Origin of the sequence: Bradyrhizobium arachidis (genome assembly GCF_024758505.1) — a bacterium.
Classification (GTDB): Bacteria; Pseudomonadota; Alphaproteobacteria; order Rhizobiales; family Xanthobacteraceae; genus Bradyrhizobium; species Bradyrhizobium manausense_C.
On record NZ_CP077970.1, the window covers coordinates 7,101,622 to 7,326,702 of the forward strand.

A 225,081-nucleotide genomic window follows, 5' to 3' on the forward strand; every position below is an offset into this window, starting at 1 on the left:
AGCGGCGCATGGCGCCGCAGGAATTCTTTATGGCACGGCAAGCGCGCTTTGACTGGTTTGGCCACGGCGCCTGGTGAACAGTGACGCGCTCTGCCAGATGCTCGCCTGAGACTCGATAGAGAGGGGCCGCCCCTCACTCGCCTCTAGCGGTCCTCATCATGGCCTCGGGCCGCACATTGTCTTCGTTGCGGATGTCTCTCGCCTCCTCCAGCGCCAGCAATCGTGTGAGCATGCGCCGCCGCTCCTCCGTGATGTCCGGATCGGCAAGCCGCCTTCTGAAGATGATGAGAGTCTCATCGCGGATGAACGCCTTCAGCGCTTCCATGAGTTTCCTCCCCGCTGCCTGAAGGTCATGCTAGACCTCTCGCACCTGCACGGTAATTGTCCCAACGGACAGAGCTCGTCGCCCGTAACCTGGGCCGTGCCCGGGAAGCACACGCGGCAAAAGCCTTCGTGAAATCTTCAACTGGTGTGATAATTCTGGACGCATGCGCCTCCTCTGCAGCCTGATATCCGCCGCGCTTGCGCTCAGTCTCGCCTCGCCCGCCCTTGCGCAAAGCTCTGCGCCGGTCGAGCTGCGCATCCTCGCGATCAACGATTTTCACGGCAATCTGCGGCCGCCGCCGGGCGGCATCCGGATCGGCGATCCCGAGGACCAAGCCAAGAAGGTGACCGTCGCGGCCGGCGGCGCCGAATACATGGCGACGCTGGTGAAGCAGTTGCGCGAGGGTCACAAGAACACGATCTTCGTCGCGGCCGGCGACCTGATCGGGGCGAGCCCGTTCTTGTCGGCGATGTTTCACGACGAGCCGTCGGTCGAAGCCTTGTCGATGATGGGACTTGCCATCACCTCCGCCGGCAATCACGAATTCGACGAGGGCAAGGCCGAGCTGTTGCGCATGCAGAACGGCGGCTGCCACCCGGTCGACGGCTGCCAGGGACCGCATCCCTTCACCGGCGCCAAATTCCACTACCTCGCCGCCTCCACCATCGAGACTGCGACCGGCAAGAGCCTGCTGCCGCCCTACGAGATCAGGGAGTTCGACGGCGTCCCCATAGCCTTCATCGGACTGACGCTGAAGGGCACCGCCGGCATCGTCTCGCCCGCTGGCATCGCCGGGCTCGAATTCCGCGATGAGGCGGAGACGGTGAACGCGCTGGTCCCGCAATTGAAGGCGCGCGGGGTCGAAGCCATCGTGGTGCTGATCCACGAAGGCGGCGAGCCGACCGGGGATTACAACGAGTGTCCCGGCATCTCCGGGCCGATCGTCGACATCGTGAAGAAGTTCGACCGCGCGGTCGACGTCGTCGTCAGCGGCCACACGCATCGGGCCTATGTCTGCAACGTCGACGGCAGGCTGGTGACGAGCGGCGACAAATACGGCACGCTGGTCACCGCTGTTGACCTCAAGCTCGATCCGGCGAGCCGCGACATCATCAGCGCGAAGGCCGAGAACGTCATCGTCGCGAACGCCTCGCTGGCGAAGGATCCCGAGCAGACCGCGCTGATCGAGGCCTATGACAGGCTCGCCGCGCCGATCGCGGGTCGCCCCGCAGGCACGATCACGCAGACGCTGTCGCGCGTCCCGAACCAAGCCGGCGAAAGCGCGCTCGGCGACATCATCGCCGACGCGCAACTTGCCGCAACAAAGGAGGCCAAGAACGGCGGTGCCGTCATTGCGCTCACCAATCCCGGCGGCATCCGCACCGACATCACGTTCAAGGATGATGGCAAGGTCACATTCGGCGACGTCTTTGCGAGCCAGCCGTTCCGCAACCTACTGGTGACGCAGGCGCTCACGGGCGCGCAGCTCAAGGACATGCTGGAACAGCAATGGCTCGATCCGAAGCGGCCGCGGATCCTCCAGGTGTCCAGGGGTTTTGGCTACGCCTGGGACGCCTCAAAGCCGTTCGGCGAGCGTGTGCTGGCCGATCGCATGACGCTCGACGGCAAGCCCATCGACCCCGCGGCGAGCTACCGGGTCACGGTCAATGACTACCTCGCGAGCGGCGGCGACGGATTTACCGTCGCCAAAGAGGGTACCGCGCGCCAGGTCAGCATCTATGACGCCGATGCACTGTTTGCGTATTTCAAGGCTGCAAGCCCGGTTTCCCCGCTCGCGTCAATGCGCATCATGCGGTTGAATTGATCTCGATCAAAATCGAACCGGCTAGCCACCCTTTCCCATCGTCCGGCAAAATCCTACATTGCGTTTTGGCGCCGGATGGGCCAAGCGACGTCAATGTGGGATCCTCTGTGAGCACGAGCTGATGAGCACGCTTCTTCTGAGCCACAAGGCTTGCCTCGACCATGTCACGCCGCCGGGCCATCCCGAGCGCCCGGATCGCCTGCGCGCGGTGGAGGAAGCCCTGTCGCATGAGCGCTTCCAGTTCCTGGTGCGGGACCAGGCGCCCGAGGGCAATCTCGACCTCGTCACGCTCTGCCACAACGAGCATTACGTCACCGAGCTGCGCCACATCGCGCCGGCCAGTGGCCAAGTCTATATCGACGGCGACACCTCGATGTCGCCGGGCACCTGGGAAGCGGTGATGCGCGGCGTCGGCGGTGCGGTGGCGGCGACCGAGGCGGTGATGGCGGGCGAGCACCGCAACGCCTTCGTCGCGGTGCGACCGCCCGGGCACCACGCCGAGATCGCAAAGCCGATGGGTTTTTGCTTCTTCGACAATGTCGCGATCGCCGCGCGCCACGCGCAGCGCAAATACGGCATCAAGCGCGCCGCCATCGTCGATTTCGACGTGCACCACGGCAACGGCACGCAGGACATCTTCTGGTCGGATCCGACGGTGATGTACTGCTCGACCCATCAGATGCCGCTGTTTCCGGGCACCGGCGCGCGCAGCGAACGCGGCGATCACGACACCATCGTCAACGCGCCGCTCGCCTCCGAAGACGGCGGGGTGGAATTCCGCGCCGCGTTCGAGAACCTGATCCTGCCGCAGCTCACGAAGTTCAGCCCGGAGCTGCTCATCATCTCTGCGGGCTTCGATGCGCATTACCGCGATCCCCTCGCCTCGCTGAACTTGCGCGGCGAGGACTATGCCTGGGTGACGCGGAAACTGATGGACCTCGCGGACAAGTCCGCAGGCGGGCGAATTGTTTCGGTGCTCGAGGGCGGCTATGATCTGCAAGGGCTGAAAGAATCTGTTACGGCCCATGTCGGTGCCTTGATGGGTGCCTAACGCCTCTCGCCACATTGCGCCCGCAAAATCTTGCTTCCTGTGGTGCACGAAGCGGGCGGGCAATCGGAAACGGAAATGGCCGAAAACACCCAAATCGACGTAACCAGGCTTTCGTTCGAACGCGCGATCGAGGAGTTGGAGACGATCGTCAAGCGGCTCGAAGACGGCAAGGTGCCGCTGGAAGAGTCGGTTGCGATCTATGAGCGCGGCGAAGCCCTCAAGCGCCGTTGCGAGGAACTGCTGCGCCAGGCCGAGGCGCGCGTCGACAAGATCACCACGGATGCCAGCGGCCAAGCCGCGGGCACTGTGCCACTCGACGTGCAGTAGGCCCCCAAAAGGCCCCTAAGGCTCTCCTCAGCGCCTCTAAGCCATTCAGACTATTGCGGGAATGCGCCCGAACGCCGCCGCCCCGGGTTGCAAATAGCTCTTGGCCTGTCCGAAGGCCTGCTATAGTCCCGGAGACGGGAGACGAAATGGGTACGGTCCGGGCTCCGGGCCTGGGCGGAACGTCAGCGGTTTGCGTCGAAAAGCGCGTCAATGAGGGAGAAAGGCCCCATTCCGGCTCATGTGAGCCGTGAGGCTGGGTCGCGGGGATTACGGTTTTCCAGTGCGCGTTCAGAACCGCCATATCATCTATGTGCAGGGCTACGATCCGCGCGGATTGGCGCAGTATTACCGCATGTTCCGGACCGAGCTGCGCAAGTTCGGCCGGCTCTACCATCTCGCCGCCAGCATGGGCCGCCCGCAAAACGTGAGCGATGGCGAGATCGCGTCCTGGAGCATCGAGACCAAGGCGGACGACTGGCAGACCCGCACGACCTACGACTTCCTGCGGTTTGAGGATTACATCCAGCGCGACCTGGCGCAGCCGATCTGGGACACGGTTTACCACGCCGTTCTCATTTACTGGACGATGATGTTCAACGGCACCATCGCCCGCTTCGGCAAGGCTAACTGGCGGTTCGCGACCTTCGTTACCTATCCGCATCTGGTGCTGCTTGCGCACGCGCTTTGGGTGGGTGCCTTTGCGTGGGTGTTCCAGAGAGGACTGGACGCAGTCGGCATCCCTACTCTCTTCAGCGTGGTTGCAGCAGTCGCGCTGTTCGTCGCCGTGTTCGGCATGGCGCTCCGATACACGGAGGAGAAGACCTACGCGCTCTATCTCCTTCGCGACCACATCTGGACTTGGGAATTCGCGCATCGCCGCGAACCGCTGTGGGACGAGCGTATCGACCGTTTCGCCGCGCACCTCTGCAAGGTCGTTGCCTCGAGCAACGCAGAGGAGATCGTGCTGGTCGGTCATTCCTCGGGCTCGTTCCTCGCGACGGAGATCCTGGCGCGCGCGCTCAAGCTCGATCCTGACCTTGGCCGCCGCGGACGGCGCGTCGTGTTGCTGACGCTCGGCGCCAATACGCCGGTCGCCGGCTATCATGCGGCCGCGCAACATCTGCGGGATCACATGCGCGATCTCGCAATCGAGCCGTCGATCGACTGGATCGACTGCCAGGCGCGCAAGGACGTGATGAACTTCTTCCATTTCGATCCGATCGAGGGCCACGGCATCGACGTCGGAGACAAGAAGCGCAATCCGACCATCGTGCCGGTGCGCTTCCGCGAGATTATCTCGCCGGAGCACTACAATCTGTTCCGCTGGCAATTCTTCCGGGTCCACTTCCAGTTCGTGATGGCCAACGAACGGCCCCATGCCTACGACTTCTTCATGATCGTGTGCGGGCCGGTTCCCTTGCGGGAACGGGTGGCGGCGCCCGATGCGGCGCTCGCGGTCGCGACCGGCGACGCGGCCGCAAGGGAATTCGGCTGGCGAAGCCTAGAAAATGCCGCACCGCGCGACCAGATAGCTGCCCAGGAACTGACCGACCAGGAACTATCTGCCCGGAGCCGTGGTTAACCACCTTGGCCTGCCGGGTGCGACTGCATACCCCCAAACGGGCCTGCGGGTTGGCTTTGGCGCCTGCTTTGGTGTAAAGCTGCCCGACTGTGGCTTTTTGTGAGCTTTTCGTCAGCAGTGTGTTGCTGGCGCCAAATGCTTCAAATCGCTAATGAAATTGGCTGGGACGGGTGCAGCCGAGCAGGGTGACAGAGATCACTGAGACTGAACCGGAGCGCTACTAGGCTCACTTAGCTTTGAAGGCCGGATTTGTCCCGTGCAAGTGGACGCCGACGGGCTCCGACACTCTAAGGGCTCGCGCTGCGCCGATATTGTGCAAACCCATCTCGCACCGGGATGACCTCCCGGGGCTGAAAAATTGGAAATCGCTGTGAACGAATATAGCAAAACGCCGCTTCTCGACACGATCCGGACTCCGGATGACCTGCGCAAGTTGAAGATCGAACAGGTCCGCCAGGTTGCCGACGAGCTGCGGCAGGAGACCATCGACGCCGTTTCCGTGACCGGCGGCCATTTCGGCGCGGGCCTCGGCGTGGTCGAGCTCACCACCGCGATCCATTACATCTTCGACACGCCGCGTGACCGGCTGATCTGGGACGTCGGCCACCAGGCCTATCCGCACAAGATCCTCACCGGACGGCGCGACCGCATCCGCACCCTGCGCACCGGCGGCGGCCTCTCCGGCTTCACCAAGCGCAGCGAGAGCGACTACGATCCGTTCGGCGCCGCGCACTCCTCGACCTCGATCTCGGCGGGCCTCGGCATGGCCGTGGCGCGCGACCTCTCGGGCGGCAAGAACAACGTGATCGCCGTGATCGGCGACGGCGCAATGAGCGCCGGCATGGCCTATGAGGCCATGAACAACGCCGGTGCGATGAACTCGCGCCTGATCGTCATCCTCAACGACAACGACATGTCGATTGCGCCTCCGGTCGGCGCGATGAGCGCGTATCTGTCGCGGCTCTATTCGGGCAAGACCTATCGCACGCTGCGCGATGCGGCCAAGCAGATCAACAAGCGCCTGCCCAAGATCATCGCCAACCGCGCCAACCGCGTCGAGGAATACTCGCGCGGCTTCATGATGGACGGCGGCACGCTGTTCGAGGAGCTCGGCTTTTATTACGTCGGCCCGATCGACGGCCATAACCTCGACCACCTGCTGCCCGTGCTGAAGAACGTCCGCGACATGGAGACCGGCCCGATCCTGGTCCACGTCGTGACCCAGAAGGGCAAGGGCTACGGTCCCGCGGAAGCCTCCGCCGACAAGTATCACGCCGTCGTCAAGTTCGACGTCGCGACCGGTACCCAGGCCAAGGCCAAGCCGAACGCGCCGGCCTACCAGAACGTGTTCGGCCAGAGCCTCGTCAAGGAAGCCCAGAAGGACGAGAGGATCGTCGCCATCACCGCGGCGATGCCGTCCGGCACCGGCGTCGACATCTTCAACAAGGCGTTCCCGGACCGCACCTTCGACGTCGGCATCGCCGAGCAGCATGCGGTGACCTTCGCAGCCGGCCTTGCCAGCGAAGGCTACAAGCCGTTCTGCGCGATCTACTCGACCTTCCTGCAGCGCGGCTACGACCAGATCGTGCATGACGTCGCGATCCAGAACCTGCCCGTGCGCTTTGCCATCGACCGCGCCGGCCTCGTCGGCGCCGACGGCGCGACGCATGCCGGCTCGTTCGACAACGCCTATCTCGGCTGTCTGCCCAACATGGTGATCATGGCGGCAAGCGACGAAGCCGAACTCGTGCACATGGTGGCGACTCAGGTTGCGATCAACGACCGCCCGAGCTCGCTGCGCTATCCGCGCGGCGAAGGCCGCGGCATCGACATGCCCGACGTCGGCATTCCCCTCGAAATCGGCAAGGGCCGCGTCGTCCGCCAGGGCAACAAGATTGCGCTGCTCTCCTTCGGCACCCGTCTGGCCGAATGCGAGAAGGCCGCCGACGAGCTCGCCGCGCATGGTCTGTCGACCACGATCGCGGATGCGCGCTTCATGAAGCCGCTGGATACCGAGCTGGTGCTCAAGCTCGCCCGCGACCACGAGATCCTGATCACGATCGAGGAAGGCTCGGTCGGCGGTTTCGGCTCGCATGTCGCCCAGTTCCTGACCGACCAGGGCGTGCTCGACAGCGGCGCGGTCCGCTTCCGCTCCATGGTGCTGCCCGACGTGTTCCAGGATCACGACACGCCGAACGCGATGTATGGCCGCGCCGGTCTCGACGCCAAGGGCATCGTCGCCAAGGTGTTCGAAGCGCTCGGCAAGGACGTCAAGGCCGAGACCGTCAAGCTCGCCTGATTGTCGGCTGGGCGCTGAACGCACCTCTCCCACAGGGAGAGGTGTTGCACCGCGATTCGGTTTCAGCAGGTTGCTTCATGAAAATCTATCTGGCAGGTCCCGATGTGTTCCTGCCGGACGCGGTGGGGATCGGCGAGCGCAAGCGCGCGATCTGTGCTGCGCACGGGCTCACCGGCCTCTATCCCCTCGACAATGTGATCGATCTCGCGGCGAACGACGCCTCGCGGCAGATCTTTGCCGGCAACGAGGCCATGATGGACGCGGCCGACGCCATCATCGCCAATCTCACGCCATTTCGCGGACCCGGCGCCGACGCCGGCACCGCCTATGAGCTCGGCTACATGGCCGGCCGCGGCAAGCTGTGCCTTGCCTATTGCAACGATCCCGCAATCTATGCCGACCGCGTGCGACGCTTCGGCGACGTCGCCAGCAACGATGGACGCCTGGTCGATGCGCACGGCCTGACGGTCGAGGATTTTGGCCTCACCGACAATCTCATGATGATCCATGCGCTGGAGCTGCATGGCTGTCCGCTGGTGATGCCGACTGAGACGCCCGCCGATATCTGGCGCGATCTTGCCGCGTTCGAGACCTGCGTCCGGATGGCGGCCGCGCGATAGGCGCGTATATAAAGTGCTGGAGCGGGACGAATTCCTCGCGCTCCAGTTTTTTGTTTGAGCATGATCTATTCGGAAAACCGCTGCACACTTTTCCGGATCATGCTCTAGGATCGTTTCCGGAGCGATGCATGTCCCCTGCCCGCAAGCGCGCGGATGTTTTGCTGGTCGAGCGCGGCCTGTTCGAGAGCCGGGCGCGGGCGCGCGCGGCGATCGAGGCCGGCCTCGTCATGGCCGATGACAAACCGGTCGTAAAACCCTCTGAGACGATTGCGGAAGACGCTGTGCTGCAGGCCGAGCCGGCGCATCCCTACGTCTCGCGCGGCGGCGTCAAGCTCGCAGGTGCGCTCGAGCGCTATCCGATCGAGATCGAGGACCATGTCTGCCTCGACGTCGGCGCCTCCACCGGCGGATTCACCGAGGTTCTCCTGGCAAACGGCGCGAGCCTCGTCTTCGCCATCGACGTCGGCACCGGTCAATTGCATCCTTCGCTGCAGGGGCATCCGAAGATCGTTTCGATGGAAGAGACCGACATCCGCGCTTTCGAAGGCAAGCGCCTGCCGGCCCGGCCCGATGTCGTCGTCATCGACGTCAGCTTCATCTCGCTGAAGACGGTGCTGCCGGTGGCGCTGTCGCTGGCGGCGGCACCGATGAGCCTGCTGGCGCTGATCAAGCCGCAATTCGAGGCCGAGCGAAAGCACAACAAGCGCGGCATCATCCGCGACGCCGCCGTGCATCAGGCGATCTGCGACGACATCGCGGCGTTCGCCGCCTCGCTCGGCTGCACCGACATCGCGGTGTTCCCCTCATCGATCGCCGGCGGCGACGGCAATATCGAATTCTTCCTGGGCGCGCGACGTGGTTGAGAAGCTTACGATCGATCACGTCGGCCATCGCGGCGACGGCGTTTCGCTGGACGCGCGCGAGGCGATCTACGTGCCGTATACGCTTGGCGGCGAGACGGTGGAGGTCGACCATGTCGCGGGGCATCATCCCGACCGGCGCAAGCTGATTACGGTTGACGTCGCGAGCCCCGAGCGCATCACGCCGTTCTGTCCGCATTTCGGTGTCTGCGGCGGCTGCGCGATCCAGCACTGGCGAGAGGAGTTCTATCGAGCCTGGAAGCGCAACATCGTCGTGGAGACGCTGGCGCAGGCGGGCCTTGCCTGCGAGGTCGCGCCGCTGGTGGATGCGCATGGCGCGGGCCGGCGACGGATCACGCTGCACGGCAGGTTCGGCACGCATGAGATCCTCAAGGTCGGCTTCGCGGCCGCAAGCTCGCACGACGTCATCCCGATCCATCGCTGCCCGATTCTCGATCCCGCGCTCGACGGCGCGCTCGATGCCGCCTGGGCGATCGCGGAACCATTGACTCAAAAAATGGCGGTGACGAAACCGCTCGACATCCAGGTCACCGCGACCGCAAACGGTCTCGACATCGACGTGCGCGGCTCCGGTCCGCTGCCGGCCGCGCTGGTCGGCGCGCTGTCGCGCGTCGCCGAGCAGCATCGCCTGGCGCGACTGACGCGGCATGGCGAACTGGTGCTGCAACGGCTGCCGCCATCAGTCAAAATGGGCCGCGCCGAGGTGACGCTGCCGCCGGGCTCGTTCCTGCAAGCCACGGTCGCCGGCGAGGACACGCTCGCCGCGCTCGTTATCGAGCGTATCGGCAAGGCGAAGGAGATCGCCGATCTCTTTTGCGGCGTCGGCCCCTTTGCGTTGCGGCTTGCGGAGAAGGCACGCATCGCGGCCTATGACAGCGACGCCGGCGCGATCGCCGCGCTTCAGAAGGCCGCACGCTCGCCGGGGCTGAAACCGATCAAAGCCGAAGCCCGAGACCTGTTCCGCCGCCCGCTGGTGCCGCAGGAGCTGCGCGATTTCGATGCCGTCGTGTTCGACCCGCCGCGCCAGGGCGCGCAGGCGCAGGCACTGAAGCTCGCCGCCGCCAAGGTGCCGGTCGTCATCGCCGTGTCCTGCAACGTCGCAACCTTCGCCCGCGATGCACGGCTCCTGATCGATGGCGGCTACAAGCTCGACACGGTAGTACCGCTCGATCAGTTCCGGCACACGCCGCATGTGGAGCTGGTAGCGCGGTTTACGCGCTAAGATCAAGGCGCGGGCCGCCGCGCGACGTAGCCGATGCGCAAGCCCGGCTCGAACCCGCAGGCTTCGTAGAACCGGTGAACCCGCGGATCGCTACGGCCGCTCTGCATCAGCACGTGGTGACAATCCCTGCGCCAGGCCTCCGCCAGTGCGGCCGCGACGACCGCACGGCCATGGCCGCGGCCCTGAAACTCGGGATGGGTGACGACGTTTTCGAGAAAGCCGTGCTGTCGTCCACTGCGCAGCAGATTGGGCGCTGTTATGAGCATGCAGGTGGCGACGATTTTGTCGCCGGCTGTCGACACAAGCACCGCGATATCCTCGCGCGCCAGGGTCTGTTGCCAGATCGCCTCAATCCTCGCCTGCGGCTCGGCAGCGACGCTCACCTCCGATACCCGAAACAGATCGAGCAGCCCGGCAAGATCAGACAGTGCGGCAAGCCTGGCAGTCGGCATTCGGCGATCCCCTGTGCGTCCCCGCAGTTAAGCTGATTCCTGCCGGAACAAGCGACAGCGAAGTCGCGGAGCCGCCTGGATCTAGTGCCGCGGTGCGCCGGTGTTGTCGTCCGTGTCCAGCGACTGGGTCTGGAAGCGAACGAACAGCGCGACGATCTCCGCCGCATTGCCGAAGCAGAGGAACAGCGCACCGTCGCCGTGGGTACGGTTGTCGCTGGCGAACTGTCCGCTATTGCCCTGCATCATGTGGATGTCGTGAATGCCGCGTTCGGGGCGGAAGTGAAAATACTTGTCGGTCTGGCCGGGGTCCTCGAAATACTCGCCGAACGCGACCACCATGGCAATCTGGTCCGCCGTCGCGCGCTTGATGTTGGCGTCGAGCAAGTTCTTGAGCGAGACGCCACCGCCGGTCGCGGGAATCGGCCGCATCGCATCGACCGGGAAGATGTTATCTCTGACATAGTCGAGCCCGCCTGCCCCGGATGGCCCGGTCTCGAGCCGCCGAAAGCCGGGATCGCCGTTGAGATAGGGCTTCAGGTCGAGGGTTCCCGCCTTCGCGAACTCGGCGTCGAAATAGGCCAGCACCTCGCTGTCGTCGACCGACTGGACATTGACGGCGATCCGGTAGTCGCGGTCGCCGCCCTTGACATGAATCTCGTAATGCGGCGAGGACCCATCCGAGCTCTGGAAGCCCTCCACGACCAAGCCCACGAGAACGCCGTAGTGGCGGATTGCATTCGGGGGTCGTCTGCGATGAGCCATGGCAGCGCTCCTGTCGTGTCGGATGCGGATCGCGCGCAGTTTGCACGATCATCCTGCAACCAGGATGACAGCGACAGGAAATACCCCTTTGGTGGCTTCAATCGTGATTTAAACCACAGATTGAGTGATATTTTGCGGCACAGGTCGGTGGCCCGCCTTTTTGATCTGCCTTTTCAGTCCGCCTTGGTGGCGCCCATGCCGAAGGTCAGTTGGTTGCCATCGGGATCGAGGACGTCGAAATCGCGCATGCCATAGTAGTAAGTCTGCGGCTGGTTGGGAGGCTTGGCGCCGCGCGCGACGAGCTCGGCGTAGACGGCATCAACATCCCGCACGAACACGCATAGGCCGCCATTGCCCGGTAATCGCTTGCTGTTGGAGGATGCGATCAGGTGCAGATCGACCTCGTCCCGGCACAGGCACGCATAGTAGGTCGGCTCGCCATATTGGAACGTGACGTCGAAGCTGAGGACGTCGCGATAATACGCGACGCTGCCCGCGAAGTTCGAGACGACGAATACGGTCGCGGCACCGACCATCATCGGACGTTCGTCGGTCATGGCGGAACTCCCAGCGCGGCAACTGCTCACCGCCGGCGAATGTAACAGCTCTCATCGCACGCGCACATCTCGAGGGCGCAACCGCACCTGCTTTTGCTGCCGCGCACAACAGCAAGTCCGTGCGTGAGGTGGCAAGCGCCTTGACAGACGAAACGCTTCGCGCGCACATTCTTACACTAAGTAAGAATGACGACAGGGATGGAAATGTCGGAGCAGCCGAGAAGTCGGCGGCAGACGCGTGCGGCCATTCTGGGGCATCTGCTCCAGTCGGGCGGCATGTTTCGGCCGCCTCTGGCGAAGGCCGTGCGGCTGTCCGAGGCCAGCCTGTCGCGCATCCTGTTCGACCTGAAGGCGGAAGGCCTGATCGAGGAAGTGAGGCGGCCGGTGCCGTACGTCGGCGGCCCCTCAGCGCTGGTGTCTCTCGATGGCTCCGTAGCCGTGGCAGCCTTCGAGCTCACCGCTCAGCGGCTGAGCGTCGGCGTCGGCGGACTTTCGGGTGAGTTGCATTTTGTCGAACGCCTGCCGCTGCCGAAGAGGCCGACCGTCGCATCCGTTGGCCGGGGGTTTCGCGATGCGCTGGAATTGCTGCAGGACTGGACACGGCGGCGCCGCATCCGGCTCTCGCAGATCGGCGTTTCCGTCCCCGGCCTCGGGCGGCTGAGCGAGCTCGGCAACCCCATCATTCCCTGTGATACCGGGCTCGTGCGCGGCATGATCAGCGAGACGTTCGCGGACGTGCCGGTCGAGATCACCAACTCGGTGGTCGCGCATACAACGTTTCATCGCTCCCGCACCGAAGACTATCCGTTTGCGGGCGCGCATCTGTTCGTCTTCGTCGGCCAGGGCGTTGCCGGCACATGGGTGGACGGTCCGGTCGAGGCCGATGCCCTGCAGCCGGTCGAGCTCGGCCACATGGTGTTCGGCGACGGCGGACCGCGTTGCCGCTGCGGCCATCATGGCTGCGTCGAAGCCTATACGTCGCTTCCGGCGCTAGCCGATCTTATCGGCGTGCCCGAAGCGGAACTGCAGGACGGCGCCGGATGGGTGAACGCCATCCCGATCCCGTCGCGCGTGCGCCAGGAGTTGCGGCGCCGGCTGTTCCGGCTTGGCCTTGCGATCGGCAATACGCTGAACGTGAAGCCTTGTCCCGGCGTGGCCGTCAGCGGCTGGCCGTCCCTGCTCGCCGAGGAGGATCGCAAGGCCGTGGTCGACGGCATCGATACGTCTCTGCTGGGCGGACGCAAACACGCCCAGGTGTCGGTCGCCTTCGTGCCACCGTCGACCGGCAATGATCCGAATGCGGCGCTCGCCTTCGCCGCCTGGTGCCTGGCGTGCCGCGGCGGTATGCCGGCCGCGTCCGTGGAGGCTGCCTGAGATGACCTGAACCACGCGACTTGCTCGCGCAAAAACGAAGTTCACACCCGGGAGGAACTTGCCATGCCGATCACAACAACAAGGCGTCGTCTGCTCGCTGGAGCTGCTGCCACGCTCGCGCTGCCGGCATTCGTCCGCGCGCAAGGCGCCAAGCCGCGCCTGACAGCCATTTCGCAATGGTCCGCAGGCAGCGATGGCGCGGCCATCACCGCGCTCGGCAAGAAATTCGAGGAGAAGGGCGGGATCTGGCAGCACTCGCCCGTCCCCGGGTTCACCACCGAGATGATGAACAAGCTACGTGCTCAGATCATCGCCGGCGATCCGCCGGCCTGCTCGCAGCTCAAGGGCCCCGAGATCGCGGCCTGGTCGAAGATCGCCCCGACCGTCAATCTCGATGCCGTTGTCGCTGCCGCTGGCTACGAAAAGGTCGTCGCTCCGGACCTCGCGAAATTGCACAAGCCGGGCGGCAAGTGGATCGCGCTGCCGTTGCAGATCTACAGCACCAACATGCTGTTCCTCTCCAAGCGCGCGATGGACAAGGCCAAGGCCGACAAGGTCCCCGTCACCTGGGCCGACTTCAACGACCTAGCCGAAAAGATGAAATCAGGCGGCGTTACATATCCGATCGCCAACGGCGGTACCCGCCCCGATGACGGACAGAAATTCGAGGCCTCTCTCGCCGGCATCAGCCCCGCTGTCTATCGCGCAGCCATCATGAATCTCGACAAGAAGGCCCTGGAGGGCCCCGAGATCAAGGCAGCCTTCGCACAGGTGCGCAAGATCTCCGACTGGATGGACCCCAATGTCGGCGCCCAACCCTTTGCCACCAATTTGAAGCGCTTCGTCGAAGGCGACATGGGCATGATGATCCAGGGCGGGTGGGCGCAGGGCGTGTTGCGTAACGCCGGCTTCAAGCTCGACGACTTCATGATCACCCCGGGCCCCAGCGACAACAGCAAGCCAGTCTTCCTGTTGAACGCCGACGCCTTCATCTTCTGGGAGCGCAAGGAACCCGATCTGCAGGCCGGTCAGGCGCTCATGGCCCAGCTCGTCATGGATCCGGCGATCCAGACCATGTACTCGCAGATCACGGGATCGATCCCCGTTCGCACCGATGTCGACCTCACCGGTGAAGGTTGGTCGGACGGTCAACGGCGCACCGCAGCCGCGCTCAAGGACGCTGTCGCCAACAACCAGGCCGTGCTGAGCCTTGCGCACAACATGGCACAGGAAAACGGCCTGACCGCGGCGATGATCGACGTGCTCACCGAATACGTGAAGAACAAGACGATCAAGCCGGAGCAGGCGGCCACCCGCCTCGCCGAGGCCGTCGAGGGGGCGCGGTGACCGACACCGTCGCCACGGCACCGCGAACAGGGCGGTCGGCAACACCCAGCGTGGTGGGCCGGCTGCCCGAATATCTGACGATCTGGGTGCCGCTGCTGTTGTCGGCCGCGCATCTCATTTCGTTTTCGCTGTGGACGATCTGGATTTCGTTCACACCGTCGACACTTGTCCCGGTCTCGGGCTGGGTGGGTTTGCGCCACTACAATGCGGTCCTGGCGTCGCGGAACTGGAACATCGCCTTCGACAATCTGCTGCTGTTCGGTAGCGCTTTCGTGCTGCTGAGCCTGGTGACCGGCCTCATGCTTGCGATCCTGCTCGACCAGCGCATTCGCGGCGAGAACACGCTGCGGTCCATCTTCCTCTATCCGCTGGCGGTGTCGTTCGTCGTCACCGGCACGGTCTGGAGCTGGCTGCTCAATCCGGGCCTCGGAATCCAGAAGCTGGTCCAGGATTTCGGCTGGACCTCCTTCCGGTTCGACTGGCTGGTCGATCGCGACATGGCGATCTGGACGATCGTCATCGCCGCGATCTGGCAATCCTCGGGTTTTGCCATGGCACTCTTCCTCGCCGGCCTCCGCTCCGTCGATAGCGACCTCGTCAAGGCCGCGCAGATTGACGGCGCAGGACCAATCCGAATGTACCGGCGCGTCATCCTGCCGACGCTGTGGCCGATCACCATCACCGTCATCGTCATCCAGCTGCAGTTCGCGATCTCGACCTTCGACCTCGTCCGCGCGCTGACCAATGGCGGGCCTGGGATCGCGACCCAGTTGCCGGCTCTCGTCGTCTACGACCTGATGTTCCAGCGCGGCCTGCTCGGTCGCGGCGCGGCGGCGGCCGTGCTGATGCTGCTGATTCTTCTCGCAGTGCTGCTGCCATATGCAGCGTGGCGACATCTCCAGCGACGGCGGGCCAACCATGCGTGACCGGACCTTCACGCCGAGCCGCATGCTCATCTATCTCTTCGTCGTGCTGGTCGCGGTCGCCTGGCTCGTGCCACTGATCGTCGTCATCCTGAACTCGTTGCGCAGCAACGAGGAGATCGCACAGACCTCGATGATCGGCTGGCCGCTGCGGTGGGCCTTCGGCAACTACCTCACGGCCTGGTCCGACTTCTGCGTTGCGCAGACCTGCGCCGGCATCCGTCCCTACATGCTGAACTCGGCGCTCGTGACCATTCCCGCAACGATCTTTTCCACCCTGCTCGGTGCGGTTGCCGGTTACGCGGTTTCGCTCTGGCGCTTTCGCGGCGACCAGTGGATCTACGGCATCGTCACGCTCGGCATTTTCCTTCCGCAGCAGATGCGTTTGCTGCCCTGGACGATCGTGCTGCGTGACACGGGTCTGATGAACACGCTGACCGGCCTGGTGGTGATCCACACCATCCAGGGGCTCTCCTTTACCGTGTTGTTCTGCCGAAACTACTACGTGTCGATCCCACAGGAGCTGATCAGGGCAGCGCGCATCGATGGCGCCGGGTTCTTCCGTATTTTCTGGCGCATCATCCTGCCGCTCTCGCCGCCCATCCTGGTCGTCACCGTGATCTGGCAGTTCACCCATATCTGGAACGAGTTCCTCTATGGCGTGACATTCACGACCGGCCAGCAGCAGCCGGTCACTGCCGCGCTGATCGCGCTCTCGGCCGCGGTTGCCGACATCCCGCAGCATGGCGTGCAAAGCGCCGCGGTGATGATCGCGGCCCTGCCGACGCTGCTGATCTATCTGATCGGCGGAAAATACTTCGTACGCGGGCTTACCGCCGGCGCCGTGAAATGAAGGGGAAGTCATGGCAGCGTTGAGCATTCGTACTCTGTCGAAGCGTTACGCCAATCTGGAGGTGCTGAAGGGGATCAACCTCGAGATCGAGAGCGGCGAGTTTACCGTGCTGGTCGGACCGTCCGGTTGCGGCAAGTCCACCCTGCTCAACATCGTCGCCGGGCTCGATCGTCCGAGCTCCGGGACCATCGAGATCGGCGGACGCGTCGTCAACGACGTCGAGCCGAAGGACCGCGACATCGCCATGGTGTTCCAGTCCTACGCACTCTATCCGTCGATGACCGTGCGCCAGAACATCACCTTCGGAATGGAATGCCGTCATGTGCCGAGGGCGGAACAGGACGCGGCGCTGGCGAATGTGGCGCGCCTGCTCCAGATCGAGCCGCTGCTCGGCCGCAAGCCGTCGCAGCTCTCCGGCGGCCAGCGACAGCGCGTGGCGATGGGGCGTGCGCTGGTGCGCGATCCCCTGCTCTTTCTGTTCGACGAGCCGCTCTCAAATCTCGACGCAAAACTGCGGGTCGAGATGCGGATGGAAATCAAGCGGTTGCACCAGCGCATCGGCGCCACCATCGTCTACGTCACGCACGACCAGATCGAGGCAATGACCATGGCGACGCGGATCGCCGTGATGCATCAGGGCGCCGTGCAGCAGTTCGCCGACCCTGATACGGTGTACCGCTATCCGGCCAATCTGTTCGTCGCGCGGTTCATGGGCTCGCCGCCGATGAACACGATGCCAGCGCGGCTGATGGCGGACGGCGGCGCAGCGGCGGTGGTCATCGGCGCGGGACGGCCGGATGAAGTGCGGCTGCCCCTCAACGGCTACGATGCTGCGGCGTCCTATGTCGACCGCGACGTGGTGCTGGGTATCCGGCCGGAATGCATTGCCGAGGGCGGCCGGATGTTTTCATCCGCGTCGGGCGCGCCGATCGTCGTCGATGCGCCGGTGGAGATGGTCGAGCCCACGGGGGCCGAGACCATCGTGCTCTTGCGGCTCGGCGGCGAGACCGCACAGGCGCGCATCTCGCCCGACGTACGACCGGTGCCGGGGGAGCGCGCGTCCTTTGCGCTCGACACGCGCCGCATTTGCCTGTTCGACCCGGAGACGGAGCGCCTGATCGCATGACTGAATCGAGCTATTCCGGCCTTGCCGGTCGTGTCGTCCTGATCACCGGCGGCGCCAGCGGCATCGGCGCGGCCTTCGTGCGAGCGTTTGCCGCGCAGAAGGCACGCGTCGCCTTCCTCGACATCGACGCTGATGCCGGCGAGGCGCTGGTGCGCGAGGTGACCGATACGTCCGGCTCTGCGCCGCTGTTCGTGCCGTGCGACCTGCTCGACATCGAGGCGTTGCGTGCGGCGATAGATCGCGTTCATGGGGGGCTTGGGGACGCCGCCGTACTCGTCAACAACGCCGCCAACGACCAGCGGCAGGTGCTGGCCGAGGTCACGCCCGAACAATTCGACTGGACGATCGGCGTAAATCTCAAGCACGTCTTCTTCGCGGCGCAAGCGGTGGTGCCGCAGATGCGCTCGCGCGGCGGCGGCTCGATCATCAACATGTCGTCGATCGCATGGATGCGCGGCGCCCCCGCGCTGCCGGCCTATGCCGCGGCGAAGGCTGCGATCGTCGGCTTCACCAATTCGCTGGCCCGGATCGTCGGACCCGACCGCATCCGCGTCAACGCGATCGCCCCTGGCATGGTCATCACCGAGCGCCAGCGACGGCTGTGGTATCCGGACGAGCGCCAAATCGCCGAGTTTCGTACCCGTCAGGCCGTCCCCGATGCGGTGACGCCCGAGGACATCGCACAGCTCGCGCTGTTCCTGGCGTCGGACGACAGCCAGCGCATCACGCGCCAGTGTATCCAGGTCGACGGCGGCCTGTGAAGGAGAGCATGGGCGTAGAGCTCCCTTGTTTCGCCCGCTCCGCGACGTAAGCTTGACGCTGATCACCATGCCGGCGGAAACGACGACTTGCCGCCGCTGCCGGTGCTCGCCAAGTAACGCCAACCAGGGATCCATCGATGAGCGCGGAAAAGACAACCGACATCGTCAGCTACGAACTCGTCGGCAACGTCGCGCGCATCACGCTGGCCCGGCCACCGGTCAACGCGCTGAGCCTGGAGGTGATCCGCAGCGTGGTCGCGGGCTTCCGCCGCGCCGCCGCCGATCCCGGCGCGCGGGTCGTCGTGCTCGCGAGCGCGCTCGCCAAACGGTTCTCGGCCGGGCTCGACCTCGACATCCTCATGGGCAAGTCCGGCGCGCATGTCCGCGAATTTTTGCAGGCGCTCTACATCGACCTGTTTGACGCTCAGTATCATCTCGGGAAGCCGTCGATCGCAGCGGTGGGCGGTGCTGCGCGCGGCGGCGGCATGACCATGGCGGTGTCCTGCGACGTGGTGCTTGCAAGCGACAGCGCGACCTTCGGCTATCCGGAGATCGAGGTCGGCGTCATCCCCTCGATCCACTATGCGCATCTGCCGCGCATCGTCGGGCGGCACCGCGCCTTCGAGCTCTTGTTCACCGGCCGCGCCTTCAGCGCAGCGGAAGCCTGCGAGATCGGCATTGTGAACCGCGTCGTTCCCGACGCCGAGCTGGAGGCCGAGGTGGTGGGGCTCGCGGCGCAATTCGCGGCGAAGTCGGAAACCGTGGTGCGGATGGGCCGCGCCGCCTTCATGCGCCAGATCGACCTCGACTACCGGCGCAGCATCGCCAGCGCGGTGGAGGATTTTTGCAACGTCGCGGCCACCGACGAGGCGCAGGAGGGATTGCGGGCGTTTGTCGAGAAGCGGCCGCCGAAATGGTGAGCGACTCTAATCTTGACGCGTTTTCTTGACGCGAACCGGTATCCACTTCGCTCGAAAACGCTCTACCTGCCCCAGCGGTCCTGCCAGATCTTCTCACCGATCAGGCAGTTCACGCGCGGCTCCTTGTCGGCGACGCGCACCACCGGACGGTCGGGCGTGCGGCCGGCGACTTCCAGCAGGAGTTTCGTGCGGATCGCTTCCTTGAACTTGTCGCGGTCCTTGATCGAGACCACGAAGGAGCCAGGACCGCCGATCACGCAGTCCTCGTAATAATAGTCGAGGTTGTCGATATCCATGGTCGAGTAGGACGGCTCCTTGACCATGATCGGCAGGCCGTTGATGACGATGCCCTTCTCCAACGCCGCATCGCGCGACACCGTGACCGGGCCGCCATTGTTGTTGGGTCCATCGCCGGAAATGTCGATGACGCGGCGCAGGCCCCGATAAGGATCCTCGTCGAACAGCGGCATCGCAAAGTTGATCGCACCGGAGATCGAGGTGCGCGAGGCGCGGCGGATCGGTGTCTTCATGATTTCGGCCGCGACCGCGTCCGCGGTCTCGGGGCCGTCGATCAGCCGCCAGGGGATGATGATCTTCTGGTCGGTCGAGGCCGCCCATTCGAAATAGGTCACGGCGATCCGGCCGTTCGGGCCCGCTTTCAGCGCCTGCAAGAACTCCTTCGACTGGATCGCCTGCGCATAGCCTTCGCGCTGGATCGCGAGCTCGTCCATGTCCATGGAGTAGGAGACGTCGACCGCGAGGATCAACTCGACGTCGACGGTCTGCGCGTCCTTCTCGGCCGCCTGTCGCTGTGGCTGGTATTTCGGCCCGGGTGCAGCAACGCCCGCGACGTCACTCCCGGCAAGCATGCCGGCCACCAGCACAGCCCCGATCGAGAACAACAAGCGCATCGCGCCCTCCCGTCGAATGTCGCGATGGTGACATGCAATCGCGCGTCCGCAAAGGGCGAAGATGAGTTCAGCTTCACATTCGAGTTAGCCCGCGCACAACGTCTGCGCAGTCGGAACAGCCGCGCGGCCGCAGCGCGGCGACAAAGCGTTGAAAGCGGGGCGCACGAGCCGGCCGCCCTATTGTGCGGCGCGATTTCCATGCTAGGCTTGCGACACAGATGGGGATGGAGTCCCCCGACAACCGCCCGGCGATGTACTCGATCGTATTGGGCTGATGACTCCTGCTTGAGGTGAGGCAATTTGGAGCCTCTGCCTTTGGCGGGAGCATGGACAGGCCCGCCGCTGGCGGGTTTTTTGTTGCCTGAATGCGCAGAAGGCTTCGAAAGGCAAGACTTCGAAAAGCAAGGCTTCGAAAGGCAAGACGTGACGACGACCGAGCCAAATCCATCCCGCGCCCGGATCCCGAGGGGGGTCTGGGTGCTCGGCTTCGTTTCGATGCTGATGGATATCTCCTCCGAGATGATCCACGCCCTACTCCCGGTCTATCTCGTCACCGTGCTCGGCACCTCCACGCTCACCGTCGGCTTCATCGAAGGCATTGCGGAGGCGACGGCTTCGATCACAAAAATCTTCTCGGGGGCACTGTCGGACTGGCTCGGGAAACGCAAGGTGCTGGCGGCCTTGGGCTATGGCCTGGCGGCGCTGACAAAACCGCTGTTTCCGCTCGCACCCAGCGCCGGCTGGCTGGTCGCGGCGCGCTTCATCGACCGTGTCGGCAAGGGTATCCGCGGCGCGCCGCGCGACGCGCTGATCGCCGACATCGCACCCGCGGGACTGCGCGGCGCAAGCTTCGGGCTGCGCCAGTCGCTCGATACGATCGGCGCCTTCGTCGGACCGCTGCTTGCCATCCTCCTGATGTGGTGGACCGCGGACAATTTCACGGCCGTGTTCTGGGTCGCGGTGCTGCCGGCGTTCCTGTCCTTTGCCCTGATCACGTTTGCGGTCAGCGAGCCCGAGCCCGAGGCCAGGCAGGAGGCGACGGGAAACCCGCTCAACACGCAAGCGATGCGGCAGCTCGGCGCGGTTTATTGGCGCATCGTGGCCGTCGGCACCGTCTTCACGCTGGCGCGCTTCAGCGAAGCCTTTCTCATCCTGCGGGCGCAGAGCATCGGGCTCAACGCGATGTGGGTGCCGGCCGTGCTGGTGCTGATGAACATCGTCTACGCCTTGTCGGCCTATCCGGCCGGCGTGCTCTCCGACCGGATCAACCGGACCGGGCTGCTCGCCCTGGGCCTCGTGTTCCTCGCGGGTGCTGATCTCGCGCTGGCGCTGTTACCGAGCCTTGCCGGCCTTGCGCTCGGGGTCGTGCTGTGGGGCCTGCATATGGGACTGACACAGGGCCTGTTCGCCGCACTCGTTGCCGACAGCGCGCCGCCGAGCTTGCGCGGCACCGCGTTCGGCTACTTCAATCTGCTCACGGGGATCACGATGCTCGCGGCGAGCATCATTGCCGGCGCACTGTGGGACAATTTTGGCCCGGCCGTCACCTTCCTCGCGGGCCTCGGCTTTGCACTGGCCTCGCTGGTCGGACTGCTTGCGATCGGCAACGGAATCACGCAAGCCGCCAACGCGGCGGAGAAGCCATGATGGGAGATCCCGAGACGTGTTGAGCGGATTGATCGCGATCGTTGTTGGCAGCGTGCTCGGCGGATGTGCGCGCTACTTCGTCTCCGGCGCGATCGCGCGCCGGATGGGCGAGACCTTTCCCTGGGGAACGCTGACCATCAACGTCACCGGGGCCTTCCTGATCGGCATCTTCGGCGCGCTCGCCACGCATCCCGGCTCGCTGTTCGCCTCGCCCAATCCATGGCTGTTCGCGGTGACCGGATTCCTCGGCTGCTACACCACCGTGTCCTCGTTCAGCCTGCAAACGCTGACATTGGCGCGCAGCGGCGAGCAGCTTCACGCGCTCGGCAACATCGCAGCCTCGGTCGGACTGTGCCTGACTGCGGTCAGTTGCGGCTTCCTGCTTGCCGACAGCTTTGGAGGCTAGCGCGCGATGACCGCCCTCTCCTCCAGCGACCGTTGGCGCAGCGCGGTGCTCTACACCTGGGTGGCGGCCGGCAGCATCGTCGGCGGGCTGGCGCGCTACCTCACCGGGCTCGCGCTCGACACCGGGCCCGGCTTCCCCTGGAACACGCTGTTCATCAACGCGTTCGGCTCGCTGATCATCGGCTTCTACGCCACGCTGACCGGCCCGGACGGGCGCGTGCTGGCGCGGCCCGAGCACCGGCAGTTCGTCATGACCGGCTTTTGCGGCGGCTACACCACCTTCTCGACCTTCAGCCTGGAAACCTTCCGCCTGTTTCACACCGGCATGAAGTATACTGCGCTCGCCTATATCGGCGCGTCGCTGATCTGTTGGCTGGTGTCGGTGTGGCTTGGCCACATGATGGCCGGACGGCTCAACCGCTTGAAGAGGAGCTGACCATGCAGATCCCCAATCAGGCCGTGTCGCTGCGCATCTTCATCGGCGAGAACGACCATGTCGAGGGCAAGCCGCTCTATGAAGCGATCGTGATCAAGGCGCGCGAGCGGCATCTTGCCGGCGCCACCGTGCTGCGCGGGCCCATGGGCTTCGGCAAGTCGAGCCGGCTGCACACCTCAAAAATCCTGCGGCTGTCGGAGGATCTTCCGCTGCTGATCGAGATCGTCGACAGCGAGGACAGCATCAACGCATTCCTGCCCATCCTGGACGGCATGATGTCGAGCGGGCTGATCACCTTGGAGAAGGTCCAGGTCCTGCAATATGGTGCGAAGGCCGCGGGCTGAGCGCCCGCTGGAACCCGCTTGTGTTTCAGGAGGCGGAATGAGCGAGACCGTCACCAAGCCTAAAACCAGGACGAAGACCAAGGTCGAGCGGCCAAAACTGCACAAGGTCATCCTGATCAACGATGACTACACGCCGCGCGATTTCGTCACCATGGTGCTGAAGGCCGAGTTCCGCATGACCCAAGACCAGGCTTACAAGGTGATGATCACAGCGCATAAGCTCGGCGCCTGCGTGGTTGCCGTCTTCACCAAGGACGTCGCCGAGACCAAGGCGACGCGCGCCAGCGACGCCGGCCGCGCCAAGGGGTATCCGCTTTTGTTTACCACCGAGCCGGAGGAATAGCGCCGCGGCGGCAATACAGGCGCGCCTGCGCGCAATTTTAGCGATCACCGCTACCTCTGGTTCAATCTCGTATGGCACGACCGTGCGATGACAATCGCACTGCGCAAGCAACTCGAGCTCCAGCCCACCCGCCACGAGACCTCGTTCGGCCCCTTCAAGCTGCTGCACGCCCTGCCGTGGCTGATCCTGGCCGCGGCCATGCGGGTGATCGCCTTCGGCGGCGGCGGGGTGGCGCTGCCGGCGATCATCATTGCCGACATCTCGGTGCTGCTGGCGTTCTTTGCGACCGCGCAGCGGTCGATCGAGGCCGCCGGCGGTCAGTCCTCACTCGGCGAACTGACCATGGGCGAGCAGTTCAAGCTTTCCTTTGCGATCTTCTGGCGGATTGCGCTTCTGATGATCGCTGTGACGGTCGCCACCACGTTGGCCGGCCAGACCACCTCCGCGCGGCACCTGATGTCCGGGCTCGACGGCATGGCCTTCGACCAGTTCACGCATCTCGGCCGGTTCTGGAGCGCGTGGATCGCGGCGTTGGTGCTGCTCATGATCGTCCGCGCCGAACGCAATGACGGCCGGATCGCGCTGTTCGCGGCCATCGCGGAGTTCGCCCGGCGCGGCCTCTGGCTCGGCGGCGCCGTGATCGTGCTCGGCCTGCTCAACATCGCGCTGGGTTTCGGACAGGAGTTCGTTCGCAGCGCGATCTGGAGCTTCTGGCAGACCTCCGCCGCAAGCCAGTTCACCAAGAACCTGATCTATTTCTGCTTCATCTTCTCCTTTGCGATGCTGCGGCTGTGGCTCACCCTGACGATTTTGACGCTCGGCCTGAGGCAGTCCTACGTCCGCGCCGACTAGCGCAATGCTGGAATAGCCACCCGACATTTTCGCGCTTTGCATTCGGCTGCGGGATCACCGAGAATGCAGCCAAGCCGGCATCAGCCGGGAGGCAAAAAAACGCGGGAAACGGCGGGATGGGCGCAACAGGGAATAGCCTCGCGAGGTGGGGCCGGCTGGCCTTCGCGATGGCCTTGGCTTTGGCAACACTGATGTCTCCGGCAGGCGGCGCGCAAGCCGCCGACAAGGTGCGCATCGGGCTGTTGAAGCTTTCATCGGCCGCGCCGCTGTATCTGGCGAAGGACCGCGGCTATTTCGAGCAGGAAGGCATCGACGTCGACTTCAAATTCTTCGACGCGGCGGTGCCGATCGCGGTGGCCGCGGTCTCCGGCGATATCGACATCGGCTTCACCGGCTTTACAGCCGCTTTCTACAATCTCGCCGGCAAGGGCGGGCTGAAGGTGATCGCGGGCACGGCGCGCGAGGCGCCGGGCTTCCAGAACACGGCCTATGTCGCCTCCAAGCGCGCCTATGAGGCCGGCCTGAAGACGCTGAAGGACCTGCCGGGACATTCCGTCGGCATCACGCAGGTCGGCTCGACCTTCCACTATTCGCTCGGCCTGATCGCCGACAAGCTGAAATTCGATATCGGCTCGGTCAAGATCGTGCCGTTGCAATCGCTGCCCAATGTCGCCGCCGCCATCAAGGGCGGCCAGCTCGATGCGGCACTGACCGCCACGACGACGATCAGCCCGGTGATCGCCTCCGGCGACGCCTTCGTGCTTGGCTTCGTCGGCGACGAGACGCCCTGGATGCTCGGCTGTGTCGTCGCCTCGATCGCGGGAATCGAGAAGAACCGCAAGCTGATCGAGAAGGTGCTGGCGGTCTACCGGCGCGGCGCCGAAGAGTATGCGCGCGTGCTGCTGAAGCGCGACGCGGACGGCAAGTTCGTCCGCAGCGACGAGGGCGATGCGATCCTCGCGATCGTCTCCAAATACACCGAGTAGAGGATCGACACGTTGCGGCTTGGCCTTGCCGTGGTCGATCCCGCGCTTGATAGCGCCGACATCGCGCGGCAGATCGCCTGGTTCAAGGCGCAGAAGATGGTCGATGCCGAGGTCGACGCGGAGAAGATCATCGACAAGTCATTCGTGCCGGACAGGCCGACCAATCCGAAATGAAAATCAAAACAATGCGGAGCCGCCCATGAGCGCGAGCGAAGTCACGGCCGGCACAAAGATCGTCCGGCGCAGCCCAAACCCGCAGCCGTCGCGCGTCACTGCCGACATCTGCGTGGTCGGCTCGGGCGCGGCCGGCATGTCGGCCGCGATCGAAGGTGCACGCGCGGGACGCAAAGTGGTACTGGTCGACAGCCTGCCCGCGCTCGGCGGCCAGGCCGTCAACTCCATCATCGCGACCTTCTGCGGCCTGTTCTCCAATGGCAGCGACGGCTACCAGTTCACCCACGGCATCGCCGACGACATCTTGCGCGATCTCGGTGCGCAGGAGAACGCGCTGTTCTATCGCCGCGGGCCGCACACCACAGTCGTCTATTACGACGAGGTCGCGCTCGGACGCTGGGTCGAGAAGGCGATGCTTGCCGCCGGCGTTACCGTCATCGTCGGCGCCGTCATGCGCAATGTCCGCGTTCAGGGCCGGCGCGTTACCGGCATCGATCTTTCCACACGCTATGGCGACGTCGAGGTCGAGGCCAACGGATTTGTCGATGCCTCCGGCGACGCCGCGCTGGTGTGGCAGGCGGGCTTCGCGTGCCGCGAGCCGGACGATGGTCCGATCTACGGCACGCAGATGCTGATCGTCGAGAACATCGACGAGACCAAGGTGCCGAGCCGCGAGGAACTGCCGGCGCGGATGCGCGAAAAGGCCGGCGACTATGGCCTGCTCCGCCGCGAGGGCCTGTCCTTCGTCATTCCCGGACGCGGCGTCGCCGCCATGAACATGACCCATGTCGAGACGCCGCTGGAGCCGCTCGCGGCGAGCCGCAAGGGCATCGAGGGCAAGGAGCAGGCCGACCGCGCCTTCGCGTTCCTGCAAGCCGAATTCCCCGACTGCTTCGGCAAGGCGCGCATCCGTTCCTATGGCTTTCCAGGGATACGCCAGACCCGCTGGATCGTCGGGCGCCAGCAGCTCTCCGTCGACGACGTGCGCGCCGGCAAAAAGTTCGACGACGCCATCGGCCGCACGGCGTGGCCGATCGAACTGCACGACCATGGTTCCGGGCATCACTGGCACGTCTTCGACAAGGACCACGTGCACTATGTGCCGTTCGGCAGCCTGGCGCCCGCGGAGGCCGACAACATCGTCGCCGCCGGCCGCTGCATCGACGCCGACAAGGCGGCGCTCTCCAGCGTGCGCGTGATGGGCCCGTGCATGGCGATGGGCGCGGCTGCCGCTCACGCGCTCGATCTCGCCGGCAGCGGCAGCGTGCACCAGATCGACATCGATGCGCTCAAGCATCGCGTCAAAGACAATCTGGAGCGGACGGATTAGACCGGCGGCGGATTGCGATCGCTGAAGGTCACCCGCTGGTGCCAGTACGGATAGGGCAAGGTCACCTTACTGGCCTCGTCCAGCCTGCCGATCTGATCCTTGGTCAGTGACCAGCCGACCGCGCCGAGATTTTCACGCAGCTGCGCTTCGTTGCGCGCGCCGATGATCAGCGTTGACACCGTCGGGCGCTGCAACAGCCAGTTCAACGCGATCTGCGATACGCTCTTGCCCGTCTCCTTCGCGACTTCGTCGATCGCATCAACGACGCGATAGACGTGTTCATCGGACACGGGCGGCCCGAACTCGGCGGTCTTGGGCAGGCGGCTGACCTCCGGTCGCGGTTGGCCGCGACGGATCTTTCCGGTGAGACGTCCCCAGCCGAGAGGCGACCACACGACCGCACCAAGCCCCTGATCCAGGCCGAGCGGCATCAGCTCCCATTCGTAGTCGCGTCCGATCAGCGAATAATAGGTCTGGTTGGCAACGTAGCGCGGATAGCCGTACTTGTCGGCAACGCTGAGCGACTTCATGAGGTGCCAGCCCGAAAAATTCGAAACGCCCACATAGCGGATCTTGCCGGCGCGCACGAGACCGTCGAGGGTCGCGAGCACCTCCTCGGGTGGCGTCATCGCATCGAAGCCGTGGAGCTGGAAGAGGTCGATATAATCGGTGCCGAGCCTATGAAGCGAGCCGTCGACGGCCGCGAGCAGATTCTGCCGTGACGAGCCGATGTCATTGGGCCCGTCGCCGAAGCGGAAGGTCGCCTTGGTCGAAACCAACACCTTGTCGCGCCGTCCCTTGATGGCTTCGCCGAGCACTCGCTCGGACTCGCCGAGCGAATAGACGTTGGCGGTGTCGAACATCGACACGCCGGCATCGAGACAGATATCGAGGAGGCGCCGTGCCTCAACCGCATCGGTCGTGCCCCAGGCAGAGAGGCGGCCAACACCGCCAAACGTGCCCGTTCCGAGACTCAAGGCCGGCACGGAAAGCCCTGACGAACCCAAGCGTCGATATTCCATGTTTCACTCCTCGACCAGCCGTCATTCGACCCGAGCGGCTCTGCTGCCGGATGGTAACGCAAGCCCGCGCGCCGTGCCATTACGCGTGCACATGAAGGCCATACGCCAGACGATCCCTTCCGGTCGCCTGCACATAGCCTCAGCTGTCCCCTGCGACATCAGCCGGTCAATCTGGGAGTCCCGCCTTGCGGAGGCCGTCGATATACACCTGAAGCTTCAGCATGTCGCCGCGTGCGACCCGTTCCGAAATACGAAAATCAGGGTCGAGTTCGAGCAGACGGGCCACAGCCTCTTCCGCCTCTGCATCGTGCCCCAGATGAGCCAGGGCCGACGCAAGGCAGCGATAGGAGAAAGGAAAAAGCGGGTTCTGGCGGATGGCCTTCCTGGCCGTCGCGACTGCATCGTCGAAACGACCAAGACAGTTGAACGCGACGCTCATCCCAGTGTTCGTCGCAAAAAGCAACGGGTCGAATGGACTCAATCGAATGCGGCGCTCAAAGCTCCGGATTGCCTCTTCGGGCTGCCCCGCAGTCACATAGGTCCAACCTCGCTCTTCCCAGGCGCGGAATGAGTTGGGGTTTAGGCTGACCGCACGGTCGACCATCTCCTTTGCAGTCTCGAAATCACCAGAGAACGAAGCGGTGGCGCGGCCAAGCATACTCAATGCCAAAGTAGCGTTGCCGTCGAGAGTGAGCGCCAGCCGGAGAAGCCGAAATCCTTCGGCGATTTCCGCCTTCTGATCGGGCTCCCATCGGTGGCGTGCATTTCGGAAGTGGCACTCGCCTGCGAGGGTCGCGGCAAAACCGCACCGAGGGTCGATCTCCAGGGCGCGAGAGACGAGCCGAAGACTCTCTGCCGATCCTTCCCGCGTCCACGACTGGACGTGCTGTGCGCGAAGACAAAGGTCGTGGGCGCTGAGGTTGTTCGGGCGACGTGACGCGATATCCATTTCCGTCTGAAGCAATCTTGGCTGAATGACGGAAACGACATTCACCGTGACCTCGTCCTGCAGCGCGAAGACGTCGCTGAGGTCACCTTCAAATCGATCGGCCCAAAGGTGCGCGCCGGTCGTGGCATCAATCAATTGGCCCGCAATGCGCACTTTCCCCCCTGCCTTGCGCACACTTCCTTCCAGGACGTAGCGAACACCGAGCTCACGGCCGACCTGCTTGATGTCGACCGCCCTCCCTTTGTAGGTAAAGCTGGAATTGCGCGCGATCACGAAGAGCGATTTGAACCGCGAAAGGGCGGTGGTGATTTCGTCCACCATGCCATCCGCGAAATAGTCCTGCTCAGGATCACCGCTGAGATTGGTGAAGGGGAGAACCGCGATCGAAGGCTTGTTGGGGAGCGCGAGCGCCGGCTTCGGCTGCTCGATCGCGTTGTCGACGGTTGCCATGTTCGCAGGCCCCCGCTCTTCCACAACTGGCGCAACGAAACGAAACCCCTTGCGCGGCAATGTCTTGATGAGGCGCTGTTCCTCGCCTGTATCGCCGATGACGTTCCGGGCGACATTTAGCCGGGTCGTCAGCGCTGCATCGGACACGGTCCGCCCGTTCCAGATGGCGGCGATGAGGTCGTCCTTGCTGACGACGCGTTCCCGGTTACGGATCAGATAGTCGAGCAGGTCGAACACCTGTGGCGCGACGGAGATGACGTCGGCCCCGCGATGCAACTCGCGCCGGACTGTATCGAATGCATACCCCTCGAAGAGATAACGCAAGCTGCGGATCCCTCAAGTGGCCTCCGACCATCGGGAGGCGCGTGAGCGCGAAGAAAACCACTGGATTCTACCAAGAGGCAAGCGCGTCCGGTAGACCGCATTCGCAACGCGCAGGGCGCCCGAGCGTCTTCCTGCTCCGCCTTCGAGCAGGCGCCGGTCCCCAACGACGCGCGCCTCAGGCCATCACGACAGGCATCTCCTCGGCCAGCCCATAGACGCGCTGGGCTTCCGAAAAGCCCGCGATCGGGAATTCACCCAGTTCGGTCCAACCGGCGTTGCAGACGCCGACAAAGCTTTCGGACGCCACGACGGTGCGGCCGAGCCGGCCCGTGATCTTCTCCAGCCGTGCCGCGAGGTTCACGGCGCGGCCGATGCAGGTGAAGTCGAGCCGGTTGCCGCCGCCGATATTGCCATAGAGGATGTGGCCGACATGCAGCGCGACGCCGAAGCGGAAGCGCTCGATCACCTCGCCTACGGGAATGCTGAGCGCTTCCACGCTCGCGCGAGATTCCCGTGCGGCTTCCAGCACGCGCGAACAAACCTGGCTCGCATCACCCACATATTCGTCGATCGGGAACACGGCGAGCAGTCCGTCGCCCATGAATTTCAAGACCTCGCCGCCATGCGCCCGGATCGCGGCGACCTGGCAGTCGAAGTATTGATTGAGGATCTGGACGACCGTCTCGGCCGGCAACCGATCCGACAGCGCGGTGAAGCCACGCAAATCGGACAGCCAGATCACGGCCTGCATGGTCTCGGCGTGGCCGCGGCGGATCTGTCCGCCCATGATGCGCTCGCCGGCGCGGTTGCCGACATAGGTGTCGAGCAGCATCGAGGCGGTGCGGCGGAGCGTGATGATCTCGGTGATACGCGTCAGCGGCTTCGCCATCGAACGCAGCACCGCGACCTGTTCGTCGGTGAAGCCGCCCGGCTGACGTGTGGTCAATGTCATCGCGTGGAAGGTATTGTCGAGGAAATGCAGCGGCAGCGCGAGATAGTCGGTCGCGCCTTCATTGCGCAGATCGACCAAGAATGGAAAGCGCTCCGCTTCGGGACCGTTGGGATCGCCCCTCACCTCCAGGCCTTCGCTGAAGACGAGGCTCAACGGGCTCCTCTTGAACCCCGGCGTCTCCTGGATCTCGAAGTCGACGGTACCGACCTCGACCTCGGCCGCGCCCTGTTTCCAGATGAAATTGCGGCCAAAGATTTCTGGATGCAGAGTGCGGATGAAGACACCGACGCGCCACAGCGGCAGGCCGGCCGCGACCATTCGCTCGCAACTTTCGGCCATCATCAGGCTTGGCGAGGCTGCCGAGCGCGCGCCGTCGATCAGCCAGTCCGTGATGGCGTTGAGTTCAACTGCATTCATGGCGCCGCAATTTGCGGGCGAAGGTCCCTGCCCGTCAAGCTGACCAGATGTCAGAACAGCTAGCGCCCGACCTGCCCGCGGTCGCGCAGGAAGTGATCGGCCAGCACGCAGGCCATCATGGCCTCGCCTACGGGAACCGCGCGGATACCGACGCAGGGGTCGTGGCGGCCCTTGGTCATGATCTCGGTGTCGGCGCCCTTGCGATCGACGGTCAGGCGCGGCTGGAGGATCGACGAGGTCGGCTTCACCGCAAAGCGCACCACCACCGGCTGCCCTGTGGAGATGCCGCCCAGCACGCCACCGGCATGGTTGGACAGGAAGCGCGTGCCGTCGTTGCCGGTGCGCATCTCGTCCGCATTCTCCTCGCCCGTGAGCTCGGCTGCGCCAAAGCCGGCGCCGATCTCGACGCCCTTCACCGCGTTGATGGTCATCATCGCGCCGGCGAGATCAGAATCGAGCTTTGCATAGATCGGCGCGCCCAAACCTGCGGGCACGCCTTCCGCCACCACCTCGATGACAGCGCCGATCGACGAACCGCTCTTGCGGATGCCGTCGAGATAGGTTTCGAAGAACGCGGCCTTGTCCTTGTCCGGACAGAAGAACGGATTCTTCGCAATCTCGTCCCAGTCCCATTTGTCGCGATCGATCTTGTGCGGACCGATCTGCACCAGCGCGCCGCGCACCTTGACGTCGGGCATCACTTTTCGCGCGATGGCACCGGCCGCAACCCGCATCGCGGTCTCGCGCGCCGATGAACGCCCGCCGCCGCGATAGTCGCGCAGGCCGTACTTCGCCTCGTAGGTGAAGTCGGCGTGGCCGGGACGAAACTTGTCCTTGATCTCGGAATAGTCCTTCGAGCGCTGGTCGGTGTTCTCGATCAACAGCCCGATCGGCGTGCCCGTCGTGACCTGCACGCCGGTCTCCGGATGCGCCATCACCCCGGAGAGGATTTTGACCTGGTCCGGCTCCTGGCGCTGGGTCGTGAAGCGCGACTGGCCGGGACGGCGGCGATCGAGGTCGCGCTGGATGTCGGCCTCGGTGAGCGGGATCAGAGGCGGACAGCCGTCGACCACGCAGCCGATCGCCACCCCATGGCTCTCGCCAAAGGTGGTGACGCGGAACATATGGCCGAAGGTGTTGAAGGACATGCCGAACTGTCGCCTCGTGTTGATCTTCAACGTTTATGTTGAATGTCAACGTCGTAGCCCCGAGGGGCACCAGGTTCAACCCCCGTTCCCGTCATTCCGGGGCGATGCGAAGCATCGAACCCGGAATCTCGAGATTCCGGGTTCGCCCTGCGGGCGCCCCGGAATGACGATGTGCATATTAACTATACTTCGCCAACCGCCCGTCGCGGAACACGTAAACGGTCCCCTGCTCGATATAGAGCTCGGCGGCGCTGGCCGCCGTTTCCAGGCCGAGCGAGACCATCAGGGCCCGCGCGGTGCCGCCATGGGCGACCGCGACCGTGTCCCCTTCAAGCGAATTGTACCAGTCGCGCATGCGGACCTGCACGTCCGCATAGGTCTCGCCGCCCTTCGGCGCCACGGTCCATTTGTCGACCAGGCGCCGGGCGTAAACTTGCGGATCAGCCGCGTCGCTCTCGGCCAGCGTCAGCCCCTCCCACGCGCCATAGCCGATCTCGCGCAGGCGATCGTCGAGCGCGTAATCGGCGACCGGCAGTTCGAGCTTGCTGCGCACGATCTCCATGGTCTGGCGTGCGCGACCGAGCGGGCTCGACACATAAGGCAGTGAGGTCTTGCCGCGGCCGTCGCGCGCGAAGAGATCGGCGAGGATGCCTGCGGCCTGAACCGCCTGCGAGCGGCCGCGCGCATTCAACGCGATGTCCCTGGTGCCCTGGAGCCGGCCGAGCGCATTCCACTCGGTTTCGCCGTGGCGAAGATAATAGATCGTTGGCGCGGGCATTTTCGGCGCTGAAGATCAGTCTTTCCCGCCGAGCGAGATATCGGGCGCCTCCGGCCGCTTCATACCGAGCACGTGATAGCCGGAATCGACGTGATGCACCTCGCCGGTGACGCCGCGCGACAGGTCGGACAGGAAATACAGCGCGCTGCCGCCGACGTCCTCGGTCGACACGTTGCGCCGCAGCGGCGCGTTGTATTCGTTCCACTTCAGGATATAGCGGAAGTCGCCGATGCCGGAGGCCGCGAGCGTCTTGATCGGGCCCGCCGAGATCGCGTTGACGCGGATGTTCTTCTCGCCGAGATCGGCGGCGAGATAGCGCACGCTGGCTTCCAGCGCCGCCTTTGCCACGCCCATGATGTTGTAATGCGGCATCCACTTTTCGGCGCCGTAATAAGAGAGCGTGATGAGAGAGCCGCCATCGGTCATCAGCTTCTCGGCGCGCTGCGCCACCGCGGTGAACGAATAGCAGGAGATCAGCATCGACTTGGTGAAGTTTTCCTGCGTGGTGTCGACATAGCGGCCCTCGAGCTGTTCGCCATAGGCGATCGCGTGCACCAGGAAGTCGATCTTGCCCCACTTCTCCTTCAACACCGCGAACGCAGCGTCGATCGTCGCAGCATCGGTGACGTCGCAATGGCCGAGCACGAGGCCGCCGATCTCGGCGGCGAGCGGCTCGACGCGCTTCTTCAGCGCATCGCCCTGGTAGGTGAACGCGAGCTCGGCGCCGGCCGCGTGGCATGCCTTGGCGATGCCCCAGGCGATCGAGCGGTTGTTGGCAACGCCGAGGACGACCCCGCGCTTGCCTTGCATCAGACCGGAATTCTGCGCCATCTCTTTATCCAATCCAGCTGGATTTTTCAGTTCTGGAGGTACACCAGCCCTCCATTGCGGTACAGTCCTAATCCGCGGCGTTAACGCTGTTTCCAGCGCCGGAATAGCCGTTCCAGTCAGGGGTTATGATGGGTAAGGCGCTCGCGCCGGACCAGTCGAATCGAGGCGGCATGAGTGCCTTTCGCCAGAGTGTGGAAGCCATGATCCCGGCGTTGCGCCGCTATGCGCGTGCGCTGGCGCGCGACAGCGACGTGGCCGACGATCTGGTGCAGGACACGCTGGTGCGCGCGTTGCGCTCCGAACGGTTGTTTCTCGGCGGGGACGTCAGGAGCTGGCTCTACACAATCCTGACCAACCTCAACAAGAACCGTCGCCGGTCGCTGGCGCGACGGCCGCAATTCATACCGCTGTCGGAGAACAATCCCGACGCCAGCGGCACCGAGGCGGAAGGACGCGACATCGAGAAGGCGCTCGCAACGCTGGTCGAGGAGCAGCGCTCGGTGCTGCTGCTCGTGATGCTGGAGGGGCTGAGCTATCGCGAAGTCGCCGACATCCAGGGCGTGCCGATCGGCACCGTGATGTCGCGGCTCGCGCGCGCCCGGGCTCATATCAAGGCGGCGCTCGAAGGGACGCGCCCGGCGCTGAGACGGGTGAAATGATGGCAGGGTTCATGCAACGGATGGTGCAGGTCCTGCGCACCGACAAGGGACCAACGGATTTGAACCGCAGACGAGAATTTGGGCCGACGAGCCAGAGACGACCGCGATGACCGAGGACCGCAAGATTTCAGTCACCGAAGACGAATTGCACGCCTATGTCGACGGCGAACTGCCGGCTGAGCGCCGCGCCGATGTCGAGGCCTGGCTGACCGCCCACCCTGAAGAGGCCGAGCGGGTGCAGTCCTGGCGGACCATGGCCGAGTTGCTACATGCCCGCTACGACGCAGTCGCGCATGAGCCGGTGCCGAAGCGGCTGGAGATCGAGCGGCTGATGCGCCGGCCGCGGCAGTGGATCTACGGCGCGGCGGCGGCCGCCCTGGTCGCCTTCGTCGCCGGCGGCGCGACCGGCTGGGTGGCGCATGGCGCCGCCAGCAAGCCGTCGGTCTTCCGGGCCTTTACCGTCGATGCGCTCGACGCCCATCGCCTCTACGTCGTCGAGGTCCGGCATCCCGTCGAGGTGCCCGGCAATGAGCGCGCCCATCTCCAGGCCTGGCTGACCAAGCGCTGCGGCTGGACCGTGTTCGCACCCGATCTGGAGGCGAGCGGGCTAAAACTCGTCGGCGGCCGGCTGTTGCCGGGGCCGAACGGGCCGGCGTCTTTCCTGATGTATGAGGGCGCCTCGGGCGAGCGCTTCACGATCTACACCGCCAAGACCGAAAGCGGCGAGACGCAGATGCGCTACGCGACGATGGACAAGGACAGTGCACTGTTCTGGGCCGACCGCGGCGTCGGCTATGTCGTGAGCGGCGGCGGAGATCGCGACCGGCTCACCAAGGTGGCACGGGCCGTCTACGACCAGGCGGAGAAAAACGGCATCTAGACAACCGCGCAAACGCGCCGCCCAGATTCGGTCATCGAAAATTTGGAATCACGACATGGACGCGTCTCATTATCGTACCGCATGATCACGCGAAAATGAGCAGCGTTCGATCCGCCGATCGACGCGGGCGGCCTCGATTGGGGTTTTTGGTACCGCGCTGGTCCCCCTCTCGAGGCCGCACCTTATCGGCGGCTGCCAAGCCGATCTGGCCGTGCAGCCGGCACGCCGGACACGATAGCGTCGAAGCGCCATCGCGCTCCAGGCGTTCGTTTGAGCATCAACCTGTTGGGAAATGCTCTGAGGCAGCGGCAGCTCATGCCTAGCCGAGCCCGCTGCGCGGATTGTAGGGGTGTTGGTCCCGCCACTTCTCCATCAATGCCTCAAGCTCGGCATCGTTCCCGTCCGGTAGCATAATCCGGGTAGTGACGAAGAGGTCGCCGGTACCGCCGGTCTTCGGCAGGCCCTTGCCCTTGAGGCGGAAGGTTCGGCCCGACGAGGTGTTTTTCGGAATCGTCAACTCCACCGCGTTGCCCAGCGTCGGAACGCGGACCTTGCCGCCGAGCACGGCCTCATAGAGCGTGATCGGCAGATCGACCCGCAAGTCGGCGCCGTCGACCTTGAAGAAGGCATGCGGGGCGACCGTGATCGTGATCAGGAGATCGCCGGGCGGATGGCCGGGCGCGGTCTCGCCCTGCCCCTTCAGCCGGATCTGCTGGCCACTGGTGACGCCGGCCGGAATCTTGACGTTGAGCTCCTTGCCGGTCGGCAGCCGGACGCGCTTCTCGCCGCCCTGAACCGCCTCTTCCAGCGAGACCGTCATGGCGACGTTCAGGTCGAGATCGACCCCGATCCCGCCAGTGTCGAACTCGAATTGGGTGCCGCCGGCGCCCGCGCGGCCGCCGCGCGCTCCGCCGCCGAACATGCTGTTGAGGATGTCCTCGAACGCGCCGCCGCCACCCGGACCGGCGCCGCCGGACCGGAATGTGTAGCTTTCGAACCCGCCCGGGCCTGCTCGTCCACGCGCACCGCCGCCGCCCGGAAAACCCTGGAAGCGCGGCTTGCCGTCAGCATCGATCTCGCCCCGGTCGAACTGCTTGCGCTTGTCCTCGTCGCCGAGGATTTCGTTGGCCGTGTTGAGCTCGGCAAAACGCTCGGCCGCCTTCGGGTCGTTCTTGTTGCTGTCGGGATGATGCTTCTTGGCGAGCTTGCGATAGGCGCTCTTGATCGCGGCAGCGTTGGCGCTCCGCGGCACCCCCAAGACCTCATAGGGGTCGCGCATCCGTCACGTCTCCTTCAGGGAAATCGATTGTTCCAAAGGGCTCCCCGCCCCACCTGACGTTCATCTGGGGTGCCCGTGGCATTTTTGCAACTCACACAGCAGCCTATTCCGGCAGTGGGGCTAAATTAGCTCCGCCATGGCTTTAGCGTATGAATCTCCCAGCGGCCATGGCCGGCCTGGCAGCCGGCGCCCTGAAGCCAGCTTTCGGTGCGGCCGTTGACATAGCTCGCCAGAAAATCCCGGCACTTGCGGCCATCCTCTGCGGCGTAGGACTGCGCGATCGGGGTCACCGAGCCGCGCGCCCCGGTCTCCGGATTCTCCCAGTGCTGGCTGGAATCCTTGTCGCCCTTGCTCAGGACGTCGGAGGCGGCGTTGCGGGCAAAGGCCAGATCGCTGTCGGTCGGGGGCGCCTCTTTTTCCGGGATGGAGGCGGTGACGTCGCTGTCGTCCATCTTGGCCAACGGCCCCTTCTCAAGTCCTTTGGCGAGCTGCGCGCCGTCGTTGCGCGAGAAGCTGCAACCGCCGGTGCCGAGCCCGATCAGAATCATCGTCATGACGAGGCCGGAGGGCCGGATCGCCGATAGGCCAACGCGTCCCCATGCCCTATATAGGGCGATAGTGGACAACAGCGCGCTTTGGGCCGCGGTACGCAACTCGGACTCCAGACATGACCGACACGACCTCGATGAAACACCAGACACCCTTAACATCCGGTGATTTCACCGCCGCCGAGGAACCCTTTGCGCTGTTCGAGGCCTGGTTGAACGAGGCGATCAAGAGCGAACCGAACGATCCGAACGCCATGGCGCTCGCCACCGTCGACGCGGACGGGCTGCCGGACGTGCGTATGGTGCTGATGAAAGGCTTCGATTCCGACGGTTTCGTCTTCTACAGCCACATCGCCAGCCAAAAGGGCCGCGAGCTCGCCGCAAATCCTAAGGCCGCGTTACTTTTTCACTGGAAGTCGCTGCGCCGGCAGGTGCGCATCCGCGGCAACGTGTCGCCTGTCACCGATGCCGAGGCCGATGCCTATTTTGCCACCCGCCCCAAGCAGGCGCAGATCGGTGCCTGGGCAAGCAAGCAGTCGCAGGCCCTGGAGAGCCGCTTCGCCTTCGAGCAGGCGATCGCCAAGGTCGCCGCCAAATACATCATCGGCGAAGTGCCGCGACCGCCCGGCTGGAGCGGTTGGCGCATCACGCCTGTGCGTATCGAGTTCTGGCATGACCGCCCGTTCCGCTTGCACGACCGCATCGAATTTCGCCGTGACGCGGCCGGCCAGCCGTGGTCCAAGACGCGGATGTATCCTTAAGAGTTGCGACTGAAAGAGTTCAATGCCGCATTCGTCCAACGTACCCCGACGTACGCTGCTCCTGACCGGGGCCAGCCGCGGCATCGGCCATGCCACCGTGATCCGCTTCTCCTCCGCGGGCTGGCGCGTCATCACCTGCTCGCGGCATGCGTTTCCGGAGGACTGCCCGTGGGACGCAGGCCCTGAGGACCACATCCAGGTCGACCTCGCCGACCCCGAGGACACCGCGCGCGCAATCACGGAGATCCGTAACCGGCTCGAGGGCGGCGCGCTGCATGCGCTGGTCAACAACGCCGCGATCTCACCAAAGGGACCCGGAGGCTCGCGGCTCGGCTCCGTCGACACCGACCTCGACACCTGGACCCATGTGTTTCACGTCAACTTCTTCGCGCCGATCATGATCGCGCGCGGCCTGATCGAGGAATTGAAGGCCGCCAAGGGTTCGGTGGTGAACGTCACCTCGATCGCCGGCTCGCGCGTGCATCCCTTTGCAGGCGCTGCCTACGCCACTTCGAAAGCCGCGCTCGCAGCGCTGACGCGCGAGATGGCCTCGGACTTCGGCCGCGTCGGCGTGCGCGTCAATGCGATCGCGCCGGGCGAGATCGACACCTCGATCCTGTCGCCCGGCACCGAGAAGATCGTCGACCAGCAGATCCCGATGCACCGGCTCGGCACGCCGGACGAGGTCGCCAAGATCATCTACGTGCTGTGCACGGAAACGTCGTCCTACGTGAACGGCGCCGAGATCCACATCAACGGCGGGCAGCACGTCTAGGGCGTCGTCGTCATTCCGGGATGGTCCGTCAGGACCGGACCCAGAGTCTCGAGATTCCACATTGCGCAATTGCGCAATGGAGTTCGGCTCTGCGAGCCGCCCCGGAATGACCAACAAGCGCATCAAAGAAATTCGCCGAGACTACTGCGCGAATACGGACGCAAGGCAATCCAGACAAGGCCGCCGCAAGACCTGGATTGCCTTGACCCTTCCGTTTCTCAATCGGCGCGAATCCGGCGCGACGGCTCACGCAGCCGCGGCGCGGCCACATTGAACGCAGTCGAGCAGTCATCGTCGTTCTCGCCGTCGAGCAGCGGTGCACCACAGTGCCGGCACAACCGCGCCGACAACGACGGCGCCTTGCTGCTCGCCACGGCCTGACGATAGCTTGCCAGATCGATGACGATGCGGGGCGACGTTATGTGTTTTTCAACCATGGCTGTTCCTCGCGGCTACACCCTGCTTATCGCAGACAAGTTTCGCCCAAACGTTCAGCCCACCGCTCAAATTTTACCGGAGGAATTGGGGCGACGATGACGCGTCACCGCGCGGCCAGAATCCCGATCTATTCTGCGACACCAACCGCTGTCTCTCTGCGACCGGCGTAAGGTCTCGGTCACTATCTTTGTCCGAGCATCATTTCCGCGTAAGCGCGTTCCGCGTTCGTCACGAGAAGACCGCGGCACATTTTGCGCTAGCGCGGGCCTCCGGGTCCGGATCATGATTCTACAGCCACTTCTTCCACTTGAAGATCCAGTACGGCACGATCGCCGCGATCAGCATCATCACCAGCGCCATCGGATAGCCGTGGACCCATTCGAGTTCCGGCATCATCTTGAAGTTCATGCCGTAGATCGAGGCGATCAGCGTCGGCGGCATCAGGACAACAGCCATGACCGAGAACAGCTTGATGATGTTGTTCTGCTCGAGATTGACCACGCCGAGCATGGCGTCGAGCACGAAGGTGATCTTGTTGGAGAGGTAGGAGGCGTGATCGGTCAGTGAGCTCACGTCGCGCTGCATGGTCTTGAGCTGCTCGCGCATGTCCTTGGACCACTTCACGCCCTCCACGATCGCCGAGAGAAAGGCAACGAGGCGGCCTATCGACACCAGACTTTCGCGGACCTTGGAGGTCAGGTCGCCCTTGCGGCCGATCGCGATCAGGATCTGGGAGTACTGCTTGGCGTGACCGTGGCGCTCGCTTTCCGGCTCGAAGATATCATGCGAGACCTGGTCGATCTCGGCGCCGCAGCGCTCGAGAATGTCGGCGCAGCGGTCGATTACCGCGTCCAGGAGTTCCATCAGTACCATCTCGCCCGTGATAACGGGCGTGCAGGACCGGCCGAGCTTGGCTTCGACCAGCGAGAACGGCTTGGGCTGGTCGTAGCGGACCGTCACCAGGCGGTGGTCGCCGAGGATGAAGGTCACGGCCGTGGTCCGGGGCATGTCGGTGTCGGACTGGCACATCAGCGTCGCGGTCATGTAGCGCGCGCCATTCTCGATATAGAGACGGCTGGAGATCTCGATCTCCTGCATGTCTTCCCGGGTCGGGATGGCGATGCCCGCGAGCCGTTCCACCGCCTTGTCCTCCGCGGCGGTCGGACTGACCAGGTCGATCCACACCGCATTCTCCGGCAGCGCCGCCAGATCGTCGACGACCACCTTCTTCAGGGAGGACTCGGAGGGAACAAACACCGAAAACATGAACAACTCCAACCAGGGTCGCGCGCGATGACCAAGAGCCCTTAGCCCGATTCTGACAAGTCCAAGATGACAGCCACATTAACGGAGCATTCGCATTTGTGGCGGCCAGGCGGCACAAGCGTGGCACGGATACGACAGTCGGGCAGCCCTTGAGCAAAAAACCGCCCGATGTCGAAAAACTTGCGACAAAAAAGCCACAGCTGGCGTCTTGCAGCGCGGGAAAAGGCCCTAAAGTCTGGAATTGTGGCAGATTTCGACGATAATGCGGGGGATTAATGGAGTCGTGGAACTTGGGTGCGAAACTCAGGTTTTGCGAGCGACTTGTTGCGATTGGAACCAAACCATGTCGTCGTTGAAAGTTACGTTTGGGATTTTGGCCACCGGCCTGATGCTGTCGGGCTGCATGCAGGCCACGACCTACGAGGCAACCAACACGCAGAATTTCAAGCCGCGTGACAAGGATTTGCTCTCCAAGGTGAGCTATGTGAAGACGCCGGTTGCGGAACCGTTCCGCCGCGCCATCGTCGAGTATCACCGCAAGGAGTCGCCCGGTTCGATCGTGGTCGATTCCGACAACCATTACCTCTACTGGGTGATGGATGGCGGCAAGGCGATCCGCTACGGCATCACCGTCGGCGAAGAAGCCATGGCCTGGTCGGGCATTGCCAAGATCGGCAGCATGACCGAGTGGCCGGCTTGGCATCCGACCCCGAGCGAGATCTCGCGCCTGGGCGTGCCGACCTTCGTGGCCCCGGGTCCGGACAATCCGATGGGCTCCCGCGCGATGTATCTCTACTCGGGCGGCAAGGACACGCTGTTCCGCATTCACGGCACCAACCAGCCTGAATATATCGGCGCCTCGATCTCCTCTGGCTGCATCCGCATGACCAACGAGGATGCGATCGACCTCTACAACCGCGTCAAGGTTGGCACCATCGTGGTCGTGCTCGAGCCGAAGCATGGCGACTCCCCCTACAACTCGCGGCTCGCGCTGCAGGGTGGCAGCAACAGCTCCTTCTAGCTGGACGCGTGCTGAAGATTTATCAAAAGCGCCGGTTTTCACCGGCGCTTTTTTGTTGCCGGCTTGCGTGACGGCTCGAGCTCGGCCGCGGGTGTCTCCTTCGGCTCAGCGCCCGGCTTGGCCGCCGGCGCATCGGCGCCGTCCTTCGCCCCGTCCGCCTTGGCTGCGATCTCGCGCGGCGGGGCCTCTTCCGGCCGCTCGGCCGGCATCAGCGGCGCGACATGCGGTAGCGGATCCCAGACGTTCCACTGACAGATGCGGTAGTCGTTGCGCCGCTGCATGAGGTCGAGATGGATGTGGTCCTCGTGATACCAATCCGATCCTGGCCCCAGCACGGTCGAAAAGCGCGAGCAGACCGAATGCAGCACGCGCTCACGCACGTCCCGCGGCACGGCGCGATCGGTCAGGTTGATCGACTGTCCGTTGGCGAGCTTGAACGCGCGGACGTCGAGCGCGTTGGCGCGGCCGTGCTCCGAAAGCATCGCACCGACGACGCGGTTGCGGCCGCGGCACTCGAAGGAATCGAAATTGTCGAGATCGCTGATGGCGGAGCCCAGGCTCGCCGCAAGCGGCGCCATGTCGGACCGCACCCAATCGGCGATCGCCGAGGCCATGGTGCAGCGAAGGACCGCCGCGGGCTTCACCGACACCTTCCGCTTGTCCGGCAGCACGATGGCTTCCAGCCGCACCAAATCCTCGCCACCGCAGCCGCCGGGGCCCTTGATATCGGGGATGGAGGGCGCGACGGCGATGTCCTCGGTGAGCGCTTGCCGGCAGGCAGAAGCTTGCCGCTCCGCGGGCCGAGCTGGTTCCGACGGCTTCTCAGCCGCGGGCTTCTCTTCTTCAGCGGGAGCCTCTGGAACGGCCTTCGGTGCCTCCGCCGGGCGCGGGCGCGGCAGGGGAATCTTCGCGGTGTGAACGGTCCCGCGCGGCCTTGACGTGCTCTTGGGCGTGCCGAAGCCGAACAGGTCGAGCGGCGGGGCATATTTCCGCGCCTGCACCGGCCCTGTCAGCACCAGCGCCGCACCCAGTGCAACGGTAACCATTGCCGCGCCGGTGGACATAAAGCCGCGACAAGACCATTTGCGGCGATGGTTCCGCAGGCTAAAATTCATGACAATTCTTTGGCCTGCGCTGAGGGCGATAACAAGTCCAGCGAATACTCGGAGGAACGTCGGAATGCTTGGTTTGATGCAAGATTGGCCCCTGCTTTGCCACCGGATCATCGAACACGCCGCAAAAGTTCATGGCAAGCAGGAGGTCGTGACCCGCTCGGTCGAGGGACCGATCCATCGCACCAACTATGCCGAAATCCACGCTCGCGCGCTCAAGGTCTCGCAAATGCTCGAGCGCGACGGCATCAAGCTCGGCGACCGTGTCGCCACCATCGCGTGGAATACCTGGCGCCATCTCGAGGTCTGGTACGGCATCATGGGGATTGGTGCCATCTGCCACACCGTCAATCCCAGACTTTTCCCTGAGCAAATCGCCTGGATCATCAACCATGCGCAAGACCGCATCGTGATGACCGACATCACCTTCGTCCCCGTCCTGGAGAAGCTTGCGGACAAGCTGCCGAGCGTCGAGCGCTACGTCGTCCTCACCGACAAGGCGCACATGCCCGAGACCAAGCTGAAGAACGCGGTCGCCTATGAGGACTGGATCGCGCAAGCCGACGGCAATTTCACCTGGAAGGACTTTGACGAAAACACCGCAGCCGCGATGTGCTACACCTCCGGCACGACGGGCGACCCCAAGGGCGTGTTGTATTCGCATCGCTCCAACGTGCTGCACGCACTGATGGCCAACAACGTCGACGCACTGGGCACCAGTGCTTCGGAGACAATGCTGCCGGTGGTGCCGCTGTTCCATGCCAACAGCTGGGGCATCGCCTTCTCTGCGCCCTCGCAGGGCACCAAGCTCGTGATGCCCGGCGCCAAGCTCGACGGCGCCTCGGTCTACGAGTTGCTCTCGACCGAGAAGGTGACGCATACCGCCGGCGTGCCGACGGTGTGGCTGATGCTGCTCCAGCACATGGCCGCCAACAATCTGAAGCTGCCTGACCTCAAGATGGTGATCTGCGGCGGCTCGGCGATGCCGCGCTCGATGATCAAGTCCTTCGTCGACATGGGCGCAGGCGTGCGCCACGCCTGGGGCATGACCGAGATGAGCCCGATCGGCACGGTGGCCGCGCTGAAGCCGCCCTTTGCCGGGACGACCGGCGACGCGCGGCTCGACGTACTCCAAACCCAGGGCTATCCGCCCTTCGGCGTGGAGATGAAGATCACCGACGATGCCGGCAAGGATCTGCCGTGGGACGGCAAGACTTTTGGCCGCCTCAAAGTCTCCGGTCCCGCGGTCGCCAAGGCCTATTACCGCCTCGATAACAACATCCTCGACGGCGACGGCTTCTTCGACACCGGCGACGTCTCGATGATCGACCAGGACGGCTACATGCGGATCACCGACCGCTCCAAGGACGTGATCAAGTCCGGCGGCGAGTGGATCTCCTCGATCGATCTGGAGAACCTGGCGGTCGGCCACCCCGCCGTAGCGGAAGCGGCCGTGATCGGCGTCTACCACCCCAAATGGGACGAGCGCCCGCTCCTGATCGTGCAGCTCAAGCAAGGCCAGCAGGCCACGCGCGAGGACATCCTGAAGTTCATGGACGGCAAGATCGCGAAATGGTGGATGCCCGACGACGTCGCCTTCGTCGAGGGCATCCCGCACACCGCGACCGGCAAGATCCTGAAGACGGCGCTGCGCGACCAGTTCAAGGACTACCGCTTCCCGAATGCGGCGGCGTAGCACAGTGCCACCCTCCCCTGGAGGGGGAGGGTCGGCTCACATTTGAGCGCAGCGAAATTGTGAGACGGGGTGGGGTGACAGTCTCGCCTCGGCTGTGCTGTTCCGTGTGGAGAGATCACCCCACCCCGCTCGCGCTTCGCGCGATCGACCCTCCCCCTCCAGGGGAGGGTGAACGACCCTTGAATTTGCCGTCCGGGCATGGTCTCAACAGGCCAGATGGCCGCCCCAGAGATTTCGTGCGGCAGCGACCTAACCCCCCGGCAGAGCTCAACCCCGATGGCCCGCAGGTTTTCCGCTCCCTACCAGTCGGAGCCCGTGTCCAGCCTCGCTACCTGGGCGCGAAATCTGGCCGTGTTCGCGGTGGTGGCGGTGGTGGTCTCCATCCTCATCGTCCGTTTCGGCTTCCTTGAGATCAAGCCGGCGCTCGCGACCTTCTTCGGCGGGCTGGCGATCGCCGCACTCTCCATCCTGCTCGGCCTCGCGGGCTTTGCCGCGATCTGGCAGAACGGCTCGCGCGGCATGGCGCGGATCCTGTTCGCCTTTCTGATCAACGGGCTGATCCTCGCCTATCCCGCCTACCTTGCCCTGCAATACCGCAAGCTGCCGGCGATCCACGACATCACCACCGATCCGATCGACCCGCCGCGGTTCGAGGCGCTGGCGCGCCTGCGCACCGGCGAAGGCGCCAACCCGGCCGTCTATGCCGGCCTCTACTCGGCCGAGCAGCAGCGCCACTTCTATCCCGAGATCGAGCCGGTCGAGCTCGAGATCTCCGCCGACCGCGCCTATGCGATCGCGCTCCAGCTCGTCAACAAGCGCAAATGGCTCGTCATCGACGAGCGCGCGCCGCAGCCGCCGCGCCGTGTCGGCCGCATCGAGGCGGTGGCGCGATCACCGATCATGGGTTTTCGCGAAGACGTCTCGATCCGGGTCGTGGCCGACGGCGAGGACTCCCGCGTCGATATCCGCTCCGCCTCGCGCTATTTCGAGAGCGACCTCGGCAGCAATGCCGCGCGCGTCAGCAAGTTCATCGACGATCTCAACACCGCCGCCGATGCCGATGCGCTCAAGCCGGTCAAGAAGACGCCGGTGGCGCCGGCCAAGCCGGCCGCAAAGACGGTGAAGAAGTGACGCGATAGCGTCATTCCGGGGCGATGCGAAGCATCGAACCCGGAATCCCGAAGTTGTGGCGCGAGATTCCCCAATGCGCGCTTGCGCATTGGGGTTCGCGCTACGCGCGCCCCGGAATGACGATCAGGCGTCACGCCATCCGGTACGTCCCGCCGATCACGGGATCGCCGTCCGTCGCCACAACGCCGCGGGCGACGAGGTCCTCCAGATGCGCCAGCACGGAATAGCCGGCCGCGGTGGTGAGCCTGGGATCGATGCCGATATAGATCGCGCGCACCATGGTCGGGATGTCGGTCTCGCCCTTGGCGAGGCGATGCAGGATCGAGGCTTCTCGTGCCTTGCGGTGGCGGATCAGGAAGCGCACGAAGCGTTGGCCGTCCGGGATCTCCGGGCCGTGACCTGAGAAATACAAATCCTCTTCGCGCGCGGCGAGCCGATCGAGCGAGTCCATGTAGTCGATCATCGAGCCGTCGGGCGGCGCCACGATCGAGGTCGACCAGCCCATCACGTGATCGCCGACGAAATTGAATTTTCGCTCGGGCCAGGCGAAGGCGAGATGATTGGCAGTATGGCCGGGCGTCGCCACCGCCTCCAGTCGCCAGCCGGCACCTTCGATGACGTCGCCATGCGCCACCTTCACATCGGGCGCGAAGTCGCGATCGGAGCCCGACTCCGGATTATGCTTCTCGCTCTCGAAGCGCGGGCGCGAGGCGCGATGCGGGCCTTCGGCATAGACCGTGGCGCCCGTCGCCTGCTTGATCCGCCCCGTGTTGGGCGAGTGGTCGCGATGGGTGTGGGTGACCAGAATGTGGGTGACGGTCTCGCCCTTGACCGCATCGAGCAGCGCCGCCGCGTGGGCCGCATCATCCGGGCCGGGATCGATGATCGCGACCTTGCCGGTACCTACGATGTAACTGACCGTGCCCGTGAACGTGAACGGGCTCGGATTATTGCAGAGGACGCGCCGCACCCCGGGACGCACCTCTTCGACGATTCCAGGCTTGAGCGGGAAGTTGCGGTTGAACGGGACGTCGTCGTTGTCGGACATGGCTTCTTCTTTGTTCTTGGACGTCATTCCGGGATGACCCGTCAGGGTCAGACCCGGAATCTCGATGAACAGAATAATGCGGCCCGAGATTCCGGGTTCGATGCTTCGCATCGCCCCGGAATGACGGATGACCAGATCAGAAAAACGCCTGAATGCCCGTGATCGCGCGGCCCAGGATCAGGGCGTGGACGTCGTGTGTGCCCTCGTAGGTGTTGACCGTCTCGAGGTTATGGACGTGGCGCATCACATGGTACTCGATCGAGATGCCGTTGCCGCCGTGCATGTCGCGCGCGACGCGGGCGATGTCGAGCGCCTTGCCGCAATTGTTGCGCTTGACGATCGAGATCATCTCGGGCGCGAACTTGCCTTCGTCCATCAGCCGGCCGACGCGCAAGGAGGCCTGCAGGCCGAGCGCGATCTCGGTCTCCATGTCGGCGAGCTTCTTCTGCACGAGCTGGGTCGCGGCGAGCGGCTTGCCGAACTGCTTGCGATCGAGCGTGTATTGCCGGGCGCGGTGCATGCAGTCTTCTGCAGCCCCGAGCGCCCCCCAGGAGATACCGTAGCGAGCGCGGTTGAGGCAGCCGAACGGGCCCTTGAGGCCGGAGACGTTGGGCAGCAGCGCGTCCTCGGGAACCACGACGCCGTCCATCACGACCTCGCCGGTGATGGACGCACGAAGCGAAAGCTTGCCGCCGATCTTCGGCGCCGACAGGCCCTTCATGCCCTTCTCCAGCACGAAGCCGCGGATCTGGTTGTCGTGCGCGGCCGACTTGGCCCAGACAACGAACACGTCGGCGATCGGCGCGTTCGAGATCCACATCTTGCTGCCGGTGAGGCGATAGCCGTCCGATACCTTCTCGGCGCGGGTCTTCATGCCGGCCGGATCGGAGCCGGCGTCCGGCTCGGTCAGGCCGAAGCAGCCGACCCATTCGCCGCTCGCGAGCTTCGGCAGATACTTCTTGCGCTGGTTCTCGTCGCCATAGGCGTAGATCGGATACATCACCAGCGAGGACTGCACCGAGTTCATCGAGCGATAACCCGAGTCGACCCGCTCGATCTCGCGCGCGACCAGGCCATAGGCGACGTAGCTGGCATTGGCGCAGCCGTACTCCTCGGGCAGCGTGATGCCGATCAGGCCGAGCTCGCCCATCTCGTTGAAAATCTCGCGATCGGTCTTCTCTTCCAAGTAGGCCTTGGAGACACGCGGCAGGAGCTTGTCCTGGGCGTAGGCGCGCGCGGTGTCGCGCACCATGCGCTCGTCTTCGGTGAGCTGCTCATCGAGCAGGAACGGATCATCCCACTGGAAAGAAGCCGCAGCCGGCTTGTCCTTGGCCTGGGGGCGCACGCTCATGAAACGTCCTTTCGTCTGGTTCCGTCGAAAAATTGGCCGATAAGGTAGAGCGCCGCGGCGCCAAGTGCAATTGCGTCCTGGTTTCGGTCATTCCGGAACGCGACGTATCGGTGGCCTCTCAACTCTCGAGTTGCTCGTTCGAGACGATCTCGATGCCAAAACCCGACAGGCCCTTGTAGTCGTGCACCGAGGAGGTGAGATGGCGGATCGAGGTCACGCCGAGATCACGCAGGATCTGCGCGCCGACGCCGATCTCGCGCCACTGTCGGTTACGGTCGGCCTCCGCCGACGACTCGTTCGGCAAGGGCTCGACCGGCACACCAGCGGCACCGTCGCGCAAGTAGATCAGGACGCCGCGTCCTTCCTTCTTGAACTGTTCGAGCACGGCCTGAATGCGCTTCGGACCGGTAAAAATCTCCTTGACGATGTTCGGCTTGTGGAAGCGCGTCAGCACCTTCTTGCCGTCGCCGACGCCGTTATAGACGAAGGCGACGTGGGCGATGGAATCGAAGGGCGAGCGGTAGGCATAGCCCTGGAGCGGCCCGATCGGGCTTTCGGTGACGAAGGTCGAGACCCGCTCGATCAGCTTCTCGCGCGCCTGGCGATAAGCGATCATGTCCGCAATCGTGACGTGCTTGAGCTTGTGCTGGGCGGCGAAGCGGGCGACCTGCTCGCCTTTCATCACGCTGCCGTCGTCGTTCATCAATTCGCTGATCACGCCCACCGGCGGCAGGCCCGAGAGCTTGCAGAGGTCGACCGCGGCTTCGGTGTGGCCGGAGCGCAGGAGCACGCCGCCGTCCTTGGCGATCAGCGGGAAGATGTGGCCGGGGCGGGCAAAATCGTTGGCGCCGACATTGGGGTTGGCGAGCGCGCGGCAGCAGGAGGCGCGCTCTTCCGCCGAGATGCCGGTGCCGCCGTCGGCCTTGTAGTCGATCGAGACCGTGAAGGCCGTGGTGTGGGCGGAATCGTTATGGGCGACCATCGGGTCGAGCCGCAGGCGCCGGGCGTCTTCGGTCGTGATCGGCGCGCAGACGATGCCCGAGGTGTGGCGGATGATGAAGGCCATCTTCTCGGCGGTGCAGAGCGAGGCTGCAACGATGAGATCGCCCTCACCTTCCCGGTCCTCGTCGTCGGTCACGACAACGAGTTCGCCCTTGGCGAAGGCCTGCAAAACTTCCTGAACGGTATCGGGCATTTCCCAGTCTCTGGCTGTTATGGGCCGGAGGCTTAGCCGGACTTAAGCCCCGGCGCTAGTGTCCCGGACGCAACCGCTCATGCCGCCACATGGCATGGATCGGGCGCGCGCCAAGGCTTGAACCAAGGCTTGCACCGAACATACCAGCCATATAGGCCCCGGTCCGGGCCTGCGGAAGATGCCAAACGTCCTACGGCAGCACTTCGCGGCGTTCGCTGAGCCGCGAGTCCAGCTCGGCCCGCTTATCCTCCAGGAGGCCGGCCTGGGCCGCCTCCAGCACCGTGAACAGCTCGTGCGCATCGCTGAGCCGGGTCACCGTGACGTAGCTCGCGCCCGCTCCATAGAGCTCGCCGACGTCGGACAGGAGGTCGGCGGTGGCGACGATCAGCGCGTCCGGGTTCAGCGTGCGGACGTGACGGACCAGCTTCTCGTTGGTGGCGCCCTTCAGCAGCGCGTCAGGCACGCTCAAAATGATCATCTCGGACTTGGCGACGCCAGCATGGACCAGCGTGTCGACATTGCTGATGTCGCCATAGACGACGTGCAGGCCCCGCGCCAGCAGGGTCTGGTACACATTGGGGTTGAAATCGATCACCGTGATCTGCTCAAGCAGCAGCGGGTTCTGCCGCTCGATCTCCGCGAGCAGCGCGCTCGCCGCGCGGAAAAAGCCGAGGATGACGATGCGCCGGGCCTCGCCATGGCCGCCCTCGTGCCCCTCCTCGCCATGCGCGTGGTCACCGTCGAGATCGCGCAGGCCGATCCGCTTCAACGGACCGATCGCCCAGCGCGTGATCTCGTCGCTGCGCGTCATGACGAAGGTGGAGAGCACGGCCAGCACCACGAAGGCGAAGGAGGCCGCGTTCGCGGATTGTGTCGAGATGTGATTGTCGGTGACGCCGGTCTGGATCACCACGAGCGAGAACTCGCTGATCTGCGCCAGATTGATCGCGGGCAGCAGGCTCGCGCGCAGGCCCTGCTTCATCAGATAGAGCGGCAAAAACGTCGTGACCACGCGGCTGACCACCGTGAAGGCGGCGATCATCAAGGCAAGCCCGATCACGGACATGTTCGGGATCGGAATGGTCATACCGAGTGCGACGAAGAACAGCGTGATGAAGAAGTCCCGCAGTGTCGTGACCTTGGCGGTGACGTCCAGCGCATACGGGAAGGTCGAGAGCGAGACGCCGGCAATCAGCGCCCCCATCTCGCGGGACAGCGACAGCCGCTCGGCCGTCTCGGCGACCAGAAAACACCAGGCGAGCGCGCCGAGCAGGATCAGCTCAGGACGGCGGGCGATCTGGTGGAATAGGCGCGGCAGCACATAGCGGCTGATCAGAAGCGCGGCCGCCACCAGCACCGCGACGCGGACGACCGAGAGCAGGATGACCGTCACTTGCAAGTTGGCAAGGCTCGGCTGCACCGCCAGGAACAGGATCGCGAAGATGTCCTGGAGCACGAGGACGCCGAGCGTGATGCGTCCGGGCAGCGTGTCGAGCTCCCGCTTCTCGTAGAGTACCTTGACGATGATGACGGTGCTGGAGAGCGCGCAGGCGACGCAGAGATAGACCGCATCGAAATGGCCGCCGCCGAGCGACAGGCCCATGCCGATGAAGAACAGGATGCCAAGCACGCAGCCGCCGATGAGCTGGCCGCCGGCCGCAAACAGGATCACCCGTCCGGCCCGCACGATCTTCTTCAGGTCGATCTCGAGCCCGATCATGAACAGCATGAAGATCAGGCCGAGCTCGGAGATGACCGTGATCGATTCCTGCGACTTGACCCAGCCGGCACCGAATGGACCTATGCAAAAGCCGGCGATAAGGTAGGCCAGGATCAGCGGTTGTCGGGAAAAGTGGGCTAAAAGCCCCAGCATCCAGGCGAACAGGATACAAAGAGTGATGTCGCGAATGAGCTCGTGCATGTCCAATCAGTCTGTTTTGTCGCACCCTAGAGGCCGCCCCCGGCGCTGCAAGCCAGCAATTCGTCACATGCGAATCGTGCTCGCGTTGATAGCGGGCCTGTCATGTCCGCTGGTAGCAGCATTGCCGGCGGCGGCCCAGTCCAAGGTCAATATCGAGCAGGGCTTTGCCGATTCCCTCACCGCGATGCCGAAGGAGGAGCTGAGCGTCTCCGGCGGCTTCTACGTGCCGGCCTATTCCAGCGTCGCGATGAGCCAGGGCAAGCTGCGCGTCGATTTCTCGGTGACGCTGAGCGTGCACAACACCTCCGAGACGCAGCCGCTGATCGTCAAGCGGATCGCCTATTTCGACACTGCCGGCAAGATGGTCGAGAGCTATCTGAAGGCGCCGGTCGCCTTGAAGCCGCTGGCCACCGTCTCCGTCTTCATTCCGACCGACGACATCCGCGGCGGAACTGGCGCCAATTTCATCGTCGACTGGGCGGCTAGCGGCGAGATCGCCGAGCCCGCGGTCGAGGCCTTGATGGTTGGCGGCGTCGCCAATGCGCACTACGCTTTCGTCAGCCAGGGCCGTCCGACCCGGACGGTCGGCAAGAAGTAACAGGCGGCCGGTGCAACGCCGGCCGCTCAACAAGAACACAATGAGGAAATGCCCATGTCGTCCAGCTTCGATTTTGCGCCCCTGTTCCCGCCGGGGCTGCCGGCTCCCTCTGCGCGCTGGACGGGGCTTGCCAAATACAGTTTTGTCGGCGGCAACAACGATTCCGAACAGGTGCCGGTGGACGAGCTGATCGCGGCGGTCGACAGCGCCTTGCGGCGCGAGGGCCGGATGCTCGCGACCTACGGCCTGGCGCATGGCCCGCAGGGCTACCTGCCGCTGCGCGAATTTTTGACCGCCAAGCTGAAGCGCGATGCCGGCATCGCCTGCACGGTCGATGATCTCCTGATCGTATCGGGCTCTCTGCAGGCGCTCGATCTCGTCAACCATACGCTGCTCGCGCGCGGCGACACCGTCATCGTCGAGCAGGAGACCTATCAGGGTTCGCTCAACCGGCTGACGCGGCTCGGCGTCAACACTGTCGGCATTCCGCTTGATGACGACGGCATGCGGATGGATGTGCTGGCCTCGACGCTGGCCGACCTCAGGGGTCGCGGCATCAAACCAAAATACATCTACACTATTCCGACCGTGCAGAACCCGACCGGGTCCATCATGCCGGAGAGTCGCCGCGCCGAGCTGTTGAAGCTCTCCGCCGAATACGGCGTGCCGGTCTTCGAGGACGACTGCTATGCCGACCTCGTGTGGTCGGGCGAGCGGCCGCCGGCGATCTATGCGATGGCTCCCAAGGGTGGCGTCATCCATATCGGCTCGTTCTCGAAATCGATCGCGCCGGCGCTGCGGGTCGGCTTCATCGTCGCGCCCTGGGATGTGATGTCGCGCATGCTGGCGCTGAAGACCGACGCCGGCTCAGGTGCGCTGGAGCAGATGGTGCTCGCGGAATATTGCAAGCCGCATTTTTCGACCCATGTGCCGGCACTGACCAAGGTGCTACGCACCAAGCTCGACACGCTGATGGAGGCGCTGAACGAGCAGTTCGGCACATCAGCGGAATTCGAGGAGCCCAAAGGCGGCATCTTCCTCTGGGTGAAGCTGCCCGACAATGTCGACACGCTGAAGCTCTATCAGGCCGCGCTCGCCGCCGGCGTCTCGATCAATCCGGGCCCGGAATGGTCGACCAGCAAGGGCCATTCCGGCTCGCGCCTGCGGCTGTGCTTTGCCAGCCCCACGCACCAGCAGATCCGCGACGGTGTCGCCGTGTTGGCCGAGGTCTGCCGCAGGGAGTTTGGTGTGCCGGCGCGAAGCGCCAATGTGGAGAAGGCGCAGGCGTGAACATTCCGGAGTTTCACGCCTCGACGTGAAACTCCACGTTCACCTGGCCGCTGCCGGACGACGGAAAATAGTCGCAGAGCTGCTCGGCGCCGCCGCGATAGTCGTACCAGCCGAGCGCTGCGAACAGCATGATGGTGTCGGCCATGCCGCCCTCGCCGTTGCATTTGGTGGCGTAGTCCGGAAGCATGTCGAGGAATTCGCGGTAGCGGCCGCTCTGCCAGAGCTCGAGCACGCGCAGATCGACCTGGCGGTTGAACTCGCTCGCCACGCTGATCCACGCCTCCGGTCCGAGCTTCTTGTTCGGCCAGAGCCGGTGTGACAGCGAGCCGGAGGCAAGGATCGCCACCCGCTCGCGGGAGGCCGTAATCGCGCGGCGGGTCGCCGCGCCCAGGATCCTGCTCTCCTCGAGTGAGGTGAACAGCGGCGAGGCAACCGAGACCACTTTTGCCCAGCCATCTGCATTCATGTAGTGCATCGGCACGATCGTGCCGTATTCCAGCCCGAGGCTCGCGACCTCATGCGCGATGACATTGAGGTCGGCATCCGCGGCGCTGCCCGCGATCGCCTTGGCCAGCGCAGCGTCACCCGGCAGATCGTAGCGGAGATCTTGGATCATGTGCGGCGCCTCGTGGCTCGTGAACGAGCCGCGATGCCGCGCATTGGCGTTGACGTGGTAGCCGAAATTGGAGAGCCAGTGGGTATCGAACACCACGAAGGTGGTGACGCCACGCTCCCTGGCTCGCCGGCCGAGTTCGCGCAGCGAACTGACCGCCTGTTCGCGCGCGGCGCTCAACGGGCTTCCCGGCACCTCCGACAGCATCAGCGACGGGACGTGGGTGACCTTGGCCGCCAGAACGAGCTGTCCCATCGCGGACTCCCCGAGAGAGCCTCAGGCGGCCTGCGGCTGGCTACGGTGGATCGCCGAGGCCAGGCGCAGCAACAGCACGACCGAGACGTTGCCCTTGCCGCCCTCGATCTGGGCGATGTAGCGCTCGGATATTCCCGATCTTCGCGCAAGCTCCCGGCGCGACAGGTCGCATCGCATGCGCGAGGAGCGCACCCGCTCGCCGAGCTCGGCCAAAAATTCGGTCTCGGAATAAGGGGGAACGGCGCTTGCGCCGGGCAGCGCCTCGCCTGCGAAATCGACGACTTCTTCCAGCATTGATCTATCCACGATCGCCTCCCGAACCCGACACTATGGACAGGTTTCGGGCGGCTTCATTGACGCGGATCAAATAGCGGAATGATAGTCGGACCGGTGGACGACAGAGAGGGGGATGCTAGACTTGAGCCTCGTTGGGCTGGGGCTTTCAAAAGACATGACTTACGGTTTGGGCCGCTTTGCGACAGCTGCGCTTCTTTGGGCTGCGCTGATGCCCGCCGCCAACGCCGAAACGCTATCGGCGACGGTGATCCGATGGGGCCTGCTCGGCTCCTGGGCGATCGACTGTGCGTTGCGGCCCGATCGCGACAGCGGCGCGGTTCTGACCTACGAGATCAAGCAGGAAGGTCGGGTGATGTACCGGCGCAATTTTGGCGACGCCAAAGACGAGAACGAGGTCGTGGCGGCATCGACCGATACCGACGGCATGCTCAACATCATGGTGTTCTTCCCGTCACTGCATCAGACGCGTGAATTCGGCCTGAGGCTTCAGAAGGACGGCAGCCTGCGCGCGATCTACAACCGCGATCAGCGTGGCAGCTACTCCATCAGGGACGGCAAGTTCGTGCGGACGGGTGAGCCGACTCCTGCACAGCGCCGCTGCGGCAACAGCACCTGACGCGGTTGAGACTCTAGCTGAACAACCGTTCAGAATTCTCCTGCAGTTCCTCCGGAACGTTCGCACGCACGCGAAGTTCTCATCTGCATTCAATTGGAGGAGGACATCATGAAGAAGCTTGGCTATGTCGTCGCGGCCCTCGGTGCGTTCGCGATCGTCGCGCCGTCAATGGCGAACGCCGAAACGGTGGTGATCAAGAAGGGCTATCATCACGGCCCGTACGGCGCGCGCGCCGAATTCCGCGAGCATCGTGATCGCGGCTGGCATCGCGGCTGGCGTCATCACGGCGACAGGGTCGTCGTGATCAAGCGCAGCCACCGTCATCACTACGACTAACCCTGGCATATGGAAATGGCCCCTCACCGGGGGCCATTTCTTTGCATGCTGCGATGGAGCGATGGGCAATCAATCCCAATCCGGCGCAAAGCCGGGATTGACGCAGCGCTTGTCCTTCGGCAGTGCCGCGATCTTCTTGCGGTCCCCTTCATCCAGCGTGATCTTCAGCGCATCGAGATTGGCCTGTTGGCTCTCGGGCCGCGACGCCTTCGGGATCGCGGCGATGCCCGGCTGGTCGAGCAGCCATTTCAGCGCCACCTGCGCTGCCGTCGCATCGTGCTTCTTGCCGATTTCGGTCAGGACCGGATCGGCGGCAACGCGGCCTTGCGCCAGCGGACAATAGGCAACCAGCGGAATCGATTTGGCAGCGAGACAGTTCAGGACCTTCGACTGGTCGAGCATCACGTGATACTCGATCTGGTTGCAGGCGATCGGTGCCCCGATGTCCTCGACTGCGGTCTTGAGCAGAGCCGTCGTGAAGTTGGCGACGCCGATGGCGCGGACGCGCTTCGCCTCCTTCAGCCTCATCAGCGTCTCGAACACCGCACCCCAGTTCGCGCTACGCGACGGCCAATGCACGAGATAGAGATCGATCTGGTCGAGGCGGAGCTTCGTCAGGCTGGCATCGAAGGCGCGGCGGATCGCGTCCGGCGCCAGATTCTCGTGCCAGACTTTTGTCGTGACATGGAGCTCGCTGCGCGGCACGCGCGATGCTTCAAGAGCAGCACCGATCGGCTCTTCGTTGGCATACATCTCGGCCGTGTCGATGTGGCGATAGCCGAGCGCAAGCGCGCTCTCGACCGCAGCGCGGCAGGCATCGCCCTGCATGCGGAAGGTGCCGAGGCCGAGCTTGGGCATGCTGATGCCCTGAGTTCTTAGATTGTCCATAAGTAAGCTCCTGACGAATTCCAGCCCGCCGGACGCGCAGGCGGCGACGCCGCTTGGGCAGACGTTTCGATGACGGAAAAGGGGTGGCGGGAGCGTGTACCCTAGCGCGCCGCCCCAAACGAGGCCAATCAAGATCAGGTTAGCGGAATAGCCGGCAGGCATCGCCGTGACAGCCAAACGGCATTTCAGATGATCGCCCTCTCCTGTCAGCATCCAACCATCGCGGCCATTCCGGCCGCACGCGACAAGGAGACGATCATGAAGACGATTTTGACGATAGCGATCCTGGCGACCGCTCTCGCCGGCATCGTGCCGGCGCAGGCCGACGGTTTTGCCTATACGGGGTCACCCAAGCAGGGGGAATTCTACGTCCGGCAGACCACCATGCCGCAGGTGCCGGCATGGATGAACGCACGTGCGGAAGCCCCACAGCCCGCGGCCCGGCCCGTGCGCGGCGGCATCGGTCTGCGCTCCCCTTAGGAGTGCTGCGCCACCACGGCCGGGCGCATTTGCGGTTGCGGCAGGATATCGACCGACCAGAGGTCACGATTGTCGACGTCCTTGAGTGTCACGGTCATCACTTCGCTCCGGCCATCGATATCGACCCGACCGAAAAACTGGAGCCCGAAGCAAGGCGCGAGGTTTTCGCCCTGCTCCGCGCTACAGCCATTCTGATACATCGCCACAGGGCCAAAAGTGTTGTCGAGCTCGCCCGGCCCCCAGGTGCCGGCATGCAGGGGACCCGAGACGAACTCCCAAAACGGCTCGAAATCGGAAAACACCGCGCGGTTGGGATCGTAATAGTGCGCGGCGGTGTAGTGCATGTCGGCGGTGAGCCAGACGATGTTGCGCACGCCGGCGCGCTTGACGAAGGACAGGAGGTCGGCGATCTCGTGCTCGCGCCGGTCGGGCGGGCCGTCGCCGAGCGCCACCGCATCCAGGCTGATTAGGCCGATCGGCAGGTCCGCTGCGATCACCTTCCAGGTCGCGCGCGAAGCAGCCAACTCGCGCTTCAGCCAGCCGAGCTGATCTGGTCCGAGAATCCAGCCGTCGCGGTCCTCGCCCTTGTTCCAGTTGGAATCGCGATAGCTGCGCATGTCGATCATGAAGACGTCGAGCAGCGGTCCATAGCCGATGCGGCGATAGATGCGCCCCTCGCGCGCAGGCATTTCGCGGATCGGCATGAATTCGAGGAAGGCGCGGCGGGCGCGCGCGACCAGGCGCGAGGTGCCGTCCTCGTCATGGCCGGTCTCGTCGACGCTGCCGGAGGGCGACCAATCGTTAGTCACCTCGTGGTCGTCCCATTGCGCGAACATCGGCACTTGCGCGTGGAAGGCGCGGAAGTTTTCGTCGAGGTGATTGTATTTGTAGTTGCCGCGAAACTGCGCGAGCGTGTGCGCGACCTCGGACTTCTCTTCGGTCACGAGATTGCGCCACACCTCGCCGCCGGGCAGCTTCTGCTCGGATGGAATGGTGCAATCAGCGTAAATATGGTCGCCGGAGTGAATGAAGAAATCTGGACGGTTGCCGAGCATGGTGCGGTAAGTGCGATATCCGCCGCGCGAGGTGTCGATGCCCCAACCCTGCCCGGCTGTATCGCCGGACCACACGAAGGAGATGGATTTTCCAGCCTCAGGCGCGGTGCGGAAGTGTCCGATCCGCGTTTCGCCGGCAAGGCCGGTCGCGTGATCGTCGAAGCGCACGCGGTAGAAGACGTCCTGTCCGGGCGGCAGTCCCTGCAGCAGCATTTTTGAGGTGAGGTCGGCGTCGGGAATCGCGTCGGCGGATGCGTGCCGAGGATCGTCCTAAAACTTTCGACCGTGGAGTATTCGACTTGCATGCGCGCTGGACGGTCGGCGCGGGCCCAGACCACCGCGGAGCCATCGGAGACGTCGCCCGACTGGATGCCGCCCGCGAAGAGCGGCCGGTCGGCGGCGCGGCTTAGACAGGGTTTTGCGATTGTGCCTAGGCCGGCGAGCGCGAGCGAGGACGTAGAGCGGACCAGAAACTGCCGTCGGGTCCATGCGCGCGAGGCGCGGAGCGTTGCCATTCAGGAAACCTTCGTCGAATCGCGACGGAAGGTGCCTGCGCCGTTTGACTCCAGCCTTACGGTTTCTTGACTCTGCGCCTACGGTTTTGCGACGGAGGGATGACGGCTAGCGCTTCCAGCTGCAGATGCCGCCCGACTTGCACGGCCAGGTCTGAATGCGCGTGTCCGTGGCCTGCGCGTCCAGCGGATTGCCATGGCGATGTGCGAGCTTTGCGCGAGCAGCGCCACGCGGCTGCGTGTTAGCAATTTTGCCTGCCGGCGCGCGAACGCGCTCGGTCGCGACCTTCTTCGGCACGTCACCGGTCACGGCACGCGCCTGCGCGTCACTCTTCATGTCGCTCTTGGCTTCGACGGCCACGGGCGCGAATTCGGTCGGCGGACCCAGGCGCTTCGGCGATAAAACGGCCTTGGACAGATCCATGCCGAGGAAGTCGCCGGCACGATAATCGTCGGCCAAAGCTGCGCCACCCCATGCGAGCACGAGGGCGGTGACGAAGCCGAAGGAAAAGCCTTTCAGGACCACTGACGCCTCCAATAAGGGGCAATTTACCCTCATTTAGGAAGGCGGACGGCGGATTTCCAGCGGCCGATTGTCATCAGGGTTACCGGCTGCCGAAAAACAATAGGGGAATCAGGGCGTTTCAGGATCCACCGGCGAGCACCTTGACCAGACGGTAGAGGTATTCCTGCCCATTATAGAAGGACGCGATCGGAACCCGCTCGTCCTTGCCGTGGATGCGGCCCTCGCCGACGTCGATCGCCATGCCGGAATGGCCGTAGGTCGGGATACCCGCGTTACGCAAATAGGAACCGTCGGTCGCGCCGGAACTCATGACCGGCATCACCACCGCGCCAGGGAAGAATTCGCCCGTGAGCTTTTCGATCGCACCCATGATTTCTTCGTGCAGCGCGGACGGCGCGCTCAGAACCGGCGTATCGATCTGCGTCAGCTTGATCTGATCGTCGGCCAGCACACGCTCCAGCGTCGCCTTGACCTCCTCGACCGGTTCGCCCGGCATCATCCGGCAATTGACCTTGGCAATGGCCGACTGCGGCAGAGCGTTGATGGCGTGGCCGCCCTGCAACTGGGTCGCGACGCAGGTGGTGCGGAGCTGCGCGTTGAAGACCGGATTAGCGGCAAGCCGCACGAACGACATCGCCGAGAGATCGGGCTTGTCCGACATGACCGTGCGCATGTCGGAAGCGGTCTGCTCGTTCTCGAATTGCGCGGACTTCTCGAAATAGCCGCGCGTGGTGTCGTTGAGCCTGATCGGGAAGTTGAACTTGGACAGCCGCACGAGACCTTCGGCGAGCCTGTAGATCGCGTTGCTCTGGCGCGGCACCGAGCTGTGGCCGCCGGCATCGGTCACCTCCAACTGGAAGCTGACTGGAACCTTTTCGCTGGTCTGCACGCTGTTGCGGATCGGCTTGCCGCCCTTGAGGCCAACGCCGCCACCTTCATTGAGCGCGAATTCGGCGTCGATAAGGTCCTTGTGGTTCTTGATCAGCCAATTGATGCCGAGACCGTCGCGGTCAAAAATCTCTTCGTCCGTCTCCAGCGCGACGATGATGTCGCGGTCGGGCTTGTAGCCTTCCTGCTTGTAGCGGATGAGCGCTGCAATGAAGGCTGTCGCCATGTGCTTGTCGTCGGCGGTGCCGCGGCCATAGTAGTGGCCGTCCTGCTCGGTGAGCTTGAACGGATCGACGCTCCAGTCCTCGCGCAACGCCGGCACCACGTCGAGATGCGCGACCAGAAGGATCGGCTTGCGGGCGCCGCTGCCACGCAGGCGGGCAACGAGGTTGCCCTTGCGCGGTGCGGGCGAGAAGACCTGGACGTCGGCCGCAGGAATGCCCGCCGCCTTCAGCCGCGCGGCCAACGCCTCGGCTGCCTTGGCGGTGTCGCCGGTTGCCGTCGTGGTATCGATCTCAACGAGCTCCTTGTAGACGTCGTAGGAGAGCTGCTGTTGCGGCGTGAGCCCGGCGGCAGTGGCGACGCTGCCGCCGAGAACCAGTGCTGCGATGGCGGTCGCGAAATTGTTCGTGATTTTCATGCTGTGCTCCCTCGCCGCTCATTTCGCGTCCTTGACGGCAATCACCTCAATCTCCACCAGGAAGCCCGGATTGGCGAGCGAGGCGACGCCGACCACGGAGCGTGCCGGCAGATTGGGCTGGCTGCCACCGAAGAACTGCGTGTAGCCCTCCATGAAGGCCTTGAAGTCCATTGGCGTCGCCGCGTTGTGCACCAGGAAGACCTGCATCTTCACGACGTCGCCCATGGTGAGGCCGAGGCCGTCCAAAATGGTCTTGATGCGATTTAGCACGCCGACGGTCTGGGTCTTGGTGTCGCCATAGGCCTGCAGGCTCTGGGGGTCGGCATCCTTGTTCGCGACCGGCGGCACCTGGCCGCTGACATAGTAGGTTGTCGCGTTGCCGGTGACCTGCACGGACTGTGCGATCGGAAAGGTCGAGTTCGGGATCGGATGCCTGACAATCTCGGCCTGCGCGATACCCGCCTGCATCGCCCCGAGCAGTCCGCCGATCACGGCCATGGTCCTGAAGTTCATTCGTCGCCCCTGTTGCTGGTGTTTAGCGGCGCGCATCCCGCACTTCGCCCGCCGTCACCGCGTCCTGATAGTTGTTGTCGAAATGCGTGCGCAGGTAGTTCACGACCGCAGCGATTTGCGCGTCCGTCATCATCTCGCCGAACGGCGGCATCGCGCGGCGGCCATTGATGACGAGATAGACGGGATAGCCCCGCGCCTCCAAATTCTTGTCGGCGACGAGCGAGGGATAGGCGCCCGCCCCCGCCGCGCCGCCGCCGTCGGGCATGTGGCATCCCTGGCAGATGTTGGCGAACAGCTCTTCGCCCGTGGTCTCGGCGAAACTGAAGCCGGAGGAGAAGATGCGCGTTTGCGGACCGTCATGCGCGAGCGCCATCGGCGACAGCAGTGCGACCACGGCGAAAGCGGACCGGGAGAGAATTCGCCATTGCCAGGGGCGTTTCGTCATCACGTCCTCACAACGCGGTCGTGCAACCTCGTGATCGCATCGAGTGCCGACAGGATGGCACCCTCCTGCCAGGCCGGCAAGGCGGAGGCGTGCTCGCCGGCGAGCACGATGCGGCCGTCGATCTGGCACAGGTTCTTGTAGTGCGCGTCGCGCGTCGCGTCGGTCCAGTCTCCGCTGCAGCCGAGCACGAAGGGCACCCTGTGCCAGGCGACCGCCACGCCGGTCTCGAACTCGGCCTTGTATTGCGGATGGATGACAGCGCCGAATTCGACCGCGCGCGCGACGCGCTCGGCAGGCGACATCGCCGTGAACTCGTAGGCATTGGGTCCCTCGAACAGATAGGCGCCGAGCAGCACGCCGCGCCCGGCGCGGTTATAGCCGTAATTGGGATAGGCGATCTGGCGGATCGGCAAATCCGTGTAGCTGATGCCGCCATAGATCTGCTCGTCCTCCTCCCAGAACCGGCGCTTGAACTGCAGGCCGATCTTGACGGAGGCAGCATAGGGCACGGCATCGATCGCCGACTTCATGGCGGCGCTGACGCCGATCGGTAACTGGCTGAGGATCGAGAGCGGGATCGTGCAGACGCACCAGTCGGCCTGCACCTGCTGCATGGCGCCCGGCTTGCCTGCATCGAGATAGCTGACGGTCACGCCGCGATCGTCCTGCTTGATTTCAGTGACCTTGGCGTTGAAGCGGATGAGATCGCCGACCTCTTTTGCAAAGGCCTTGCCTATCATGTCCATGCCACCGACCGGCTGGAACATCGTGGTCTGGAAATTGTAGTGCGCAAAACCGCGCAGATAGCGCCAGAGCCGCGACTTCAGGATCTCGGACAGGCCGACCGGCTCGCTTGCCTCCGGCATCGCCGTCAACCCGCCGCCGGGATCCCTGGCGTAGCCGCGAAATTCAGCCGAGATCAAATTGGCCTTGTAGCCATAGCCGTTGTCGAGCGCGCCCCAGGAGCGCAGCGCCTGCAACAGGATCTCCTGATCCTCCTTGGAGACGGTTTCGTCGAGCTTGCCCTGCTGCGTCACCTTGGCGAGCAGCTCGGCGATCTGTCCCTGGAAATCCGCCTTCACCGCGCGGATGCGCTGCGGCTTGCCGCCGAAGGCGCGCACGGAATGGAGATAAGCGGCGTGATTGAGCTGGTTGAACGGCTCGAGCGCAACGTTCAGCCGCTTGCAGTAGTCCAGCAGCGCGCGGTGGTGATGGGGAATGCGCCACGGTCCCGGATTGATATAGAGCCCGTCCTCGAATTCGCAGGTCTGCTTGAAGCCGCCGAGCTCGGTAAAACTGTCGCCGCCGCGGATCGTCCAGTTGCGGCCGCCGGCGCGGCTGTTGAATTCGAGAATCTGGACCTTGTACCCCGCCTTGCGCAACTCCAGCGCCGCGGTCATGCCCGCAAGGCCCGCGCCGAGAACGAGGACGGAGGCGCCTTTTGGATCGCCTTCGAGGCGAATGGGCCCCTTGTAGCGGGACTCCGACGCAAGACCGAGGCTGGTCATCGCGTGATACATCGCCGCGCTGCCGGCGACCGTGCCGATCAGCGCAAGCAGGTCTCGTCGCCTGATGGTCGGAAGTTCGCTCTGCATGGAAGATGACTCGCAGCCCTTGCGGTTAAGGAAACAGCAGGCGTCGGGGTCAGGCAAGACACGCGTTGTTGATCGCGGTCGCGCACAACAAGACGGGGACCGCGCTTGCTACGCGATCCCCGTCGATTGCGTCATACGTCGAATGCAGAATCAGGCGACCTTGCGCGCGGCCGCCTTGCCGTCGAGGAAGCCCATCAGGCGGCTGCGGATGATCTCGTCCGCTTCCGTCATGATGCGGTCGACCAGCTCCTCGCAGGAGGGAATGTCTCGGATGAGGCCCGCGACCATGCCGCAGCTCCAGGCGCCGGCATCCATCTCGCCTTCGAGCATGATTTTTGGATAGACGCCCGCGACCTGGTCGTGGATATCGTCGATCTTGAGCTTGTCGCCTTTCTCATGCTCGATCTCGAGCAGACGATCGACATTGGCGTTCTTCAGCACGCGCTCGGTATTGCGCAACGCACGCATGATCAGGCGGGTGTCGAGCTCGCTCGCCGCGACCAGTGCGTTCTTCACGTTCTGATGCACCGGCGCTTCCTTGGTCGCAATGAAGCGCGTTCCCATGTTCATGCCGGCTGCGCCCAGCGAGAGCGCTGCGACGAGGCTGCGGCCATCGGCCATGCCGCCGGAGGCAACGAAGGGAATCTTCAATTCCTCCGCCGCGCGCGGCAGCAGGATCATGTTGGGAATGTCGTCCTCGCCGGGATGGCCACCGCACTCAAATCCGTCGACGCTGACGGCATCGCAGCCGATCCGCTCGGCCTTCAAGGAGTGACGCACCGAGGTGCATTTGTGGATCACCTTGATGCCGGCTACCTTCATCGCCGGCATGTATTGCTCGGGGCTGCGGCCCGCGGTCTCCACGATCTTCACCCCGCCCTCGACGATCGCGGCGATGTATTCGGGATAAGGCGGCGCGGCGAAGGTCGGCAGGAAGGTGAGGTTCACGCCGAACGGCTTGTCGGTCATGTCGCGGCAGCGTGCGATCTCCTTGGCGAGCAATTCCGGGGTGCGCTGCGTCAGCCCGGTGATGATACCGAGCCCGCCGGCATTGGAGACGGCAGATGCGAGCTCGGCAAAGCCGACGAAATGCATGCCACCCTGGATGATCGGATGCTCGATGCCGAACAATTCGGTGATCGCGGTCTTCACGTAAATTCCCTCCCGGATACGGTTGTATGGTGTGAGTTTAGCCGCAGTTTTGTGCCGCGGTCACCATTTCTCTCCGAACGGGCGAATCTCCATCTCGAATGTCCAGGCGCTCTTCGGCTGCTGGTAGAGCTGCCAATAGGCATCCGCGACGGCCGACGGCGGCATCAACAGATCAGGATTGTCGAGTGCGTTCGGTCCGAGCGCCTCGAGCCGGCGCTGCCGCACCCATTCGGTGTCGACACCGGAATCGATGATGAGATGCGCGACATGGATGTTCTTCGGGCCCAATTCGCGCGCCATCGCTTGCGCGACCGCGCGCAGGCCGAATTTTGCGCTGGCAAAGGCGGCGAAGCCGCTGCCGCCGCGCAAGGATGCGGTAGCGCCGGTGAAGAAGATGTTGCCGCTGCCCCGCGGCAGCATCAGGCGCGCGGCTTCGCGACCGGCGAGAAAGCCGGAATAGCAGGCCATCTCCCATACCTTGCGAAACACGCGCTCGGTGGTATCGAGGATCGGGAAGTTGACGTTGGCGCCGACATTGAAGATGCAGACCTCCAGCGGCGCGTGCTTGTCGGCGTCGTTGAGGAAGGAGATGATCTCCTCCTCCTTGCGCGCATCGAGCGAGCGCGCGTGGATCTCGCCGCCGGCAGCCTCGACGTCTTTGACCAGCGGTGCCAGCTTGTCGCCGTTGCGACGGCCCGCGAAGACGGTGAAGCCTTCGGCAGCGAATTTCTTGGCAATCTCGGAGCCGATGAAATCGCCCGCTCCAATGATGGCGGCTGTCGCATTTCGCTTGGGCAAGGTCGCCTCCTCCGGTGTGGGCCCCGCCTGTCCAGAGACGGCTGTCGGCCTTTGACTATGTGTTGAGGTCGACCATAAAGTTCTAAAAAAGAACTGTCAAACGGCAGCTCGTTCTCCTGGCTTTAATTAGAAGACGCTTCTGAATTTCCTATAAGTTCCTTTTCCAGACTTACCAAAGGACTGAAGGATTTCATTCCCCAGCAGCAGCAACGTGAGGCAAACGCATGCGTACATGCGAATGGCCGGGCACGGGCCCGGCCATTGCAGTGTCGAGAGCCTCAGCGCGCTCAATGCGTCTTGCTCTTGTGCCACTTCTCGAGATCGAGCTTGGGGTCGTCGGAGCGCTGCTCCTTCTCCGGATTGCTTTTCCAGGGCTTGTCCGTCTGCGCATGCGATCCCCAGTCGTTCTGGTTGCGGGGATCGTCGGTTGGCTTCTCCTTGCTCATCGGGAGGCTCCTTGAATTGGCGCCTCAGGCGAACGGCACCCCATAATAGGCGTTCACCGCGCGCACCTTGGCGTCATCGCCCCAATTCCATTCGGCCTGCGCGCCATAGTGCGGCGCATTCTGCAATTCCTTCTCGGTGATGCCGGTGACATAGCCGCCAAGCGCGGTGTCATACTTCAGGGATTGCCAGGGCAATGGATAGTGGTCGTTGCCGAGCCCGAGGAACCCGCCGAAACCCAGCACGGCGTAGGATACCCGGCCGCTCTTCTTGTCGATCATCACGCGCTCGATCGAACCGATCTTGTTCCGGTCGATGCCGTAGACCGAAGTTCCCTCGACCTTGTCACTGCCGATCAGCGCGCCCGTTTCGCTCTCATCCATCATCTCAAATCTCCCTCGCTTGCAATAGCTTGGACCAACCTTGGTGCGGTGCGATCGTTCCGGCGCGGATTGCCGCGTGCACGCTTGGCTGCTTTGGAACAACCGCAGAATGCGGCGGTTCACCTCGATCACTCCGAGAGCAGTTTCAGGACGGGCCAGGAATGAGGTGAGCCATGAGCGACTTCAGGGACATCCAGCATGGCGTCAACGATCCCGTCGACGGCGTCGACGTGAAGTGGCGCATCAACGCCAACCAGACGCCGCATGAGCGCGCGCAGCGTCACGCGGATGTACGCGCGATGCCGACGGCGCAGCCGGGCGAGCCGTTCCTGCCTGAGAGATTGCGGCGACCGCCGACCGATCCGCTCAACCCGCGCACCGGCCGCAATCCGACCGATTAGCGTAAGAGGCGCGAAACGGAACATTCCTCCGCGCCGGGCTTTGCAAAACTGTCCCGGAGGAATGTTGGCCACTGAACCGCGATGGCGCTCGTGACTGTCAAACCAACCCGAGTAGACGTCGCAGTCGCAGACGAGATTTCGGCCCATGTGAGCCCCGGCGTGGAGCACGCGGCACAAACGCTCACCTGGGGCGCGGACGAGCACCTTCTTCTCGCAGTCTCGATCGCGGGTTGGCTCTATGCGCACAGCCGGCGGCCCCAGGCCAAACCAATCGCCAACCATTTGCTGGCCGTATCGGTTGTCACCACCGTCCTCCCGCACATTCTCAAATCGGTGTTCGACCAGACCAGGCCTGACCGGCTAACGGTGCGGGGACACTTGCGAGGTATCCCGAGATCGGGACGAGCGCGCGATGCATTTCCCTCCGGCCACGCCACGCATATGGGCGCCCTCGCCTCCGCAGCCGGCATGCTGCCGTCCGGCCGGCGGCACCTCGCACGCGGCCTTGCGGTTGGATTGTCGCTGACCAGGATCGCACTGCTCGCACATTGGACCAGCGACGTGCTGGCCGGCTTTGCGCTCGGTGTCACCGTGGAACGATTGCTGCGTCCATTGACACTGAGGCGGCCACGCAGGGATCGAAGATTACAATGACCGAGTATGTCATCCGCTTCATTGCCGGCGGCCTTCTCGTATCCGCGTTTGCGACCTTGAGCGACATGCTTCGGCCCAAGAGCTTTGCCGGTCTGCTCGGCGCTGCGCCGTCGGTGGCACTGGCGACACTCGGCATTGCGATCGTCCAGCATGGTGCGCAATACGCCGCAGCCGAAAGCTGGACAATGATGTATGGCGCGGTCGCGCTGGCCTGCTACGGCCTCGTTGTCTGCCAGTTGCTGATGCGCAGCCGCATCAACGCGCTTCCGGCGACGACCGTTTCGCTTGCGGTGTGGCTCGTCATCGCCTTTGGCTTACTCACTGCCTTCGGAGGCGCGAACTGATGCTCATCAAGCTGTCGCTCTCCTCCCTCAAGGCCACCCACTGGCATGAATTTGCCGTTCGGTTTGTACTCGGCGGGGCCGCGACCGTTCTGACAGGCATCATTGGCGCGCGCTTCGGGACGGCTGTCGGCGGGCTGTTCCTCGCCCTGCCCGCCATCTTCTGCGCCAGCGCGACGCTGGTCGAGCGGCATGAGCGGCGTGCCAAGCAGAAGAAGGGACTGCGTGGCGACAGGCGGGGTCAGCATGCTGCGGCACTGGATGCGGCGGGTGCCGGATTGGGAAGCGCAGGCCTCGTGGCGTTCGCGGCGCTGTTCTTCATCGTGGTCCCAACCAGCGTCCTCGGCGCATTCATCGTCGCGCTGATCGCCTGGGGCAGCGTGGCGGTGTCGATGTGGTGGTTGCGCCGAAATCTCCGCATCACGCATCACCGCAGCGCCGTCAAGCGCGCACCTTCAGCGCACGGTCACAGCCGCTTCTCGTAGCTTCAAGAAGTCATACATCTCGGCCGCGGTCTGAAGCTGCTCGATGCGGGCGACGATGCCGTCGCGCTTGTCGCGCGGCGCACGGGCAAGCTCGCGCTCGAGCCGAAGCCGTTGCGCTTCGAGGCGCTGTTCGAATGTGTGGGGTTCAGAGCGCCTACGCATCTGCTGCCCTCGGCGGTTGCAGGCCCGGGCTGTTGGCCCAGCGGTCGAGCTGTTCGATGACTTGCTGGTGGCTTGGCCGCCGCGGCTCGGGCGCTTTCGGCTCCTCGGATAGCTTGCGGGGCAGTCGGACTTCTTCCGTCATGGCCTCTCTCCATCCCCGCCTTGCTAGATGGAAGAATGCGCCGTTCTTAACGCTAGCGCAAGCGCTAAATCATTGATTTTACTTGATAATTTAACTCATTCAGTGACTCTATCGACTCCTGCGGAACTCTTCCCAAGTTGGTTTGTTGAGTAAACAACTCAACTTGCTAATTGTGTGTGATCTCATGAATGATCTCCGCGCTGAGCGCCTTCAGGTCATGTTGTCACCTGAAGAGTTGGCCTTGATTGACGATTTCAGATTCAAGCACCGCATGCCGACACGGGCGGCGGCCGTCCGCGAACTGCTCAAGCTTGGACTTGCGAGCATCGGCCTCGACGCTTCTGCCGGAACCAAGTCGAGCGACTTTGGCGTGTTCGGTCGCGGACCCGACGGCCACATCCAGTCGGACGCAAACGGAAATTCCGAGGATTAACCGACGCCAAACGCAAACGGCCCCGGCACGGGGAGTGCCGAGACCGTCCTTGGAGATTGCGTCCAGCCCACCGGGGGAATGAAACTGGAAGCAGTTGGTTGACTCGTGGGGTGAGAATTCGTTCCTGCAGGACTCACCCGGTCGGCGGCGTGCCGGAATCATCCGGCGTCATGCCCGAGCCGGGCGTCTTGCCGGCGTCGTTGAGCTTCGGATCCCGCGTCGCCTCGCGCGACGGTGACCCTTTCTGCTCCGCCTTGTGCACGGTTTGCGCGCGACGCTTGTCGCGCGGCTGATCCTCCGCGCGCTTGTCCTTGATGATGCCGTGGTCGGAATGCGCCATGACGTTTCCTCTCGCTCTCTGTTCTAGGCGGCTACGCACCGGAAGGGCAAATGTTCCGGAGCGCACGGGTTCGAAGAGATCGCGTAAGGACGTCAGGCCCTAGATATGACTCGAGAGGTGCGTCGCGTGTTGCGCAGGCGACGCAGCCAAATGAACCTGCCTGACCGTCGTCACCGTCGCGAACGCAACCGACACGCCGAAGGCCAAGATGAGCGTTAAAAGAACCAGACGCGGAGCCATTGCAGTCCTCCTTCTGGAATCAAAAGACGTAACCGGCGACCTGCAGTTTCCGATCATTGCAAGTTGGTCGCGCCTGTTCCGTGAGCGGTCTCACACGAGGACTCACGAAACCGAGAGCGACTAGGCGGCCGACCGCCTTTGCGGCTTGCGCGAGCCGACCGGCGGAATTTCGCCATCGAGCCAGTCCTGCTCCTCCGCAAGGGCCGTCCAAGCTTCCGCCATCCGCTGATAACGCTTGAAGGCCGGTTGGCCTTCGGCGCGCTCCGCGAGATGCAGGCAGTTCTCGGCGTTATCCCTGAAAATGTCCGATTGCTTCATGGAGAAAAGGTGGGACGGAAAAACCCGATCCGCAACCATTCTTACGGGATCGTAACGTCGCAGCGGCCTCGCCCGAGACGGATGAAGGTGGTTAACGCGACAGGGGGCCTCCCGGTTCCCAGGCGAAACTTCATTCTTGGGCCGATTCTCCCGCGACACATGGAACTTCCCCACCACGAACTCGTTATTTGCGCCGGGCTGAGCGCGGCGGGTTCCATTTCTTCGATACTCCCAGGTTACCGCTTGATCTGGGGTATCTCCGACGCTCTATTTGCAAATCTGCTTGCTGATTCAGCGGCATCTGCGGGGGGAATGAGATGAGCGACCTTGATCCCGGAACGGCTTCGCAGTCCGGTCGTCGCGCTCCCAAACGGAAAGTCAACGGCACCGACGAGCCGGATTCCCGGCAGGAGCTGCTGCTCGCGCTGCAGGCGATGCGCAGCGGCGATTTCTCGGTGCGCATGAGCGGCGAATATCTCGGCATCGACGGCAAGATCGCGGACACCCTGAACGAGATCATCGCCGCCAACCAGCGCATGGCGCAGCAGCTCGAGCTGGTCGGCGAGGTCGTCGGCCGCGAGGGCCGGACCAAGCAGCGCGTGAGGTTCGGCCTTGCCTCCGGCTCCTGGGCCGACATGGAAGGCTCCGTCAACACGCTGATCGACGACCTTTTGTGGCCGACGCGCGAGGTGACGCGCGCAGTTGCGGCCGTGGCACAAGGCGACCTGCTGCAAACCGTCAAGCTCGACGTCGATGGCCGCCCCCTGCGCGGCGAATTCTTGCAGTCGGCGACGATCGTCAACACCATGATCAAGCAGCTCGGCGTGTTCACTTCCGAGGTGACGCGCGTCGCGCGCGAGGTCGGCACCGAAGGCAAGCTCGGCGGCCAGGCCCAGGTGCCTGAAGTCACCGGCGTGTGGAAGGATTTGACCGAGAGCGTCAACTCGATGGCGAACAACCTGACCAACCAGGTTCGCAACATCGCAGAGGTAACGATCGCAGTCGCCAACGGCGACCTCTCCAAGAAGATCACTGTCGACGTCCGCGGCGAGATTTTGCAGCTCAAGGAAGCCATCAACACGATGGTGGACCAGCTCCGCTCCTTCGCTTCCGAAGTGACGCGCGTCGCGCGCGAGGTCGGCACCGACGGCAAGCTGGGCGGACAAGCGATCGTGCCTGGCGTCGCCGGCACCTGGAAGGACCTCACCGACTCCGTCAACGCGATGTGCGGCAATCTGACTGCACAGGTGCGCAACATCGCCAATGTGACGACCGCGGTTGCCCGCGGCGACCTCTCGCGCAAGATTACCGTCGATGTGCGCGGCGAAATTCTGGAGTTGAAGGACACCATCAACACCATGGTGGACCAGCTCAACTCCTTCGCGTCGGAAGTGACGCGCGTCGCGCGCGAAGTCGGCACCGAAGGCAAGCTCGGCGGCCAGGCGCAGGTGCCCGGCGTCGCCGGCACCTGGAAGGACCTCACCGACAACGTCAACTTCATGGCGTCGAACCTCACCGCCCAGGTCCGCAACATCGCCGACGTCGCCACCGCGATCGCGAGCGGCGACCTCTCCAAGAAGATCACGGTGAACGTCTCGGGCGAGATCCTTCAGTTGAAGGAAACGCTCAACACCATGGTCGACCAGCTCAATGCGTTCGCCGGCGAAGTCACGCGCGTCGCGCGCGAGGTCGGCACCGACGGCCGGCTCGGCGGCCAGGCCAATGTGCTCGGCGTCGCCGGCACCTGGAAGGACCTCACCGAAAGCGTCAACTCGATGGCGTCGAACCTGACTGCGCAGGTTCGCAACATCGCCGAGGTGACGACGGCGGTCGCGGGCGGCGACTTGTCGAAGAAGATCACCGTGGACGTGCGCGGTGAAATCCTGGAGCTGAAGGACACCATCAACACCATGGTGGACCAGCTCAACGCCTTCGCCGGCGAAGTGACGCGCGTCGCGCGCGAGGTCGGCACCGAAGGCAAGCTCGGCGGACAAGCGGTCGTGCGCGGCGTCGGCGGCACGTGGAAGGACCTCACCGACAGCGTCAACTCGATGGCGTCGAACCTCACCGGCCAAGTCCGCAACATCGCCGAAGTCGCAACAGCCGTCGCCAAGGGCGACCTGTCGAAGAAGATCACCGTCAACGTGTCGGGCGAAATCCTTCAGTTGAAGGAAACGCTCAACACCATGGTGGACCAGCTCAACGCGTTCGCCGGCGAAGTGACGCGCGTCGCACGCGAGGTTGGCACCGACGGCAAGCTCGGCGGCCAGGCCGACGTGCCCGGCGTCGCCGGCACCTGGAAGGATCTCACCGATAGCGTCAACTCGATGGCAGGCAACCTCACCGCCCAGGTCCGCAATATCGCCGAGGTCGCGACCGCGATCGCCGGCGGCGACCTGTCGCGCAAGATCACGGTGGACGTGCGCGGCGAGATCCTTCAGCTCAAGGACACGCTGAACACCATGGTCGACCAGCTCAACCGCTTCGCGGGTGAGGTCACGCGCGTGGCGCGCGAGGTCGGCACCGAAGGGCGCCTCGGCGGCCAGGCCAACGTGCCCGGTGTGGCCGGCACCTGGAAAGACCTTACCGACAGCGTCAACTCGATGGCGGGCAACCTCACCGCGCAGGTTCGCAATATCGCCGAGGTGACGACGGCCGTGGCGCGGGGCGACTTGTCGCGCAAGATTACCGTGGACGTGAAGGGCGAAATCCTCGAGCTGAAGAACACCATCAACACCATGGTGGACCAGCTCAACGCCTTCGCCTCCGAAGTCACGCGCGTCGCGCGCGAAGTCGGCACCGAAGGCAAGCTCGGCGGTCAGGCCGAAGTGCCCGAAGTGGCCGGCACCTGGAAGGACCTCACCGACAACGTCAACTTCATGGCGTCGAACCTGACGGCGCAGGTCCGCAACATCGCCGAGGTCGCAACCGCGATCGCTGGCGGCGACCTCTCCAAGAAGATCACGGTGGACGTGCGCGGCGAAATTTTGCTGCTCAAGGACACCCTGAACACGATGGTCGAGCAGCTCCGCTCCTTTGCCGCCGAAGTGACGCGCGTGGCACGCGAGGTCGGCACCGAAGGCCGGCTCGGCGGTCAGGCCGTGGTGCCCGGCGTCGGCGGCACCTGGAAGGACCTCACCGACAACGTCAACCTCCTGGCCGCGAACCTCACCACGCAGGTCCGCAACATCGCCGAAGTCACCACCGCCGTGGCGCGCGGCGATCTGTCCCGCAAGATCACGGTGGACGTGAAGGGCGAAATCCTCGAGCTGAAGAACACCATCAACACCATGGTGGACCAGCTCAACGCCTTCGCCGGCGAAGTGACGCGCGTGGCGCGCGAGGTCGGCACCGAGGGCAAGCTCGGCGGCCAGGCCCAGGTGCCCGGCGTCGCCGGCACCTGGAAGGACCTCACCGACACCGTCAACTTCATGGCGGCGAACCTCACCGAGCAGGTCCGCGGCATCGTCAAGGTCGTGACCGCGGTCGCCAATGGCGATTTGAAGCAGAACCTCACGGTGAAGTCGAAGGGCGAGGTGGCGGCGCTCGCCGACACCATCAACAACATGACCGAGACGCTCGCGACCTTCGCCGAACAGGTGACGTCGGTGGCGCGCGAAGTCGGCGTCGAAGGCCGCCTCGGCGGTCAGGCCAACGTGCCCGGCGCCGCCGGCACCTGGAAGGACCTCACCGGCAACGTCAACCTCCTGGCGGCGAACTTGACCTCGCAGGTCCGCGCGATCGCGGAAGTTGCGACCGCCGTGACCAAGGGCGACCTTACCCGCTCGATCCAGGTCGACGCTCGCGGCGAAGTCGCCGAGCTCAAGGACAACATCAACACGATGATCACGAACCTCCGTCTCACGACGGACGTGAACACCGAGCAGGACTGGCTGAAGACGAACCTCGCGAAATTCACCAACATGCTGCAGGGCCAGCGCGACCTCACGACGGTCGGCCGCCTCCTGCTCTCCGAGCTGTCGCCGCTGGTGAACGCGCATACCGGCGTGATCTACCAGGTCGAGAACGAGGACAATCCGCATCTCCTGCTGCTCGCCTCCTATGCCGGCGACGGCGTCTATCCCTATCGGCGGATGCTCGAGTTCGGCGAAGGCCTGATCGGGCAATGCGCACTCGACAAGCGGCCGCGCGTGGTCGCGGAGATTCCGACAGATGTCGTGCCGATCAACTCGGCGATGTTCCGCGTCGTGCCGAAGAACCTTGTCGTGCTGCCGGTGCTTTTCGAGAACCAGGTCAAGGCCGTCATCGAGCTTGCCTCGTTGACCTCGTTCACGACTTCCCAGATGACCTTCCTCGAACAGCTCACCGACTCCATCGGCATCGTGCTGAACTCGATCGAGGCGACGATGCAGACCGAAGGCCTGCTCAAGCAATCGCAGCAGCTCGCCGGCGAGCTCCAGACCCAGCAGCGCGAATTGCAGCAGACCAACGATCAACTCGAGCAGAAGGCGCAGCAGCTCGCCGAGCGCAACGTGGAAGTCGAGCGCAAGAACCAGGAAATCGAGCAGGCCCGCCGCGCGCTCGAGGAAAAGGCGACCGAGCTCGCGCTGACCTCGAAGTACAAGTCGGAGTTCCTGGCCAACATGAGCCACGAGCTGCGCACGCCGCTGAACTCGATCCTCATCCTGGGACAACAGCTCACCGACAACCCCGACGGCAACCTCTCGGCCAAGCAGGTCGAGTTCGCCCGTACCATCCACGGCGCCGGCACCGACCTCCTCAACCTCATCAGCGACATCCTCGACCTGTCCAAGATCGAGTCCGGAACGGTGACGGTCGACGCCGAGGAGATCCTGACCTCTAACCTGCTCGAAACGGTGGGGCGGCCGTTCCGGCACGAGGCCGAAAACCGGAATTTGTCGTTCAACATCGACGTCGATCCGAACCTCGCGCGCAGCATCGTCACCGACTCCAAGCGCCTCCAGCAAGTCCTGAAGAACCTCTTGTCGAACGCCTTCAAGTTCACCGCCGAGGGCGGCGTCAAGCTGAAGGTCGAAGCCGCACTGGGCGGCTGGAGCCCCGATCACCCCGTGCTCAACAGCGCACCGGCCGTGATCGCATTCGAGGTCTCCGATACCGGCATCGGCATTCCCCTGGAAAAGCAGAAGCTGATCTTCGAGGCCTTCCAGCAGGCCGACGCCGGCACCAGCCGCAAATATGGCGGCACCGGCCTCGGCCTTGCAATCAGTCGCGAGCTTGCGAGCCTGCTCGGCGGCGAAATCCATCTGCGCAGCTCACCGGGCAAGGGCTCGGCCTTCACGCTCTATCTGCCGCTGAAATATTCCGGACCGACGCTCGCACCGCGGACCCCGGCGCCGACGCCCGGCCAGCCGCCCGCGCTCCAGGCGCAGGCGGCGACACCGGAACGCGTCATCGAGCAGCTGCCCGACGACCGGCTCGATCTCGAACCCGGCGACACCATCCTGCTGATCGTCGAGGACGATCCGCACTATGCGCGCATTCTCATCGACCTCGCCCGCGACAAGGGCTTCAAGGTCCTGGTCGCGGCGCGCGGCGCCGAGGCGCTGGAGCTTGCCAAGCAATATCAGCCGAGCGCGGTGTCGCTCGACGTGTTCCTGCCGGATATGCTGGGCTGGACGGTGCTGAGCCAGCTCAAGCACAATCCGCTGACACGCCATATCCCGGTACAGATCATCACGCTCGACGAGGACCGCCAGCACGCGCTGGCGCGCGGCGCATTCTCCTTCGTCAACAAGCCGACAACGACCGAAGGCGTTTCAGCCGCGCTATCGCAGATCAAGGAATATGCAAGGCCACGCCGCAAGCGGCTCCTCATCGTCGAGGACAACGAGGCCGAGCAGCTCTCGATCCGCGAATTGCTGCATCACGACGATATCGAGATCGTGGCAACCGACACCGGTGCGGGCGCGCTCACGACGCTACGCGAGGCGCCCTACGATTGCGTGGTACTCGATCTCCGCCTGCCCGACATGACCGGCTTCGAGGTGCTCGACGAAATCCGCAACGACGAACTGCTGTCGAACATTCCGGTCGTCGTCTTCACGGGACGGGAGCTGTCGGCGGAGGAAGACGCAGAACTCCACACCATGGCACGCAGCATCGTGGTGAAGGGCGTCGAATCGCCGGAGCGCCTGCTCGACGAGACCGCGCTGTTCCTGCATCGCGTGATCACGGAACTCCCCGTGGAGAAGCAGCGCATGCTGGAGAAGCTGAACAGTTCCGACGAGGATCTGATCGGCAAGACCGCCCTGCTCGTCGACGACGACGCCCGCAACATCTTCGCGCTGTCGAGCGTGCTGGAACGCCGCGGCATGAAGGTGCTGACGGCGACGACAGGCAGCGAAGCGGTGACGCTCGTCGAATCCAATCCGGAAATCGCGATCGTGCTCATGGACATCATGATGCCGCAGATGGACGGCTATCAGACCATCGGCGTCATCCGGCAGGACCCGGCCTTCGCCCGTCTGCCGATCATCGCGCTGACCGCAAAGGCGATGAAGGGTGACCGCGAGAAGTGCCTGGAGGCCGGCGCGTCCGACTATCTCGCCAAACCCGTCAATACCGATCAATTGCTGCTTGCCATCCGCATGTGGCTGCATCGCTGAGTGGGGTCCTTGTCTCATGGACCATGAAAAGGTCAACATCCTCCTCGTAGACGATCAGCCCGCAAAGCTGCTCGCCTACGAGGTGATCCTGAAAGAGCTTGGCGAAAACCTGGTGATCGCGTCATCGGGCCGTGAGGCGCTCGAGATTCTCTTGAAGACCGAAATCGCTGTCATCCTCGTCGACGTCTGCATGCCGGAGCTCGACGGCTTCGAGCTGGCGGCCATGATCCGCGAGCACCCGCGCTTCCAGAAGATCGCGATGATCTTCATCTCGGCGATCCAGGTCAGCGATATCGACCGGCTGCGCGGCTATGAGATGGGCGCGGTCGACTACGTTCCGGTGCCGGTCGTGCCGGAAGTGCTGCGCGCCAAGATCAAGGTGTTCGCCGAACTCTACCGCAAGACCCGCGAGCTCGAGCGGCTGAACCAGGAGCTGGAGGACCGCGTGCGGGCTCGCACCGCGGAGCTGGAAAAGTCCACGGCAAAACTGCTCGAGAGCGAACAGCGGCGCAGCATGGCGATTGCGGCCGGGAAGATGGGATCCTGGGACTGGGACTGGATCAATGGCGACTGGATGTGGGACGAGGGCCAGTATCGCATCTTCGGCGTCGCGCCCGAGACCTTCAATGTCACCTCTGCCAACGTCCAGGCGCTGCTGCATCCCGACGACGTCGACCAGTTCCGCCTGGCGATCGCCGCGTTCAACAAGGGTGCCGACGCCTATGAAGCGGAATTCCGCATCAACCGGCCTGACGGCGACGTGCGCTGGTGCGTCGGTACGGCGGCGGCGACGCTCGACGGCAACGGTCGCGTGGTGCGTGTGAGCGGCGTCACCGTCGACATTACCGAGCGCAAGCGCGCGGAGGCGCGGCAAAACCTGCTCGCACGCGAGGTCGATCACCGCGCCAAGAACGCGCTGGCGTTGGCGCAGTCGATCGTCCGCCTCACCCGCGCCGACGACGTCAAGACCTATGTCGACGCCGTCGAAGGACGCATCAACGCGCTGGCGCGCGTACACACGATCCTCTCGCTGTCGAGCTGGCAGGGCGCCGAACTGCGCAAGCTGATCGATGAGGAATTGGCGCCCCACGCGCTCGGCGGACAGGTCCGACTGACCGGACCGGAGGTGCAGCTCGCGCCGGTTACCGCGCAGACGCTGACGCTTGCGCTGCACGAACTCTTCACCAATTCGGCGAAATACGGCGCGCTGTCGACGCGGTCGGGTCGGCTATCCATCTCTTGGGAGGCGGACGACACGATGCTCGCGCTCACCTGGGACGAAGCCGGCGGTCCGCGGGTGAGGCCGCCGAAGGTGCGCGGATTCGGTACCAAGAGCCTGCTCGCCAGCGTCGAGTCTCAGCTCGGCGGCCAGGCCGCGTTCGATTGGCGCAGCGAAGGCCTGCTCTGCCGTCTCGAGGTTCCGCTGACGCGGAAGACGTCGCTGCTGACACCCGAGAAGTTCGAAGGCGTTGCGATCGGTGCGCTACAGCGCGCCTCAGGCTAAAGCGCGATGGCTTTGGATTGCCTGGTCATCGCGCGTGAGCTCTCGGTTTGCGCACGATCCTGTCGGAAAACCGCCACGCACTTTTCCGGATCATGCTCTAGCGTCGCGCGCGTACCCTCAGCTCTTGCATCGCTGGCGGCGCATCCGTGAGGCGCCCCTCCAGCCAGGCTTCGGTTTGCGCCAGCTCGCGCAACGCTCTCGCATAGCGGCGAGCCGCACGTCGCTCCGACCCGCGCGGCAGCGTGCGCGCCTTGCGCAGCATCTCGGCTGCGGCATTCCGATAGGCGAGCGATCGATAGAGATAGACGACCTGTCCCATGATCAGGCTTTCCTATGGTTATCGGCCTTGAGTATTTCAGCTCGCGCATGAACGTCGGATGAAGGCGCTACGCTATTGCATCTGAAAAGTTCCCGCACATTTGGAACCAGACACCGTGCCAAACGTTTTGAGACTTAATTTGGCGGTGACTCAATGCGTACGAAGAAGTCATCCGGACTGGTCTCGACCGCAGGCGCGATCAAGCTGATTACACACGCGATGATGGGGGCGGCATTGGGCCTCGTGTTCGGCCTTGCGCTGGTCCTGATCAATCCGCTCGTTGCCGCCCTTCTCCAACATGGCGGAAGTCCGGCGACCTTCGTCTTCGTCATTTCGCTGGTCACCACATTTGCGATCGGCGCCACGCTGACCGGCGCAGTGTTCATCCTCACTGAAGATAACGAGACCTAGAGCAATCGCGACGCGCGCGCGGACGGCTGGTCCGGAACCGGGGCGCGCCAGCGGCTGTTGTGCCCCCTGCGTCAATTCAACTCAGGGAGCCCTGCTCAGCCCTGCTTATGAAGAAGACCCAGCTCGCGCTTGCCATGCTTGTGGCAAGCGGCCTCGCCGCCGCACCGTTCGCCGCCGAGGCAAGGTCGCACAAGAGGCATCAATCGTCGACGACCTCGTCGCCATCCACGACGACGACCGGGGCCAGCATGAAGTCGAACAGCGCCAGCCCATCGAGCCAGGGTAATGCCGGCGCCGGCACCAACCAGGGCGGCAGCACGCCGGCGAACAACGGCACAAATTCGAAGTGAGCGTTATCGTGCGAGAAAAGAAAGCCCCGCAAGACCGCGGGGCTTTGCCGTTCAGCGCCTGCGTCCTCGGCGCGCTGTCGACCACATCGCACGTGGTCTGCTTCAGATCATCAATCGACGATTAGCTTCAAGGCCGGACCGGACTGTTGTGCGCCCGGTCCGTCTTCATCAGATGATCCAGCAGGGCCCGCTTACGCGCGATCAGGAGCTGGGTTGCGGCGTCATCAAGACCGGCGCGCTGCAACTGGCGGATCGCCGAGCCGAGTTCGAGGATTTCGGCCCGCAGCTTCAGAATCCGGTACGCATCCGGGTCTTCTTCCACGGCGAGCCCCCAAAGATATCAGCGGCGCGAAACCGCTCGCTTCAGCCCGACGTCCTTCCTCGCAGAATTCGGGCCCACCCGCTCCCTGACGTCGGGCAACAGATCCCCGCCGCCGGCGGCTTTCCAGTCGCCGATCAGCCGCTTCAGTTCCAAGCGCATGCCAAGCAGCGAGTGTGCGCTTTCGCTGTAATCCCGGTCATGCGTGATGAGGTCGCGCACGGACGCCTCAAGGTCGACCATCTCAGACCTTAACGCGCTGATCTTGCGACGAATTTCATTAATTCTGTTGTCCATGGCTTGTTAGAACAAAATAAGAACATATAGTCAAGTCACGATTGAGCGAAGGAGAAGCCAAATGCGCCTGGAAGGTAAATACGACGCTAGAATTCAGCTTGCCGAGCAGATGACGCGGGCCCAGGTGCTGCGGCTGCGACGTCTTTCGGAAGAGGCCTATCAGCCGAGCCAATACGCGCGGGATCTGAGCTTTACAGAGGCCGCGCGACGCATCCAGGCGCTCGAAGCCGAGATCGAACTCGCGAACTCGTTCTGACCGTTCGGAACCTTGCCCACCGAGAGTGGTTTCTTCCGCCCAAGGGAAACTGCTCATGGCCCGCAAAGCAAAGAAACGCCGCTACTCGCGCGGCTCCGGCAAGGACGTCGAGAGCGAGATGCGCCGCTACAAGAAGGGCACGGCCAAGAGCGGTCGTGGCGGCCGCGGTGGGAAAGTGAAGAGCCGCAAGCAGGCGATCGCGATCGGCCTGTCGAAGGCGCGCAAGAAGGGCAAGAAGGTCCCGAAGAAGGCGAAGAAGGCGTCGAAAAAGAAGAGTTCGAAGAAGAGCTCGAAGAAGCGTTCGCGCTGACCGGTCGCCTCAAATCATGCTGCCCGGCATGAAGCAGCGGATCGCAATTCCGAATGCGGTTCGAACCGGCCAGACCATGGTGCGCCCGGCGCGGTTGGGCTCGGTGATGACGGCATCGTCCGGCACCTCGATCCACTGACCGTCGAGCCGCACGCGATAGTGCCCCTGGTGCGATTCCCAGTCGGGATCGGCGACCGCGACACCGTCGGCATCCGAGCAGCACGGGCCGAGGTGGCTTCGCAAGCTGTCGAACCAGGGTTTGAGTGGTGAGTCCGCGTAACGTCCGTCGTCACGCGCAAACGTGCTTTGCACCGCGGCAGTCTGGGTGCATAGCACAAGGAGCAGCACGAACAGCGCGTACCTGCTCCAGGGTTTCAATCGATCCATCGTCGGCACCGATCAAATGCGAACGCCGCTCCGGTTCAGAGACTCGATGCGCGCGCTCGGTTTCAATCTGGCAACCATTTTCGGCCGAACCCAGTCAACCATCTCAAGTTAACGCGAATGTTATCGGGGCAGGCCCAGCTGTCCACCGAACAAATGAAAGGGGCGGCCCGAAGGCCGCCCCTGGTTGGGTCGCCCGCCTGATCAGCCGAGCGGCACCGCGACGAACTTGGTCGCGTCCGCACTCTTCACCTGCAAGAGCACGCTGCGCTTGCCGGCCGACTTGGCCTGCATCAGTTCGGAGCGCACGTCCCCGACGCTGGCAACGGCCTTGCCGCCGACATTGAGGATGACGTCACCGGTCTGGATGCCGCGCTGCGCCGCCGGTCCTTCCGGATCGACCTGGGTCACCACGAGGCCCTTCTGGCCGGCGCCCTGCACCTCGCCCGCCGGGGCAAGACCGAGGCCCAGGCGCGGCGTACCCGGCTGCGCCTGCCCTTCATCCGCCTTGCCCTTGTCGTCCGCCTTGCCGTTCTTGGCATCGTTCTTGGCCTGACGCTCGTTCGGCAGTTCGCCGAGCGTGAGCGTCACGGTCTTGGCCGCGCCCTTGTGCCAAACGTCGAGCTTCACCGAGCTTCCCGGCGCCATCGTGCTGATGGTGCGAGCGAGCTCACGCGAATCCTTGATCGCGGTGCCGTTGACGGCGGTGATGACATCGCCGGCCTCGATACCGGCCTTCGCCGCGGGGCTGCCATCCTGCGGATTGTCGACGATCGCGCCCTTGGCCTCCTTGAGGCCGAGGCTGTCGGCGATGTCGGCGTTCACCGGCTGCACCTGCACGCCAAGCCAGCCGCGGGTCACCGAGCCCTTGTCCTTCAACTGGGCGACGACGAGCTTGGCGGTCTGCGCCGGAATGTCGAAGCCGATGCCGACCGAGCCGCCGGACGGCGAGAAGATCGCGGTGTTCACGCCGATCACGTTGCCATTCATGTCGAACGCCGGTCCGCCGGAATTGCCCTTGTTGATGGGCGCGTCGATCTGGATGTAGTCGTCATAGGGGCCGGCGCCGATGTCGCGGCCGCTGGCCGAGACGATCCCCGCCGTCACCGTACCGCCGAGGCCGAAGGGGTTGCCGACTGCAACCACCCAGTCGCCGATCCGCGGCCGTGCGTCCGCGAACTTGACGAACGGAAAGTCCTTCTTGCCTTCGACCTTGATCAGCGCGAGATCGGTCTTCGGGTCGGTGCCGACCACCTTCGCGGTATAGACCGTGCCGTCGTCCATCGTCACCTGCACGGACTCGGCGTGGTCGACGACGTGATTGTTGGTCACCGCATAGCCGTCGGCGGAGATGAAGAAGCCGGAACCCTCGCCGGTGACCTGGCGATGGCGCTGCGGCATGCCTTTCCCAAACTGCTGCATGCCGTTGGGGCCACGGAAGCCGAACTCCCGTGAGAACTGGTCGAACGGCGTGTCTTCGTCCGAATCCATCCGGTTCTGCTGGAACATCGCGCGCTTGTCGTTGTCCTGATCGATCTTGACGCGCACCGAGATCACGGCGGGCTTCACCTTGGCGACGAGATCGGCGAAGCCGGCCGGCGCCTGGTTCGCTTCCGCGGCCAGCGCGGGCGAGGTGAACGAGGCCGCATTGAACAAGCTGCCGCCGGGTGCCGCAGCAAGCATGGCAACGCCGAGCGCGGCCACCGTACCGAGAAGCGCGAGACGGCGCGGCCTGAGAACGCTGCGCATGTTGGAGGAAACGGGATTGACGTGATCGTTCATGTCGAAATGTCCATGTTGGGTCTCTAGTCGCCTTGCCCCCAACATGGATCGCGCGACATTACGGCGTCCCGTCCAGGCGATTAATTCTTGGCAAAGTTCTTGGCAAAGTCCTTGGCAAAGAAACTGCGACCGGCGGCCGCAAGCCAATTCGCACCTCGGCCTTGACGCAGCTCAAGGTGCGCCGGCCTACGCAGGACGATGATCGGGCCGACACCGATGCTGGCCGGAGATTCGCCATGATCAAAGACATCCTCGTCCATATCCCGACCGAACGGCCGATGCGCCCTGTGATCGACGGCTCGATTTCGCTGGCCGCAAGCCTCAACGCCCGTCTCGACGCCGTATCGGTCGGCTATGTCGCGACCTCGACGGCCTACGTCGTGGAAGGCGGCGCCGCGGTTGCCGCCGTGTTCGAGATGGAGCGCGACCGCGCGATGGAGCGCGCCGCAACGGCGCTTTCGGTCTTTGAGTCCGAAGCGAAGAACGCCGGCATCGCCTATTCCTGCCACCCGCTCGGCGCCATGCCGCCGGACGCGGCGAACGCCGTCGGCGCGATGGCACGGCTCTACGATCTCAGTGTCGTTCTGCAGCCCGATCCGGAGCACGGTTCGTTCGACAACGACGTGCCACGCGAGATCCTGTTCCAGTCGGGCGGCCCCGTGCTGTTCCTGCCCCACATCTATCGTGGGTCCTTCAAGACCGAGCGGATCGGCGTGTGCTGGGACGGTAGCCGTGTCGCCGCGCGCGCCTTGCGCGATGCCATGCCGCTGCTGATACGGGCCGAAGAGATCGTCATCATCGCGGTGAACGAAGCCGAGTCTGCTCCGGGCGAGGCCTCGGCCGACGCTGTTGCAAAACATCTCGCAAGGCTTGGCCTCTCGTCACGGATCGTCAGCGTCTCGGCGACGCGCGCCGATATCCAGCCGACCATCCTGTCACTGGCGGCTGACGAAACCCTCGACCTGCTGGTGATGGGCGGCTACGGCCATTCGCGGCTTCAGGAAAGCTTTCTCGGCGGCGTCACCCGCGCCATGCTGCAATCCATGACGGTGCCGACGCTGATGTCGCATTAGGATCGATCAGCCAGATCACTCCAGATCCAGCACCTGCTTGCGCCGGATGAAGGGCGAGTGGATGGGCGCTCCCGCTACGATGCGTCCGTCGGCGCCCCACTCGGCCTTTCGGTTGAAGGGGATGGCGCTCCGCTTGTCGATCTCGCGAAGAGAGGCCCGAAAATCGGCGACGATCCGTTTCAACCGAGCTTCGATCTCGGACGGGTCCGAATAACGCAGTCCGGCTTCTACGCCGTACGACACGAAGTGATCGACCACGGTGTAGCCGACATAGGCCAGATTGAAGTTTACCGGCCACAGCATCAGGTCGATATCTCCGCTGCGACCGTCGTGCATGTAGGTCTCGCGGCTGGTACCCACAGTGACCGACAGCATCGCCCGCTTGCCGACGAAACGGCCGCCTTCGAACCGCTTTGTGCTCGTATACGCGGCGCCATAGGCCCATACCCGGTCGAACCAGCCCTTCAGGATGGCCGGCGGCAGATGCCACCACATCGGATATTGCAGGATGAGCAGGTCGGCGCGGTCCATGCGTTCCAGCTCTTCGCGGACATGCGCGGGTAGCGATCCGTGTTCGGAGGCGTGGCGTTGCTCCGACTGTACGTCGAAGCGACGAGGATCAACCCGGTCGGCGAAATAGTCGCCTCGTTCGCACGGATCGAACCCTATCGCGTAGAGGTCCGATACGCTGGCGCTCCAGCCAGCGGCCCGCAGCGCGTCGATGCCGGATCGAACCAGATGGGCATTGAAAGATTGCGGCTCCGGATGAGCAAGTACGAAATGAGCGTGCACGAAACGGCTCCCGGTCGATCAGACTCCCTTGTCGTTCGGATTTGTAACCGCGTCCTTCAGCGGCGCCGTCATCGGGAATTTCAGATTCACGTTCTTGGGCGGGATCGGAGTCATGAACCATTTGGCGTAGAGCTCGCCGAACTCCTTGCCCTGCATCATCGCAACCAGCGTCCTGTCGACCAGCTCCTTGAACTCCGGATCGTCCTTGCGGATGATGAGCCCATACGGCTCGGTACGCAGGCTGTCGTCGATGATGCGCCAGTCGTCGGGTTTGGCGCTGTTGGCAATGAGGCTGGCAAGCAGGATGTCGTCCATCACGAAGGCTTCGCTGCGGCCCGTGGTCAGCGCGAGGAACGATGCGGCGTGATCAGCGGACAGGACGTTCTTGGTCTGGAACTTCTTCTCCTGGGCGCGAGAGGCCAGCAGCGCAATCGACGTCGAGCCTGTGGTCAGCGACACCGGCTTCTCGTTCAGATCCTCGAACGCCTTGATCGGCGCGTCCTTACGCACGACGGCGCGAATGCTCGACACGAAGATCGTGTCACTGAAGGCTACCACCTTTTGCCGCTCCAGCGTGTTGGTCGCCGGACCACAGACGATGTCGATGGTGCCGTTCTGGATGAGCGGGATCTGCGTGCTGAGCTGGATCGGCTGGAGCTTGGTCTGGATCGACGGCAGCTTGAGTTCAACTTTCACGGCGTCGACGATCCTGGTGCAGAGGTCCATCGCGAACCCGATCGGCTTTTGATTGTCGTCGAGATAGGAGAACGGCACCGAAACGTCGCGATGCCCGAGCCGGATTTCACCGGTCTCCTTGATTTTGGCCAACGTCCCACCGGGTGATTGGGCCTGCACGGGGGCGACAAGGACGGTCGCAGCGACAAGCGAATAAAACAATCCTTTCATAGCCTTACTCCTGCTTAGCCAACCCGGGACGATCATTTGGATACGATCACGCAAGATTTTATACACTCGTGTTGCATAATCGGCAAATTGATTTTATACAATACCATCGCAGGCAAACGTCGTGCGTCTCGTCCTCGAGAGGAAGCCAATGGGAGTCGGGATAGCTGCCAAGATCCGAAGCACCGGAGGTCACGGATCGACGCCGGATTCGGTACGCGACGCGCTGAGACTCGCGATCAGCTCGGGCGAACTAGCCCCCGGGCTACAGCTTCGCCAGGACGAACTCGCCGAGCGCTTCGGAACGAGCCGCATTCCCGTGAGGGAGGCGCTCCGCCAGTTGGAGGCCGAGGGTTTCGTGACCTTCCTGCCCAATCGCGGCGCAGTCGTCTCGGACATGTCGATCGACGAGGTGATCGAGCTGCTTGAAATCCGCATCGCGCTCGAATGTCATGCGTTGCGGCTCGCAATTCCCGCCATGAGCGAGATCGATCTCGACGAGGCCCGGAAACTCCTCAGCTCTTACGACAAGGCGCCGGATCCCGAACAATGGGGCACATTCAACTGGCGCTTCCACAAGATGCTCTATGCGCCGTGCAATAGCCCTCGCCTGCTTGCAATGATCGACGCGAACTATGGGCATGTCAGCCGGTTCACGCGGGCCCTCGTGTCCCGCGCGACCGGCAAGGAACGGCCGCAGCGCGAGCATTACCAATTGCTCGAATTCAGTCGCGACGGCGAGGTCGAAAAGGCCGTCCGGCTGCTGCGCGATCATATCGTGCAGACGCAAAAGACGCTGAGATCCGCGCAACGTCACGCCTTGCGTGGGACGGAAGGCTGATCGGTCGACCGCATTCAAACATATGAATAATCGCCAGTAGGAGAGTGCGCGTGAAGGCGAACGACGTCGAGATATTGGTCATCGGTGCCGGCATCGCCGGCATCGCCACAGCCTATTTCCTTGCGGTGGAGCAGAAGCGCTCGCGCCTTCTGATCGTGGACGAAGGGCAGCCGATGGCGCTCACCTCGGCGCAGTCGGGCGAGAACTATCGCAATTGGTGGCCGCATCCGACGATGGCGGCGTTCACCGACCACAGCACCGACCTCATGGAAGACATCGCGCGCCGCACCGACAACCGCTTCAACATGACACGGCGCGGGTATTTTCTCGCAACGCGCGACGAGAAGCCGGAGGAATTGTTGCAGCAATTGTTTGCCGGCTACGGGGCGTCTGCATCCAGGCTGATCCGGATGCATGAAGGCTCCGGCAAAGGCTATTCGCCGCCGACGTCTGCGGATTGGCAGACCGCGCCGGATGGCGTCGACGTGCTGCTCGGCCGCGAGCTGATCCAGAAATACTATCCGATGTTCGACAAGGAGGTCGCCACAGGACTGCACATCCGCCGGGCCGGCGATATCAGCGGGCAGCAACTCGGTCAGTACATGCTCGAGACCATGCGTCCGCTCGGCGTTCGGTTCCAACAGGCGAAGGTCTTGGGCATCGCCAAGACCGATCGATTTGCGGTCGACATCATCGACGGTGGCACACGTCAGACCGTCAAGGCCGACATCATCGTCAACGCGGCAGGGCCTTTTGCAGCTCACGTGGCGGCGATGCACGGCGAAAAGCTTCCGATCCTGAACGTACTGCAGCAAAAGATCGCCTTCGCCGACCGCAATGGTGCGGTCGACCGCCGGCTGCCCTTCTCCATCGACCTCGACGGTCAATCTCTCGCCTGGTCCGATGACGAGCGAGAGGCGCTTGCGGCCGCGCCTGAATTTGCGCGGCTGCTGGAGCCGATGCCAGGCAGCATCCACTGCCGGCCCGATGGCGGCGACCACGGCGACTGGATCAAGCTCGGCTGGGCATTCAACCACGAGCCGAGCGAGCCGGTTCGCGAACCGGAACTCAATCCCCACTTCCCGGAGATCGTTCTGCGCGCAGCTAGTCGGCTTCAACCCGCTCTCAGGCAATATCTTGGCGCCTTGCCGCGAGACCGCGTGCATTACGGCGGCTACTATCCGATGACTAAAGAAAATTGGCCGCTGATCGGCGCGGCACGGACGCCCGGGGTGTTCCTTGCAACCGCGCTGTCGGGATTTGGTACCATGTCGGCATGCGCTGCGGGTGATCTCTGCGCACGCGCTGTCGTGGGCGCCCCCGCCCCGTCATTTGCCAATGTCCTTTCGCTCGCGAGATATCAGGACGAGGCCCTGATGGACGAACTCAGGCGCAGCGACAGCCGCGGCTTGCTTTAATCCGGCTCGTTGCTCACGCCGCCGCGTTGCCTTCCCACTGCGCTGCGGCGGCCTTGTCGTCGGCGCGTTCCGCATTGCAGGCGTCGAAATGCGCCTTGAGTTCCGTTTCGGCGAGATGTTCGAAATGCTCGGCCTGGCCGAGGAGATCCCAGCTCTGCAGCGGGCGGTAGGCCGCCTGCTGACGGCAGAGGGACGCCAGTGCCCGGTAACGACGGACGTTCTCCATGAGAATCTCCCTCCCACTCATGTCCGGCTTATTCCTCCGGATTACGTCAGGGACATTGCGGTTGTGCGAAACATTTGCTGCGCACGCCTGCTGTTTCGGCTGACGGTTAACATGAACATCAGCGAAGCCGCTTTGCTTTGCGTCAAACCCGCGAAAGTTTACGCAGCGCGGACTCAATGCCGATGGAGCGACAAAGGTTGCGCTGTGTGGCGCAGGTCACAGCCCGATCACGTGTCCCGGCGTATATGTTTCCGCGTATGGCCGCAAACAAGGTAACGGCGGTACACATGGGTCGCCGCATCAGCGGAAGCCCGACTACTCACCGAGCCGCTAGGCGATCGACCGGCGGCTCTTTCGTTTTGCGCAATGGGTCAGCCGTAGCGACGGTGTTCCACGGTCGCGCCGATGACATCCAGATACCGTTCGATCAGATCGGGACGGCCAACGAGATAACCCTGCATCTCCTCGCAGGCTTCGCGGGCAAGGAACGCCCGCTGGGCCTCCGTCTCCACGCCTTCCGCCACCACGGGAATGTTGAGCGCGTGGGCAAGCCCGAGCACTGCGCGCACGATCTCCGTCGACTGCGGCGTACTTTCGAGATTTGAGATGAAGCTGCGGTCGATCTTGATCTTGTCGAACGGAAACGACTGGAGGTAGGACAGCGAGGAATAGCCGGTGCCGAAATCGTCCATGGCGATGCGGATACCGAGCGCCTTCAGCCGTCGCAGCAGGTTGAGCGCGCCGGTGAAATCGCCGATCAGCACCCCTTCCGTGATCTCGACCTCGAGCCGCGTCGGAGCAAGACCGGTCTCCATCAGGATCTGGTGGATCGTGCCCTGGAGATCGCCGGCCTGGAACTGACACGGCGACAAATTGACCGCGACCTGAAGAGGCCTCGGCCAGGAGGCCGCCTCCCGGCAGGCCTCGCGCAGCACCCATTCGCCGATCGGGATGATCGAACCCGCTTCCTCGGCCAGCGGGATAAACTGGTCCGGCGGCACGAAGCCGCGCGTTGGATGCTGCCAGCGCAGAAGCGCCTCGAAGCCGACGATCTCGCCGTCCATCTTCGCCTGCGGCTGGAAGTGGGCCATGAACTGGTTCTGCTCCAGCGCCTGCCGCAGGTCGTGCTGCAGCAGCCGGCGATCGCGCAGCTCCTGGTCCATCTCGGTTTCGAAGAAGCGCACCGTGCCCCTGCCCTCGCGCTTGGCGCGGTAGAGCGCGGAGTCGGCGTTGGCGAGCAAGGTGCCGGCATCGAAGCCATCGTGCGGGTAGAGCGCGATTCCGACGCTCAGGCCGACATGAAGCAGATAGTCGTCGATTTCGAGTTGCCGATCGTCTCGACCAGCCGTTCGGCCAGCGCAAGCACCTCGTCGCGCGAAACATCATCGTCCATCAGGATCATGAACTCGTCGCCGCCAATGCGGGCGACGAAGGCGCCGTCCGCCTCGGCTCTGAGCCGGTCGCCCGCGGCGCGCATCAGCATATCGCCGACGGGATGGCCGAATACGTCGTTGACTTCCTTGAAGCGGTCGAGATCGAGGCTGAGCACGGCGAAGCTGGTACACGCGTCCTGCGCCCGCGTCAGCCGCTCGGCCAAGGCCTCATTGAAGGCGCTGCGGTTGGGCAGATCGGTCAGCGCATCGTGATGCGCGAGATGGCTGATCCGCGCCTGGTTGGCGATCCGCTCGGTGACGTCCTCGATCACGCCGACCAGATATTGCGGGGCGCCTGCGGCATCCGTGATCAGTAACTTGCGCGAATTGACCACCCGGTCGTGGCCCTTGACGCCGACCTCGAGCAGATGGTCCTCGAGAAACATCGGCGCGCCACCATCGACCACGCGACGGTCCTGCTCGGTGACGACGCGGGCAACGTCTTCGGGAAAGATCTCCTCCGGCGTCCTGCCGAGCATCTGCTCGCGCGGCAGGCCGTAATATTCTTCGCCGGCACGATTGAGCAGGATGTATCGCGAGTCCCTCGCGTCCTTGGCGAATACCGCGATCGGGATGTTCTCGATGATGGTGTCGAGGAATTCGCGGGTGCGCAGCAGATCCTGTTCCGCCCGATCGTGCGTCTGCGCGAGTTCTTCGCTCATGCGCCGCTGGCTGCGGTCGTTCTCCTCATAGGCCGCATTGACGAGCTCGCCGAGCCTGTCCAGGTCGATCTGACCGGTGTCGTCGACGGATAACCGCAATTGTTCGGCGAGAAGACGATGCATGCTCACACCGCCGTCTCCGGCGAGCAGCGTGCATTCCGGTCATGACCTTGAATTGGCATCCCACGCCTCTCGGCTTTCCAGCGGCAGATTGAAGCGCGGTGCATTGCACGCACGTTAATCTGCACTCTGGAATCCGGGCTTTGGTTACCCCGGACCCGAAGGCGACTGCCACTTTCTAGGCATTCTCCGTAGAACCACGGAGCGATGAGACCGCCCTTCGGGCTAACGGACGAGCTCGCCCTCGTCAGCACGCGTTGTCGCCGAACTATAGTTCCGCGTTGGAACACGGCCTCCCTCTGCCGCGACACGGATCGCGGCGATATTGTTGGCGTAGTCGGCACTGCTGTTGCCGCGGAACACGGCGGAGCCCGCGACCAGCGTATCGGCACCGGCCGCGGCAACGATCGCCGCATTGTCGCGGGTGACGCCGCCATCGACCTCGAGCCGGATCGGTCGATCGCCGATCATGGCACGGATGCGCTGGATCTTCTCGATCTGCGATCCCAGAAAGGACTGGCCGCCAAAACCGGGATTGACGGTCATGACGAGAATCAGATCGACGCGGTCGAGCACATAGTCGAGCGCGCTCTCCGGCGTTGCCGGACACAGGCTGACGCCGGCCTTCTTGCCGAGCGCGCGGATCGCCTGCAGCGAGCGATCGAGATGCGGCCCCGCTTCGGCATGCACGGTGATGATGTCGGCACCGGCTTTTGCAAAGGCTTCGAGATAGGGATCGACCGGCGCGATCATCAGGTGGACATCGAATGTCTTCGTGGTGAAGGGCCTGACAGCCTTGATCACGTCGGCGCCAAAACTGATGTTCGGCACAAAGTGGCCATCCATCACGTCGCAATGGATCCAGTCTGCACCGGCGGCGTCGATTGCGGCGATCTCCTCGCCGAGCCGGGCAAAGTTTGCGGCCAGGATCGAGGGCGCAATCACGATCTCCTTGGTCATGGTTTTGATCCCCTCATTGCATCTGCCCCGCCGGCGAACACGCGGCTCGCCAGCACGTCAGCGGATTCGATGGTCTCGAGATCGGCGACATCGAGCATGCGGTCGAGATCGGATACCAGGCGATCGGCCTGCCGCAGCCGGATGCGATCGACCGCGTTGCGGATCGAGCGCGCATTGGAAAAGAACGGCTGCGTCCGGCGCAGCGCGATGTATCTTTCAAACGCTTCGCGCGCCTGGCTCGAGAAACGATAGCCGCACTCCCTCAGCATCAGTTCCGAGATGAACAGCAGCTCGGCTTCCGAATAATCGGGGAATTCGATGTGGTGGGCGATGCGCGAGCGGAAGCCGGGATTGGAGGCAAAGAAGCTCGTCATCCGCTCGCCATAGCCGGCGAGGATGACGACGAGGTCCTCGCGCTGGTTCTCCATGACCTGAAGCAGGATCTCGATCGCCTCCTGGCCGTAGTCGCGCTCGTTGTCGGGCCGGTGCAGGTAGTAGGCCTCGTCGATGAACAGCACGCCGCCCATCGCCTTCTTCAATATCTCCTTCGTCTTCGGCGCGGTGTGACCGATATATTGCCCAACGAGATCGTCGCGCGTCACCGAGATCACCTGCCCGCGCCGCACGAAGCCGAGCCCGTGCAGGATCTTTGCCATGCGGAGCGCAACTGTGGTTTTGCCGGTGCCGGGATTGCCGGTGAAGGACATGTGCAGCGTCGGCGGTGCGGAGACGAGGCCCGCCCGCTGCCGGATGCGCTCGATCAGCAGCAGCGACGCGATCTGGCGTACCCGGCTCTTCACCGGTTTGAGCCCGATCAGCTCCTGCTCGAGCTGTTGCAGTGTCTCGGTAATCCCGGCGGCCTCGGCCTCCTTGCGCAGGTCGAAGGCGGTTTCGCTGGTTTCGGTCGACGTCGCGTGGGGCACATCAAGCATGGGCCGTCCCTGAGAAAAAGGCTTCGCCGCGGAGGGAGGCGGCGAAGCAGTGGTCCGCCAAGGATGCGGAGCTGGGAGAGCTCCGCGCGGAGAACGGGCATGCGCTACGGCGCAGCCGGTGCGGTCTGCTTGCGCACCGTGGTGTAGCGGATGGCGCGGCCGGCAACCTCCTGCCGGACCAGCTCGAACTCGGCCTCACGCGGCGGCCGGTTGACCAGGAAGGAGATCCGCACCGACTCCCAGCCATGGCTGGAGTCGAAACCGCTGATGCGGATGTATTTGTCGCCATAGACCCTGCGGCATTCGGCGAGCTCCATCATGACGCCGGCGGCATCCTGGAGATCGAACATCGGCAGGCCCCACATCTCCCAATAGGTGTTGCGGGGATGCGGATCGTCGGTGAACTCGATATTCACCGCCCAGTTGTTGGCCAGACAGTACTGCACCTGCCTGGTGATCTGCTCGTCGGTGAGATCGGGCAGGAAGGAAAAGCAGCCTTGTGTGAGTTTCATGTTGCGTCTCCCTAGACGGTTTCCAGTGCCGTCGGCACGAAGTCCGGCGTGTCGGTGGATTGATAGTTGAAGGTGACGTCCTTCCAGACCTCGAGCGCGGCCTTCAGCGGCGTGCAGGTCTGGGCGGCCTTTGCCAAAATCTCCGGACCCTCGTGGACATAGTCGCGGCCCTCGTTGCGGGCGAGGATCATCGCTTCCAACGCCACGCGGTTGGCGATCGCGCCGGCCGCAATGCCCATGGGGTGGCCGATCGTGCCGCCGCCGAATTGCAGCACGACGTCCTCGCCGAGCAGGTCGATCAGCTGGTGCATCTGGCCGGCATGAATGCCGCCGGAGGCCACCGGCATCATCTTGTTGAGGCTCGCCCAGGGCTGGTCGAAGAACAGGCCATGCTCGAGCTTCATCGGGTTAAAATCCTCGCGGCAGACGTCGTAATAGCCGCGCGTGGTGTTGGGATCGCCCTCGAGCTTGCCGACCACGGTGCCGGCATGGATGTGGTCGACGCCGGCAAGGCGCATCCATTTGGCGATGACGCGGAACGACACGCCGTGGCTCTTCTGTCGCGTATAGGTCGAGTGGCCGGCGCGATGCAGATGCAGGATCATGTCGTTGCGCCGCGCCCATTTCGCCATGGACTGGATCGCGGTGTAGCCGATCACGAGGTCGATCATGACGATGCAGGACCCGAGCTCTTTCGCGAACTCCGCGCGCTCGTACATGTCCTCCATCGTTCCCGCTGTCACGTTCAGGTAAGTGCCTTTCACTTCACCTGAGGCAGCCTGAGCGCGGTTGACGGCCTCCATGCAGTACAGGAAACGGTCGCGCCAGTGCATGAAGGGCTGCGAGTTGATGTTCTCGTCGTCCTTGGTGAAGTCGAGCCCGCCCTTCAGCGCCTCATAGACCACGCGGCCGTAGTTGCGACCGGAGAGACCGAGCTTCGGCTTCACCGTCGCGCCCAGCAGCGGCCGACCGAACTTGTCGAGCCGCTCGCGCTCGACGACGATGCCGGTCGCCGGTCCCTGGAACGTCTTCACATAGGCGACCGGGAAGCGCATGTCGTCGAGCCGCAGTGCCTTCAGCGGCTTGAAGCCGAAGACGTTGCCGATGATCGAGGCCGACAGGTTCGCGATCGAGCCCGGCTCGAACAGATCGAGGTCATAGGCGATATAGGCAAAGTAGGAGCCCGGCGTGCCCGGCACAGGATCGACGCGATAGCACTTGGCACGATATTTTTCCGCAGCCGTAAGACGATCGGTCCACACCACCGTCCAGGTCGCGGTCGAGGATTCGCCGGCAACCGCGGCCGACGCCTCGATCGGGTCGACCCCCTCTTGCGGCGTCACGCGGAACAGCGCGATGACGTCGGTGTCCTTCGGCACATAGTCCGGCTCCCAATAGCCCATGCGCTTGTATTCCATCACGCCCGAGCGATAGCGCTCCTTGCCGCGGACGGTTCCTGCGTGTGCATTCATGGCTCTCTCCTGTTTTTCTCTGCTCTCTGATTGGTCAGGCCGCGACCGGCTCGCTGATATCGATGCGCGGATCGAGTTCGCCGGCACGGTACCGCCGCGCCATCTCGCTCATCGGAGTGACCTTGATCTTGCCGGCGTGTCCGGCAGTGCCGAACTGCTCGAAGCGTTCGCGGCAGAGGTCGCGCATCGCATCCATCGCGGGCTTGAGGAATTTTCGCGGGTCGAACTCGCTGCGCGTTTGCGCAGCGACCCTTCGGAACACGGCGGTCATCGCGAGGCGGCAATCGGTATCGATATTGACCTTGCGCACGCCGCTCTTGATGCCGCGGACGATCTCCTCGACCGGTACGCCCCAGGTTTGCGGCATCTCACCGCCGAACTGGTTGAACATGTCCTGGAGTGGCTGCGGCACCGACGACGAGCCGTGCATGACGAGATGCGTATTCGGCAGCCGGCGGTGGATCTCCTCGACCACCCGCATCGCAAGGATGTCGCCGTCCGGCTTGCGACTGAACTTGTAGGCGCCGTGCGAGGTGCCCATCGCGATCGCCAGCGCATCGACCTTGGTGGCGCGAACAAACTCCACGGCCTGGTCGGGATCGGTCAGCAACTGGTCGTGGCTCACCTTGCCCTCGACGCCGTGGCCGTCCTCCTGCTCGCCGCCACCATGCTCGAGCGAGCCGAGCACGCCGAGTTCGCCTTCGACTGAGGCTCCCACCCAATGCGCGAGATCGACGACGCGGCGGGTGATCGCAACGTTATAGTCGTAGTCGGCCGCCGTCTTGGCATCGGCCTTGAGCGAGCCGTCCATCATGACCGAGGTGAAGCCGTGGGCGATGGCGCTGGCGCAGGTCGCCTCGTCATTGCCGTGGTCCTGATGCATGCAGAGCGGGATGTCGGGATAGGTCCGCTCCAGCGCGTCGATCATGTGCGAGAGCATGAGGTCGCCGGCATAGCTGCGCGCCCCGCGCGAGGCCTGGATGATGACGGGCGCATCGACGTCAGCCGCCGCCTGCATGATCGCGATCCCCTGCTCCATGTTGTTGATGTTGAACGCGGGCACGGCGTAGCCGTGGTGAGCGGCGTGATCCAGCAGTTGTCGAAGCGTTATGCGTGCCAAGAGAGATCTCCGTTCGCTTGTCTTTGTTTCCAGCAGCTCAGATCAGCCGGCCCATCGCGACCGCCGTGTCGGCCATACGATTGGAAAAGCCCCATTCGTTGTCGTACCAGCTCATCACCCGCACCAGATTGCCGTCCATCACCTTGGTCTGGTCGAGATGGACGATGCTGGAGCGCGGATCGTGGTTGAAATCGGTGGAGACGTTGGGTGCGTCGGTGAAGCCGAGAACGCCCTTCAGCCGTCGACCCGCCGCTGCCATGACGGCATCGTTGATCTCCGTAGCGGTCGTCGCGCGCTTTGCGACGAACTTGAAATCGACCGCCGACACGTTCGGGGTGGGAACGCGAATCGCGACACCATCGAGCTTGCCTTTGAGCTCCGGAAGCACCAGGCCAACCGCCTTGGCTGCGCCCGTCGATGTCGGGATCATCGACAGCGCCGCGGCACGGGCGCGGTAGAGATCCTTGTGGAAGGTGTCGAGCGTTGGCTGATCGCCGGTGTAGGAATGGATCGTGGTCATAAACCCCTTTTCGATGCCGACGGTCTCATCCAGCACCTGGGCGAGCGGCGCGAGACAATTGGTCGAGCAAGAGGCGTTGGAAACCACGATATGGTCGCCCGTGAGTTTCAGATGATTGACGCCGAACACCACGGTGAGATCGACTTCGGTGGCCGGTGCCGAGACCAGCACGCGCCGTGCCCCCGCCTGAAGATGCGCGGCTGCCTTCTCGCGCGTGGTGAAGAGGCCGGTGCATTCGAGCGCGACGTCGACGCCGAGCGCGCGATGCGGAAGTTGCGCCGGGTCCCTGACCGCCGTCACCTTGATCGGACCGTGCCCAACATCGATGGTGTCGCCGGCAACCTTCACCTCACCAGGAAACAGGCCGTGGATCGAGTCGAACCGCAGGAGATGCGCGTTGGTCTCGACCGAACCGAGGTCGTTGATCGCAACCACCTCGACGTCGTTGCGTTTGGACTCGACGATCGCGCGCAGCACGTTGCGTCCGATCCGGCCAAATCCATTGATGGCGACACGCAAGCTCATGCTGCTTTTCCTTCCGCGCGACGGGTAACCGAGCGCCTGGCCGCTTCTGCAATGCTTTGTGGGGTGATGCCGAATTCGCGGTAGAGCACCGGCGCCGGCGCCGAAGCGCCGAAGCCGCGCATGCCGATGAACTCACCGTCCGCGCCGAGCCAGCGCGGCCAGTCGCCCGCTACCGCGGCCTCGATGCCGACGCGCGGCGCGGCTCCCAGCACCTGCGCACGATAATCGTCGTCCTGCTCTTCGAAGAGGGCAAAGCAGGGCGCCGAGACGACCGCCGCGCGGATATGTTCGGTCGCCAGCAGCCGCGCGGCTTCGATCGCGAGCGAAACTTCCGAACCGGTCGCGATCAGCGTGACATCGCGGCCGCCGTCGGGCGTCACGACCAGATAAGCCCCGCGCGCGACGCGGTTCTTGCCGCGCGCATCGCTGCGGAAGGTCGGCAAGGCCTGGCGCGACAGGCACAGCACCGAGGGACGGTTCGTCGCTTCCAGCGCGCAATCCCAGGCTTCCAGCGTCTCGACCGCATCGGCGGGGCGGAACACCAGGAGATTCGGAATCACGCGGAGCGCGGCAAGATGCTCGACCGGCTGGTGCGTCGGGCCATCCTCGCCGAGCCCGATGGAGTCATGGGTCATGACATGGATGACGCGGAGCTTCATCAACGCCGCCAGCCTGATCGCCGGCCGGCTGTAGTCGGAGAACGCGAGGAACGTGCCGCCATAGGGGATGAAGCCGCCATGCAGCGCGAGGCCGTTCATCGCGGCCGCCATGCCGTGCTCGCGGATGCCATAGTGGATGTAGGCGCCTGCGAACGTGCCGCGCTTGACCGGCTGCTGGCTCTTGGCGTGCGTCAGGTTCGAATGCGTCAGGTCCGCCGAACCACCAATGAGGCCCGGAATGGTGGCCGCGATGCTGTCCAGCACCTGCTGCGACGCCTGTCGTGTCGCGAGCTTGGGGCGCTCGGTCGCAAAGCTCTCGCGCAATTTGGCCGAGGCCTGGGCATAGGTATCAGGCAGGGCCACCGCCTTGCGCTCGATGAACTGCTCGCGTTGCGCAGGCGTCGCGTCCTCGTAGCGATCGAGCCAGGCGAGGCGGTCGACCTGGCCGCGCTGTCCAATCATCCGCCAGGCTTTCAGGATCGGGATCGGAACGACGAAGGGCTGATAGTCCCATTCCAGCGTCCGCCGCGCCGCCGCGGTCTGCTCGGCGCCGAGCGGCGCGCCATGCGCCTTCTCGGTGCCCTGACGATCCGGTGCGCCATAGCCGATGATGGTGCGGCAGGCAATCAGCGACGGCTTGTCGGTCGCGCGTTCTTCGGCGATTGCCTGTGCAACGGCTTCGGCATCGTGGCCATCCACGCGGCGCACCGACCAGCCCGAGGCGGCGAAGCGCGCGAGGTGATCGTCCGAGGTCGACAGCGACGTCGCCCCGTCGATGGAGATGCCGTTGTCGTCGAATAGCACGATCAGGCGGGACAATTGCAGATGCCCGGCGAGCGAGATCGCCTCCTGGCTGATGCCTTCCATCAGGCAGCCGTCGCCCGCGATGACGTAGGTGAAGTGATCGACAAGGCCGTCGCCATGCCGTGCATTCGCCATGCGCTCGGCGAGCGCCATGCCGACCGCGGTGGCGATCCCCTGCCCCAGCGGGCCGGTGGTGGTCTCGACGCCCGGCGTGTGGCCGTATTCCGGATGGCCCGGCGTCTTCGAGCCCCATTGCCTGAAGGCCTTGATGTCGTCGAGGCTGACGTCGCCGCCGGTGAGATGGAGCAGCGCATAGAGCAGCATCGAACCGTGGCCCGCCGAGAGCACGAAGCGGTCGCGGTCCGGCCAGTTCGGATGCGCAGAGTCGAATTTCAGGAAGCGCGAGAACAGGACGGTCGCGACGTCGGCCATGCCCATGGGCAGGCCGGGATGCCCGGACTGGGATTTCTCGATGGCGTCGACCGCAAGGAAGCGGACGGCATTGGCGAGATCGCGGTGGCTGACCGCGGTGGTATCGGCTTCGGCGTGGACCGAGATGTTCATCAGATCCTCCCGTTATTCACTTCAGGCTTCGCTTGCGTTCGATGAGTTGCATGATCAGCGGCGTCAGGATGAGTTGCATTGCCAGATCGAGCTTCGCGCCCGGGCAGACGATGGAATTCGCGCGCGACATCCAGCTTTGCGGCAGCATCGAGAGCAGATAGGGAAAGTCGATGCCACGCGGATTCTTGAAGCGGATCACGACCATCGATTCGTCCGGCGTCGGGATCCAGCGCGCGATGAACGGATTGGACGTATCCACAGTCGGCACGCGCTGGAAGTTGATGTCGGTCTCGGTGAACTGAGGGCAGATGTAGTGGATGTAGTCGGGCATCCGCCGCAGGATGGTGTCGGTGACGGCTTCCGTCGAATAGCCCCGCGCGCTGCGATCGCGGTGCAGCTTCTGGATCCATTCGAGATTGATGACAGGCACGACGCCGATCTTTAAGTCAGCATAGCGCGCGACATTGACCCTGTCGGTGACGACGGCGCCGTGCAGCCCCTCGTAGAACAGCAGGTCGGAATTCTCCGGAAGCTGCTTCCACTCGGTAAACGTGCCGGGCGCAGCACCGTGCAACGCGGATTCCTCGGCATCATGGACGTAATGCCGCGTCGTCGCAGTGCCGGTCTCGCCATAGTCGCGGAACGCCCGCTCCAGCTCCTCGAACAGGTTCGTGTCCGGGCTGAAATGGCTGAAATGCTTGTTGCCGCGCTCGGCCTCCTGCGCCATCCGCACGCGCATCTCGGCGCGGTCATAACGGTGGAACGCATCGCCCTCGATGTAGACGGCGTTGACGCGCTCGCGGAAGAAGATCTGCTCAAAGGTCTTCTTGACGGAGGTCGTGCCTGCGCCGGAAGAGCCGGTGATGGAGATGATCGGATGCTTTCGGGACATGGGGCACCTCGCTCACAGCCGGAAGAAGCCGCGCCGCGCGAACAGCGGCGCCGAAACACTGGCGACGAGGAGCGGATCGCAATGCAGCTCCTCGACGCGGCGCACCTCGTGGTGCGATCCCATGATCAGGGGCACGCGCTGGTGCAGATTGTGCGCGGCGAGATCCAGGATGCGCTCGCGCCCGGTGGTCGCAGCGCCTCCCGCCTGCTCCATGATGAAGGCGACCGGATGCGCCTCATAGGTCAGGCGCAGGCGGCCGTCGCCGTAGCCGGGCCGCGCGTCGGACGGATAGAGGAACACGCCGCCGCGGGTGAGGATGCGGTAGGCTTCCGCGACCAGCGAGCCGATCCAGCGCATGTTGAAATCGCGGTTGGCGGGGCCGTCGATGCCGGCGAGGCACTCATCGATGAAGGCGCGCACCGGCGGATCCCAGTGCCGCCGGTTCGAGGCGTTGATTGCGAACTCGTCGCTCGTCTCTGAAATCTGCACGCCGCGGCGCGCGAGACGGAAGCATTTGGCCGCGCGGTCATAGGTGAAGATGTCGACGCCCTCGCCAAGCGTGAGCACCAGCGAGGTCTGCGGCCCGTAGGTGACGAAACCGGCCGCAAGCTGCGCCGTGCCGCGCTGGTGGAACGCGAGGCCGAGATCGTCAGGCGCAGGCAGGATCGAGAAGATCGTGCCCACGGTCATGTTGATGTCGATGTTGGAGGAGCCGTCGAGCGGGTCGATCGCGACGCAAATCCTGCCCTCGCGGTCGACGATCTGCGGCTCGCGCATCTCTTCCGAGGCGAGCGCGGCGATCGGCAGCCGGGCGAGACAGCGGCGGATGATGGCGTCGGCCTGGACGTCGAGGTCGCGTTGTAGATCGCCGTCGCTGTTGCGCCCCGTGGTCAGGCCGGACGCGTCCGCAAACAGTCCGGTGCTGGTGAGGTCGGCGATTTCGATCGACCCCGACGCGATGGCATCGACCGCGGCGGCGACGGCAAGAGCATGCGGCGCGGTTTCAGAGTACCGCTGAAGATAGTCGTCCAGCCTGAGTTGCCCGGTCATCTGCGTCCGTCCCCTTGCGGCCGCCGCCTCGGTTGACCCCGCTTTTGCGGGGGTGGGCATCGGTCCAGCACGAAGAAGTTGACAGAGCCGACTTAATAAGGAAAATTTCTATTCATAATGGCCGTCAAAGATTTTCCTTATAATGCCCATCCAGCGACCCAGCTACGGCATCTGACGATCCGGCAGCTCCGCTCGCTTGCGGCGCTTTCGGCCAGGGGCAGTGTGACCGCCGCCTCCACCCATCTCGGCCTGACCCAGCCGGCGGTGACGCAGCAGCTCCGTCAGTTGCAGGATCTCGCCGGATTGCCCCTGGTGCAGCGAACCGGCGATGGCATGTTGTTGACTGCCGCGGGGCGCGAGGTGCTGGCGCTCGCCGATCGCGTCGAGGCGGCGATCGCCGATTGCCAGGGCGCGCTCGACCTTCTGGCGGGCCGCACCGGCGGCACGGTGCATCTCGGCGCAGTCTCCACCGCAAAATACTTCGTCCCGCACGCCATCGCCGAATTCTCGAAGCGCTTTCCGAAAATCGAGATCAAGCTGGCCATCGGCAACCGCGAGGAAATCCGCGAAGCCATGCACGGCTACGATCTCGATTTTGCGGTGATGGGTCGGCCACCGGCCGACGTCACCGTCGACGTCCGCCAGTTGGGCCGCAATCCGCACGTCATCGTCGCCCGCAAGGGACACTGGCTCGCGAAAGATCGTGGCCTCAACCTGACCGATCTCGTGCACGAGACCTTCCTTACCCGCGAGCCCGGCTCGGGCACGCGCACGCTGATGGAGGGGATGTTTCAGCGCTCCGATCTCGAACCGATCATCGGCATGGAGATGAGCAGCAACGAGACCATCAAGCAGGCGGTCATCGCCGGTCTCGGCATCGCCTTCATCTCGGCACACACGGTTGCGCACGAGCTCGCCGAAGGCCGGCTCATCATCCTGGACGTCGCGGGCCTGCCCATCGTGCGGCAATGGTACGTGATCCGCCGCAGCGACAAGATCCTGCTGCCGCCGGCGCAGGCGATGTTCGATTTCCTGGGATCGGAAGGCTCGGCCTACCTGCCCGACGTGCCGGAGCTGCGCGGGCAGTAGCTAGGTGTTCAGCTCATCAGCTTCATGATCAGCGCGGCGCCGAGCACGCAGATGATCTGGAGAAGCCGTTCCGTCGTGAAGATGCGGTTGAAAGTCGCCATCGCGTGCCCCCGGCCGAAATGACGATTCGGCCCCATGCGCGCTGCTATCACACGAAGGGCGCGGCGAGGCAACGCCACCCTCGCCCCCCAGATGGTTCCACGGGGTTCCAATGTGGCGCTCGGTTGCGAAGAAATTTTAGGAGTTCGTTAAGCCTAAAGCGCCCGCGTCGTTGCAGTTTCTTCTGTTACAACCCCGAAGTGTATTTCTCTTAAGAAATATCCAGCAATCATCGGCAATGCGCGGTGCTTGACGCGAACACAGGGAGTCGCGGCGGCACGGATAGTCATTTTCTGCCAGAAGGGCATCTATTCATGCTCGCCAAGGGATTTGCGAAGACGCTGGAGCTGGCACAATCCTCGGAAGCCAAGCGTACCATGTACACGCGCCTCGTGCTCGGGGCGGTGACGATCAGCGTCATCGCCAAGACGGCGTGGTTCTCCCGACTGGGATCGCTGGAGCAGCGCGGACTCGTCGATTTCGACGACTTCCACATCATCGCGCAGCGCGTCTGGCTCGGCGACGTGCATCAGGCCTATCAGCTCGAGCGGCTATTGCAGATGCAGATCGAGGCCTTTGGCGTCTCGAACTTCATGCCATGGACCTATCCGCCGCAATTCAGCCTGCTGATCGCGCCCTTCGCGCTTCTGCCGGTCGGGCTCGCCTATTTGCTGTTCACGGCCGCAACCCTCGTCTTCTTCCTGACCACGCTGCGGTCGATCGCGGGCAACGCCTTCGCGCTGGTCCTGATCGTGCTATTTCCGGCGCTCGCCGTGACGCTCACCTGCGGACAGAACGGATTTTTGACCGCGGGGCTGATTGGCCTCGTCTGCCTTAATGTCGAGCGACGCGAAACATCGAACGAGGTCTTCGCAGGTCTTGCTCTCGCGGCCATGGTCATCAAGCCGCATCTCGCGGTCGCGATGGCGTTCTATCTCCTGGTCACGCGCCGCTGGGTGAGCCTCGCGACTGCCGCGATCGGCGTGCTGGCAAGCTCCGTGCTCTGCACGGCGCTGTTCGGCCCGCAGATCTGGACCGCGCTGCTCGGCGCCGTCAGGGACTCCGCAACCTATCTCGAGAACGGCGACTATCCGCTGTTCCGCATGATCTCCGTCTACGCGGCGCTGCATACGCTTGGCGTATCGGCGACGCTGGCGTTTTGGGGACAGGTCGTCGCGGCGGGCCTGGCGCTGCTTGCCATTGTGATTGCGGTACTGCGCAAGCTGCCGCCGCGCACGGCGCTCGGGATCGCGGCCCTGGTGTCGGTGATGCTCAGCCCCTATGCCTATGACTACGACCTGCCGATCGCTGGGATTGGACTTGCGCTGCTGCTTCCTGAGCTCATGCGGATGGCGAGTTCAGGTGAACGCGGCACGATCTACGGCCTGATCTTCATCGCCGGCGCTTACGGAATGCTCCAGACGGCGGGCTTGAAGGCGTTCGCCGGCCCGGCCGAAGCGACGAGCCATCAATTGATTCCCGCCATCGGCGGTCTCGCCATGGCGGCGCTGCTTGCCCTCGTCCTCCGCATGCTGCTGCGGCGGCAGGGCGCCGATCAGGCCGCAGCCAGTTCCGTCGCCGACCAACGGCTTTCGCAGCCGGCAAAATAAGCCTCGAGCTCGGCAAGCGCGCGCGATTCCCATTCGCTGGCCTGCTCCAGCAAGGACCAGCTCTGGCGCGGCCGGAACGCGGCCGTCTGGCGATGCAGCGAGGCGATCGCACGGTAGCGGCGCACATTCTCCAGGATGGCTTGTCCGTTCATGTCCCAAACTCCCCTTCGTCCATTCCGGAGCCGAAGGTGCGACAGAACGATTTTTGAAAAGTTAGCGGCGGGAGAAGACCGGGAGGATAGTTTCCGAACTGTTGCGCGCGGGCCACGTCAGCGCGAATGCGGAGCGGTGTTCTCGTTTCCCGCGTTCAGATCGCCGCGGCCGATGATCGCCACGGTCTGGCGGCAGAGGTCGGCCAGGCCGATCAACAGCACGCTGAACAGGAAGAACAGGTTGATGTCATGCGCATAGGCGATGGTCAGCGGGCTGAATTCGAAGAACGGCGGCATGAACGCCCACCATACCAGCACAATGCTGAGCAGAATGGCAAAAACCGCGGCGGGAGCGCCAACGAGAATTCCAACAACGAAAACGCCGGGCAGGAAGGCCGCGAAATAGAGATCGGCACCGAGAAGAACACACACGCCCTGAAGAGCCGCTGACGCCGCCACGACCAAGACGCCGACCGCAAACGCCCGCCACGACCAGGGATGCATCATCAGCAGAGGAACCAGTCCTGCGCGACTCATGACTTCCCCTTGGGCTCCCTTTTGGTCCTCCCTGTCGGCCTTTTTGATTTGGCGAGCGGACAGGCGGCCTTTGTTGCGGGAAAGCTACACCAACGGCGCGGGTTCCGCGATAGGCCACGGAGCGGAAAATGTCCGGCCATCGGCCCCGTTCTCGGCCCTGACCGGCCGTGCTGGGCCTTCGGGATATTAACGCAGGATCCGAAGCCGGTGCTCTGCTCCGAGGTCGCCGGTCAGCGCGTGCGCCACGGTGTAGGCAGCATCGTCCTTTGCGTGAATCCGCCGGACCTGAAACGCGAGGATCGCTGACGTCTGCGGGTCCAGCTTCTGTTCAGCCAGATGCCGCGCCATCAGGTCTGCACTCTTCCAGTCCGACGCACGCCGGTGGACGTCCAGGAGCCTGAGCTTGAGCTCGATCGACTCCTCGTCATGTCCTTTCAGGTAGCTCGCTGCGCGCTTGCGCAGGGATCGCGCAGCATCCCTGAGGTCGCGATCGTCCGCATCCCAGGCCGCGCAGACGGTATTGGCAAACGCGCGCTCACGCCGGCCCCCGAGCGAGTCGAGCACCGCGCGAAGCAGAAAGCGGCCCGACAGGCGCGAGACGTAGGGACCCTGGCGCAGGACCTGATATCGATCGGCTTTCACCAGCCGGCGATCGCTCTCCTCGGCCTGGCCCAGGTCGGCTGCGACGTAACCGCAATGCGGACATTCCTGTAGCCAGCTCTCCATTGTGGAGCGCATCGTCTCGGGCGGACGGTTGTCGAGATCGCGGGCGCCGAATTCATTGCTGGCCGGCGGGAGCGCCTGCGACGAGTGCTTGCCACAACACGCGCATTGAACATCGCTCGGTTGAATGGCGGTCATTGGACCATCAACCGGTCGGCTGGCGCGACGAACACCCCAAGGCGGCATGAGCACATCGTTGGATCACCTAAACGATGTCCAGACGAACGGCATGACCCAAACGGGGCATAACATAAAGTGGTAGTTAATTACCTCGCCGCCTCATCCATTCGAATAATTTCGTTGCGGAAGGCGGACATTGGCCTTGCTCCCCGCCCAGCCGGCGGTGAAGACTTTTGTCCTATCGGCAGTGGGGGACGTGCCTTGACGACAAGCGCGATCGATCACGACAAGTTATCCAGGGTCATCGGCCGCCTTGGCGATGCCGCGATCGATCCGGCGGCGTGGCCCGCGATCATGGACGATCTCTGCCGCGCGGCCGGCGCGACCGGCGCCGTGCTGCTCCAGGCCGACATCCGCACGCCCGACGTGCCCCGCACGGCTTCGATGGATGAGGCCTTGCAGCGCTATTTCGGGCAGAGCTGGCACGTCTCCGATCCCCGTGCCAGAGGCGTTCCTCGCGCCATGTCGGGTGAAGTCATCACTGACGAAGATTGCGTAACACCGGATGAGATGCGCAGCGACCCCATGTACAATGAGGTGCTGCGCCCTTTTGGATTGCAGTGGTTCGCGGGCATCGGCTTCTGGGCCGGCTCGGCCTCCTGGGTGCTGACCTTGCAAAGGACGTCGCGTGAAGGTGCGTTCGATATGCGCGACACGCGGCTTCTGGCCCAGCTTGCGCCACGGCTGACGGAAACGGCAACGCTCTCGACAGCGATCGGCCGCGTCGCGCTTCACAGCATGACGAACGTGCTCGATCGGGTGCGACAGCCCGCGCTCGTAATCGACCGCGCCGGACGCGTGCTGAGCCGGAACGAAGCGGCAGATGCGGGCTTCGACGACGAGATCAGGATCAGGGATCGGCGGCTTGTCGTTCGAGACAAGCTTGCGATGGCCAGGATTGATCGCCTGATCGACGCCATCCGCTTCACCGCCGAGCATCACGCGCTTTCCCACGAACCAATCTTGATCCGCCGGATGGCCAAGCCGCCGGTGGCCTTGCGCGTGCTGCCAATCGACGGCGCCGCGCGCAACGTGTTTCTCGGTGCCCGCGCAATGCTCACGTTGTCCAACCTCGTGCCGCGCTTGCCGCCCGAGCCGAACCTGATCGCGCAGGCCTTCGACGTCACGCCGGCGGAAGCACGGCTGGTATCGCTCCTTGCCAGCGGTCTCTCGGTCGAGCAGGCCTCCGAGCGGCTGCGTATCGCGCGCGAGACCGCGCGCAATCATCTGAAGTCGGTATTCTCCAAGACCGGGACGCACCGGCAGGTCGAGTTGATCAGCCTTGTCGCCCAACTGATGTGAGCGGGCGCCTGCCTCCACGGGAATGGGACACAGGCCTGCACGCACCGACGAAATTGTGAGTATCCGCCCGAGCACCGCCGCCCCATGATGGTGTGAAAACACCATCGGGGGGACCCCAATGACGACAGAAGCGTTCCGACCGGCCGCCGCTCGCCGTCACCAGCCCTGGTATCGCATCCTCTACGTTCAGGTCCTGATCGCGATCGCGCTCGGCGTGCTCGTCGGCTACTTCTATCCCGATCTCGGCAAGGAGCTAAAACCGCTCGGCGACGGTTTTATCGCGCTGATCAAGATGATGATCGCACCGGTGATCTTCTGCACGGTCGTGCACGGCATCTCCTCGATGGGCGACCTCAAGCGCGTCGGCCGCGTCGGCCTGAAGGCGCTGATCTATTTCGAGACAGTCTCGACGGTGGCGCTCGCCGTCGGCCTGCTCGTCGGCGAAGTGCTGCAGCCCGGGCACGGTTTCAACATCGACCCCGCCACGATCGATCCGAAGTCGGTGGCGACCTACGTCACCCAGGCGAAGGAGCAGGGCATCGTCTCTCATCTGATGGCGATCATTCCCGACAGCTATCTTGGCGCGATCGCGCGCGGCGACCTATTGCAGGTGCTCCTGATCTCGATCCTGTCAGGCTTTTCCATCGCCTTCCTCGGCAAGGCAGGCGAGCCAATTGCGGCGGCGATCGACAAGGCCGCAAAAATGTTCTTCGGCATCATCCGCATCATCGTCCGCGTCGCGCCGATCGGCGCATTCGGCGCGATGGCCTTCACCGTCGGCGCCTACGGCCTCGGTTCGCTGCTCAATCTCGCCGCCCTGATCGGGACGTTCTATCTCACCAGCATGCTCTTCGTGCTGATCGTGCTCGGCGCGATCGCGCGGCTGACCGGTTTCTCGATCATCCGCTTCATCGCCTATATCAAGGACGAGCTTTTGATCGTGCTCGGCACCTCGTCGTCGGAGACGGTGCTGCCGCAGATGATCCAGAAGATGGAACATCTCGGCGCCTCGCGCTCCGTGGTCGGCCTCGTCATACCGACCGGCTACAGCTTCAACCTCGACGGCACCAACATCTACATGACGCTGGCGACCCTGTTCCTCGCGCAGGCGACCAACACCAACCTGACGATCTGGCAGGAGCTCGGCATTTTGGGCATCGCCATGATCACCTCGAAGGGTGCTTCGGGCGTGACCGGCGCCGGCTTCATCACGCTCGCGGCCACCCTCTCGATCGTGCCCGACATCCCGATCCAGTCGATCGCGATCCTGGTCGGCATCGACAAGTTCATGAGCGAGTGCCGGGCGCTGACCAATCTGATCGGCAACGGCGTTGCTTGCGTCGTGATCAGCCTGTCGGAAGGCGAACTCGACCGCGACGCGCTGCACGAGGCCATGGCGCATCCGCTCGAGATGGGCGAAGCGCTGGAGCCGGGCGCGGGCACATGAGGCCCGCGCCGCCGCCTCGCTATTCGTGCCGATTCATCGCCGACAGCTTCTTGGTGTCCCGCATGGTCAGATAGACCAGCAGCGAAATCGCGATGCAGCCGGTGAGATAGTAGTAGAACCAGCTCTCGTGCCCGATCGACTTGAACCACAGCGCGATCGATTCCGCTGTACCGCCGAAGATCGAGACGGTGAGCGCATAGGGGACGCCGACGCCGGTCGCCCGGACGCTGGTCGGGAACAGTTCGGCCTTCACCACCGCGTTGATAGCGGTATAGCCCGACACGATCATCCAGGCCGCCGCGATCAGCAGGAAGGCGGTGAAGGCGTCATGCGCCGCCTGCAGGCTGGTGAGCAGCGGAATGGTGAACAGCGTGCCTGATACGCCAAACCCGATCAGAAGCCATTTGCGTCCGATGCGATCCGAGATCGCGCCGTAGATCGGCTGCAGCAGCATCGCGAAGATGAGACTGCCCGCCGTCACCATCGTGGTCTGGTCGTCGTTCAGTTTCACCGAAAGCCGCAAGAACTTCTGCATGTAGGTGGTGTAGGTGTAGAACGCCGCGGTGCCGCCCATGGTCAAGCCGACCACCAGCAAGACCTCGCGCGGATAGTTCATCAGCGCGCGGATCGAGCTCGACTTCTTGGTCACCTTCTGGCTGTTCTTGAAGGCGTCGGTCTCGTGCAGATTGCTGCGCATCAGCGCGGCGACGACGGCGAGCACGGCGCCGAAGGCGAACGGCACGCGCCAGCCCCAGGCGCGGATTTCCTCGGTCGACAGGAACACCTTCTGGAGCAGGAGCAGCACGAGGATGGCGCAGAGCTGGCCGCCGATCAGCGTCACATACTGGAAGCTGGAATAGAAGCCGCGGTTCTTCTCGTCGGCCACTTCGGTGAGATAGGTGGCGCTGGTGCCGTATTCGCCGCCGAGGCTCAGGCCCTGCAGGACGCGCGCAAGGCCGAGGATGATCGGCGCGGCGATCCCGATCGTCGCATAGGTCGGCGTCACCGCGATGATCAGCGAGCCGAAGCACATCATCACCACCGACAGCGTCAGCGCATTGCGTCGTCCGTAGCTGTCGGCGAGATGGCCGAACAGCCAGCCGCCGAGCGGCCGCACCAGGAAGCCGGCGGCAAACAGCAGGGCGGCGTTGAGCTGCTGCACCACCTCGTCGCCGTCAGGAAAGAACGCCTTGGCGAAATAGAGCGCGAAGGCCGCATAGGCGTAGAAATCGTACCACTCGACGAGATTGCCGACCGAGCCGATGAAGATCGCGCGCAGCCGTCGCTTCACATCGGCGAGATCGCTGCGGGGCTCGGCGCCCGCGGGGGCAAGGTTCTGGATCGAGGCTTCCTGTGAACTCACGACGTCCTCCAAGGGCTTGGTGTTTCCTGCGGGAAACGGCCGCTTGCTTGTTGGATCGCAAGGTGGCGCCGCCTCCGGACCAAAATGGTCTCGGCGCTCTTCAGCAACGGCCGTGCCAGTCAGTGGCAACATGGGACAAGGCCGGATTTGCCGATGTTTGGGGGTGATTTCGCGAGGAACGATCGCAGGGCACGCCACGACATCGGCGGAAATCCGCCGACGCGAACGGCGTCATTGGCGGATTTCCGCTGATCGGAGCTGCGCTCAGCCGTCCTTGCGGCCTGGCCGGACCAGCGAATATTTCGCCATCTTCTCGTTCAGGGTACGGCGGGGAACGCCGAGTTCTTCGGTGACGTCCGCGATTGACCAATCATGCTCGCGCAAGGTCGCCTCGATCAGCGTCCGCTCATAGGCCGCGACGCGGTCGGCAAGTGTGCGCCGTGGCGCACCCGGCTCGCCGCGCCGCAAGATTTCCGCAACGCTGCGGCCGGTCGCAGCTAACCCCAGCGCGTAGCGCTCGGCGACGTTCTTCAATTCGCGCACATTGCCCGGCCAGTCATGCCCAAGCAGCGCATCGAGATCGTCGGGCCGCAGCGGCGACAGCGCGCGGCCGGCGCCCTCGGCGGCAGCCGCCGCAAAATGCTCGAACAGGAGCAGCACGTCGTTGCCGCGCTCGCGCAGCGGCGGCAGGCCGATCTCGGCGGCGGCGAGGCGAAAATAAAGATCGGAGCGGAAGCGCCCGTCCCGGCTCTCGGCGGCCAGATCGCCCTTGGCAGCCGCAATCACCCGCACGTCCACCGGCACGAGCTTGTTCGATCCGACGCGCTCGATCGCGCGCTCCTGCAGCGCGCGAAGAATCTTGGCCTGGAACGGCAGCGGCATGCTCTCGATCTCGTCGAGCAGCAGCGTGCCGCCGGAGGCGTGCTCGAACTTGCCGATGCGGCTCGCCCGCGCGCCGGTGAAGGCGCCGGCCTCGTGGCCGAACAATTCGCTCTCGAACAGCTCGGCCGGGATCGCCGCGCAATTCACCGCGACAAACGGCGCTTTCGCGCGCGGGCCAAAATCGTGGAGCGCGCGCGCCACCACTTCCTTGCCGGTTCCAGTCTCGCCGGTGACGATGACGTCGCGGTCGTGGCCGGCAAGCTCCAGCACGCTGGCGCGCAGCGCGGCCATCGGTTTTGACAGACCGATCAGGCGGCTCTCGATCGCGCCGCTCGCCGCGAGCCTGCCAGCGAGCTCGCCGAGCTGCAATTTCAGCCGCCGCCGCTCGACGGCACGCGCGATCACCAGAGAGAGCTGCTCGGGATCGTGGGGCTTTTGCAGGAAGTCGTAGGCGCCCTCGCGCATCGCGGCGACCGCCAGGGGCACGTCGCCATGGGCGGTCAGCAGCACCACCGGGATGTCAGGATCGGCGCGGTGAACGTCGCGCATCAACTCGAGCCCGGAAATCTGCGGCATGCGAAAATCGCTGAGCACCACGTCGGGCGGGCTCTCCTTGAGGAGCCGCATCGCCTCCTCCGCGCCGGCGGCGGTGCGGACTGCGAAGCCACCAAGCTCCAGCCACTGCCGCACGGAATCGCGGACGATGTCTTCGTCGTCGACGACGAGAACCGCGCCGCTCATGCCTGCAGTTCCGCTTGCGTCGCGGCCGGGCTGCCATCGATCGCGGGAATGACCACCGTGAAGGTCGAGCCGACGCCCGGTACGCTGTCCACCAAGATCTCTCCTCCGAGCTCCCTGATAATTCCGTACGAAATCGAGAGCCCGAGGCCAAGCCCCTCGCCGATCTCCTTGGTGGTGAAGAACGGGTCGAACAGCGATTTCAGATGTTCCGGCGCGATCCCAACGCCGGTGTCGGCGATCTCGATCTCGGCCCGGCCGTCGCGACGGCCCAGCGTGACCTTGAGAACACGCCGCTCGCACCCCCGCATCGCGCCGATCGCGTTCGACAGCAGATTGACGACGACCTGCTCCAGCCGGACCGGATTGGCAAAACTGTGCAGCGGTTCAGCCGGCATGACGCGCACGATCTCGATGCGCTCATTGTCGATCTTGTATTGCAGAAGGCGGATCGCATTGTCGATCACGGCACCGAGCGCGACCACACTGCGCGCGCCGGTCTCCTTGCGCGCGAACATGCGCAGATGCGCGATCAGCGCCATCATGCGATCGGCGATCGACGACATGGTGTCGAGATTGCCGGCCGTGCGCTCGACGTCGTTGCGGCGGAGCAGAACGCGGCTGCTCGCGATCGTGGTGATGAGGGCCGCGAGCGGCTGAGTGATCTCGTGCGCGACGCCGGCCAGCGCCTGGCCGAGGCTCGCGAGCTTTGCGCTCTGCACCAGGCTTTCATGGGTTTTGCGCAGCTCCTCGGTGCGCTCGGCAACGCGCTGCTCGAGCACGTCATGCGCCTCGAGTTTTGCGCGGATCACCTGCCGGCGCTGATCGGCGACGACGGCGACCAGCAACGCGGCGAGCAGCGCGAGCGCGCCGGCGGTCGCAACAGTGGCCGCATGGCGGCGCGCGTCCGCCGCATCCGAGAACAGCAACAGCATCCAACCCTGATCGAGGGGGCGGATCTGAAGGGCATATTCGCCGGGCTCGACATCGTCCCGGCCGCGCGCGCGACCGACCTGGACGCCCGACCTGTTGCCGTCGGCCACGAACACCGGCGTTCCGTCGATCGCCTGGCCGAACTGGCGCGCGGCATTGAGCTCGGCGATGCGGCTCGCAGGTATCGGCGACAACGGGCGGTATTTCCACTCGGCGCGGCTTGCAAGGAAGATCACGCCGTTCTCGTCCTTCATCGCCACGAGATCGCCGGCGCGCGCCCAATCCGCTTCAAGCGGGCTGAGGTCGATCTTGACCACGGCGACGCCGATGGTTTTGCCTGCCTCCTCGATGCGATGCGAGAGGAAATAGCCGGGCTGCCCGGTGGTGGCGCCGACGGCATAGTAGTGGCCCTCGCCGCCGCGTAGCGCATCCTGGAAGTAGGGACGAAACGCGTAGTTCTGTCCGACGAAGCTGGAGTCCTGGTCGAAATTGCTGGCGGCGAGCGCAAGGCCGTTGCCGTCGAGCACGTAGAGCTCGGCCGCGCCCGCCTTCTGGTTCAGCGATTGCAGGTAACGATTGGCGGCGGCAATGGCGGCTGCGTCCTGTGGGTCGCGATAGAGTGCGCGGATCGGATCGGCAAGCGACAGCACCGCCGGCAGATAACGGAAACGCGCGACGGTCGCATCGAAGGTGCTCGCGATCAGCGTCAGGCGGTCATTGGCCTCGCGCTGCATGCGGACGAAACCGGCATCGAGCGCGAGGACGTAGGTGAGCCAGCCTACTGCTGCGACCGCGGCAAGCAGCACAGCGCCGATCAGGGCGCGGCGCAGGGAGGCTGGGTGAGAAGGTTGCATCGGGGGTCTCAAGGCGGTCGCGATCAGTATCGCATGGCAGGATGCGAAGCGCCGCTGCAAAATAAGCTCTTGGTCAGCGGCGGAGGCGCCGGTTCCTCGTCCCGAAGAGCTGAACCGGCGAGAGACCGCCTCAACACCGGAGAAGCAATCCAAAGTCCCTCCACGGGACGATTCCGTCACTCGGCGAGACATACCAGAAATCCGAATTCTGTAAAGAGAAATTTTTTACGGAATGGGCTTGATGGGAGGCAAAACGGCACGCCTCGCCGGACGCACCCTCGGGTCAGGCGGCCTGCTCCCAAAGCATCGGAACAACCCCATGCACAGTAGAACGACCGTGACCGGCAACGATGCTGCGAGCCGCGTCGCGACGTTCAATATGTCGGGCAAATCAGGAGCACGATACGATCAGCGCCCCACTAAAGCGCGATGGCTTTGGGTTGAAGCGTCATCGCGCTTTAGCTCTTTGTTTGAGCATGATCTCCGCGCAAACGCGTACCGCGTTTGTCGCGAGGGAAAACCGCTGCGCACTTTTCCGGATCATGCTTTGGGGACGCCGGGCAGTTTCGTTCCCTTCCAAGCTCGTGCAAGTCGTAGCGGACGCGGCTTGCCGGCCCTATTGCTTGGGCGCCTGTTTCGGCGCCGCCGGCTTTGCGGCCGCTGCGGGCGCGGCACCCGCTGGCGGCGCGGCCTGCGCTTCGGGCGCGGCGGGCGCGGCCTGGCCGATCGAGACGGAGATGCCGAACAGCCGCCACTGGCCGTCGACCGGCGCATACATCAGCTCGAAATTGACCTGCGACGGCACCGAGGGAAAGAACCCCGCCATGTGCATCAGCCCGTTGGATTCGATTTGCGGCAGGAGCGACAATTGCGGTTCGATCACGGCGATGCCGGAGAGATCGAGCTTGTCGTTGCGCTGCTTTGCAAAGATCTCCGCAAGCTTCGCCGCGCTGTTGACCTGGAAACCCGGCGCGCCGAGGTCGCGCAGCACGGTGTAGTTGCCGGTCTTGTTGGCATGGTCGAGCGCGAGCAGTGCCGAGCGCACCAGGATGATGACGCCGTTACGATCGATGTTGGCAGGTTTGGGCGGCTGCGCCGCCTGCTGCGCCTGCGCCGGACGCTGTGCCAGCGCGGGCGTGGCGACGAACAGGCCGGCGAGCAGCAGCGTGCCGATCGCCCCTCGCCACAACGCAAACGCACGCATGATCACCACGCAACCGTCACGCCGGCGCGACCGCCGACACCACCTTGCGCAAAGCCCGCCGCGACGCCGCCATTGAGGACGACGTTGTCGCTGACCCGCATCTGCGCCACGAAGCTCGCCGCGTTCTGGCCGCGGAACGTGCCCCAGTTGCTGGAGATCGCGAACCTCTTGTCCGCCGGCAGCGCCGCGCCGCCCATCGCGATCGCCATCGCGGTGCCTTCGAAAGCCTGCCGCATCTGGGTCTGCAGCGTGCTGACGCTGCCCTGGAGCGCGGTGACGTCGTTCTGCAGCGAGCCGATCGCGGTCGGCGAGAAGCTCGTGGTCGCGAGATTGCCGGCGGCATCGGTCGTGACCAGCGCGACCGGCCCGGTTTGTGCCGAAAGGCTTGCCGCCGAGGTGAGGCCCTGCATGCGGTAGGTATTGGAGGCCGTACCGATCGACACCTGGTTCACGGCGCTCGTGCTCGCGCCATTGCCGATCGCGGTGGAGTTGGCGAAGGTCGCGTTCGCGTTCGGGCCAAGCGCCGCCGAATTGCTGCCGGTCGCCACGCTGTTGTCGCCATAGGCCGCACCGCCATTGGCGGCGGAGGCGAGATTGCCGACGGCAATCGATCCGGTCGCAACCGCCCCGTTGCCGATCGCAATCGCGTTGACGCCAGTGGCGGCCGAACTGAGGCCGATCGCAACCGCGCCATTGGCGGTCGCCTGCGCATTGGCGCCGAGCGCGGTGGCGCCGACGCCGGATGCTTTCGCCGACAGACCGATCGAGGTCGCATTGACCGCGCTCGCCACGCTGGCCTGACCAACCGCGGTGGCGCCAACGGCGGTCGCGTTCGCATTTTGGCCGAGCGCGGTGGTATTGTTGAAAAACGCCGCGCTGCCCTGGCCGAGCGCAGTGGTGCCGGTGCCGACCGCATTGGCGTTCTGGCCGACCGCCGTCGCGGTGTCGCCGCTTGCCACGCTGTTCTGGCCAAGCCCGGTTGCGTTGGTGCCGAAGACAAACGAGTTCTGACCGACAGCCGTTGCGTTATCGCCGTTGCTGACCGCGTTGGCGCCGATCGCCGTGGCATTCACGCCGGTGGCGGCGGCGGCAGCACCGAGTGCGGCGGAGTTGTCGCCTTGGGCTTGCGCGCCAGCTCCCATCGCGGTGGCATTGGCTCCGCCTGCGCCGACTCCGAAGCCGACTCCAGTCGCGTTAGCGCCCCCCGCACCGGCAGATGCACCCAACGCGACCGCATTTGTGCCGTTGGCATGGCTCAAGGCGCCTAGCGCAATGGCGAAGTCACCGTCGGCGGCCATATTGACACCGATCGCGATTGCGTCCTGGCCTGTTGCCCTCGCGAAGAAGCCAATTCCCGTTGCGAAATTGCCAGTAGCCTTGCCTCCCCCAACTGCAACGGCGCGCGCGCCGTCCGCATCGCTGGCGCCGCCAAGCGCCGCCGCGAAAAGACCGGTCGCCGTCGAGAACTCGCCGATTGCAACCGCGGCGCCTCCGCTTGCGGTGCCACCGCCGGCGGAATAATCCGCAGCCGTCGCCACGCTGATGGACGAAAACGCAAGACCGGCTGCCAGCACGATGGCGCGAGGCGCGGTCAATCTGATCCAAAACTTCGCTGATTTCGCATGGTCCTGCGCGATGCTGCGATCAACGCATTGGCGCGCCGTCAGACACCTGCATTCCATGACCCGCCCCAACCTCACCCGTTGGAACCAACCTATCCGCCTGACGGAACCCGGCAAAGTCTCCGGACGCCCCGCGTCCATGCGCGCAGCGTTTTGGCCGCAGCCTGTGTCTGGATAGACACATTGGCAACGCCTTGTAACCTGTGAGTGTGCGGGACAGCGTGAGACCGCCGGCGGGTTGACTTGGCACCCGCCAGCAATCAGAAAACATGTGAAAATTGAATGGTCGGAGTGGCAGGATTCGAACCTGCGACCCCTGCGTCCCGAACGCAGTGCTCTACCGGGCTGAGCCACACTCCGACAAGAAGGCGGCTTATAGCGTCGGGTTTGGCGCACCGCAAGCGGCCGATTTGAGGAATTTAATCCCTGTGAAAACAGGCCTGACAACGCTGATTTTGCCGGCCGGGCCGGCCGCGGCCGACACCGCCGCCCGGACGCTTCATGCCGGGGGGTTGGTCGCGTTCCCGACCGAGACGGTCTACGGGCTCGGCGCGGATGCCGCCAATGCCGCGGCGATCGCCCATCTCTACGCGGCCAAGGGCCGGCCCGCCTTCAATCCGCTGATCGCCCATGTCGCGGACCTCGAGGCGGCGCGCCGGATCGGGCGATTCGATGCGCGCGCGGTGCTGCTGGCAGAGGCGTTCTGGCCGGGGCCGCTGACGCTGGTGGTGCCGAAGACGGGCGATTGCCCCGTTGCCGAGCTCGCGACCGCCGGGCTCGATACGGTCGCGATCCGCATTCCCGCCCACCCGGTCGCGCAACAGATTTTGCGCGCCTTCGGCGGGGCCGTGGTGGCGCCGTCAGCCAACATCTCCGGCCATGTCTCGCCGACCCTGGCCGCGCATGTCGAACATGATCTCTCGGGGCGGATCGACCTGATCGTCGACGGCGGGCCGGTCGAGGTCGGGGTCGAATCGACCATTGTCGGCTGTTTCGAGGCACCGATGCTGCTGCGGCCGGGCGGGCTCGCGCGCGAGCGAATCGAGGCCGTGCTCGGCGAACCGCTGACGCGGCCGCCAGCCGACGTCGAGAGCGACAGCTCGCAGCCGCTGGCGCCGGGCATGCTCGCCTCGCATTACGCGCCGCGCGCCCAAGTGCGGCTCAATGCGCGCAACGTTGCGCCCGGCGAAGCGCTGCTGGCGTTCGGGCCTGAGCGCCTGCCCGGCTGTGAGATGGCTGCTTCCGTCATGAATTTGTCAGTGAGCGGCGATCTCGATGAAGCCGCCGCCAACCTGTTCGGCTATCTTCGCAGCCTCGATGCAAAGAGCCCGCGCGGCATCGCCGTGATGGCGATCCCCGAGGACGGGCTTGGCGAAGCGATCAACGACCGGCTGCGGCGAGCAGCGGTCGCCCGGTAGGAAAGAAGAAGACATGAACGTCAATAAATCCGCCGCTCCTCCGCTTGCTCCTGAGCTGATCGAAAAATTCCGCAAGATCGTCGGCGACCGACACGCGATCACTGATGCCGCCGACATCGAGGCTTACGTCACCGAGGAGCGCAATTTGTTCCATGGCCGCTCGCCGCTGGTGCTGCGACCCGGCTCGACCGCGGAAGTCTCGGCAATCTGCAAGCTCGCCTCGGAGCACAGAATCGCGCTGGTGCCCCAGGGCGGCAATACCGGGCTCGTCGGCGGTCAGACGCCGCACAATGGCGAGGTGGTGGTGTCGCTGCGTCGGCTCGACAAGATCCGCGAGGTCGACACGGCGTCGAACACCATGACCTGCGAGGCCGGCGTGGTGCTGCAGATCGCGCAGCAGAAGGCGGCCGAGGTGGACCGGTTGTTTCCGTTGTCGCTGGGCGCGGAAGGAAGCTGCACCATCGGCGGCAATCTCTCGACCAATGCCGGCGGCACCGCCGCCCTCGCCTATGGCGTCGCGCGCGAGATGGCGCTGGGGCTCGAGGTGGTGCTGGCCGACGGCCGCGTGCTCAACGCGCTGTCAAAACTGAAAAAGGACAACACCGGCTACGATCTGCGCAACCTCTTCATCGGCGCGGAAGGCACGCTCGGCATCATCACGGCAGCGACGCTAAAGCTGTTTCCAAAGCCGCGGGCAATCGAGACGGCGTTCGTCGGGCTGAAATCGCCGGAGGCGGCGCTCAAGCTGCTGACGATCGCGCAGGGCGAAGCCTCGAACGCGCTGACGAGCTTTGAGCTTCTCGCGGAGATGGCGGTGGACTTTTCGATCCGCCACGGCATCGACGTGCGCGATCCGCTTCAAGAGAAGCATCCCTGGTACGTGCTGATGGAATTGTCCTCGCCGCGCGACGATGCCCGCAACACGCTGGAGGCGATCCTCGCCCGCGCCATGGAGGACGAGATCGTCGACGACGCCGTGATCGCGGCGAACCTGACCCAGCGCGCCAGCTTCTGGAAGCTGCGCGACGAGATGTCGGCGGCACAGAAGCCGGAGGGCGGTTCGATCAAGCACGACATCTCCGTGCCGGTGGCCGCCGTGCCCGCCTTCATCGCGGAAGCGGATGCCGCCGTGGTCAAGCTGATCCCCGGCGCGCGCCCGGTGCCGTTCGGCCATCTCGGCGACGGCAATTTGCACTACAATGTCAGCCAGCCGGTCGGGGCCAACAGCGCCGACTTCCTCGCGCGCTGGCATGACGTGAACGCCGTGGTGTTCGCGATCGTGCTGCGCATGGGCGGCTCGATCTCGGCCGAGCACGGCATCGGCGTGCTCAAGCGCGACGAGCTGCCTGACGTCAAGGACAAGACCGCGATCGAGCTGATGCGATCGGTCAAAGCGATGCTCGATCCGCTCGGCATCATGAACCCCGGAAAAGTGCTGTGAACGCGCCGGTCTCGCCGACCCCGCTGGCGATCGGTCCGATCGCCGATGGCGACATCGACAACGTCGTCGCGCTGTGGCAGCGCTGCGGCCTGACGCGGCCCTGGAACGATCCGCACGCCGACATCGCGCTGGCGCGGCGCCGCGACAATTCCACCGTCCTGGTGGGGCGCGAGGGCAACGCGATCCTGGCAACGGTGATGGTCGGCCACGACGGGCACCGCGGCTGGGTCTATTACGTCGCCGTCGACCCCGACCGCCGCGCACGCGGCCTCGGCCGGGCGATCATGAGCGCCGCCGAAGATTGGCTCCGTCAGGCCGGCATCCAGAAGCTCCAGCTTTTGGTCCGCCGCGAGAACACGCAGGCCGGCGCGTTCTATCAGTCGCTCGGCTTTGCCGAGTCCACGTCGGTGATGTTCCAGAAGTGGCTCGACGGCCGCGACCCCACGCCGTAACGCGCAGAGAGATCCGCATGTCCGTTTCCGATCGTGTCCGCGTCAAAGACGTCCGCGTGCTCTCCGACAAGAAGTATCTGCTCAAGTCGACCACCTTCGAGTGGCGGCGCAACAACGGCGAATGGCAGACGCAGGTGCGCGAGGTCTATGACCGCGGCAACGGCGCGACACTTTTGCCCTACAACCGCAAGCGCCGTACCGTGGTGCTGGTGCGGCAGTTCCGCCTGCCCGCCTTCGTCAACGGCTATGACGACCTCCTGATCGAGACCGCCGCCGGCATGCTCGACGATGCCGACCCCGAAGCGCGTATCCGTGCCGAGGCAGAGGAGGAGATCGGCTACCGCCTGCACGACGTCCACAAGGTGTTCGAGGCCTTCATGACCCCCGGCGCGGTGACGGAGAAGATCCATTGCTTCGTCGCCGAATACGAGCCGGAGATGCGGATCGGCGACGGCGGCGGCCTCGTCGACGAGGGCGAGGAGATCGAGGTGCTGGAGCTTTCCATCGACGAGGCGCTCGCCATGATCGCGGATGGGCGGATCATGGATGCGAAGACGATCATGCTGCTGCAACACGCGGCGCTGCATATTTTCAAGTGACGCGCCCACCCTCCCCTGGAGGGGGAGGGTAAGCGGCACCGTCCATACGGCACCACTCTCAAGCGCAACTCAGACCTGCACCGCCCTGCTCCCCGTTGAGCTGCCCGCCGACTATCTCTAGTCTGACGCCAACGAGAAACACGAGGAGACGCGCTCCATGTCAGCTCCGCGCGACGACGAATTTGGCTTTGCGCCCGATTATGACGCCCCCGTCCCCTATATGCAGCGGACGCGCGATTACTACACGGCGATCGGCTACACCACGCCCTATCGCTGGGCGCATTACGTCGAGGCGCCGTTCCAGCCGCTGAAGAAACCGCTCGCACAATCGCGGGTGACCATCATCACGACAGCCGCGCCTTATGATGCCGCCAAGGGCGATCAGGGACCGGGCGCGGCGTATAATGGCGGCGCGAAGTTCTACCAGGTGTATGATGGCGACACCACGCAGCAGCACGATTTGCGCATCTCGCACATCGGCTATGACCGCAAGCACACCAGTGCGACCGACAACGGCACCTGGTTTCCGCTGCCGCAGCTTTTGAAGGCCTCCGCCTCGGGGCGCATCGGCGAGGTGGCGCCGCGCTTTTTCGGCGCGCCGACCAACCGCAGCCACCGCGTCACGCTCGACATCGATGCGCCAGAGATTCTGGCGCGCTGTATCGCCGACAAGGTCGATGCCGCAATCCTGGTGCCGAACTGTCCGGTGTGCCACCAGACCACGGCTTTGGTCGCGCGACATCTCGAGGCCAACGGCATTCCGACCGTGGTGATGGGCTGCGCAAAGGACATCGTCGAGCACGCCGCCGTGCCGCGCTTCTTGTTCTCCGACTTCCCGCTCGGCAATTCGGCCGGCAAGCCGCACGACGTCGCCTCGCAGGCAGAGACGCTCGAGTTGGCCTTAAGGCTGCTGGAGAGTGCGAGCGGGCCGCAGACCACGATGCAGTCGCCACTGCGCTGGAGCGAGGACGCCTCCTGGAAGCTCGACTACAACAACGTCGCGCAGCTCTCGCCGGAGGAGCTCGCGCGCCGCCGCGCCGAGTTCGACAAGCAGAAAGAGATCGCGCGGGGCAACCGCGCGGCCTGACTAAGAAATAATATGGAGGAGCGGCGTGACCCGACCGTTCGAGGGCGTGAAGATTCTGGACTTCACGCAAGTGCTCGCCGGCCCCTATGCGAGCTACCAGCTCGCGCTGCTGGGTGCCGACGTCATCAAGGTCGAGCGGCGCGAGGGCGAGGACATGCGTCGCACGCCGCTGTCGCGCGAATGGGCCGAGCGCGGCCTTGCGCCGGCCTTCCAGGCCGTCAACGGCAACAAGCGCAGCCTGACGCTCGATTTGCAAAAGCCCGAGGCGATCGCCATCGTCAAAAAGCTCGCAGCAACGGTCGACGTCGTCATGGAGAATTTTCGCCCCGGCGTGATGGACAAGCTCGGCATCGGCTATGAGGCACTGTCCGCGATCAACCCAAAGCTGATCTACTGTGCCGTCTCCGGCTTCGGCCAGACCGGACCCGATCGCCTGCGACCGGGCTATGACGGCAAGGTGCAGGCGCTGTCGGGCATCATGGCGATCACGGGACATCCCGAGACCGGACCGACGCGCGCGGGTTTTGCCGTCTGCGACGTGCTGTCGGGCGCAACCGCCGCGTTTGCCGTCTCCAGCGCGCTCTATCAGCGCGACCGAACGGCTAAGGGCCAGCTCGTCGACGTCTCCATGCTGGAGGCGACGCTGTCGTTCCTGTCGGGCCAGATCGCGGACTGGTCGGTCGCCGGCCATCGCCAACAGCTTTCGGGCAACCAGGCGGTGAGCCGCAAGACCACGGCAAATCTCTTCAAGGCAGGCGACGGCTACATTCTGCTCGCGGTCAACAATGAAAAACAGTACCGCGCGCTGATGGGCGCGCTGGGGCGCAAGGACACGCTCGACGATCCGCGCTTTGCCGACTGGTTTGCGCGCAACGAGAACGAGCCGGCGCTGCGCGCCATCATCGAAGAGGCGCTGGCGGCAAAGTCGTCGCGCGAATGGGAGACCATTTTGGAAGACGCCGGCGCGCCCTGCGCCAGCATCTGGAAGATCGAGGAGGTCATCGATCATCCGCAAATTACGGCCCGCGGCGCGATTCAGGAGCTGGATACGCCCCATGGCCGCCTGCGCTTCGCCGGCAGCGGTTTTCGGCTTGCCCATGGCGGTGGCAAGCTCGACCGCATGGCGCCGGAGGTTGGCGCGGATACAGATACGGTGCTGCGTGAGATCGGGTTCGATGCGGCAGCGATAGCGGAGTTGCGGGCGCGGGAGATCGTTTGAGATCGACGCCACAAAACTCTATCGTCGTCCCGAACAAGCGTAGCGAAGCGGAGCGCAGATCCGGGACGACAGTTGAGATCGTGGCCGCGCCTAGAACAACGACCCCTGCCCGTCATCGGCCGGCGACGCGGCTGCCTTCCGCGCCACCTTCTTCGGCTTCGGCGCCTCGGCTTCCATCTCCTCCGCGCTGATCGGCAGCAAAAGCTGGTCGTCGTCGTTGGCGACGCGGTTGACGCGGGTGGAGACGGGATGCCAGGCGAACTCGCCGATATGAGGGGCCATCATCAGCGGCAGGACGGCATCGACCTCGTCGCTACGGCAATCGAGCCAGCGTTCGAAATCGTCGGGCGCAATCGTCACCGGCACGCGGTCATGCAGCGCGGCCAGATCCTCGCTGGCCGCGGCCGTCACGATTGCGACGGTGTCGAGCTCCTCGCCGTTCGGCCCCATCCAGGTCTCGAACACGGCGGCAAAGCCGAGCGGCGCGCCATCGGCGCGGTGAATGAAATAGGGCTGCTTGCGGCCGCCATCCGCCTTCCATTCGTAGTAGCCGTCGGCCGGGATCAGGCCGCGCCGCCTGCGAATCGCGTGTCTGAAGGCCGGCTTTTCCAACACCGTCTCCGAGCGCGCGTTGATCAGGAGCGTGAAGCCACGGGGGTCCTTGACCCAGGATGGCAGCAGCCCCCAGCGCATCAACTGGAAATGGCGCGCCCCCTTGTCGACGAACACGACCGGGATCGGTTGTGTCGGTGCTACATTATACCGCGGCGGGAAATTCGGCTGCTCCAGATAGCCGAAGAGTTGCCGCAGGGCCGCAGGGGCCGAGGTTATGACGAAGCGTCCGCACATTCTGAGGGCCTATATAGGTTCCCATTCAGGTCCTTTTAACCCCAAACGTTAACACTGCACCGGATGAACTCGATGGTCGCCGAACCCGCGCAAAGGCAAGTCGTGTCGGGCGCCGAGGCGGCGGCCTGGGCCGAGCGGCTGCGCGTGGCCAATATCAACCCGCGGACCGGGCTTGCCACCGACTATCTGAACCATTTCAATGAAGCCGTGATGCTGCTCGAAATGGTCCCGGACATGCCGGAATGCGCCGAAGATTTTCTGACCTGGTCGCCGCTGTCCTACGCCGAACATTTCACGGCCTCCAATTTCAAGGCGCGCGACCTCGCCATCGAGGCCTATGAGAAGGCCGAACCCACCGTGCGCGCCCAGTTCGACCACATCACCGACACCATGACCTCGATCCTGACAGCGGTCGGCTCGGCCATGCGCGAAGTCGAGAAGGACCAGACCCGCGTCCGTCTCGCCGAGCAGGCGACCCTCTGGGTCAAGCCGCTGATCGCGACCTGCGGCGGCATCATCAATGGCGGCACTGAGGCCGACATCGACAACATCATGGCGAACTGACGCGTGTCGTCGCCCGCTCAGCCCGCCCGCCCCCAGCTCGCCGTCAGCGCCGCGATTTTTCGCGACGGCAAGGTGCTGCTGGTCCGCCGCGCCCGCTCGCCCGCCAAGGGTTTTTATTCGCTGCCGGGCGGCCGGGTCGAATTCGGCGAATCGCTGCATCAGGCGCTCGCGCGCGAGGTCGACGAGGAGACGGGGCTCGATATCGAGATCGTGGGCCTCGCCGGCTGGCGTGAGGTGCTGCCGGCGGCTGGCGGCGCCGGCCATTACCTCATCATGTCCTTTGCCGCCCGCTGGGTCGGTAAGGAGCCCAATCTGAACGACGAGCTCGATGATTTCCGCTGGCTCGCACCGTCCGAATTCCACAGGCTTGGCGACCTCAAGCTGACCGGCGGCCTGGAAGAGGTCATTTTGCAGGCGGAGCGGCTGATCCGACCCTGATCCGGGTGCTTATCGGGGTTCCTGGCCTGCCTTGCGTCCCCCCGCCGGAGGGGGCATATCACCGCCGATGTTCACGCGATGTCTCGCCATTTTTGCCCTGATTCTCGCCTGCGCCACGGTGCCTGCCCGGGCCCAGGACGCGGCCGCACCGTTTGACGCGGATCTGCAGCGGCTCGCAGAAATCCTCGGCGGCCTGCACTATCTGCGCGGCATCTGCGGGGCCAATGAGGGCAACAAATGGCGCAACGAGATGCAGGCGCTGATCGACGCCGAAACCCCCTCCGGCGAGCGCCGCACCCGCATGATCGCGGGCTTCAACCGCGGCTATAACGGCTTTCAGCAGACCTACCGGAGCTGCACGCCGGCCGCCTCCGTCGCGATCCGCCGCTACATCGAGGAAGGCTCGAAAATCTCGCGCGACCTGACCGCACGCTACGCGAACTAGGCTTCGAGCTGGCGCGACTACATGCCATGGATTTGCCCCGCCCCTTGAACAGCCGTCTTTGCGGCTCGCCCATGGTGAAGAGATGTTGAAGCTTCGCGCGATTACGACGTGCCTTGCGCTCGCCTGCACGCCGACGGCCGCGCCTGCGGCCTCGCTGGTCGGATATTGGTACGGCCAAGGCTACCAGCCGCCCATTCACGAGGTCACGCAGCAGATCATCCACTATTGGGATGACGGCACCTTCGACATCCACTTCCGAATCTACAAGAACTGTGTCCTGACGTTCGACCAGCGCGAAGCCGGCACCTGGGTCCTCCGCGGCCCGAGCGGCTATCGCATCGTTACGACCTCCGTCGGCGGCGTCCCCATGAGTCCGCCCGCGACCGACGACTACCGTCTCGAAGAGCTGACCGAGCAGCACACCCGCTACGTCCATCTGGCGACCGCGGTGGAGTACACGGCCGACCGCGTCGACGAAAAATTCACATTCCCGGACTGTGCGTCAATCAGCCTGTCAGGCGGGAATCGGGCCGGCGGCCCTGCATCCTGAGAACTCCGCAGCGCCCACGCAACGGATGGTAGATTTGCCCTGGATTTGCTCCTCCGGCTGGCGGCTGGAACCACTCATCCACATTGTTCGGGCCCGTTAACCGTTCTTAAAGATGTGGACTAGGCGCTCCCAGTGCGCGTGCTACACGTTAATGACCAGCGCGTCGCCGTGGATTGCGCCTCCAGCCTTTGTCCGGGATTCATGAGTTCTCCGATTTCCTACGCACCCGCCCGCGCGCCCCTGCCCGACCATGAGCAGAAGCAGGCTGCACTCAGCTATCTCAACGAGGCCTGGGCCGAAGCACGCCATGACGGCGTCGATGGCGACTGCCTTGCGCAGGCGAGCCTGTTTGCCGCGCTCGCCGAACTCGTCGGCACCTATGGCGAGGATCCGGTGGCAAAGTTCGTCGAGGGTCTCGCCGGACGCGTGCGCAACGGCGAATTCTCCGTCGACCTTGCGAGGCAGTAACGAAATCCTCGAAAGAATGACCCCGCTCGGATGAACGGGGCCAGTTGAGGAGGATTGACCCGCGACACGTCGCGACGTCCGGGCCGTTATCGCACAGACGCGATTTTCCGCAGATCAGCATTAGTCCGGGGAACGCCGGGAGGTTTTCCCGGCGCCCACATGGAACCGCTACGGCGCGATCCTGAGCGTCGCCTTCATGTTCGGGTGAAAGCGGCAGTAATACTCAACGGTGCCGGTCTTCTTCACGACTGACATCGCCGATTTCTTCGCCGGCAGGTTGACGTCGAAATCGCCGCCCCTGGCCGTCGCCGTGTGCGCGAACACGTCCTTGTTGATCCACTCGACGGTGTCGCCGACCTTCAATGAAACCTCGGCCGGCGTGATCTCGAGATTCTCCATCGTGATCTGAACCGTCTCCCCGCTTGCGGGGACGATCAGCGATACCAACGTGATCGCGCCTGCGATCGACAACAGCCGTCCCGGCATCATCGCGCGCTCCCTATTTCAGCTCGGCCGCGACATGCTCGGCGTGCTGCTGATGACCCTGAAAGATCTTCAGGCCGGTCTGCAGCAGGCTCTTCAACTCGGCATTGCTGGCGGAGGGAATGAGCTGGGCTTCCAGCGCGCCGTTGACCGCCTTGTGGTAGGCAACCTCGTTCTGGACATAGGCCTTGTCGTACGCTGCGCCGCTTAGCTTATCGAGCTCGGCGAGCTTGTCACTGGCCTGCTTGGACAGCGTCTTGCTGGTGTCGTTATCCTCGGGCGTCACATTCAGTTTCTTGACCAGCGCGAGCGCCTGCTTGTTGACCGCCTCATGATCGCGCACCATGTCCTCAGCGAACGCCTTGACCTCCTTGCTCTTGCTCTTCTTCACCGCCTGCTTGGCGGCGTTGATGTCGATCACGCCTGCGGTGTAGGCGATATGGGCGATCTGCGGATCAGTGGGCTTGGCACCTTGCGCGAGCGCAGGGCCGGACAAAAGGGCGACCGTGGCGATCGCCACGCTGCATCGAACGAACATGTTTGATACTCCTGTGGTGCCGGATTTGTCCCGGCGCATTGCTTGCACAGGAGTTGGATGCGAATTCCGCGCGTACGTTCCCGCAAAATTTACGCGCCGACGCCGAGACGCTTCAGCACGGCTTCGGTCAGGCGCTCGCAGCGCGTGCCTGCGAACGGGAACGCATCCATCACGACAGGACCGATCTTCTTCTCGACGTTCTCGCGCAGCATGGTGCGCGCGCGGTGCAGCCGCGTCTTCACCGTCTCCGGCTTGACGCCGAGCAGTTCGGCCGTCTCCTCCATGCTCATGCCCTCCATCACCCGCGCGATGAAGACCATGCGGAAGACGTCAGGCAATTCATCGACCGCGCGCTCGACGACATGCTGGATCTCACGTTGGGCCATGGATTTTTCCGGATCGGCGGACGACAGGGGAAACGGGATGATCTGGGCTTGAAGCGTTGCTTCCGGCACCGATCCCAGTTCGACATGCGGCTTGTGGCTGCGCACACGGCCGAGCGCCTCGTTGATCGCAATGCGCGAGAGCCAGGTCGACAGGCCGGACTCGCCGCGAAAGCCGTCGAGATGGGTGAAGGCGCGGACATAGGTCTCCTGCACCACGTCCTCGGCCTCGCTGTCGCTGCGCAGGATGCCACGGGCAAGACGATAAAGCCTGCGGTTGTTGGCCTGCATGATGGCGCGCAGCGCAACCTCGTCGCGCGCCTGCGCACGGCGGATCAGCTCGGCCTCGGGCGTGCCGGAATCGGTGGTGGGGAATGCTGCAGTGCGATGCATGGCGGTCACGGCTCGTCTCCAAATCTACCGGACATTGGATGCGAGCTGGTGAAAAAGGTTCCCGAAAATTCTAGTCCGTCTCGATCGGCAGGCTGGTGTCCTTCGCCCACTCGCCCATGGAGGCATCGTAGAGCGTGAGCTTGTCGTAGCCGAGCGCGGTGAGCAGGAAGAGATCGATCGTCGCCGAGATGCCGCCGCCGCAATAGCAGATGACGTGCTTGTCGCGCGTAATCCCCTGCGCATGGAACTTTGCCTCGGCGTCTGCAAGCGTGGTCAGCGTTTTGTCGGCAGGATTGACCAGCGTCGCGGCAGGTACGTTGCGGCTGCCGGGAACCCGGCCGGGCCGGCCATAGCGGCTCGGCTCCAGCCCGCGATGAAACTGCGGGCCAAGTGCGTTGACGATCACGGTCGAGGGATCGTCGCGCTTGGCGAGCACGACTGATTTGTCGACGAAGAGCCCGGCGCGCGGGGCGGCCTTGAACGTCGACGGCGGATAACCCTTCGGCGCGCCCTGCTCGACCGGCCGCCCTTCGGCCTTCCATTTGTCGAATCCCCCGTCGAGCACTTTTGCCTCGACGCCAAGCGAGCGCAGCATCCACCAGAATCGCGTCGCCCACATCATGGTGCCGATGCTGTAGAGCACGATCGTCTTCGACGCGTCGATGCCGTGGCGGCCGAAGGCGGCTTCGAGCTGGGCGATGCCGGGCATCATGAAGAACTGTTGCGCGGCGGCGTCGGAGAACTCGCCCTGCAGGTCGAGAAAATCAGCGCCCGGGATGTGGCCGGCCTCAAAGGTCTTGTCGCCGGGCACCGCGCGATAGGGCACGTCGCTGCCCGGTGGCACCGGCTCGTTGTAGGTCGTGCAGTCGTAGATGCGCAGATGCGGATCGCCGAGCATGGAGGCGAGTTGCTCGGTGGAGATGAGGGATGATGGCTGGGTCATCGTTTGCTTCCCCGCGTTCGTCTTGTCGTTCCCTTCACACTGTCATTGCCCGCGAAGGCGGGCAATCCAGTATTCCAGAGACGGCAGTGATTGAGCCGAGAGGCCGCGGCGTACTGGATGCCCCGCCTGCGCGGGGCATGACAGCGGAGTGAGAGGCGTGACCAGCCTTACGCCTTCAACGTCTCCAGAAACCGCACCGGCTCGCCTTGCGATGGCGTCGTCAACTCGCCCTGCCACATCACGCGCTTGCCGCGCACGAACGTGCCGACGGGCCAACCGGTGACGCGCAGGCCGTCATAGGGCGTCCAGCCGGCCTTGGAGGCGACCCATTTGTTGGTGATGGTTTCACTGCGCTTGAGGTCCACGATCGTGAAGTCGGCGTCGTAGCCCGCCGCGATACGGCCCTTGCAGGCGATGTTGTAGAGCCGCGCTGGTCCTGCGCTGGTGAGGTCGACGAAGCGCGCAAGCGAGAGCCGGCCCGCATTGACGTGATCGAGCATCAGCGGCACCAGCGTCTGCACGCCGGTCATGCCCGAGGGCGAAGCGGGATACGTCTTCTGCTTCTCCTCCAGCGTATGCGGCGCATGGTCGGAGCCGAGCACGTCGATGATGCCCTGCTCGATGCCGCGCCAGATGCCGGCGCGGTGATCGGCGCCGCGCACCGGCGGATTCATCTGCGCCAGCGTCCCCAGCCGCTCGTAGCATTCGGGCGCCATCAGGGTGAGATGATGCGGCGTCGCCTCGCAGGAGGCGACGTCCTTGTGGTCGCGCAAGTACTCGATCTCTTCCTTGGTCGAGATGTGCAGCACGTGGATGCGTTTTCCGGTCTCACGCGCGAGGTTGACCAGACGCTGGGTTGCGATCAGCGCCGCGGGCTCGTCGCGCCACACCGGGTGCGAGCGCGGATCGCCCTCGATGCGCAGCGGCTTGCGCTCGTTGAGGCGATACTCGTCCTCGGCGTGGAATGCCGCGCGGCGGCGGATCACCTGGAAGATGCGGCGCAGGCTCTCGTCGTCCTCTACCAGCAGCGCGCCGGTCGACGAGCCGATGAACACCTTGACGCCGGCGCAGCCCGGTGCGCGCTCCAGCTCCGGCAGATGGTTCACGTTCTCGCGGGTGCCGCCGATGAAGAAGGCGAAATCGCAATGCATGCGATGATGGCCGGCCTTGATCTTGGCGGTGAACGCCTCTTCGGTCACGGTCAGCGGATTGGTGTTCGGCATCTCGAACACCGCGGTGACGCCGCCCATCACGGCGCTGCGCGAACCGGTTTCGAGATCTTCCTTCTGCGTCAGGCCGGGCTCGCGGAAATGCACCTGCGTGTCCATCACGCCGGGCAGGATGTGCAGGCCCTTGCAGTCGACGGTTTCGCCAGCCGAGGCCTGCGACAGATTGCCGATCTCGGCGATGCGGCCACCCGTGATGCCGATGTCGCGGACACCCTCGCCGTCCTGATTGACCACGGTGCCGGATTTCAGGATCACGTCAAAGCGCTGGGTCATGGCTGTCCGTCTCTCTCATCCCCAAGCGCAGGGCTCGAGGTCTTGTCGTTCACCTCTTGGGGGCTTACGTTCCGACGCATGATGTCGCAAGAGATTTTCGCATGAAAGCAGCGTTTCTCGGTGATCGGGGCGTGGTCAAGGTCACGGGCGAGGATGCGCGCAACTTCCTCAATGGCCTCGTCACCACTGACGTCGACAGGCTGAAACCCGGACTCGGCCGATTCGGGGCCTTGCTGACGCCACAGGGCAAGATCGTCGTCGATTTCCTCATCACCGAGGCGCCCGCCGGCCATGGCGGCGGCTTCCTGATCGACTGCCCGCGCGCGCTGGCGCAGGGGCTCGCCGACAAGCTGAAATTCTACAAGCTGCGCGCCAAGGTCACGGTGGAGAACCTCACCGACGATCTCGGCGTGCTCGCGGCCTGGGATGGCACGATCGCGGCCCAGCCGGACCTCACCTTCGCGGATCCCCGCGACGAACGCCTTGGCGTGCGCATTTTGATCCCGGCAGACCTGAAGGAGAAGCTCGCGGGCCTGATCGGTGCGGAACTCGTCGATGCCGCCGACTACGAGGCGCATCGCATCGCCAGCGGCGTGCCGCGCGGCGGGCTCGACTTCATGTATGGCGATGCGTTCCCGCACGAGACCAACATGGACCGCCTGTCCGGTGTCGATTTCGACAAGGGCTGCTATGTCGGCCAGGAGGTGGTGTCGCGCATGCAGCATCGCGGCACCGCGCGCACGCGCAGCGTGAAGGTGCTGATCGACGGCCCCTCGCCCGAAGTCGGCGTGCCGGTTCTCGCCGGCGAAAAACCGGTCGGCACCATGGGCTCGACCGCGCGCGGCGCGGGCATCGCGCTGGTGCGCACCGATCGCGTCGCGGATGCGCTCGATGCGGGCCTGCCGCTCACGGCCGGCGGCCTGAGCGTGAGGCTCGCCGATCCCGACATCGTCCGCACGCCAGCCAAGCACCCCGTCGCATGAGCCGCGCTCCCCGCCTGCATGACGATGGCCTGACGCGCTGCCCCTGGCCCGGCGAAGATCCGCTTTATGTCGCCTATCACGACACCGAATGGGGCGTGCCTGAATATGACGACCGCGCGCTCTACGAGAAGCTGATCCTCGACGGTTTTCAGGCTGGCCTCTCCTGGATCACGATTTTGCGCAAGCGCGACAACTTTCGCAAAGCGTTCGACGATTTCCAGCCGGAGAAGATCGCGCGCTACAACGCGAAGAAGGTCCACGCATTGATGAACGATGTCGGCATCGTGCGCAATCGCGCCAAGATCGACGGCACGATCTTGAGCGCAAAGTCCTATCTCGAGATCATGGAGAAGGGACCGGGCTTCTCAAAGCTGCTGTGGGATTTCATGGGCGGCCGGCCCAAGGTCAACCATTTCAAGACCACCGCGAGCGTGCCGGCGTCGACGCCGCTCTCGGTGCAGATCTCGAAAGAACTGTCCTCGCGCGGCTTCAAGTTCGTCGGACCGACTATCGTCTACGCCTTCATGCAGGCGACCGGCATGGTCAACGATCATCTCGTCGACTGCCATTGCCACGCGACCTGCGGCAAGACGGCCCGCAAGCCGCGCCTCAAAGTCAAATGACGGCAGGGAAGCCGGCCATTAATGACGTGAAGTCGCGCGCCTGGCAGCGCATGCTGTCGGGACGGCGGCTCGACCTGCTCGATCCCTCGCCGCTCGATATCGAGATCGCCGACATCGCCCACGGCCTGGCGCGGGTGGCGCGCTGGAACGGGCAAACCACCGGCGCGCACATCTTCTCGGTGGCCCAGCACACGCTGCTGGTCGAGACCGTGATGCGGCACGAGACGCCGCGGGTGGATCAGCGGGTGCGGCTCGCGGCCCTGCTGCACGACGCTCCCGAATACGTCATCGGCGACATGATCTCCCCGTTCAAGGCGGTGCTCGAAGGCCACTACAAGGCGGTCGAGAAGCGCCTGCTCGGCGCCATCCACATCCGCTTCGGATTGCCACCTGAACTGGCCGACGAGATCATCCAGACGATCAAGGCTGCCGATCGCGGTGCAGCGTATCTGGAGGCGACCAGGCTGGCCGGCTTCAGCGAGAGCGAGGCCAGGCGCCTGTTCGGCCGCGATCCTGGCCTCCCCGAGGCGACCGAGCGCGACTACCTGACGCCCTGGACCGCGGCGAAGGCCGAGAAGCGCTTTTTGGAGCGGTTCAATGCGGTGTTTTCGTAGCCTAGAGGCCCGAGATTAGACAGAAGTGGTGGGCACGCTTCGCTTTGCCCACCCTACGCTGCTGGCTATACTGGCCGAAAACAGGAACGCCATGATCCACGTCTGTTCGCTCGCCGCATTGCCCGAAACCGTCCGTCTCACCGGCGCCAGCCATGTGCTGACCGTGATGGCCAATGTCGAGCAGGTGGCTCGTCCCGTCTCGGTGCTGCCGGCCAATCATCTCAAAGTGTCGATGGACGACATCACCGAGGAGATGGACGGTTTTGTCGCGCCGTCCGAGGGGCACATCGAGCAGGTCCTCAACTTCGTGCGCGGCTGGGACCGCGGCGCGCCGCTGGTCGTGCATTGCTATGCCGGGATCAGCCGCTCGACCGCGAGCGCATTTGCGGCGGTCTGCGCGCTCAATCCGCATCGCGACGAGATCGAGATCGCCAAGAAGATCCGCGCGGCCTCGCCGATCGCCTCGCCCAACCGGCGCATCGTCGGTCTTGCCGACCGCGCGCTCGGCCGCGAAGGCCGCATGCTGCGCGCGCTCGACGAGATGGGCCCCGGCGCGATGATGGTCGAGGGCCGCCCTTTCGTGATCGAGCTCGAATGAAAACGGCGCACAACTGCCTCCTCATCGTCATGCCCGGCATAGCCGTCCGAAGGACGGCGTCGCTTCCGCTCGCCTATGTCCCGGGCATCCACGTTCTTTGCTCTGCGGAAAAGGTCGTGGATGGCCGGGACAAGCCCGGCCATGACGAGTTTGTAGTAACCTCTTCGATCGCCGCCGGATGAGCGACAAGCTGCTGACGCCGATCGAGATCGGCTTGACCGCTGCGATCGTCGCGATCGGAGACAATGAGCCGCTGATCCTGACCGCGCACGGCAGCGATCAGCTCGCAGGGCTCCCCTTCGGTCCGTTCGATCCGCTTTCCCATCGCACGTTCGAGATCGGGCTGCGCGCCTGGGTCGAGGCGCAGGCGGGATTGAAGCTCGGCTATGTCGAGCAGCTCTACACATTTGGCGATCGCGGCCGGCATGCGGAGGCCAGCGACACCGACGCGCATATGGTCTCGATCGGATATCTCGCGCTGACCCGCGCCGCCGAAAACGCCGCGCCCGCGCCGGGGGCGACCTTCGAGCCCTGGTACCGCTTCTTCCCCTGGGAGGACTGGCGCGAGCAGCCGCCAGCAATCATCGCGCGCGACATCATTCCAGCGCTGGCACGATGGGCCGAGGAGGACACGCCGGAGACGACGCGCGCGCTGCCGCGGAAGGATCGCGTGCGGCTCTATTTCGGCCAGGACGGCGCGCCCTGGGACGAGGAGCGCGTGCTCGACCGCTACGAGCTGCTCTACGAAGCCGGCCTGATCGAGGAGGCGCGGCGGGACGGCCGCCCTGCGGCATTAGCGCGCAAGGCGCTTCCTTCCCTCGGTGTCTCGATGCGGTTCGACCACCGCCGGATTCTGGCAACCGGAATCGCGCGGCTGCGCGCAAAACTGAAGTACCGCCCTGTCATCTTTGAACTTTTGCCCGCCGAATTCACACTCACTGAATTGCAGCACACGGTGGAGGCCATCTCCGGCCGGCACCTGCACAAGCAGAATTTCCGCCGCCTTGTGGAGACCGAGGCCCTGGTCGAACCGACCGGGGTGATGTCGACACAGACCGGCGGGCGGCCGGCAGCGCTCTACCGCTTCCGCCGCGAAGTGCTTCAGGAGCGACCGGCCCCCGGCCTGCGCGTCCGCTCCCGGCGCTAGAATACATTTGCGCGATTCGCCTCCCGGCCGATCGCCTGGAGGCTTTATGTTCGAGAACCCGTTTGAGCTCGTTGCACTGATCAGTGCGATCGCTGCGTTCATGTTTGCGCTGAGAGCCTCCAACGAGGTCACGGAATTGCGCCGGCGGCTGAACCTGCTTGAAGAGGCTGCGCGCGCGCCGCGGCCTGTACAGGCGCAAACTGAGATGCCTTTCCAAGCGGGTCCGACAAGCGCGGCCGCGCCGCCGCCGCTTCCGCCCGAAGCTGAGGTGGCACCGCCGCTCGTGACGGAAGATGTCGCAACTGCGCCCGCGGATGTGGCTGACGCTTCCGCGCCGCCGCCACCGTTGCCCGCGGCCGCGCCCGGGCTCGAAGAACGTCTCGGCACGCGCTGGGTGGTGTGGATCGGCGGCCTTGCGCTCGCGCTCGGCGGCTTCTTCATGGTGCGCTATTCGATCGAAGCGGGCCTGCTCGGCCCCGGCGTGCGCGTCTTCCTCGGCGGCCTGTTTGCGTTGGCGCTGCTAGGCGCCGGCGAATGGACGCGGCGCAAGGAGAGCATCTCATCAATCGAGGCTACGCCGATCGCCAACATCCCGGCGATCCTCACGGCGGCCGGCACGGCGGTCGCGTTCGCCACCATCTATGCGGCCTATGCGCTCTACGACTTCCTCGTGCCCGCGACCGCCTTCGTGCTGCTTGGCATCGTCGCGATGTGCACGCTGGCCGCGGCGCTATTGCACGGGCCGGCGCTTGCGGGCCTCGGCGTGGTCGGCGCGTTCGTGACGCCGATCCTGGTCTCATCCGACAAGCCGGACTTTTGGGCGCTGTATGTTTATCTGGCGATCGTCAGCGCGGCGAGCTTTGGCCTGGCGCGCATCCGCCTGTGGCGCTGGCTTGCGGTCACCACCATCGTCTTCGCGCTGCTCTGGACCTTCCCGGGGCTCGATCTCGGCGCGCAACTGGTCGCACCGCACGCCTTCCACGTGATCGCGGGCTTCGTCCTCGCGAGCCTGCTGGTCGTGTGCGGCTTCATGTTCGGTCCTGATATCGAGGACGGCACGATCGAGCCGATTTCATCGGCCTCGCTCGCGGCCTATCTGTTCGGTGCCATGCTGATCGTGCTGTCGAGCGGACATGCCGATCTCGGACTGATCACGTTCACCATCCTGGTTGCAGCCACGCTGCTGGTGGCCTGGCGCGCACCGGCCGCAACCAACGCGCTCGGCGCTGCCGCCGTGTTCGTCTTCATCGTGTTCGCCGAATGGGCCGTGCGCGCCAATCCGGACATGCTGGTGCTGCCGGGCGGCCCGCTGCCTGGCATCGGCCCCGTCGCGACCGACAGCTCGGTGACGCTGCATCTGGTCATGGCCGCGCTGTTCGCCGCGGGCTTTGGCATCGCCGGCTTCCTCGCGCAGGGACGCTCGAACTCGGCCATCATTCCCGTAGTGTGGGCGGCGACCGCAACCGCGACGCCGATCGCACTGCTGGTCGCGCTCTACGCCCGCATCGCCCATCTCGACCGCTCGATCCCGTTCGCGATCCTCGCCGTGGTCCTGGCCGTGGCGTTCGCCGCTGCGACCGAGGCGCTGACGCGGCGCGAAACGCGGCCGGGCCTGCCGATCTCGATCGCGCTGTTCGCCACCGGCACGCTCGGCGCACTCGCGCTGGCCCTCACCTTCGCACTGGAGAAGGGCTGGCTGACGATCGCGCTGGCGCTGATGTCGCTCGGCACGGCCTGGATTTCGATACAGCGGCCGATCCCCTTCCTGCGCCGGCTCGCGGCGATCTTCGCGGCCATCGTGACGGCGCGCGTGGCCTACGATCCGCGCATCGTCGGCGACGCCGTCGGCACCACGCCGATCCTGAACTGGCTGCTCTGGGGCTACGGCCTGCCGGCGCTGTCGTTCTGGGGCGCGAGCATCTTCCTGCGCCGCCGCGCTGACGACGCGCCGCTTCGCATGGTGGAAGCGGCCGCGATCCTGTTCACGGCACTGCTCGCCTTCATGGAGATCCGTCACTTCGCAACCGGCGGCCAGATGACGGCGGCGCCGTCGCTGCTCGAATTCGCGCTCCAAGTCTGCGTCACGCTCGCCATGGCGATCGGGCTGGAACGGCTGCGGCTGCGCAGCGGCAGCATCGTCCACAATGTCGGCGCGGTCATTCTCACGGTCATCGCAGGCCTGATCGCCGTCGGCGGACTGCTGCTCCTGGAGAATCCGCTGCTCTGGCGCACCGACGTCGGTGGTCCGATCTTCAACTATATCCTGCTGGGCTATGCCCTGCCGTCGCTGCTGATGCTGGTGCTGTCCTATGCGGTCGCGGACCATCGCCCCACGGCCTACGCCAACACGCTGGCCGGCGGCGCGCTGGTGTTCGCGCTCGCCTGGCTCTCGCTGGAGATCCGCCGCTTCTATCACGGCCCGATCCTCTCCACCGGCGCGACGACAGGCGCCGAGCAATACACCTATTCGATCGGCTGGCTCGGTTTTGGCGTGGTGCTGCTCGGCGTCGGCATTCTTGTCAATTCGGAACGGGCGCGACTGGCGTCAGCCATCGTCATCGCACTAACGATCCTGAAGGCCTTCGTCATCGACATGTCGGCGCTGACGGGCGTCTACCGTGCGCTGTCCTTCATGGGACTGGGCATCGTGCTGGTCGCGATCGGGTGGCTCTACCAGCGGATCCTGTTCCGCCGACAGACGCCACCACCCGTCGCTCAAACAGGCAGCTGAAGCGCGCCTTATCGCGCTTCAGCTCTTTGTTTGAGCATGATCTCCGCGCAAACGCGTACCGCGTTTGTCGCGAGGGAAAACCGCTTCACACTTTTCCGGATCATGCTCTGAGTATTAGGCCGCGCGCACCGACTCCAGGAAGCTCGCGACCTCGACCTTGAGGCGCGTGCTGTCCGACGCCAGCGATTTTGCCGCCGACAGCACCTGCGTCGAGGCCGAGCCGGTCTCGACCGCACCGCGCTGCACGTCGGTGATGTTCGAGGAGACCTCCTGCGTGCCGACCGAGGCCTGCTGCACGTTGCGCGAGATCTCCTGCGTCGCTGCGCCCTGCTCCTCGACAGCGGCCGCAATCGCCGACGACACTTCGGACAGTCTTTCGATGGTGCCGCCGATCTCCTGGATGGCGCTGACGGATTCCTGCGTTGCCGCCTGGATGCCCGCAACCTGCTGACCGATCTCGCCGGTCGCTTTCGCGGTCTGCTCGGCCAGCGCCTTCACTTCGGAGGCGACGACCGCAAAGCCGCGGCCTGCTTCGCCCGCGCGCGCGGCCTCAATGGTCGCGTTAAGCGCCAGGAGATTGGTCTGGCCCGCGATGGTGTTGATGAGCTCGACGACGTCGCCGATGCGAGACGCCGCCTGCGACAGCTCGTTGACGCGCTCATTGGTCCGCGCCGCCTGCTCGACGGCTTCGGCCGCCATGCGCGCCGAATCCTGCACGCGCCGGCTGATCTCGGTGATCGAGGACGACAGCTCTTCGGAGGCCGAGGCGACCGACTGGACGTTGGTGGAGGCTTCTTCCGACGCCGCAGCAACGACGGTGGAGAGCTCCTGCCCGCGCCGCGCGGTGCTGCTCAGCGTCGTCGCCGACGCTTCCAGTTCGGTCGAGGCTGACGAGACGGTGCCGACGACCTCGCCGATCATGGCCTCGAACTTGCGGGTGATCGCGTCGACGCGGCGTCCGCGCTCGATCTTGGCTTCCGCATCGCGCGCCGCCGCTTCGTCGGCCGCCTTCTTCGCGATCAGCGCCTCCTTGAAGATCTGCAGCGCATCGGCCATCGATCCGATCTCGGTCCGCTCGCCGCGATGCGGCACTTCGGCGGCGAGATCGCCGTCGCCGAGCGCCTGCATCGGCAGGATGATCGAACTGATGCCGCGCGACACGTCGCGGATCAGGAAATACGCCGCGGCGATCGCGAGCAAGACCGCGGCCAGGATGATGCCGACCAGCACGCGGAAGATGACGCGGTAGCTGTCGGCCGCCGCCTTGGTCTCCGCCTCGGCGCCCCGGTTGTTGAGCTCGATGTCCTTGAGCAGCAGCGGGTCGGCGGCCTGGGCCATCTTCGCGACCTTGGTCTGCAACAGGGTGTTGGCCTCGACCGGGAAGCCGCCAATGGTCTTGCGCGACAGGCCCATCACCTCCTGCACACCCTTCAGATATTCATCCCAGCCGCGAACCCATTGGTCGTAGATCGATCGTTCCTCAGGCGAGGTGATCAACGGCTCGTAGACCTTGCGCGTCGTTTCGATCCGCTCGCGCAGCGACGCCAGCCGCTTCTCGGCGGCTTCCTTGCCCTCGGCGGTGTCCTGCATCAGGTGCAGGCGCAGCGCGACGCGCAGCTCGTTGATGTCCGCGCGCATGGAACCGAGAGCGCGCACGCTCGGCAGCCAGCTCTCGGCGATTTCGACCGTGTGCGCGTTGATGTTCTGCATCGTGGCGATCGCCATCACGCCGACACCGGCCAGCGACAGCACCAAAACACTCAACACGGTCAATATCTTAATTCGGATCGACAGTTTAGACATGGCAACACATCCCGGCGGTGCCAGCAGCCGCACGCTCGAATTCCCGGCGAACGCCTGAAAAAGGCGGCCGGGACGTTCAGACCGACAAAGCTGGCTGGTTCTTCTGAATCGGCATTCTCACACGCAAATTCCAAGCTGCGGTTAACGCAGTTCCTTCTCCGTAAAAGTACGGCCCCTTCAACCGCTTCGCACTCGCGAGAGCGCCGAACCGAATGGAGGCGTCAGGCCGCCCGCACCGACCCCAGGAACCCCGCGACCTCGCTCTTCAGCCGGTTGCTCTCGCGCGACAGCGATTGCGCCGCCGAATGCACCTGCGCCGAGGCCGCGCCGGTCTCGCCGGCGCCGCGCTGGACATCGCTGATATTGGAGGAGACCTGCGAAGTGCCGGTGGCGGCACGCTGGATGTTGCGTGAAATCTGCTGCGTTGCGGCGCCCTGCTCCTCGACCGCGGCGGCGATGGTCGACGCGATCTCCGACATCCGAGCGATCGTGTCGCCGATCTCCTTGATGGCGCCGACGGAGTCCCCGGTCGCCGCCTGGATCGCGCCGATGTGCTGCGTGATCTCGCCGGTCGCCTTCGCGGTCTGTTCGGCGAGCGCCTTCACCTCGGCTGCAACCACGGCAAAGCCCTTGCCGGCCTCACCGGCGCGCGCCGCCTCGATAGTGGCGTTGAGCGCCAAGAGATTGGTCTGCCCGGCAATGGTGTTGATCAGTTCGACGACGTCGCCGATGCGGTTCGCTGCCTTGCTCAGCTCGGCGACGCGTGCATTGGTGCGCTGCGCCTGCCCCACCGCGGCGTCCGCGACCCGCGCCGATTCCTGGACCTGACGGCTGATCTCGGAGATCGACGACGTCATCTCCTCGCTCGCCGACGATACCGACTGCACATTGGCCGAGGCCTCTTCCGAGGCGGCCGCGACCGCAGTGGCAAGCCCGTTCGAGCGGTCCGCCGCTTGGGTCAAGGTGTTGGAGGAGGCTTCGAGCTCGGTTGCAGCCGACGACACGGTCTCGATGATTTTGCTGACCGCGCCCTCGAACGTGTCGGCGAGCCGCTGCATGTCCGCCTTGCGCTGCTCACGCGATCGCGCTTCCGCTTCCGCCTGTTCGGCGCGAAGCCGCTCGGCCTCCGCCATGTTATTCCTGAACACCTCGACGGCGCCGGCCATCTCGCCGATCTCGTCCTTGCGCCCAACGCCGGGAACGGAGATCGCGAGCTCGCCGCGCGCGAGCCGCGTCATGGCGCGGACCATCGCGGAGAGCGCCTTCGAGATCGAACGTCCCAGGAAGAATCCGACCACACCGAGCAGGACCACGGTGACGGCGAAGGCGACCATCATCCACATGCGTACTGAATCCCGCACCGCGGCCTCCGCGGCTTCGGCCTCCTTGTAGGTGCGCTCCACCGATGCGCGCACTTCCACCATCAGGGGTTCGAAATCGCGAAACGTCTTCATCATGCTCGAATCGTAGGAGGCAATCTGCTGTGCCGTCTCGGCCCAGCTCGAAAACTCCGACTGATATTTTCCGAGCTTGGCGGTGATGTCGGTCATGATCGCCGCCGGCACGGCAGCCGCCTCCATCGCCTTGGAGAACTCGGCGGCGGCCTTCTTCAGCTCAGCGACGTATTTGGGATCCCGCCGCAGCATGAAATCCTTCTCGTGCCGGCGCATCGTCAGCATCCAGCTCGTGAGCCGCGGATTGTCGATCTCCTTCAGCTTGGATTCGATATCGTGGACGGCGGCGCGCAACGATCCGGTGAGCCCGAGCGTTTCGTTCAGCCCGAGCTTGGTCTCGGCCGTAACCAGCGCGGCAAAGTCGGCGGCATAGCGTTTGAAGCCGTCATGAGCCTGCCGGATCCTGTCCGACAGCGCACGGGTGTCGCCCGACGCGGTCAGTCGCTCCAGCTCGTCAAGATCGCGGTTGATCGGCCCGACCAGCTCCGCATGGGCCTTGGTATAGCTCTCGTTGCGGCGCTGCTGAAAATCCTTCTCGTTGCGGCGCGCCTCCAGCATCTCGATCGAGATCTGCTTGTCGAGATCGGCGATCGCGCGTGCCCGGTTCGCAATCGCGCGTGAAGTGTCCTGGAACAGGCTGCCGATCTCGTAGATGGTGCCGAAAGCGACGAGTCCGATGAGGCCAAAGAGGCCGATCGCCATCACCTTGTGGGTGAGGCGAATGGAAAAGCCGCGCATGAAGGTGCTCCAGAAAGACGGGGGTGCAATGACCGCGACGGGAATCGCGGAAGGGGGAAATTGCGGGGATCATGACTGCGTCGGTTTTCTGGAACGTTAACCTTGCCAGTTATTTCATCACGGCATCGCAACACGCGCACACGAGGACCGCCGCGCTTCCGCGCGGCGGTTGCAGTATCGGCCGGGGAAAACGTGATTAAAGGTAACGCGCGTCCTCAGGCCGCGCGCACGGTGTCGAGAAATCTGCCGACCTCGAGCTTGAGGCGGTTGCTGTCGCCTGCGAGCGACTGCGCGGCCGAGAGCACCTGCGAGGATGCCGACCCGGTTTCGCCCGCGCCACGCTGCACGTCGGTGATGTTGGCCGATACCTGATGGGTGCCCTGCGCGGCCTGCTGCACGTTGCGGGAGATTTCCTGTGTGGCCGCGCCTTGCTCTTCCACCGCCGCCGCGATCGTCGAGGAGATCTCGGACAGCTTTTCGATGGTGTCGCTGATGTCCCTGATGGCCCCGACCGATTCCTGCGTCGCGGCCTGGATGCCGGAGATCTGCTGGCCGATCTCGCCGGTCGCCTTCGCGGTCTGCTCGGCCAGCGCCTTGACCTCGGAGGCGACGACCGCGAAGCCGCGCCCGGCCTCGCCGGCGCGGGCGGCCTCGATCGTGGCGTTGAGCGCGAGCAAATTGGTCTGGCCCGCGATGGTGTTGATGAGTTCGACCACGTCGCCGATCCGCGTCGCCGCCTTGGAGAGCTCGCTGACGCGCTCGGTGGTGACGCGGGCCTGGCCGACGGCCTCGCTCGCGACGCGCGCCGACTCCTGGACCTGGCGGCTGATCTCGGTGATCGAGGAGGATAGCTCCTCGGTCGCCGACGCCACCGACTGCACGTTGGTCGAGGCTTCCTCGGACGCCGCCGCCACCATGGTGGTGAGCTTCTGGGAGCGCTCCGCGGTCGAGGTGAGCGTCGAGGCGGAAGCTTCCAGCTCGGTCGATGCCGAGGAGACGGTGTCGACGATCTCGCCGACCGCAGACTCGAAGCTGTCGGCCAGCTTGCGCATCTCGGCTTTGCGCTGCTCGGCCGCGATCTTGTCCTGCCTGGTCTTGGCCTCGGCTTCGTCGCGCGCCTTCTGCTCGGACACGATCTTGAACCTTTCGACCGCACCGGCGACGCCGCCGACCTCGTCCTTGCGGCCCAGCCCGGGCAGCACGACGGAAAAATTGCCGCCGGCGAGCTCATTCATCGCGACGGTCAGCGCGCTGATGGGACGCGCGATGGTCAGGAAGGACATCAGCCAGGAGCCGATGAGCACGAGCATGGCACACGAACCGACGACGATGCCGAGATGCTCGCTCGCGGTCATTTCCCGCGCCGCGGCGGCGACCTCCTCCTCGCTTCTATGCGTGGCAAACTCGGCGACCTGGTTGGCCGTCGTGTCCATCTCGGCTGCCATCGGCAGCGTGACCTCACGGGTCACACGCGCGATCTCTTCGGCGAGCGTGGCGAGACGCGCGGCCGCATCTGGTCCGGTCGCGGCGATGGCTTCGCTGCGGATGGATGCGAGCTGCTGGACCCCCCTGAGGTAGTCCGGCGCGAGGCTCTTGAGCTTCTGCAACCGCGCGCGGTTCTCCGGTGCGTGCGACAGCTTCAGCATCTCCTCGACGAGACCGTTCAGGGACCTGGACCGTTCGAGGAGGCTGTCGCTCGCCTTTTGTAGCTCGGCCGGATTGTTGGCGAGGCGGACGTCGCGGGCGCCGAGCTGCATGCCGCGCAGCGCAAGCTTGGCTTCAACTGCATCCCGCGCCAATGCCTGCTGTTCGTGCGCCGATTCGTTGGAATGACGCACCTTGTCGTTGCCGACGAGCTGGCTCGCGATCATGGCTGCGACGAGGAGGATACCGAGCGCCGATGCAAGCGCCAGTTTGGTACCGATCCGCAAATTCTGAATAAGGCTCAACATGGCACGTTTCCCCAGAAACCAGCGGCCAAGTCATTGTCGGTCGCTTGGACGTTGATCGCGCCCTTGCCTAAAGCTTGAGCTCCTGGAATTCCGATTTGGTTAACGACGAGCTCCGGAGAATTACGGAATTCTGGGCTAAATCCTTGGAATCCAGCGCGTATTGCGAGCGTAACGTGTTAACTACACGCCGCGGTAATGGCTCTGGATTTTAGCCAGCGCAGCCGCCGCTTGCCCCAGTTTCGCTGAGGAGGCTGATGCGGAAGATCAGCTTCTTGTCCTCGTCGAGCAGGTCCATATACCACTCGGCATTCGGTTGCAGGCTGCGCGCGATACTGCCGATCAAGCTGGCGCAGACCCGGGTCATCTCGGTCCAGGCCGCTGCGCGATTCTCGAACTCGTAGGGCTGGTCGGACGCGCCGGAGTAACGCCCGGTGCTGATCCGAAAGAAATAGAGCGACATTTTTGACCCCTGCTATTGGGCCGCGTTTCCCGGCCTTTTGCGCAAAGACTGGGACGCAAGTCGCTACCAAGCGATGAAGGCCGCCACCCGTATGACTACGGCGCGGAGGCTTCATGGTTTGCCGGATGATTTCAATGACGGAGCGCGCGGAGCTTACCGCGCGCACGAGGCTCAATCGGTGGAGCGGCGCAATTCGAGCGGGCCTTCGTTCTTCGGCGCCGCGGGCTTGGCCTCCGACTTCACCGGCTCGATACGGCCTGTCTCGACGCGCGGCGTTTCCACGCGCGTTGCAACTTCGGTGCGCGATGGATCGATCGAACCCGTCTGCGCCGGCGCATGCAGCGAACGCGGTCGCGCCGCCGCGCGCGCCATCAGCATCTGATTGCCGCCCTGGTGGTGGAAGTCGCAATAGGCGAAGCCCATGCCGGAGACCGAGCCGCGGAAGCTGCGGTCATCGCGCTTGTCGAGGTTGAAACAAGGCTCGAACGGAATGCCCTTGATCGAGGCGCAGACGTTCTGGCCGCGGATCTGGAGGGTGTTGCCGGGGAGACGTATATGACGCACCGGGCCCGAGCCCGAGAACTGCACCGCGCCTGCCGCGCCGAGATCGTCGAGGATACGGCCTGCGCCCTTGGTGCCGTCGAAACAGGTGAAGGCGAATACCTTGCCGGCAACGAAGCGACGCGCCTCATCGGCGTTCATGCTTCCTGCAATGGCCGGCACAACCGCCGCTGCCGCCGTCACGGCCCCCAACACAATACGCGCAAGCATGCTCAACTCCGAACAACCCCAGTAGCGGGTAAAGCGTTATTCCTTTACCCGCTGCTTACCATACTAACCGTGGCAACATTGGAGCAGCTTGGTTGGTAAAGTCTGAACGTCGTTAGAGAATTTTTACCACGATCCGACCGCGGACCTCGCCCGCGAGGATTTTCGGCCCGTATTCGGCAACCTGATCGAGCGAAATTTCCTTAGTGATTTCAGATAGTTTCGAGCGATCCAGATCGGTTGCCAGGCGCTGCCAGGCGGCTTTTCGCGGCTCGATCGGACACATCACCGAATCGATGCCGAGAAGGCACACTCCGCGCAAAATGAACGGCGCGACCGACGTCGGCAGGTCCATACCCGCGGCAAGACCGCAGGCCGCGATCGCGCCGCCATACTTCGCCATCGACAGCAGATTTGCCAGCGTCGTGGAGCCGACGCTGTCCACGCCGCCGGCCCAGCGTTCCTTGGCGAGCGGCTTGGCGGCGCCCGACAGCTCGTTGCGATCGATCACCTCGGCCGCGCCAATGTCTTTGAGATAGCCCGCTTCCGAGGCGCGGCCGGTCGAAGCGATGACGTGATAGCCGAGCTTCGAGAGCACGGCGGTGGCGACGGAGCCGACGCCGCCGGCCGCACCGGTGACGACGACAGGGCCGCTCTTCGGAGACAGGCCGTGCTTCTCCAGCGCCAGCACCGAGAGCATCGCGGTGAAGCCGGCGGTTCCGATCGCCATGGCATCGCGCCCCGACAGGCCCTGGGGCAGCGCGACCAGCCAATCGCCCTTCACCCGCGCCTTCTCGGCATAGGCGCCGAGATGCGTCTCGCCCATGCCCCAGCCGGTGCAGACGACCTTGTCGCCGGCTTTCCACTGCGGATGGGAGGATTGCTCGACCGTGCCGGCGAAGTCGATGCCGGCGATCATCGGGAAACGTCGCACCACTGGTGCCTTGCCGGTGAGCGCAAGGCCGTCCTTGTAGTTCAGCGTCGACCATTCGACGCGGACGGTGACGTCGCCATCCATCAGTTCGGCTTCGTCGAACTGCGCCAGTTGCGCTGATGTGCCCTTGTCGGCCTTCTCGATCCGGATCGCCTTGAACGTTGCCACGGCTGAACTCCCCAAAATTGTTTCGGGGGATGTTTAGCCGATCAGGCAGGCTGCGCAACCGCTCGTGCCACGGGTTTCTCCACGATCGGCAGGTTGATCAGCGCCGACAGGACGCCGAACAGGATCGAGAGCCACCAGATCGGCGTGTAGGAACCAAAACGCTCGAACACGATGCCGCCAAGCCAGACGCCGAGGAAGCCGCCGACCTGATGGCTGACGAAGGCAAAGCCGTAGAGCGTGGCGAGCCAGCGCGTTCCGAACATCAGCGCGACCAGCGCCGAGGTCGGCGGCACCGTCGACAGCCAGGTGAGGCCGGAGATCGCGCCGAACGCGACCGCCGAGAACGGCGTGATCGGGAACGAGATGAAGGCGAGCGTCGCGAGCGCACGCGTAAAATAGATCGTCGAGAGGATGTAGCGCTTGGGCAGATAGTTCTGGAGATATCCGACGCTCAACGAACCGACGATGTTGAACAACCCGATTGCCGCGATGACCCAGCCGCCGGTCTGCGTGGAGATGCCGCGATCGACCAGGAATGCAGGCAGATGCACGGTGATGAAGGCGAGCTGAAAGCCGCAGGTGAAGAAGCCGAGCACCAGCAGCACGTAGGAGCGGTGACCGAACGCTTCCGCGAGCGCGGTCGTAAACGACTGGTCGTCCTTGGTCGTGGCGTTGGCGGACGCGGCGGCTCGCGGCACGGAAAGCGCAAACGACAGCGGAATGATCAGGAGCATCAGGCCGGAGAACACGGTCAGCGCCTGTTGCCAGCCAAAGTTGTCGATCAGCGCGACACCGACGGGCGCGAACAGAAACTGCCCGAACGAGCCCGCGGCCGTTCCCGCACCGAGCGCGAGGCCGCGCTTCTCCGGTGGCAGCAGCTTGCTGAAAGCCGACAGCACGAGATTGAACGAGCAGCCGGCAAGACCGAAGCCGATCATCACGCCCGCGCCGATATTGAGCGAGAGCGGCGTCGACGAATAACGCATCAGCAAGAGACCGCCGGCATAGAGCACGGCGCCGACGCACATCACACGGAACAGGCCAAAACGATCGGCAACGGCGCCGGCGAACGGCTGGCCCAGGCCCCACAACAGATTCTGCACGGCGATCGCGAGACCGAACACGTCGCGGCCCCAGGCGAATTCATGGCTCATCGGCTGGACGAAGAAGCCGAGCGTCGAGCGCGGGCCAAAGCCGAGCATACCGATGGCGCAGCCGCAGAGGATGATGATGGCAGGCGTACGCCAGGCTGAGGACTGCGAGACCGGACCGGCTTGGGTTGTCGACATGCAATGTCCTGCTTGCTCTTGGCGGGTCCGGAATAGGCAACCGCGCCAAAAGCAGTTAATGCATCTGCATGAAAAGCCAAGTCCGAAGCACACCGCGCATTGCAGCCCTGCGATTTGCACGCGCCCTGTGCCGATCAAATTAATCGTGAGGCTCTAGCCCAATCGGCCAGACGATGATATCTTAGATTTGCTCAGATTGAGAATAATATGATTTTCTGAGCTTGGAAGCGACCGCCTGCGAAGATGGCCGGCCCAGCGGGCCGGCATTCTCAGGCTCATAATATACTCAAAGTGAGTATATATAGAAGGAGACGGCCATGCCGATTGCTGGACTATTCGGACCCGAGGATTTCGCCCGCCAAGCGCCACGCCGGCCGGCTGCCACCATCCGTCCCTCGCACGCCGGCGGCGACGCACTGCCAGCGCCTTCGCTGGACTGGACGCCCGAGGTCGAGCGCGCCACCGCGCCGCTCTATGAGCGGGTGAAGCACGTGATCCCGCCGATCGAGTGGCCGCTGATGGCGCCGACAATCAAGGCGATCAACGAGCTGAAGGTGGCGCGCAATGCCGTGATCCTCGCGCACAACTACCAGGCGCCGGAGATCTTCCACTGCGTCGCCGACATCGGCGGCGACTCGCTCCAGCTCGCGGTCGAAGCGACCAAGGTGAAGGCCGGCATCATCGTCCAGTGCGGCGTGCACTTCATGGCGGAGACATCGAAGCTGCTCAATCCGGACAAGACGGTGCTGATCCCGGATTCGCGCGCCGGCTGCTCGCTCGCCGCCAGCATCACCGGCGCGGATGTGCGTCTCCTGCGCGAACGTTTTCCCGGCGTGCCGGTCGTCGCCTATGTCAACACCTCCGCGGACGTGAAGGCCGAGGTCGACATCTGCTGCACCTCGTCCAACGCGGTGCAGGTGGTCGAGAGCCTGCGCGCGCCGACCGTGATCTTTTTGCCGGACCAGTATCTCGCCAGATACGTCGCTTCGAAGACCGACGTCAAAATCATCGCGTGGAAGGGCGCCTGCGAGGTGCATGAGCGCTTCACCGGCGACGAGTTGCGCAGCTTTCGCGAGGCCGACCCGTCCGTGCAGATCATCGCGCATCCGGAGTGCCCGCCGGACGTGCTGGCGGAAGCCGACTTCACGGGATCGACCGCACACATGATCAAATGGGTGCGCGAGAAGCGGCCGCGGCGACTCGTGATGATCACGGAATGCTCGATGGCCGACAATGTCCGCGCCGAGCTGCCCGAGGTCGAGATGCTGCGGCCCTGCAATCTCTGCCCGCACATGAAGCGCATCACGCTGGCGAACATCCTCGAGAGCCTGCTGACGCTGCGCGAGGAAGTGACGATCGATCCCGCGATCGCGGAAAACGCACGGCGATCGGTCGAGCGGATGATCAATCTGAAGAATTAGTGGGGGCAGTTATGACCAAGGTCCATGACCTCACTCGCACCACCGATGACGTCGTCATCGTCGGCGGTGGCCTTGCCGGATTGTTTTGCGCGCTGAAACTCGCACCGCGCCCGGTGACGGTGATCTCGGCAGCTCCGCTCGGCCAAGGCGCATCCACCGCTTGGGCGCAGGGCGGTGTTGCGGCGGCCGTCGCCGAGGGCGACAGCCCGGAGGCGCATGCGGCCGATACAGTTGCGGTCGGCGCCGGCCTCGTCGACGAAGCCGTCGCACTCGGCCTCGCGCGCGAGGCCGGGCCACGCATCCACGATCTCCTCGCCTACGGCGTGCCGTTCGACCGCGACCTCGAGGGCAGGCTCGCCGTGGGGCGCGAAGCCGCGCATTCGGCGCGGCGCATCGTGCATGTGCGCGGCGACATGGCGGGGGCTGCGATCATCGCGGCGCTGAGCGACGCTGTCCGCCGCACACCGTCGATCCGGCTGATCGAGGGCTTTGTCGCCGAAGCACTGCTGACCGAGGACGGCGCGGTCACCGGCTTGCAGTTGCGCGATGCGAACAACGCGGTCGCGCGTCCCGTCACCATCGCCTCACGCGCCGTCGTACTCGCGACCGGCGGCATCGGCCATCTCTATGCCATCACCACCAACCCGAACGAGGCGAGCGGCGCCGGGCTTGCGATTGCAGCCCGCGCGGGGGCTGTGATCGCCGACCCTGAATTCGTGCAGTTCCACCCGACCGCCATCATGGTCGGCCGCGATCCGGCGCCGCTTGCGACCGAAGCGCTGCGCGGCGAAGGCGCTACGCTGATCAACGCGGGCGGAGAGCGCTTCATGGCCGCGTGCCACCCGCTCGCCGAGCTCGCCCCGCGCGACATCGTGGCGCGCGGCGTGTTCGCGGAGATCGCAGCCGGACGCGGGGCGTTCCTCGACGCACGGCAGGCGCTCGGCGCCCGCTTTGCCGAAAAATTTCCAACAGTGTATGCGAGCTGCAAGGCCGCCGGCCTTGATCCGGCGACGCAGCCGATCCCGATCGCGCCGGCCGCGCACTATCACATGGGCGGCATCGCCGTGGATACGCGCGGCCGCTCCTCCATCGATGGCCTGTGGGCCGGCGGCGAGGTGTCCTCGACCGGTGCGCATGGCGCCAACCGGCTCGCCTCGAACTCGCTGCTGGAGGCCGTCGTCTATGCTGCGCGCATCGCGGACGACATCGCCGGCCGCGCCATCCCCTCGCCTGCCCGCCTGCCCGAGGCGCTGGTAACGCCGCGCAATGCGGCGCTGGACCTGCGCGCCGAGCAGCGCTTGCGGGCGATGATGAGCGCGCAAGTCGGCGTCATCAGGGACGGCGACGGGCTCACGGAAGCCGTGCAACATTTTGCGGCGCTCGAACGCAATGCCGGCAGTATCGCGCTGCGCAACATGGCGACCTCGGCCCTGCTGGTCGCGGCCAGCGCATTCACTCGCCGCGAGAGCCGCGGCGGACATTTCCGCTCCGACTACCCAACCGAGAACGCCGCGCTGGCACAGCGGACCTTGACGACACTCGCCGCCGCGCGTGACGTGGCGGAGCAGTTTTCCGAGCGGTCGCCGATGCGCGCCGCGCAAGCCATGATCGCCTGATGGAGGTTTCCGTGCTCACACCCGCATCCCTGCTCTACCCCGACGCATTCCTGTCGCCGCTTGCGATCGACGAAGCCGTGCATCGCGCCCTCGATGAGGATCTCGGCCGCGCCGGCGACGTCACATCGCTGGCGACGATCCCCGAGACGACCAAGGCCCAGGCCATCCTGGTCGCGCGGCAAGCCGGCGTGATCGCCGGGCTTCCGCTTGCGCTTGCGACGCTGCAAAGGCTCTCGGCCGACATCGCGGTGGAGGCGCATGTCCGCGATGGCATCAGCGTCAAGGCGGGTCAGCGCGCGTTGACGATCTCGGGCCCAGCGCGCGCCGTGCTCACCGCCGAGCGGACCGCACTCAACTTCGTCGGCCGGCTCTCTGGGATCGCGACCCTGACAGCCGACTATGTGCGGCAGACCGAGGGGACCAAGATGCGCATCTGCTGCACGCGAAAAACCACGCCGGGCCTGCGCGCGCTGGAGAAATATGCCGTACGCTGCGGTGGCGGCTTCAACCACCGTTTTGGTCTCGACGATGCGATCCTGATCAAGGACAACCACATCGCGGTCGCCGGCGGCGTCCGCCCGGTGCTGGAACGCGCCCGCGCCCATGCCGGCCACCTCGTCAAGATCGAGATCGAGGTCGACACCCTGGCGCAACTGCGCGAGGTGCTGGCCACCGGCCTGGCCGATGCCGTGCTGCTCGACAACATGGACTTTTCGACGCTGCGCGAAGCGGTGCGCCTTGCGGAGGGTCGCGTCGCGCTGGAAGCCTCCGGCGGCGTTACGCTGGAGTCGATTGCAAAAATCGCGGCGACCGGCGTCGACTACGCCTCTGCGGGCGCGCTCACCCACTCGGCGGCGAGTTTCGACTGCGCGCTCGATATCGAAGCGTAGAGGGTTAGCGAGTCGCGCTCATCTCGGCCGAGCTCTTGGCTTCCTGCGCGAGCTCGGCGGAGATCGCCGCGGTCTGCGCCGCCGTGCCCCAGGCCGGCGCCTCGCTGCCGTCGCCCCAGTTCCGTGGCCGGTAGAAGGTATGCACACCGGTCTTGTACATCTTCTTCATCTCGGCGACCCAGGACGGCCGCACCCAATAGGCATGGTAGTGCGTGGACTTGCCAACCTCGGGCAACCAGATCTGGCCGTCGAGCATCGCCTTGGAGATCTTCTTGGCGCGCTCCCACATGTCGGGCTCGCGGATCACGTCGGCATTGTTGTCGCACGCGAAGGTGAACTGGCAGGCGAGATGGCGATACTTGTTCTGGTAGACGACACCGCACACGGTGTCCGGATATTTGCCTGAGAACACCCGGTTCATCACCACCTGCGCCACCGCGATCTGCCCGCGCACGGCTTCGCCGCGGGATTCGAAGTAAACGGCTTCCGCGAGGCATTTTTCCGATTTAGCGCGCGACTTGTCGTCCAGCGCCAGACGCTCCGCCGGCGATCTGACGCGCTGATCGTCCGCGTTGACCTCACCCTTGGGCGCGACGCTCTCGCCGCCGTCGGTCGCCTTCGCAACATCCTCCGAAGGCGGCGGCAGTGAGGCCATCACCTTCATATCGGGGTCGGGCATCACGATCAGCGGCTCGGCGCCGGGCTGCCAGCTCTCGATGCTCTCGATATTGCCGCCGAGCGAGGAGCTGCCGAAGAACAGATTTGACGTCTTGATACTGAAGGGATCGCGCTGCGGAACCTGGTCCGCGGGCTTCACGTCGCCGCGCGGCTGCGAGGCGAGCGCCGCCTCGGATTTCGCCGGCGCATATTGCGGCAACGGCGGCGCGCGCAGCGCCTCCTGCAATTCCGGGTCGAGCGCTGCTGACTCAGGCGAGGAGAAGCTGGCCGGGGCTTCGGCTGTCTTGGCGCCGAATACGGAGCTGTTTGATGTCGCGGGGTCCTGCGCCGCGGGCGCTGATGGCGCCGACGTCTCCGACGGAGTGGCCGACGGCGTAACGGTCGCGAGACGATCGCCCTTCAGCGTGCGATCGACCCTGGGAAAGTCGGAAGCCTGGTAGCGCAGCGGGATCTGCACGACGGGATTGCGCGTGATCGCACCGGTGATGTCGCCATTGTCGAGGCTCGCAAGCCGGTACGTCGCGCTCTGCGGCACCGACGTGCCGATCGGACGCGAGAAGCTGTAGGTGGCGAGCTGGATCGAGGACGCCGCGGAAAATACCTGCTTCTGCCAGCGCTCGGCGACGCCGGGTTGGCGCGCCAACAGCGAAGCAATGTCCTGATAGCCGGTCTCTCTCGGCATCAATGCGAAGATGCAGAGACCGATGCCGAAGGACGCGAACCGCGCGCCCTTCGGATGGTTACGCAACACAAACATCGATACGCTCACGCAACGCTTACGCTAGTTCGCTTTGATCGAACTTCAGTACATCCGTGCAATTCGATCTTTTTCGTTGGTATCTAATTTAGGTTGCCGGGGAGTTAATCGGAGTTGCGCGCGCACCACAGACAAGCAATCGCAGGTGTTTTCACGGGACGATCGCGTGTGTTGGTGAACAGTCGCTGGAGCGAAGCGGTAAACAACTGGTCAACGCAAATGGTGAAGGAACCCTTCACGCGCGTCTCATTGCGGGACAGTGTGAGAGTTCCATCGCTGCGAAGAATGATTCCGCATCACTGCATCTGCGTCACCACGTGCTTCCACATCACCGCTGTCATGCCCCGGCTTGACCGGGGCATCCAGTACGCCGCGACCTCTCGATTCAATCACTGCCGTCTCTGGAATACTGGATCGCCCGCCTCCGCGGGCGATGACAGCGAGAGCGTGGCACGCGCGTGCCTCACACCCATCACCGCGAGCGCGTGGACACACACAAACAAAAGAGGCGGAGCCCTGCCCCGCCTCTCTCAATTCGTATCTCGCGCTCGCGTTTACGCCTGGCTTGCGACCTGCTTGCCGATTGCGGCTTGCGCTGCTGCGAGGCGGGCGATCGGCACGCGGTAGGGCGAGCAGGAGACGTAGTCGAGACCGATATCGTGGCAGAAGGCCACCGAGGCCGGATCGCCGCCGTGCTCGCCGCAGATGCCCATCTTGAGCGAGGCGCGGGTCTTGCGGCCGCGCGCGACGCCGATTTTGACGAGCTCGCCGACGCCGTCCTGGTCCAGCGCGACGAACGGATCGATCGCGAGGATGCCCTTGGACACGTACGGACCGAGGAAGCTCGCGGCGTCGTCGCGGCTGATGCCGTAGGTGGTCTGCGTGAGGTCGTTGGTGCCGAACGAGAAGAACTCGGCGCTCTCCGCGATCTCGCCCGCGAGCAGGCAGGCGCGCGGCAGCTCGATCATGGTGCCGACCTGATAGGCGAGCTTGGTGTTGGTGTCGCGCATCACGGCCTGCGCCATCGCATCGATACGCGCCTTGACGAGATCAAGCTCCATCTTGGTCGCGATCAGCGGCACCATCACCTCGAGACCGACAGCCTTGCCGGTGCGCTTCTGCGCCTCGACCGCCGCCTCGAAGATCGCACGCGCCTGCATCTCCGCGATCTCCGGGTAAGCAATCGCGATACGGCAGCCGCGGAAGCCGAGCATCGGGTTGAACTCCGACAGCTCGCGCGCACGGTCGGCCAGCCGTCGCGGATCGGTGTTCATGGCGCGCGCCACTTCCTCGATCTCGGCGTGGGTGTGCGGCAGGAACTCGTGCAGCGGCGGATCAAGCAGGCGGATCGTGACGGGCAGGCCCTTCATGATCTCGAACAGCTCGACGAAGTCGGCGCGCTGCATCGGCAACAGCTTTGCAAGCGCGGCGCGGCGAGCCTGCTCGTCCTCGGAGAGGATCATCTCGCGCACGGTGCGGATGCGGGTCTCCTCGAAGAACATGTGCTCGGTGCGGCACAGGCCAATGCCCTCGGCACCGAACTTGATCGCGGTGCGCGCGTCCTCCGGCGTATCCGCGTTGACGCGGACACCGATCTTGCGAGCCTGGTCGGCCCAGTTCATCAGCGTGCCGAACTCGCCGGAGAGCTCCGGCTCGATCATCGGCATGCGGCCGGCGAGCACCTGGCCGAGCGAGCCGTCGATGGTGATGACGTCGCCGGTCTTGAAGGTGCGCGGGCCGATGCTCATGGTGCCGCGGCCATAGTCGACACGGATGGTGCCGCAGCCGGAGACGCAGGGCTTGCCCATGCCGCGCGCAACCACCGCTGCGTGCGAGGTCATGCCGCCGCGCGTGGTCAAGATGCCTTCGGCGGCGTGCATGCCATGGATGTCTTCCGGGCTGGTCTCGATGCGGACCAGAATGACCTTGCGCCCATCGGCCTGAAGTTTTGCCGCCTCGTCCGAGGAGAACACGATCTCGCCGGAGGCCGCACCGGGCGAAGCCGGCAGGCCGGTCGCGATGACGTCGCGCTTGGCGTTGGGATCGATGGTCGGATGCAGGAGCTGGTCGAGCGAAGCCGGATCGATCCGGGTCACCGCTTCCTTCTTGCTGATCAGGCCTTCATTGGCGAGCTCGACCGCGATGCGCAGCGCCGCCTTGGCGGTGCGCTTGCCGCCGCGCGTCTGGAGCATCCAGAGCTTGCCGCGCTCGACGGTGAACTCCATGTCCTGCATGTCGCGATAGTGCTTCTCGAGCATCGTGTAGATGCGCGTCAGCTCCTTGAAGGCTTCCGGCATCGCCGATTCCATCGACGCCTTGTCGGAGCCGGAGTCCTTGCGCGCCTGCTCGGTGATGTCTTGCGGCGTGCGGATGCCCGCCACCACGTCCTCGCCCTGCGCGTTGATCAGGAATTCGCCGTAGAGCTTGCTCTCGCCGGTCGAGGGGTTGCGCGTGAACGCAACGCCGGTCGCCGACGTATCGCCCATGTTGCCGAACACCATGGCCTGCACGTTGACCGCGGTGCCCCAGGATTCCGGAATGTCGTGCAGCTTGCGGTAGGTCACCGCGCGCGCGTTCATCCAGGACGAAAACACAGCGCCAATCGCGCCCCACAATTGATCGTGCGGATCCTGCGGGAATTCCTTGCCCGTCTCGCGCGCAACCGCATCCTTGTACTTGCCGACCAGCTCGACCCAGTCGTCGGCAGTCAGGTCGGTGTCGAGCGAGTAGCCCTGGCCGTCCTTGAAGGTGTCGAGGATTTCCTCGAAGTGATGATGCTCGAAGCCGAGCACCACGTCGGAATACATGGTGATGAAGCGGCGATAGCTGTCATAGGCGAAGCGCCGGTCGCCCGACAGTTCCGACAGCGCCTCCACTGTCTTGTCGTTGAGGCCGAGATTGAGAACGGTGTCCATCATGCCGGGCATCGAGGCGCGCCCGCCGGAGCGCACCGAGACCAGCAGCGGATTTTTGGTGTCGCCAAAAATCTTTCCGGTGAGCTTGCCGACATAGTCGAGCGCCTTCTCGACCTGCGACTGCAGTTCCTTCGGATACGATTTGTCGTGCGCGTAGAAATACGTGCAGACCGAGGTCGGAATGGTGAAGCCGGGCGGCACCGGCAGGCCGAGATTGGCCATTTCGGCGAGGTTCGCGCCCTTGCCCCCAAGCAGGTTGCGCATGTCGGCTTTGCCCTCGGCCTTGCCGTCGCCGAAGGTGAACACCCACTTGCCGGCCTTCGCCGGCGCAGCCTTGACTGGAGCAGCCTTGACTGGAGCGGCCTTGGCCGGCGCCGGCTTTTGCACAGGCTTGCTGACGGGCTTGGCAGCCACTTTGGCGGCAGGCTTGGCAGCCACCTTGGCCACCGGCTTCACAGCGCTCTTCTTCAACGCCTTGCGCGCCGGAGGCGCAGCTTTGGCTTTGACAGAAGACTTTGATTTCGCTGGCATTTTCTTAGGCTTCGAGGCGGCTTTGGCCATAGCTTGCACACAACCTGCGAGAGGGATCGGAAATCGCGCGCCTTACACCATTTTGGGCGGCATCGCGCAAGTCGGACTGAAGGGGGATGGGGGACGTCACAGATGGAGCCATTTCAGGAGCCCGAGCCCGATCGCGCCGTTCAGGATCAGGAAGATCGCGACGATCAGGTTGAGCAGCCGGGGCATGATCAGGATGAGCACGCCCGCAATCAGCGACATGATAGGCGAGATGTGGGCGACGGTGATGTGCATGAAATATCCTTCTGAAGCTTTGCGGGAGAACCTTCCGCGAATCGCGGGCGGATCATAGCGGGGCCGGTTCCGCGAGTAGAGACGCTCGAGCAAGCCTGCGGGTTCCGGCCATCGCGAAAACTGCCTGAAATTGCCGCGAATGCGGCGGCGCTTTCCTCGGAACATTGAACGGAGGGAGGCATTGGCAACCGGTCGCGCAATATGCGCGGCCCGAACTCACTTGCGAAGGAGTTGCCTATGCGAATTCTTGCCCTTGCAGCGCTTGCGGCCGCGATCAGCGCGCCGGTCGCGGCAAACGCGCAAGCCGACATCACGGTGGGGCGCGCACCTGGCGTTGTGGTCGAACGCGGTGCCAGCATCGCGGTCGACCAGCGATCGGCCTTCCGCGACTACGTCGTCGAGCAGCGCGTGCCCACCTTCACCGTTCCGGATCGCATCGTGGTCGGCGGCGTGCTGCCGGAGGCCGGCATCACCTATTACGACGTGCCGCAGCGCTTCGGCGCGACGACCTATCGCTACACCGTCGTGAACGGCGAGACCCTGCTGGTCGAGCCGCGCTCACGGCGCATCGTCGAGGTGCTGGACTAGACTAGATGTCCGCCGCGCCAATTCGAAACTGGCGCGCAACAACCAACGACGGACATCAGGCCCCGCCCGGTTTTCCCCCCGCCGGGCGGGGCATTTTTGCAAACCGTCATTCCGGGGCGCGCGAAGCGCGAACCCGGAATCTCGAGATTCCGGGTTCGGTGCTGCGCACCGCCCCGGAATGACGGGTGTGGGGCACGAGATCAATCCTGGATCTTCGAAAAATCCGCGACCGCACGCGTCGCGCTGCGGATTTCGTTGAGCAGTTTTAGCCGGTTCTCGCGCACCTTCGGATCATCGTCGTTGACGCGGACCTTGTCGAAGAAGGCATCGACCGGCGGACGCAGCTTTGCCATCGCGCTCATCGCAGCGGCGAAGTCTTCCTTCGCAACCGCTGCACGCGCCTCGGTCGTCACCTCGCCGATCGCCTTCGCCAGCGCCTTCTCCTCAGTGAGGCTGTAGAGCGCCGCATCGGGCGCGCCGTCAAAGGTGCGCTTGTCCTTCTTCTCCTCGATCGAGAGGATGTTGCTGGCACGCTTGGTGCCGGCGAGCAGGTTCTTGCCGTCGTCGCTATCGAGAAATTTTCCGAGCGCCTCGACACGGCGGACGATCATCAGGAGATCGTCCTGGCCGCCGAGCGCGAACACGGCATCGACGAGATCATGCCGTGCGCCCTGCTCGCGAAGCTGGACTTTCAGGCGGTCAGCGAAGAAGGCGAGAAGATCGCTCGGCAGCTTGCTGGCGTCCGCAGCGACGGACAGTCCCGCGAGCGCGGACTGCGCCGCCTTGAGGACCGGCAGGCGAAGCGCATTTTCGACAATCAGCCTGATCACACCCAGCGCCGCGCGACGCAGGGCATACGGGTCCTTCGATCCCGTCGGCTTCTCGTCGATCGCCCAGAAGCCGGCGAGCGTGTCGAGCTTGTCCGCCAGCGCCACCGCAACGCTCACCGGATCGGTCGGCACGCGGTCCGCGGGCCCTTGCGGCTTGTAATGCTCCTCGCACGCGGCCGCGACGGAAGCGTCCTCGCCCTGGGCCAGCGCGTAGTACTTGCCCATCAGGCCCTGCACTTCCGGAAATTCGCCGACGACTTCGGTGAGCAGGTCCGCTTTCGCAAGCTGCGCAGCACGTGTCGCCTTCGCAACGTCGGCGCCGACCAGCGGCGCAAGCTCCGCCGCCAGCCGCTCAATGCGCTTGATGCGCGCGGCCTGGGTGCCGAGCTTCTCGTGGAACACGATCTGCTCGAACTTTGGCAGCCGGTCTTGTAGCTTCGTCTTCAGGTCCGTCTCGTAGAAGAACTTCGCATCCGACAAACGCGCACGGATCACGCGCTCGTTGCCGGCGATGATGGTCGCTCCACCGTCGGTCGCCTCGATATTGGCGACCAGAATGAACTTGTTGGCGAGCTTCCCCGTCTTGGGATCGCGCACCACGAAGCATTTCTGGTTGTTGCGAATGGTGGCGCGGATCACCTCGGCCGGCGTTGCCAAAAACTCTGCGTCGAACGAGCCCATCAGCACGACCGGCCATTCGACGAGGCCCGCGACCTCGTCGAGCAGGTTCTGGTCCTCGACGAGCTCAAAGCCTTGCGCGAACGCGAGCTCCGTAGCGTCGGCAAGGATCGAATCCTTGCGCCGCTCGGGGTCGAGCACGACTTTTGCGTCCAGCAGTTTTGCCTCGTAGTCCTCGAAGCGGCGCACCTGGATGGCAGCCGGCGCGAGGAAGCGATGGCCGTAGGTGGTCTGCCCGGTCTCGATGCCGTCGACCGAAAACTTCACGACATCGGGCTCCTCGGTCTCCAGCCCAAAGGTCGCGGTGATCGCGTGCAGCGGACGCACCCAGTTCAGCGAGCCCGGCTTGCCCGAGCGCGCACCCCAGCGCATCGATTTCGGCCAGGGGAAGGTGCGGATGATGACCGGCAAAATCTCGGCAAGCACGTCGATCGCGGCGCGGCCGGGCTTTTCGATCAGCGCGATGTAGAAGTCGCCCTTTGGGTCGCGTTGGATCTTGGCTTCGTCGAGCGACTTCAAACCGGTCGCTTTGAGAAAACCTTGCACGGCCGCGTCGGGCGCGCCCATTTTCGGTCCGCGGCGTTCGGTCTTGAGGTCCGGCTGGCGCGCGGGGATGCCGTGCACGGTCAGCGCGAGACGGCGCGGCGTCGCGAATGCCTTGGCGCCGTCATAGACGAGGCCCTCCGCGACGAGCTTGTCGGTGACCATGCGGCGCAGATCATCCGCGGCTTTCGCCTGCATGCGCGCGGGAATCTCTTCCGAGAACAGCTCTAGCAACAAATCGGGCATCAGGCCGCTCCGCCCGCTTCGGTATGTATCCAGGCTTCGCCGCAGGCCTTTGCCAGTTCACGCACGCGAAGAATGTAGCTCTGCCGCTCGGTCACGGAGATGACGCCGCGCGCATCGAGCAGGTTGAAGACGTGGCTCGCCTTGATGCACTGGTCATAGGCCGGCAGCGCCATCAGGTGTTCTTTTCGATTACCCTCGCGCCAGCCGGCCGCAAGATACTTTTTGCAGGCCTCCTCGGCCATCTTGAACTGCTCGAACAGCATTGCGGTGTCGGCGACTTCAAAATTGTGCCGCGAATATTCCTGCTCGGCCTGCAGGAAGACGTCGCCATAGGTGACCTTGGCGTCACCGTCGCGGCCGTTGAAGTTGAGGTCATAGACGCGGTCGACGCCCTGCACATACATCGCGAGGCGCTCGAGCCCGTAGGTGAGCTCGCCCGCGACCGGCGCGCACTCAAAGCCTGCGACCTGCTGGAAATAGGTGAACTGCGACACTTCCATGCCGTCGCACCAGCACTCCCAGCCGAGCCCCCAGGCGCCCAGTGTCGGGCTTTCCCAGTCGTCCTCGACGAAGCGGATGTCGTGCACGGCGGAATCAATGCCGATCGCGGCGAGCGATTTCAGGTACAGCTCCTGAAGGTTCGGCGGCGACGGCTTCATGATGACCTGGAACTGGTAGTAGTGCTGCATCCGGTTGGGATTTTCGCCGTAGCGGCCGTCCTTGGGCCGACGCGACGGCTGCACATAGGCCGCATTCCAGGGCTTTGGCCCCAGCGCCCGCAAGGTCGTGGCCGGATGGAAGGTGCCCGCGCCCATCTCCATGTCATAGGGCTGCAGGATCACGCAGCCCTGCTCGGCCCAAAAGCGCTGGAGCGCGAGGATAAAGCCCTGGAACGAGCGTTCCGGGCGCATATGGGCGGGCAATGAGTCCATCGTCAGTTCAGGCTCTCGCGGGGGGTTTTGAATCGCGCGGGACCGTATCGACGGCGGAGATGGGAATCAAGGCAAAGGGGGGCGGAAACGCGGCCCAACGACCGTCATTCCGGGGGGGTCCGCAGGACCGAACCCGGAATCTCGAGATTCCACAATGCGCGATTACGCATTGGGGTTCGCCCTTTCGCGCGCCCCGGAATGACAGCGTGTGAAATCGAAAACTACCCCGGCCGATACGCCCCGGTGACGGGGTCCCGCTTCAACGTTCGAATTTCCCCGGCATGGGCGGCTTCAGCGACGCGCGACAGGCGCATCTCTTCCAGCTCCTGGTTGATCCGGACGGCGGTCTTGTACGCCCAGCGAACCACGGCAAGTCCACCCAGAACGCCCGCGAATGCAACGAACGGCGGCATCTGTCGATCCTTGTTCAATGCTCAGCCCCCACACGTATTCTCGCGCAAAGGGGCGTCTCCTGCAATCGGATGCCCAGGGACCAAATGGCGCGGCAACCGCCTGACCTCAGAACCCGAATTTCGCCCAAATCGCCCGCGTTTCCAGCGCCGAGATCAGATCGTCCGGCAGGGCCGACAGCCCCTCCAGGGCTGAAAGCTGGCCCGCGCCGGGAGATTTGCGGCCCAAAAAGCCCGACAACAGCCCGGTCGGCTGGGCGATCACGGGCGTGAGAACCTTCTCGCCATAGCGGGCACGAAGAGTTGAGCGGAGGTCGCCGATCCCGTCGGCGAGCCCAAGCGAGACGGCGCTCTCGCCAGCCCAGTATTCGCCCGTGAAGAGAGTATCCTCAGTGCCCTTCAGCCGCGCTCGACGGCTCTCCTTCACCAGCGCGATGAAGATCTGATGGATCTCGCGCTGGATCGATTTCAGCCGCGCCACGTCATCAGGGTTTTCGGGCAGGAACGGATCGAGCATCGCCTTGTGCTCGCCGGCGGTATAGAGGCGGCGCTCGATGCCGAGCCTCTTGATCGCCTCCTGGAAGCCAAAGCTGCCGCCGACGACGCCGATGGAACCGAGGATCGAGGAGGGATCGCAAAAAATCTCGTCGCCCGCGCAAGCGATCATGTAGCCGCCGGAGGCCGCGACGTCCTCGACGAACACCAGCACCGGCAGTTTCTTCTCCGCCGCGAGCTGCTTGATGCGTAAGTAGATCTGGCGCGACTGCACCGGCGAGCCGCCGGGCGAGTTGATCACCAGCGCCACCGCCTTGGCGTTGCGGACCGAGAAGGCGCGCTCCAGGACGCGGGCGACGCCCGCGAGCGTCATGCCCGGCCGCAGCGGCGTCACCGCGCCGATCACACCCGACAGCCGCACGACGGGCACGACCGCGGCGCCCGGACGAAAGCGCGCGGGCAGATATTCCTTGAGTTTATCGATCAGGCCGGACTCTTTGCCATCATTCGAATGTTCGGCCATGCCGTTACCTCATTTTAACCGATTCTTATCACGCGACTGTCATTGACATCGCCGGAACGTGTTTTGCAAAGCAGTCGCCGAGCGGCTGCAATGGCGCAGCGGAGAACGACATGAAGATTTATCTGCTGATCATGCTGATGGGCGCGCTTTTCACGGCGATTCGCTTCACCACGGCGCAGGAACAGCAGACGAATTCGCTTCCCCAGTAGATCGACCTCACGGCTGCGCCAGCGGCAGCACCGCTCTCCCCTCGAGAATTTCCCTCACATTCTTCTGCACCTGTTTTTTGGGCACGTCTGACTCTTCGTTGAGCAAGAGGTCGTTGAGCATCAAGCCTTGCAGGATGCGCAGCGGCGCCCTGCCCCCTTTGACCGCGCGCACCAGCACCCGGATCGCAGGGCTCGACGCATCGCCATGAACCGGCAGCACGGCGAGACTGCCAAACCCCCGTGATAGCGCTGCCAACACGTCGGTCAATCCATCCGCGCGCCAGATCAGGGTCAGTACGCCGCCGGATTTGAGGATGCGGCGGGCGGCATGCACCCAGGCCTGCAACGTGTCTTCGGACGCGACATGCGCGCTCTGGCGCGCCTGGTCCGGCGAAGCGCGATGGCGCGCCGGATCGTTGAAGGGCGGATTGGTCAGGATGACGTCGACGCTGTCAGGCGGCAGGCCGCTGGCCGCGAATGTCTCAGCGTCAGCGGTGACGTCGAGCACCACCGTTTCGGCCGGGATTGAATTCGCCGCTGCATTGGCGCGCGCAAGACGCGCAAGGTCCGGATCAATCTCGACCAGCACCAGATCGATGCCCCCGACGCGGCGCGCAAGCGCTAGTCCCGCCGTGCCGACGCCCGCGCCGAAATCGACCACGCGCGCGCCGGCGTATGCCGACGTCGCCGCCGCAAGCAGGACCGCGTCGTGCCCGGCGCGGTGGCCGGAGCGCGGCTGCGTCAGGCGCAACTGTCCGCCGAGAAACGCGTCCTCGGTGACGTCGAGTTCCGTGGCCGCGAGCTCAGTCATCGGGGCGCAGTTCATGGCTGAGGCCGGCCTCGGTGAGGAGCTGGCGAGCCTCGCTGGCGTCGTCCTCATGAACCAGGATCCGCCGCGGCAGGATGCCGAGCGAGCCCTCGATGATGCTCATGTTCTGGTCCAGGACCAGATGGTGGATGTTCGCGCCATCGAGCAGCGCGCCGATCGCCGATACCAGCACCATGTCGTTGGTCCGCACCAGTTCGCGCAAAAAAGCCTCCTGCCTGAGGGCAAATACGGGGGAAATGTCAATCAGTTCCCGCTCTTGCCGCATCCGTCCGCAGTTTCTATTGTCTAGGAACCGAAGATAGCCCGTTCCGGGCAAATATTGGAGACCGGCGTGGCCGTAATCGTACCTTTCGAAACTCCCGGCGCGTCGATCGAAGAGCTGGTTGCCCTTGTCGCCCCTGACATGGAGCGCGTCAACGCGACGATCCTGTCGCGCACCGGCTCCGACGTGACCATGATCCCGGAAGTGGCCAACCACCTCATCTCCTCAGGTGGCAAGCGGCTGCGGCCGATGCTGACGCTCGCCATGGCCAACCTCGCCGGCTACACCGGCGACGGCCATATCAAGCTCGCCGCGTCCGTGGAGTTCATGCATACCGCCACACTGCTGCATGACGACGTCGTCGACGAGAGTGAGATGCGGCGCGGCAAGCTGTCGGCGCGCATGCTGTGGGGCAACGAGGCGAGCGTGCTGGTCGGCGACTTCCTGCTCGGCCAGGCGTTTCGCATGATGGTCGAGGTCGGCTCGCTGCGCGCGCTCGACATTCTCTCGGCTGCGGCCGCCACCATCGCCGAGGGTGAGGTGATGCAGCTTGCGGCCGCAAAGAACACCGCGACCACCGAGGACGAATATCTCGCCGTGATCCGCGCCAAGACCGCGGAATTGTTCGCGGCTGCCTGCGAGGTCGGCCCCGTCATCGCCAACCGCCCGAAGGCGGAGCAGACCGCCTGCCGATCCGTCGGCATGAATCTCGGCATCGCCTTCCAGCTCGTCGACGACGTGCTCGACTATGGCGGCAAGAGCGCAAAGCTCGGCAAGAACACCGGCGACGATTTCCGCGAGGGCAAGATCACCCTCCCCGTGGTGCTCGCCTTCCGCCGCGGCAATGACGCCGAGCGCGCCTTCTGGATCCGCGCGCTGGAGCGCGGCGAAATCGGCGACGCCGACCTCGACCACGCGATCGGGCTGATGAACAAGCACCGCGCCCTCGAAGACACGCTCAGCCGCGCCCAGCACTACGGCGCCATGGCGGTCGATGCGCTCGCGCTGTTCCCGTCCTCGCCGATGAAGAGCGCGCTGGAGCAGGTGGTGGCGTTCTGTTTGGCCAGGTCGCATTAGGCCGTCGAAAAGTCAGCAACCCTGTCGATCCAAACTCCGCTATCATGCTCCGCGACCCGGCTACGCCAAGGCTTCGCCGGGGTTTGCGGTCGTGGGGCGCCGAAGCTTTAGCGTAGGCGGCAAGCGGGGCATCCAGTATTCCAGAGGTTTCGCGAGTCATCACAACCGCCGCGGCGTACTGGATCGCCCGGTCGAGAGCCGGGCGATGACAGCGGTGTGTTGGCGCGCGCCTTCTCAACGTCGTCGCGCGACGAAGACTGAGCCTCAGCTCAACGTCCCCGAATGCACCCACCAGCCGGGTTGCTCGTGCCTGATCTTTTCGGCGGCACGGCGGGCATCCGCGGTGTTCTCGTAGATTGCAAAACACGTCGCGCCCGAGCCCGACATTCGCGCGAGCCAGGCGCCGTTGGTGGCGTTGAGCGCCGAGATTACCTCGCCGATCACAGGCTGAACGCGGGTCGCCGGCTCTTCCAGATCGTTCGAGCTCGTGGCGAGCGCTTCAACCCAGTCTTCGAGCGAGCCGCCGGCATCCGGCCAGGACGGCGACCGGAGCACATCGGTTGCGCCAACGAGCAGCTCGCCATTGCGCAAGCCGAGTGCGGCGAAAACATCCTTGGTCGCGACCGCAAGACGCGGATTGACCATGACGCAAGGCATCGTCGGCACGCTCAGCGGCAGAAGCTGCTCGCCGACGCCGGTCATGTCGCAGGCGCGCGAGACCAGGCACACCGGGACGTCGGCGCCGGTTGCGAGTGCAACCTCCTGAATCCTGACATCGTCGAGCGAAAGGCCGTTGAGGCGCGCGAGCAGCCGGAGCGCTGCGGCAGCATCCGCCGAGCCGCCACCGATTCCGGCCGCCACCGGCAGCACCTTGTCGAGCGAGAAGGCGCCGACCTTGAGGCCCGGCACCGCGTCGGCCAAAAGCCTTGCCGCCTTGAGCACGAGATTATCAGCGGTCTCGCCGCAGAACGACGCGAGCGGTCCCGTGGTGGTGAGCTTCAACTCCGCGCCCGGGTCGAGCGTGAGACGATCGGCGCAGTCGGCGAACGCGACCACGCTTTCCAGATCATGATAGCCGTCGGTGCGACGGCCGATGACGCGAAGGCTCAGATTGACCTTCGCGCGCCCCTCTTCAATCAACGCCGGCATTGGCGATTGCCCCCAAACACTTTTTGATCAGCCGCCCTTGCCGTCGTCCTTCTTCTTCTCGGCCTGCGCCGCGGACGGGTTGGAATCCTCAGCCAGTCCGTTCGCAATCTTGGCCTCGATCTTCGGCAGATCATCCGGCTCGGGCTTGAGATCGCGGGCGTGCGACCACTGGAACTTGGCCTCCAGCGTCCGGCCGACGCGCCAATAGGCATCGCCGAGATGGTCGTTGATGGTGGGATCCTCGGGCTTGAGGTCGATCGCGCGCTCGAGGTTCTTCACCGCTTCCTCGTAATTGCCGATGCGGTAGTAAGCCCAACCAAGAGAATCCACGATGTAGCCGTCGTCCGGGCGCTGCTCGACGGCGCGCTTGATCATCTTCATGCCGTCGTCGAGGTTGACACCCTGGTCGATCCAGGAATAGCCGAGATAGTTGAGGACATGCGGCTGGTCCGGCTGCAGCTCGAGCGCCTTCTTCATGTCGGCTTCGGCCTTGCCCCACTGCTTGGAGCGCTCCTGGCAGATGCCGCGATAATAGTACCAGACGCTGTTGGCCTTGTCGTTGCCGGCCGGCAGCACGTCGATGCCGCGCGAATAGGTCGCGCCGCAATCGCCGAACTTCTTGCGGCCGCGTTCGATATTGCCGAGCGCCATGATGGCCTCGAGATCCTTGGGATCGTCGGTGACGACGCCCTTGAGGATCTTGATCGCGTCGTCGGTGCGGTCGGCGGAATCGAGATCGACTGCGAGCTGGATCTGCGCGTTGCGCTTCAGCGGCGAGTTGGCCGGCACGCGCTCGTAGACCTTGATCGCCATCTGCGGCCGCTTCACCGATTCGTAGAGATCGGCGAGCGAGAGCAGCGCCAAGGGATGGCTGGGCTGGAGGTAGAGCGCGAGCTGGAGATAGACCAGCGCCAGATCCTCGCCACCACGGCGGGTCAGCGTGGCGCCGATGCCGTAGAGCGCTTCGGCGGCACCTGCCTGTGCGGAGTCGATCAGCGGCGGCAGCTTCTTGCCGGCTTTGGTCTCGCGCAGGCCTTCCTGGATCAGCGGATGGCGGGCGAGCTTCTTGTCGAACGCCTGATAGACGGCCGTGGCGGAGGCGGAATCCTTGTTGCGCGACAGCCAGCGCGCATAGGCCTCGCTGATGCGCAGCATGGAATCGTCGAGCTTGTAGGCGCGCTCGAAGCGGGCGCCGGCATCCTTCTCCTTGCCGGACAGCTCGAGGATCATGCCGGCGTGGAGGTCCTTGAACAGCGGATACCATTCGGGCCCGGTCAGCTTGTCGATGGTCGCGACGCCACCCTTGGCATCGCCGGCGCCATAGGAAGCCCAGCCCGACAACAGGGTCGCGACCAGATCGGTGATGGGTCCGCGGATCGACTGGCTGATGTTGGTCTGCGCGGCTGCGTATTTCTTCACCTTCAGATCGTGCACGCCGACGACGAGGCGCGCGACGCGGTTCGACTTGTCGATGGTGAGGATGCGCTCGGCGAGCTTGACCGCTTCCTCGATGTCACCGTCGGCGATCAATGAGATGAAGGCGCGGTCGAGCAGCTCGTTGTTCTTGGGATCGGTGCGCAGCGCGGAGCGATAGAAGGCGGCCGCCGACGACGCATCGCGCTCGACGCTGGCATGGCGGGCGGCGAGATAGCTGCCGGCGCCAGTCAGCGACTTCAGATCGTTTCGGGTCGGAAACTGTGCCGCAGTGTCCGCCGGATGATCCGGCGTCTGCGCCAGGACCGCGCCGGGGACCGCCACGAGAGCGGAGCCAGCGAGGGCCAGGGCGGCAACAGTCCAGCGGTTGAAACGATTTGAAAACATCAGGGCTCGCCTTGAGTTTGGGAGTAAGGGGTCGTCTCGCATGCGAACGCGACCGGCGGCATGGGACCCGGAACCATCATGGCCCGGAACAATGCCGCTTTTGGGCCGCATCCGCAAGGATTCGGCAGAGAATCGGGAGGCGATTTGCCCTACGCCCCCGGTCGGCCAACTGCCCGCCCCAAAACGATTTTACTGTGGCCTTATCGTGACCGGGACGGCCCATTGCCGTCCCCTGCTCACGCGAACGTGCGTCACATTGCCCGGTCGTTACATGGCCTCGTAGTTCGGCCCGCCGCCGCCCTCGGGCGGAACCCAGGTGATGTTGCCGTTCGGGTCCTTGACGTCGCAGGTTTTGCAATGGACGCAATTCTGGGCGTTGATCTGGAAGCGCGGAGCCGCGCCCTCCTCCACCCATTCATAGACGCCAGCCGGGCAATAGCGGTTCGAGGGACCGGCGAAGACGTCGTGCTCCGAGACCTTCTGCAGGTTCATGTCCGCAACCTTGAGATGGACCGGCTGGTCCTCTTCATGATTGGTGTTGGACAGGAATACCGACGACAGCTTGTCGAACGAGATTTTTCCGTCCGGCTTCGGATACGCCTTTGGCGTGTGCGTGCTGGCGGCGTCGAGCGTGGCGCGATCGGCCTTGGCGTGCGACTGGGTGCCGAACAGCGAGGCGCCGAAAAGCGTGTTGCACCACATGTCGAAGATGCCGAGCCCGGCGCCGATGAAGGTGCCGAACTTCGACAACAGCGGTTTTGCGTTGCGGACGGGATAAAGGTCCTTGCCGACGACGGAATCGCGCCAGGCGTTCTCGTATTCGACGAGCTCGTCATTGGCGCGGCCGGCGCCGAGCGCGGCGTTGACATGCTCGGCAGCTAACATGCCGGTGCCCATCGCATTGTGCACGCCCTTGATGCGCGGCACGTTGACGAAGCCCGCCGCGCAGCCGATCAGCGCGCCGCCGGGGAAGCTCAGCCGCGGCACCGACTGGTAGCCGCCTTCGGTGATGGCGCGCGCGCCGTAAGCCAGCCGCTTGCCGCCTTCGAGCGTAGCGCGCACTGCCGGATGGTTCTTGACCCGCTGGAATTCGTCGAACGGCGACAGATAGGGGTCGTTGTAGTTGAGGTGGACGACGAAGCCGATCGACACCAGGTTTTCGTCGTAATGGTAGAAGAACAGACCACCGCCGGTGTCGTTCTTGAGCGGCCAGCCGACGGCGTGCTGGACCAGACCCTTCTGATGCTTGGCCGGATCGATCTGCCAGACTTCCTTCAGGCCGATGCCGAACTTCGGCGGCTCGCTCTTGGCGTCGAGCGCGTATTTCGCGATGAGCTGCTTGGACAGGCTGCCGCGCGCGCCTTCGGCGAACAGCGTGTACTTGCCGAGCAATTCCATGCCGCGGGTAAAGGAGTCCTTCGGCTTGCCGTCCCTGCCGATGCCCATGTCGCCGGTGGCGATGCCGCGCACCGCGCCGTTGTCGTCATAGAGCACCTCGGCCGCGGCAAAGCCCGGATAGATCTCGACGCCGAGCGCTTCCGCCTTGCGCGCCAGCCAGCGGCAGACATTGCCGAGCGAGCCGATATAGCAGTGATGATTGTTCATCAGCGGCGGCATGATGAAGTTCGGCAGCTTGATCGCGCTGGTCTCGGTGAACCAGAAGAAGCGATCGTCCTTCACCTGGGTCTTGAGCGAGCAATCCGCATCCTCGCGCCAGTCGGGGAAGAGCTTGTCCAGCCCCGCGGGATCGATCACGGCGCCCGAGAGAATGTGCGCGCCGACCTCAGAACCCTTCTCCACCACGACGACGTTGAGATCGGCGTTGAGCTGCTTCAGCCGGATCGCGGCCGACAGGCCCGAGGGGCCGGCGCCGACGATGACGACGTCGAATTCCATGGATTCGCGCGGGGGAAGTTCTTCGGTGCTCATCTGATCTCAGCCCTTGAGACGGTTCCTTGGTCGTTTGCGCCCCCTTGTTTCCGATTTTTCCGGGTAGGACAACCTCGGAATTGCGTTCCGCTGGGATGCAAGGAGGCTCAAGGTGATATAAAAGTCAGACTTTCCCATGATCCAAGAACCCGCCCCCACCGTCCGCGAGCTCCTTGCCTTCTATCTGGAGGCCGGCGTCGATTGCGCGCTGGTGGAGGAACCGGTCGATCGCCTGGCCGAGGCGGATGCGCCGCCGCCGGTGACGCGCGCGGCACCACCGCTGGTCCAGACGCCGGGGCTGGCGGAGGCACCGCGACCAGTTGCAGCGCCCGCGGTGATCCGTGGCGAGGCGGCGCCCGCGCCCGACGTCGCGATCGCGACCGCGCGCGAGGCGGCACGCACCGCGCCAACGCTCGAGGCATTGCGCGAGCTGATGCAGAATTTTGACGGCTGCGCGCTGAAGAACACCGCGACGCGGCTGGTGTTCGCCGACGGCAACCCGCAGGCGCGCATCATGTTCGTCGGCGAGGCACCGGGACGCGATGAGGATATCGAGGGACTGCCCTTCGTGGGGCGCAGCGGTAAACTGCTCGACCGCATGATCGGCGCGATCGGGCTCAACCGCACCACCGCCTATATCGCCAACGTCATTCCGTGGCGGCCGCCCGGCAACCGCACGCCGACGCCGCAGGAAACGCAGATCTGCCTGCCCTTCATCCAGCGCCAGATCGAGCTCGTGAATCCCGATTTGCTGGTGACGCTCGGCAATCCCTCGACGCAGACGCTGCTGTCGACGCGCGAAGGCATCATGCGCACGCGCGGCCGCTGGTTCGACTACGACACCGGCCAGCGCGTCATCCGCGCGCTGCCGACGTTCCACCCGGCCTATCTGCTGCGCTCACCGGCCTACAAGCGGCTTGCCTGGCAGGACCTGCGCGCGATTGCAAAAGCGCTGGCGCCGGCCTGACCTCACGTCCCCTTCGGCCGCACGATCGCCCAGCCGATGCGCAACAATCCCTGGCGGCCGTTGACCAGCCATTCGAAGGCGCGCGGCACTTCCGGCACGATGCCGGGAAAACGCTTTGCGATGTCGGGCGGCGGGGTGCCGGCGGTGTCGGAGGCGCGCCAGACCACGACGCCGCCGGTCTCGGCGAACTTGGCCTGCGATATCCACGGCGTACGCTGGGGCTCGGCATCGATGAGCAGATGCGGACGTCCGGAATGCAGTGCGATCAGGCTTGCGAGCTGCGTCTCGCCGGCGACCGCGCGCAATGGCTTATTGGTGCGGCGGACAAAGCTGTCGTCGAAGAAATCGGAGATGGCGCGCGCCGGCATCGCGGTGGTGACCTCGCCGGTGCCGGTCCAGGGCAGGAGCAAGGTCGTCGCCACGACGGCGGCAGCCGGCGCCGCAACCGCGGCCGCCCACACCGTCCGCAGGACCCGCTGACGCCGCATCGCGATCAGGTCGCCGGCCGCGACGATCACGGCAAGACCGGACATGACCAGGGCGACCCCGGCGCCGCCGATGACGCGGTCGAGCCCGAACAGGCCGGAGATGACCACCGCGGCGAGGCCCGGCGCGAGCGCAAAGAAATAGACGAAGTTACGCGCCAGAGGCCCGACCGGCGGGCGATAGATAATCGGCGCTTCCTCGCCCTTGGCCGCGAACCAGTTGCTGTTGAGCACGGCAAGACCGAGCACGGCGGCTGCACCCAGAACAAGGCTGCCGAGCAGCCACGCAGTGTTCAGCCCTCGCGCATTCAGCTCAGTGAGTTGCGGCAAGGCCGGCAGTACGAGCACGTCGGCCCGGATCACCCAGATCATATAGGGCAGCGCCAGCACCGCGACCACGAGCAGCGCATAAAGCGGATCGAGCGCGCGCAGCGTCTGGCGGCCGCCCGCAGTTGCGAGCGCGAAGACCACCAGCAGAAGCAGCAGCCCGACCGCGGCCGATGTCGTCAGCAGCAAGAGCCCGGCGGCGATCGACCAGGCGAACCAGGCATTGCCGCGGCGCTGGCCGATCAATTGCCAGGAATGCAGCAGCAGCAGCGCCCATAGCGGGCGCGCCAGCACCAGCGGACCGAATTCCAGCGTCGGCGAGGAGAACGCCAGCACGGTCATGCTCAGGAGCACCGCGAGCACCGCCTGCTGGGTGCCGACCACCGCGCGCGCCAGATGATAGAGCGTGATGAAGGTCGCGATGGAACAGAGCTCGGCCAGGACGTAAACGCCGAACATGTGGCCGCCCGCGGCACGATAGGCGATGTCGGCGAGCCAGAAGGCGAGCGGCGGGCCGAGATCGGTGCCGACCTGGTATTCGCGGCCGAATGCCAGCAGGGTTGCGAGGTTGCCGGGCGGGCTGCGGTAGAAGACGAGCGCCACGAACAGCCAGAGCGCGGCCTGGAGCAGCACCACGATCCACACGACCAGCCGCGGCCGCGCGCGGATGAGCTCGATGACCAGGGAGGTAAACCGCATGCAACGCCCGAAAGATGCAGCCAACCCGTCGAAGCCGGCCCTATTCGCTCTCTTGTTTTGATAAAGCCCGCGGCGCGCCGTGGCAACCGGCCTCGCACGAAAGCTAAGGCGTGGCTGCCGCGTTGACCTCGGTGTGAACTTCGACCTGCACCTCTGCCTCCACCTCCGCCGCGAACAGGTCGGGCTCGCGCTCCACCGTCCAGGGCATGTGCTTTTCGCGCGCGGCGACGACCGGTGCGAAGAAGCTGCGGTGATGGATGGACGGGCCGAGACGATCGAGCGCGTCGAGATGCTCGGGGACGGCGTAACCCTTGTGCTGCTCGAAACCGTAGCCGGGGCAATCCTGCGCCAGCGCGCACATCAGCTGGTCGCGCGTCACTTTTGCGATGATGGAAGCCGCGGCGATCGATACCACGATGCCGTCCCCGCCGATCACGGCCTCGCACTCGCAAGCCGTGTCCAGCCGGTCGCGGCCATCGACGAAGACGTGCCGGGGCGCATCGGGCAGCGCGACCACTGCGCGCTTCAGCGCCCAGAGCGAGGCGCGCAAAATATTGTCGCGGTCGATCCGCGCCGGCGAGGCAATTGCAACCGAGACCTGGGCGGTGGCGCAGATCTTGTCGAACAGCTTTTCGCGCTCGTCCGCCGTCAGCCGCTTGGAATCGTCGATGCCCCTTGGAATCCGGTCGGGATCGAGGATCACGGCGGCCGCGACCACCGGACCCGCCAACGGACCGCGCCCGGCCTCGTCGCAGCCCGCGACCGGCCAGACCCCGCGCTTGATCAGCGCGCGCTCACGGCGAAAGCTCGGCCGCGCCACGGCGATGACGCCCCTGGCGGCCTTCTTCGGCGCGTCCTTGTTCGCCGCGTCCTTGGCTTTGCTGGCGGATTTGTCCCGAATCATGGCCGCGATCGTGCGCAAGCGGGACAGCCCGCGCAACCGGGAACCTGGGGCAATTCCCGTTATTCAGCCTCCAACGAGTCGTCCTGGACCAGCGAGCAAGCGAGCGCCGATCCAGGACCCATTACCCCAGGGAGTGGTTTGGCGAAGACTCGGGGTTATCGGCTCGCGCCACGACTGCTTCCTGGGGCAATGGGTCCTGGCTTTCGCCAGGACGACTACTAGGTGCCCCCTAGAACAAACTGAGCTGCTCGCCGTTCCGCTTCGGCCTCGCGAAATGATCCGTCGACAACTTCGCGCGCCGCTTGTTGAGCCCGAGCTTCTCGCAGGCGATCTCGAAACGGCGGCCGATGGTCCAGGCCATCGGGCCGGTGCCCTTCATCCGCTCGCCCCACTTCGCGTCGTAATCGCGACCGCCGCGCATGTCGCGGATCAGCGTGAAGACGTGGCGATAGCGGTCCGGATAGTTCGCCATCAGCCATTCGCGGAAGAGATCGCGAACCTCCAGCGGCAGGCGCAACAGCACGTAGGAGGCTTCCTTGACTCCGGCATGCGCGGCCGCGTCCAGGATGCGCTCGATCTCGGAATCGTTCAGCGCGGGGATCACAGGCGCGACCATGACGGTCGTGGGGATCCCGGCGTCGGACAACTGCTTCAGCGCCTCGAGCCGCTTCGGCGGCGTCGAGGCGCGCGGCTCCATGGTGCGCGCGAGCTTTGGGTCGAGCGTGGTGACGGAGAGTGCGACCTTGGCGAGGTTGCGCTTCGCCATCCGCGACAGGATGTCGATATCGCGCGTCACCAGCGCCGATTTGGTGACGATGCCGACGGGATGCGAGGTGCGCTCCAGCACCTCCAAAATGCCGCGCATGATCTTCCGCTCGCGCTCGATCGGCTGATAGGGATCGGTGTTGGTGCCGATCGCGATCATCCGCGGCTCGTAGCCGGGCGCCGCCAGTTCCTTCTCCAGCAGCGCCGGCGCCTCGGGCTTTGCGAACAGCTTTGACTCGAAATCGAGCCCCGGCGAGAGGCCGAGATAGGCGTGCGTCGGCCGCGCGAAGCAATAGACGCAGCCGTGCTCACAGCCGCGATAGGGATTGATCGAGCGGTCAAAACCGATGTCGGGCGAATCGTTGCGGGTGATCACCTTGCGCGAGGTGTCGAGCGCGACACTGGTCTTGAACGGCGGCAGCTCCTCCAGGCTCTGCCAGCCATCGTCGAAGGCGACGCGCGCCTCCGCCTCATAGCGGCCACTGGCGTTGGACTGCGCCCCCCGCCCTCGCCGGCGCTGGCGGTCGATTGCGACCTCCAACTCCGGAAATGCGGCAGGAAAATCAGACGGTGCACCCGCCGGCTCGGAGGGCGCCGTGACCGGCGGGTGCTTGAGGGCATGAGAGGATGCTCGACTCATGAAGCCAAGATAGCACGCGAAAGGAACAAATCAAGAACAAGAAACAAAAGCTCGAAACAACCCCATGCACAGTAGCCGCCCAAACTTTGCTCTGACGCCTTTGACCTCACGCAACACCGGCGTCACGGCCATCCCGTTTGATGGCGCCGCGGGATCGATTGGGGCGGAACAAGGTTAGTGACATCAGCTGGGTGAAGGTCAGCAGGCACATGACAAACCAACAACAATCGGGCGCCCCGAGCAACGAACTCGACCTCCTCGATCGCTACTGGCGGGCCGCCAATTACCTCTCGGTCGGCCAGATCTATCTCCTTGACAATCCGTTGCTGCGCGAGCCCCTGCGCAAGGAGCACGTCAAGCCGCGCCTGCTCGGTCATTGGGGCACGACGCCGGGGCTGAACTTCATCTATGCCCATCTCAACCGCGCGATCCGCACCCTGGACCTCGACATTCTCTATGTCTGCGGTCCCGGCCATGGCGGCCCCGGCATGGTCGCCAACACCTATCTCGAAGGCAGCTATAGCGAGATCTATCCGGACATCGCGCGCGACAAGGACGGATTGCGCAAGCTTTTCCGGCAGTTCTCCTTCCCCGGTGGCATCCCGAGCCATGCGGCGCCGGAGACGCCGGGCTCGATCCATGAAGGCGGCGAGCTCGGCTACGCGCTGGTGCATGCCTATGGCGCCGCGCTCGACAATCCCGACCTGATCGTCGCCTGCGTCGTCGGCGACGGCGAGGCCGAGACCGGCCCGCTCGCTGCCTCCTGGCAGTCGAACAAGTTCGTCAATCCTATCAATGACGGCGCGGTGCTGCCGATCCTGCATCTCAACGGCTACAAGATCGCCAACCCCACCGTGCTCGGCCGCATGCGCGACGACGAAATCCGCGATCTCTTTCGCGGGCTCGGCCACGAGCCGCTGTTCGTCGAGGGACACGAGCCTGCGCGGATGCACCGCACGATGGCCGACGCGCTCGACGTCGCCTTCGCCAGCATCCGCTCCATCCAGCAGCATGCGCGTAGCGCAAGCGAACCGATCGAACGGCCGCGCTGGCCGATGATCGTGCTGCGCAGCCCGAAGGGTTGGACCGGGCCGAAGGAGGTCGACGGCCTCAAGGTCGAGGGGTTTTGGCGAGCGCATCAGGTGCCGGTGGCGAACTGCCGGGAGAACCCCGCGCATCTGAAGGTGCTGGAAGATTGGATGCGGAGCTACGAGCCCGAAAAGCTGTTTGACGAACACGGTGCGCTGATCGGCGAATTGCAGGCCCTGGCGCCGAGCGGCGCACGCCGCATGGGCGCCAATCCGCACGCCAATGGCGGACTGCTGAAGCGCGAGCTCAAGCTGCCAGACTATCGCGACTATGCGGTTGCGGTGCGCGAGCCCGGCGCTGCGACCGCGGAAGCCACGCGCGAGCTCGGCAAATTCCTGCGCGACGTCGTCAAGCTCAACGCCGAGGCGCGCAATTTTCGCATCATGGGCCCGGACGAGACCGCCTCAAACCGGCTCGATGCCGTGTTCGAGGCGACCGAGCGTGTGTGGATGGAAGCGACAAGACCTTATGACGTCCATCTCGCCCAGGACGGCCGCGTCATGGAGGTGTTGAGCGAGCATCTCTGCCAGGGCTGGCTCGAAGGCTATCTCCTGACCGGGCGCCACGGCTTCTTCTCCTGCTATGAGGCCTTCATCCACATCGTGGATTCCATGTTCAACCAGCATGCCAAATGGCTGAAGGTTTCGCGCGAGCTCGCCTGGCGGCGTCCGATCGCCTCGCTCAACTATCTCCTGACCTCGCATGTCTGGCGCCAGGACCATAACGGCTTCAGCCACCAGGACCCCGGCTTCGTTGATCTCGTCGCCAACAAGAAGGCCGATATCGTGCGCATCTATTTTCCGCCGGACGCGAACACGCTGCTGTGGATCGGCGATCACTGCCTGCGCACCTACAATCGCATCAACGTCATCGTCGCGGGCAAGCAACCGGGGCCGCAATGGCTGTCGATGCAGGAGGCGGCGACGCATTGCGATGCCGGCATCGGCATCTGGAATTGGGCGGGCACCGAAGACGCCACCGGCGAGCCTGACGTCGTGATGGCCTGCGCCGGCGACGTGCCGACGCTGGAGACGCTGGCCGCCGTCGATCTCCTGCGCAAGGCGCTGCCCGATCTGAGGATTCGCGTCGTCAACGTCGTCGACCTGATGACGCTGCAACCGAAGGAGCAGCATCCGCACGGGCTAAGCGATCGCGACTTCGATGGCATCTTCACGCGCGACAACCGGTGATCTTCGCCTATCACGGCTATCCCTATCTGATCCATCGGCTGACCTATAAGCGCGCCAATCACGCCGGCATGCATGTGCGCGGTTTTGACGAGGAAGGCACGACAACGACGCCGTTCGACATGGTCGTGCTCAATAAATTGGACCGCTTTCATCTCGCGATCGAGGCGATCGAGCGCGTGCCCGGGCTCGCGGTGAAGGCCGCACACGTCAAGCAGCAATTCCGCGACGCACTGCTCAAGCATTCGGCTTACGTGCGCGAGCATGGCGAGGACATGCCTGAGATCCGCGACTGGATCTGGCCGTACGGTGCGGGGTGAACGACGCGGACTTAAAGCCCCGATGAGATCAAGACATCGGCCATGTTGGGGGCAACCTCTCGCCAGCGGGAAGAGGTGAAATGAACCCTCCGCTCAGTCCCGGGTCCCTCGGCGCCCCTCATCCCTGTCCGAAGCAGGTCCGTGCCGGAGCGTCCGCATGATGCCAAGGAAGAGCAGTGCTGCGACTGGCCAATGAAACCAGATTCTGTGCAGACCGGTGAAAACATTGATCAGAATCAGAAAGCCCGAAACCGTGAGCATGACCGCAATGGGGCGCGGCAGGGCCGCGAACCGATCCGCGATCGAGCTCATCCAGGTGGATGATTCGTATCGGCCGCGAATCCGTTGAGCGCCAGCTTCCGAGGCTGCAACTGCTTGAGCAGCAGAGCTTCCACTACCTTGCCCAACGGCCGGGCCGCCCACGGTCACGCGATAGGTGGTGACGGGGGCCACGTTCTTCATCTGTTGCTGGCCGAGACAGTCAAAGCCAACGGACAGCTTGTTGTGCACTTGATCGTAGACGGAAGCGGAGACCATGACGCCACCGGGCTCGGCGAGTTCTTGCAGCCGCGCCGCGATGTTGACCCCGTCACCAAAAATGTCGGAACCATCCACCATCACATCTCCGAGATTGACGCCGATGCGAAACCGCATCTGGCGCGCGTGAGGTGGGCCCGAATTCTGACTGGAAACTTCCTGCTGAATCTCGACCGCACATTGCACGGCCTCGACGACGCTGGCGAACTCGGCGATCACGGCATCGCCCCAAGTATTCACAATCCGCCCGTCGTGGCGATCCACCAGCCCTGCAATGGCAGTGCGGCAGCGGCGCAGCGCCTCCAGCGTGCCCGCTTCATCGGCTCCCATCAGGCGAGAATAGCCATGCACATCCGCGCACAGGACAGTGGTCAGCCGCCGTTTCATTTTGTCGTCGGTCATCGACCATATGGTAGCCTCACTGACCAACAAATGCATCAGGCATCGTCTGGCGTGACCGAAATTTATGACCTGGTCTAGTGAACTCCGCCAAAAATCTGGACGAGGCCGATCACGACCTCGATCACGATCAGCACGACAACAGCCACTTCGAGGCGAAGCGACCGCTGCGTGTCGATGATGTCGGTCAGCGCATTGGCGGTTTCGGAGATCGCGGTCAGCTTGCGCTCGAGCGTGTCGAGGCGCTCCTTCAGCTCGTACTCGTCTTCGAGGCGCGCATAGAGCCGGTCGAGCTCAGGCTTCTCCCAGAGCACATCTGGTTTTTCGGCGATCGCGACGCGGCCCGCGACGCGCTGCTGGACCAGGAGCGCATTGCCGATCAGTTGCAATATCCCCTTGCGCCGGCGCGGCGTGCGGCCGCGCTCGGCTAGCTCGCGCGCGAACGGCTCGATGACGTCGAAGACGGCGGCGACGCGGCGCTCGTCGCGCGCCAGCGACGTGCTCTTGGCGAGCGCGTCGGCGATCAGCAGCAGCCGGTCGTCGGAGAACTTGCTGAGGCAGATCGGCCCGCCGGGCTGGATCGCCTCCGCGCCTTCGTCATTGCAGAGCTGCGCGAGCGCAGTTTCTTCCTCGTATGGGCTGAGTTCGCCCGTCACGCGCGGCTTCAACGTATCGATGAGGACCTTCTCCTCCGACGGCAGCAGCCCGATCAGCACCACGACGCCATAGCGGAAGATCACGGCGAGGCCGGCGTGCACGCGGAACGCAACCGGCGCCGACGAGACGAGGCTTCCGATCTCGAGCCCCGACGGATTGATGCGGTCGCCGAGCATCAGCGCGCGGATGCGCAATGTCGGCGCGGCCTCCGGCTTCCCGGTGGGCATTGCGATGCCTGGCGCTGCTTGATCGGCACTCACGCGATGATCCTTCCTCGCGCGCCGGGCGCGGCCCGCGCATTCGTGACCATGACAGGTCGCGCCGAGAATGGCGCGCAACTCTTGCAGGAATGTGATCTCTGCGGCCGTCTCGGCGTCGGAGCGCGCTTCTCAATACGCGCATGCGCCCAAACATTCGGCAATAATACGGATAGTCCAAGACATGTTTGGCCGCGGCCGGCTGCATGGTTTACCATGCGGCCGGGCCGACCCGCTCCGACATTGCGCGAGGGCTGGGCCATGGTTATACGCTATAACAATCCAGAACGCCTTACCTACAGCTTGAGACACTGAAGCCTCATCATGCTGAGCGTCATCATTCCGACTGCAGGCGTCGAACAGCCGACGGTCGCAACTCTGGCCGCGCTGGTGCCAGGCGCCGCAGCCGGCCTGATCCGAGAAGTTCTCCTGGTCGACGGCACCCGTAACGGCGTGATCGAGCGCGTTGCGGACGTCGCCGGCTGCCGCTTCATCGGTTTCGAAGGCCCCCACGGCGCGGCACTCGCGGCCGGCGCGCTTCAGGCGCGTTCGCCCTGGCTGATGTTTTTGCACGCCGGAGCGGTACTGGAGTCCGGCTGGATCGACGAGACCACCCAGTTCATCCAGAACGTTTCGGCGAGCGGCAAGCCGCGGGCGGGCGTCTTCCGTTACGCGCGCTCGCCCTACGCCAGCGCCGGTCTGGGCGATGCCTTGCGCTTCCTGGCCCGGATCGTCCGTCCGCAGGGCGACCAGGGTCTCCTGATCGCACGGGACCATTACGACCGGCTCGGCGGCTATCCACCCCACGTGCGCCGCTCCGAGGCGCGACTGCTGCGGCGGCTCGGCCGCTCCTCCCGGACGCTGCTACGCAGCCGGATCGTCAAGATGGCGTGAGCGCGCCGAAAGATACTTGCCAAAGTCAAACAACTAATTGACAATGGCAATTATCGAGGTGCCCCATGTCTTCAGGCCATTCGTCTCAAACCCGTTCGTCAGCAAAAGCTGCGGCCAATCACGCGTCCGACGACCAGGTGTCGGCGGTGCGCGCCTTCAACCGCTTCTACACCCGCAAGCTCGGCGTGCTCGACCAGCAGCTCCTGAAGAGCCCGTTCTCGCTCAGCGAAGCGCGGGTGCTCTACGAGCTTGCCCATAGCGGCGAACTCTCGGCCAAGGAGATCGGAATCGAACTCGGGCTGGATGCCGGCTATCTCAGTCGCATCGTGCAGAATTTTGATGAAGCGGGGCTGATCCTGCGCAAGCCGCTTCCGACCGACCGCCGGCAATATCAGTTGAGCCTGACCGCGAAGGGCCGCCAGGCCTTTGCAAAGCTCGAGCGCACCTCGCAGGACGACATCGCCGCCATGCTGCGGCCGCTCTCCACTGAGGATCGCAAGCGCCTGACGGGTGCGATGGACACGGTCGAACGTCTCCTTGACATGCCGCGGTCGCCGGCGCCGGTGGCGACCTTGCGCGATCCGCGCCCGGGCGACATGGGCTGGGTGGTGCAGAGCCACGGCGCGTTCTATGCGAGCGAGTACGGCTTTGACGCGGGCTTCGAGGCGCTGGTCGCGGAGATCGTCGCCAAATACATGACCAGCTACGACGCCTCGCGCGAGCGCTGCTGGATCGCCGACATCGAGGGGCGTCCGGTCGGCTCGGTGTTCCTCGTCAAGGCGAGCGACGACGTCGCCAAGCTGCGCCTGCTGCTGCTCGATCCCGCCGCGCGCGGCCAGGGCCTCGGGCAACGGCTGGTCGCCGAATGCGTCGCCTTCGCCCGCGCCTGCGGCTATCGCCGCATGACGCTGTGGACGCAGAGCATCCTGACCGCCGCGCGAAAAATCTACGAGGATGCCGGCTTCAAGCTGGTCGCGACCGAACCACATCGCAGCTTTGGCCAGAACCTGATCGGCGAGACCTGGGAGCGCGACCTCTGATGCGCGAGCGGCACGATTGTCCGCGCCGCGTTAACGGAGAGCTGGTCGAGCTGTACAGGCGACGGGCGCAGAGGCTGCGGCGGGACGCGTGCCGGGATTTGTGGCAGGCGATGTGGCGGAGGCTGAGACGGAGTGCGTGACGCAGTCCAAGATGCGCGCCGTTCTTACCCTCCCCTGAAGGGGGAGGGTCGATCGCGCGCAGCGCGAGCGGGGTGGGGTGATCTCTCCACACGGGCACCGTTCGACGCGGAGGGACCGTCACCCCACCCCGTCTCACATTTCGCTGCGCTCTATGTGAGCCGACCCTCCCCCTCCAGGGCAGGGTAAGTCAAACCGTCGCGCCCTGCGCCTTCGGCCTCCGCAAATGCTCGTCCAACCGCGGCATGATCTCGACGAAATTGCAGGGGCGCGTGCGGTAGTCGAGCTGGGGTTTTAGGATGCCGTCCCAGCCGTCGCGGCAGGCTCCGGGGGAGCCGGGCAGGCAGAAGATGTAGGTGGCGCCCGCGACGCCGGCGGTGGCGCGGCTCTGGATCGTCGAGGTGCCGATCTTGGCGTGGCTCATCATGTGGAAGGCGATCGAAAAACCGTCCATGCGCTTTTCGAACAGCGGCTCGATCGCTTCCGGCGTGACGTCGCGCCCGGTAAAACCGGTGCCGCCGGTGGTGACCACCGCGTCGATGCCGGCATCCGCGATCCAGCGACGGATGACGGCTCTGATCGCCTCGACATCGTCGGTGACGATCTCGCGCGCGGCGAGATGATGCCCGGCCTCGACGATGCGGTCCGCGAGCGTCTGGCCGGACTTGTCGTCGGCGAGCGCGCGGGTGTCGGAGACCGTCAGCACCGCGATGTTGAGCGGGATGAATTGTTTTGACTCGTTGGTGGACGCCACGACCTCAGTCCTCCTTGCCCATCCTCCGACGTCATCCTGAGGTGCGCGCACTAAGCGCGCCTCGAAGGATGGGCCGGGGGCTCGTCATCCTTCGAGGCTCGCAAGGGCGAGCGCCTCAGGATGACGCTACGACCAACTACAGCGACCCGTTGCCAAACGTGTTGCAGGCCTGCACCGTGCCCTGCTGATAGCCGGTCATGAACCAGCGCTTGCGCTGCTCGGCCGAGCCGTGCGTGAAGGAATCGGGCACAACGCGCCCGGTCGCCTGGCGCTGCAGCGTGTCGTCGCCGATCGCGGTTGCAGTCCGCAGCGCGGCGTCGATGTCGCCGGGCTCGAGAAAGCCCGGACGCTTCTTCTCCTCGCGATTGACCCAGACGCCGGACAGGCAGTCGGCCTGAAGCTCCACCCTCACCTGCAAGGCGTTGGACTCGGCCTTGCTGCCGGCCTGCTGCTGCAGCCGCGTCACGCGCGGGATGATGCCGAGCAGGTTCTGGATGTGATGGCCGGCTTCATGCGCGATGATGTAGGCGGTCGTGAAGTTACACGCGGACTTGCCGGAGCAGCCGCGAAAACGCGTCTCGACCTCGCGGAAGAAACCGGTGTCGAGGAAGATGGTCTTGTCAGGCGGACAATAGAACGGCCCCATCGCCGACTGCGCCATGCCGCAGCGCCCGCCATTGGTGGCGTTGCGGAACAATACGATCTTCGGCCCGGTATAGTTCTGGCCGCTGGCCTGGAAGATCTCGCTCCAGCGATCGTCGATCTCGCCGAGGATGCCTGAGATCATGCTGCCCATCTCGTCGGTGGGCGCGCCGCGCTTGACCTGCCCCCCCGACGCCTGGCGATCGGTCTGGTAGCTCGGCGCCTGTCCGCCGCCGGTGAGGATCTCGGCGCCGCCGATCAGGATACGCGGATCGATGCCGAAGGCGTAGCCGAGCAGGCCAAGCACGATGATGGTGCCGATGCCGAGCCCGCCGCCGCCCATCGGAATGCCGAAACCGCCACCGCCTCCCATGCCGCCGCCACCATCATCGCGACGATCCTCGATATCGTCGCTGCGGCGGAAATCGTCGTAACGCATGGCGGGCTTCCCCTCTCAAATTCCATTCCGGGCACGCAAGGCGGCCCGGGCTACGCGCTCGGCGCAAAAACACTTAACGCGCCACACACGTAAAATTTCCATTCCGTTAATCAATATCCCGGTCGGCAAAAATTGCCTAGTGCGGCGACTTGTCGGTGGCAGCAATTTTTTCCTGCGATGCTGCAATATTTTCCGCATGAATCTGGCGGCGCAACCGGCCTCCACGAAGCATCGACCGCGCCATATGCCTTAAAATACAGAGGATGCGCACAATCTTGTGCGCGCGAGCACGCGCGCACAACCTCACCGGCAAGTTGATGAATTAAGTCGATTTTTACTTTGCCGGGTCAATGTAACGGCCAGTCGGTTGTTTGGTCCCGCGTCGCCGACAGCGTCGCCTGAGTCAGAGTTCTTGAGTCATGGTAGTGTCGCGTCGCGGGGCGTCTGCAAGGGCGCCCCGCACAAATTTTGAGTCCGCCTCGCACAGCATCGTCGTCGGCGATTGCGTCGCCGAGATGTCGAAGCTTCAGGCCGGTACGGTCGATCTGGTGTTCGCAGATCCGCCCTACAACCTCCAGCTCAAGGGCGATCTCAAGCGCCCCGACGAATCCCATGTCGATGCCGTCAACGACGCCTGGGACAAGTTCGATTCGTTCTCGGCGTATGACGATTTCACCCGCGCCTGGCTGCTCGCCTGCCGCCGCGTGATGAAACCGTCCGCCACGATCTGGGTGATCGGCTCCTATCACAATATCTTCCGCGTCGGCGCGATCATGCAGGACCTCGGCTTCTGGCTCCTGAACGATATCGTGTGGCGCAAGTCGAATCCGATGCCGAATTTCCGCGGCCGCCGTTTCACCAACGCGCATGAAACCATGATCTGGGCCGCGCGTGACGAAAAAGCCAAGGGCTACACCTTCAATTACGAAACGCTGAAGGCGGCCAACGAGGACGTGCAGGCACGTTCCGACTGGCTGATCCCGCTGTGCACCGGCGATGAACGCCTCAAGGGTGCAGACGGCAAGAAGGTTCATCCGACCCAGAAGCCGGAAGGCCTGCTCGCGCGGGTGCTGCTGTCGTCGTCAAAGCCCGGCGACCTCGTGATCGATCCCTTCAACGGCACCGGCACGACCGGCGCGGTCGCAAAACGTCTCGGCCGCTCCTATATCGGTTTCGAGCGTGAGCGGGTCTACGCGAAGGCGGCCGAAGAGCGCATCGCGGCGGTCGAACCGCTGCCGGACGAGAGCCTCGCTCCGTTCATGACCGCGCGCGAAGCGCCGCGCGTCGCGTTCTCCGAGCTGATCGAACGCGGCATGATCATGCCGGGCACAAAGCTGTTCGACGCCAAGAAGAAGCTCGGCGCGCTGGTTCGCGCCGACGGCGCCATCATGCTGGGCGACAAGGTCGGCTCGATCCACCGCATCGGCGCGGTGGCGCAAGGCTCGGCCGCCTGCAACGGCTGGACCTACTGGCACGTCGAGACCAAGAAGGGCCTCAAGCTGATCGACGAGCTGCGCGCGGAGATCCGCGCCGGCATGGGGGCGGAATAGGCGCACGGTTAGCGCTGCCGGCAGTTTGGCCCTCTTTCCCCGGTCTCCTCGACGATGACGCAGGAATCGCCGGGATCGCCATCGGGATAAGGCACACCCTTCGCGACGCGAAACGTCGCGTTCAGCGCGCTGTAGAGACCGGCCGGAAAACGTATCTTTCCAAGAACATTGAAATCCTCAGGTCGCGTCTCGGTCAGCAAGCCCTTCTCCAGCAGTTGCACGAGACCGGCTCGCGATGGAAGCACCTCGTACTTCGCTGCGGGCGCGCTCGCAACGACGGTCGAAGCGTCCATCTCAATCACGCCACCCGGAAAGAACCGCTCCATCTCGTCACGTGCCGAGCCCAGTGTGGCCCAATTGGTGACCTTGCCGGGATCGCGCAAGATCGTGAGCCTGCCCAGGAATTTCTGTTGGAGCAGCGACTGCTGATTGCTCTTGCTGTCAGTCTTGCCGGACGGGATGCTGTAGCTGCCGACCGAGTACATCGTTGCGACCGATTGCGGCAGTTTGCCTGTCGCATTCCGAACGGTGGCCGCGCTCTGGAGCGACCCGCTCGACGGCGCTTCGGTGAAGTAGGTGAGGCAGTCCGATCGGGCGAGGAATGTGATGCGGTCACGCGAAACGCCGGTGGCACCGACCAGCGGAGGTTGCTCCGCATCTTCGCTGTTCGGACCGGTGGTTGCGCTCGCCAGCACGACCCGCTCGATCCTGTCGACCGCTCCGCTGAATTGCCAGATTGCCGGACCGTGACTCGTAATCACAACGTAAAGCGGATTGCTTCCCGGCTCGACCACGACGCGGCCAGCAAAGATGTGATTATCCTGTGAGCCGATGGTTACGCCGGACAACGCATCCGTCTGATAGGAGCCCAAGAGCGCGACCTCGGCCACGTCGGACGCCTTTGGCATGGCACAAGCCGCCTGCTCGCCATCGCTCGCCTGCTGGATCTGAGCGGCGGGCGACGAGGTCGGTGACGCGGACGGCTGCGACCGGACAGGCGCCGAGACCGCGCACGCCAACGCGACCGTGCCGGCGATGGCTCGACACACACCCCGACAACCAAGCATGTTCATTGTTCCAAGAGAACCGCGATGAGAACCGCGATCAGCGGCATGCTCCGCCGCCCTTGCGTTCGCCCGTCTCTTCCAGGACGACGCAGGAATGGCCGGGATCGCCGTCGGGATACGGCGCCCCCCTCATGACCAGGAACGTGGCCGAGTGCGCTCCAGCGAGACCCGCCGGAAATCGTATCTTCTGGCGCACGATATATTCGCCGCTGCGGTTCTGGGTCAGCAGGCCCTTGGCCAGCAACTGAACGAGACCCGCCTGCGATGGCAACACCTCATAGGCAGCAACCGGAGCGCTGGCGACGACGGCGTTGGGATCTATCTCGATCACGCCTCCCGGGTAGAAGCGTTCCATCTCGTCACGGGCCCGGCTCGGCCCGGCCTGGACGATGACGTTGCTGAGATTGCCGATGATGTTGAGCGTCCCCTGGCTCTTCTGAATGATGAGCGGCTGCCGTTGGTCCCCGACTGATGCGATCTTGCCCGACGGGATGCTGAAGCTCGCGACCGAATATTTCGTCGCGACCACATCTGGCCGTTTGCCCGTTGCATTGTTGACGACGCCGGAGGCTTGCAGCGACGCACTCGACGGCGCCTCACTGAAATAGCTGAGGCAATTCGACCGAGAGAAGAACGTGATGCGGTCACGCGGGATTCCGGTGGCACCCACCAGCGACGGCTGACGTGCATCGCCGCTGTTCGGCCCGGTCCGGGAACTCGTCATCACCAGTCGCTCGACGCGTTCAACCGCCCCGCTGAATTGCCAGATGGTCGGACCGTAGCTCGCAATGACGACATAGAGCGGTTCGCTGCCCGGCTCGATCTCGACGCGGCCCGCATGCACCTCATTGTCCTGGGAGCCGATGGTCACGCTCGACAATGCATCGGTTTGATAGGCGCTCAAGAGCACGACCTTGGCCGTATCGGAGGCCTTCGGCAGGGCGCAAGCGGCCCGCTCGGCATCGAGTGCCTCTTGCTTCTTTCGAGCAATCTCGGCCTGCTCGGCCAGCCGCTTCTGTGCGGCCGCAGCCGCGTCGCTACGGACTTTTGCGTCGGGGGGCTCGGGCTTGCGGCGGTAGTCCGCCAGTTCCTGCTGCGAGACCTTGCCGTCATTGTCAGAATCGATCTTGCGGAACAGCGCCTCGCCCTCCGCCTGGTAGTCGGCAAGCGAGAGCTCGCCGGATGGCGCCAACTTCACCGCATCACTCGCGCGTCCGGACAGGCCGGCGCCCGCGAACGCGCGCGTCACGTCGGGACGGCTGGTATAGGACGCTTCCGCGATCGTCACCTTGCCATCCTTGTCGGCATCAAGGGCCATGACCGAACGGACGAGCCGTTCGATTTGCTCCTCGATCCCAAGCCCGGATGCATTGAGCCTGGAGAGCGCGAGCTGCCCCCTCATGTCGTATTTCGCGCCCCTGCGCGCCTCGTCTTCCGTGACCGCGCCGTCGCCATCGAGGTCATAGCGCAGCACGCCGGTCAGGGAGACCGTCCGCATCTGGATTTTCTCCATCAATGCATGAAGGTCCGCATCCTGTTGCGTGAGCTTGCCGTCGCCGTCGGCGTCGAGCTGAACGAACTGGTTCCGCAACTGGTCGAGGTAGCGATTGAGATCCATCCCCGCGTAGATTTGCGGGAGCAGGGTCTGGTCAGCTTGCGACAAGGGCGGCGGCGCGGCCGACGGCTGCTGCGACCACGCGGGAACCGAAACGGCGAACACCAGCGCAACCGTGCCGACGATAGTGCGGGTCAATCTCCGACCACGATGCATGTTCATCTCTCCAGGAGGCCGATGCCAATATGGAAGAGATGTATCTGATACAAGGTGCTACTTTTTGTTGAACGCGGAAGGGTAAATACTCCTTTGCCGCGCTGACACAATTTGCACTCGACGCGGCCCGCAGCCGGACACCGTATGTGTGCGATCTGGGAGGCGCGCCGGCATGGCAGCAGAATAGTCCAATCATTCAGACCTTGTAGGGTGGGCAAAGGCGCCCTTGCGCCGTGCCCACCACCTTCCTCGACCTATGCAGAAGTGGTGGGCACGCTCCGCTTTGCCCACCCTACGATACCTTGAACGCGACTGCCCTGAGGACTAGATTCACCCGATCAGCTCTCGTCTTGATGGGGCGAGCCATGCGACGCCAGTCCGAGTCACTGCTGCTCCTGCCGCTGCTGCCGATCTTCCTCGCCGGCATGTTTCCGATGCTGCTGATCGGCCTGCTGGGCTTTGCCGGCCTCGCGTTGTTCGGCGTGCTCCTGATCTGCACGGGGCTTGCAAGCGGGATCGAGGCGCGCGACGCCTATAGTCTCGACGTCATCACCCACGGCTATGCGAAGCGGTCGGAACGCGCCGTGCAGGCCTCCGATTTGCATGCGGCGACGCGGCTCGCCTGGATGCTGGAGGCCGCCGGCATCGCCGTGATCATCACTGCCGTCCTCGGCTTCCTCTATTTCGGCTGATCTGCGCGTAGCGCAGGACCCACTTCACCAATTCGTCGGTTGCGCCTGCCGCTTGCATTCGGGCAAGAGGATGACGCCTCGCGGCGCCGATGCCGCAACCAAAAGTCCGACAAACGAGAACTGGGGGATTTTTTTGATGCTCAAATTCTACTTCAACGGATCGCCGAACCCGACCAAGGTCGCGCTTTATCTGGAAGAGGCCGCCCTGCCCTTCGAGCCAGTGGCGATCGACACCCGCAGGGGCCAGCAGTTCACCCCCGACTTCCTCAAGATCAACCCGAACGCCAAAGTGCCTGCTATCGACGACGACGGCACGATCGTCTTCGATAGCAACGCCATCCTGCTCTATCTCGCCGAGACAACCGGCAAATTCCTGCCCGCCCCCGCCGTGCGTGGGCAGACGCTGTCCTGGCTGATGTTCGTCGCCACCGGCCTCGGCCCCTATTCCGGACAGGCCGTGCACTTCCGGCACTTTTCGCCGAAGGACCAGAACCACGACTACGCGCACAATCGCTATCAGTTCGAGGGACACCGCCACTACAAGGTGCTCGACGATCACCTCGCCAAGAACCGCTACATGGTCGGCGATGCCTATTCGATCGTCGACATGGCGCTGTGGGGCTGGGCCCGCATGGCGGCCTTCGTGCTCGGCGAGGATGCACCTAGCAAGTATCCGAACGTCAAGCGGCTGGTCGACGAGATCTCTGCGCGCCCTGCCGCCGCACGCGCCATCGCGCTGAAGGACAAGTTCACCTTCAAGGCCGAGATGGACGACGAGGCCCGCGGCAACATGTTCAAGCACATGACGACCAAAGTGGCTTGATCGGCCACCCACGTTCCGGGGCCACGCAAGTGCGCCCCGGAACGACGACAAGCTTATGCGACCGCCGATGTCTCCGCTTGCGGAAACGGCCCGAGCGCCTTCTCGGTCAGGATCGAGTCGCAATATTCCCTGATCTCCTTGATCTTGCCGTCCTCGATCCGGAACACCAGGCAGTAGTCGTTGTCGTAGCGGGCGCCCTCCTTGGTGACGTTGTCGCCCTTGGCCTCGACCACGACGATGTCGCCGTCGGCGATGAAGCGGTGGGCGACGGTGCGTGTGCGGTCGACGAGACGCGTGCGGACGTGACCGTGCAAATCGTTGAGGATGGACTCCTTGCCCGCGAAGGTGCGCGACCAGGAATATTGGCCGGTCACGACCCATCTGGCGTCGTCGGCGAGGCTTGCCGCGAACAGCGCGCGGTCGCGCGCGGCCGGGTCGGGATTGGCAGCGGCGGCAAAGATATCCTGCATCAGTTTCTTGTTGGTTGCAGTGCTCATGTCTCTTGCTCCGTTGGTGAGTTCGCCAAGGGATCATCGTCGTGCGAGCAACATTCTTCCAATCGATAGTGAATATGATATCTATTCACCTGATGAATTTGAATGCGCTTGACCTCAATTTGCTGACCGCGCTCGACGCGCTGCTGCGCGAGGCGAACGTCAGCCGCGCCGCCCTGCGGATAGGCCTGTCGCAGCCGGCGGCGAGCCACGCGCTGCAGCGGCTGCGCGACATCTTTGGCGATCCGCTCCTGGTGCGGACCGGCGCGCGGATGGAGCTGACGCCGCGGGCGCAGGCGCTGCGCGCACCGCTGGCCCAGGCGCTCGACCAGGTCCGCGGCCTGTTCGTGCCTGATGACTTCGACGCCGCGCGTAGCGAGCGGCATTTTCGCCTGATGATGCCGGACCTCGCGGTCGAGCTTTTGATGCCGCCGCTGATGGCCAAAGTGACGCGGCTTGCGCCCAACGTCCGCATCGAGGTGGTGCCGTGGCGGGGACCGGCGATCTTCCACGCCGAGTTCGCCCGCACCATCGACCTCGTTATCTCGATCGGCAACGCCTTCAGGGGATTTCACCGCCAGCCGCTCTACACCGACAGCGACGCGCTCGCGGTGCGGCGCGGCCATCCGCTCGGCGCAAAACTGAAGCGGCGCGATGCGTTCCTCGAAGCACGCCACGTCGCGGTGATCATCCGCGGCCAGAGTGAGGATTTGATCGACACCTGGCTGCGAGCCAAGGGCGTCGAACGGCACATCGCGCTGGTCGTGCCCGGCTACATCGAAGCACTGCACGTCGCGGCCCGCACCGACCTCGTCGCCTTCGTGCCGCGGCGGCTGATCGGCGCGCTCGCGAAGCAACTGTCGCTCACGGCCGTGACACCACCGCTCGACCCGGGCATCGACGAGCAGTTCATGTTCTATCCGACCCGCGCGCAGATGGATCCCGGTTCGATCTGGCTCAGGCGGCTGATGCTGGAGACGGGGCGGGAATTGGAGAAGAGAACCTCGTAGGTGGGTTAGCCCTGCGGATGCGCGAAGCGCAGTCCGCTCGGCGTAACCCACCACTTCTGTCGTCGCGAGAGAAGAGGTGGGTTACGCTACGCTAACCCACCCTACTTTTTCCGGACTGCGTTAGACCTTCTCCGCATCCAACACCTTCCGCACCGCGGGCCGCTCCGCCATCCGCTTGAAATGGTCCGCAACCTTCGGCGTCGCCTTGATGTCGACGCCGTCGCCTTCGAGCCATTGCGCGATGGTGAAGAGATAGGGATCGCAGATCGTGTAGCTCTCGCCCATCACCCACGGCCCCCTGAACATCTTCTGCTCGATGAGGGCAAAGCAGCCGCCGACGGTCTTCGGGATCATGCGCTTCATGTCGGCAAAGGAGCTTTCCTCGCTCGCCCAGCGCGCGCCGCGCAGCTTGTGGGCGTGGGCAACATGCACGGTGGAGCAGAGATAGGAGTTGAACGACTGCACCTCGGCAAAGGCAAAGACGTCGTCGAACGGCGCGAGCTTCGCCTTGGGGAAGGTCTGCGCGATATAGGCGAGCATCGCCGGGGTCTCGGTCAGGACGCCGCGCTTCGTCACCAGCGACGGCACGCGCGCCTTCGGGTTGATCTCGAGATATTCCGGGCTGTTCTGCTGGTTGGCCTTGAAGTAGAGCCGTTCGGTCGTGTAGTCGGCGCCGGCCTCTTCCAGGGCGATGTGGGAGGCGAGCGCGCAGGTGCCGGGGGCGTAGTAGAGCTTCAACATGTCGGACCTCGTGCGAAAGTTGGACGTTAGCGGCGGCGACGCGCGCCGTCTACCCTCGGCGCTTCAGCGCCCGCGCGGCTGAAGCTTGCCGTCGATGTAGACGCTCACGATCGTGTCATCAGCGGGATAGTGCTCCGGCGCCACCGCCGTGAGCTGCGCCTGGATGCATGTCCAGACGCCGTTCTCGCGCAGATATGTATCGGTGTACATGGTCATGCCGGTGACGTCCTTGCCGTCGCGGCGCCGAATGTGCTTGTTGGTGGAGCGCACCAGGGCGACGTCGCCGATGACGGTGATGAGCTCGTCGCGCACGTCCCAATAGATGATGACTTTTGGATCGAACGCGGTGGCCCAGTATTTCAGATAGCTGGCGCGATCCCAGCGCTGGCCTGTCGGCCAGATGTTGATGAAGTCGGAATGCAGCAGCGCGTCGTGCGAAGCGACGTCGCTGGTCACGAAATTATGGATGAAGCGGGCGTTGATCGCACGCAGCTCGTCCATGACCGTCGATGGATGACTAACCGTAGCTGAATGCATGCTGGTCTCCCGTGTCTGAAGCGGCGAGTTGGCGTGCCATCTCGGCGGTCGCCTCGTCGGCCGGAAAGAAGCATTCAATCTTGATCTGCTGGAGCACCGCATCCGTCGGCATCGCCAGCGTCGTGAACGTCGAGAAGAACGACAGCCGATAGTCGCCCTTGGCGAGCTGCATCGTCATGACCGGAGACGACGCCGACGCGTGGCCGGGAAGCCGCCACTCGGCCGACACGCCGGGATAGGCCGAGATCTCGTCGAGCAGTTTTGCCGACGCGCGGCTGCCTTGCGCGACTTCGCGATGCAGGATGCGGATCAACTGCCCCGCGAACTCCGCCCAGTTCACCATGAACTGCCTGAGGCCCCCGGGGTGAAAGACGGCATGCATGGCGTTGTTGCCGAGGTCGCCTTCCATGTCGAAGGCATCGCGGAACGGCATGAGCAACCGCGACGATCCCCGATTGCGCATGCGGACGTCCCAGTGACCGTCGATGACGATGCCCGGATACGGCTCCTGCTGCCGCAGCATGAAGTCCAGCGCCTGCCGCACCGGCTGCAAATTTTCCGCTGCCAGTCCCTTGTCGCCATAGGGCGGCACGAAACCGGCCGCGACGTGCAGCGCATTCCGCTCCTCCAGCGGCAAATCGAGGACGCTGCCGAGGAGCTGCACCATGTCCCGGCTCGGCTGCGAGCGCCCGGTCTCCAGGAAGCACAGGTGCCTCGCGGACACGTTGGCATCGCTCGCGAGCTCGATCTGGGTGAGACGCCGCACATTGCGCCAATGCTTCAGCAGGCTGCTGAAATGCCCGCTCGCGACGTCCTGCGAATTCTGGGTTGGCTCGCTCATGGAGGCGCAATCTAGACCATCAGGTCAGAAGGGCAATTACCTCGGATGTAAGTGACCCGCTGCCAATTCCCTGCGACAGTCGCGCTGCAACGGTGGAGAGCAATCATGGGCCATGATGCAATCGCTGACGTCGTGACCGCCTATATGGCGGCGTGGAACGAGCCCGACTCGACACGCAGACAGGCCTTGCTCGCACAGTGCTGGAGCGATGACGGCGTCTATGTCGATCCCAGCGTCTCGCTTGCGGGGCGCGATGCGCTCGCGGGTCATATCGCCAAGGTGCAGGCCCATAGGCCTGGTGCCCGGCTCGAATTCATGAGCGGTATCGATGTCCACCACGACGTGCTCCGCTTCCTCTGGCGCCTGGTGCGCGCGGACGGGTCGTGCGGCGACACCTCGATCGATTTTGGCCAGGTCGGCGCCGACGGCAGGTTGGTGAAGATCGTCGGCTTCTTCGGGGCCGCACCGGCGCCCCGATAGGGTCCGCACGGAACGGCCTGCGGCTGTCTTCGCAGTTGCCCCCTGCACCTCTCCATGTCATGACCCCCCGCAAGAGTATGGGGGAGTGAGATGACTGTTCTCATCGCGGGTGGTGGTATTGGCGGACTGACGCTGGCGCTCAGCCTGCACGCAATCGGTGTTCCCGCAAAAGTGTTCGAGAGCGTGGCGGAGCTGAAACCGCTCGGCGTCGGCATCAACGTGCTGCCGCATGCGGTGCGCGAATTGATCGAGCTCGGGCTGATGGACAAGCTCGATGCATCAGGCGTCCGCACCCGCGAGCTCGCCTACTTCTCCAAGCACGGCAAGCCGATCTGGACCGAGCCGCGCGGGCTCGAGGCCGGCTACAAATGGCCGCAATTCTCGATCCATCGCGGCATCCTGCAGCAGCTGCTGCTCGACACCGCGGTCGAGCGGCTCGGCCGCGACAACATTTTGACCAGCCACCATCTGACCGGCTGGAGCGAGACTGAAAACGGCGTGCGCGCCGAGTTCGTGGACAAGGCGACCGGCAAGGCCGCCGGCGCCTACGAAGGCGCGCTGCTGATCGCCGCCGACGGCATCCATTCCGCCGCGCGCGAAAAGCTCTATCCGCAGGAAGGGCCGCCGATCTGGAACGGCCGCATCCTCTGGCGCGGCGTGACGCTGGCAAAGGCCTTCCTCACCGGCCGCACCATGATCATGGCCGGCCACGAGATCCTGAAATTCGTCTGCTATCCGATCAGCCAGCAGCCGGATGCGAACGGCAACCACCTCATCAACTGGGTCGCCGAGCGCCACATGCCGCCGACCTATCAGTGGCGGCGCGAGGACTATAACCGCAAGGCGCGGCTCGAAGAGTTTCTGCCGTGGTTTGAGAACTGGCAGTTCGACTGGCTCGACGTGCCCGGCCTGATCAAGAACTGCCCGCACGCCTACGAATACCCGCTGGTCGACCGCGATCCCGTCAACCAATGGACGTTTGGCCGCGTCACGCTGATGGGCGATGCCGCGCATCCGATGTATCCGATCGGATCGAACGGCGCCTCGCAGGCGATCCTCGATGCCCGCGTCATCACCCGCGAGATCCTTGCGCATGGGACGACGAATGCGGCGCTCGCAGCCTACGAGGCCGAGCGCCGGCCGGCGACCACCGACCTCGTCCTGCTCAACCGCAAGAACGGTCCCGAGCAGGTCATGCAGCTCGTCGAGGAGCGCGCGCCCGACGGCTACAAGGTCGTCACCGACGTGCTGTCGCAGAAGGAGCTGGAGGACATCGCCGCGAACTACAAGCGCGTCGCAGGCTTCCAGGTCGAGGCGCTCAATGCGAAGCCGCCGATCGTGTCGAAGGATGCGAAGCGCGCAAGCACTTGAGCTGGTTCACTTCGGTCTGTCGGCGATCGCTATCGGTGCTTGCCGGTTGCGTCGAACATGTCGACCCAGTTTCGTTGCCACTGCGTCGCGAGTTCCATCCACACTTCGACTGGGTTCGCTGCCGCGGTTGGAGTTGCTGTGAGACTCGGTAAAGACGTTAGTTTTGACAGCATCGCCGATGGTGACGCGGTCATCGGGTTCGGTAATTTGAGCTGCTCTTCCCAGGCGTCCATCATCTGGTCCATCGTCTTAACTTGGATTTCGCCGACGCTCTTCAGCTGCGTGCGGGCGACATCGACGACCTGCGTTGGCCACCCGAGTTTCTTCGCGGCGACTGCCATTTGGTCGAGGACAAGCTCGCCATTTTTCCGGTTTGTGTCGGCAATCTCGTTTCGCCAGGTGGCAAATGCTTTCAAGGCCGCGTTCGCGCCATCGAGGGCCTCCTTGGTGAGCCCAGAAGCATCCACAGGATTGAAGGCGCGAGGTTCGCTCTCAAGGAAGCCGGCAGGCATGACCTATTCTCCATTTGAACGTCCTACCCCCGTCGAAGGCTTTCACGAGGCACCTGAAGGCGCTTGATGTAGATCAAGCGCTCGTGGTCGCGCTGCCGCCCGTCATCCTGCGACGGCATTTGCGGCGGTGACGTCACCCGCCCTGCCAGCACGCATTGCCAGGCCCTTCAGTAGGAAAGAGGAGCGCGCGGCATCACTGTTGCCTACCGTACTACCCTCGCTGCCTCCAACAACCGCTCGGTCGCCGTCGCAGTGACGAGCACGGTACCGTCCTCAGTCATCAGCTTGCTTTCGACGAACGCTATGGTCTTGCCGAGCTGAGTGACTTTCGCCTCGGCGATCAGCGGACCAGGTTTTGCGGGGCTGAGAAAATTCACGGTCATGGTGATGGTGGTGGTGTAGAGCCGGCCCTCGCTCATCACCAGCACCGCCGGGCCCATGGTGTCGTCGAGCATGGCGGAGAGCAGGCCGCCCTGGATGAAGCCCGCGGGGTTGCAGAACTCGGGCTTGCCCTCGAAAGCCAGCCTGATCCAGCCCTCCTCCGGCCGGGCATCGAGCAGACGCCAGCCGAGCAGCTTTGCGCAGGGGGGAGTTTTGAAATCGTCGAGCGCGGTCTTGACCATGGGAACCTCCATCGCGTCCCCTTAGCGCAGCCCTGCTGCCAGCATGCTGTCAGGAGTGACTAGATGTCGAGTGCGTGCGCGATCACCTTGCGCATGACGTTCGGGAGCGCTTCATCGGCAAGCGTCGCAATCGGCACCCAGCGCATGCCCTCCGGCGCGCGCGTGCGATGCTCGACCTTCGCCGTGTAGACTACCAGTTCCAGCGGAAAATGCGTGAAGACGTGGGTGACGACGCCCACCCTGCGCTGCCAGCGCGCGATCCCCTTGATGTCGGGCGCCTGTTCCTTCGCCGCCTCATCGTCCTGGCCGGCGAGCCAGTCCGAGCCCGGCACCTCGGTCATGCCGCCGAGCAGGCCTTTTTCCGGGCGCGAGCGGACCAAAAGTTCGTCGCCACGGGTCACGACGAAGGCGGCGCCGCGCCGGAGCGTTCCGCTCTTCTTCGGCGCCTTGCGCGGAAAGGCCTCCTGCGTGCCCAGCGCACGCGCCGCGCAGTCCTCGTTGAGCGGACACAGCGAGCAGGCCGGCTTCTTCGGCGTACAGATCGAGGAGCCCAGATCCATCAAGGCTTGCGCACTGTCGCCGGCGCGCGTATCCGCGAGCAGCGTTGCCGCCAATTGCTGGATCAGCGGTTTGGACTGCGGCAGCTCTTCCTCAACGGCGAACAAGCGCGATACCACCCGCTCGATGTTGCCGTCGACCGGCATGGTGCGGCGGTCGAACGCGATCGCGGCAATCGCAGCAGCCGTGTAGGGCCCGATCCCCGGCAGCGCGCGCAAGCCTTCCTCCGTGTCGGGAAAGATGCCGCCATGCTCGCGCGCAACCGCGACCGCGCAGGCGTGCAGATTGCGCGCGCGCGAATAATAGCCGAGCCCCGCCCACATCCGCAGCACGTCATCCTGCGAGGCCCGGCCAAGCGCCGAGACATCCGGCCAGCGCGCGACGAATTTTTCGAAATAAGGTCCGACCGCTTTCACTGTCGTCTGCTGGAGCATGATCTCCGACAGCCAGACGCGGTACGGGTCCGGCGTCTCGCCGGCCGCCGCCCGCCACGGCAGGCGGCGACGGTGGCGGTCGTACCATTGCAGGAGGGCGAGCGGACGCGCAGCGGCGGTGGTCGCTGTCGACACCTCCTTCTTGATGGCTGTCCTCGATGGCATGCCTTTGTTCTAGGAGAGGATTCGCCCCGTGGCCAGCATCACCGTTCAGTTGCACGCTATAACGCCTTGCGTTATAGTCAATCATGATCCAGAATTTCGCCGATGCCGAGACGGAGTTGATCTGGTCCGGACGGCGAAGCCGGAAACTTCCGCCTGACATCCAGAACGTCGCACTGCGCAAGCTCCGTCTTCTCAATCAGGCTCGTATGCTGACCGACCTCAGGGTGCCACCCGGCAACCGTCTCGAGGCACTCAAGGCCGATCGTCAGGGACAGCATTCGATCCGGATCAACGACCAGTGGCGCATCTGCTTTATTTGGGACGAGGGAGGACCGAGAGATGTCGAAATCGTCGACTACCACGACTAGGAACGGGTTGCTCCACAATCCCCACCCGGGCGAAATCCTGCTGGAGGAGTTTTTGAAGCCGATGGACCTCAGCCAGAATGCGCTGGCGCGCGCCGTCCATGTTCCGCCCCGGCGGATCAACGAGATCGTGTTGGGCAAGCGCGATATAACCGCGGATACAGACCTCCGGCTGGCTCGCTATTTTGGCCTCTCGGAAGGATTCTTCCTGGGCCTCCAGATGGACTATGATCTGATGCAGCGGCGACGCGAGATCGACCGCGACCTGAAATCCATCCGGCCCCGCGCAGCGGCGTAGACCATGTCCAAACCCGGTCCCATCAGCGCAAAGCCGCTCTCGCTCCTGCTCAACGACGTCTTCAAGGAGGCCTATGCCAAGCAGGGTTTTGCCGCGCGCGAGCTGGTGACGCGGTGGGCGGAGATCGCCGGGCCCGAGATCGCAGTTCATTCCGAGCCGCTGAAGATGCAATGGCCGCGGCCGGTCGAGGGCCAGCCGCAGGAACCGGCGACCCTGGTGCTGCGGGTCGAGGGCCCGATGGCGCTGGAGATCCAGCATTCCTCCGACGTGATCCTGGAGCGGGTCAATCGCTTCTTCGGCTGGAGCGCGGTCGGCAAGCTAGCCTTTCGCCAGGCCCCCCTGTCGCGCAGCAGGCGGCCGGTCCGGCCCCGCCCGCCCGACCCAAAGTCGGTCGCAAAGGTCGCGGAAACCCTCGGCAGCATCGAAGATGAACAGTTGCGGGACGCGCTGGCCCGGCTCGGGGCCGCAATCAAGCGAAATTGAGCCGCCTTGCGCGGCCAAACTGGACCCGTCCTTGCGGCACGCCATTGCCACAAAAGGCGTTTCAAGCTAGCGACAGGCTCGCCTCAATTTGGAACCTCGTTCGCCTTATCCTTCCTAATCTGGGCGAGAACCACGCCACTCCGGGAGCCGACCTTGATCATCACCCGCCGCGCCTTCACCACGATGCTGTCGCTGACCGGCCTTGCCGCGCTGGCCGGGTTGTCGCCGCTGCGGTTCATCTCTGAAGCAATGGCGCAGACCGCCGCCGACGTGGCGAAGCCGGTGTCGCTCCCCGACATGGCGATCGGGCCCGAGAACGCCGCGGTGACCATCACCGAATACGCCTCGATGACCTGCCCGCATTGCGCGGCCTTTAACGAGCAGGTGTTCCCGAAGCTGAAGAAGGAATTCATCGACACCGGCAAGGTGCGTTACATCTTCCGGGAGTTCCCGCTGGACATCAAGGCGGCCGCCGGCTCGATGCTGTCACGCTGCATCGCCAATGGCGACGCGCAAAAATACTTCGCCGTCACCGACATGCTGTTCCGCTCGCAGAACGACTGGGTGACGAAGAACACCACGGAGACGCTGACCCGGATCGGCAAGCAGGCGGGCCTCAGCCCGCAGCAGGTCGAAGCCTGCCTGAAGGACCAGGCGCTGCTCGACAAGATCGCGGCCGACCAGAAGTACGCCAGCGAAGTGTTGAAGGTCGATTCGACGCCGACGTTCTTCATCAACGGCGAGAAGATCAAGGGCGAGGCCTCGTTCGACGAATTCGCGAAGAAGATCAATCCGCTGTTGAAGAGCTGATCTTCACGCTCTGGTCCTGATTCGCAGGGCCGCAGCCGTAGAAATTCCCTCGACATTTCCCTTGGGAAAAGCGGTTTTCGCTGGTTGCCCTTGAGCAGCGGCGCGGCCATTGTCGCACCGCATGAGCCGTATCAAGCGACTCAGCAGACACCGACATTGCCTTCTATGGTATTGTCACGGCAGGGAGATTCGCGCCCTGTCAACAGAGAAGCGTGTTCATGAAAATCACCCGCCTGCGCCTGCATGGTTTCAAGTCGTTCGTCGAGCCCACGGACTTCGTGATCGAACCCGGTCTCACCGGCGTCGTCGGTCCGAACGGGTGCGGCAAATCGAATCTGGTCGAAGCGCTGCGCTGGGCGATGGGCGAGACCTCGTACAAATCGCTGCGCGCCGCCGACATGGACGCCGTGATCTTCGCCGGCTCCGGCAATCGCCCCGCGCGCAACCACGCCGAAGTGACGATGACGATCGACAATGCCGATCGCACGGCACCGGCGGCGATGAATGACAGCCAGCTCCTGGAAATCTCCCGCCGCATCGAGCGCGAGGCGGGTTCGGTCTATCGCATCAACGGCCGCGACGTACGCGCCCGCGACGTGCAGATCCTGTTCGCCGACGCCGCGACCGGCGCACGCTCGCCGGCCCTCGTCCACCAGGGCAAGATCGGCGAGATCATCCAGGCCAAACCCGAGCAGCGCCGCCGCGTGCTGGAAGACGCCGCCGGCGTCGCCGGCCTGCATGCCCGCCGCCACGAGGCGGAGCTGCGCCTGAAGGCCGCCGAAACCAACCTCACCCGCGTCGAGGACGTGATCGGCCAGCTCTCCGGCCAGATGGAAGGGTTGAAGAAACAGGCCCGCCAGGCCGTGCGCTACCGCGAAGTTGCGGCGAAGGTCCGCAAGGCGGAGGCAACCCTGTTCCACCTGCGCTGGATCGCGGCACATGCCGAGGTCAACGATTCCGGCCACACCCATGATCTCGCCGTTCGCGAGATGGCCGAGCGCACTCAGCACCAGGCCGAGGCTGCGCGTATCCAGGCGATCCGGGCGGCCGAGATGCCGGCGCTGCGCGATGCGGAAGCGCGCGCGGCGGCGGGACTGCAGCGCCTCACCAATGCGCGCGAACTGCTCGACCGCGAGGAAGAGCGCGCCAAGGAGCGCGTCGCCGAGCTCGAGCGCCGGCTGACCCAGTTCGAGGGCGACATTGCCCGCGCCCAGCAGCAGACGGGGGATGCCGACGTCGCGCTGGAGCGCCTCGACGCCGAGGACGCCGAGCTGAAGGAAGAGATCAAGTCGCGGGTCGAGAAGCGCTCCGGCGTGGACGAGCGCGTTGGCGAAGCCGAAGCGGTGCTCGCGGAAGCCGAGGGCCAGTTCGCCGAGCTCACCACCGCGCTCGCCGACCTCACCGCGAAGCGCAACCAGTTGGAAGCCAACGTTCGCACGCATCGCGACCGCCTTGCCCGGCTCGATCAGGAGATCGCCGGCGTCGCGGCCGAGGAAGGCAAGCTCGCTGAGGAGACCGGTGGCTTTGGCGACGTCACCGAGCTCGCGGCTCTGGTCGAGACCGCCGAAGAAACGCTCGCAGCGTCCGAAGCTGCCGCGCAAGACAGTGAAGCCGCGCATGTCGCGGCCCGCCAGACGCTGGAATCCTCGCGCTCTCCGCTGAACGAGGCCGACAAGCGCGTGCAGCGGCTTGAAACCGAAGCGCGCACGATCTCCAAGATCGTCAACGGCGAGACCAAGAATCTCTGGCCGCCGATCATCGACGGCATCACGGTCGCCAAGGGTTATGAAAAGGCGATCGGCGCCGCACTCGGCGACGATCTCGACGCGCCCGTCGATCCGTCCGCCCCGATGCGCTGGACCAATGCCGGCGTCACCGATGGCGATCCGGCGCTGCCAGAGGGCGTCGAGGTGCTCGCCGATCACGTTCAGGCCCCCGTCGAGCTCGCCCGTCGTCTCGCTCAGATCGGCGTGGTGTCGCGCGAGCGCGGCGCCGAACTGGTCTCGCAACTCAAGACCGGCCAGCGGCTGGTCTCGCGCGAAGGCGACGTCTGGCGCTGGGACGGTTTTGTCGCAGCGGCGCATGCGCCGACCGGCGCGGCGCGGCGCCTCGCCGAACGCGCCCGCCTCGTCGACATCGAGAACGAGCTGGAGCAGGCCCGCATCGATGCGCAGATCAAGCGTCAAGCGCTCGAGAATGCCGAATCCGAGCTGCAGATGGCGGCCAGCACCGAAGGCGCTTCGCGCGAAGCCTGGCGGGCCGCGCAGCGCGAGCTCAACGTCGCGCGCGAGCGCCATGCGACAGCCGAGCGCGAGATCAACCGTCACGCGGCGCGCAAATCGGCGCTGTCGGAAGCCCATAGCCGCCTCGCCGCCGATCGCGCGGAGGCCGAAGCCGCGCATGAATACGCAGCGGCCGGGATCTCCGAGCTGCCGTCGAGCGAAGACACCGAAGTGCGCCTCGCCGCCGTGCGCAGCGACATCGAGGGTCATCGCCGGCTCGCCGCCCAGGTCCGCGCCGAGGCGCAGGCGCTGGCCCGCGAAGCCGAGCTTGCCGACCGTCGCGTGCAGGCGATCCTCGCCGAGCGCAACGAGTGGCAGAACCGCAAAGAGAGCGCGGCCTCGCACATCGACACCATCCAGGCCCGCATCAGCGAGGTCTCGATCGAGCGCAGCGACCTCGAAAACGCGCCGGCCGTGTTCGCCGAAAAGCGCAGCGCGCTGATCACCGAGATCGAATACGCCGAGAACGACCGCCGTGTCGCCGCCGACGCGCTCGTCGCCGCAGAATCGGCGATGGCCGAAACCGATCGCGTTGCAAAGCTGACGCTCGAGGCACTGTCCAGCGCGCGTGAAGCGACGGCGCGCGCCGAAGAGCGCATGGAGGGCGCGCGGCGCCGTCTCGTCGACATCGAGCGCGAGATCCACGACATGCTCGAGGTCGAGCCGCAGGCCGTTGCCGGCCTTGCCGAAATCGAGCCCGGCGCGGAGTTGCCGCCGCTGGGCGAAATCGAGGAAGACCTGGAAAAGCTGCGCCGCGACCGCGAGCGCCTGGGTGCAGTGAACCTGCGCGCCGAGGAGGAGCTGCGTGAGGTCGAGACCCAGCACACCAGCCTCACCACCGAGCGCGACGACCTCGTCGAAGCCATCAAGCGGCTGCGCCAGGGCATCCAGAGCCTCAACAAGGAAGCCCGCGAGCGACTCCTGACCTCGTTCGAGACGGTCAACGACCACTTCAAGCGCCTGTTCGTCGAACTGTTCGGCGGCGGCGAAGCCGCGTTGCACCTGATCGAGAGCGAGGATCCGCTGGAAGCCGGCCTCGAGATCATCGCAAAGCCGCCGGGCAAGAAGCCGCAGACGCTGTCGCTGCTCTCGGGCGGCGAGCAGGCGCTCACCGCGACCGCGCTGATCTTTGCGGTGTTCCTCACCAACCCGTCGCCGATCTGCGTGCTGGACGAAGTCGACGCACCGCTCGACGACCACAATGTCGAGCGCTACTGCAACCTGCTGAACGAGATGACGGCCTCGACCGACACCCGCTTCATCATCATCACGCACAATCCGATCACGATGGCACGGATGAACCGGCTGTACGGTGTCACCATGGCCGAGCGCGGCGTGTCGCAGCTCGTCTCGGTCAATCTGGAGCAGGCCGTGGATATCCTGGACCAGAACGTGGCGTGAGATTATTGGTCGTCATTCCGGGGCGATGCGAAGCATCGAACCCGGAATCTCGCGCCACAAGCTCTAGATTCCGGATTCGCGCTACGCGCGCCCCGGAATGACGAGAGAGTTTGTCATGATCCCGCCCACCCTCCCCGCTGAACTCAAAGCCGCGCTCGACGGCAAGCTCCAGGGTTTTTCGCGCACCGACGCGGCGCAACGGTCGTCGCAAATCTCGAACAGATATCGCGCGGGCGGAAACTCCGGCGCGATCAAGTCCGATGCCGATGCGCTGGCCTACGCGCTCGCACGCATGCCCGCGACCTACGCGGCCGTTGCGGCCAGCCTGAACGCGCTGATCGAGATCATGCCGGAGCTGGCACCGGAAAGCCTGCTCGATGTCGGCGCCGGGCCGGGCACGGCGAGCTGGGCCGCCGCAGAGGCGTTTCCCTCGCTGGAATCGTTCACGCTGCTCGACGCCAACACCACATTGAGCCGTCTGGCGCTCGAGCTTGCGCACGACAGCACGCGGCTGGCCGACTGCCGCTATCTGCCCGGCGATGCCGGCACGAACCTCACTGAAGCGTCGCCCGCCGATCTCGTCGTCGCGAGTTATCTGATCGGCGAGCTGAGCGAGAGCGATCAGCGTGCGCTCGCGGACGCGATGTGGGCGAAGGCGCGCCACGCGCTCGTCGTGATCGAGCCCGGCACGCCGGCGGGCTATGCGCGCATCCTCGCGTTGCGTGAGCGCCTGATCGCCGCGGGCGCCCATGTCGCGGCGCCCTGCCCGCACGACAAGCCTTGCCCGCTCACGCCACCCGACTGGTGCCATTTCAACCAGCGCCTTCCGCGCTCGCAGGCCCACCGTCAGATCAAGGGCGCGGACGTGCCGTTCGAGGACGAGCGGTTCATCTACGTGGCGCTGACCCGCACGCCGGTTGCGGCACAGAGGTCGCGCGTACTGGCTCCGCCTGCCAACGGCAAGGCCGAGATCACGGCAAAACTCTGCACCGAGGACGGCGTCGCGCTGGCAAAGGTGCCGCGGCGCGACAAGGCGGCCTATGCGGATGCGCGGCGCTGGCGCTGGGGCGACGCCATCACATAACGCGATCGCTTCGACGACCGAGCTACGGGCCGCTATGAGATCTTGCAGTATCATGCTATCCGAGGTTGATAACGCGTACATGGTCTGACCATCGGCACGATGCCCGCATCAGTCCCGCAGCACCCTACTCCCAGGCAATCGCTGACATTCGCTCCAGGATGGACTGTTGAGCTCGATCTTGAAGCACGACGGCTGACGATCCTGAGGGACACCTTGGTCCCGTGGCCAGCGCACCTCCGACGGAAAATCTTCAACTATTGTACCTTCGACGAATGCAGTGCGTTGGGTACCGTCCCGCACGGTTCGTACGACATGGATGGTCCCGAATTGTTGGGCGTGTATCTGGACTTCAGAGGTGGAAGAGAGGTCATTCCTGTAGGCCCCCCGAGTGAGGCTTCAAGACTTGCGACGGAGTTGTCCGTGGCAACGGGGATACCAAGGCGCGACGTAAAGAACCGGCACCTCCCGCTGTGGGGCCGCGATGACTGACGGACGATGTGGAAGGGGCGATTGGGTGACGCTGGACGCGACGCCGCGCCCCCAGAATCGCGCGTAGCTGCACTGCTCGGCATCCCAAGATTGGCCACCATGGTGGAGCGACCAGCCGCCGGCCGCCATCATGGCAGAAAGTTAACCTCATCCCTGCCTTTTCCCTTGAACTCGGATGGCTCCACATCCGACCAAGTCATACCTCCCTCCTGCGCCGGTGCCATCCGGCGCCATATTGGGTTACCCTGCCCACCTTCTTCCCCCATCAGGAGTTCTCCATGTCGACCGGCTGGATCGTTCTCGGCGTTATCGTCGTCCTCGTGCTGTTCGCCTTCGGCGCCTACAACCGGCTGGTCGCGCTGAGCCAGCGCGTCGGCCAGGCCTTCGCGGATATCGACGTGCAGCTCAAGCAGCGCCACGACCTGGTTCCGAACCTGGTCGAGACGGTGAAGGGCTACGCCTCGCATGAGCGCGGCACGCTCGATGACGTCATCAAGGCACGCAATTCGGCGATGTCGGCGCAGGGACCAGCGCAGGTGTCGGCGGCCGAGAACCAGCTCTCCGGCGCGCTGGGGCGGCTGATCGCGCTGTCGGAGGCCTATCCGGACCTCAAGGCCAACGCCAACTTCCAGCAGCTTGCGAGCGAGCTCTCCGACCTCGAGAACAAGATCGCGGCGAGCCGCCGCTTCTTCAACAACGCGGTCCAGGAATACAACACCGGCATCCAGCAGATGCCCGCCGCGCTGTTCGCCGGCATGTTCGGCTTCACCCGCAAGGACTTCTTCGATCTCGGCGCGAGCCGCACCGAGGTCGAGGCGGCGCCGCAGGTCAAGTTCTGATCGCGGATTGACCGGCAGGACAGCGCGCCATGGCCGCGTATGGTCTCTACACGCATATCGCATCGAACAAGGTCCGTTCGATGCTGCTGCTCGCGGGCCTGTTCCTGCTGCTCTACGTGCTGGTCTATGCAGGCGCGCTGGTCGCCGAAGTCGTCATCAACAGCAATCGCAGCGTCAGCTACTACCTGACGCACGCGCTCTCAGACCTGAAGAGTGCGGCGCCGATCGCTACGATCGCGGCGATCGTCTGGATCATCGTCGCGTATTTCTTCCATCAGTCGATGATCGACGCGGTCACCGGCGGCCACAGCGTGACCCGGCAGGAAGAACCGCGGCTCTATAATTTGCTTGAAAATCTCTGCATCTCGCGCGGCATCACCATGCCGAAGCTGAAGATCATGGAGAGCCCGGCGCTGAACGCGTTCGCGACCGGGCTCAACCCGCGGCAATATTCCATCACCGTCACCACCGGTCTCCTGCACGCGCTGAACGACCAGGAGATCGAGGCGGTGCTCGGCCACGAGCTGACCCACATCAAGAACGGCGACGTGCAGCTCATGGTCGTCGCCGTGATCATCGCCGGCGTAGTCGGCTTCTTCGGCGAACTGTTCTTCCGCCTGTTCACGAATTTCAGCTGGAGCTCGGGCTCTGGCGGCTCGTGGTCGTCAGGCTCCTCGTCGTCCCGCTCGTCATCCTCCTCCAGCGACAGCAAGAGTTCCGGCGGCGGCGCGGTCATCGTCATCATCATCGCGGTGGTGCTGATCGTGGTGGCCTGGCTGATGTCGCAGGTGGTGAAGCTCGCGCTGTCCCGCTCGCGCGAATTTTTGGCCGACGCGGGCTCGGTCGAATTGACCAAGAACCCCGACGCGATGATCTCCGCGCTGCGCAAGATCGAGAACCGCGGCGAACTGCCGGGCGCGACCTCCGCGGTGATGGAGCTCTGCGTCGACAATCCCCGCGAAGGCTTTGCCGACCTGTTTGCGACCCACCCTTCCGTGGATTCGCGCGTCGACGCGCTGGTCAAGTTTGCCGGCGGCCACGACCCGGGGCCGCTGCCGCCGCCGTCGGACGAGGCCCAAGAACAGGATGCGCAGGACGCGCAGGCCGACGAGCAAGCCGCCCCGCCCGCGCTGCCCAAGGGCCCGTGGAACGACTCCGGCAAGACCGCCGAGACAGCGCCGCCCCCACTGGCTGGCCCCTCCGGAACCATTTTGGGCAATCCAATGGGGCCTTGGGGCCGTCATTGAGTGCACAATCTGCGACCTGATGCGCGGATCGCACGGCGATCGGAAAAAAGCCAGCGGAATCGCCGCCGCTGCGCTGCAAAGAATTGAATTATCCCTTGTTTCTGCCATGTTCGCGCCCAACAGCAGACAACAGACCTGACCGATCCGCTATCCGCGATCGGGGGCGCGCGTTAGGGGACGTCAATGGCAAAGCCGGCAGTGGTTGTGGTGGGCGCGGACAAGGGCGGGGTCGGCAAGACCACGGTATCGCGCACCTTGCTCGATTATTTTTCCGCCAACAACGTGCCGACGCGCGCGTTCGACACGGAATCCCCGCGCGGCACGCTGAAGCGCTTCCACCCTGACATCACCGAGATCGTCGACATGACGACGACGGCGGATCAGATGAAGATCTTCGACACGCTCAACGCCGTGAGCCCGTCGGTGACCGTGATCGACGTCCGCGCCGGTCTCTTGTCGCCGGCGCTGGCCTCGCTGCGCGACATCGGCTTCCTCGACGCCGCCAAGGCCGGCCAGATCACCTTCGCCGTGTTCCACATCCTGGGCCCCTCGATCGCCTCGCTGGAGGAGATCGCCGAGACGGCCGGCTTCATGACCGGCGCAAAATATTTCCTGGTGAAGAACTTCATCAACGACACCCAGTTCTTCCAATGGGACCAGGCGACCTACAATTCGTATTTCCACCGCATCAAGGATGCGACGGAACTGACGATCCCGAAACTGAACGAAATGGCCTATGAGCAGGTCGAGGTCTCGTCCGTTCCGTTCCTGAAATTCGTCGCCAACAAGGGCATCCACGACGAGGCCGCGAACTATTCTTTCGTGCTGCGCGGCTATGTCCGGCACTGGCTGGCGAACGTCTGGAGCGAATTCGACCGTATCCGTCTGACCGACATCGTCGGCTCCAAGCCTGCGGCGCGCAGCGGCGGCAGCAGCGAAAAATAGTTGCGAGACCCGTACGGATACGGCTGGATTGGGCGAGACCTTCGCACCGATAATAGCTTCCGATGCCCGCCACGCCCGTCTACATCATCTGCTCAACCCGCCCGCAGGTCGGCAAGACGCTGCTGGCGCGGCTGCTCACGGAATTCCTGCTGCTCAAGAACGGCGACGTCGCCGCCTTCGACGTCAATCTGAAGGAACCGTCGCTGCTCGACTATCTGCCGAAGGTCACCGAGACCGCCGACGTGATCGACACGTTTGGCAAGATGCAGCTCATGGATCGCGTCATCGTCGATGACGGGCTCGCCAAGGTGATCGACCTCGGCTTCCACGCCTTCGACGAGTTCTTCAAGATGACCGACGAGATCGGCCTGCTGAAGGAAGCCGCGCGCCGCCACGTCGCGCCAATGATCCTGTTCGTCGCCGACACCGACCGCATCTCGGCGCGCGCGCATGAGATGCTGCGCGCCCAGATCCCGCGGATCAATCTGATCACCGTGGACAACGAGTTCGTCGTGCGCGGCGAGTTGCCGCCGGCCATGGAGGGCGGCCGGCTGCTCCGCCTGCCGGCGCTGCCAGGCTTCCTCAAGACCTATATCGACCGGCTCAACTTCTCCTTCACCGCCTATCTGCGGAATGAGAAGGACTCTTCGACCGAGCTGCACCAATGGATCCGGCGGAATTACCTCGCCTTCCGCGAGCTCGAGCTCAGCCTGATCCTGCAGCGGTCCTAAGAGCCTGTAAGAATTTCTCGTCATTCCGGGGCGCGCGTCAGCGCGAACCCGGAATCCATTGCGCCGCCGTCTCTGCGGCCTGATGGATTCCGGGCTCGCGACTTCGTCGCGCCCCGGAATAACGGGGATTATTTTACCCGGGTAATATTGACTAGCGGCCGACTTGCCCCTATGAGGTCCGGCGACAACAACATTCTGCCGAGGGCCTTCCCGTGAGCACTGACCGAAAAGCCGCGATCGCCGCCTACAAGGAGCGCAAGGTCTTTGCCGGCATCTACGCGGTCCGCTGCGCTGATACGGGCGAGGCCTGGGTCGGCCAGGCCCTCAACCTCGAAAAGGTCCAGAACCGCATCTGGTTCACGCTGCGCCAGGGCGGCCACCCCTGCCGCAGCCTGCAGGCCGCCTGGAACGCCCATGGCGAGAAGGGCCTCTCATTCGCCGAATGCGAGCGACTGGAGGAGGACGAGACGGACTATGTGAGAAATGCGCTCCTGAAGGAGCGCATGCGGCATTGGCTGGTGGAGCTGAAGGCCGAGGCGATCTGACCGGCCAGAGCGTTTTCAAGCGAAGTGGACACCGGTTCGCGGCAAGAAAACGCGACAAAATAAGAAGCTAGTGCCCCTCGAACGTCATCAGCGTGCGCACGGGAACGCCCATGGCGCGCAGCTTGGCGGCACCGCCGAGCTCCGGCAGGTCGATGATGAAGCAGGCGGCCATCACGTTGGCGCCGATCTGCCGCAGCAGCTTCACCGCGCCCTCCGCGGTGCCGCCGGTGGCGATGAGATCGTCGACCAGGATGACGCGCTCGCCGGGGTGGATGGCATCGACATGCATCTCCATCTCGTCGATGCCGTATTCCAGCGAATAGGCGATGCGGACGGTGGTGTGCGGCAGCTTGCCTTTTTTCCGGATCGGCACGAAGCCCGCCGAGAGCTGGTGCGCCACCGCGCCGCCGAGGATGAAGCCGCGCGCCTCCATGCCGGCGACCTTGTCGATCTTGTTACCGGCCCAGGGATGGACGAGCTCGTCGACGGCACGGCGAAAGGCGCGCGCGTCGGCGAGCAGGGTCGTGATGTCGCGGAACATGATCCCGGGTTTGGGATAGTCCGGGATAGTGCGGACGCTCGCCTTCAGATCGTGATCAAAAGTCATAACCAACCTCTCAACTGGCGGACGCGTCCAGGCGGAACGCGTTCTCGACAATACGCAGGCCCACCTCGCCGCCGAGCGACATCAGTGATTCCGGATGGAATTGCACGCCGGCGACAGGCAACGTCTTGTGCTCCAGCGCCATGGCGACGCCGTCTTCGGTGCTCGCGGTGACGCTCAGCACGTCAGGCATGCTGCCGCGCTCGACATAGAGCGAATGATAGCGGCCGATGACGATCTCGTTCGGCAAATTGCGCATCAGGCGGCCGCCGCGGACCTGCACCCGCGACGGACGGCCGTGGGCGGGATGCGCGAGCTGACCAAGCTCGCCGCCGAAATATTCGCCGATCGCCTGGACGCCGAGGCAGACGCCGAACACCGGCAGCTTCTTCTCGAGCGCCGCATCGATCGTCTTCTTGATCGCGAAGTCTTCTGGCCTGCCGGGTCCGGGCGACAGCACGAGCAAATCCCACTTTTTCTGCTTGAGCATGTCGAGCGCATGCACGTAGCGGACCACGGTCACGCTGGCGCCGACCTGGCGGAAATAGTCGGCGAGCATGTGCACGAAACTGTCGTCATGGTCGATCAGCAGCACCTGCTTGCCGCTGCCGGTCGCATCCGGCGCAAAGGTCGACAGCGGCTTTGGCGGGTCGCCGCGCAGCGCCTGGAACAGGGCTGCCGCCTTGACCTGGCATTCGCGGTCCTCGGCGGCCGGATCTGAATCAAAGAGGCAGGTGGCACCGACGCGGACCTCCGCCAAGCCATCCTTCATGCGGATGGTGCGGATGGTGAGGCCGGTGTTGATGCTGCCGTCGAAATTCACGGCGCCGATGGCGCCGGCATACCAGCGCCGCGGCGAGCGCTCGTGATCCTCGACGAACTGCATCGCCCAGAGCTTTGGCGCGCCGGTTACCGTCACCGCCCAGGCATGGGTCAGGAACGCGTCGAGCGCGTCAAAACCCGGGCGCAAGATGCCTTCGACATGGTCGACGGTGTGGAAGAGTTTTGAGTAGGTCTCGATCTGCCGCCGCGCCAGCACCTTGATGGTGCCGGGCACGCAGACGCGCGCCTTGTCGTTGCGGTCGACGTCGGTGCACATGTTGAGCTCGAACTCGTCCTTCTCCGAGTTCAGGAGCTGACGGATCTGTTCGGCGTCGCCGATCGCGTCGGTGCCGCGCGCGATGGTGCCGGAGATCGGACAGGTCTCGACCCGCCGTCCGTCGGAGCGGACGAACATTTCCGGCGACGCCGACACCAAAAATTCACCGTCGCCGAGATTCATCAGCGCGCCATAGGGCGACGGGTTGATGACGCAGAGCCGCTGGAACACCTCGGCCGGCGAACGGTCGCAGGGTTCTCCGAAGAGCTGGCCGGGCACCGCCTCAAAGAGATCACCGCGGGCGAACGCCGCGCGCGCGGTCTCGACGGTCGCCTGGTATTCGCCCGGCGCGTGGTCGGCAAAGCCCTGGCGCGGCGTCTTGAGGTAGGCGCTGTCAGGCGTCTCGCGCGGCAAGCCCGCACTCGACTGCCCCTTCCAGGCGAAATCGTAGGAGATCACCACGCCGCGGCCGGTGGCGCGGTCATAGGCGAGCAGGCGATCGGGCACGTAGAGCACGATGTCGCGCTGGTCCTTCTCGCGCGAGCGCTTCTGCAGGAGATCCTCGATCTGGAACACGAGGTCGTAAGCGAAGGCGCCGAACAGGCCGAGCATGCCATCGTCATTGGCGGAGAACGCTGCGATCAGATCGCGCACCAGCGACATTACGCTGGCGCGCCGCGTGCGCTGGTCTTCCTCGATGGGCGCATCGCCGCGGATGATGTGACCGGCGAGCCGCGACGGCGTCCGCTCCGAGATCACCACGCAGGGTTCGGCAATGACGTCGCCGAGGAAGGCGATCAGCACCTTGCCGCGGTCGTTGAGCGCTTCCAGCGTGAAATTGAAGCCTGATGTCTCGAGCTTGAGCGGCGGATCGGAGAAGCCGAGGTCAAAGCTCTCGTAGCGGCCGGGGACGGTCGTGCCCGATGACAGCACCACGCCGCGGCGGCGGTCGAGCAGGCTGACGAGATCGTCGAGCCGGTTGGCGCCGCCGGTGAATTGCTCCGCCACGCGCGTGATCGCAAGACCAGCGCGGGTGAGGTATTCGCTTTTGGCCGGAAGGGCAAAAACAGTCCTGTTCATGGGGTCCTCTTACGAAACTTGCCGAGGGAACGCCACACAGGACAAACGATCAGGCCGCCGCACTGCGTTGGCGACCTCTGACGATTTGGGAAAGGAAAATCGCACCGGCCACCTCTTTAGGAGGTGCGCCACCAAAGACGGGATGGGCGGACAGCGATGCTCATGGGGGAACTACACACCATGGCGCGGGGGCGGCGTCAAGGGTGCGTAGGCGGCGGCCAACCCTTCCGGTTCAGGCCGCCGTGCGGATAGGTCCGACTTCGCTCCTGCATCGGGCCTCACACAAGCTCGTCCGGGCCTGGCGCATCGCGGCGTCCGTGACGAACATGGATAATCACCAGATCGTCACCGACCAGGAGATGCTAAACCAGATACGGGAATGGCACGATCGGAAACAACGCCGGGAATGTCGGTCGCACGTCCGAGACTTGGATATTGTGTCAGCAATCTAGCAGTCGATCGGATACGCCGCACAACCGCACTTGCCGCCCGCTTGTCGTGCTGCGCGATGTATTCGTGGATTCCGTCAATATCGTTGCGGGCACGCTGAGCGTACCTCAGCCTCACAGGCCACACTTCTTCCAAAGAGCGGCCATTTCCTCGTCGGTTGCGAATTCACCTCGCTCGGCCTGCTGAAATCCCTCCAGCACTCCCGCGCGATGCTCCTCCGGCACAACGAACAGATCGCCGTCGGCGGCGACAATCTGCTCCAGCACTTCGGCGACATAGGCCTGCCGATCCTCAGGCAGCCTCTTCACCTTTTCAAGAACGTCTTCCAAGACCTTGGTCATGGATGGAATATATAGCAGATCCCCGCCGAAATCGATCCACTCCTCACCCCAGATGCTTGCGGAAAAACTCCGTGGCCCGGCCCCAGGCGAGCTCGGCGGCTTCGCGGTCGTGCACGGCCTGGCGCTGCTCGTTGACGAAGGCGTGCTCGGCGTCATAGCGGAACAGCTCGAGCGACTTGCCGGCGGCCTTCATGCCCTTCTCGAAGGCATCGACCACCTGCGGCGTGCACCAGTCGTCCTTGTTGGCAAAATGCGCCTGGAGCGGAATCTTGACGTCGGCGGGTTTTGCCGCCTGCTCCGGCGGGATGCCGTAGAACACGACGCCGGCTGCAAGCTCCGGAATCTTGGTCGCACCGATGATGGTCACGGCGCCGCCGAGGCAGAAGCCGGTCAGGCCGACCTTGGCGCCGTTCTTGGAGAGAAATTGCGCGGCGCCACGTACGGTCTGCGTGGTGGCGTCCATGAAGTCGAGCGAGTTCATCTCGCGATTGGCGGAGTCGGTGTCGTGATACGGCACCACCGTGCCCTTGTAGAGATCGGGCGCCAGCGCATCGAAGCCGGCGAGTGCAAAGCGGTCGCACAGGCCCTTGATCTGGTCCTGCAGTCCCCACCATTCCTGGATCACGACCACGCCCGGGGCGTTGCCGCGCGCGGCATTGGCGAGGTAGCCCGAAGCGTCCTTGCCGTCCGGCCGCTTGAAGGTGATGACGGTTCCCATGCTTTCCTCCGACGATCTTTTTGGGGGGCGGTTGCAGGTATTTTGGCGGGTGCGCGGGCGTGGCGCAATCCACACGTTCGTCATTCCGGGGCGATGCGCAGTATCGAACCCGGAATCTCGAGATTCCACAATTCGCAATCGCGAATTGGGGTTCGCGCTTCGCGCGCCCCGGAATGACGGTGCCATGAAAAAAGCCCCCTTGCGGGGGCCTTTCGTTGTCTCGTCTGACCTGCGCCGTTCAGTGCGCGTCGGCCCAGACCTTCTTCTTGGTGAAGTACATCAGGCCCGCGAAGATGATCAGGAACACGAACACCTGGAAGCCGAGCTGCTTGCGCGCCTCCATGTGCGGCTCTGCGGTCCACATCAGGAAGGTGGTGACGTCCTTGGCGTACTGCGCGACCGTGGCCGGCGAGCCGTCGTCATAGGTCACCTGACCGTCGGAGAGCGGCTTCGGCATCTTGATGGCGTGGCCCGGGAAGTACTTGTTGAAGTACGAGCCTTCCGGGATCGTCACGCCCGCGGGCGCATGGTCCTCGTAGCCTTGCAGCACGGCTGCGACGTAGTCGGGGCCCTGCTCCTGGTACTGCGTGAAGACGTCGAAGATGAACCAGGGGAAACCGCGCTTGTAGCTGCGCGCCTTGGTGATCAGCGACAGGTCCGGCGGCGCCGCACCGCCGTTCGCCGCACGAGCCGCCTGCTCGTTCGGGAATGGCGAGGGGAAGTAATCCGCCGGGCGGCCCGGGCGCTCGAACATGTCGCCCGCATCGTTCGGGCCGTCCTTGATCTTGTACTCGGACGCAAACGCCGCCGCCTGCGCCACCGAGTAGCTGGGCCCGCCGGCCTCAGCCAGATTGCGGAAGGCGATGTAGGAGAGGCCGTGGCAGCTGGAGCAGACTTCCTTGTAGACCTTCAAGCCGCGCTGAAGCGCACCGCGGTCGAACTTGCCGAACGGACCCGAGAACGACCACTTGTTGCCGGGCGGAGTGTCCGAGCCTTCGGACGCGCGCGCGCCATCCACCGAGCCCAGGAACAGCGCGCCGGCAGCCACCAGCGCGACCGCAATGGACGCTACCGCCTTGCGGGACTTGGCCAGCACGGCTTCGGAGATCGAGTTCGGCACCGGCCGCGGCGTCTCGATGCGGGCGAGCAGCGGCAGCACGATCAGGAAGTAGGCGAAGTAGCAGACCGTCAGGATGCGGCCGGCGATGACGTAGATGCCTTCGGGCGGCTGCGCGCCGAGATAGCCGAGCAGGATGCAGACCACGACGAAGATCCAGAAGAACTGCTTGGCGAGCGGACGATACTTCGAGGAGCGGGTCTTGGCGCTGTCGAGCCAGGGCAGGAACACCAGCACGATGATCGCCGAGAACATGCCGATGACGCCCGCGAGCTTGTTCGGGATCGAACGCAGGATCGCGTAGAACGGCAGGTAGTACCATTCGGGCACGATGTGCGGCGGCGTCACGCCGGGGTTGGCCGGGATGTAGTTGTCGGCATCGCCGAGATAGTTCGGCATGTAGAAGATGAACCAGGCGTAGAGCAGCAGGAAGCAGGACACGCCGAAGAAGTCCTTCATGGTCGCATGCGGCGTGAACGGCACCGTGTCCTTTTCCGTCTTGGGTTCGACGCCGTCGGGATTGTTCTGGCCGGCGACGTGCAGCGCCCAGACGTGCAGCACGACGACGCCCGCGATCACGAACGGCAGCAGATAGTGCAGCGAGAAGAAACGGTTCAGGGTCGGATTGCCGACCGAATAGCCGCCCCACAACAGCGTCACGATGCTCTCGCCGACATAGGGAATGGCGGAGAACAGATTGGTGATGACGGTGGCACCCCAGAAGCTCATCTGACCCCAGGGCAGCACGTAGCCCATGAAGCCTGTCGCCATCATCAGCAGATAGATGATGACGCCGAGGATCCACAGCACCTCGCGCGGCTCCTTGTACGACCCGTAGTAAAGGCCGCGGAACATGTGGACGTAGACGGCGAAGAAGAACATCGACGCACCGACCGCGTGCATGTTGCGCAGCAGCCAGCCGTAATTGACGTCGCGCACGATCAGCTCGACCGACTTGAAGGCGAGGTCCGCATACGGCGTGTAGTGCATCGCCAGGATGACGCCGGTCAGGATCTGCACGCCGAGCATGAAGGACAGGATGGCGCCGAAGGTCCACCAGTAGTTCAGGTTACGCGGCGTCGGATAGGCCACGAACGACGAGTGCACGAGACCAAAGATCGGTAGCCGCCGCTCGATCCATTTCAGGGCTGGATTGCTCGGCTGGTAGTCGGAGGGTCCGCTCATGATGCGATCCTGAGGAAATAAAGCGACGCGACGGGTTCAAAGGCCGGGAACGAAAAAGCTCCCGTGCCTCAACCGATCTGGATTTTGGTGTCTGAGACGAACTGGTACGGCGGCACCGGCAGGTTCGCGGGTGCGGGCCCCTGACGGATGCGGCCGGAGGTGTCGTACACCGAGCCGTGGCACGGGCAGAAGAAGCCGTCGTAGCTGCCTTCATGGGCGATCGGGATGCAGCCGAGATGGGTGCAGATGCCGATCACGACCAGCCACTGCTCATGGCCAGCCTTGGTCCGGGCCTCGTCGGATTGCGGATCGGGCAGGCTCGCCACGTTGACGGAACGAGCCGCATCGACCTGCTTCTTGGTCCGATGGCTGATATAGATCGGCTTGCCGCGCCAGAAGACCTTGACGTCCTGGCCTTCGGCGATCGGGGCGAGATCGACCTCGATCGGCGCGCCGGCGGCGATGGTCGAGGCGTCCGGATTCATCTGGGAAATGAACGGCCAGAGCGTCGCTGCGCCCCCAACTGCGGCGGCAGCCCCCGTTGCAACAAAAAGGAAATCACGGCGTGTCGGATGGTCCGCCGAAGACGCTGTCGTCACGATTCCAACCCTTTCATTTGTGCGACCGGTGGAACCGCCCCAGGGGGCGCCCACGAAGGTCCCCAGAACAGGCTGCCGGCGCCCGCGGCCCCCCGCGGCGGCAGAACGATGCTTCTCCGCGCCAATTGGGCGAAAACCGCAGTCCAGAATCGTTCTATTGGCACCCTTGCCCGGCGAGCGCAAGCCCGCTATCGGCGCGGAAGCGTGCAATGCACGAATTCCGCGGCCTGCGATGTTTTATTGAGACATTTTTGGCCGCACCAACGCTTAGCCAACCCTTGGCCGACCCCATGCAGATAGCGCTCTTCCAGCCCGACATCCCTCAAAACACTGGTACGATTCTCAGGCTGTGCGCCTGTCTGGATATGGCCGCCCATATCATCGAGCCTGCGGGTTTTCCGGTCTCGGACCGGCATTTCCGTCGGGCGGGAATGGACTATCTCGACCAGGTCAGCTTGACCCGCCACGATTCCTGGTCGAAGTTCCAGGCCTGGCGCGCGGCGCAGGGCCACCGGCTGTTGCTCTTCACCACCAAGGGCGCGACCAACTACCTTGATTTTCGCTATCAGCCGTCGGACATCCTGCTGCTCGGACGCGAGAGCGCCGGCGTCAGCGACGAAGTGGTCGCGGCCGCGGATGCGCGGCTGGTGATTCCGATCAAGCCGGGGCTGCGGTCGCTCAATGTGGCGATGGCCGCGGCAATGGCCGCGGGCGAGGCGCTGCGGCAGGTCCGGGACCCGCAAATCTAAGGTGAAGGTCTGAGGTTTTGAGGAGAAGGTCGTGAGCTACGCGGTCAAGGAGATCTTCCTGACCCTTCAGGGCGAAGGCGCCCATGCCGGGCGCGCATCGGTGTTCTGCCGCTTTGCGGGCTGCAATCTCTGGAGCGGCCGCGAGGCGGATCGCACTGACGCCGTCTGCCAGTTCTGCGACACCGATTTCGTCGGCACCGACGGCACGCTGGGCGGGCGCTACGCCACCGCCGAAGAGCTCGCCCGCACCATCGCCGCGCAATGGCAAGGGGCGAACGACCAGCGCTACGTGGTGCTGACCGGCGGCGAGCCGCTGTTGCAGGTGGACGGACCCCTCGTCGATGCGCTACATGCGGCTGGCTTCGAGATCGGGGTCGAGACCAACGGCACCATGCTGCCGCCCGACGGGCTCGACTGGATCTGCGTGAGCCCGAAAGCGGGAAGCGAACTCGTCCTGCGGCGCGGGCACGAGCTCAAGCTGGTGTATCCGCAGGCTCAGGCCCTGCCTGAAGCCTTTGAGGACCTCGCCTTCGAGCGTTTCTCGCTGCAGCCGATGGACGGGCCTGATGTGGCCGAGAACACCGCGCGCGCGATCGATTATTGCCTGCGCCATCCGCAATGGCGGCTGAGCGTGCAGACACACAAGACACTCGGAATTCGATAGGACCGGTTGACGACGAGATGTGGGAATTGACGAAATCGTTTCGCTTCGAGGCGGCGCATGCGCTGTCCGGCACGACCTTCGGCGCCGCCAGCGAGGAGATCCACGGCCATTCGTTCCGCGCCGAGGTGACGCTGCGCGGCGCGCCCGATCCCAAAACCGGCATGGTGGTCGATCTCGGCCTCGTGCAGCGCGCGATCGAGGACGTGCGCCTGACGCTCGATCACAAGCTGCTCAACAAGATCGAGTCGCTCGGCATCCCGACGCTTGAAAATCTCTCGCGCTTCGTCTGGGAGCGCCTCCAGCATATCGGCGGGCTCACCCGCGTCTCTATTCACCGCGACAGTTGCAACGAGAGCTGCGCCTACTACGGTCCGCAGAGCTAGCATCATGGATTTGGGCGTGATCGAAGATCGCAAGGCGCGCGCGCGAAGCTGGTTCGAGCGCCTGCGCGACGACATCTGCGCGAGTTTTGAACGGCTCGAGGACGATGCTCCACCTGCGCTTTATCCGGGACAAGCCGGCCGCTTCGAGCGCACGCCCTGGAATCGCACCGATCATAGCGGCGCGCCCGGCGGCGGCGGCGTGATGTCGATGATGTATGGCCGGCTGTTCGAGAAGGTCGGCGTGCACTGCTCGACCGTGCATGGCGAGTTCGCGCCGGAGTTTCGCGCGCAGATCCCGGGCGCGTCGGAGGATCCGCGCTTCTGGGCCTCCGGCATCTCGCTGATTGCGCATATGCGCAATCCCAACGTGCCAGCGGTACACATGAACACGCGCTTCGTGGTCACGACCAAGGCCTGGTTCGGCGGCGGTGCCGATCTCACGCCCGTGCTCGACCGCCGTCGCACGCAGGAGGACACGGACACCGTCGCCTTCCATGCCGCGATGAAGCAGGCCTGCACTGGTCCGAACGGCGTCGCCGACTACGACAAGTACAAGAATTGGTGCGACGAATATTTTTACCTGCCGCACCGAAAGGAAGCGCGCGGCATCGGCGGTATCTTCTACGACTGGCATGACAGCGGCGACTGGGAGGCTGACCTCGCCTTTACCCAGGACGTCGGCCGCGCCTTCCTGAAGATCTATCCCGAGCTCGTCCGGCGCAACTTTGCGACATCGTGGACCGCGGAGGAGCGCGAGGAGCAGTTGATCCGCCGCGGACGCTATGTCGAGTTCAACCTGCTCTACGACCGCGGCACCATTTTCGGGCTCAAGACCGGCGGCAACGTGGATTCGATCCTGTCGTCGCTGCCGCCGGAGGTGAAGTGGCCATGACGATGCTGCCGCCATTGCCGCGCGCCATGCTGATCGACATGGACGACACCATCCTGTCGGCCTATGGCCGCCCCGAGATCGCCTGGAACACGATCGCAAACGAGTTCGCGGCCGAGCTTGCGCCGCTGCCGCCGCGCGAGGTCGCAACCGCGGTGCTCGCCTTCGCGCGAAATTTTTGGGCCAATGCGGACGCCTCATGGCGACTGCGGCTCGGCGAAGCGCGGCATCTGACGGTCAAGGGCGGCTTTGCCGCGCTGGCCGCGGCCGGCCACCGCGCCCTGTCAGACGATCTCGCGGTCCGCATTGCCGATCGCTTCACCGCCTACCGCGAAGAGGAGATGTTCGTCTTCCCCGGCGCGCATGATGCGATCGACAAGTTGAAGGCGCTCGGCGTCAGGCTCGCGCTGGTGACCAACGGCGCCGCCGACATGCAGCGCGCCAAGGTCGAGCGTTTCGAGCTGACCCACCGCTTCGACCATATCCAGATCGAGGGCGAGCACGGTTTCGGCAAGCCCGAGGAGCGCGCCTATCTGCACGCCATGGAGGCGCTCGGCGTCAGCGCGAAAGACACCTGGATGATCGGCGACAATCTGGAATGGGAAGTCGTGACGCCGCAGCGCCTCGGCATCTACGCCATCTGGATCGACGTGCATGGCGAGGGCCTGCCCGAGGGCTCGACCATCAGGCCCGATCGCATCATCCGCTCGCTGAGCGAGCTCGTGCCCGCTGCGTCGTAACGCCTCTCCCCCTCAGCCACGCCCAGTGAAATTTCTCACAGATCGCAATCAAGGATTGCGGTAGGCTGGTGCCGGGCGAGGGACGTGTGAGGCAGCGATGCAGCAGGACCTCCAGACGGCACCGCGCGCGACACCGCCTGAAGAGACGCCGGGCGTGTGGCGGAGGATTCAGTCCTGGGACAGCCGCTTGTCTGTCACCAAGGGGCTGACCATCGTCACCCTGCTCACCGGCTTCTTCGGCGGATATTTCCAGTACCTCAACTCCTACGAGGAAAAGGTCGGCGAACAGGCCAAGGCCGACATGGCCACCGCGACCAAAACCTTCATCGAGATCTCCAACGCCTTTGCCGAAGTGCAGATGCAGCAGGAGATCATGCTCGGCGATTTCGCCGGCGCACTGAACGATCGTCTCGATGCCGGCATCAGAAAGATGGACACCAAGGCCGCGAACGATCTGTTCCCGAACTACATCAAGGCGCGCACTGCGCTGCGCCAGAACAGCGCCGTGTTCGCGCGCGAGGCCGAGATCTATGTCGATTGGCCGAGCGACCTCACCCGTGATCCCGCAGCCCCGCGCGCGCTGAACCAGGACCCGCTCACCGAGGCGCTGCTCGACGCGTATGAGTTCGACTGCGACGCAAAAGCCAACCTGCCGAGCTTCGAAGGCACATTTTTTGACGGACAGAAGCACGGCCCAGCGAATGAACCGCTGTGCACGCCCGCACCGGGCGAGAAGAAGACTTACGTGGACCTATGTGCCCGCACGGGCGGCAATGGCGCGATCGATCCCGGCAAGGACGTCATCAACATCAACTGGTGGAGCGCCAAGCACCACGTGCTGACGCTGCACTACTGCTTCGAGACCATGCATGCGAAGCTCAGGACGGCACGGATCTGGGCTTCACAGAACGAGGTCAGCGAAGAGGCCAGGCAAGACTTCCTGAGGCAGAAGGATCATTTGCGAAGGAGCCTCGAGCATCAGGGCGATCGCCTCAACGCCTTCATGACGCTGACCATGTCGCAACTGGAACGCATCCGCGTCCGCTACCGTCCCTCCGGCTTCTTCTGTCACGTCCCTCTGGTGCGCGATGCGATCGGGGTTTTCAGCAACCAATGCCTGCCGATCCGCACGGCGGTCAACGAACGCGGGTAGAGACAATCCACAGGCGCCCGTCGTGATCGGACTGTCATGACGGCTTGCTAGCCTCTCGCCTCGTCGATCAAGACAGGAGGACCAGCCATGGAATTGAAAGCCGGTGACGTCGTCATGCTGAAGTCAGGCGGACAGCCGCTGACCGTCGTTGATGTCAAAGAGGACGACGTGCTCTGCCTCTGGATGGGGATGGAAGGCCAGCTCTACCGCGAGACGCTGCCGCTCGCCGTCCTCGAGCATCCCGACGAGGAAGAGGACGACGAGGACGAAGACGAAGACGAGGATGAGGACGAAGAGGACGACGAAGACAAGGACTAGGCCCTCCACGTCGGATCGCGGCCCGGGTGCACCGCCGCCCGGGCCGCAATGCTTCGGATATCGGATCGAGACGGGTCCCCGCCTCGGCCGTCAGACTAAACGCCGAAAACAACCCCATGCACAGTAGACAGTGGCGGGCCTCGCGGCAGCCTACGAATTTTCCGAAATTCGCTTGACGCGTCGGGCAAATCAGGGGTATATTGTCATCATTGCGATACCTGCGCTCGGTGAGCCTTAACGAGGCCACGGCATCGCCGGCCCGGCTGCGATTTTCTTTGAATGGCGCTCGGCCGCTCTTGAACCCATCGGGGTTCCCGCGCAACCGATAGGATATTGATTCTGCGCTAGCGGGAGCCGGCGAACCGACGATGCTTGATCGAGCCTACCGGCAGCGCCTTGAAGCCGACCTTTCGCAGTGGCAAGCCAACGGCGTGATCACGCCGGCGACCGTGGCGGCCATCCGCGGCGTGCTTCCTCCGACAGGTGCCGGCCTCAACATTCCCGTTGCCATGGGCATTGTCGGGGGCCTGCTGATCGCCGCGGCTTTTTTGGCCTTCGTCGCCGCGCACTGGGTGGAAATCGCGCGGCTGTCGCGGATGGGAATCCTCGTTGCCGGCATCGTTGCGTCCAACGGGCTCGGCGCATGGTTCGCCCACACCAGGCGGCCGATCCTCGCCGACCTCTGCGCCAGCGTCGGCGCGATCATCTTCGGGGCCGGTATTGCGCTCGTCGGCCAGATGTATCACCTCGGCGACGATTTTGCCGGCGGCATGCTGCTGTGGGCAACAGGTGCACTCTGCGCGGCGGCGCTGACCAGCTCCCGCGGCGCGCTTGCGGTGGCGCTTGCCGCGGCGAGCATCTGGACCTGGCTGCGCATCGCCGAGATCCAGGACGGCCCGCACCTTCCGTTCGTCGCGTTCTGGCTCGCGGCAGGCGCCCTTGCCCTGCTTTGGAATTCACGCCTCGCCGCGCATCTCGTCGCGCTGGCGACGCTGCCATGGTGGATTGCCACCGCGACCCAGTCGATCCTGTTCGACCTCGTGCCGTTCTTCATCCTTGCCAACGGCGCAGCCTTGCTGCTGGGCGGCGGGCTGGCGCTGACGGCAACACCTTGGCAGAGGGCGCGTGATGCCGGCGGCGTCCTCTCGAACTACGGCGCGTTCCTGCTGGCCGGCGTCGCCGCCATGGAGGTGCTTGTCGCCAACGAAATGCTCCGGCCTGGCTCGAGCCACCAGCCGGCATGGGCCATCGCCTGCGGCGTCGCCGGGACGATCGCAGCCTTCACAGTCGGGGTGCTCCGGCGGCAGGCCGGCGCAGCCTTTGCCGGCGGCGCGATGGCGCTGATGCTGGTTGCGGCCGTCGTGTGGCCGTTGCGCACCTTGGGCGAACCGTGGCCCGCCTATGCCGTCGTGCTCGGCGCCATGCTCTGCCTCGTCGTGTCAGGCATGCTCGACGGCAGCCGTGCGCGGACGGTCGCCGGCTGGCTCGGCATCGCCGGCGTGATTGCCGGCATCACCTGGGCCGTCAAGGGCTCGCTGCTGCGTCGCTCCGCCTTTCTCGCCGCGGCAGGTATCGTCGCGATCGCGATGGCGGCGGCGCTCAATCGCCTGCTGCCGAGGACCGAGACATGACCGCGATCGCCAGCTCCTTGCAGCGCATCCCCAAGGCCGCCCTGTTCGCAGCCGTCGCGGTGATTCAGTTCGCGCTCTTGGCCGTCATGATCATCGACCGGATGCAGATTTTGCGCGATGGCGCCGAGGTCGCGTTGCAGACCCGTCCCGTCGATCCCCGCGATATCTTCCGCGGCGACTATGTCCGCCTCGGCTATGACATCTCGGAAGTGCCCGCCGGCGCGCTGCAAGGTCAGCCCGCCGGGACCCGCACTCCGACCGTGTTCGTCAAATTGACGCCCGACAGCAACGGTCTCTACCAGGCGGTCTCGGTGCATGCAGAAGCCGTTCCGGTGACGAGCCCGGACATCTTGATCCGTGGCCGCATCGCCCTGGGCGCAAATTGCGGCCCGAACGCACCCCGCTTCTGCGCAAAACTGCGGATCAACTACAATCTGGAGCGCTATTTCGTCCCCGAGGGTGAGGGGCTGAAGCTCGAGCAGGCGCGCAACGAGCGCAAGCTGACCATTGTGGCCGCCGTCACACCATCCGGGCGCGCGGCGATCAAGCGGCTGTTGGTCGACGGCACGCCGGTTTATGACGAGCCGTGGTTCTAGGGCGCGTGGATGCGCGGCGCTCGTCGACCGCCCACGTCCTTCGAGCAACGCCACCGTTCGCCGAACAACTTTAGGCCGTCTACCTATAAACCCGGCGGCGTCATGTAACTGGTGACTACGTCCGCTTCGCCCCTATAGCGACCAAGTTCGTGCGGCAGCGCATTATGTCGCGATGGGCCACAAAGGCGACATCGCGCGCCAGATCAGCTACGATAGCGGCCACCTAATGATGAAGCTCTAGAATAGGTGATTGGTGCGCTGCCATGCGTTACGACCTCGATCTTGTTAACCAGCTATGCCGAGAGATCGGCCTGGTAGTGCGACTAGATAACGATCATCGTATCGAGGTCGATCTTGGCCGTGACGCAGTTCTGTGCGTTGAGAACGCCGAACGCGAGGAAAACTGCCTGATCGGTTTTCTTGGCATGCCCTGGCATACGCACGATAATCTTATGTTCGCCGATGCTCGCGGTAACTACATCGAACTCGACTACCTCGATCTACTCACTGGCTTGAAGGAGGGGCGAATCCTCGTTTGCGAGCGGGAGGCGAAGGGGCGGACGGTCGACATCTGGCTGGTCCACAGCGAGTACAACGACGAGCTCAAGTATCTTGAAGAAGGCGAGCGGATCATCGTGCGTCGCGCAACGGTCCAACTGGCATAATTGGACGGAACCGACTTTTTGTGTCGGCTCTGGGTCAAAAGCGCCGATCCCCTCAGGAAGAACGAAGAGCGCTTGGATTGGTTTCGCCGCAACTTGACATAGGACGCCACGCGATCTTCACAGCGCGTCCGCTTTGCGCCACAAGCAGACATACGCGAGGGGGCGACGGCACCGCGGTTCGTCTGTCAGCCCCCGGGGCCATCCTTCATGATGTAACCCATCAGGTCGTCCACGTTGTGCTCCAGATCCCGGATGATGTTCTTGACGACGTCTCCGATCGAGATCACGCCCACGACCTTGCCTGCGTCCAGCACTGGCAGATGGCGAAAACGGCGCTTGGCCATCATTGCCATGCAGCCGTCCAGCGGATCGTCCGGCTTGATGGTCACCGGGTTGACCGTCATCACCTGGCTCACCGGCGTCTGCTTCGCATCGAGTCCGGGCAGCAGCACTTTGATGGCGCAGTCACCCTGGGTCACGATACCGACCAGTACGTCGTCGTCGATGACCAGCACCGCCCGGACCCGGTCGTCGCGCATCCGGCGCAAGGCTTCGACGACCATGTCGGTGGAACGAACATGGATCAGGGCGCCACCCTTCTGGGCCAGAGCGCTTTTTACTGTGCTCATCGATCTCCTCTCGTGGATCCTGTCCTGCCCCGCTTGATGGTCCGCAAAGGATAGTCGAAATATCTTGCCTCGTCAGCACCGCGCCGATGTCGCCGGCGAAGCTTACGCCCGAATCTCAGAGCATCTGCTTCACCGCAGCCGAGATCATCACCATCCCGCCGGTGATGACGGCGGCGTCGAGGATCGCGGTGTGGATGTGTACGGGCATCCGCTCGACGAAGGCTTTTGCGAGGAAGGCGCCGGGGATCGCAATGCCGCCGATCAGCAGCGCGAAGGCGAGCACCTGCGCGGTCACGGCACCGGCAAGGCCGAAGGCGGAAATCTTGATCAGGCCGGTGCCGAGCGAGATCATCGCGTCGGTCGCAATCACCGCCGCGCCTTCGAGGCCGGACGCCATTAACAGCGAGAGCAGGATCACGCCGGAGCCGGAGGTGCCGCCGACCAGCACGCCGTAGCCGACGGAGCCTGCGGCAAGCCCGGTGTCGCCGATCTTCACCGAGCGGCGGCGCAGTACGCGGCGAAGCGGCACGCTCAAGATCAGCATCGAGCCGATCACGAGGGCGGCGCCCGCATTGGTGAGCCGCGTATAGCCGTAGGCGCCGAGCGCCGTCGTCAGCGCTGCGCAAGCCAGTACGATCAGCGCGCGGCGGCGGTCGGCATATTTGAGATAGGCGACGGCACGGCTGGAATTGGTGAAGATCGCCGAGATCGCGATGATCGGCACCACAGGCTCGGCGCCGACCAGCGGCACCAGCACCAGCGGCATCAGGGCGCCGGTGCCGTAGCCGGCGAGTCCGCCGATAACAGAAGCAAACAACGCCATCAACGCGACCAGCAGAAGCTGAAGCAGCGAGATATCGGCGAAGCCTGAGACGATGGTCAATTTCTCTGATCGCGGCTGACGCGTGCCGCAGCTTGATCGGCGATGGTCGCGAGCGCCGCCTGCTCTAGTGGAAAATCCGCCGCGAGCCAAGCGTCCTCGGCCAATGTCAAGACATGTCCGAGGAGCGGTCCTTCAGTCACACCGCGCGCAATGAAGTCGGCGGCCTTCAGCGGGAATTTCGGCGCACTCCAGCGCTGCGGCAGCTCGGCGAGTTCGCGCCAGCGCGACGAATTCGGATCGCCGCCGAGCCGCGCCCAGGCCAGCAACACGCGATCGTGATAGCGCTCGGGGCCGAGCCGGTAGACCAGCCGCCGCGCGCTGGCTTCGTCCTTGCTGGCGAAGCGCCACCAGCGGTGGCCCATCGAATCCAGCGCCTTGGCTTCCGCATTGCTGAGTCGCAGCCGCGTCGCGACGCGCTTGGCGTCCTCGGTGACTGCGACGCTCAAGACCGCTAGGCGCCGCGTTGCATCGGCGTCCACGCCGAGCTCGCGCTCGATCGCGACCATAGTCGCCAGCGGCCCGGTATAGGCGACGCCCCCGATCAGCGCTTGCAACAATCCGCCATCGGCCATCGCCAATGCCGCAGCAGAGGCGCCATGTGCGACCAATAGCTTCAGCATCTCCATGCGCACCCGCTCGGCCGACAGGCTCGCAAGGCCCGCGCGGCCGCGGATGCAGGCGAGATAGCCCTCGCGATCCGGCTCGCCGGCACCGAACGCGGCGTGGATGCGGAAGAAGCGCAGGATGCGCAAGTAATCCTCGGCGATACGCTGGTCGGGATCGCCGATGAAACGCACGCGGCGCGCGGCGACGTCCGCGAGCCCGCCGACATAGTCATGCACAATACCCTTTGCGTCGACCGAGAGCCCGTTCATGGTGAAGTCGCGCCGCTCGGCATCGCGCACCCAGTCGCGGCCGAACACGACCCTGGCCTTGCGGCCGAAGGTCTCGGTGTCCTCGCGCAGGGTCGTCACCTCGTAGGGGTGACCATCGATCACGAGCGTGACGGTGCCGTGGTCGAGGCCGGTCGGCACACTCTTGATGCCGGCACTTTTGGCGCGCCGCATCACCTCGTCGGGCAATGCGGTGGTCGCGATGTCGATGTCGCCATGCGGCAGCTTCAACAGCGCGTTGCGCACGGCGCCGCCGACCACGCGGGCTTCCTCGCCGTCGGCGTTGAGGAGTTTCAGGACGCGCGTCGTCCCGCCTGAGGTCAGCCAGGGCGCGTCGGCAAGCAGGTTCTCCGTGCTCATGCCGCAGCCCTTATTTCTCGGCGCCCGGCACGAGCCTGCCGTTCTCGATATGGGCGGGAACGTAGGTCGAATCCGGCGGCGCACCGGTGAAGTGCGCGAGCCCGATCAGGCTCGCGATGACCAGCACCAGCGCCACCAGCGCGAGCCGCGCGAGGGTGGTGACCGTCCAGGACGATTGCACGAACAGCCCCGATCGGGTCGCGACCAGAAACAGCGCATAGACCGCGAAGGGAATGAGGAAGATTCCGATCTCGGTCAGGGCCGGCCGGATCATGACAAATAGATCCGCTCATAGAGCACACGCAATATGCCGGCGGTCGCACCCCAGATGTACCGCTCGGCAAACGGCATCGCGTAATAGGAGCGCTCCATGCCGCGGAATTCCTTGCTGTGCACCTGGTGGTTCGCCGGGTTCATCAGGAAGGATAGCGGCACCTCGAAGGCATCATCAACCTCGGAATGATTGATGGTCAGCTCGAATCCCGGCTTGACCTTGGCGACCGTCGGCAGGATGCGGAAGCCGAAGCCGGTGCCGTAGAGATCGAGATAGCCGATCGGCTCGACGAATTGGCGCGACAGGCCGACCTCCTCCTCGGCCTCGCGCAGCGCGGCATCGACGGGTGCGGCGTCGATCGCGTCGATCTTGCCGCCGGGAAAGGCGATCTGGCCGGCATGGTCGTTGAGATGGGCGGCGCGCTGCGTCAGCAGCACGGTCGGCTCGGGCCGGTCGATCACGGGGATCAGCACCGCTGCGGGCCGAACCGGCTGCTCGCGCGCGATGATCTCCAGCATCTTGTCGGTGCCGGGATCGCCGGACAGCGGAACGATATTGGGATCGTAGAGGCCGGGCGGAACGTCGAAGCGAAGCCGCGCCTTCGAGCGGTCGAAAAACTCCGTCGCGCCGACTGGCGTGGCGGGTCCGGTCTTCAAGATCGGCTTGCTCAAAGTGCGGCCCTCACCTGCTCCGCATCGGCCATGGCGAAGAATTCGCCGGCCGACTCGACGCCGAACATCGGCTGGCCATCGACCATTCGCTCCTCGCCCATGTCAACAAGGTCATAATACAGCGCGCGTGTCACCTTGGCCCAGAGATCGGCGCGCACGTGCAGATAGGGCGTCAGTCCGCCGCCTTCGGCCTGCTCGAAGCGGAGCCGATGCGCGCTGTCGCACCTCACCCAATCGTCGACATTGGTGCGAAAGCTCAGCACGCGCCGGTTGCCCTCGCCGTCCTTCTGCATCTCAACCGCCATAAACGGCGCGTCATCGACGCGGATACCGACCTTCTCCACCGGCGTGACGAGGTAATGCTTGTCCCCTTCGCGCTTCAAAATGGTCGAGAACAGGCGGACCAGCGCCGGCCGGCCGATTGGCGTGCCCATGTAGAACCATGTACCATCGCCGGCGATTCGGATGTCGAGATCGCCGCAAAACGGCGGATTCCACAGATGCACCGGAGGCAGGCCTTTTTTGGCGCCGGTGGCATCTTCGACAGCTTGATTGGCGGCCGCAGTCAGCCCCTCAAGTCCCTGTCTGGTGCTCTGCCCTTGGTTCGCCATGGTTTGCCCTGACTTTGTCATTTGGCACGATTGGTGCAGGTCTACGTTGTCGGTTGGTGCGCGGTTCCACCCCGGAATCATCCGGTGTGCAAGGTCGCCACTTCGTGATGCCGTACATAGCCCGAAGCCGATAAGGTGGGGATAGCTTAATTCAACGAATACATGGCCTTCCTGCAAGTTTAGCATGGTGTCCATGACGTGACGACGCAACAGGCCGCGCGACGCGCCGAAGGAGCTGACGGATGGCGGAAAGTGTCGAGAAACTCGAGGACGTGATCGTCCGATCGGCCGAGCAGGTGTCGGGCCAGATTCGCGCCGCGAAAGACGCGATCGCGACCGTCATCTTCGGCCAGGACCGCGTGATCGAGAACACGCTGGTAACGATCCTCTCCGGCGGCCATGCGCTGCTGATCGGCGTGCCCGGCCTCGCCAAGACCAAGCTCGTCGAGACGCTCGGCGTCACGCTCGGTCTCGACGCCAAGCGCATCCAGTTCACGCCCGACCTGATGCCGTCGGACATTCTCGGCGCCGAAGTGCTCGACGAGAGCACCGCCGGCAAGCGCTCGTTCCGCTTCATCTCCGGTCCGGTGTTCGCGCAGCTCCTGATGGCTGACGAGATCAACCGCGCCAGCCCGCGTACGCAATCGGCGCTGCTGCAGGCGATGCAGGAGCAGCACATCACGGTCGCCGGCGCCCGCCACGATCTGCCAAAGCCGTTCCACGTGCTCGCGACGCAAAACCCGCTGGAGCAGGAAGGCACCTATCCGCTGCCCGAAGCGCAGCTCGATCGCTTCCTGATGGAGATCGACGTCGATTATCCCGACCGCGACGCCGAACGCCGCATCCTGTTCGAGACCACCGGCGCCGACGAGACGCTGGCGAAGGGATCGATGACCGCGGACGCGCTGATCTCGGCGCAGCGCCTGGTCCGGCGCCTGCCGGTCGGCGATTCCGTCGTTGAAGCCATTCTGTCGCTGGTGCGCTCGGCGCGTCCCGGCCCCGACGCCGGTGAGACCGGCAAGCTGATCGCCTGGGGCCCCGGCCCGCGCGCCAGCCAGTCGCTGATGCTGGCGGTGCGCGCCCGCGCGCTGCTCGACGGACGGCTCGCGCCGTCGATCGATGACGTGCTCGACCTCGCCGAGCCCGTGCTGAAGCACCGCATGGCACTGACCTTCTCTGCCCGCGCCGAAGGGCGCACGATCCCGGACGTGATCCGGCAATTGAAGACACGGATCGGTTGATGGCCGCAGACAACGGGCCGATTGCCAGGGAGACCGTAGCGATCCGACGTGCCGATGGCGAAAGCCGTACGCTCGCCGCATCGTTGCCGCGCCTTGTGCTTGAAGCCCGCCGTATCGCCGCCAACGTCATCCACGGCCTGCACGGCCGCCGTCGCGCCGGCTCCGGCGAAAGCTTTTGGCAATACCGCCGCTTCGTCTCCGGCGAGCCGTCGCAAAATGTCGACTGGCGGCGCTCGGCGCGTGACGATCATCTCTATGTCCGCGAGCAGGAATGGGAGGCCGCCCACACGGTGTGGATCTGGCCGGACCGCTCGCCCTCGATGGCCTTCGCATCAAGGCAGGCGCGCGAGTCCAAGCTCGAGCACTCGCTGATCGTCGCCTTCGCACTGGCCGAGCTGCTCGTCGCCGGCGGCGAACGCGTCGGCATTCCCGGCCTGATGCCGCCGACCGCGAGCCGCAGCGTCATCGACAAGATGGCGCAGGCGATGCTGCATGACGACGCCGCGCGGTTGAGCCTGCCGCCCTCCTTCGTGCCGTCGTCACTCGCCGAGATCGTCGTGCTCGGCGACTTCTGGTCGCCGATTGCGGAGATCAGGACGATGCTCGCAGGGCTCTCCGCCTCCGGCGCGCATGGCACGCTGGTGCAGATCGTCGATCCTGCGGAGGAGACGTTCCCCTATTCCGGGCGCATCGAATTCGTCGAGCCCGAGGGCTTTGGCGTGATCACCGCCGGCCGTGCCGAAAGCTGGGCCGCGGACTACACCACGCGCCTCGCGCTGCACCGCGACCAGATCCGCGACGAGACCAACAGACTGGACTGGCTGTTCACGACCCATTCGACCGATCGCTCCGCCGCCGAGTTGTTGCTGTTCCTGCACGCCGGCATGACTGCGAGCAAGCTCGGGGTTCGCAGCTCGACCATCAAAGCGGGGCCTGCCGCATGATGGGCCTGCCACTCGCTTTCACCGAACCGCTGCTCCTGATCGGGCTCGTCAGCCTGCCGGCGCTGTGGTGGCTGCTCCGCGTGATGCCGCCGCGACCGCGCCGCATCGAGTTTCCGCCGACCCGTCTGCTGTTCGACATCGCGCCCAAGGAAGAAACGCCCTCGCGGACACCATGGTGGCTGACGGCGCTGCGCCTGCTCGCCGCGGCGCTGGTGATCTTCGCGGCCGCGGGCCCGATCTGGAATCCGCAGACCGGCATCGCCGGCAGCAAGGCGCCGCTGCTGATCATGTTCGACGACGGCTGGAGCGCCGCCGCCAACTGGGACACCAGGATCAAGGCGGCCGACGAGCTGATCGCCAACGCCGACAATGATCGCCGCGCGATCGCGCTGGTGCCGCTGTCGGAGCCGAACCGCGACATCACGCTGATGCCGGCGGGCG

The 225,081-nt window shown here is 64.6% G+C and carries 227 protein-coding genes, 1 tRNA gene, 5 pseudogenes and 1 riboswitch (2 of these 234 cut by a window edge); of the genes and pseudogenes, 111 read left to right on the plus strand and 122 right to left on the minus strand.

All coding sequences use genetic code 11. The features are described 5' to 3' along the window. On the plus strand, positions 1-77 hold the final stretch of the coding sequence (locus tag KUF59_RS32995; RefSeq protein WP_212458716.1) for a hypothetical protein. 364 nt of this gene lie to the left of the window's left edge; the window shows 77 of its 441 coding nt (coding positions 365-441); the start codon falls outside the window, past its left edge; the stop codon is at positions 75-77. A gap of 56 nt (positions 78-133) precedes the next feature. Here KUF59_RS32995 and KUF59_RS33000 read toward each other — a convergent pair whose 3' ends face one another. Then, on the minus strand, positions 134-325 hold the full coding sequence (locus KUF59_RS33000) for a hypothetical protein (protein WP_258767512.1): 192 nt from the start codon (positions 323-325) through the stop codon (positions 134-136). 163 nt (positions 326-488) lie between these two features. On the opposite strand from KUF59_RS33000, the gene KUF59_RS33005 reads away from it, so the two are divergent. The 8 genes from KUF59_RS33005 (at position 489) to KUF59_RS33040 (ending at position 10,132) form a co-directional block, all read left to right on the plus strand. Beyond that, positions 489-2,150 carry a bifunctional metallophosphatase/5'-nucleotidase gene (locus KUF59_RS33005; protein WP_258767513.1) on the plus strand — a complete coding sequence of 554 codons (1,662 nt, stop codon included), beginning with the start codon at positions 489-491 and terminating at the stop codon, positions 2,148-2,150. 121 nt (positions 2,151-2,271) lie between these two features. Further along, a complete protein-coding gene (locus tag KUF59_RS33010) occupies positions 2,272-3,201 on the plus strand; it encodes a histone deacetylase family protein (RefSeq protein WP_258767514.1) in 930 nt (309 codons plus the stop codon). A 75-nt stretch (positions 3,202-3,276) separates the two neighbouring features. Beyond that, complete coding sequence (locus tag KUF59_RS33015) at positions 3,277-3,528, plus strand: exodeoxyribonuclease VII small subunit (protein WP_212458720.1); 252 nt, start codon at positions 3,277-3,279, stop codon at positions 3,526-3,528. 280 nt (positions 3,529-3,808) lie between these two features. After that, positions 3,809-5,110 (plus strand): hypothetical protein, encoded by a 1,302-nt coding sequence (locus tag KUF59_RS33020; RefSeq protein WP_258767515.1) that lies wholly within the window; start codon positions 3,809-3,811, stop codon positions 5,108-5,110. A gap of 370 nt (positions 5,111-5,480) precedes the next feature. Further along, positions 5,481-7,409, plus strand: a complete 1,929-nt coding sequence (dxs, locus tag KUF59_RS33025; protein ID WP_212458722.1) for a 1-deoxy-D-xylulose-5-phosphate synthase — start codon at positions 5,481-5,483, stop codon at positions 7,407-7,409. A 77-nt stretch (positions 7,410-7,486) separates the two neighbouring features. Next, positions 7,487-8,029: a nucleoside 2-deoxyribosyltransferase gene (locus KUF59_RS33030; protein ID WP_258767516.1), complete on the plus strand. Its 543-nt coding sequence runs from the start codon at positions 7,487-7,489 to the stop codon at positions 8,027-8,029. A 128-nt stretch (positions 8,030-8,157) separates the two neighbouring features. Next, positions 8,158-8,892, plus strand: coding sequence for a TlyA family RNA methyltransferase (locus tag KUF59_RS33035; RefSeq protein WP_212458724.1), 735 nt, complete (start codon positions 8,158-8,160; stop codon positions 8,890-8,892). After that, positions 8,885-10,132, plus strand: a complete 1,248-nt coding sequence (locus KUF59_RS33040; protein WP_258767517.1) for a class I SAM-dependent RNA methyltransferase — start codon at positions 8,885-8,887, stop codon at positions 10,130-10,132. Before KUF59_RS33035 ends, KUF59_RS33040 begins: the two co-directional genes overlap by 8 nt. A gap of 2 nt (positions 10,133-10,134) precedes the next feature. Here the strand turns inward: KUF59_RS33040 and KUF59_RS33045 are convergent, their stop codons facing one another. The 3 genes from KUF59_RS33045 to KUF59_RS33055 all read right to left on the minus strand — a co-directional run bounded on the left by KUF59_RS33045 (position 10,135) and on the right by KUF59_RS33055 (position 11,903). Beyond that, entirely contained in the window at positions 10,135-10,584 is a 450-nt protein-coding gene (locus KUF59_RS33045) for a GNAT family N-acetyltransferase (RefSeq protein ID WP_212458726.1), read from the minus strand. A gap of 81 nt (positions 10,585-10,665) precedes the next feature. Further along, positions 10,666-11,346 carry a YukJ family protein gene (locus KUF59_RS33050; protein WP_258767518.1) on the minus strand — a complete coding sequence of 227 codons (681 nt, stop codon included), beginning with the start codon at positions 11,344-11,346 and terminating at the stop codon, positions 10,666-10,668. 173 nt (positions 11,347-11,519) lie between these two features. Continuing rightward, positions 11,520-11,903 (minus strand): bleomycin resistance protein, encoded by a 384-nt coding sequence (locus tag KUF59_RS33055; RefSeq protein ID WP_258767519.1) that lies wholly within the window; start codon positions 11,901-11,903, stop codon positions 11,520-11,522. Between the two features lie 198 nt (positions 11,904-12,101). Between KUF59_RS33055 and KUF59_RS33060 the strand changes: the two genes are divergently transcribed. The 7 genes from KUF59_RS33060 to KUF59_RS33090 all read left to right on the plus strand — a co-directional run bounded on the left by KUF59_RS33060 (position 12,102) and on the right by KUF59_RS33090 (position 19,207). Continuing rightward, positions 12,102-13,277, plus strand: coding sequence for an ROK family transcriptional regulator (locus KUF59_RS33060; RefSeq protein WP_258770057.1), 1,176 nt, complete (start codon positions 12,102-12,104; stop codon positions 13,275-13,277). 63 nt (positions 13,278-13,340) lie between these two features. Then, positions 13,341-14,624, plus strand: a complete 1,284-nt coding sequence (locus KUF59_RS33065) for an ABC transporter substrate-binding protein (RefSeq protein ID WP_258767520.1) — start codon at positions 13,341-13,343, stop codon at positions 14,622-14,624. Beyond that, positions 14,621-15,550 carry a carbohydrate ABC transporter permease gene (locus KUF59_RS33070; RefSeq protein ID WP_258767521.1) on the plus strand — a complete coding sequence of 310 codons (930 nt, stop codon included), beginning with the start codon at positions 14,621-14,623 and terminating at the stop codon, positions 15,548-15,550. Before KUF59_RS33065 ends, KUF59_RS33070 begins: the two co-directional genes overlap by 4 nt. Further along, complete coding sequence (locus KUF59_RS33075; RefSeq protein ID WP_212458731.1) at positions 15,543-16,400, plus strand: carbohydrate ABC transporter permease; 858 nt, start codon at positions 15,543-15,545, stop codon at positions 16,398-16,400. Before KUF59_RS33070 ends, KUF59_RS33075 begins: the two co-directional genes overlap by 8 nt. 10 nt (positions 16,401-16,410) lie before the next feature. Then, a complete protein-coding gene (locus KUF59_RS33080; RefSeq protein ID WP_258767522.1) occupies positions 16,411-17,526 on the plus strand; it encodes an ABC transporter ATP-binding protein in 1,116 nt (371 codons plus the stop codon). Continuing rightward, positions 17,523-18,287 carry an SDR family NAD(P)-dependent oxidoreductase gene (locus tag KUF59_RS33085; protein ID WP_212458733.1) on the plus strand — a complete coding sequence of 255 codons (765 nt, stop codon included), beginning with the start codon at positions 17,523-17,525 and terminating at the stop codon, positions 18,285-18,287. Before KUF59_RS33080 ends, KUF59_RS33085 begins: the two co-directional genes overlap by 4 nt. A gap of 137 nt (positions 18,288-18,424) precedes the next feature. Further along, on the plus strand, positions 18,425-19,207 hold the full coding sequence (locus tag KUF59_RS33090; RefSeq protein WP_212458734.1) for an enoyl-CoA hydratase/isomerase family protein: 783 nt from the start codon (positions 18,425-18,427) through the stop codon (positions 19,205-19,207). 62 nt (positions 19,208-19,269) lie between these two features. Here the strand turns inward: KUF59_RS33090 and KUF59_RS33095 are convergent, their stop codons facing one another. Then, positions 19,270-20,118, minus strand: coding sequence for a DUF1194 domain-containing protein (locus KUF59_RS33095; RefSeq protein ID WP_212458735.1), 849 nt, complete (start codon positions 20,116-20,118; stop codon positions 19,270-19,272). A 211-nt stretch (positions 20,119-20,329) separates the two neighbouring features. Then, a riboswitch (Fluoride riboswitch) is annotated at positions 20,330-20,409 on the plus strand. 132 nt (positions 20,410-20,541) lie between these two features. Here KUF59_RS33095 and KUF59_RS33100 point away from each other — a divergent pair. From KUF59_RS33100 to KUF59_RS33140, 9 genes are all read left to right on the plus strand, one after another. Next, on the plus strand, positions 20,542-21,765 hold the full coding sequence (locus KUF59_RS33100; RefSeq protein ID WP_309500886.1) for an MFS transporter: 1,224 nt from the start codon (positions 20,542-20,544) through the stop codon (positions 21,763-21,765). Positions 21,766-21,781: 16 nt separating this feature from the next. Then, entirely contained in the window at positions 21,782-22,171 is a 390-nt protein-coding gene (gene crcB, locus KUF59_RS33105; RefSeq protein WP_212458736.1) for a fluoride efflux transporter CrcB, read from the plus strand. A gap of 6 nt (positions 22,172-22,177) precedes the next feature. Continuing rightward, the gene (gene crcB, locus KUF59_RS33110; RefSeq protein WP_212458737.1) at positions 22,178-22,606 is read left to right on the plus strand and encodes a fluoride efflux transporter CrcB; all 429 of its coding nucleotides are present in this window, start codon (positions 22,178-22,180) and stop codon (positions 22,604-22,606) included. A gap of 2 nt (positions 22,607-22,608) precedes the next feature. Continuing rightward, on the plus strand, positions 22,609-22,950 hold the full coding sequence (locus tag KUF59_RS33115) for a DUF190 domain-containing protein (protein ID WP_212458738.1): 342 nt from the start codon (positions 22,609-22,611) through the stop codon (positions 22,948-22,950). 37 nt (positions 22,951-22,987) lie between these two features. Next, the gene (clpS, locus tag KUF59_RS33120; RefSeq protein WP_212458739.1) at positions 22,988-23,293 is read left to right on the plus strand and encodes an ATP-dependent Clp protease adapter ClpS; all 306 of its coding nucleotides are present in this window, start codon (positions 22,988-22,990) and stop codon (positions 23,291-23,293) included. An 87-nt stretch (positions 23,294-23,380) separates the two neighbouring features. Continuing rightward, complete coding sequence (locus KUF59_RS33125; protein ID WP_212458740.1) at positions 23,381-24,145, plus strand: hypothetical protein; 765 nt, start codon at positions 23,381-23,383, stop codon at positions 24,143-24,145. Positions 24,146-24,336: 191 nt separating this feature from the next. Then, the gene (locus KUF59_RS33130; protein WP_258767524.1) at positions 24,337-25,131 is read left to right on the plus strand and encodes an ABC transporter substrate-binding protein; all 795 of its coding nucleotides are present in this window, start codon (positions 24,337-24,339) and stop codon (positions 25,129-25,131) included. Between the two features lie 12 nt (positions 25,132-25,143). Further along, complete coding sequence (locus tag KUF59_RS33135) at positions 25,144-25,305, plus strand: hypothetical protein (RefSeq protein WP_258767525.1); 162 nt, start codon at positions 25,144-25,146, stop codon at positions 25,303-25,305. A 25-nt stretch (positions 25,306-25,330) separates the two neighbouring features. Continuing rightward, positions 25,331-26,635: an FAD-dependent oxidoreductase gene (locus KUF59_RS33140; protein ID WP_258767527.1), complete on the plus strand. Its 1,305-nt coding sequence runs from the start codon at positions 25,331-25,333 to the stop codon at positions 26,633-26,635. Here KUF59_RS33140 and KUF59_RS33145 read toward each other — a convergent pair. From KUF59_RS33145 to fabI, 6 genes are all read right to left on the minus strand, one after another. After that, positions 26,632-27,657 carry an aldo/keto reductase gene (locus KUF59_RS33145; RefSeq protein WP_258767528.1) on the minus strand — a complete coding sequence of 342 codons (1,026 nt, stop codon included), beginning with the start codon at positions 27,655-27,657 and terminating at the stop codon, positions 26,632-26,634. The two genes, KUF59_RS33140 and KUF59_RS33145, sit on opposite strands and share 4 nt — an antisense overlap. Before the next feature lie 166 nt (positions 27,658-27,823). After that, positions 27,824-29,380 carry a winged helix-turn-helix domain-containing tetratricopeptide repeat protein gene (locus KUF59_RS33150; RefSeq protein WP_212458743.1) on the minus strand — a complete coding sequence of 519 codons (1,557 nt, stop codon included), beginning with the start codon at positions 29,378-29,380 and terminating at the stop codon, positions 27,824-27,826. 175 nt (positions 29,381-29,555) lie between these two features. Continuing rightward, positions 29,556-30,749, minus strand: coding sequence for an adenylate/guanylate cyclase domain-containing protein (locus tag KUF59_RS33155; RefSeq protein ID WP_212458744.1), 1,194 nt, complete (start codon positions 30,747-30,749; stop codon positions 29,556-29,558). 59 nt (positions 30,750-30,808) lie between these two features. Next, entirely contained in the window at positions 30,809-31,897 is a 1,089-nt protein-coding gene (gene aroC / locus KUF59_RS33160) for a chorismate synthase (protein ID WP_212458745.1), read from the minus strand. Positions 31,898-32,075: 178 nt separating this feature from the next. Further along, on the minus strand, positions 32,076-32,675 hold the full coding sequence (locus tag KUF59_RS33165) for a histidine phosphatase family protein (RefSeq protein WP_212458746.1): 600 nt from the start codon (positions 32,673-32,675) through the stop codon (positions 32,076-32,078). Between the two features lie 15 nt (positions 32,676-32,690). After that, on the minus strand, positions 32,691-33,506 hold the full coding sequence (fabI, locus tag KUF59_RS33170) for an enoyl-ACP reductase FabI (RefSeq protein ID WP_212401313.1): 816 nt from the start codon (positions 33,504-33,506) through the stop codon (positions 32,691-32,693). A gap of 170 nt (positions 33,507-33,676) precedes the next feature. Between fabI and KUF59_RS33175 the strand changes: the two genes are divergently transcribed. Continuing rightward, positions 33,677-34,165 carry an RNA polymerase sigma factor gene (locus tag KUF59_RS33175; RefSeq protein WP_212458747.1) on the plus strand — a complete coding sequence of 163 codons (489 nt, stop codon included), beginning with the start codon at positions 33,677-33,679 and terminating at the stop codon, positions 34,163-34,165. Positions 34,166-34,271: 106 nt separating this feature from the next. After that, positions 34,272-35,045, plus strand: coding sequence for an anti-sigma factor family protein (locus KUF59_RS33180; RefSeq protein ID WP_212458748.1), 774 nt, complete (start codon positions 34,272-34,274; stop codon positions 35,043-35,045). A gap of 319 nt (positions 35,046-35,364) precedes the next feature. Here KUF59_RS33180 and KUF59_RS33185 read toward each other — a convergent pair whose 3' ends face one another. Continuing rightward, a complete protein-coding gene (locus KUF59_RS33185; protein WP_212458749.1) occupies positions 35,365-36,324 on the minus strand; it encodes a DnaJ C-terminal domain-containing protein in 960 nt (319 codons plus the stop codon). Between the two features lie 125 nt (positions 36,325-36,449). Continuing rightward, on the minus strand, positions 36,450-36,878 hold the full coding sequence (locus KUF59_RS33190) for an RT0821/Lpp0805 family surface protein (protein WP_212458750.1): 429 nt from the start codon (positions 36,876-36,878) through the stop codon (positions 36,450-36,452). A gap of 113 nt (positions 36,879-36,991) precedes the next feature. Between KUF59_RS33190 and pdxH the strand changes: the two genes are divergently transcribed. Together pdxH and KUF59_RS33200 are read left to right on the plus strand one after the other, a co-directional pair. Further along, the gene (gene pdxH, locus KUF59_RS33195) at positions 36,992-37,633 is read left to right on the plus strand and encodes a pyridoxamine 5'-phosphate oxidase (protein WP_212458751.1); all 642 of its coding nucleotides are present in this window, start codon (positions 36,992-36,994) and stop codon (positions 37,631-37,633) included. A gap of 22 nt (positions 37,634-37,655) precedes the next feature. Continuing rightward, entirely contained in the window at positions 37,656-38,408 is a 753-nt protein-coding gene (locus KUF59_RS33200) for an SDR family NAD(P)-dependent oxidoreductase (RefSeq protein ID WP_212458752.1), read from the plus strand. A 218-nt stretch (positions 38,409-38,626) separates the two neighbouring features. Here the strand turns inward: KUF59_RS33200 and KUF59_RS33205 are convergent, their stop codons facing one another. Both KUF59_RS33205 and KUF59_RS33210 read right to left on the minus strand, forming a co-directional pair. Beyond that, positions 38,627-38,845, minus strand: a complete 219-nt coding sequence (locus tag KUF59_RS33205) for a hypothetical protein (RefSeq protein WP_212458753.1) — start codon at positions 38,843-38,845, stop codon at positions 38,627-38,629. A 289-nt stretch (positions 38,846-39,134) separates the two neighbouring features. Next, entirely contained in the window at positions 39,135-40,112 is a 978-nt protein-coding gene (locus tag KUF59_RS33210) for a magnesium transporter CorA family protein (RefSeq protein WP_212458754.1), read from the minus strand. 343 nt (positions 40,113-40,455) lie between these two features. Here KUF59_RS33210 and KUF59_RS33215 point away from each other — a divergent pair, with 343 nt between their 5' ends. Then, entirely contained in the window at positions 40,456-41,133 is a 678-nt protein-coding gene (locus KUF59_RS33215; RefSeq protein WP_212458755.1) for a L,D-transpeptidase, read from the plus strand. A 38-nt stretch (positions 41,134-41,171) separates the two neighbouring features. Here the strand turns inward: KUF59_RS33215 and KUF59_RS33220 are convergent, their stop codons facing one another. Continuing rightward, the gene (locus KUF59_RS33220; protein WP_212458756.1) at positions 41,172-42,248 is read right to left on the minus strand and encodes an extensin family protein; all 1,077 of its coding nucleotides are present in this window, start codon (positions 42,246-42,248) and stop codon (positions 41,172-41,174) included. A gap of 64 nt (positions 42,249-42,312) precedes the next feature. Between KUF59_RS33220 and KUF59_RS33225 the strand changes: the two genes are divergently transcribed. Beyond that, positions 42,313-43,941, plus strand: a complete 1,629-nt coding sequence (locus tag KUF59_RS33225) for a fatty-acid--CoA ligase (RefSeq protein ID WP_212458757.1) — start codon at positions 42,313-42,315, stop codon at positions 43,939-43,941. Positions 43,942-44,217: 276 nt separating this feature from the next. Next, positions 44,218-45,072, plus strand: coding sequence for a DUF1499 domain-containing protein (locus tag KUF59_RS33230; protein ID WP_212458758.1), 855 nt, complete (start codon positions 44,218-44,220; stop codon positions 45,070-45,072). A 130-nt stretch (positions 45,073-45,202) separates the two neighbouring features. On the opposite strand, the gene KUF59_RS33235 is transcribed toward KUF59_RS33230, so the two are convergent. The 4 genes from KUF59_RS33235 to KUF59_RS33250 form a co-directional block, all read right to left on the minus strand. Beyond that, on the minus strand, positions 45,203-46,120 hold the full coding sequence (locus KUF59_RS33235; RefSeq protein WP_212458759.1) for an MBL fold metallo-hydrolase: 918 nt from the start codon (positions 46,118-46,120) through the stop codon (positions 45,203-45,205). A gap of 136 nt (positions 46,121-46,256) precedes the next feature. Then, complete coding sequence (locus tag KUF59_RS33240; RefSeq protein ID WP_212458760.1) at positions 46,257-47,471, minus strand: acyl-CoA dehydrogenase; 1,215 nt, start codon at positions 47,469-47,471, stop codon at positions 46,257-46,259. Positions 47,472-47,589: 118 nt separating this feature from the next. Further along, complete coding sequence (gene ribB / locus KUF59_RS33245; RefSeq protein WP_212458761.1) at positions 47,590-48,666, minus strand: 3,4-dihydroxy-2-butanone-4-phosphate synthase; 1,077 nt, start codon at positions 48,664-48,666, stop codon at positions 47,590-47,592. A gap of 190 nt (positions 48,667-48,856) precedes the next feature. Continuing rightward, positions 48,857-50,587: a cation:proton antiporter gene (locus KUF59_RS33250; protein WP_212458762.1), complete on the minus strand. Its 1,731-nt coding sequence runs from the start codon at positions 50,585-50,587 to the stop codon at positions 48,857-48,859. Between the two features lie 67 nt (positions 50,588-50,654). Here KUF59_RS33250 and KUF59_RS33255 point away from each other — a divergent pair, with 67 nt between their 5' ends. Next, positions 50,655-51,185, plus strand: coding sequence for a DUF3124 domain-containing protein (locus KUF59_RS33255; RefSeq protein WP_212458763.1), 531 nt, complete (start codon positions 50,655-50,657; stop codon positions 51,183-51,185). Between the two features lie 54 nt (positions 51,186-51,239). Next, on the plus strand, positions 51,240-52,475 hold the full coding sequence (locus tag KUF59_RS33260; protein WP_212458764.1) for an aminotransferase-like domain-containing protein: 1,236 nt from the start codon (positions 51,240-51,242) through the stop codon (positions 52,473-52,475). 13 nt (positions 52,476-52,488) lie between these two features. On the opposite strand, the gene hpaD is transcribed toward KUF59_RS33260, so the two are convergent. Together hpaD and KUF59_RS33270 are read right to left on the minus strand one after the other, a co-directional pair. After that, positions 52,489-53,343 (minus strand): 3,4-dihydroxyphenylacetate 2,3-dioxygenase, encoded by an 855-nt coding sequence (gene hpaD, locus KUF59_RS33265; protein WP_212458765.1) that lies wholly within the window; start codon positions 53,341-53,343, stop codon positions 52,489-52,491. 21 nt (positions 53,344-53,364) lie between these two features. Then, the gene (locus KUF59_RS33270; protein WP_212458943.1) at positions 53,365-53,637 is read right to left on the minus strand and encodes a helix-turn-helix domain-containing protein; all 273 of its coding nucleotides are present in this window, start codon (positions 53,635-53,637) and stop codon (positions 53,365-53,367) included. 157 nt (positions 53,638-53,794) lie between these two features. Here KUF59_RS33270 and KUF59_RS33275 point away from each other — a divergent pair, with 157 nt between their 5' ends. Both KUF59_RS33275 and KUF59_RS33280 read left to right on the plus strand, forming a co-directional pair. Next, complete coding sequence (locus KUF59_RS33275; protein WP_212458944.1) at positions 53,795-54,256, plus strand: hypothetical protein; 462 nt, start codon at positions 53,795-53,797, stop codon at positions 54,254-54,256. A gap of 108 nt (positions 54,257-54,364) precedes the next feature. Continuing rightward, the gene (locus KUF59_RS33280; protein WP_212458766.1) at positions 54,365-54,592 is read left to right on the plus strand and encodes a hypothetical protein; all 228 of its coding nucleotides are present in this window, start codon (positions 54,365-54,367) and stop codon (positions 54,590-54,592) included. Positions 54,593-54,661: 69 nt separating this feature from the next. Here KUF59_RS33280 and KUF59_RS33285 read toward each other — a convergent pair whose 3' ends face one another. Further along, entirely contained in the window at positions 54,662-55,480 is an 819-nt protein-coding gene (locus KUF59_RS33285) for an aldo/keto reductase (RefSeq protein ID WP_212458767.1), read from the minus strand. A gap of 258 nt (positions 55,481-55,738) precedes the next feature. On the opposite strand from KUF59_RS33285, the gene KUF59_RS33290 reads away from it, so the two are divergent. Continuing rightward, positions 55,739-55,960: a hypothetical protein gene (locus KUF59_RS33290; RefSeq protein ID WP_212458768.1), complete on the plus strand. Its 222-nt coding sequence runs from the start codon at positions 55,739-55,741 to the stop codon at positions 55,958-55,960. On the opposite strand, the pseudogene KUF59_RS33295 reads toward KUF59_RS33290, so the two are convergent. The 10 genes and pseudogenes from KUF59_RS33295 to KUF59_RS33340 form a co-directional block, all read right to left on the minus strand. Continuing rightward, positions 55,957-57,530: pseudogene (locus tag KUF59_RS33295) on the minus strand (alkaline phosphatase D family protein). The gene KUF59_RS33290 and the pseudogene KUF59_RS33295 overlap by 4 nt on opposite strands. A gap of 106 nt (positions 57,531-57,636) precedes the next feature. After that, positions 57,637-58,053 (minus strand): hypothetical protein, encoded by a 417-nt coding sequence (locus KUF59_RS33300; RefSeq protein ID WP_212458770.1) that lies wholly within the window; start codon positions 58,051-58,053, stop codon positions 57,637-57,639. Between the two features lie 118 nt (positions 58,054-58,171). Beyond that, positions 58,172-59,581, minus strand: a complete 1,410-nt coding sequence (locus KUF59_RS33305) for a M20/M25/M40 family metallo-hydrolase (RefSeq protein ID WP_212458771.1) — start codon at positions 59,579-59,581, stop codon at positions 58,172-58,174. 18 nt (positions 59,582-59,599) lie between these two features. Then, on the minus strand, positions 59,600-60,094 hold the full coding sequence (locus tag KUF59_RS33310) for a RidA family protein (RefSeq protein ID WP_212458772.1): 495 nt from the start codon (positions 60,092-60,094) through the stop codon (positions 59,600-59,602). A gap of 22 nt (positions 60,095-60,116) precedes the next feature. After that, positions 60,117-60,539: a c-type cytochrome gene (locus KUF59_RS33315; RefSeq protein ID WP_249140364.1), complete on the minus strand. Its 423-nt coding sequence runs from the start codon at positions 60,537-60,539 to the stop codon at positions 60,117-60,119. After that, on the minus strand, positions 60,539-62,134 hold the full coding sequence (locus KUF59_RS33320) for an NAD(P)/FAD-dependent oxidoreductase (protein WP_258767529.1): 1,596 nt from the start codon (positions 62,132-62,134) through the stop codon (positions 60,539-60,541). Before KUF59_RS33320 ends, KUF59_RS33315 begins: the two co-directional genes overlap by 1 nt. 150 nt (positions 62,135-62,284) lie before the next feature. Continuing rightward, on the minus strand, positions 62,285-63,286 hold the full coding sequence (locus KUF59_RS33325) for an NAD(P)H-dependent flavin oxidoreductase (protein WP_212458774.1): 1,002 nt from the start codon (positions 63,284-63,286) through the stop codon (positions 62,285-62,287). 60 nt (positions 63,287-63,346) lie between these two features. Further along, positions 63,347-64,084, minus strand: a complete 738-nt coding sequence (locus tag KUF59_RS33330) for an SDR family oxidoreductase (RefSeq protein WP_258767530.1) — start codon at positions 64,082-64,084, stop codon at positions 63,347-63,349. Between the two features lie 287 nt (positions 64,085-64,371). Next, the gene (locus KUF59_RS33335) at positions 64,372-64,530 is read right to left on the minus strand and encodes a hypothetical protein (RefSeq protein ID WP_258767531.1); all 159 of its coding nucleotides are present in this window, start codon (positions 64,528-64,530) and stop codon (positions 64,372-64,374) included. 24 nt (positions 64,531-64,554) lie between these two features. After that, a complete protein-coding gene (locus KUF59_RS33340; RefSeq protein WP_212458777.1) occupies positions 64,555-64,914 on the minus strand; it encodes a PRC-barrel domain-containing protein in 360 nt (119 codons plus the stop codon). A gap of 170 nt (positions 64,915-65,084) precedes the next feature. On the opposite strand from KUF59_RS33340, the gene KUF59_RS33345 reads away from it, so the two are divergent. From KUF59_RS33345 to KUF59_RS33360, 4 genes are all read left to right on the plus strand, one after another. Further along, on the plus strand, positions 65,085-65,312 hold the full coding sequence (locus KUF59_RS33345; protein WP_258767532.1) for a hypothetical protein: 228 nt from the start codon (positions 65,085-65,087) through the stop codon (positions 65,310-65,312). 81 nt (positions 65,313-65,393) lie between these two features. Continuing rightward, complete coding sequence (locus tag KUF59_RS33350) at positions 65,394-65,966, plus strand: phosphatase PAP2 family protein (protein ID WP_258767533.1); 573 nt, start codon at positions 65,394-65,396, stop codon at positions 65,964-65,966. After that, the gene (locus KUF59_RS33355; protein ID WP_212458779.1) at positions 65,963-66,310 is read left to right on the plus strand and encodes a DUF3147 family protein; all 348 of its coding nucleotides are present in this window, start codon (positions 65,963-65,965) and stop codon (positions 66,308-66,310) included. Before KUF59_RS33350 ends, KUF59_RS33355 begins: the two co-directional genes overlap by 4 nt. Then, positions 66,310-66,792: a DUF3147 family protein gene (locus tag KUF59_RS33360; RefSeq protein ID WP_258767534.1), complete on the plus strand. Its 483-nt coding sequence runs from the start codon at positions 66,310-66,312 to the stop codon at positions 66,790-66,792. The genes KUF59_RS33355 and KUF59_RS33360 overlap by 1 nt, the downstream gene beginning before the upstream one ends. Here KUF59_RS33360 and KUF59_RS33365 read toward each other — a convergent pair. Further along, on the minus strand, positions 66,763-66,954 hold the full coding sequence (locus KUF59_RS33365; RefSeq protein WP_212401354.1) for a hypothetical protein: 192 nt from the start codon (positions 66,952-66,954) through the stop codon (positions 66,763-66,765). The genes KUF59_RS33360 and KUF59_RS33365 overlap by 30 nt on opposite strands. Continuing rightward, positions 66,947-67,096: a hypothetical protein gene (locus KUF59_RS33370; RefSeq protein ID WP_212458781.1), complete on the minus strand. Its 150-nt coding sequence runs from the start codon at positions 67,094-67,096 to the stop codon at positions 66,947-66,949. Before KUF59_RS33370 ends, KUF59_RS33365 begins: the two co-directional genes overlap by 8 nt. A 184-nt stretch (positions 67,097-67,280) precedes the next feature. Here KUF59_RS33370 and KUF59_RS33375 point away from each other — a divergent pair, with 184 nt between their 5' ends. After that, positions 67,281-67,529 (plus strand): hypothetical protein, encoded by a 249-nt coding sequence (locus KUF59_RS33375; protein WP_212458946.1) that lies wholly within the window; start codon positions 67,281-67,283, stop codon positions 67,527-67,529. A gap of 133 nt (positions 67,530-67,662) precedes the next feature. Here the strand turns inward: KUF59_RS33375 and KUF59_RS33380 are convergent, their stop codons facing one another. Together KUF59_RS33380 and KUF59_RS33385 are read right to left on the minus strand one after the other, a co-directional pair. Further along, entirely contained in the window at positions 67,663-67,869 is a 207-nt protein-coding gene (locus KUF59_RS33380; protein ID WP_212458782.1) for a hypothetical protein, read from the minus strand. Between the two features lie 360 nt (positions 67,870-68,229). Beyond that, entirely contained in the window at positions 68,230-68,427 is a 198-nt protein-coding gene (locus KUF59_RS33385; protein WP_212458783.1) for a hypothetical protein, read from the minus strand. Between the two features lie 947 nt (positions 68,428-69,374). Between KUF59_RS33385 and KUF59_RS44435 the strand changes: the two are divergent. The 3 genes and pseudogenes from KUF59_RS44435 to KUF59_RS33395 form a co-directional block, all read left to right on the plus strand. Next, a pseudogene (locus KUF59_RS44435) lies at positions 69,375-73,154 on the plus strand (HAMP domain-containing protein); the annotation flags it as partial. A 261-nt stretch (positions 73,155-73,415) separates the two neighbouring features. Next, positions 73,416-75,035 (plus strand): annotated as a pseudogene (locus tag KUF59_RS44440) (response regulator); the annotation flags it as partial. A 16-nt stretch (positions 75,036-75,051) separates the two neighbouring features. Further along, positions 75,052-76,539: an HWE histidine kinase domain-containing protein gene (locus KUF59_RS33395; protein ID WP_212458785.1), complete on the plus strand. Its 1,488-nt coding sequence runs from the start codon at positions 75,052-75,054 to the stop codon at positions 76,537-76,539. 97 nt (positions 76,540-76,636) lie between these two features. Here KUF59_RS33395 and KUF59_RS33400 read toward each other — a convergent pair whose 3' ends face one another. Then, positions 76,637-76,858, minus strand: a complete 222-nt coding sequence (locus tag KUF59_RS33400; protein WP_212458786.1) for a hypothetical protein — start codon at positions 76,856-76,858, stop codon at positions 76,637-76,639. Positions 76,859-77,011: 153 nt separating this feature from the next. Between KUF59_RS33400 and KUF59_RS33405 the strand changes: the two genes are divergently transcribed. After that, entirely contained in the window at positions 77,012-77,269 is a 258-nt protein-coding gene (locus KUF59_RS33405; protein WP_212458787.1) for a hypothetical protein, read from the plus strand. A gap of 199 nt (positions 77,270-77,468) precedes the next feature. On the opposite strand, the gene KUF59_RS44445 is transcribed toward KUF59_RS33405, so the two are convergent. The 3 genes from KUF59_RS44445 to KUF59_RS33420 form a co-directional block, all read right to left on the minus strand. Continuing rightward, complete coding sequence (locus KUF59_RS44445; protein WP_408918047.1) at positions 77,469-77,651, minus strand: hypothetical protein; 183 nt, start codon at positions 77,649-77,651, stop codon at positions 77,469-77,471. Between the two features lie 95 nt (positions 77,652-77,746). Further along, on the minus strand, positions 77,747-77,941 hold the full coding sequence (locus tag KUF59_RS33415) for a hypothetical protein (RefSeq protein ID WP_212458789.1): 195 nt from the start codon (positions 77,939-77,941) through the stop codon (positions 77,747-77,749). An 18-nt stretch (positions 77,942-77,959) separates the two neighbouring features. Further along, entirely contained in the window at positions 77,960-78,235 is a 276-nt protein-coding gene (locus KUF59_RS33420) for a hypothetical protein (RefSeq protein WP_258767539.1), read from the minus strand. A 61-nt stretch (positions 78,236-78,296) separates the two neighbouring features. On the opposite strand from KUF59_RS33420, the gene KUF59_RS33425 reads away from it, so the two are divergent. Next, complete coding sequence (locus KUF59_RS33425; RefSeq protein ID WP_212458790.1) at positions 78,297-78,491, plus strand: DUF3072 domain-containing protein; 195 nt, start codon at positions 78,297-78,299, stop codon at positions 78,489-78,491. Positions 78,492-78,546: 55 nt separating this feature from the next. Further along, positions 78,547-78,801: a DUF6496 domain-containing protein gene (locus tag KUF59_RS33430; RefSeq protein ID WP_258767540.1), complete on the plus strand. Its 255-nt coding sequence runs from the start codon at positions 78,547-78,549 to the stop codon at positions 78,799-78,801. 9 nt (positions 78,802-78,810) lie between these two features. Here the strand turns inward: KUF59_RS33430 and KUF59_RS33435 are convergent, their stop codons facing one another. From KUF59_RS33435 to KUF59_RS33445, 3 genes are all read right to left on the minus strand, one after another. Further along, entirely contained in the window at positions 78,811-79,188 is a 378-nt protein-coding gene (locus tag KUF59_RS33435) for a hypothetical protein (protein WP_249140366.1), read from the minus strand. A gap of 201 nt (positions 79,189-79,389) precedes the next feature. Next, positions 79,390-80,967: a Do family serine endopeptidase gene (locus KUF59_RS33440; RefSeq protein ID WP_258767542.1), complete on the minus strand. Its 1,578-nt coding sequence runs from the start codon at positions 80,965-80,967 to the stop codon at positions 79,390-79,392. Between the two features lie 80 nt (positions 80,968-81,047). Continuing rightward, on the minus strand, positions 81,048-81,227 hold the full coding sequence (locus KUF59_RS33445; protein WP_258767543.1) for a hypothetical protein: 180 nt from the start codon (positions 81,225-81,227) through the stop codon (positions 81,048-81,050). Here KUF59_RS33445 and KUF59_RS33450 point away from each other — a divergent pair. Beyond that, on the plus strand, positions 81,204-82,040 hold the full coding sequence (locus tag KUF59_RS33450; RefSeq protein ID WP_258767544.1) for a universal stress protein: 837 nt from the start codon (positions 81,204-81,206) through the stop codon (positions 82,038-82,040). The two genes, KUF59_RS33445 and KUF59_RS33450, sit on opposite strands and share 24 nt — an antisense overlap. 15 nt (positions 82,041-82,055) lie before the next feature. Here the strand turns inward: KUF59_RS33450 and KUF59_RS33455 are convergent, their stop codons facing one another. Beyond that, the gene (locus KUF59_RS33455; RefSeq protein WP_258767545.1) at positions 82,056-82,832 is read right to left on the minus strand and encodes an NAD(P)H-dependent oxidoreductase; all 777 of its coding nucleotides are present in this window, start codon (positions 82,830-82,832) and stop codon (positions 82,056-82,058) included. 18 nt (positions 82,833-82,850) lie between these two features. Further along, positions 82,851-83,738 (minus strand): amino acid ABC transporter substrate-binding protein, encoded by an 888-nt coding sequence (locus KUF59_RS33460; RefSeq protein WP_258767546.1) that lies wholly within the window; start codon positions 83,736-83,738, stop codon positions 82,851-82,853. Positions 83,739-83,886: 148 nt separating this feature from the next. Here KUF59_RS33460 and KUF59_RS33465 point away from each other — a divergent pair, with 148 nt between their 5' ends. Both KUF59_RS33465 and KUF59_RS33470 read left to right on the plus strand, forming a co-directional pair. Next, positions 83,887-84,576: a GntR family transcriptional regulator gene (locus KUF59_RS33465; RefSeq protein ID WP_258767547.1), complete on the plus strand. Its 690-nt coding sequence runs from the start codon at positions 83,887-83,889 to the stop codon at positions 84,574-84,576. A 50-nt stretch (positions 84,577-84,626) separates the two neighbouring features. Then, entirely contained in the window at positions 84,627-85,994 is a 1,368-nt protein-coding gene (locus tag KUF59_RS33470; RefSeq protein ID WP_212458797.1) for an NAD(P)/FAD-dependent oxidoreductase, read from the plus strand. 13 nt (positions 85,995-86,007) lie between these two features. Here the strand turns inward: KUF59_RS33470 and KUF59_RS33475 are convergent, their stop codons facing one another. The 13 genes and pseudogenes from KUF59_RS33475 to KUF59_RS33530 form a co-directional block, all read right to left on the minus strand. Beyond that, positions 86,008-86,220 (minus strand): hypothetical protein, encoded by a 213-nt coding sequence (locus tag KUF59_RS33475; RefSeq protein ID WP_212458798.1) that lies wholly within the window; start codon positions 86,218-86,220, stop codon positions 86,008-86,010. A 371-nt stretch (positions 86,221-86,591) separates the two neighbouring features. After that, positions 86,592-87,461 (minus strand): putative bifunctional diguanylate cyclase/phosphodiesterase, encoded by an 870-nt coding sequence (locus KUF59_RS33480; RefSeq protein WP_258767548.1) that lies wholly within the window; start codon positions 87,459-87,461, stop codon positions 86,592-86,594. A 6-nt stretch (positions 87,462-87,467) separates the two neighbouring features. After that, positions 87,468-87,539 (minus strand): annotated as a pseudogene (locus KUF59_RS44135) (hypothetical protein); the annotation flags it as partial. After that, complete coding sequence (locus KUF59_RS33485; protein ID WP_258770060.1) at positions 87,509-88,438, minus strand: GGDEF domain-containing protein; 930 nt, start codon at positions 88,436-88,438, stop codon at positions 87,509-87,511. The gene KUF59_RS33485 and the pseudogene KUF59_RS44135, both read right to left, overlap by 31 nt. Positions 88,439-88,660: 222 nt before the next feature. Further along, positions 88,661-89,395, minus strand: a complete 735-nt coding sequence (gene rpe / locus KUF59_RS33490; protein WP_258767549.1) for a ribulose-phosphate 3-epimerase — start codon at positions 89,393-89,395, stop codon at positions 88,661-88,663. Beyond that, entirely contained in the window at positions 89,392-90,327 is a 936-nt protein-coding gene (cbbX, locus tag KUF59_RS33495; RefSeq protein WP_258767550.1) for a CbbX protein, read from the minus strand. Before cbbX ends, rpe begins: the two co-directional genes overlap by 4 nt. 104 nt (positions 90,328-90,431) lie before the next feature. Beyond that, on the minus strand, positions 90,432-90,839 hold the full coding sequence (locus tag KUF59_RS33500; RefSeq protein WP_258767551.1) for a ribulose bisphosphate carboxylase small subunit: 408 nt from the start codon (positions 90,837-90,839) through the stop codon (positions 90,432-90,434). A gap of 11 nt (positions 90,840-90,850) precedes the next feature. Further along, positions 90,851-92,311: a form I ribulose bisphosphate carboxylase large subunit gene (locus tag KUF59_RS33505; RefSeq protein ID WP_258767552.1), complete on the minus strand. Its 1,461-nt coding sequence runs from the start codon at positions 92,309-92,311 to the stop codon at positions 90,851-90,853. A 34-nt stretch (positions 92,312-92,345) separates the two neighbouring features. Further along, positions 92,346-93,431, minus strand: coding sequence for a class II fructose-bisphosphate aldolase (gene fba, locus KUF59_RS33510; protein ID WP_258767553.1), 1,086 nt, complete (start codon positions 93,429-93,431; stop codon positions 92,346-92,348). A 37-nt stretch (positions 93,432-93,468) separates the two neighbouring features. Next, positions 93,469-94,476, minus strand: a complete 1,008-nt coding sequence (gene gap, locus KUF59_RS33515) for a type I glyceraldehyde-3-phosphate dehydrogenase (RefSeq protein ID WP_258767554.1) — start codon at positions 94,474-94,476, stop codon at positions 93,469-93,471. Beyond that, a complete protein-coding gene (tkt, locus tag KUF59_RS33520) occupies positions 94,473-96,503 on the minus strand; it encodes a transketolase (protein WP_258767555.1) in 2,031 nt (676 codons plus the stop codon). Before tkt ends, gap begins: the two co-directional genes overlap by 4 nt. Positions 96,504-96,519: 16 nt before the next feature. Next, on the minus strand, positions 96,520-97,395 hold the full coding sequence (locus KUF59_RS33525) for a phosphoribulokinase (RefSeq protein ID WP_212401376.1): 876 nt from the start codon (positions 97,393-97,395) through the stop codon (positions 96,520-96,522). Positions 97,396-97,407: 12 nt separating this feature from the next. Beyond that, the gene (locus tag KUF59_RS33530; RefSeq protein WP_258767556.1) at positions 97,408-98,445 is read right to left on the minus strand and encodes a class 1 fructose-bisphosphatase; all 1,038 of its coding nucleotides are present in this window, start codon (positions 98,443-98,445) and stop codon (positions 97,408-97,410) included. A gap of 117 nt (positions 98,446-98,562) precedes the next feature. On the opposite strand from KUF59_RS33530, the gene KUF59_RS33535 reads away from it, so the two are divergent. Both KUF59_RS33535 and KUF59_RS33540 read left to right on the plus strand, forming a co-directional pair. Next, the gene (locus KUF59_RS33535; protein WP_212458808.1) at positions 98,563-99,534 is read left to right on the plus strand and encodes a LysR family transcriptional regulator; all 972 of its coding nucleotides are present in this window, start codon (positions 98,563-98,565) and stop codon (positions 99,532-99,534) included. A gap of 413 nt (positions 99,535-99,947) precedes the next feature. Beyond that, positions 99,948-101,243 carry a glycosyltransferase family 87 protein gene (locus tag KUF59_RS33540; RefSeq protein ID WP_212458809.1) on the plus strand — a complete coding sequence of 432 codons (1,296 nt, stop codon included), beginning with the start codon at positions 99,948-99,950 and terminating at the stop codon, positions 101,241-101,243. On the opposite strand, the gene KUF59_RS33545 is transcribed toward KUF59_RS33540, so the two are convergent. The 3 genes from KUF59_RS33545 to KUF59_RS33555 form a co-directional block, all read right to left on the minus strand. Further along, on the minus strand, positions 101,189-101,395 hold the full coding sequence (locus KUF59_RS33545) for a hypothetical protein (RefSeq protein WP_212401380.1): 207 nt from the start codon (positions 101,393-101,395) through the stop codon (positions 101,189-101,191). The genes KUF59_RS33540 and KUF59_RS33545 overlap by 55 nt on opposite strands. Before the next feature lie 117 nt (positions 101,396-101,512). Beyond that, positions 101,513-101,932, minus strand: a complete 420-nt coding sequence (locus KUF59_RS33550) for a DUF4118 domain-containing protein (protein WP_212458810.1) — start codon at positions 101,930-101,932, stop codon at positions 101,513-101,515. A 186-nt stretch (positions 101,933-102,118) separates the two neighbouring features. After that, the gene (locus tag KUF59_RS33555) at positions 102,119-102,793 is read right to left on the minus strand and encodes a hypothetical protein (RefSeq protein WP_258767557.1); all 675 of its coding nucleotides are present in this window, start codon (positions 102,791-102,793) and stop codon (positions 102,119-102,121) included. A 243-nt stretch (positions 102,794-103,036) separates the two neighbouring features. On the opposite strand from KUF59_RS33555, the gene KUF59_RS33560 reads away from it, so the two are divergent. Then, complete coding sequence (locus KUF59_RS33560; protein WP_258767558.1) at positions 103,037-104,137, plus strand: LuxR C-terminal-related transcriptional regulator; 1,101 nt, start codon at positions 103,037-103,039, stop codon at positions 104,135-104,137. Between the two features lie 118 nt (positions 104,138-104,255). After that, a complete protein-coding gene (locus KUF59_RS33565) occupies positions 104,256-105,584 on the plus strand; it encodes a dicarboxylate/amino acid:cation symporter (protein WP_212458813.1) in 1,329 nt (442 codons plus the stop codon). A gap of 19 nt (positions 105,585-105,603) precedes the next feature. Here KUF59_RS33565 and KUF59_RS33570 read toward each other — a convergent pair whose 3' ends face one another. The 6 genes from KUF59_RS33570 to KUF59_RS33595 form a co-directional block, all read right to left on the minus strand. Beyond that, positions 105,604-106,926: an MFS transporter gene (locus tag KUF59_RS33570; RefSeq protein ID WP_212458949.1), complete on the minus strand. Its 1,323-nt coding sequence runs from the start codon at positions 106,924-106,926 to the stop codon at positions 105,604-105,606. Between the two features lie 285 nt (positions 106,927-107,211). Continuing rightward, a complete protein-coding gene (locus tag KUF59_RS33575) occupies positions 107,212-108,570 on the minus strand; it encodes a sigma-54-dependent transcriptional regulator (protein WP_258767559.1) in 1,359 nt (452 codons plus the stop codon). After that, positions 108,567-110,354, minus strand: a complete 1,788-nt coding sequence (locus tag KUF59_RS33580; protein WP_258767560.1) for a sensor histidine kinase — start codon at positions 110,352-110,354, stop codon at positions 108,567-108,569. The genes KUF59_RS33575 and KUF59_RS33580 overlap by 4 nt, the downstream gene beginning before the upstream one ends. Positions 110,355-110,970: 616 nt before the next feature. Then, positions 110,971-111,558, minus strand: a complete 588-nt coding sequence (locus tag KUF59_RS33585) for a hypothetical protein (RefSeq protein ID WP_258767561.1) — start codon at positions 111,556-111,558, stop codon at positions 110,971-110,973. Between the two features lie 2 nt (positions 111,559-111,560). Further along, positions 111,561-113,153 (minus strand): YadA-like family protein, encoded by a 1,593-nt coding sequence (locus KUF59_RS33590; protein WP_309500887.1) that lies wholly within the window; start codon positions 113,151-113,153, stop codon positions 111,561-111,563. A gap of 310 nt (positions 113,154-113,463) precedes the next feature. Then, positions 113,464-113,540: transfer RNA gene (locus tag KUF59_RS33595), tRNA-Pro, on the minus strand. Between the two features lie 68 nt (positions 113,541-113,608). On the opposite strand from KUF59_RS33595, the gene KUF59_RS33600 reads away from it, so the two are divergent. The 6 genes from KUF59_RS33600 to KUF59_RS33625 all read left to right on the plus strand — a co-directional run bounded on the left by KUF59_RS33600 (position 113,609) and on the right by KUF59_RS33625 (position 119,396). Continuing rightward, the gene (locus KUF59_RS33600) at positions 113,609-114,598 is read left to right on the plus strand and encodes an L-threonylcarbamoyladenylate synthase (protein WP_212458819.1); all 990 of its coding nucleotides are present in this window, start codon (positions 113,609-113,611) and stop codon (positions 114,596-114,598) included. Between the two features lie 13 nt (positions 114,599-114,611). After that, positions 114,612-116,039 carry an FAD-binding oxidoreductase gene (locus tag KUF59_RS33605; RefSeq protein WP_258767563.1) on the plus strand — a complete coding sequence of 476 codons (1,428 nt, stop codon included), beginning with the start codon at positions 114,612-114,614 and terminating at the stop codon, positions 116,037-116,039. After that, positions 116,036-116,491 (plus strand): GNAT family acetyltransferase, encoded by a 456-nt coding sequence (locus KUF59_RS33610; RefSeq protein WP_258767564.1) that lies wholly within the window; start codon positions 116,036-116,038, stop codon positions 116,489-116,491. Before KUF59_RS33605 ends, KUF59_RS33610 begins: the two co-directional genes overlap by 4 nt. Before the next feature lie 17 nt (positions 116,492-116,508). Beyond that, a complete protein-coding gene (locus KUF59_RS33615) occupies positions 116,509-117,090 on the plus strand; it encodes an NUDIX domain-containing protein (RefSeq protein WP_258767565.1) in 582 nt (193 codons plus the stop codon). Between the two features lie 157 nt (positions 117,091-117,247). After that, positions 117,248-118,177 carry a glycine/sarcosine/betaine reductase selenoprotein B family protein gene (locus tag KUF59_RS33620; protein ID WP_258767566.1) on the plus strand — a complete coding sequence of 310 codons (930 nt, stop codon included), beginning with the start codon at positions 117,248-117,250 and terminating at the stop codon, positions 118,175-118,177. A 25-nt stretch (positions 118,178-118,202) separates the two neighbouring features. Beyond that, entirely contained in the window at positions 118,203-119,396 is a 1,194-nt protein-coding gene (locus KUF59_RS33625) for a CaiB/BaiF CoA transferase family protein (RefSeq protein ID WP_258767568.1), read from the plus strand. A 90-nt stretch (positions 119,397-119,486) separates the two neighbouring features. Here the strand turns inward: KUF59_RS33625 and KUF59_RS33630 are convergent, their stop codons facing one another. After that, positions 119,487-120,245 (minus strand): SOS response-associated peptidase, encoded by a 759-nt coding sequence (locus KUF59_RS33630; protein ID WP_258767569.1) that lies wholly within the window; start codon positions 120,243-120,245, stop codon positions 119,487-119,489. Between the two features lie 63 nt (positions 120,246-120,308). Here KUF59_RS33630 and KUF59_RS33635 point away from each other — a divergent pair, with 63 nt between their 5' ends. From KUF59_RS33635 to KUF59_RS33655, 5 genes are all read left to right on the plus strand, one after another. Beyond that, complete coding sequence (locus tag KUF59_RS33635) at positions 120,309-120,809, plus strand: hypothetical protein (RefSeq protein WP_212458825.1); 501 nt, start codon at positions 120,309-120,311, stop codon at positions 120,807-120,809. Positions 120,810-120,812: 3 nt separating this feature from the next. Then, positions 120,813-121,247, plus strand: a complete 435-nt coding sequence (locus tag KUF59_RS33640) for an NUDIX hydrolase (protein ID WP_258767570.1) — start codon at positions 120,813-120,815, stop codon at positions 121,245-121,247. Positions 121,248-121,314: 67 nt separating this feature from the next. Next, the gene (locus KUF59_RS33645) at positions 121,315-121,692 is read left to right on the plus strand and encodes a TIGR02301 family protein (RefSeq protein WP_212458827.1); all 378 of its coding nucleotides are present in this window, start codon (positions 121,315-121,317) and stop codon (positions 121,690-121,692) included. Positions 121,693-121,774: 82 nt separating this feature from the next. Then, complete coding sequence (locus KUF59_RS33650; RefSeq protein ID WP_212458828.1) at positions 121,775-122,242, plus strand: hypothetical protein; 468 nt, start codon at positions 121,775-121,777, stop codon at positions 122,240-122,242. Between the two features lie 201 nt (positions 122,243-122,443). Beyond that, entirely contained in the window at positions 122,444-122,710 is a 267-nt protein-coding gene (locus KUF59_RS33655; RefSeq protein WP_140979584.1) for a hypothetical protein, read from the plus strand. Positions 122,711-122,878: 168 nt separating this feature from the next. Here the strand turns inward: KUF59_RS33655 and KUF59_RS33660 are convergent, their stop codons facing one another. The 5 genes from KUF59_RS33660 to KUF59_RS33680 all read right to left on the minus strand — a co-directional run bounded on the left by KUF59_RS33660 (position 122,879) and on the right by KUF59_RS33680 (position 126,952). Continuing rightward, the gene (locus KUF59_RS33660) at positions 122,879-123,199 is read right to left on the minus strand and encodes a cupredoxin domain-containing protein (protein ID WP_258767571.1); all 321 of its coding nucleotides are present in this window, start codon (positions 123,197-123,199) and stop codon (positions 122,879-122,881) included. A 10-nt stretch (positions 123,200-123,209) separates the two neighbouring features. After that, positions 123,210-123,731 (minus strand): DUF4142 domain-containing protein, encoded by a 522-nt coding sequence (locus tag KUF59_RS33665; RefSeq protein WP_212458830.1) that lies wholly within the window; start codon positions 123,729-123,731, stop codon positions 123,210-123,212. Between the two features lie 89 nt (positions 123,732-123,820). Next, positions 123,821-124,507, minus strand: a complete 687-nt coding sequence (locus KUF59_RS33670; RefSeq protein ID WP_258770062.1) for an RNA polymerase sigma factor — start codon at positions 124,505-124,507, stop codon at positions 123,821-123,823. A 70-nt stretch (positions 124,508-124,577) separates the two neighbouring features. Further along, positions 124,578-125,450 (minus strand): sulfurtransferase, encoded by an 873-nt coding sequence (locus KUF59_RS33675; RefSeq protein ID WP_258767572.1) that lies wholly within the window; start codon positions 125,448-125,450, stop codon positions 124,578-124,580. Between the two features lie 167 nt (positions 125,451-125,617). Then, positions 125,618-126,952, minus strand: a complete 1,335-nt coding sequence (locus tag KUF59_RS33680; protein WP_258767573.1) for a dihydroorotase — start codon at positions 126,950-126,952, stop codon at positions 125,618-125,620. A gap of 101 nt (positions 126,953-127,053) precedes the next feature. Here KUF59_RS33680 and ygfZ point away from each other — a divergent pair, with 101 nt between their 5' ends. From ygfZ to KUF59_RS33710, 6 genes are all read left to right on the plus strand, one after another. Then, the gene (ygfZ, locus tag KUF59_RS33685; protein ID WP_212458833.1) at positions 127,054-127,935 is read left to right on the plus strand and encodes a CAF17-like 4Fe-4S cluster assembly/insertion protein YgfZ; all 882 of its coding nucleotides are present in this window, start codon (positions 127,054-127,056) and stop codon (positions 127,933-127,935) included. Next, positions 127,932-128,558: a DNA-3-methyladenine glycosylase I gene (locus tag KUF59_RS33690; protein ID WP_212458834.1), complete on the plus strand. Its 627-nt coding sequence runs from the start codon at positions 127,932-127,934 to the stop codon at positions 128,556-128,558. The genes ygfZ and KUF59_RS33690 overlap by 4 nt, the downstream gene beginning before the upstream one ends. Beyond that, positions 128,555-129,172, plus strand: a complete 618-nt coding sequence (locus KUF59_RS33695; protein ID WP_258767574.1) for an HD family hydrolase — start codon at positions 128,555-128,557, stop codon at positions 129,170-129,172. Before KUF59_RS33690 ends, KUF59_RS33695 begins: the two co-directional genes overlap by 4 nt. A gap of 91 nt (positions 129,173-129,263) precedes the next feature. Next, the gene (locus tag KUF59_RS33700) at positions 129,264-129,770 is read left to right on the plus strand and encodes a tyrosine phosphatase family protein (protein WP_212458836.1); all 507 of its coding nucleotides are present in this window, start codon (positions 129,264-129,266) and stop codon (positions 129,768-129,770) included. A gap of 178 nt (positions 129,771-129,948) precedes the next feature. Then, complete coding sequence (locus tag KUF59_RS33705) at positions 129,949-130,917, plus strand: NUDIX hydrolase (RefSeq protein WP_258767575.1); 969 nt, start codon at positions 129,949-129,951, stop codon at positions 130,915-130,917. 46 nt (positions 130,918-130,963) lie between these two features. After that, a complete protein-coding gene (locus tag KUF59_RS33710; RefSeq protein WP_258767576.1) occupies positions 130,964-133,648 on the plus strand; it encodes a DUF2339 domain-containing protein in 2,685 nt (894 codons plus the stop codon). A 114-nt stretch (positions 133,649-133,762) separates the two neighbouring features. Here KUF59_RS33710 and KUF59_RS33715 read toward each other — a convergent pair whose 3' ends face one another. The 7 genes from KUF59_RS33715 to KUF59_RS33745 form a co-directional block, all read right to left on the minus strand. Beyond that, positions 133,763-135,451 (minus strand): methyl-accepting chemotaxis protein, encoded by a 1,689-nt coding sequence (locus KUF59_RS33715; protein WP_258767577.1) that lies wholly within the window; start codon positions 135,449-135,451, stop codon positions 133,763-133,765. Between the two features lie 221 nt (positions 135,452-135,672). Next, positions 135,673-137,643, minus strand: coding sequence for a methyl-accepting chemotaxis protein (locus tag KUF59_RS33720; protein ID WP_258767578.1), 1,971 nt, complete (start codon positions 137,641-137,643; stop codon positions 135,673-135,675). Between the two features lie 215 nt (positions 137,644-137,858). Further along, positions 137,859-139,595 carry a methyl-accepting chemotaxis protein gene (locus KUF59_RS33725; protein WP_258767579.1) on the minus strand — a complete coding sequence of 579 codons (1,737 nt, stop codon included), beginning with the start codon at positions 139,593-139,595 and terminating at the stop codon, positions 137,859-137,861. A gap of 208 nt (positions 139,596-139,803) precedes the next feature. Next, the gene (locus tag KUF59_RS33730; protein WP_258767580.1) at positions 139,804-140,055 is read right to left on the minus strand and encodes a DUF6894 family protein; all 252 of its coding nucleotides are present in this window, start codon (positions 140,053-140,055) and stop codon (positions 139,804-139,806) included. Positions 140,056-140,226: 171 nt separating this feature from the next. After that, positions 140,227-140,826 (minus strand): hypothetical protein, encoded by a 600-nt coding sequence (locus tag KUF59_RS33735; protein ID WP_258767581.1) that lies wholly within the window; start codon positions 140,824-140,826, stop codon positions 140,227-140,229. A gap of 112 nt (positions 140,827-140,938) precedes the next feature. Next, positions 140,939-141,925, minus strand: a complete 987-nt coding sequence (gene acuI, locus KUF59_RS33740; RefSeq protein WP_258767582.1) for an acrylyl-CoA reductase (NADPH) — start codon at positions 141,923-141,925, stop codon at positions 140,939-140,941. A 41-nt stretch (positions 141,926-141,966) separates the two neighbouring features. Beyond that, entirely contained in the window at positions 141,967-143,214 is a 1,248-nt protein-coding gene (locus KUF59_RS33745) for an MFS transporter (RefSeq protein WP_212458845.1), read from the minus strand. 317 nt (positions 143,215-143,531) lie between these two features. Here KUF59_RS33745 and nadA point away from each other — a divergent pair, with 317 nt between their 5' ends. Genes nadA through nadC form a run of 3 tightly spaced genes read left to right on the plus strand, consistent with a single transcriptional unit; the run spans position 143,532 to position 147,141 of the window. Next, positions 143,532-144,635 (plus strand): quinolinate synthase NadA, encoded by a 1,104-nt coding sequence (gene nadA / locus KUF59_RS33750; protein ID WP_258767583.1) that lies wholly within the window; start codon positions 143,532-143,534, stop codon positions 144,633-144,635. Positions 144,636-144,646: 11 nt separating this feature from the next. After that, positions 144,647-146,251 (plus strand): L-aspartate oxidase, encoded by a 1,605-nt coding sequence (locus KUF59_RS33755; RefSeq protein WP_258767584.1) that lies wholly within the window; start codon positions 144,647-144,649, stop codon positions 146,249-146,251. Between the two features lie 11 nt (positions 146,252-146,262). Beyond that, positions 146,263-147,141, plus strand: a complete 879-nt coding sequence (gene nadC, locus KUF59_RS33760) for a carboxylating nicotinate-nucleotide diphosphorylase (RefSeq protein ID WP_258767585.1) — start codon at positions 146,263-146,265, stop codon at positions 147,139-147,141. 4 nt (positions 147,142-147,145) lie between these two features. Here nadC and KUF59_RS33765 read toward each other — a convergent pair whose 3' ends face one another. The 3 genes from KUF59_RS33765 to KUF59_RS33775 all read right to left on the minus strand — a co-directional run bounded on the left by KUF59_RS33765 (position 147,146) and on the right by KUF59_RS33775 (position 152,304). Further along, the gene (locus KUF59_RS33765) at positions 147,146-148,576 is read right to left on the minus strand and encodes a cell wall hydrolase (protein ID WP_258767586.1); all 1,431 of its coding nucleotides are present in this window, start codon (positions 148,574-148,576) and stop codon (positions 147,146-147,148) included. 554 nt (positions 148,577-149,130) lie between these two features. Then, positions 149,131-152,052 carry a pyruvate, phosphate dikinase gene (ppdK, locus tag KUF59_RS33770; protein WP_258767587.1) on the minus strand — a complete coding sequence of 974 codons (2,922 nt, stop codon included), beginning with the start codon at positions 152,050-152,052 and terminating at the stop codon, positions 149,131-149,133. Between the two features lie 96 nt (positions 152,053-152,148). Beyond that, positions 152,149-152,304 carry a DUF3096 domain-containing protein gene (locus tag KUF59_RS33775; protein ID WP_212401465.1) on the minus strand — a complete coding sequence of 52 codons (156 nt, stop codon included), beginning with the start codon at positions 152,302-152,304 and terminating at the stop codon, positions 152,149-152,151. Between the two features lie 237 nt (positions 152,305-152,541). On the opposite strand from KUF59_RS33775, the gene KUF59_RS33780 reads away from it, so the two are divergent. Next, complete coding sequence (locus KUF59_RS33780; protein ID WP_212458852.1) at positions 152,542-152,892, plus strand: DUF1236 domain-containing protein; 351 nt, start codon at positions 152,542-152,544, stop codon at positions 152,890-152,892. Between the two features lie 200 nt (positions 152,893-153,092). Here the strand turns inward: KUF59_RS33780 and glyS are convergent, their stop codons facing one another. The 6 genes from glyS to KUF59_RS33810 all read right to left on the minus strand — a co-directional run bounded on the left by glyS (position 153,093) and on the right by KUF59_RS33810 (position 158,789). Then, positions 153,093-155,189: a glycine--tRNA ligase subunit beta gene (gene glyS, locus KUF59_RS33785; protein ID WP_258767588.1), complete on the minus strand. Its 2,097-nt coding sequence runs from the start codon at positions 155,187-155,189 to the stop codon at positions 153,093-153,095. Further along, positions 155,189-156,121: a glycine--tRNA ligase subunit alpha gene (locus KUF59_RS33790; protein ID WP_258767589.1), complete on the minus strand. Its 933-nt coding sequence runs from the start codon at positions 156,119-156,121 to the stop codon at positions 155,189-155,191. Before KUF59_RS33790 ends, glyS begins: the two co-directional genes overlap by 1 nt. A gap of 221 nt (positions 156,122-156,342) precedes the next feature. Beyond that, positions 156,343-156,534 (minus strand): hypothetical protein, encoded by a 192-nt coding sequence (locus KUF59_RS33795; protein WP_212401469.1) that lies wholly within the window; start codon positions 156,532-156,534, stop codon positions 156,343-156,345. Positions 156,535-156,640: 106 nt separating this feature from the next. Beyond that, on the minus strand, positions 156,641-157,549 hold the full coding sequence (locus tag KUF59_RS33800; protein WP_212458855.1) for a S49 family peptidase: 909 nt from the start codon (positions 157,547-157,549) through the stop codon (positions 156,641-156,643). 216 nt (positions 157,550-157,765) lie between these two features. Further along, entirely contained in the window at positions 157,766-158,569 is an 804-nt protein-coding gene (locus KUF59_RS33805) for a tRNA1(Val) (adenine(37)-N6)-methyltransferase (RefSeq protein ID WP_258767590.1), read from the minus strand. Continuing rightward, positions 158,562-158,789, minus strand: a complete 228-nt coding sequence (locus KUF59_RS33810) for a putative signal transducing protein (protein ID WP_212458857.1) — start codon at positions 158,787-158,789, stop codon at positions 158,562-158,564. The genes KUF59_RS33805 and KUF59_RS33810 overlap by 8 nt, the downstream gene beginning before the upstream one ends. Positions 158,790-158,918: 129 nt before the next feature. Here KUF59_RS33810 and KUF59_RS33815 point away from each other — a divergent pair, with 129 nt between their 5' ends. Next, on the plus strand, positions 158,919-159,926 hold the full coding sequence (locus tag KUF59_RS33815; RefSeq protein ID WP_212458858.1) for a polyprenyl synthetase family protein: 1,008 nt from the start codon (positions 158,919-158,921) through the stop codon (positions 159,924-159,926). A 264-nt stretch (positions 159,927-160,190) separates the two neighbouring features. Here the strand turns inward: KUF59_RS33815 and KUF59_RS33820 are convergent, their stop codons facing one another. The 3 genes from KUF59_RS33820 to KUF59_RS33830 all read right to left on the minus strand — a co-directional run bounded on the left by KUF59_RS33820 (position 160,191) and on the right by KUF59_RS33830 (position 164,825). Beyond that, complete coding sequence (locus tag KUF59_RS33820; protein WP_212458859.1) at positions 160,191-161,075, minus strand: 4-(cytidine 5'-diphospho)-2-C-methyl-D-erythritol kinase; 885 nt, start codon at positions 161,073-161,075, stop codon at positions 160,191-160,193. A gap of 27 nt (positions 161,076-161,102) precedes the next feature. Then, positions 161,103-162,896 (minus strand): tetratricopeptide repeat protein, encoded by a 1,794-nt coding sequence (locus KUF59_RS33825; protein ID WP_212458860.1) that lies wholly within the window; start codon positions 162,894-162,896, stop codon positions 161,103-161,105. Positions 162,897-163,163: 267 nt separating this feature from the next. Beyond that, the gene (locus tag KUF59_RS33830; protein WP_258767592.1) at positions 163,164-164,825 is read right to left on the minus strand and encodes an electron transfer flavoprotein-ubiquinone oxidoreductase; all 1,662 of its coding nucleotides are present in this window, start codon (positions 164,823-164,825) and stop codon (positions 163,164-163,166) included. 136 nt (positions 164,826-164,961) lie between these two features. Here KUF59_RS33830 and KUF59_RS33835 point away from each other — a divergent pair, with 136 nt between their 5' ends. Further along, positions 164,962-165,792 (plus strand): uracil-DNA glycosylase, encoded by an 831-nt coding sequence (locus tag KUF59_RS33835; protein ID WP_212458862.1) that lies wholly within the window; start codon positions 164,962-164,964, stop codon positions 165,790-165,792. A 2-nt stretch (positions 165,793-165,794) separates the two neighbouring features. On the opposite strand, the gene KUF59_RS33840 is transcribed toward KUF59_RS33835, so the two are convergent. The 3 genes from KUF59_RS33840 to KUF59_RS33850 form a co-directional block, all read right to left on the minus strand. Then, on the minus strand, positions 165,795-167,303 hold the full coding sequence (locus tag KUF59_RS33840; protein ID WP_258767593.1) for a glycosyltransferase family 39 protein: 1,509 nt from the start codon (positions 167,301-167,303) through the stop codon (positions 165,795-165,797). Positions 167,304-167,406: 103 nt separating this feature from the next. Further along, on the minus strand, positions 167,407-168,207 hold the full coding sequence (locus KUF59_RS33845) for a ribonuclease HII (RefSeq protein WP_258767594.1): 801 nt from the start codon (positions 168,205-168,207) through the stop codon (positions 167,407-167,409). 229 nt (positions 168,208-168,436) lie between these two features. Next, the gene (locus KUF59_RS33850) at positions 168,437-169,612 is read right to left on the minus strand and encodes a PA0069 family radical SAM protein (RefSeq protein WP_258767595.1); all 1,176 of its coding nucleotides are present in this window, start codon (positions 169,610-169,612) and stop codon (positions 168,437-168,439) included. A 209-nt stretch (positions 169,613-169,821) separates the two neighbouring features. On the opposite strand from KUF59_RS33850, the pseudogene KUF59_RS33855 reads away from it, so the two are divergent. Beyond that, positions 169,822-172,208 (plus strand): annotated as a pseudogene (locus tag KUF59_RS33855) (phosphoketolase family protein). 93 nt (positions 172,209-172,301) lie between these two features. On the opposite strand, the gene KUF59_RS33860 reads toward KUF59_RS33855, so the two are convergent. After that, complete coding sequence (locus KUF59_RS33860; RefSeq protein ID WP_258767596.1) at positions 172,302-173,147, minus strand: adenylate/guanylate cyclase domain-containing protein; 846 nt, start codon at positions 173,145-173,147, stop codon at positions 172,302-172,304. A gap of 74 nt (positions 173,148-173,221) precedes the next feature. Next, a complete protein-coding gene (locus tag KUF59_RS33865) occupies positions 173,222-174,061 on the minus strand; it encodes an RMD1 family protein (protein WP_408918048.1) in 840 nt (279 codons plus the stop codon). A 321-nt stretch (positions 174,062-174,382) separates the two neighbouring features. Here KUF59_RS33865 and KUF59_RS33870 point away from each other — a divergent pair, with 321 nt between their 5' ends. Continuing rightward, complete coding sequence (locus KUF59_RS33870) at positions 174,383-174,952, plus strand: glycosyltransferase family protein (protein WP_258767597.1); 570 nt, start codon at positions 174,383-174,385, stop codon at positions 174,950-174,952. 65 nt (positions 174,953-175,017) lie between these two features. Then, a complete protein-coding gene (locus KUF59_RS33875; RefSeq protein ID WP_258767598.1) occupies positions 175,018-175,992 on the plus strand; it encodes a bifunctional helix-turn-helix transcriptional regulator/GNAT family N-acetyltransferase in 975 nt (324 codons plus the stop codon). Positions 175,993-176,320: 328 nt separating this feature from the next. Here the strand turns inward: KUF59_RS33875 and moaB are convergent, their stop codons facing one another. Next, the gene (gene moaB / locus KUF59_RS33880) at positions 176,321-176,884 is read right to left on the minus strand and encodes a molybdenum cofactor biosynthesis protein B (RefSeq protein WP_212458871.1); all 564 of its coding nucleotides are present in this window, start codon (positions 176,882-176,884) and stop codon (positions 176,321-176,323) included. Positions 176,885-177,020: 136 nt separating this feature from the next. Beyond that, entirely contained in the window at positions 177,021-177,965 is a 945-nt protein-coding gene (gene ypfJ / locus KUF59_RS33885) for a KPN_02809 family neutral zinc metallopeptidase (RefSeq protein ID WP_258767599.1), read from the minus strand. Positions 177,966-178,384: 419 nt separating this feature from the next. Here ypfJ and KUF59_RS33890 point away from each other — a divergent pair, with 419 nt between their 5' ends. Then, positions 178,385-179,515: a site-specific DNA-methyltransferase gene (locus KUF59_RS33890; protein ID WP_258767600.1), complete on the plus strand. Its 1,131-nt coding sequence runs from the start codon at positions 178,385-178,387 to the stop codon at positions 179,513-179,515. Between the two features lie 8 nt (positions 179,516-179,523). Here the strand turns inward: KUF59_RS33890 and KUF59_RS33895 are convergent, their stop codons facing one another. Both KUF59_RS33895 and KUF59_RS33900 read right to left on the minus strand, forming a co-directional pair. Beyond that, positions 179,524-180,423, minus strand: a complete 900-nt coding sequence (locus KUF59_RS33895) for a hypothetical protein (RefSeq protein WP_258767601.1) — start codon at positions 180,421-180,423, stop codon at positions 179,524-179,526. Between the two features lie 196 nt (positions 180,424-180,619). Beyond that, positions 180,620-182,353 (minus strand): EF-hand domain-containing protein, encoded by a 1,734-nt coding sequence (locus tag KUF59_RS33900; RefSeq protein WP_258767602.1) that lies wholly within the window; start codon positions 182,351-182,353, stop codon positions 180,620-180,622. Between the two features lie 365 nt (positions 182,354-182,718). On the opposite strand from KUF59_RS33900, the gene KUF59_RS33905 reads away from it, so the two are divergent. Together KUF59_RS33905 and KUF59_RS33910 are read left to right on the plus strand one after the other, a co-directional pair. Continuing rightward, positions 182,719-183,045 carry a hypothetical protein gene (locus tag KUF59_RS33905; protein WP_258767603.1) on the plus strand — a complete coding sequence of 109 codons (327 nt, stop codon included), beginning with the start codon at positions 182,719-182,721 and terminating at the stop codon, positions 183,043-183,045. Positions 183,046-183,181: 136 nt separating this feature from the next. Next, complete coding sequence (locus KUF59_RS33910) at positions 183,182-183,868, plus strand: glutathione S-transferase family protein (protein ID WP_258767604.1); 687 nt, start codon at positions 183,182-183,184, stop codon at positions 183,866-183,868. A gap of 53 nt (positions 183,869-183,921) precedes the next feature. Here the strand turns inward: KUF59_RS33910 and KUF59_RS33915 are convergent, their stop codons facing one another. Further along, positions 183,922-184,365: a nuclear transport factor 2 family protein gene (locus KUF59_RS33915; protein ID WP_258767605.1), complete on the minus strand. Its 444-nt coding sequence runs from the start codon at positions 184,363-184,365 to the stop codon at positions 183,922-183,924. Between the two features lie 92 nt (positions 184,366-184,457). Here KUF59_RS33915 and KUF59_RS33920 point away from each other — a divergent pair, with 92 nt between their 5' ends. Next, positions 184,458-185,372 (plus strand): LysR family transcriptional regulator, encoded by a 915-nt coding sequence (locus KUF59_RS33920; protein ID WP_212458956.1) that lies wholly within the window; start codon positions 184,458-184,460, stop codon positions 185,370-185,372. A 120-nt stretch (positions 185,373-185,492) separates the two neighbouring features. Here KUF59_RS33920 and KUF59_RS33925 read toward each other — a convergent pair whose 3' ends face one another. From KUF59_RS33925 to KUF59_RS33935, 3 genes are all read right to left on the minus strand, one after another. Continuing rightward, positions 185,493-186,113, minus strand: coding sequence for a glutathione S-transferase family protein (locus KUF59_RS33925; protein ID WP_258767606.1), 621 nt, complete (start codon positions 186,111-186,113; stop codon positions 185,493-185,495). Between the two features lie 63 nt (positions 186,114-186,176). Beyond that, positions 186,177-186,650 carry a nuclear transport factor 2 family protein gene (locus tag KUF59_RS33930; RefSeq protein ID WP_258767607.1) on the minus strand — a complete coding sequence of 158 codons (474 nt, stop codon included), beginning with the start codon at positions 186,648-186,650 and terminating at the stop codon, positions 186,177-186,179. After that, positions 186,631-187,491 carry a helix-turn-helix domain-containing protein gene (locus KUF59_RS33935; RefSeq protein ID WP_258767608.1) on the minus strand — a complete coding sequence of 287 codons (861 nt, stop codon included), beginning with the start codon at positions 187,489-187,491 and terminating at the stop codon, positions 186,631-186,633. The genes KUF59_RS33930 and KUF59_RS33935 overlap by 20 nt, the downstream gene beginning before the upstream one ends. Positions 187,492-187,596: 105 nt before the next feature. On the opposite strand from KUF59_RS33935, the gene KUF59_RS33940 reads away from it, so the two are divergent. Next, on the plus strand, positions 187,597-187,971 hold the full coding sequence (locus tag KUF59_RS33940) for a nuclear transport factor 2 family protein (RefSeq protein WP_258767609.1): 375 nt from the start codon (positions 187,597-187,599) through the stop codon (positions 187,969-187,971). A 90-nt stretch (positions 187,972-188,061) separates the two neighbouring features. After that, the gene (locus tag KUF59_RS33945; protein WP_258767610.1) at positions 188,062-189,342 is read left to right on the plus strand and encodes a flavin-dependent oxidoreductase; all 1,281 of its coding nucleotides are present in this window, start codon (positions 188,062-188,064) and stop codon (positions 189,340-189,342) included. Positions 189,343-189,371: 29 nt separating this feature from the next. Here KUF59_RS33945 and KUF59_RS33950 read toward each other — a convergent pair whose 3' ends face one another. The 3 genes from KUF59_RS33950 to mutY all read right to left on the minus strand — a co-directional run bounded on the left by KUF59_RS33950 (position 189,372) and on the right by mutY (position 191,634). Continuing rightward, positions 189,372-189,854, minus strand: a complete 483-nt coding sequence (locus KUF59_RS33950) for a hypothetical protein (protein ID WP_212458882.1) — start codon at positions 189,852-189,854, stop codon at positions 189,372-189,374. Positions 189,855-190,057: 203 nt separating this feature from the next. Next, entirely contained in the window at positions 190,058-190,477 is a 420-nt protein-coding gene (locus KUF59_RS33955) for a PaaI family thioesterase (protein WP_258767611.1), read from the minus strand. Between the two features lie 59 nt (positions 190,478-190,536). Continuing rightward, on the minus strand, positions 190,537-191,634 hold the full coding sequence (gene mutY / locus KUF59_RS33960) for an A/G-specific adenine glycosylase (RefSeq protein WP_258767612.1): 1,098 nt from the start codon (positions 191,632-191,634) through the stop codon (positions 190,537-190,539). 83 nt (positions 191,635-191,717) lie between these two features. Here mutY and KUF59_RS33965 point away from each other — a divergent pair, with 83 nt between their 5' ends. The 11 genes from KUF59_RS33965 (at position 191,718) to KUF59_RS34015 (ending at position 203,153) form a co-directional block, all read left to right on the plus strand. Beyond that, a complete protein-coding gene (locus KUF59_RS33965) occupies positions 191,718-192,002 on the plus strand; it encodes a type II toxin-antitoxin system RelE/ParE family toxin (RefSeq protein ID WP_258767613.1) in 285 nt (94 codons plus the stop codon). Further along, complete coding sequence (locus KUF59_RS33970) at positions 191,974-192,297, plus strand: HigA family addiction module antitoxin (RefSeq protein ID WP_212458886.1); 324 nt, start codon at positions 191,974-191,976, stop codon at positions 192,295-192,297. The genes KUF59_RS33965 and KUF59_RS33970 overlap by 29 nt, the downstream gene beginning before the upstream one ends. A gap of 3 nt (positions 192,298-192,300) precedes the next feature. After that, positions 192,301-192,780, plus strand: a complete 480-nt coding sequence (locus KUF59_RS33975) for a DUF721 domain-containing protein (RefSeq protein ID WP_212458887.1) — start codon at positions 192,301-192,303, stop codon at positions 192,778-192,780. 153 nt (positions 192,781-192,933) lie between these two features. Then, positions 192,934-193,590: a DsbA family protein gene (locus tag KUF59_RS33980; protein ID WP_212458888.1), complete on the plus strand. Its 657-nt coding sequence runs from the start codon at positions 192,934-192,936 to the stop codon at positions 193,588-193,590. Positions 193,591-193,808: 218 nt separating this feature from the next. Further along, the gene (gene smc / locus KUF59_RS33985) at positions 193,809-197,273 is read left to right on the plus strand and encodes a chromosome segregation protein SMC (RefSeq protein ID WP_258767614.1); all 3,465 of its coding nucleotides are present in this window, start codon (positions 193,809-193,811) and stop codon (positions 197,271-197,273) included. A 115-nt stretch (positions 197,274-197,388) separates the two neighbouring features. Continuing rightward, complete coding sequence (locus KUF59_RS33990) at positions 197,389-198,357, plus strand: small ribosomal subunit Rsm22 family protein (protein WP_258767615.1); 969 nt, start codon at positions 197,389-197,391, stop codon at positions 198,355-198,357. Between the two features lie 767 nt (positions 198,358-199,124). Beyond that, the gene (locus KUF59_RS33995) at positions 199,125-199,685 is read left to right on the plus strand and encodes a LemA family protein (RefSeq protein ID WP_258767616.1); all 561 of its coding nucleotides are present in this window, start codon (positions 199,125-199,127) and stop codon (positions 199,683-199,685) included. Positions 199,686-199,714: 29 nt separating this feature from the next. Further along, positions 199,715-200,932 (plus strand): M48 family metallopeptidase, encoded by a 1,218-nt coding sequence (locus tag KUF59_RS34000; RefSeq protein WP_258767617.1) that lies wholly within the window; start codon positions 199,715-199,717, stop codon positions 200,930-200,932. 183 nt (positions 200,933-201,115) lie between these two features. Beyond that, a complete protein-coding gene (locus tag KUF59_RS34005) occupies positions 201,116-201,877 on the plus strand; it encodes a P-loop NTPase family protein (RefSeq protein ID WP_212458893.1) in 762 nt (253 codons plus the stop codon). A gap of 62 nt (positions 201,878-201,939) precedes the next feature. Beyond that, complete coding sequence (locus KUF59_RS34010) at positions 201,940-202,608, plus strand: hypothetical protein (protein WP_212406364.1); 669 nt, start codon at positions 201,940-201,942, stop codon at positions 202,606-202,608. A 212-nt stretch (positions 202,609-202,820) separates the two neighbouring features. Next, the gene (locus KUF59_RS34015; RefSeq protein WP_212458894.1) at positions 202,821-203,153 is read left to right on the plus strand and encodes a GIY-YIG nuclease family protein; all 333 of its coding nucleotides are present in this window, start codon (positions 202,821-202,823) and stop codon (positions 203,151-203,153) included. A 67-nt stretch (positions 203,154-203,220) separates the two neighbouring features. Here the strand turns inward: KUF59_RS34015 and KUF59_RS34020 are convergent, their stop codons facing one another. The 7 genes from KUF59_RS34020 to petA form a co-directional block, all read right to left on the minus strand. Then, positions 203,221-203,760: an adenine phosphoribosyltransferase gene (locus tag KUF59_RS34020; RefSeq protein ID WP_212458895.1), complete on the minus strand. Its 540-nt coding sequence runs from the start codon at positions 203,758-203,760 to the stop codon at positions 203,221-203,223. A 10-nt stretch (positions 203,761-203,770) separates the two neighbouring features. Beyond that, positions 203,771-205,936 (minus strand): anthranilate synthase component I, encoded by a 2,166-nt coding sequence (locus KUF59_RS34025; RefSeq protein ID WP_258767618.1) that lies wholly within the window; start codon positions 205,934-205,936, stop codon positions 203,771-203,773. Positions 205,937-206,281: 345 nt separating this feature from the next. After that, positions 206,282-206,512: a type II toxin-antitoxin system RelE/ParE family toxin gene (locus KUF59_RS44450; RefSeq protein WP_408918125.1), complete on the minus strand. Its 231-nt coding sequence runs from the start codon at positions 206,510-206,512 to the stop codon at positions 206,282-206,284. Beyond that, complete coding sequence (locus KUF59_RS34030; protein ID WP_258767619.1) at positions 206,500-206,727, minus strand: hypothetical protein; 228 nt, start codon at positions 206,725-206,727, stop codon at positions 206,500-206,502. Before KUF59_RS34030 ends, KUF59_RS44450 begins: the two co-directional genes overlap by 13 nt. Positions 206,728-206,770: 43 nt before the next feature. Then, the gene (locus KUF59_RS34035; protein ID WP_212458899.1) at positions 206,771-207,445 is read right to left on the minus strand and encodes a dienelactone hydrolase family protein; all 675 of its coding nucleotides are present in this window, start codon (positions 207,443-207,445) and stop codon (positions 206,771-206,773) included. Between the two features lie 238 nt (positions 207,446-207,683). Next, complete coding sequence (gene fbcH / locus KUF59_RS34040; RefSeq protein WP_212458900.1) at positions 207,684-209,747, minus strand: cytochrome b/c1; 2,064 nt, start codon at positions 209,745-209,747, stop codon at positions 207,684-207,686. 68 nt (positions 209,748-209,815) lie between these two features. Beyond that, entirely contained in the window at positions 209,816-210,346 is a 531-nt protein-coding gene (gene petA, locus KUF59_RS34045) for a ubiquinol-cytochrome c reductase iron-sulfur subunit (protein WP_212407427.1), read from the minus strand. Positions 210,347-210,636: 290 nt separating this feature from the next. Between petA and KUF59_RS34050 the strand changes: the two genes are divergently transcribed. The 10 genes from KUF59_RS34050 to KUF59_RS34095 all read left to right on the plus strand — a co-directional run bounded on the left by KUF59_RS34050 (position 210,637) and on the right by KUF59_RS34095 (position 218,134). Then, positions 210,637-211,095 carry a tRNA (cytidine(34)-2'-O)-methyltransferase gene (locus KUF59_RS34050; RefSeq protein WP_258770064.1) on the plus strand — a complete coding sequence of 153 codons (459 nt, stop codon included), beginning with the start codon at positions 210,637-210,639 and terminating at the stop codon, positions 211,093-211,095. 31 nt (positions 211,096-211,126) lie between these two features. Then, positions 211,127-211,759, plus strand: coding sequence for a 7-carboxy-7-deazaguanine synthase (queE, locus tag KUF59_RS34055; protein ID WP_258767620.1), 633 nt, complete (start codon positions 211,127-211,129; stop codon positions 211,757-211,759). Positions 211,760-211,776: 17 nt separating this feature from the next. After that, positions 211,777-212,142 carry a 6-pyruvoyl trahydropterin synthase family protein gene (locus KUF59_RS34060; RefSeq protein ID WP_212458903.1) on the plus strand — a complete coding sequence of 122 codons (366 nt, stop codon included), beginning with the start codon at positions 211,777-211,779 and terminating at the stop codon, positions 212,140-212,142. Positions 212,143-212,146: 4 nt separating this feature from the next. After that, positions 212,147-213,034, plus strand: a complete 888-nt coding sequence (gene hemF / locus KUF59_RS34065) for an oxygen-dependent coproporphyrinogen oxidase (protein ID WP_212458904.1) — start codon at positions 212,147-212,149, stop codon at positions 213,032-213,034. Beyond that, complete coding sequence (locus tag KUF59_RS34070) at positions 213,031-213,771, plus strand: HAD family hydrolase (protein ID WP_408918126.1); 741 nt, start codon at positions 213,031-213,033, stop codon at positions 213,769-213,771. Before hemF ends, KUF59_RS34070 begins: the two co-directional genes overlap by 4 nt. Positions 213,772-213,868: 97 nt before the next feature. Further along, a complete protein-coding gene (locus KUF59_RS34075; protein ID WP_258767622.1) occupies positions 213,869-214,924 on the plus strand; it encodes a hypothetical protein in 1,056 nt (351 codons plus the stop codon). 87 nt (positions 214,925-215,011) lie between these two features. Further along, positions 215,012-215,242 (plus strand): DUF2158 domain-containing protein, encoded by a 231-nt coding sequence (locus KUF59_RS34080; RefSeq protein ID WP_258767623.1) that lies wholly within the window; start codon positions 215,012-215,014, stop codon positions 215,240-215,242. A gap of 368 nt (positions 215,243-215,610) precedes the next feature. Next, positions 215,611-216,873, plus strand: coding sequence for a DUF2157 domain-containing protein (locus tag KUF59_RS34085; RefSeq protein ID WP_258767624.1), 1,263 nt, complete (start codon positions 215,611-215,613; stop codon positions 216,871-216,873). Continuing rightward, positions 216,870-217,469, plus strand: coding sequence for a GDYXXLXY domain-containing protein (locus KUF59_RS34090; protein WP_258767625.1), 600 nt, complete (start codon positions 216,870-216,872; stop codon positions 217,467-217,469). Before KUF59_RS34085 ends, KUF59_RS34090 begins: the two co-directional genes overlap by 4 nt. A gap of 263 nt (positions 217,470-217,732) precedes the next feature. Beyond that, entirely contained in the window at positions 217,733-218,134 is a 402-nt protein-coding gene (locus KUF59_RS34095; RefSeq protein WP_258767626.1) for a hypothetical protein, read from the plus strand. A 185-nt stretch (positions 218,135-218,319) separates the two neighbouring features. Here KUF59_RS34095 and KUF59_RS34100 read toward each other — a convergent pair whose 3' ends face one another. From KUF59_RS34100 to KUF59_RS34125, 6 genes are all read right to left on the minus strand, one after another. Continuing rightward, positions 218,320-218,763 carry a CBS domain-containing protein gene (locus KUF59_RS34100; protein WP_212458910.1) on the minus strand — a complete coding sequence of 148 codons (444 nt, stop codon included), beginning with the start codon at positions 218,761-218,763 and terminating at the stop codon, positions 218,320-218,322. A 115-nt stretch (positions 218,764-218,878) separates the two neighbouring features. Further along, positions 218,879-219,646: a sulfite exporter TauE/SafE family protein gene (locus KUF59_RS34105; RefSeq protein ID WP_258767627.1), complete on the minus strand. Its 768-nt coding sequence runs from the start codon at positions 219,644-219,646 to the stop codon at positions 218,879-218,881. Beyond that, on the minus strand, positions 219,643-220,899 hold the full coding sequence (locus KUF59_RS34110; protein WP_258767628.1) for a CCA tRNA nucleotidyltransferase: 1,257 nt from the start codon (positions 220,897-220,899) through the stop codon (positions 219,643-219,645). Before KUF59_RS34110 ends, KUF59_RS34105 begins: the two co-directional genes overlap by 4 nt. A gap of 10 nt (positions 220,900-220,909) precedes the next feature. Then, entirely contained in the window at positions 220,910-221,173 is a 264-nt protein-coding gene (locus KUF59_RS34115; protein ID WP_212458913.1) for a DUF6111 family protein, read from the minus strand. Then, positions 221,170-221,844 carry a CoA pyrophosphatase gene (locus KUF59_RS34120; protein ID WP_212458914.1) on the minus strand — a complete coding sequence of 225 codons (675 nt, stop codon included), beginning with the start codon at positions 221,842-221,844 and terminating at the stop codon, positions 221,170-221,172. Before KUF59_RS34120 ends, KUF59_RS34115 begins: the two co-directional genes overlap by 4 nt. Beyond that, a complete protein-coding gene (locus tag KUF59_RS34125) occupies positions 221,841-222,455 on the minus strand; it encodes a DUF1285 domain-containing protein (protein WP_212458958.1) in 615 nt (204 codons plus the stop codon). The genes KUF59_RS34120 and KUF59_RS34125 overlap by 4 nt, the downstream gene beginning before the upstream one ends. Before the next feature lie 242 nt (positions 222,456-222,697). On the opposite strand from KUF59_RS34125, the gene KUF59_RS34130 reads away from it, so the two are divergent. The 3 genes in view from KUF59_RS34130 to KUF59_RS34140 are tightly spaced (each overlapping or abutting the next) and all read left to right on the plus strand, a layout consistent with a single transcriptional unit that may run on beyond the window. Beyond that, the gene (locus tag KUF59_RS34130) at positions 222,698-223,696 is read left to right on the plus strand and encodes an AAA family ATPase (protein ID WP_212458915.1); all 999 of its coding nucleotides are present in this window, start codon (positions 222,698-222,700) and stop codon (positions 223,694-223,696) included. Next, positions 223,696-224,640 (plus strand): DUF58 domain-containing protein, encoded by a 945-nt coding sequence (locus KUF59_RS34135; protein ID WP_258767629.1) that lies wholly within the window; start codon positions 223,696-223,698, stop codon positions 224,638-224,640. Before KUF59_RS34130 ends, KUF59_RS34135 begins: the two co-directional genes overlap by 1 nt. Then, positions 224,637-225,081: the 5' end (the start) of a DUF4159 domain-containing protein gene (locus tag KUF59_RS34140; RefSeq protein ID WP_212458917.1), read on the plus strand. It continues 2,363 nt past the right edge of the window; the window shows 445 of its 2,808 coding nt (coding positions 1-445); the start codon lies at positions 224,637-224,639; the stop codon falls past the right edge of the window. Before KUF59_RS34135 ends, KUF59_RS34140 begins: the two co-directional genes overlap by 4 nt.

Bases quoted from the DNA above. Each gene is read 5' to 3' on its own strand.
- KUF59_RS34010 (WP_212406364.1), top strand. From the start codon at position 201,940: ATGCCCGCCACGCCCGTCTACATCATCTGCTCAACCCGCCCGCAGGTC.
- KUF59_RS33690 (WP_212458834.1), top strand. From the start codon at position 127,932: ATGAGCCGCGCTCCCCGCCTGCATGACGATGGCCTGACGCGCTGCCCC.
- KUF59_RS33935 (WP_258767608.1), bottom strand. From the start codon at position 187,491: ATGAGCGAGCCAACCCAGAATTCGCAGGACGTCGCGAGCGGGCATTTC.
- KUF59_RS33660 (WP_258767571.1), bottom strand. From the start codon at position 123,199: ATGATGCCGGGACGGCTGTTGTCGATCGCAGGCGCGATCACGTTGGTA.
- nadA (WP_258767583.1), top strand. From the start codon at position 143,532: ATGCCGATTGCTGGACTATTCGGACCCGAGGATTTCGCCCGCCAAGCG.
- KUF59_RS33680 (WP_258767573.1), bottom strand. From the start codon at position 126,952: ATGACCCAGCGCTTTGACGTGATCCTGAAATCCGGCACCGTGGTCAAT.
- KUF59_RS33140 (WP_258767527.1), top strand. From the start codon at position 25,331: ATGAGCGCGAGCGAAGTCACGGCCGGCACAAAGATCGTCCGGCGCAGC.
- KUF59_RS33875 (WP_258767598.1), top strand. From the start codon at position 175,018: ATGTCTTCAGGCCATTCGTCTCAAACCCGTTCGTCAGCAAAAGCTGCG.
- KUF59_RS33645 (WP_212458827.1), top strand. From the start codon at position 121,315: ATGTTCACGCGATGTCTCGCCATTTTTGCCCTGATTCTCGCCTGCGCC.
- KUF59_RS33675 (WP_258767572.1), bottom strand. From the start codon at position 125,450: ATGACCCAGCCATCATCCCTCATCTCCACCGAGCAACTCGCCTCCATG.
- KUF59_RS34115 (WP_212458913.1), bottom strand. From the start codon at position 221,173: ATGATCCGGCCGGCCCTGACCGAGATCGGAATCTTCCTCATTCCCTTC.
- KUF59_RS33485 (WP_258770060.1), bottom strand. From the start codon at position 88,438: ATGCATCGTCTTCTCGCCGAACAATTGCGGTTATCCGTCGACGACACC.
- KUF59_RS33360 (WP_258767534.1), top strand. From the start codon at position 66,310: ATGCTCATCAAGCTGTCGCTCTCCTCCCTCAAGGCCACCCACTGGCAT.
- KUF59_RS33990 (WP_258767615.1), top strand. From the start codon at position 197,389: ATGATCCCGCCCACCCTCCCCGCTGAACTCAAAGCCGCGCTCGACGGC.
- KUF59_RS33155 (WP_212458744.1), bottom strand. From the start codon at position 30,749: ATGAATGCAGTTGAACTCAACGCCATCACGGACTGGCTGATCGACGGC.
- cbbX (WP_258767550.1), bottom strand. From the start codon at position 90,327: ATGCTTGATGTGCCCCACGCGACGTCGACCGAAACCAGCGAAACCGCC.
- KUF59_RS33930 (WP_258767607.1), bottom strand. From the start codon at position 186,650: ATGCATTCAGCTACGGTTAGTCATCCATCGACGGTCATGGACGAGCTG.
- KUF59_RS33920 (WP_212458956.1), top strand. From the start codon at position 184,458: ATGAATTTGAATGCGCTTGACCTCAATTTGCTGACCGCGCTCGACGCG.
- KUF59_RS33230 (WP_212458758.1), top strand. From the start codon at position 44,218: ATGGCCCGCAGGTTTTCCGCTCCCTACCAGTCGGAGCCCGTGTCCAGC.
- KUF59_RS33085 (WP_212458733.1), top strand. From the start codon at position 17,523: ATGACTGAATCGAGCTATTCCGGCCTTGCCGGTCGTGTCGTCCTGATC.
- KUF59_RS33545 (WP_212401380.1), bottom strand. From the start codon at position 101,395: ATGAACGGACAAGCCATCCTGGAGAATGTGCGCCGCTACCGTGCGATC.
- fabI (WP_212401313.1), bottom strand. From the start codon at position 33,506: ATGGCGCAGAATTCCGGTCTGATGCAAGGCAAGCGCGGGGTCGTCCTC.
- KUF59_RS33945 (WP_258767610.1), top strand. From the start codon at position 188,062: ATGACTGTTCTCATCGCGGGTGGTGGTATTGGCGGACTGACGCTGGCG.
- KUF59_RS33145 (WP_258767528.1), bottom strand. From the start codon at position 27,657: ATGGAATATCGACGCTTGGGTTCGTCAGGGCTTTCCGTGCCGGCCTTG.
- KUF59_RS33315 (WP_249140364.1), bottom strand. From the start codon at position 60,539: ATGACGAAACGCCCCTGGCAATGGCGAATTCTCTCCCGGTCCGCTTTC.
- KUF59_RS33730 (WP_258767580.1), bottom strand. From the start codon at position 140,055: ATGTCGCTCTATTTCTTTCGGATCAGCACCGGGCGTTACTCCGGCGCG.
- KUF59_RS33720 (WP_258767578.1), bottom strand. From the start codon at position 137,643: ATGCGCGGCTTTTCCATTCGCCTCACCCACAAGGTGATGGCGATCGGC.
- KUF59_RS33180 (WP_212458748.1), top strand. From the start codon at position 34,272: ATGACCGAGGACCGCAAGATTTCAGTCACCGAAGACGAATTGCACGCC.
- KUF59_RS34005 (WP_212458893.1), top strand. From the start codon at position 201,116: ATGGCAAAGCCGGCAGTGGTTGTGGTGGGCGCGGACAAGGGCGGGGTC.
- KUF59_RS33710 (WP_258767576.1), top strand. From the start codon at position 130,964: ATGTTCGAGAACCCGTTTGAGCTCGTTGCACTGATCAGTGCGATCGCT.
- KUF59_RS33000 (WP_258767512.1), bottom strand. From the start codon at position 325: ATGGAAGCGCTGAAGGCGTTCATCCGCGATGAGACTCTCATCATCTTC.
- KUF59_RS33320 (WP_258767529.1), bottom strand. From the start codon at position 62,134: ATGCAGAGCGAACTTCCGACCATCAGGCGACGAGACCTGCTTGCGCTG.
- KUF59_RS33835 (WP_212458862.1), top strand. From the start codon at position 164,962: ATGATCCAAGAACCCGCCCCCACCGTCCGCGAGCTCCTTGCCTTCTAT.
- KUF59_RS33375 (WP_212458946.1), top strand. From the start codon at position 67,281: ATGAATGATCTCCGCGCTGAGCGCCTTCAGGTCATGTTGTCACCTGAA.
- KUF59_RS33465 (WP_258767547.1), top strand. From the start codon at position 83,887: ATGGGAGTCGGGATAGCTGCCAAGATCCGAAGCACCGGAGGTCACGGA.
- KUF59_RS34080 (WP_258767623.1), top strand. From the start codon at position 215,012: ATGGAATTGAAAGCCGGTGACGTCGTCATGCTGAAGTCAGGCGGACAG.
- KUF59_RS33535 (WP_212458808.1), top strand. From the start codon at position 98,563: ATGGCCGTCAAAGATTTTCCTTATAATGCCCATCCAGCGACCCAGCTA.
- KUF59_RS34060 (WP_212458903.1), top strand. From the start codon at position 211,777: ATGTGGGAATTGACGAAATCGTTTCGCTTCGAGGCGGCGCATGCGCTG.
- KUF59_RS33635 (WP_212458825.1), top strand. From the start codon at position 120,309: ATGAACTCGATGGTCGCCGAACCCGCGCAAAGGCAAGTCGTGTCGGGC.
- KUF59_RS34030 (WP_258767619.1), bottom strand. From the start codon at position 206,727: ATGACCAAGGTCTTGGAAGACGTTCTTGAAAAGGTGAAGAGGCTGCCT.
- KUF59_RS33210 (WP_212458754.1), bottom strand. From the start codon at position 40,112: ATGTTTTCGGTGTTTGTTCCCTCCGAGTCCTCCCTGAAGAAGGTGGTC.
- smc (WP_258767614.1), top strand. From the start codon at position 193,809: ATGAAAATCACCCGCCTGCGCCTGCATGGTTTCAAGTCGTTCGTCGAG.
- KUF59_RS33235 (WP_212458759.1), bottom strand. From the start codon at position 46,120: ATGTCCGACAACGACGACGTCCCGTTCAACCGCAACTTCCCGCTCAAG.
- KUF59_RS33440 (WP_258767542.1), bottom strand. From the start codon at position 80,967: ATGAACGATCACGTCAATCCCGTTTCCTCCAACATGCGCAGCGTTCTC.
- KUF59_RS33275 (WP_212458944.1), top strand. From the start codon at position 53,795: ATGACTTACGGTTTGGGCCGCTTTGCGACAGCTGCGCTTCTTTGGGCT.
- KUF59_RS33215 (WP_212458755.1), top strand. From the start codon at position 40,456: ATGTCGTCGTTGAAAGTTACGTTTGGGATTTTGGCCACCGGCCTGATG.
- KUF59_RS33565 (WP_212458813.1), top strand. From the start codon at position 104,256: ATGACGACAGAAGCGTTCCGACCGGCCGCCGCTCGCCGTCACCAGCCC.
- KUF59_RS33435 (WP_249140366.1), bottom strand. From the start codon at position 79,188: ATGGATCGATTGAAACCCTGGAGCAGGTACGCGCTGTTCGTGCTGCTC.
- fbcH (WP_212458900.1), bottom strand. From the start codon at position 209,747: ATGAGCGGACCCTCCGACTACCAGCCGAGCAATCCAGCCCTGAAATGG.
- KUF59_RS33005 (WP_258767513.1), top strand. From the start codon at position 489: ATGCGCCTCCTCTGCAGCCTGATATCCGCCGCGCTTGCGCTCAGTCTC.
- KUF59_RS33670 (WP_258770062.1), bottom strand. From the start codon at position 124,507: ATGCATCGCACTGCAGCATTCCCCACCACCGATTCCGGCACGCCCGAG.
- KUF59_RS33925 (WP_258767606.1), bottom strand. From the start codon at position 186,113: ATGTTGAAGCTCTACTACGCCCCCGGCACCTGCGCGCTCGCCTCCCAC.
- KUF59_RS33460 (WP_258767546.1), bottom strand. From the start codon at position 83,738: ATGAAAGGATTGTTTTATTCGCTTGTCGCTGCGACCGTCCTTGTCGCC.
- KUF59_RS33905 (WP_258767603.1), top strand. From the start codon at position 182,719: ATGCGACGCCAGTCCGAGTCACTGCTGCTCCTGCCGCTGCTGCCGATC.
- KUF59_RS33530 (WP_258767556.1), bottom strand. From the start codon at position 98,445: ATGACCGGGCAACTCAGGCTGGACGACTATCTTCAGCGGTACTCTGAA.
- KUF59_RS33445 (WP_258767543.1), bottom strand. From the start codon at position 81,227: ATGGACGAGGATGTCTTTGATCATGGCGAATCTCCGGCCAGCATCGGT.
- ygfZ (WP_212458833.1), top strand. From the start codon at position 127,054: ATGAAAGCAGCGTTTCTCGGTGATCGGGGCGTGGTCAAGGTCACGGGC.
- crcB (WP_212458737.1), top strand. From the start codon at position 22,178: ATGACCGCCCTCTCCTCCAGCGACCGTTGGCGCAGCGCGGTGCTCTAC.
- KUF59_RS34130 (WP_212458915.1), top strand. From the start codon at position 222,698: ATGGCGGAAAGTGTCGAGAAACTCGAGGACGTGATCGTCCGATCGGCC.
- KUF59_RS33450 (WP_258767544.1), top strand. From the start codon at position 81,204: ATGATCAAAGACATCCTCGTCCATATCCCGACCGAACGGCCGATGCGC.
- KUF59_RS33745 (WP_212458845.1), bottom strand. From the start codon at position 143,214: ATGTCGACAACCCAAGCCGGTCCGGTCTCGCAGTCCTCAGCCTGGCGT.
- KUF59_RS33965 (WP_258767613.1), top strand. From the start codon at position 191,718: ATGATCCAGAATTTCGCCGATGCCGAGACGGAGTTGATCTGGTCCGGA.
- KUF59_RS33695 (WP_258767574.1), top strand. From the start codon at position 128,555: ATGACGGCAGGGAAGCCGGCCATTAATGACGTGAAGTCGCGCGCCTGG.
- KUF59_RS34135 (WP_258767629.1), top strand. From the start codon at position 223,696: ATGGCCGCAGACAACGGGCCGATTGCCAGGGAGACCGTAGCGATCCGA.
- KUF59_RS33715 (WP_258767577.1), bottom strand. From the start codon at position 135,451: ATGTCTAAACTGTCGATCCGAATTAAGATATTGACCGTGTTGAGTGTT.
- KUF59_RS33765 (WP_258767586.1), bottom strand. From the start codon at position 148,576: ATGTTTGTGTTGCGTAACCATCCGAAGGGCGCGCGGTTCGCGTCCTTC.
- KUF59_RS33350 (WP_258767533.1), top strand. From the start codon at position 65,394: ATGGCGCTCGTGACTGTCAAACCAACCCGAGTAGACGTCGCAGTCGCA.
- KUF59_RS33190 (WP_212458750.1), bottom strand. From the start codon at position 36,878: ATGACGATGATTCTGATCGGGCTCGGCACCGGCGGTTGCAGCTTCTCG.
- KUF59_RS33525 (WP_212401376.1), bottom strand. From the start codon at position 97,395: ATGTCCCGAAAGCATCCGATCATCTCCATCACCGGCTCTTCCGGCGCA.
- KUF59_RS33200 (WP_212458752.1), top strand. From the start codon at position 37,656: ATGCCGCATTCGTCCAACGTACCCCGACGTACGCTGCTCCTGACCGGG.
- KUF59_RS33220 (WP_212458756.1), bottom strand. From the start codon at position 42,248: ATGAATTTTAGCCTGCGGAACCATCGCCGCAAATGGTCTTGTCGCGGC.
- KUF59_RS33995 (WP_258767616.1), top strand. From the start codon at position 199,125: ATGTCGACCGGCTGGATCGTTCTCGGCGTTATCGTCGTCCTCGTGCTG.
- KUF59_RS33340 (WP_212458777.1), bottom strand. From the start codon at position 64,914: ATGATGGATGAGAGCGAAACGGGCGCGCTGATCGGCAGTGACAAGGTC.
- KUF59_RS34100 (WP_212458910.1), bottom strand. From the start codon at position 218,763: ATGAGCACAGTAAAAAGCGCTCTGGCCCAGAAGGGTGGCGCCCTGATC.
- KUF59_RS33820 (WP_212458859.1), bottom strand. From the start codon at position 161,075: ATGCCGGCGTTGATTGAAGAGGGGCGCGCGAAGGTCAATCTGAGCCTT.
- KUF59_RS33400 (WP_212458786.1), bottom strand. From the start codon at position 76,858: ATGGGACAGGTCGTCTATCTCTATCGATCGCTCGCCTATCGGAATGCC.
- KUF59_RS33420 (WP_258767539.1), bottom strand. From the start codon at position 78,235: ATGGACAACAGAATTAATGAAATTCGTCGCAAGATCAGCGCGTTAAGG.
- KUF59_RS33955 (WP_258767611.1), bottom strand. From the start codon at position 190,477: ATGGTCAAGACCGCGCTCGACGATTTCAAAACTCCCCCCTGCGCAAAG.
- KUF59_RS33430 (WP_258767540.1), top strand. From the start codon at position 78,547: ATGGCCCGCAAAGCAAAGAAACGCCGCTACTCGCGCGGCTCCGGCAAG.
- KUF59_RS33055 (WP_258767519.1), bottom strand. From the start codon at position 11,903: ATGACCGACGAACGTCCGATGATGGTCGGTGCCGCGACCGTATTCGTC.
- KUF59_RS33165 (WP_212458746.1), bottom strand. From the start codon at position 32,675: ATGCCCGCGCCAACGATCTATTATCTTCGCCACGGCGAAACCGAGTGG.
- KUF59_RS33755 (WP_258767584.1), top strand. From the start codon at position 144,647: ATGACCAAGGTCCATGACCTCACTCGCACCACCGATGACGTCGTCATC.
- KUF59_RS34125 (WP_212458958.1), bottom strand. From the start codon at position 222,455: ATGGCGAACCAAGGGCAGAGCACCAGACAGGGACTTGAGGGGCTGACT.
- KUF59_RS33890 (WP_258767600.1), top strand. From the start codon at position 178,385: ATGGTAGTGTCGCGTCGCGGGGCGTCTGCAAGGGCGCCCCGCACAAAT.
- KUF59_RS33175 (WP_212458747.1), top strand. From the start codon at position 33,677: ATGAGTGCCTTTCGCCAGAGTGTGGAAGCCATGATCCCGGCGTTGCGC.
- KUF59_RS34000 (WP_258767617.1), top strand. From the start codon at position 199,715: ATGGCCGCGTATGGTCTCTACACGCATATCGCATCGAACAAGGTCCGT.
- KUF59_RS33035 (WP_212458724.1), top strand. From the start codon at position 8,158: ATGTCCCCTGCCCGCAAGCGCGCGGATGTTTTGCTGGTCGAGCGCGGC.
- KUF59_RS34025 (WP_258767618.1), bottom strand. From the start codon at position 205,936: ATGAACAGGACTGTTTTTGCCCTTCCGGCCAAAAGCGAATACCTCACC.
- gap (WP_258767554.1), bottom strand. From the start codon at position 94,476: ATGAGCTTGCGTGTCGCCATCAATGGATTTGGCCGGATCGGACGCAAC.
- KUF59_RS33940 (WP_258767609.1), top strand. From the start codon at position 187,597: ATGGGCCATGATGCAATCGCTGACGTCGTGACCGCCTATATGGCGGCG.
- KUF59_RS33205 (WP_212458753.1), bottom strand. From the start codon at position 38,845: ATGGTTGAAAAACACATAACGTCGCCCCGCATCGTCATCGATCTGGCA.
- KUF59_RS33605 (WP_258767563.1), top strand. From the start codon at position 114,612: ATGAACGTCAATAAATCCGCCGCTCCTCCGCTTGCTCCTGAGCTGATC.
- KUF59_RS33915 (WP_258767605.1), bottom strand. From the start codon at position 184,365: ATGAGCACTGCAACCAACAAGAAACTGATGCAGGATATCTTTGCCGCC.
- KUF59_RS33555 (WP_258767557.1), bottom strand. From the start codon at position 102,793: ATGACCGCCATTCAACCGAGCGATGTTCAATGCGCGTGTTGTGGCAAG.
- glyS (WP_258767588.1), bottom strand. From the start codon at position 155,189: ATGCCCGATTTGTTGCTAGAGCTGTTCTCGGAAGAGATTCCCGCGCGC.
- KUF59_RS33795 (WP_212401469.1), bottom strand. From the start codon at position 156,534: ATGCCGCCGTTCGTTGCATTCGCGGGCGTTCTGGGTGGACTTGCCGTG.
- KUF59_RS33630 (WP_258767569.1), bottom strand. From the start codon at position 120,245: ATGTGCGGACGCTTCGTCATAACCTCGGCCCCTGCGGCCCTGCGGCAA.
- KUF59_RS33370 (WP_212458781.1), bottom strand. From the start codon at position 67,096: ATGACGGAAGAAGTCCGACTGCCCCGCAAGCTATCCGAGGAGCCGAAA.
- hemF (WP_212458904.1), top strand. From the start codon at position 212,147: ATGGATTTGGGCGTGATCGAAGATCGCAAGGCGCGCGCGCGAAGCTGG.
- KUF59_RS33665 (WP_212458830.1), bottom strand. From the start codon at position 123,731: ATGTTCGTTCGATGCAGCGTGGCGATCGCCACGGTCGCCCTTTTGTCC.
- KUF59_RS33505 (WP_258767552.1), bottom strand. From the start codon at position 92,311: ATGAATGCACACGCAGGAACCGTCCGCGGCAAGGAGCGCTATCGCTCG.
- KUF59_RS34095 (WP_258767626.1), top strand. From the start codon at position 217,733: ATGCGTTACGACCTCGATCTTGTTAACCAGCTATGCCGAGAGATCGGC.
- KUF59_RS34085 (WP_258767624.1), top strand. From the start codon at position 215,611: ATGCTTGATCGAGCCTACCGGCAGCGCCTTGAAGCCGACCTTTCGCAG.
- KUF59_RS33385 (WP_212458783.1), bottom strand. From the start codon at position 68,427: ATGAAGCAATCGGACATTTTCAGGGATAACGCCGAGAACTGCCTGCAT.
- tkt (WP_258767555.1), bottom strand. From the start codon at position 96,503: ATGAACATCTCGGTCCACGCCGAAGCCGATACCACCGCGGTCAGCCAC.
- KUF59_RS33615 (WP_258767565.1), top strand. From the start codon at position 116,509: ATGTCCGTTTCCGATCGTGTCCGCGTCAAAGACGTCCGCGTGCTCTCC.
- KUF59_RS33860 (WP_258767596.1), bottom strand. From the start codon at position 173,147: ATGACCGACGACAAAATGAAACGGCGGCTGACCACTGTCCTGTGCGCG.
- KUF59_RS33500 (WP_258767551.1), bottom strand. From the start codon at position 90,839: ATGAAACTCACACAAGGCTGCTTTTCCTTCCTGCCCGATCTCACCGAC.
- KUF59_RS33950 (WP_212458882.1), bottom strand. From the start codon at position 189,854: ATGCCTGCCGGCTTCCTTGAGAGCGAACCTCGCGCCTTCAATCCTGTG.
- KUF59_RS33775 (WP_212401465.1), bottom strand. From the start codon at position 152,304: ATGCACATCACCGTCGCCCACATCTCGCCTATCATGTCGCTGATTGCG.
- KUF59_RS33060 (WP_258770057.1), top strand. From the start codon at position 12,102: ATGGAAATGTCGGAGCAGCCGAGAAGTCGGCGGCAGACGCGTGCGGCC.
- rpe (WP_258767549.1), bottom strand. From the start codon at position 89,395: ATGACCAAGGAGATCGTGATTGCGCCCTCGATCCTGGCCGCAAACTTT.
- KUF59_RS33705 (WP_258767575.1), top strand. From the start codon at position 129,949: ATGAGCGACAAGCTGCTGACGCCGATCGAGATCGGCTTGACCGCTGCG.
- KUF59_RS33975 (WP_212458887.1), top strand. From the start codon at position 192,301: ATGTCCAAACCCGGTCCCATCAGCGCAAAGCCGCTCTCGCTCCTGCTC.
- KUF59_RS33585 (WP_258767561.1), bottom strand. From the start codon at position 111,558: ATGCGTGCGTTTGCGTTGTGGCGAGGGGCGATCGGCACGCTGCTGCTC.
- KUF59_RS33125 (WP_212458740.1), top strand. From the start codon at position 23,381: ATGACAATCGCACTGCGCAAGCAACTCGAGCTCCAGCCCACCCGCCAC.
- KUF59_RS33550 (WP_212458810.1), bottom strand. From the start codon at position 101,932: ATGAGTCGCGCAGGACTGGTTCCTCTGCTGATGATGCATCCCTGGTCG.
- KUF59_RS33900 (WP_258767602.1), bottom strand. From the start codon at position 182,353: ATGCATCGTGGTCGGAGATTGACCCGCACTATCGTCGGCACGGTTGCG.
- KUF59_RS33725 (WP_258767579.1), bottom strand. From the start codon at position 139,595: ATGTTGAGCCTTATTCAGAATTTGCGGATCGGTACCAAACTGGCGCTT.
- KUF59_RS33305 (WP_212458771.1), bottom strand. From the start codon at position 59,581: ATGAAAATCACGAACAATTTCGCGACCGCCATCGCAGCACTGGTTCTC.
- KUF59_RS34050 (WP_258770064.1), top strand. From the start codon at position 210,637: ATGCAGATAGCGCTCTTCCAGCCCGACATCCCTCAAAACACTGGTACG.
- KUF59_RS33260 (WP_212458764.1), top strand. From the start codon at position 51,240: ATGTCGTCCAGCTTCGATTTTGCGCCCCTGTTCCCGCCGGGGCTGCCG.
- KUF59_RS33225 (WP_212458757.1), top strand. From the start codon at position 42,313: ATGCTTGGTTTGATGCAAGATTGGCCCCTGCTTTGCCACCGGATCATC.
- KUF59_RS34090 (WP_258767625.1), top strand. From the start codon at position 216,870: ATGACCGCGATCGCCAGCTCCTTGCAGCGCATCCCCAAGGCCGCCCTG.
- KUF59_RS33355 (WP_212458779.1), top strand. From the start codon at position 65,963: ATGACCGAGTATGTCATCCGCTTCATTGCCGGCGGCCTTCTCGTATCC.
- KUF59_RS33090 (WP_212458734.1), top strand. From the start codon at position 18,425: ATGAGCGCGGAAAAGACAACCGACATCGTCAGCTACGAACTCGTCGGC.
- KUF59_RS33845 (WP_258767594.1), bottom strand. From the start codon at position 168,207: ATGATTCGGGACAAATCCGCCAGCAAAGCCAAGGACGCGGCGAACAAG.
- clpS (WP_212458739.1), top strand. From the start codon at position 22,988: ATGAGCGAGACCGTCACCAAGCCTAAAACCAGGACGAAGACCAAGGTC.
- KUF59_RS33395 (WP_212458785.1), top strand. From the start codon at position 75,052: ATGGACCATGAAAAGGTCAACATCCTCCTCGTAGACGATCAGCCCGCA.
- KUF59_RS33850 (WP_258767595.1), bottom strand. From the start codon at position 169,612: ATGAGTCGAGCATCCTCTCATGCCCTCAAGCACCCGCCGGTCACGGCG.
- KUF59_RS33285 (WP_212458767.1), bottom strand. From the start codon at position 55,480: ATGGACAATCTAAGAACTCAGGGCATCAGCATGCCCAAGCTCGGCCTC.
- KUF59_RS33050 (WP_258767518.1), bottom strand. From the start codon at position 11,346: ATGGCTCATCGCAGACGACCCCCGAATGCAATCCGCCACTACGGCGTT.
- KUF59_RS33255 (WP_212458763.1), top strand. From the start codon at position 50,655: ATGCGAATCGTGCTCGCGTTGATAGCGGGCCTGTCATGTCCGCTGGTA.
- KUF59_RS33970 (WP_212458886.1), top strand. From the start codon at position 191,974: ATGTCGAAATCGTCGACTACCACGACTAGGAACGGGTTGCTCCACAAT.
- KUF59_RS33575 (WP_258767559.1), bottom strand. From the start codon at position 108,570: ATGAGCGGCGCGGTTCTCGTCGTCGACGACGAAGACATCGTCCGCGAT.
- KUF59_RS34035 (WP_212458899.1), bottom strand. From the start codon at position 207,445: ATGGGAACCGTCATCACCTTCAAGCGGCCGGACGGCAAGGACGCTTCG.
- KUF59_RS33080 (WP_258767522.1), top strand. From the start codon at position 16,411: ATGGCAGCGTTGAGCATTCGTACTCTGTCGAAGCGTTACGCCAATCTG.
- ppdK (WP_258767587.1), bottom strand. From the start codon at position 152,052: ATGGCCAAAGCCGCCTCGAAGCCTAAGAAAATGCCAGCGAAATCAAAG.
- KUF59_RS33620 (WP_258767566.1), top strand. From the start codon at position 117,248: ATGTCAGCTCCGCGCGACGACGAATTTGGCTTTGCGCCCGATTATGAC.
- KUF59_RS33475 (WP_212458798.1), bottom strand. From the start codon at position 86,220: ATGGAGAACGTCCGTCGTTACCGGGCACTGGCGTCCCTCTGCCGTCAG.
- KUF59_RS33580 (WP_258767560.1), bottom strand. From the start codon at position 110,354: ATGCAACCTTCTCACCCAGCCTCCCTGCGCCGCGCCCTGATCGGCGCT.
- KUF59_RS33895 (WP_258767601.1), bottom strand. From the start codon at position 180,423: ATGCCAAAGGCGTCCGACGTGGCCGAGGTCGCGCTCTTGGGCTCCTAT.
- KUF59_RS33250 (WP_212458762.1), bottom strand. From the start codon at position 50,587: ATGCACGAGCTCATTCGCGACATCACTCTTTGTATCCTGTTCGCCTGG.
- KUF59_RS33095 (WP_212458735.1), bottom strand. From the start codon at position 20,118: ATGCGCTTGTTGTTCTCGATCGGGGCTGTGCTGGTGGCCGGCATGCTT.
- KUF59_RS33790 (WP_258767589.1), bottom strand. From the start codon at position 156,121: ATGGACTCATTGCCCGCCCATATGCGCCCGGAACGCTCGTTCCAGGGC.
- KUF59_RS33870 (WP_258767597.1), top strand. From the start codon at position 174,383: ATGCTGAGCGTCATCATTCCGACTGCAGGCGTCGAACAGCCGACGGTC.
- KUF59_RS33700 (WP_212458836.1), top strand. From the start codon at position 129,264: ATGATCCACGTCTGTTCGCTCGCCGCATTGCCCGAAACCGTCCGTCTC.
- KUF59_RS33270 (WP_212458943.1), bottom strand. From the start codon at position 53,637: ATGCTGGAAGAAGTCGTCGATTTCGCAGGCGAGGCGCTGCCCGGCGCA.
- KUF59_RS33365 (WP_212401354.1), bottom strand. From the start codon at position 66,954: ATGCGTAGGCGCTCTGAACCCCACACATTCGAACAGCGCCTCGAAGCG.
- KUF59_RS33650 (WP_212458828.1), top strand. From the start codon at position 121,775: ATGTTGAAGCTTCGCGCGATTACGACGTGCCTTGCGCTCGCCTGCACG.
- ypfJ (WP_258767599.1), bottom strand. From the start codon at position 177,965: ATGCGTTACGACGATTTCCGCCGCAGCGACGATATCGAGGATCGTCGC.
- hpaD (WP_212458765.1), bottom strand. From the start codon at position 53,343: ATGGGACAGCTCGTTCTGGCGGCCAAGGTCACCCACGTCCCGTCGCTG.
- KUF59_RS34110 (WP_258767628.1), bottom strand. From the start codon at position 220,899: ATGAGCACGGAGAACCTGCTTGCCGACGCGCCCTGGCTGACCTCAGGC.
- KUF59_RS33405 (WP_212458787.1), top strand. From the start codon at position 77,012: ATGCGTACGAAGAAGTCATCCGGACTGGTCTCGACCGCAGGCGCGATC.
- KUF59_RS33240 (WP_212458760.1), bottom strand. From the start codon at position 47,471: ATGAGCGTGCGCCCCCAGGCCAAGGACAAGCCGGCTGCGGCTTCTTTC.
- KUF59_RS33825 (WP_212458860.1), bottom strand. From the start codon at position 162,896: ATGTTTTCAAATCGTTTCAACCGCTGGACTGTTGCCGCCCTGGCCCTC.
- KUF59_RS33030 (WP_258767516.1), top strand. From the start codon at position 7,487: ATGAAAATCTATCTGGCAGGTCCCGATGTGTTCCTGCCGGACGCGGTG.
- KUF59_RS34075 (WP_258767622.1), top strand. From the start codon at position 213,869: ATGCAGCAGGACCTCCAGACGGCACCGCGCGCGACACCGCCTGAAGAG.
- KUF59_RS33655 (WP_140979584.1), top strand. From the start codon at position 122,444: ATGAGTTCTCCGATTTCCTACGCACCCGCCCGCGCGCCCCTGCCCGAC.
- KUF59_RS33345 (WP_258767532.1), top strand. From the start codon at position 65,085: ATGAGCGACTTCAGGGACATCCAGCATGGCGTCAACGATCCCGTCGAC.
- KUF59_RS34020 (WP_212458895.1), bottom strand. From the start codon at position 203,760: ATGACTTTTGATCACGATCTGAAGGCGAGCGTCCGCACTATCCCGGAC.
- aroC (WP_212458745.1), bottom strand. From the start codon at position 31,897: ATGTCCTTCAACACCTTCGGCCATATGTTCCGCGTCACCACCTTTGGC.
- KUF59_RS33780 (WP_212458852.1), top strand. From the start codon at position 152,542: ATGCGAATTCTTGCCCTTGCAGCGCTTGCGGCCGCGATCAGCGCGCCG.
- KUF59_RS33290 (WP_212458768.1), top strand. From the start codon at position 55,739: ATGAAGACGATTTTGACGATAGCGATCCTGGCGACCGCTCTCGCCGGC.
- KUF59_RS33910 (WP_258767604.1), top strand. From the start codon at position 183,182: ATGCTCAAATTCTACTTCAACGGATCGCCGAACCCGACCAAGGTCGCG.
- KUF59_RS33830 (WP_258767592.1), bottom strand. From the start codon at position 164,825: ATGAGCACCGAAGAACTTCCCCCGCGCGAATCCATGGAATTCGACGTC.
- KUF59_RS33800 (WP_212458855.1), bottom strand. From the start codon at position 157,549: ATGGCCGAACATTCGAATGATGGCAAAGAGTCCGGCCTGATCGATAAA.
- KUF59_RS33335 (WP_258767531.1), bottom strand. From the start codon at position 64,530: ATGAGCAAGGAGAAGCCAACCGACGATCCCCGCAACCAGAACGACTGG.
- KUF59_RS33310 (WP_212458772.1), bottom strand. From the start codon at position 60,094: ATGAACTTCAGGACCATGGCCGTGATCGGCGGACTGCTCGGGGCGATG.
- KUF59_RS33805 (WP_258767590.1), bottom strand. From the start codon at position 158,569: ATGACTGAGCTCGCGGCCACGGAACTCGACGTCACCGAGGACGCGTTT.
- KUF59_RS33425 (WP_212458790.1), top strand. From the start codon at position 78,297: ATGCGCCTGGAAGGTAAATACGACGCTAGAATTCAGCTTGCCGAGCAG.
- KUF59_RS33130 (WP_258767524.1), top strand. From the start codon at position 24,337: ATGTCTCCGGCAGGCGGCGCGCAAGCCGCCGACAAGGTGCGCATCGGG.
- KUF59_RS33380 (WP_212458782.1), bottom strand. From the start codon at position 67,869: ATGGCGCATTCCGACCACGGCATCATCAAGGACAAGCGCGCGGAGGAT.
- pdxH (WP_212458751.1), top strand. From the start codon at position 36,992: ATGACCGACACGACCTCGATGAAACACCAGACACCCTTAACATCCGGT.
- KUF59_RS33840 (WP_258767593.1), bottom strand. From the start codon at position 167,303: ATGCGGTTTACCTCCCTGGTCATCGAGCTCATCCGCGCGCGGCCGCGG.
- KUF59_RS33115 (WP_212458738.1), top strand. From the start codon at position 22,609: ATGCAGATCCCCAATCAGGCCGTGTCGCTGCGCATCTTCATCGGCGAG.
- KUF59_RS33735 (WP_258767581.1), bottom strand. From the start codon at position 140,826: ATGCTTGCGCGTATTGTGTTGGGGGCCGTGACGGCGGCAGCGGCGGTT.
- mutY (WP_258767612.1), bottom strand. From the start codon at position 191,634: ATGCCATCGAGGACAGCCATCAAGAAGGAGGTGTCGACAGCGACCACC.
- KUF59_RS33075 (WP_212458731.1), top strand. From the start codon at position 15,543: ATGCGTGACCGGACCTTCACGCCGAGCCGCATGCTCATCTATCTCTTC.
- KUF59_RS33010 (WP_258767514.1), top strand. From the start codon at position 2,272: ATGAGCACGCTTCTTCTGAGCCACAAGGCTTGCCTCGACCATGTCACG.
- KUF59_RS33185 (WP_212458749.1), bottom strand. From the start codon at position 36,324: ATGCGCGACCCCTATGAGGTCTTGGGGGTGCCGCGGAGCGCCAACGCT.
- KUF59_RS33015 (WP_212458720.1), top strand. From the start codon at position 3,277: ATGGCCGAAAACACCCAAATCGACGTAACCAGGCTTTCGTTCGAACGC.
- KUF59_RS34070 (WP_408918126.1), top strand. From the start codon at position 213,031: ATGACGATGCTGCCGCCATTGCCGCGCGCCATGCTGATCGACATGGAC.
- KUF59_RS33065 (WP_258767520.1), top strand. From the start codon at position 13,341: ATGCCGATCACAACAACAAGGCGTCGTCTGCTCGCTGGAGCTGCTGCC.
- KUF59_RS33280 (WP_212458766.1), top strand. From the start codon at position 54,365: ATGAAGAAGCTTGGCTATGTCGTCGCGGCCCTCGGTGCGTTCGCGATC.
- KUF59_RS33540 (WP_212458809.1), top strand. From the start codon at position 99,948: ATGCTCGCCAAGGGATTTGCGAAGACGCTGGAGCTGGCACAATCCTCG.
- KUF59_RS33045 (WP_212458726.1), bottom strand. From the start codon at position 10,584: ATGCCGACTGCCAGGCTTGCCGCACTGTCTGATCTTGCCGGGCTGCTC.
- ribB (WP_212458761.1), bottom strand. From the start codon at position 48,666: ATGCCCGATACCGTTCAGGAAGTTTTGCAGGCCTTCGCCAAGGGCGAA.